The sequence below is a fragment of the Leucobacter coleopterorum genome, assembly GCF_011382985.1.
Lineage (GTDB): Bacteria > Actinomycetota > Actinomycetes > Actinomycetales > Microbacteriaceae > Leucobacter > Leucobacter coleopterorum.
In genome coordinates, this window is record NZ_CP049933.1 from 115,343 (window position 1) to 344,300 (window position 228,958).

Annotated in this window: 213 protein-coding genes, 1 tRNA gene and 24 pseudogenes (2 of these 238 cut by a window edge); 160 read left to right on the forward strand and 78 right to left on the reverse strand. The window is 61.0% G+C overall.

Translation table 11 applies throughout. The features are described from left to right. The 4 genes from iolB to G7066_RS00580 form a co-directional block, all read left to right on the forward strand. A protein-coding gene (iolB, locus tag G7066_RS00565; protein WP_166328240.1) for a 5-deoxy-glucuronate isomerase crosses the window boundary here: on the forward strand, nt 1-444 show its final stretch. Its footprint begins 489 nt before the window's first position; 444 of the gene's 933 nt are visible here — the last part of the coding sequence; its start codon lies beyond the left edge, outside the window; it ends in the stop codon at nt 442-444. Further along, complete coding sequence (gene iolD, locus G7066_RS00570) at nt 441-2,375, forward strand: 3D-(3,5/4)-trihydroxycyclohexane-1,2-dione acylhydrolase (decyclizing) (RefSeq protein WP_166328242.1); 1,935 nt, start codon at nt 441-443, stop codon at nt 2,373-2,375. The genes iolB and iolD overlap by 4 nt, the downstream gene beginning before the upstream one ends. A gap of 607 nt (nt 2,376-2,982) precedes the next feature. Next, nucleotides 2,983-3,306: a hypothetical protein gene (locus tag G7066_RS00575; protein ID WP_166328244.1), complete on the forward strand. Its 324-nt coding sequence runs from the start codon at nt 2,983-2,985 to the stop codon at nt 3,304-3,306. 1 nt (nt 3,307) lies between these two features. Further along, nucleotides 3,308-3,547 (forward strand): hypothetical protein, encoded by a 240-nt coding sequence (locus tag G7066_RS00580; protein WP_166328246.1) that lies wholly within the window; start codon nt 3,308-3,310, stop codon nt 3,545-3,547. A gap of 473 nt (nt 3,548-4,020) precedes the next feature. On the opposite strand, the gene G7066_RS00585 is transcribed toward G7066_RS00580, so the two are convergent. The 3 genes and pseudogenes from G7066_RS00585 to G7066_RS15415 all read right to left on the reverse strand — a co-directional run bounded on the left by G7066_RS00585 (nt 4,021) and on the right by G7066_RS15415 (nt 6,564). Then, entirely contained in the window at nt 4,021-5,751 is a 1,731-nt protein-coding gene (locus G7066_RS00585) for a penicillin-binding transpeptidase domain-containing protein (protein ID WP_244303107.1), read from the reverse strand. Between the two features lie 110 nt (nt 5,752-5,861). Further along, a pseudogene (locus tag G7066_RS15410) lies at nt 5,862-6,433 on the reverse strand (transglycosylase domain-containing protein); the annotation flags it as partial. Then, nucleotides 6,412-6,564 carry a hypothetical protein gene (locus G7066_RS15415; protein WP_244303108.1) on the reverse strand — a complete coding sequence of 51 codons (153 nt, stop codon included), beginning with the start codon at nt 6,562-6,564 and terminating at the stop codon, nt 6,412-6,414. The gene G7066_RS15415 and the pseudogene G7066_RS15410, both read right to left, overlap by 22 nt. 84 nt (nt 6,565-6,648) lie before the next feature. Here G7066_RS15415 and G7066_RS16725 point away from each other — a divergent pair, with 84 nt between their 5' ends. The 7 genes from G7066_RS16725 to G7066_RS00610 all read left to right on the forward strand — a co-directional run bounded on the left by G7066_RS16725 (nt 6,649) and on the right by G7066_RS00610 (nt 13,254). Beyond that, nucleotides 6,649-6,975 (forward strand): LysR family transcriptional regulator, encoded by a 327-nt coding sequence (locus G7066_RS16725; protein WP_205881478.1) that lies wholly within the window; start codon nt 6,649-6,651, stop codon nt 6,973-6,975. Further along, nucleotides 6,891-7,496: a hypothetical protein gene (locus G7066_RS00590; protein ID WP_205881584.1), complete on the forward strand. Its 606-nt coding sequence runs from the start codon at nt 6,891-6,893 to the stop codon at nt 7,494-7,496. The genes G7066_RS16725 and G7066_RS00590 overlap by 85 nt, the downstream gene beginning before the upstream one ends. Next, nucleotides 7,489-7,791: a serine hydrolase gene (locus tag G7066_RS00595; protein ID WP_166328248.1), complete on the forward strand. Its 303-nt coding sequence runs from the start codon at nt 7,489-7,491 to the stop codon at nt 7,789-7,791. The genes G7066_RS00590 and G7066_RS00595 overlap by 8 nt, the downstream gene beginning before the upstream one ends. Continuing rightward, nucleotides 7,770-8,261, forward strand: coding sequence for a serine hydrolase (locus G7066_RS00600; RefSeq protein WP_166328250.1), 492 nt, complete (start codon nt 7,770-7,772; stop codon nt 8,259-8,261). The genes G7066_RS00595 and G7066_RS00600 overlap by 22 nt, the downstream gene beginning before the upstream one ends. Next, nucleotides 8,177-8,401 (forward strand): serine hydrolase, encoded by a 225-nt coding sequence (locus tag G7066_RS17655; RefSeq protein WP_425280779.1) that lies wholly within the window; start codon nt 8,177-8,179, stop codon nt 8,399-8,401. The genes G7066_RS00600 and G7066_RS17655 overlap by 85 nt, the downstream gene beginning before the upstream one ends. 219 nt (nt 8,402-8,620) lie before the next feature. Continuing rightward, entirely contained in the window at nt 8,621-12,148 is a 3,528-nt protein-coding gene (locus G7066_RS00605; protein WP_166328252.1) for a DUF7507 domain-containing protein, read from the forward strand. Nucleotides 12,149-12,150: 2 nt separating this feature from the next. Next, entirely contained in the window at nt 12,151-13,254 is a 1,104-nt protein-coding gene (locus G7066_RS00610; protein ID WP_425280780.1) for a DUF7507 domain-containing protein, read from the forward strand. Between the two features lie 274 nt (nt 13,255-13,528). Here G7066_RS00610 and G7066_RS00615 read toward each other — a convergent pair whose 3' ends face one another. Beyond that, nucleotides 13,529-14,074 (reverse strand): hypothetical protein, encoded by a 546-nt coding sequence (locus G7066_RS00615; RefSeq protein WP_166328256.1) that lies wholly within the window; start codon nt 14,072-14,074, stop codon nt 13,529-13,531. 79 nt (nt 14,075-14,153) lie between these two features. Between G7066_RS00615 and G7066_RS00620 the strand changes: the two genes are divergently transcribed. The 3 genes from G7066_RS00620 to G7066_RS00630 all read left to right on the forward strand — a co-directional run bounded on the left by G7066_RS00620 (nt 14,154) and on the right by G7066_RS00630 (nt 16,687). Further along, entirely contained in the window at nt 14,154-14,633 is a 480-nt protein-coding gene (locus G7066_RS00620; RefSeq protein WP_166328258.1) for a GNAT family N-acetyltransferase, read from the forward strand. A 189-nt stretch (nt 14,634-14,822) separates the two neighbouring features. Further along, entirely contained in the window at nt 14,823-15,746 is a 924-nt protein-coding gene (locus G7066_RS00625) for a sugar phosphate isomerase/epimerase family protein (protein ID WP_166328260.1), read from the forward strand. Between the two features lie 335 nt (nt 15,747-16,081). Then, nucleotides 16,082-16,687 carry a maleylpyruvate isomerase family mycothiol-dependent enzyme gene (locus tag G7066_RS00630; protein ID WP_166328262.1) on the forward strand — a complete coding sequence of 202 codons (606 nt, stop codon included), beginning with the start codon at nt 16,082-16,084 and terminating at the stop codon, nt 16,685-16,687. A 25-nt stretch (nt 16,688-16,712) separates the two neighbouring features. On the opposite strand, the gene G7066_RS00635 is transcribed toward G7066_RS00630, so the two are convergent. Next, on the reverse strand, nt 16,713-17,300 hold the full coding sequence (locus tag G7066_RS00635; protein WP_166328264.1) for an RBBP9/YdeN family alpha/beta hydrolase: 588 nt from the start codon (nt 17,298-17,300) through the stop codon (nt 16,713-16,715). Nucleotides 17,301-17,361: 61 nt separating this feature from the next. On the opposite strand from G7066_RS00635, the gene G7066_RS00640 reads away from it, so the two are divergent. Both G7066_RS00640 and G7066_RS00645 read left to right on the forward strand, forming a co-directional pair. Next, on the forward strand, nt 17,362-17,526 hold the full coding sequence (locus G7066_RS00640) for a MerR family transcriptional regulator (protein ID WP_166328267.1): 165 nt from the start codon (nt 17,362-17,364) through the stop codon (nt 17,524-17,526). A gap of 155 nt (nt 17,527-17,681) precedes the next feature. Beyond that, nucleotides 17,682-18,011, forward strand: a complete 330-nt coding sequence (locus G7066_RS00645; protein WP_166328269.1) for a hypothetical protein — start codon at nt 17,682-17,684, stop codon at nt 18,009-18,011. Nucleotides 18,012-18,016: 5 nt separating this feature from the next. Here G7066_RS00645 and G7066_RS00650 read toward each other — a convergent pair whose 3' ends face one another. After that, on the reverse strand, nt 18,017-18,304 hold the full coding sequence (locus G7066_RS00650) for a Rid family hydrolase (RefSeq protein ID WP_280116282.1): 288 nt from the start codon (nt 18,302-18,304) through the stop codon (nt 18,017-18,019). Between the two features lie 87 nt (nt 18,305-18,391). Next, nucleotides 18,392-18,565, reverse strand: coding sequence for a putative antibiotic biosynthesis monooxygenase (locus tag G7066_RS00655; protein ID WP_166328273.1), 174 nt, complete (start codon nt 18,563-18,565; stop codon nt 18,392-18,394). A gap of 110 nt (nt 18,566-18,675) precedes the next feature. Here G7066_RS00655 and G7066_RS00660 point away from each other — a divergent pair, with 110 nt between their 5' ends. Then, complete coding sequence (locus G7066_RS00660) at nt 18,676-19,239, forward strand: TetR/AcrR family transcriptional regulator (RefSeq protein WP_166328275.1); 564 nt, start codon at nt 18,676-18,678, stop codon at nt 19,237-19,239. 36 nt (nt 19,240-19,275) lie between these two features. Continuing rightward, nucleotides 19,276-19,410, forward strand: a pseudogene (locus tag G7066_RS00665) (VOC family protein); the annotation flags it as partial. Between the two features lie 60 nt (nt 19,411-19,470). Here G7066_RS00665 and G7066_RS00670 read toward each other — a convergent pair. The 3 genes from G7066_RS00670 to G7066_RS00680 are packed head-to-tail and all read right to left on the reverse strand — an operon-like array spanning nt 19,471 to nt 20,767. Continuing rightward, nucleotides 19,471-19,866 carry a hypothetical protein gene (locus G7066_RS00670; RefSeq protein ID WP_166328279.1) on the reverse strand — a complete coding sequence of 132 codons (396 nt, stop codon included), beginning with the start codon at nt 19,864-19,866 and terminating at the stop codon, nt 19,471-19,473. After that, entirely contained in the window at nt 19,863-20,117 is a 255-nt protein-coding gene (locus G7066_RS00675) for a hypothetical protein (protein WP_166328281.1), read from the reverse strand. Before G7066_RS00675 ends, G7066_RS00670 begins: the two co-directional genes overlap by 4 nt. Before the next feature lie 23 nt (nt 20,118-20,140). Next, on the reverse strand, nt 20,141-20,767 hold the full coding sequence (locus G7066_RS00680) for a helix-turn-helix domain-containing protein (protein ID WP_166328282.1): 627 nt from the start codon (nt 20,765-20,767) through the stop codon (nt 20,141-20,143). A 699-nt stretch (nt 20,768-21,466) separates the two neighbouring features. On the opposite strand from G7066_RS00680, the gene G7066_RS00685 reads away from it, so the two are divergent. From G7066_RS00685 to G7066_RS00705, 5 genes are all read left to right on the forward strand, one after another. Continuing rightward, a complete protein-coding gene (locus G7066_RS00685; RefSeq protein ID WP_166328284.1) occupies nt 21,467-22,063 on the forward strand; it encodes a hypothetical protein in 597 nt (198 codons plus the stop codon). A gap of 63 nt (nt 22,064-22,126) precedes the next feature. After that, complete coding sequence (locus G7066_RS00690; protein WP_166328286.1) at nt 22,127-22,642, forward strand: dCTP deaminase/dUTPase family protein; 516 nt, start codon at nt 22,127-22,129, stop codon at nt 22,640-22,642. Beyond that, a complete protein-coding gene (locus tag G7066_RS00695) occupies nt 22,629-22,859 on the forward strand; it encodes a hypothetical protein (protein ID WP_166328288.1) in 231 nt (76 codons plus the stop codon). The genes G7066_RS00690 and G7066_RS00695 overlap by 14 nt, the downstream gene beginning before the upstream one ends. A 193-nt stretch (nt 22,860-23,052) precedes the next feature. Then, on the forward strand, nt 23,053-23,688 hold the full coding sequence (locus tag G7066_RS00700; protein ID WP_166328290.1) for a DUF5343 domain-containing protein: 636 nt from the start codon (nt 23,053-23,055) through the stop codon (nt 23,686-23,688). Continuing rightward, complete coding sequence (locus G7066_RS00705; protein ID WP_205881479.1) at nt 23,685-24,263, forward strand: Swt1 family HEPN domain-containing protein; 579 nt, start codon at nt 23,685-23,687, stop codon at nt 24,261-24,263. The genes G7066_RS00700 and G7066_RS00705 overlap by 4 nt, the downstream gene beginning before the upstream one ends. 577 nt (nt 24,264-24,840) lie before the next feature. Here the strand turns inward: G7066_RS00705 and G7066_RS00710 are convergent. Next, nucleotides 24,841-25,611, reverse strand: coding sequence for a sulfite exporter TauE/SafE family protein (locus G7066_RS00710; RefSeq protein ID WP_244303109.1), 771 nt, complete (start codon nt 25,609-25,611; stop codon nt 24,841-24,843). Between the two features lie 221 nt (nt 25,612-25,832). Here G7066_RS00710 and G7066_RS00715 point away from each other — a divergent pair, with 221 nt between their 5' ends. Continuing rightward, nucleotides 25,833-27,266: a sugar porter family MFS transporter gene (locus tag G7066_RS00715; protein WP_166328292.1), complete on the forward strand. Its 1,434-nt coding sequence runs from the start codon at nt 25,833-25,835 to the stop codon at nt 27,264-27,266. 130 nt (nt 27,267-27,396) lie between these two features. On the opposite strand, the gene G7066_RS00720 is transcribed toward G7066_RS00715, so the two are convergent. Next, nucleotides 27,397-27,999 (reverse strand): TetR family transcriptional regulator, encoded by a 603-nt coding sequence (locus G7066_RS00720; protein WP_166328294.1) that lies wholly within the window; start codon nt 27,997-27,999, stop codon nt 27,397-27,399. A 100-nt stretch (nt 28,000-28,099) separates the two neighbouring features. Between G7066_RS00720 and G7066_RS00725 the strand changes: the two genes are divergently transcribed. The 4 genes and pseudogenes from G7066_RS00725 to G7066_RS00735 all read left to right on the forward strand — a co-directional run bounded on the left by G7066_RS00725 (nt 28,100) and on the right by G7066_RS00735 (nt 30,184). Next, nucleotides 28,100-28,501, forward strand: coding sequence for a nuclear transport factor 2 family protein (locus tag G7066_RS00725; protein WP_166328296.1), 402 nt, complete (start codon nt 28,100-28,102; stop codon nt 28,499-28,501). Nucleotides 28,502-28,732: 231 nt separating this feature from the next. Further along, nucleotides 28,733-28,831: pseudogene (locus G7066_RS15425) on the forward strand (DUF2510 domain-containing protein); the annotation flags it as partial. Between the two features lie 90 nt (nt 28,832-28,921). After that, nucleotides 28,922-29,581 carry a hypothetical protein gene (locus G7066_RS00730; RefSeq protein ID WP_244303437.1) on the forward strand — a complete coding sequence of 220 codons (660 nt, stop codon included), beginning with the start codon at nt 28,922-28,924 and terminating at the stop codon, nt 29,579-29,581. 165 nt (nt 29,582-29,746) lie between these two features. Then, the gene (locus G7066_RS00735; protein WP_166328300.1) at nt 29,747-30,184 is read left to right on the forward strand and encodes a hypothetical protein; all 438 of its coding nucleotides are present in this window, start codon (nt 29,747-29,749) and stop codon (nt 30,182-30,184) included. Nucleotides 30,185-30,656: 472 nt separating this feature from the next. On the opposite strand, the pseudogene G7066_RS00740 reads toward G7066_RS00735, so the two are convergent. Together G7066_RS00740 and G7066_RS00745 are read right to left on the reverse strand one after the other, a co-directional pair. Beyond that, nucleotides 30,657-31,343: pseudogene (locus tag G7066_RS00740) on the reverse strand (sugar phosphate isomerase/epimerase family protein); the annotation flags it as partial. Nucleotides 31,344-31,645: 302 nt separating this feature from the next. Then, nucleotides 31,646-32,859, reverse strand: a protein-coding gene (locus tag G7066_RS00745; protein ID WP_166328302.1) for an IS3 family transposase whose coding sequence is annotated in 2 segments (ribosomal slippage) — nt 31,646-32,562 and nt 32,562-32,859 — 1,215 coding nt in all. Because the reading frame shifts where the segments join, the coding sequence is not laid out codon by codon here. A 616-nt stretch (nt 32,860-33,475) separates the two neighbouring features. Between G7066_RS00745 and iolG the strand changes: the two genes are divergently transcribed. The 31 genes and pseudogenes from iolG (at nt 33,476) to G7066_RS00875 (ending at nt 60,960) form a co-directional block, all read left to right on the forward strand. Beyond that, nucleotides 33,476-34,498, forward strand: a complete 1,023-nt coding sequence (gene iolG, locus G7066_RS00750; protein ID WP_166328304.1) for an inositol 2-dehydrogenase — start codon at nt 33,476-33,478, stop codon at nt 34,496-34,498. Between the two features lie 31 nt (nt 34,499-34,529). Beyond that, nucleotides 34,530-35,276, forward strand: a complete 747-nt coding sequence (locus tag G7066_RS00755; RefSeq protein ID WP_205881555.1) for a TIM barrel protein — start codon at nt 34,530-34,532, stop codon at nt 35,274-35,276. A gap of 93 nt (nt 35,277-35,369) precedes the next feature. Then, nucleotides 35,370-36,632 (forward strand): APC family permease, encoded by a 1,263-nt coding sequence (locus G7066_RS00760; protein WP_166328308.1) that lies wholly within the window; start codon nt 35,370-35,372, stop codon nt 36,630-36,632. Between the two features lie 24 nt (nt 36,633-36,656). Next, the gene (locus G7066_RS00765) at nt 36,657-37,682 is read left to right on the forward strand and encodes a LacI family DNA-binding transcriptional regulator (RefSeq protein WP_166328310.1); all 1,026 of its coding nucleotides are present in this window, start codon (nt 36,657-36,659) and stop codon (nt 37,680-37,682) included. A gap of 152 nt (nt 37,683-37,834) precedes the next feature. After that, entirely contained in the window at nt 37,835-38,935 is a 1,101-nt protein-coding gene (locus tag G7066_RS00770) for an ABC transporter ATP-binding protein (RefSeq protein WP_166328312.1), read from the forward strand. A gap of 293 nt (nt 38,936-39,228) precedes the next feature. Beyond that, nucleotides 39,229-40,119: a LysR family transcriptional regulator gene (locus G7066_RS00775; protein WP_166328314.1), complete on the forward strand. Its 891-nt coding sequence runs from the start codon at nt 39,229-39,231 to the stop codon at nt 40,117-40,119. A 120-nt stretch (nt 40,120-40,239) separates the two neighbouring features. Continuing rightward, a complete protein-coding gene (locus G7066_RS00780; protein ID WP_166328316.1) occupies nt 40,240-41,346 on the forward strand; it encodes a lactonase family protein in 1,107 nt (368 codons plus the stop codon). A 195-nt stretch (nt 41,347-41,541) separates the two neighbouring features. Next, the gene (locus G7066_RS00785) at nt 41,542-42,372 is read left to right on the forward strand and encodes a carbohydrate ABC transporter permease (protein WP_244303111.1); all 831 of its coding nucleotides are present in this window, start codon (nt 41,542-41,544) and stop codon (nt 42,370-42,372) included. Continuing rightward, entirely contained in the window at nt 42,369-42,524 is a 156-nt protein-coding gene (locus tag G7066_RS15430) for a hypothetical protein (protein ID WP_244303113.1), read from the forward strand. Before G7066_RS00785 ends, G7066_RS15430 begins: the two co-directional genes overlap by 4 nt. A gap of 1 nt (nt 42,525) precedes the next feature. Further along, nucleotides 42,526-43,422, forward strand: coding sequence for a carbohydrate ABC transporter permease (locus tag G7066_RS00790; protein WP_166328318.1), 897 nt, complete (start codon nt 42,526-42,528; stop codon nt 43,420-43,422). 58 nt (nt 43,423-43,480) lie between these two features. Beyond that, nucleotides 43,481-44,797: an ABC transporter substrate-binding protein gene (locus G7066_RS00795; protein WP_166328320.1), complete on the forward strand. Its 1,317-nt coding sequence runs from the start codon at nt 43,481-43,483 to the stop codon at nt 44,795-44,797. Then, entirely contained in the window at nt 44,794-45,678 is an 885-nt protein-coding gene (locus G7066_RS16730) for an enolase C-terminal domain-like protein (protein ID WP_205881480.1), read from the forward strand. Before G7066_RS00795 ends, G7066_RS16730 begins: the two co-directional genes overlap by 4 nt. Next, the gene (locus tag G7066_RS16735) at nt 45,633-45,965 is read left to right on the forward strand and encodes an enolase C-terminal domain-like protein (protein ID WP_205881481.1); all 333 of its coding nucleotides are present in this window, start codon (nt 45,633-45,635) and stop codon (nt 45,963-45,965) included. Before G7066_RS16730 ends, G7066_RS16735 begins: the two co-directional genes overlap by 46 nt. 18 nt (nt 45,966-45,983) lie before the next feature. After that, complete coding sequence (locus G7066_RS00805) at nt 45,984-46,811, forward strand: NAD-dependent epimerase/dehydratase family protein (protein WP_166328322.1); 828 nt, start codon at nt 45,984-45,986, stop codon at nt 46,809-46,811. Between the two features lie 143 nt (nt 46,812-46,954). After that, nucleotides 46,955-47,896, forward strand: coding sequence for a 5-dehydro-4-deoxyglucarate dehydratase (kdgD, locus tag G7066_RS00810; RefSeq protein ID WP_425280744.1), 942 nt, complete (start codon nt 46,955-46,957; stop codon nt 47,894-47,896). Nucleotides 47,897-47,919: 23 nt separating this feature from the next. Then, entirely contained in the window at nt 47,920-48,369 is a 450-nt protein-coding gene (locus tag G7066_RS17185) for an aldehyde dehydrogenase family protein (RefSeq protein WP_341873822.1), read from the forward strand. After that, a complete protein-coding gene (locus tag G7066_RS00815; RefSeq protein WP_341873898.1) occupies nt 48,279-49,373 on the forward strand; it encodes an aldehyde dehydrogenase family protein in 1,095 nt (364 codons plus the stop codon). The genes G7066_RS17185 and G7066_RS00815 overlap by 91 nt, the downstream gene beginning before the upstream one ends. 297 nt (nt 49,374-49,670) lie before the next feature. After that, nucleotides 49,671-50,681, forward strand: coding sequence for a virulence RhuM family protein (locus G7066_RS00820; protein ID WP_166328324.1), 1,011 nt, complete (start codon nt 49,671-49,673; stop codon nt 50,679-50,681). Nucleotides 50,682-50,736: 55 nt separating this feature from the next. After that, a complete protein-coding gene (locus tag G7066_RS00825; protein WP_166328326.1) occupies nt 50,737-51,660 on the forward strand; it encodes a restriction endonuclease in 924 nt (307 codons plus the stop codon). A 33-nt stretch (nt 51,661-51,693) separates the two neighbouring features. Beyond that, nucleotides 51,694-51,897, forward strand: coding sequence for a hypothetical protein (locus tag G7066_RS00830; RefSeq protein WP_166328328.1), 204 nt, complete (start codon nt 51,694-51,696; stop codon nt 51,895-51,897). A gap of 56 nt (nt 51,898-51,953) precedes the next feature. Further along, nucleotides 51,954-52,952 carry a substrate-binding domain-containing protein gene (locus G7066_RS00835; protein WP_166328330.1) on the forward strand — a complete coding sequence of 333 codons (999 nt, stop codon included), beginning with the start codon at nt 51,954-51,956 and terminating at the stop codon, nt 52,950-52,952. Nucleotides 52,953-52,981: 29 nt separating this feature from the next. Further along, nucleotides 52,982-54,028: an ABC transporter permease gene (locus tag G7066_RS00840; protein WP_166328332.1), complete on the forward strand. Its 1,047-nt coding sequence runs from the start codon at nt 52,982-52,984 to the stop codon at nt 54,026-54,028. Then, nucleotides 54,025-54,945, forward strand: coding sequence for an ATP-binding cassette domain-containing protein (locus G7066_RS00845; protein WP_166328334.1), 921 nt, complete (start codon nt 54,025-54,027; stop codon nt 54,943-54,945). The genes G7066_RS00840 and G7066_RS00845 overlap by 4 nt, the downstream gene beginning before the upstream one ends. 160 nt (nt 54,946-55,105) lie before the next feature. Then, complete coding sequence (locus G7066_RS15440; RefSeq protein ID WP_244303115.1) at nt 55,106-55,627, forward strand: MFS transporter; 522 nt, start codon at nt 55,106-55,108, stop codon at nt 55,625-55,627. Next, complete coding sequence (locus G7066_RS15445; RefSeq protein ID WP_244303116.1) at nt 55,588-56,148, forward strand: hypothetical protein; 561 nt, start codon at nt 55,588-55,590, stop codon at nt 56,146-56,148. Before G7066_RS15440 ends, G7066_RS15445 begins: the two co-directional genes overlap by 40 nt. A gap of 13 nt (nt 56,149-56,161) precedes the next feature. Further along, entirely contained in the window at nt 56,162-56,290 is a 129-nt protein-coding gene (locus G7066_RS16740) for a hypothetical protein (protein ID WP_280116183.1), read from the forward strand. A gap of 101 nt (nt 56,291-56,391) precedes the next feature. Further along, on the forward strand, nt 56,392-56,637 hold the full coding sequence (locus G7066_RS00855; protein WP_166328336.1) for a hypothetical protein: 246 nt from the start codon (nt 56,392-56,394) through the stop codon (nt 56,635-56,637). 141 nt (nt 56,638-56,778) lie between these two features. Beyond that, nucleotides 56,779-58,001: pseudogene (locus tag G7066_RS00860) on the forward strand (Gfo/Idh/MocA family protein). 51 nt (nt 58,002-58,052) lie between these two features. Beyond that, a complete protein-coding gene (locus G7066_RS00865) occupies nt 58,053-58,919 on the forward strand; it encodes a sugar phosphate isomerase/epimerase family protein (RefSeq protein WP_166328338.1) in 867 nt (288 codons plus the stop codon). Between the two features lie 78 nt (nt 58,920-58,997). Further along, nucleotides 58,998-59,792 (forward strand): SDR family oxidoreductase, encoded by a 795-nt coding sequence (locus G7066_RS00870; RefSeq protein ID WP_166331833.1) that lies wholly within the window; start codon nt 58,998-59,000, stop codon nt 59,790-59,792. A gap of 103 nt (nt 59,793-59,895) precedes the next feature. Further along, a complete protein-coding gene (locus G7066_RS00875) occupies nt 59,896-60,960 on the forward strand; it encodes a Gfo/Idh/MocA family protein (RefSeq protein ID WP_244303118.1) in 1,065 nt (354 codons plus the stop codon). Between the two features lie 216 nt (nt 60,961-61,176). Here the strand turns inward: G7066_RS00875 and G7066_RS00880 are convergent, their stop codons facing one another. The 3 genes and pseudogenes from G7066_RS00880 to G7066_RS00890 form a co-directional block, all read right to left on the reverse strand. Beyond that, on the reverse strand, nt 61,177-62,331 hold the full coding sequence (locus G7066_RS00880) for a CD225/dispanin family protein (RefSeq protein WP_166328340.1): 1,155 nt from the start codon (nt 62,329-62,331) through the stop codon (nt 61,177-61,179). A 146-nt stretch (nt 62,332-62,477) separates the two neighbouring features. Then, nucleotides 62,478-63,892: pseudogene (locus G7066_RS00885) on the reverse strand (amidase). Further along, a complete protein-coding gene (locus tag G7066_RS00890) occupies nt 63,871-64,374 on the reverse strand; it encodes a hypothetical protein (protein ID WP_166328342.1) in 504 nt (167 codons plus the stop codon). Before G7066_RS00890 ends, G7066_RS00885 begins: the two are co-directional and overlap by 22 nt. A gap of 202 nt (nt 64,375-64,576) precedes the next feature. Here G7066_RS00890 and G7066_RS00895 point away from each other — a divergent pair, with 202 nt between their 5' ends. The 9 genes from G7066_RS00895 (at nt 64,577) to G7066_RS00930 (ending at nt 80,099) form a co-directional block, all read left to right on the forward strand. Next, on the forward strand, nt 64,577-68,626 hold the full coding sequence (locus tag G7066_RS00895; protein WP_166328344.1) for a DUF7507 domain-containing protein: 4,050 nt from the start codon (nt 64,577-64,579) through the stop codon (nt 68,624-68,626). A gap of 20 nt (nt 68,627-68,646) precedes the next feature. Continuing rightward, nucleotides 68,647-69,180 carry a DUF7507 domain-containing protein gene (locus tag G7066_RS00900; protein ID WP_166328346.1) on the forward strand — a complete coding sequence of 178 codons (534 nt, stop codon included), beginning with the start codon at nt 68,647-68,649 and terminating at the stop codon, nt 69,178-69,180. 252 nt (nt 69,181-69,432) lie between these two features. After that, entirely contained in the window at nt 69,433-70,002 is a 570-nt protein-coding gene (locus tag G7066_RS00905; RefSeq protein ID WP_166328348.1) for a hypothetical protein, read from the forward strand. Continuing rightward, entirely contained in the window at nt 69,999-74,105 is a 4,107-nt protein-coding gene (locus tag G7066_RS00910) for a DUF7507 domain-containing protein (RefSeq protein WP_166328350.1), read from the forward strand. The genes G7066_RS00905 and G7066_RS00910 overlap by 4 nt, the downstream gene beginning before the upstream one ends. A 125-nt stretch (nt 74,106-74,230) precedes the next feature. Then, a complete protein-coding gene (locus G7066_RS00915; protein ID WP_166328352.1) occupies nt 74,231-77,623 on the forward strand; it encodes a hypothetical protein in 3,393 nt (1,130 codons plus the stop codon). Further along, nucleotides 77,611-77,802 (forward strand): carboxypeptidase regulatory-like domain-containing protein, encoded by a 192-nt coding sequence (locus tag G7066_RS18080; protein ID WP_166328354.1) that lies wholly within the window; start codon nt 77,611-77,613, stop codon nt 77,800-77,802. The genes G7066_RS00915 and G7066_RS18080 overlap by 13 nt, the downstream gene beginning before the upstream one ends. Further along, nucleotides 77,763-78,065 (forward strand): hypothetical protein, encoded by a 303-nt coding sequence (locus tag G7066_RS15155; protein WP_205881482.1) that lies wholly within the window; start codon nt 77,763-77,765, stop codon nt 78,063-78,065. The genes G7066_RS18080 and G7066_RS15155 overlap by 40 nt, the downstream gene beginning before the upstream one ends. Then, complete coding sequence (locus G7066_RS00925) at nt 77,987-78,904, forward strand: hypothetical protein (protein WP_166328356.1); 918 nt, start codon at nt 77,987-77,989, stop codon at nt 78,902-78,904. Before G7066_RS15155 ends, G7066_RS00925 begins: the two co-directional genes overlap by 79 nt. Beyond that, the gene (locus G7066_RS00930; RefSeq protein WP_166328358.1) at nt 78,897-80,099 is read left to right on the forward strand and encodes an RNA polymerase sigma factor; all 1,203 of its coding nucleotides are present in this window, start codon (nt 78,897-78,899) and stop codon (nt 80,097-80,099) included. The genes G7066_RS00925 and G7066_RS00930 overlap by 8 nt, the downstream gene beginning before the upstream one ends. Nucleotides 80,100-80,206: 107 nt before the next feature. Here G7066_RS00930 and G7066_RS00935 read toward each other — a convergent pair whose 3' ends face one another. From G7066_RS00935 to G7066_RS00940, 3 genes and pseudogenes are all read right to left on the reverse strand, one after another. Further along, on the reverse strand, nt 80,207-80,722 hold the full coding sequence (locus tag G7066_RS00935) for an S-layer homology domain-containing protein (protein ID WP_166328360.1): 516 nt from the start codon (nt 80,720-80,722) through the stop codon (nt 80,207-80,209). A gap of 160 nt (nt 80,723-80,882) precedes the next feature. Next, a pseudogene (locus G7066_RS17660) lies at nt 80,883-81,107 on the reverse strand (DUF7507 domain-containing protein); the annotation flags it as partial. Nucleotides 81,108-81,372: 265 nt separating this feature from the next. Next, the gene (locus G7066_RS00940; protein ID WP_166328362.1) at nt 81,373-81,576 is read right to left on the reverse strand and encodes a hypothetical protein; all 204 of its coding nucleotides are present in this window, start codon (nt 81,574-81,576) and stop codon (nt 81,373-81,375) included. 671 nt (nt 81,577-82,247) lie between these two features. Here G7066_RS00940 and G7066_RS00945 point away from each other — a divergent pair. The 6 genes and pseudogenes from G7066_RS00945 (at nt 82,248) to G7066_RS00970 (ending at nt 86,918) form a co-directional block, all read left to right on the forward strand. Further along, nucleotides 82,248-83,317, forward strand: a pseudogene (locus G7066_RS00945) (metal ABC transporter substrate-binding protein). Beyond that, nucleotides 83,317-84,120: a metal ABC transporter ATP-binding protein gene (locus G7066_RS00950; protein WP_166328364.1), complete on the forward strand. Its 804-nt coding sequence runs from the start codon at nt 83,317-83,319 to the stop codon at nt 84,118-84,120. The pseudogene G7066_RS00945 and the gene G7066_RS00950 overlap by 1 nt, the downstream one beginning before the upstream one ends. 50 nt (nt 84,121-84,170) lie before the next feature. Continuing rightward, nucleotides 84,171-84,988, forward strand: a pseudogene (locus G7066_RS00955) (metal ABC transporter permease). Beyond that, nucleotides 84,985-85,785, forward strand: coding sequence for a metal ABC transporter permease (locus G7066_RS00960; RefSeq protein WP_166328366.1), 801 nt, complete (start codon nt 84,985-84,987; stop codon nt 85,783-85,785). Before G7066_RS00955 ends, G7066_RS00960 begins: the two are co-directional and overlap by 4 nt. A 62-nt stretch (nt 85,786-85,847) precedes the next feature. Next, nucleotides 85,848-86,441 carry a hypothetical protein gene (locus tag G7066_RS00965; RefSeq protein WP_166328368.1) on the forward strand — a complete coding sequence of 198 codons (594 nt, stop codon included), beginning with the start codon at nt 85,848-85,850 and terminating at the stop codon, nt 86,439-86,441. A gap of 81 nt (nt 86,442-86,522) precedes the next feature. Then, entirely contained in the window at nt 86,523-86,918 is a 396-nt protein-coding gene (locus tag G7066_RS00970; RefSeq protein ID WP_166328370.1) for a Fur family transcriptional regulator, read from the forward strand. Between the two features lie 212 nt (nt 86,919-87,130). Here G7066_RS00970 and G7066_RS00975 read toward each other — a convergent pair whose 3' ends face one another. The 5 genes and pseudogenes from G7066_RS00975 to G7066_RS00990 all read right to left on the reverse strand — a co-directional run bounded on the left by G7066_RS00975 (nt 87,131) and on the right by G7066_RS00990 (nt 88,791). Next, nucleotides 87,131-87,349, reverse strand: coding sequence for a hypothetical protein (locus G7066_RS00975; RefSeq protein WP_166328372.1), 219 nt, complete (start codon nt 87,347-87,349; stop codon nt 87,131-87,133). 39 nt (nt 87,350-87,388) lie between these two features. Then, nucleotides 87,389-88,186 (reverse strand): SGNH/GDSL hydrolase family protein, encoded by a 798-nt coding sequence (locus tag G7066_RS00980; protein WP_244303120.1) that lies wholly within the window; start codon nt 88,184-88,186, stop codon nt 87,389-87,391. Between the two features lie 9 nt (nt 88,187-88,195). Further along, nucleotides 88,196-88,417, reverse strand: a complete 222-nt coding sequence (locus G7066_RS00985) for an ArsR/SmtB family transcription factor (RefSeq protein ID WP_341873825.1) — start codon at nt 88,415-88,417, stop codon at nt 88,196-88,198. Continuing rightward, nucleotides 88,418-88,477 (reverse strand): annotated as a pseudogene (locus G7066_RS17665) (hypothetical protein); the annotation flags it as partial. It abuts the gene before it with no gap. An 83-nt stretch (nt 88,478-88,560) separates the two neighbouring features. Further along, nucleotides 88,561-88,791 (reverse strand): hypothetical protein, encoded by a 231-nt coding sequence (locus G7066_RS00990; RefSeq protein ID WP_166328374.1) that lies wholly within the window; start codon nt 88,789-88,791, stop codon nt 88,561-88,563. A 289-nt stretch (nt 88,792-89,080) separates the two neighbouring features. Between G7066_RS00990 and rpmB the strand changes: the two genes are divergently transcribed. The 5 genes from rpmB to G7066_RS01015 all read left to right on the forward strand — a co-directional run bounded on the left by rpmB (nt 89,081) and on the right by G7066_RS01015 (nt 92,568). Continuing rightward, the gene (gene rpmB, locus G7066_RS00995) at nt 89,081-89,317 is read left to right on the forward strand and encodes a 50S ribosomal protein L28 (protein ID WP_166291677.1); all 237 of its coding nucleotides are present in this window, start codon (nt 89,081-89,083) and stop codon (nt 89,315-89,317) included. Continuing rightward, a complete protein-coding gene (gene rpmG, locus G7066_RS01000; RefSeq protein ID WP_046454849.1) occupies nt 89,317-89,484 on the forward strand; it encodes a 50S ribosomal protein L33 in 168 nt (55 codons plus the stop codon). Before rpmB ends, rpmG begins: the two co-directional genes overlap by 1 nt. A gap of 3 nt (nt 89,485-89,487) precedes the next feature. Next, the gene (gene rpsN / locus G7066_RS01005; protein WP_166291680.1) at nt 89,488-89,793 is read left to right on the forward strand and encodes a 30S ribosomal protein S14; all 306 of its coding nucleotides are present in this window, start codon (nt 89,488-89,490) and stop codon (nt 89,791-89,793) included. A 252-nt stretch (nt 89,794-90,045) separates the two neighbouring features. Then, entirely contained in the window at nt 90,046-90,324 is a 279-nt protein-coding gene (locus tag G7066_RS01010) for an HU family DNA-binding protein (RefSeq protein WP_166291682.1), read from the forward strand. Between the two features lie 291 nt (nt 90,325-90,615). Then, nucleotides 90,616-92,568, forward strand: a complete 1,953-nt coding sequence (locus G7066_RS01015) for a bifunctional copper resistance protein CopD/cytochrome c oxidase assembly protein (RefSeq protein ID WP_244303121.1) — start codon at nt 90,616-90,618, stop codon at nt 92,566-92,568. A 131-nt stretch (nt 92,569-92,699) separates the two neighbouring features. Here the strand turns inward: G7066_RS01015 and G7066_RS01020 are convergent, their stop codons facing one another. From G7066_RS01020 to G7066_RS01035, 6 genes are all read right to left on the reverse strand, one after another. Beyond that, entirely contained in the window at nt 92,700-94,490 is a 1,791-nt protein-coding gene (locus G7066_RS01020; RefSeq protein ID WP_166328376.1) for an ATP-binding protein, read from the reverse strand. Beyond that, entirely contained in the window at nt 94,487-94,720 is a 234-nt protein-coding gene (locus G7066_RS17670; RefSeq protein WP_425280745.1) for a 5-oxoprolinase subunit C family protein, read from the reverse strand. Before G7066_RS17670 ends, G7066_RS01020 begins: the two co-directional genes overlap by 4 nt. Continuing rightward, entirely contained in the window at nt 94,633-95,163 is a 531-nt protein-coding gene (locus G7066_RS16745; protein ID WP_205881485.1) for a 5-oxoprolinase subunit C family protein, read from the reverse strand. The genes G7066_RS17670 and G7066_RS16745 overlap by 88 nt, the downstream gene beginning before the upstream one ends. Further along, nucleotides 95,154-96,173, reverse strand: a complete 1,020-nt coding sequence (locus tag G7066_RS16750; protein WP_205881486.1) for a 5-oxoprolinase subunit B/C family protein — start codon at nt 96,171-96,173, stop codon at nt 95,154-95,156. Before G7066_RS16750 ends, G7066_RS16745 begins: the two co-directional genes overlap by 10 nt. Next, complete coding sequence (locus G7066_RS01030; RefSeq protein ID WP_166328378.1) at nt 96,170-96,934, reverse strand: LamB/YcsF family protein; 765 nt, start codon at nt 96,932-96,934, stop codon at nt 96,170-96,172. Before G7066_RS01030 ends, G7066_RS16750 begins: the two co-directional genes overlap by 4 nt. Nucleotides 96,935-97,031: 97 nt before the next feature. Next, nucleotides 97,032-98,261, reverse strand: a complete 1,230-nt coding sequence (locus G7066_RS01035; RefSeq protein ID WP_341873826.1) for an NRAMP family divalent metal transporter — start codon at nt 98,259-98,261, stop codon at nt 97,032-97,034. Nucleotides 98,262-98,376: 115 nt separating this feature from the next. Between G7066_RS01035 and G7066_RS01040 the strand changes: the two genes are divergently transcribed. Then, nucleotides 98,377-99,066, forward strand: a complete 690-nt coding sequence (locus G7066_RS01040; RefSeq protein WP_166328380.1) for a GntR family transcriptional regulator — start codon at nt 98,377-98,379, stop codon at nt 99,064-99,066. Here G7066_RS01040 and dcd read toward each other — a convergent pair. After that, nucleotides 99,063-99,668, reverse strand: a complete 606-nt coding sequence (gene dcd / locus G7066_RS01045; protein ID WP_166328382.1) for a dCTP deaminase — start codon at nt 99,666-99,668, stop codon at nt 99,063-99,065. The two genes, G7066_RS01040 and dcd, sit on opposite strands and share 4 nt — an antisense overlap. 264 nt (nt 99,669-99,932) lie before the next feature. Next, a complete protein-coding gene (locus G7066_RS01050; protein WP_244303123.1) occupies nt 99,933-100,355 on the reverse strand; it encodes a hypothetical protein in 423 nt (140 codons plus the stop codon). 475 nt (nt 100,356-100,830) lie between these two features. Here G7066_RS01050 and G7066_RS01055 point away from each other — a divergent pair, with 475 nt between their 5' ends. Both G7066_RS01055 and G7066_RS01060 read left to right on the forward strand, forming a co-directional pair. Then, on the forward strand, nt 100,831-103,788 hold the full coding sequence (locus tag G7066_RS01055) for an MMPL family transporter (RefSeq protein ID WP_244303124.1): 2,958 nt from the start codon (nt 100,831-100,833) through the stop codon (nt 103,786-103,788). Next, nucleotides 103,706-105,673 (forward strand): YhgE/Pip domain-containing protein, encoded by a 1,968-nt coding sequence (locus G7066_RS01060; RefSeq protein WP_244303426.1) that lies wholly within the window; start codon nt 103,706-103,708, stop codon nt 105,671-105,673. The genes G7066_RS01055 and G7066_RS01060 overlap by 83 nt, the downstream gene beginning before the upstream one ends. An 89-nt stretch (nt 105,674-105,762) precedes the next feature. On the opposite strand, the gene G7066_RS01065 is transcribed toward G7066_RS01060, so the two are convergent. The 7 genes and pseudogenes from G7066_RS01065 to paaA form a co-directional block, all read right to left on the reverse strand. Then, nucleotides 105,763-106,116, reverse strand: a complete 354-nt coding sequence (locus G7066_RS01065; protein ID WP_205881558.1) for a hotdog fold thioesterase — start codon at nt 106,114-106,116, stop codon at nt 105,763-105,765. Nucleotides 106,117-106,321: 205 nt separating this feature from the next. Further along, nucleotides 106,322-107,116 carry an enoyl-CoA hydratase/isomerase family protein gene (locus G7066_RS01070; RefSeq protein ID WP_166328388.1) on the reverse strand — a complete coding sequence of 265 codons (795 nt, stop codon included), beginning with the start codon at nt 107,114-107,116 and terminating at the stop codon, nt 106,322-106,324. A gap of 15 nt (nt 107,117-107,131) precedes the next feature. Beyond that, on the reverse strand, nt 107,132-108,241 hold the full coding sequence (gene paaE, locus G7066_RS01075; protein WP_166328390.1) for a 1,2-phenylacetyl-CoA epoxidase subunit PaaE: 1,110 nt from the start codon (nt 108,239-108,241) through the stop codon (nt 107,132-107,134). A 45-nt stretch (nt 108,242-108,286) separates the two neighbouring features. Continuing rightward, the gene (gene paaD / locus G7066_RS01080; RefSeq protein ID WP_166328392.1) at nt 108,287-108,901 is read right to left on the reverse strand and encodes a 1,2-phenylacetyl-CoA epoxidase subunit PaaD; all 615 of its coding nucleotides are present in this window, start codon (nt 108,899-108,901) and stop codon (nt 108,287-108,289) included. Between the two features lie 2 nt (nt 108,902-108,903). Beyond that, nucleotides 108,904-109,755 (reverse strand): 1,2-phenylacetyl-CoA epoxidase subunit PaaC, encoded by an 852-nt coding sequence (gene paaC, locus G7066_RS01085; RefSeq protein ID WP_244303126.1) that lies wholly within the window; start codon nt 109,753-109,755, stop codon nt 108,904-108,906. 7 nt (nt 109,756-109,762) lie between these two features. Continuing rightward, nucleotides 109,763-110,055: pseudogene (gene paaB, locus G7066_RS01090) on the reverse strand (1,2-phenylacetyl-CoA epoxidase subunit PaaB). Nucleotides 110,056-110,192: 137 nt separating this feature from the next. Then, nucleotides 110,193-111,143: a 1,2-phenylacetyl-CoA epoxidase subunit PaaA gene (paaA, locus tag G7066_RS01095; protein WP_166328394.1), complete on the reverse strand. Its 951-nt coding sequence runs from the start codon at nt 111,141-111,143 to the stop codon at nt 110,193-110,195. Between the two features lie 173 nt (nt 111,144-111,316). On the opposite strand from paaA, the gene paaI reads away from it, so the two are divergent. The 4 genes from paaI (at nt 111,317) to G7066_RS01115 (ending at nt 115,393) form a co-directional block, all read left to right on the forward strand. Beyond that, nucleotides 111,317-111,787: a hydroxyphenylacetyl-CoA thioesterase PaaI gene (paaI, locus tag G7066_RS01100; protein WP_166328396.1), complete on the forward strand. Its 471-nt coding sequence runs from the start codon at nt 111,317-111,319 to the stop codon at nt 111,785-111,787. 47 nt (nt 111,788-111,834) lie between these two features. Then, complete coding sequence (gene paaK, locus G7066_RS01105; RefSeq protein WP_166328398.1) at nt 111,835-113,139, forward strand: phenylacetate--CoA ligase PaaK; 1,305 nt, start codon at nt 111,835-111,837, stop codon at nt 113,137-113,139. 54 nt (nt 113,140-113,193) lie between these two features. Beyond that, entirely contained in the window at nt 113,194-113,799 is a 606-nt protein-coding gene (locus tag G7066_RS01110; protein ID WP_244303129.1) for a TetR/AcrR family transcriptional regulator, read from the forward strand. Between the two features lie 76 nt (nt 113,800-113,875). After that, complete coding sequence (locus G7066_RS01115) at nt 113,876-115,393, forward strand: APC family permease (RefSeq protein ID WP_205881487.1); 1,518 nt, start codon at nt 113,876-113,878, stop codon at nt 115,391-115,393. A 121-nt stretch (nt 115,394-115,514) separates the two neighbouring features. Here the strand turns inward: G7066_RS01115 and paaZ are convergent. The 4 genes and pseudogenes from paaZ to G7066_RS01135 all read right to left on the reverse strand — a co-directional run bounded on the left by paaZ (nt 115,515) and on the right by G7066_RS01135 (nt 120,405). Next, a pseudogene (paaZ, locus tag G7066_RS01120) lies at nt 115,515-117,538 on the reverse strand (phenylacetic acid degradation bifunctional protein PaaZ). Nucleotides 117,539-117,552: 14 nt separating this feature from the next. Further along, complete coding sequence (locus G7066_RS01125; RefSeq protein ID WP_166328400.1) at nt 117,553-118,440, reverse strand: 3-hydroxyacyl-CoA dehydrogenase family protein; 888 nt, start codon at nt 118,438-118,440, stop codon at nt 117,553-117,555. Continuing rightward, nucleotides 118,437-119,204: an enoyl-CoA hydratase/isomerase family protein gene (locus G7066_RS01130; RefSeq protein ID WP_166328402.1), complete on the reverse strand. Its 768-nt coding sequence runs from the start codon at nt 119,202-119,204 to the stop codon at nt 118,437-118,439. Before G7066_RS01130 ends, G7066_RS01125 begins: the two co-directional genes overlap by 4 nt. Then, a pseudogene (locus G7066_RS01135) lies at nt 119,201-120,405 on the reverse strand (thiolase family protein). The gene G7066_RS01130 and the pseudogene G7066_RS01135 overlap by 4 nt, the downstream one beginning before the upstream one ends. A 225-nt stretch (nt 120,406-120,630) precedes the next feature. On the opposite strand from G7066_RS01135, the pseudogene G7066_RS01140 reads away from it, so the two are divergent. After that, nucleotides 120,631-121,970, forward strand: a pseudogene (locus tag G7066_RS01140) (MFS transporter). 1,025 nt (nt 121,971-122,995) lie between these two features. After that, nucleotides 122,996-127,135 (forward strand): beta strand repeat-containing protein, encoded by a 4,140-nt coding sequence (locus tag G7066_RS01145; RefSeq protein WP_166328404.1) that lies wholly within the window; start codon nt 122,996-122,998, stop codon nt 127,133-127,135. A 771-nt stretch (nt 127,136-127,906) separates the two neighbouring features. Here G7066_RS01145 and G7066_RS17200 read toward each other — a convergent pair. The 4 genes and pseudogenes from G7066_RS17200 to pdhA form a co-directional block, all read right to left on the reverse strand. Then, nucleotides 127,907-128,862: pseudogene (locus G7066_RS17200) on the reverse strand (dihydrolipoamide acetyltransferase family protein). Between the two features lie 245 nt (nt 128,863-129,107). Beyond that, nucleotides 129,108-129,275, reverse strand: a pseudogene (locus G7066_RS17205) (biotin/lipoyl-containing protein); the annotation flags it as partial. Between the two features lie 4 nt (nt 129,276-129,279). Then, a complete protein-coding gene (locus G7066_RS01155; RefSeq protein ID WP_166328406.1) occupies nt 129,280-130,275 on the reverse strand; it encodes an alpha-ketoacid dehydrogenase subunit beta in 996 nt (331 codons plus the stop codon). Beyond that, nucleotides 130,272-131,345 carry a pyruvate dehydrogenase (acetyl-transferring) E1 component subunit alpha gene (gene pdhA / locus G7066_RS01160; protein WP_166331840.1) on the reverse strand — a complete coding sequence of 358 codons (1,074 nt, stop codon included), beginning with the start codon at nt 131,343-131,345 and terminating at the stop codon, nt 130,272-130,274. Before pdhA ends, G7066_RS01155 begins: the two co-directional genes overlap by 4 nt. Nucleotides 131,346-131,526: 181 nt before the next feature. Here pdhA and G7066_RS01165 point away from each other — a divergent pair, with 181 nt between their 5' ends. Beyond that, entirely contained in the window at nt 131,527-131,973 is a 447-nt protein-coding gene (locus tag G7066_RS01165) for an Lrp/AsnC family transcriptional regulator (RefSeq protein ID WP_166328408.1), read from the forward strand. 6 nt (nt 131,974-131,979) lie between these two features. Further along, complete coding sequence (locus G7066_RS01170) at nt 131,980-132,945, forward strand: quinone oxidoreductase family protein (RefSeq protein WP_425280781.1); 966 nt, start codon at nt 131,980-131,982, stop codon at nt 132,943-132,945. Nucleotides 132,946-132,949: 4 nt separating this feature from the next. Here the strand turns inward: G7066_RS01170 and lplAB are convergent, their stop codons facing one another. From lplAB to G7066_RS15465, 5 genes are all read right to left on the reverse strand, one after another. Next, a complete protein-coding gene (lplAB, locus tag G7066_RS01175; RefSeq protein ID WP_166331841.1) occupies nt 132,950-133,999 on the reverse strand; it encodes a lipoate-protein ligase LplAB in 1,050 nt (349 codons plus the stop codon). Between the two features lie 64 nt (nt 134,000-134,063). Continuing rightward, entirely contained in the window at nt 134,064-134,939 is an 876-nt protein-coding gene (locus G7066_RS01180; RefSeq protein ID WP_166328412.1) for an alpha/beta fold hydrolase, read from the reverse strand. Nucleotides 134,940-134,970: 31 nt separating this feature from the next. After that, on the reverse strand, nt 134,971-136,617 hold the full coding sequence (locus G7066_RS01185) for an amidohydrolase (protein ID WP_166328414.1): 1,647 nt from the start codon (nt 136,615-136,617) through the stop codon (nt 134,971-134,973). A 55-nt stretch (nt 136,618-136,672) separates the two neighbouring features. Next, nucleotides 136,673-137,164: an MFS transporter gene (locus G7066_RS15460; RefSeq protein WP_244303133.1), complete on the reverse strand. Its 492-nt coding sequence runs from the start codon at nt 137,162-137,164 to the stop codon at nt 136,673-136,675. After that, entirely contained in the window at nt 137,071-137,880 is an 810-nt protein-coding gene (locus G7066_RS15465; RefSeq protein WP_244303134.1) for an MFS transporter, read from the reverse strand. The genes G7066_RS15460 and G7066_RS15465 overlap by 94 nt, the downstream gene beginning before the upstream one ends. A 264-nt stretch (nt 137,881-138,144) precedes the next feature. Between G7066_RS15465 and G7066_RS01195 the strand changes: the two genes are divergently transcribed. Beyond that, nucleotides 138,145-138,633 (forward strand): TetR/AcrR family transcriptional regulator C-terminal domain-containing protein, encoded by a 489-nt coding sequence (locus G7066_RS01195; protein ID WP_244303136.1) that lies wholly within the window; start codon nt 138,145-138,147, stop codon nt 138,631-138,633. 786 nt (nt 138,634-139,419) lie between these two features. Here G7066_RS01195 and G7066_RS01200 read toward each other — a convergent pair. Continuing rightward, nucleotides 139,420-140,634: pseudogene (locus G7066_RS01200) on the reverse strand (IS3 family transposase). An 89-nt stretch (nt 140,635-140,723) separates the two neighbouring features. Here G7066_RS01200 and G7066_RS17675 point away from each other — a divergent pair. The 12 genes and pseudogenes from G7066_RS17675 to G7066_RS01260 form a co-directional block, all read left to right on the forward strand. Then, a pseudogene (locus tag G7066_RS17675) lies at nt 140,724-140,945 on the forward strand (WXG100 family type VII secretion target); the annotation flags it as partial. Then, nucleotides 140,936-141,457, forward strand: a complete 522-nt coding sequence (locus G7066_RS01210) for a hypothetical protein (protein ID WP_166328416.1) — start codon at nt 140,936-140,938, stop codon at nt 141,455-141,457. The pseudogene G7066_RS17675 and the gene G7066_RS01210, both read left to right, overlap by 10 nt. Beyond that, nucleotides 141,454-141,744 carry a hypothetical protein gene (locus G7066_RS01215; RefSeq protein ID WP_166328418.1) on the forward strand — a complete coding sequence of 97 codons (291 nt, stop codon included), beginning with the start codon at nt 141,454-141,456 and terminating at the stop codon, nt 141,742-141,744. Before G7066_RS01210 ends, G7066_RS01215 begins: the two co-directional genes overlap by 4 nt. Before the next feature lie 25 nt (nt 141,745-141,769). Then, entirely contained in the window at nt 141,770-142,582 is an 813-nt protein-coding gene (locus G7066_RS01220; protein WP_166328420.1) for a hypothetical protein, read from the forward strand. A gap of 55 nt (nt 142,583-142,637) precedes the next feature. Beyond that, the gene (locus G7066_RS01225; protein WP_166328422.1) at nt 142,638-142,925 is read left to right on the forward strand and encodes a hypothetical protein; all 288 of its coding nucleotides are present in this window, start codon (nt 142,638-142,640) and stop codon (nt 142,923-142,925) included. A gap of 370 nt (nt 142,926-143,295) precedes the next feature. After that, a pseudogene (locus tag G7066_RS17210) lies at nt 143,296-143,888 on the forward strand (NAD(P)-dependent oxidoreductase). A gap of 211 nt (nt 143,889-144,099) precedes the next feature. Next, nucleotides 144,100-145,164: a histidinol-phosphate transaminase gene (gene hisC / locus G7066_RS01235; protein WP_166328424.1), complete on the forward strand. Its 1,065-nt coding sequence runs from the start codon at nt 144,100-144,102 to the stop codon at nt 145,162-145,164. A gap of 45 nt (nt 145,165-145,209) precedes the next feature. Then, nucleotides 145,210-146,205: an ABC transporter substrate-binding protein gene (locus tag G7066_RS01240; protein WP_166328426.1), complete on the forward strand. Its 996-nt coding sequence runs from the start codon at nt 145,210-145,212 to the stop codon at nt 146,203-146,205. A gap of 88 nt (nt 146,206-146,293) precedes the next feature. Then, complete coding sequence (locus tag G7066_RS01245; RefSeq protein ID WP_166328428.1) at nt 146,294-147,229, forward strand: ABC transporter permease; 936 nt, start codon at nt 146,294-146,296, stop codon at nt 147,227-147,229. Between the two features lie 95 nt (nt 147,230-147,324). Further along, nucleotides 147,325-148,116 carry an ABC transporter ATP-binding protein gene (locus G7066_RS01250; RefSeq protein WP_166328430.1) on the forward strand — a complete coding sequence of 264 codons (792 nt, stop codon included), beginning with the start codon at nt 147,325-147,327 and terminating at the stop codon, nt 148,114-148,116. Between the two features lie 11 nt (nt 148,117-148,127). Next, nucleotides 148,128-148,568 (forward strand): Lrp/AsnC family transcriptional regulator, encoded by a 441-nt coding sequence (locus G7066_RS01255; protein ID WP_166328432.1) that lies wholly within the window; start codon nt 148,128-148,130, stop codon nt 148,566-148,568. 88 nt (nt 148,569-148,656) lie between these two features. Next, nucleotides 148,657-149,463: a tyrosine-protein phosphatase gene (locus tag G7066_RS01260; protein ID WP_166328434.1), complete on the forward strand. Its 807-nt coding sequence runs from the start codon at nt 148,657-148,659 to the stop codon at nt 149,461-149,463. A gap of 12 nt (nt 149,464-149,475) precedes the next feature. Here G7066_RS01260 and G7066_RS01265 read toward each other — a convergent pair whose 3' ends face one another. Further along, on the reverse strand, nt 149,476-149,682 hold the full coding sequence (locus G7066_RS01265) for a hypothetical protein (protein ID WP_166328436.1): 207 nt from the start codon (nt 149,680-149,682) through the stop codon (nt 149,476-149,478). A 150-nt stretch (nt 149,683-149,832) separates the two neighbouring features. On the opposite strand from G7066_RS01265, the gene G7066_RS01270 reads away from it, so the two are divergent. After that, a complete protein-coding gene (locus tag G7066_RS01270; RefSeq protein ID WP_244303138.1) occupies nt 149,833-150,342 on the forward strand; it encodes a GNAT family N-acetyltransferase in 510 nt (169 codons plus the stop codon). Nucleotides 150,343-150,399: 57 nt separating this feature from the next. On the opposite strand, the gene G7066_RS01275 is transcribed toward G7066_RS01270, so the two are convergent. Together G7066_RS01275 and G7066_RS01280 are read right to left on the reverse strand one after the other, a co-directional pair. Then, complete coding sequence (locus G7066_RS01275; protein WP_166328440.1) at nt 150,400-151,107, reverse strand: response regulator; 708 nt, start codon at nt 151,105-151,107, stop codon at nt 150,400-150,402. Next, nucleotides 151,104-152,411 carry a sensor histidine kinase gene (locus G7066_RS01280; RefSeq protein ID WP_166328442.1) on the reverse strand — a complete coding sequence of 436 codons (1,308 nt, stop codon included), beginning with the start codon at nt 152,409-152,411 and terminating at the stop codon, nt 151,104-151,106. Before G7066_RS01280 ends, G7066_RS01275 begins: the two co-directional genes overlap by 4 nt. A gap of 144 nt (nt 152,412-152,555) precedes the next feature. On the opposite strand from G7066_RS01280, the gene G7066_RS01285 reads away from it, so the two are divergent. After that, nucleotides 152,556-153,461, forward strand: coding sequence for an ABC transporter ATP-binding protein (locus G7066_RS01285; protein WP_166328444.1), 906 nt, complete (start codon nt 152,556-152,558; stop codon nt 153,459-153,461). Continuing rightward, nucleotides 153,458-154,603: an ABC transporter permease gene (locus G7066_RS01290; protein WP_166328446.1), complete on the forward strand. Its 1,146-nt coding sequence runs from the start codon at nt 153,458-153,460 to the stop codon at nt 154,601-154,603. Before G7066_RS01285 ends, G7066_RS01290 begins: the two co-directional genes overlap by 4 nt. A gap of 156 nt (nt 154,604-154,759) precedes the next feature. Here the strand turns inward: G7066_RS01290 and G7066_RS01295 are convergent, their stop codons facing one another. Next, nucleotides 154,760-155,815, reverse strand: a complete 1,056-nt coding sequence (locus G7066_RS01295; protein ID WP_166328448.1) for a hypothetical protein — start codon at nt 155,813-155,815, stop codon at nt 154,760-154,762. 188 nt (nt 155,816-156,003) lie between these two features. On the opposite strand from G7066_RS01295, the gene G7066_RS01300 reads away from it, so the two are divergent. Next, a complete protein-coding gene (locus G7066_RS01300; protein WP_166328450.1) occupies nt 156,004-156,513 on the forward strand; it encodes a cytidine deaminase in 510 nt (169 codons plus the stop codon). A gap of 80 nt (nt 156,514-156,593) precedes the next feature. Continuing rightward, nucleotides 156,594-157,019 (forward strand): DoxX family protein, encoded by a 426-nt coding sequence (locus G7066_RS01305; protein WP_166328452.1) that lies wholly within the window; start codon nt 156,594-156,596, stop codon nt 157,017-157,019. A gap of 30 nt (nt 157,020-157,049) precedes the next feature. Here G7066_RS01305 and G7066_RS01310 read toward each other — a convergent pair whose 3' ends face one another. After that, on the reverse strand, nt 157,050-157,595 hold the full coding sequence (locus tag G7066_RS01310; RefSeq protein ID WP_166328454.1) for a MarR family winged helix-turn-helix transcriptional regulator: 546 nt from the start codon (nt 157,593-157,595) through the stop codon (nt 157,050-157,052). A gap of 87 nt (nt 157,596-157,682) precedes the next feature. Here G7066_RS01310 and G7066_RS01315 point away from each other — a divergent pair, with 87 nt between their 5' ends. The 3 genes from G7066_RS01315 (at nt 157,683) to G7066_RS01325 (ending at nt 160,875) form a co-directional block, all read left to right on the forward strand. Beyond that, nucleotides 157,683-157,994 (forward strand): thiamine-binding protein, encoded by a 312-nt coding sequence (locus G7066_RS01315; protein WP_166328456.1) that lies wholly within the window; start codon nt 157,683-157,685, stop codon nt 157,992-157,994. A 67-nt stretch (nt 157,995-158,061) separates the two neighbouring features. Next, complete coding sequence (locus G7066_RS01320) at nt 158,062-159,939, forward strand: ABC transporter ATP-binding protein (RefSeq protein WP_166331843.1); 1,878 nt, start codon at nt 158,062-158,064, stop codon at nt 159,937-159,939. Nucleotides 159,940-160,128: 189 nt separating this feature from the next. Continuing rightward, entirely contained in the window at nt 160,129-160,875 is a 747-nt protein-coding gene (locus tag G7066_RS01325; RefSeq protein WP_166328457.1) for an SAM-dependent methyltransferase, read from the forward strand. Between the two features lie 108 nt (nt 160,876-160,983). On the opposite strand, the gene G7066_RS01330 is transcribed toward G7066_RS01325, so the two are convergent. After that, nucleotides 160,984-162,663, reverse strand: coding sequence for a SulP family inorganic anion transporter (locus tag G7066_RS01330; protein ID WP_244303139.1), 1,680 nt, complete (start codon nt 162,661-162,663; stop codon nt 160,984-160,986). Between the two features lie 372 nt (nt 162,664-163,035). On the opposite strand from G7066_RS01330, the gene G7066_RS01335 reads away from it, so the two are divergent. The 7 genes and pseudogenes from G7066_RS01335 to G7066_RS01365 all read left to right on the forward strand — a co-directional run bounded on the left by G7066_RS01335 (nt 163,036) and on the right by G7066_RS01365 (nt 171,512). Next, nucleotides 163,036-163,125, forward strand: a complete 90-nt coding sequence (locus G7066_RS01335; RefSeq protein WP_166328459.1) for a potassium-transporting ATPase subunit F — start codon at nt 163,036-163,038, stop codon at nt 163,123-163,125. Continuing rightward, a complete protein-coding gene (gene kdpA, locus G7066_RS01340) occupies nt 163,125-164,798 on the forward strand; it encodes a potassium-transporting ATPase subunit KdpA (RefSeq protein WP_166328461.1) in 1,674 nt (557 codons plus the stop codon). Before G7066_RS01335 ends, kdpA begins: the two co-directional genes overlap by 1 nt. A gap of 2 nt (nt 164,799-164,800) precedes the next feature. Continuing rightward, nucleotides 164,801-166,999, forward strand: coding sequence for a potassium-transporting ATPase subunit KdpB (kdpB, locus tag G7066_RS01345; RefSeq protein WP_166328463.1), 2,199 nt, complete (start codon nt 164,801-164,803; stop codon nt 166,997-166,999). Between the two features lie 22 nt (nt 167,000-167,021). Further along, nucleotides 167,022-167,620, forward strand: a pseudogene (gene kdpC / locus G7066_RS01350) (potassium-transporting ATPase subunit KdpC). A gap of 2 nt (nt 167,621-167,622) precedes the next feature. After that, nucleotides 167,623-170,144: pseudogene (locus G7066_RS01355) on the forward strand (DUF4118 domain-containing protein). Then, on the forward strand, nt 170,140-170,862 hold the full coding sequence (locus G7066_RS01360) for a response regulator (RefSeq protein WP_166331845.1): 723 nt from the start codon (nt 170,140-170,142) through the stop codon (nt 170,860-170,862). The pseudogene G7066_RS01355 and the gene G7066_RS01360 overlap by 5 nt, the downstream one beginning before the upstream one ends. 29 nt (nt 170,863-170,891) lie before the next feature. Beyond that, on the forward strand, nt 170,892-171,512 hold the full coding sequence (locus G7066_RS01365; RefSeq protein ID WP_166328467.1) for a GNAT family N-acetyltransferase: 621 nt from the start codon (nt 170,892-170,894) through the stop codon (nt 171,510-171,512). Between the two features lie 65 nt (nt 171,513-171,577). Here the strand turns inward: G7066_RS01365 and G7066_RS01370 are convergent, their stop codons facing one another. Beyond that, nucleotides 171,578-172,249 carry a fasciclin domain-containing protein gene (locus G7066_RS01370; protein WP_166328469.1) on the reverse strand — a complete coding sequence of 224 codons (672 nt, stop codon included), beginning with the start codon at nt 172,247-172,249 and terminating at the stop codon, nt 171,578-171,580. Nucleotides 172,250-172,438: 189 nt separating this feature from the next. On the opposite strand from G7066_RS01370, the gene G7066_RS15470 reads away from it, so the two are divergent. From G7066_RS15470 to G7066_RS01385, 4 genes are read left to right on the forward strand one after another with little or no spacing between them, the layout of a single operon-like run. Further along, nucleotides 172,439-173,299, forward strand: coding sequence for a cytochrome c biogenesis CcdA family protein (locus G7066_RS15470; RefSeq protein ID WP_244303141.1), 861 nt, complete (start codon nt 172,439-172,441; stop codon nt 173,297-173,299). Then, complete coding sequence (locus G7066_RS15475; protein ID WP_244303142.1) at nt 173,242-174,156, forward strand: thioredoxin family protein; 915 nt, start codon at nt 173,242-173,244, stop codon at nt 174,154-174,156. Before G7066_RS15470 ends, G7066_RS15475 begins: the two co-directional genes overlap by 58 nt. Before the next feature lie 42 nt (nt 174,157-174,198). After that, the gene (gene sigK, locus G7066_RS01380) at nt 174,199-174,798 is read left to right on the forward strand and encodes an ECF RNA polymerase sigma factor SigK (RefSeq protein ID WP_205881489.1); all 600 of its coding nucleotides are present in this window, start codon (nt 174,199-174,201) and stop codon (nt 174,796-174,798) included. Further along, complete coding sequence (locus G7066_RS01385) at nt 174,795-175,556, forward strand: anti-sigma factor (protein ID WP_166328471.1); 762 nt, start codon at nt 174,795-174,797, stop codon at nt 175,554-175,556. Before sigK ends, G7066_RS01385 begins: the two co-directional genes overlap by 4 nt. Nucleotides 175,557-175,570: 14 nt before the next feature. Here the strand turns inward: G7066_RS01385 and G7066_RS01390 are convergent, their stop codons facing one another. Further along, on the reverse strand, nt 175,571-178,036 hold the full coding sequence (locus tag G7066_RS01390) for a helix-turn-helix transcriptional regulator (protein WP_205881490.1): 2,466 nt from the start codon (nt 178,034-178,036) through the stop codon (nt 175,571-175,573). Nucleotides 178,037-178,344: 308 nt separating this feature from the next. On the opposite strand from G7066_RS01390, the gene G7066_RS01395 reads away from it, so the two are divergent. Then, complete coding sequence (locus G7066_RS01395; RefSeq protein ID WP_166328475.1) at nt 178,345-180,408, forward strand: leucine-rich repeat domain-containing protein; 2,064 nt, start codon at nt 178,345-178,347, stop codon at nt 180,406-180,408. Between the two features lie 684 nt (nt 180,409-181,092). Then, the gene (locus G7066_RS01400) at nt 181,093-182,196 is read left to right on the forward strand and encodes an S-layer homology domain-containing protein (protein WP_166328477.1); all 1,104 of its coding nucleotides are present in this window, start codon (nt 181,093-181,095) and stop codon (nt 182,194-182,196) included. Nucleotides 182,197-182,243: 47 nt separating this feature from the next. On the opposite strand, the gene G7066_RS01405 is transcribed toward G7066_RS01400, so the two are convergent. The 3 genes from G7066_RS01405 to G7066_RS01410 are packed head-to-tail and all read right to left on the reverse strand — an operon-like array spanning nt 182,244 to nt 184,635. After that, entirely contained in the window at nt 182,244-182,912 is a 669-nt protein-coding gene (locus tag G7066_RS01405; protein WP_166328479.1) for a response regulator, read from the reverse strand. After that, the gene (locus G7066_RS15480) at nt 182,909-183,325 is read right to left on the reverse strand and encodes a sensor histidine kinase (RefSeq protein ID WP_244303144.1); all 417 of its coding nucleotides are present in this window, start codon (nt 183,323-183,325) and stop codon (nt 182,909-182,911) included. The genes G7066_RS01405 and G7066_RS15480 overlap by 4 nt, the downstream gene beginning before the upstream one ends. After that, complete coding sequence (locus G7066_RS01410) at nt 183,271-184,635, reverse strand: Spo0B domain-containing protein (protein WP_244303146.1); 1,365 nt, start codon at nt 184,633-184,635, stop codon at nt 183,271-183,273. The genes G7066_RS15480 and G7066_RS01410 overlap by 55 nt, the downstream gene beginning before the upstream one ends. A 275-nt stretch (nt 184,636-184,910) precedes the next feature. On the opposite strand from G7066_RS01410, the gene G7066_RS01415 reads away from it, so the two are divergent. The 7 genes from G7066_RS01415 to G7066_RS01440 all read left to right on the forward strand — a co-directional run bounded on the left by G7066_RS01415 (nt 184,911) and on the right by G7066_RS01440 (nt 193,777). After that, nucleotides 184,911-186,344 carry a CitMHS family transporter gene (locus tag G7066_RS01415; RefSeq protein ID WP_166331847.1) on the forward strand — a complete coding sequence of 478 codons (1,434 nt, stop codon included), beginning with the start codon at nt 184,911-184,913 and terminating at the stop codon, nt 186,342-186,344. A 194-nt stretch (nt 186,345-186,538) separates the two neighbouring features. Then, nucleotides 186,539-187,471 (forward strand): cation efflux transmembrane domain-containing protein, encoded by a 933-nt coding sequence (locus tag G7066_RS01420; RefSeq protein WP_166328481.1) that lies wholly within the window; start codon nt 186,539-186,541, stop codon nt 187,469-187,471. A 175-nt stretch (nt 187,472-187,646) separates the two neighbouring features. Beyond that, complete coding sequence (locus G7066_RS01425; protein ID WP_205881491.1) at nt 187,647-188,801, forward strand: MFS transporter; 1,155 nt, start codon at nt 187,647-187,649, stop codon at nt 188,799-188,801. 29 nt (nt 188,802-188,830) lie between these two features. Next, complete coding sequence (locus G7066_RS15175; protein ID WP_205881492.1) at nt 188,831-189,322, forward strand: MFS transporter; 492 nt, start codon at nt 188,831-188,833, stop codon at nt 189,320-189,322. A 1-nt stretch (nt 189,323) separates the two neighbouring features. Beyond that, nucleotides 189,324-189,779 (forward strand): hypothetical protein, encoded by a 456-nt coding sequence (locus tag G7066_RS01430; RefSeq protein ID WP_166328483.1) that lies wholly within the window; start codon nt 189,324-189,326, stop codon nt 189,777-189,779. Next, on the forward strand, nt 189,749-191,968 hold the full coding sequence (locus tag G7066_RS01435; RefSeq protein WP_166328485.1) for a baeRF11 domain-containing protein: 2,220 nt from the start codon (nt 189,749-189,751) through the stop codon (nt 191,966-191,968). The genes G7066_RS01430 and G7066_RS01435 overlap by 31 nt, the downstream gene beginning before the upstream one ends. A gap of 72 nt (nt 191,969-192,040) precedes the next feature. Continuing rightward, on the forward strand, nt 192,041-193,777 hold the full coding sequence (locus tag G7066_RS01440; RefSeq protein ID WP_166328487.1) for a threonine/serine exporter family protein: 1,737 nt from the start codon (nt 192,041-192,043) through the stop codon (nt 193,775-193,777). Between the two features lie 200 nt (nt 193,778-193,977). On the opposite strand, the gene G7066_RS01445 is transcribed toward G7066_RS01440, so the two are convergent. Beyond that, a complete protein-coding gene (locus G7066_RS01445; RefSeq protein ID WP_166328489.1) occupies nt 193,978-194,142 on the reverse strand; it encodes a hypothetical protein in 165 nt (54 codons plus the stop codon). Nucleotides 194,143-194,223: 81 nt separating this feature from the next. Here G7066_RS01445 and G7066_RS01450 point away from each other — a divergent pair, with 81 nt between their 5' ends. Continuing rightward, nucleotides 194,224-194,514, forward strand: a complete 291-nt coding sequence (locus G7066_RS01450) for a hypothetical protein (protein WP_166328491.1) — start codon at nt 194,224-194,226, stop codon at nt 194,512-194,514. 133 nt (nt 194,515-194,647) lie between these two features. Here G7066_RS01450 and G7066_RS17680 read toward each other — a convergent pair whose 3' ends face one another. Beyond that, nucleotides 194,648-194,962: a cupin domain-containing protein gene (locus G7066_RS17680; RefSeq protein ID WP_425280782.1), complete on the reverse strand. Its 315-nt coding sequence runs from the start codon at nt 194,960-194,962 to the stop codon at nt 194,648-194,650. 98 nt (nt 194,963-195,060) lie between these two features. Beyond that, complete coding sequence (locus G7066_RS15180) at nt 195,061-195,270, reverse strand: helix-turn-helix domain-containing protein (protein WP_205881494.1); 210 nt, start codon at nt 195,268-195,270, stop codon at nt 195,061-195,063. A gap of 211 nt (nt 195,271-195,481) precedes the next feature. On the opposite strand from G7066_RS15180, the gene G7066_RS15185 reads away from it, so the two are divergent. The 6 genes from G7066_RS15185 (at nt 195,482) to G7066_RS01480 (ending at nt 200,827) form a co-directional block, all read left to right on the forward strand. Beyond that, nucleotides 195,482-196,219, forward strand: a complete 738-nt coding sequence (locus tag G7066_RS15185; RefSeq protein ID WP_205881495.1) for a Na+/H+ antiporter NhaC family protein — start codon at nt 195,482-195,484, stop codon at nt 196,217-196,219. After that, on the forward strand, nt 196,219-196,932 hold the full coding sequence (locus tag G7066_RS15190; protein ID WP_244303429.1) for a Na+/H+ antiporter NhaC family protein: 714 nt from the start codon (nt 196,219-196,221) through the stop codon (nt 196,930-196,932). The genes G7066_RS15185 and G7066_RS15190 overlap by 1 nt, the downstream gene beginning before the upstream one ends. A gap of 145 nt (nt 196,933-197,077) precedes the next feature. Then, nucleotides 197,078-197,911 carry a dihydrodipicolinate synthase family protein gene (locus G7066_RS01465; protein WP_244303150.1) on the forward strand — a complete coding sequence of 278 codons (834 nt, stop codon included), beginning with the start codon at nt 197,078-197,080 and terminating at the stop codon, nt 197,909-197,911. After that, nucleotides 197,908-199,092, forward strand: a complete 1,185-nt coding sequence (locus tag G7066_RS01470) for an NAD(P)/FAD-dependent oxidoreductase (RefSeq protein WP_166328493.1) — start codon at nt 197,908-197,910, stop codon at nt 199,090-199,092. Before G7066_RS01465 ends, G7066_RS01470 begins: the two co-directional genes overlap by 4 nt. Further along, a complete protein-coding gene (locus tag G7066_RS01475; protein WP_166328495.1) occupies nt 199,089-199,370 on the forward strand; it encodes a (2Fe-2S)-binding protein in 282 nt (93 codons plus the stop codon). The genes G7066_RS01470 and G7066_RS01475 overlap by 4 nt, the downstream gene beginning before the upstream one ends. Then, entirely contained in the window at nt 199,370-200,827 is a 1,458-nt protein-coding gene (locus G7066_RS01480) for an FAD/NAD(P)-dependent oxidoreductase (protein ID WP_166328497.1), read from the forward strand. Before G7066_RS01475 ends, G7066_RS01480 begins: the two co-directional genes overlap by 1 nt. Here G7066_RS01480 and G7066_RS01485 read toward each other — a convergent pair. Next, complete coding sequence (locus tag G7066_RS01485; RefSeq protein WP_166328499.1) at nt 200,817-201,209, reverse strand: RidA family protein; 393 nt, start codon at nt 201,207-201,209, stop codon at nt 200,817-200,819. The two genes, G7066_RS01480 and G7066_RS01485, sit on opposite strands and share 11 nt — an antisense overlap. A gap of 161 nt (nt 201,210-201,370) precedes the next feature. Between G7066_RS01485 and G7066_RS01490 the strand changes: the two genes are divergently transcribed. Next, nucleotides 201,371-201,568: a hypothetical protein gene (locus tag G7066_RS01490; protein ID WP_166328501.1), complete on the forward strand. Its 198-nt coding sequence runs from the start codon at nt 201,371-201,373 to the stop codon at nt 201,566-201,568. A gap of 14 nt (nt 201,569-201,582) precedes the next feature. Here G7066_RS01490 and G7066_RS01495 read toward each other — a convergent pair. Beyond that, nucleotides 201,583-201,659: transfer RNA gene (locus G7066_RS01495), tRNA-Arg, on the reverse strand. Nucleotides 201,660-201,885: 226 nt separating this feature from the next. Between G7066_RS01495 and G7066_RS01500 the strand changes: the two are divergent. The 5 genes and pseudogenes from G7066_RS01500 to G7066_RS01520 all read left to right on the forward strand — a co-directional run bounded on the left by G7066_RS01500 (nt 201,886) and on the right by G7066_RS01520 (nt 206,062). After that, nucleotides 201,886-202,430 (forward strand): annotated as a pseudogene (locus G7066_RS01500) (adenine phosphoribosyltransferase). 128 nt (nt 202,431-202,558) lie between these two features. After that, nucleotides 202,559-203,293, forward strand: a complete 735-nt coding sequence (locus G7066_RS01505) for an ABC transporter ATP-binding protein (RefSeq protein ID WP_166328503.1) — start codon at nt 202,559-202,561, stop codon at nt 203,291-203,293. After that, entirely contained in the window at nt 203,293-204,105 is an 813-nt protein-coding gene (locus tag G7066_RS01510) for a hypothetical protein (protein WP_166328505.1), read from the forward strand. The genes G7066_RS01505 and G7066_RS01510 overlap by 1 nt, the downstream gene beginning before the upstream one ends. Nucleotides 204,106-204,146: 41 nt before the next feature. Further along, on the forward strand, nt 204,147-205,415 hold the full coding sequence (locus G7066_RS01515; RefSeq protein ID WP_166328507.1) for a sensor histidine kinase: 1,269 nt from the start codon (nt 204,147-204,149) through the stop codon (nt 205,413-205,415). After that, a complete protein-coding gene (locus G7066_RS01520) occupies nt 205,412-206,062 on the forward strand; it encodes a response regulator (protein WP_166328509.1) in 651 nt (216 codons plus the stop codon). Before G7066_RS01515 ends, G7066_RS01520 begins: the two co-directional genes overlap by 4 nt. Before the next feature lie 3 nt (nt 206,063-206,065). Here the strand turns inward: G7066_RS01520 and G7066_RS17215 are convergent, their stop codons facing one another. Both G7066_RS17215 and G7066_RS01525 read right to left on the reverse strand, forming a co-directional pair. After that, nucleotides 206,066-206,335, reverse strand: a complete 270-nt coding sequence (locus tag G7066_RS17215) for a methyltransferase family protein (protein ID WP_341873828.1) — start codon at nt 206,333-206,335, stop codon at nt 206,066-206,068. Continuing rightward, nucleotides 206,314-207,012, reverse strand: a complete 699-nt coding sequence (locus tag G7066_RS01525; RefSeq protein WP_341873829.1) for an isoprenylcysteine carboxylmethyltransferase family protein — start codon at nt 207,010-207,012, stop codon at nt 206,314-206,316. The genes G7066_RS17215 and G7066_RS01525 overlap by 22 nt, the downstream gene beginning before the upstream one ends. An 80-nt stretch (nt 207,013-207,092) precedes the next feature. Between G7066_RS01525 and G7066_RS01530 the strand changes: the two are divergent. Further along, nucleotides 207,093-208,833: pseudogene (locus tag G7066_RS01530) on the forward strand (AMP-binding protein). 12 nt (nt 208,834-208,845) lie between these two features. On the opposite strand, the gene G7066_RS01535 reads toward G7066_RS01530, so the two are convergent. Beyond that, a complete protein-coding gene (locus G7066_RS01535) occupies nt 208,846-209,271 on the reverse strand; it encodes a VOC family protein (protein WP_166328511.1) in 426 nt (141 codons plus the stop codon). A 649-nt stretch (nt 209,272-209,920) separates the two neighbouring features. Here G7066_RS01535 and G7066_RS01540 point away from each other — a divergent pair. Next, nucleotides 209,921-210,541 carry a hypothetical protein gene (locus G7066_RS01540; protein ID WP_166328513.1) on the forward strand — a complete coding sequence of 207 codons (621 nt, stop codon included), beginning with the start codon at nt 209,921-209,923 and terminating at the stop codon, nt 210,539-210,541. 186 nt (nt 210,542-210,727) lie between these two features. Here the strand turns inward: G7066_RS01540 and G7066_RS01545 are convergent. Beyond that, a pseudogene (locus G7066_RS01545) lies at nt 210,728-211,698 on the reverse strand (o-succinylbenzoate synthase). 105 nt (nt 211,699-211,803) lie between these two features. Between G7066_RS01545 and G7066_RS01550 the strand changes: the two are divergent. The 3 genes from G7066_RS01550 to G7066_RS01560 all read left to right on the forward strand — a co-directional run bounded on the left by G7066_RS01550 (nt 211,804) and on the right by G7066_RS01560 (nt 215,257). Then, on the forward strand, nt 211,804-212,730 hold the full coding sequence (locus tag G7066_RS01550) for a 1,4-dihydroxy-2-naphthoyl-CoA synthase (RefSeq protein WP_166328515.1): 927 nt from the start codon (nt 211,804-211,806) through the stop codon (nt 212,728-212,730). Between the two features lie 330 nt (nt 212,731-213,060). Beyond that, on the forward strand, nt 213,061-214,380 hold the full coding sequence (locus G7066_RS01555) for an AMP-binding protein (protein WP_166328517.1): 1,320 nt from the start codon (nt 213,061-213,063) through the stop codon (nt 214,378-214,380). Next, a complete protein-coding gene (locus G7066_RS01560; RefSeq protein WP_425280783.1) occupies nt 214,367-215,257 on the forward strand; it encodes a 1,4-dihydroxy-2-naphthoate polyprenyltransferase in 891 nt (296 codons plus the stop codon). The genes G7066_RS01555 and G7066_RS01560 overlap by 14 nt, the downstream gene beginning before the upstream one ends. Nucleotides 215,258-215,363: 106 nt before the next feature. Here the strand turns inward: G7066_RS01560 and G7066_RS01565 are convergent, their stop codons facing one another. The 3 genes from G7066_RS01565 to G7066_RS01575 all read right to left on the reverse strand — a co-directional run bounded on the left by G7066_RS01565 (nt 215,364) and on the right by G7066_RS01575 (nt 218,150). Continuing rightward, nucleotides 215,364-216,938, reverse strand: a complete 1,575-nt coding sequence (locus G7066_RS01565; protein ID WP_166328521.1) for a DHA2 family efflux MFS transporter permease subunit — start codon at nt 216,936-216,938, stop codon at nt 215,364-215,366. Continuing rightward, nucleotides 216,875-217,495 (reverse strand): PadR family transcriptional regulator, encoded by a 621-nt coding sequence (locus tag G7066_RS01570; RefSeq protein ID WP_166328522.1) that lies wholly within the window; start codon nt 217,493-217,495, stop codon nt 216,875-216,877. Before G7066_RS01570 ends, G7066_RS01565 begins: the two co-directional genes overlap by 64 nt. A gap of 262 nt (nt 217,496-217,757) precedes the next feature. Next, on the reverse strand, nt 217,758-218,150 hold the full coding sequence (locus G7066_RS01575) for a DUF4229 domain-containing protein (protein ID WP_244303152.1): 393 nt from the start codon (nt 218,148-218,150) through the stop codon (nt 217,758-217,760). 76 nt (nt 218,151-218,226) lie between these two features. Between G7066_RS01575 and G7066_RS01580 the strand changes: the two genes are divergently transcribed. Both G7066_RS01580 and menD read left to right on the forward strand, forming a co-directional pair. Further along, nucleotides 218,227-218,706 (forward strand): PLDc N-terminal domain-containing protein, encoded by a 480-nt coding sequence (locus G7066_RS01580; RefSeq protein ID WP_166328524.1) that lies wholly within the window; start codon nt 218,227-218,229, stop codon nt 218,704-218,706. A 35-nt stretch (nt 218,707-218,741) separates the two neighbouring features. Beyond that, nucleotides 218,742-220,583, forward strand: coding sequence for a 2-succinyl-5-enolpyruvyl-6-hydroxy-3-cyclohexene-1-carboxylic-acid synthase (gene menD, locus G7066_RS01585; protein ID WP_166331849.1), 1,842 nt, complete (start codon nt 218,742-218,744; stop codon nt 220,581-220,583). Between the two features lie 102 nt (nt 220,584-220,685). Here menD and G7066_RS01590 read toward each other — a convergent pair whose 3' ends face one another. Then, the gene (locus G7066_RS01590; RefSeq protein WP_166328526.1) at nt 220,686-222,086 is read right to left on the reverse strand and encodes an MFS transporter; all 1,401 of its coding nucleotides are present in this window, start codon (nt 222,084-222,086) and stop codon (nt 220,686-220,688) included. Nucleotides 222,087-222,227: 141 nt separating this feature from the next. Here G7066_RS01590 and G7066_RS01595 point away from each other — a divergent pair, with 141 nt between their 5' ends. From G7066_RS01595 to G7066_RS01630, 9 genes are all read left to right on the forward strand, one after another. Further along, nucleotides 222,228-222,896, forward strand: a complete 669-nt coding sequence (locus G7066_RS01595; RefSeq protein ID WP_166328527.1) for a response regulator transcription factor — start codon at nt 222,228-222,230, stop codon at nt 222,894-222,896. Beyond that, on the forward strand, nt 222,893-223,993 hold the full coding sequence (locus G7066_RS01600) for a histidine kinase dimerization/phospho-acceptor domain-containing protein (RefSeq protein WP_166328528.1): 1,101 nt from the start codon (nt 222,893-222,895) through the stop codon (nt 223,991-223,993). The genes G7066_RS01595 and G7066_RS01600 overlap by 4 nt, the downstream gene beginning before the upstream one ends. Continuing rightward, entirely contained in the window at nt 223,978-224,355 is a 378-nt protein-coding gene (locus G7066_RS01605) for a sensor histidine kinase (protein ID WP_166328530.1), read from the forward strand. The genes G7066_RS01600 and G7066_RS01605 overlap by 16 nt, the downstream gene beginning before the upstream one ends. Next, nucleotides 224,352-225,383, forward strand: a complete 1,032-nt coding sequence (locus tag G7066_RS01610) for a TAXI family TRAP transporter solute-binding subunit (RefSeq protein WP_166328532.1) — start codon at nt 224,352-224,354, stop codon at nt 225,381-225,383. Before G7066_RS01605 ends, G7066_RS01610 begins: the two co-directional genes overlap by 4 nt. 453 nt (nt 225,384-225,836) lie before the next feature. Continuing rightward, complete coding sequence (locus G7066_RS16755) at nt 225,837-225,962, forward strand: hypothetical protein (protein WP_280116184.1); 126 nt, start codon at nt 225,837-225,839, stop codon at nt 225,960-225,962. Then, nucleotides 225,955-226,197, forward strand: a complete 243-nt coding sequence (locus G7066_RS01615; RefSeq protein ID WP_166328534.1) for a hypothetical protein — start codon at nt 225,955-225,957, stop codon at nt 226,195-226,197. The genes G7066_RS16755 and G7066_RS01615 overlap by 8 nt, the downstream gene beginning before the upstream one ends. Before the next feature lie 1,004 nt (nt 226,198-227,201). Beyond that, nucleotides 227,202-228,065 (forward strand): alpha/beta fold hydrolase, encoded by an 864-nt coding sequence (locus G7066_RS01620; protein ID WP_166328536.1) that lies wholly within the window; start codon nt 227,202-227,204, stop codon nt 228,063-228,065. An 11-nt stretch (nt 228,066-228,076) separates the two neighbouring features. Continuing rightward, nucleotides 228,077-228,589: a hypothetical protein gene (locus tag G7066_RS01625; RefSeq protein ID WP_166328538.1), complete on the forward strand. Its 513-nt coding sequence runs from the start codon at nt 228,077-228,079 to the stop codon at nt 228,587-228,589. A gap of 14 nt (nt 228,590-228,603) precedes the next feature. After that, nucleotides 228,604-228,958: the beginning of a class I SAM-dependent DNA methyltransferase gene (locus tag G7066_RS01630; RefSeq protein ID WP_166328540.1), read on the forward strand. The gene runs 440 nt beyond the window's last position; 355 of the gene's 795 nt are visible here — the first part of the coding sequence; the start codon lies at nt 228,604-228,606; its stop codon lies off the right edge, out of view.

The following is a 228,958-nucleotide window of genomic DNA, read 5'->3' on the forward strand; positions in this document are numbered from 1 at the left end:
GTCGAGGTGATCACCCCGGCAGAGAACTGGTCGTCGTATCCTCCCCACAAGCACGATGTGCACACGCCGGGCCACGAGTCCGAACTTGAAGAGATCTACTACTTCGAGGTTGCGCCAACGCGCGACGCCCCGGCAGGCGTCAGCGAAGAGCACGCCTTCGGCATGTTCAGCACCTACTCCTCGCCCGCGGGCGACATCGACATCGACGCCCGCGTATTCACCGGTGACGTCGCGCTCGTGCCTTTCGGCTACCACGGCCCCGCCGTCGCGGCTCCGGGCTACGACATGTACTACCTCAATGTGATGGCCGGGCCCGATCCCGAACGAAGCTGGCTGATCAGCGACGACCCCGCGCACGGTTGGGTGCGCGACACCTGGAATGACCAGCAGCTGGACCCCCGACTCCCATTCACGGCCGACAACGCAACGGAGGATGCAGAATGACCACACGGCGGATGACCGTCAGCCAGGCCCTCGTAGAGTTTCTGGCGAACCAGTGGACCGTGGATCGCGACGGCGAGGGCCGCGAGATTCGCGAGCGCACGATTCCGGGCATGTTCGGCATCTTCGGCCACGGAAATGTGGCGGGCATCGGGCAGGCGCTGAAGCAGGCAAACGTTGAGGATCCTGCCCTCATGCCCTATTACCAGGCCCGCAACGAGCAGGCGATGGTGCACCAGTCGGTCGGGTACGCGCGCATGCGCCGCCGCCGCGGCACCTATGCCTCGGCCGCGTCAGTTGGCCCCGGTGCTGCAAACATGCTGACCGGTGCCGCGCTCGCTACTACCAACCGCCTGCCAGCACTGCTGCTGGCGAGTGACACCTTCGCGACGCGCGTGGCTGATCCCGTGCTGCAGCAGCTGGAGCAGCCACACGACATCGGGCTGACCGTCAACGATGCGTTCCGGCCCGTCTCCAAGTTTTTCGATCGCGTACAGCGCCCCGAGCAGCTGTATTCGATTGCGCTCGCCGCGATGCGTGTGCTGACCGATCCTGCTGAGACCGGTGCCGTCACCATCGCGCTGCCCGAGGATGTGCAGGCCGAGGCGCTCGACGTGCCCGTTGAGTTTTTGCAGCCGCGTGAGTGGCGGATCCGAAGGCCACTGCCCGAGCGTGACGCGCTCGCCGCGGCTGTCGAGGCGCTTCGCTCGGCGGAGCGGCCCCTGATTGTGGCTGGTGGTGGAGTGCTGTACTCGGAGGCCGAGACCCAGTTGCGCGCGTTTGTGGAGGCGACCGGTATTCCGGTCGGTTCGTCGCAGGCCGGTGGTGGGGTGCTCGATTGGGATCACCCGCAGTACCTCGGCGGAATCGGTGCGACGGGAACGCTCGCTGCCAACCGACTCGCGGCGGAGGCCGATGTGGTGATCGGGATCGGCACGCGCTACAGTGACTTCACCACGGCCTCGCGCACGGCGTTCAAGAACCCCGATGTTCGTTTTGTGAACATCAACGTCGCCTCGTTTGACGCGTACAAGCACGGCACGCAGCTTCCGGTTGTTGCCGATGCGCGTGAGACCTTGGTTGCGCTGCTTGAGGTGGCTTCGGGTGATCCCGAACTGCGGGTTTCTGAGTCGTATGCTTCACAGATCGCCTCCGAGAAGGCGTCGTGGGATGCGTCGGTTAATGAGGCGTTCGCTCCTTCTGGGCTCGCACTGCCCGGTCAGCCCGAGATTATTGGTGCGGTGCAGCGATCCTCGGCCCCCGAAGACGTGATTGTGCAGGCCGCGGGATCACTGCCCGGAGACCTGCACAAACTGTGGCGCGTGCGCGATCCGCTCGGTTATCACGTCGAGTACGCCTTCTCGTGCATGGGGTACGAGATCGCGGGTGGACTCGGCGCGAAGCGCGGGCTGCTCGCGGCGGGTGATGATCGCGACGTGATCGTGATGGTGGGTGACGGCTCGTATCTGATGCTCAACACTGAGCTGGTGACCGCCGTTGCCGAGGGCATCAAACTGATTGTTGTGCTGGTGCAAAACCACGGCTACGCCTCGATTGGGCACCTGTCGGAGACTGTTGGTTCTGAACGGTTCGGAACAAAGTATCGCTCGTATGACGCTGCCGCGCGCAATTTCCAGGGTAATCAAGTGCTACCCGTCGACCTCGCGATGAACGCGCGCAGCTACGGCATGGACGTGATTGAGGTTGCCCCGGGCGCCTCGGCGATTGCTGATCTTGAGGCGGCTATTGCTGTTGCCAAAGCCTCGGATCGGGCGACATTCATCCACATCAACAGTGACCCGCTCATCTACGCACCGGACGGCGCTGGCTGGTGGGATGTGCCTGTGGCCGAAACCTCGACGCTCGACTCGACTCGTCGTGCCCGTGCCGAGTACGAGGTGCAAGTTCAGGAGCAGAGGTCGCTGTTGGGTTAGACCCCTCTGTTATCCTGCGTGCGTGAAATGCTCGAAAGGAAGAGCGTCAGCTTTCCGTGCATTTCGCGCTGGGCCACTGCCCCAGGAGAATCGCTGGATCTAGATACCTCGAGACCGGATATCCGCAAAGCTAGCTTTGTCCGACGCGAGAGCTATCTTCGACGCATGGAGCAGCCTAACTAGAGCGGAAACCAACTTCGGCGATTAGGCGAGCGACTCCGAGAGAGTACTGAGTCCGACGGCGATGCGCTGAGCTATGACGCCGTAAGGCGGCACTACTCGGAGGTTGCGGCCGAGGTACAGGAACGGATTGGATCTCACGATTGGCAGCCTGTGCTTGGGAACAGCAGGTTTGCAGTAACTTCCCGCGCAAAAACCATTGATACAGTGCGCGAGAAGTTACAGCGAGATCGTGCGACCCCACTCTCTCGAGTGCAAGACCTGGCCGGTGTTCGGTTTGAGCAGAAATGTCGTTGTCGCAACAGCAAGTGGTTGCCGAAACAATCTCGAGTATGTTCGGTGCTGATCTGTCTGAGTCACTGCATAACTTGCGAGAGCATCCGAATTCTGGGTATCGAGCTCTCCATGTGTGGTTCAATCTTCCACAGTGGTGGAGGCACAGGTGAGGACTCATCTGCAGGGTGCGTGGGCGAACCTGTACGAAGAGGCCGGTGACTACTTTGGGCGTGATATTCGTTATGGCGGCGTTCCAGTGAACCCTCGAACTGCCAAGATTGTTGTAGGACTGAGGTACTTGTCTTTGGAAAGAATTGCTCAGATGGAGCAGATTCGTGACTCGATCTACCAGAGCCAAAATTTCTCGGGGGAGGTCGCGTCTAAGCAATTGCGCGAAGCCGAAGGAAGCCTCATTCCAGATCTGAAGGGGCTTCAAATTCAGTTGCGTACACTGGTGAAAGTGAGGAAGCACTGAAATGACCGGGTTCTTGATTGAGTACCATCGACCGACGGGCGACTGGAGCGTGCAGGAGTTTCCTGGAGCCTCCGGTCGGGCAGAAGCTTTGGAAGCGAGCTTTCGTATGGAGAAGCGTCGCGTGAATTCTGACTACGAAATCGCGGTGTTGACAACTGACTCGATTGAAACGCTGCGCAGTACGCATTCCCGCTATTTCAGCGGCAGCGAGCAGCAGCCAGGTTTCTCGGAGGCTGCTTAGTAGCGCACCCTCACCCACCCACGCAGTCATCACTGCCCGAAAAACAAGGGCTGTAATTACTTGGGAGCGGAGTTTGCTCGGGGCCGGAGTGAACCTGTCTTGAGGCACGACAAAAAGCACTGCCGCCGCCAATAGGGCGATAGCAACTACAATACTCGACACGATCAGGCCCGGTCGGCGGCGTATCACCGCAATCACCAGGGCTGCCGCGACTGATACGCAGCCGAGGGAGACCGTCCAAACGTAGCGGGATTCTTGAACCGCGGTAATGGTTGGCACCGACCCATCCAGCCTCCAATAGGCCTCAAGAAGCTGATAGTACAGGGCGGGTATAAAGAGAAAGCCAACAAACATGAGTGTGAGCGATACGGCGTCGATGAGTGCAAACCGCCGTTTGGGCTGAGGCATCGGTCTGTCCTCTCTCGCGAATGATGGCTCGTTTGGCACGGGCAGCGGTGTTCCGATGGGACCCGCTACCTGCACGCTAACGTAACGGTGTCGCTCTTTCTTGTCGAGGTACCGGGCACCGGCGTGACCGCGCTAACTTTTTCCGCCGCGCACTCCTTTGGCACCGAAATATCCACAAAACCCGCGTCTCGAAGCCTCGAGGCTGCTTTTTTGCCGAACTCACCAACAACATCGGGAACGGTTGCAAGTGTGGCACCGCTCCGAAAGATCTTGACCGCCGACCCGGCCGGAGCACTAGTACCAGCAGCGGGGGAGGTTTCGGTAACGAGTCCCTCGGCCAAGAGTGAATCGGTTTCACCACCGTCTTCGACGGTGAACCCGGCGGCTTTCAGGAGCTTGGTTGCACTCGCGACGTCTTGACCGGTTGTGTCCGGTACATCTTGGGCCACCACTCTGAGTGCGACACTAGATGGTTCAGCAAACGGGTCGCCCCCGTACTTTTGGTCTGCGGCATTCATAATTGCCGGCCAGATCGACTGGTCTGCTGCCATGAGCCCTCCCCATCCGCCAAAGTTCATGGTCGATACGTTCCCGGTTACGTTGCCGACCCAGACTGCGGTTGTCACCTTGCTACTGCCGCCAATAGTCCAGTTGTCTTTTACGTCGTCGGTGGTGCCCGTTTTCGCGAAGTGAGGCACTCCAGACGACGACCGAGCGTGACTCGCGACTCCCCGATTCACGGCGTTCTGCAGCACGTAGGTCACTCCCGCCGCCACTTCGGGTGAGACGGCCTGCGAGCATTTGGAGCGGGTGAAGGGCACGTCCTTTCCATCTGGTGATTTGATCGCATCGATTGGCACCGGAGTGCACAGTTTTCCTCCGTTCGCGAACGCCGCGAACGCCGCTGCCATGGTGATCGGTGCGATCTCGTCCGTTCCTGCATAAATTGTCGAGGGCAGGATCGCTAAGTCTCTCGTGCCGTAGTTGTTTTGGCTTTCGTTAAAGTTCTGTTCCGTAGCCCGATGAAGTCCGAGTTTTTGTGCCGTATCGAAGGTGTCGCACAGGTCGAGTTGCTGCTGCATGGAAACAAGGCCACCGTTGAGTGATTGCTCCATCGCGTACTCGACTGTTTGGGAGCCGGCTTGGCGACCTTGATCGTTTTGAAAGGTCCAGTTGCCATAACCGTAAATGCCTTCATCGAGGCAGCGGGCAGAAAAGTTTTGAAACTGTTCGGTTCGTCCGTTGGTGTTGACGATTTCCTTTACAGATCTGCCGGAACGAAGCCATTCAGCCAAAGTGATTGCTTTGAAGGTGGAGCCGACTTGAAACCCACCCGACCCGCCGTATTCGAAATCGGTGTTGTAGTTGATTCCGGTGTACTCATTCCCGAGTTTTGCGACCTCTGGATCCGCGGTGAAGAACCGATTCTGGATCATTGTGAGCACTCGACCCGTTCCGGGTTCCACGCTGACTGCCGCACTACCGATATCGATGCCGTCCATCACGGCCGGTACGTTCGCACGCATTGCATTGATACCCGACTCTTGAAGGTCGAGGTCAATGCTGGTGTAAATGTCAAAGCCACCGCGCTGAAAGTTAAACTGTCGTTCTTTCGTGGAATCGCCGAAGTTGGGATCGTTGAGAATGTAACGCTGAACGTAGTCGCAAAAATATCCGAGGTTTCGCCGCGCTTCTGCGATGTCGCAGCCGACCGGGCGCTCGGTAATGCTCGGCACGACTTCCGTCCCGATGGCAGCGTCGTAGTCAGCCTGTGTGATCTTTCCGTGTGCGAGCATCGATCCGAGGATCTTGTTTCGTCGATCACGATTCGCGCCGAGGTTCTCGGGGTATCAATTTGCAACTTGGACGGGTTGTTTACGATCGCAACTAGGCTCGCTGCTTCAGGAAGAGACACGTCCTTCGCGCTTTTCCCAAAGTAGTACTGAGCGGCAGACTCAATGCCGTACACCTGACGTCCAAAGAGTGCGATATTGAGGTATCCCAAGAGAATCTCGTCCTTAGAGTATTGCTTTTCGATCGCGATCGCGTAGCGCATCTCCTGCAGCTTGCGGTCAAGATCCTGCCGCATGGCATTCTTATAGGCCGCGTTGCGAGCGTCGTCGTCGACCTCAGCTTCAGCTTCTTGCACGAGTACATTTCGTACATACTGCATGGTGATTGTTGAGGCCCCGAAAGGTTCTGCCCGGTTGAGTTCTGCAGCACCGCCCGCCCAGTAGCTAACAGGTCAACCCCACCGTGGGAGTAGAAGCGTGGATCTTCTTCTGCTACCGCAGCATCTTTCACGAACTGAGAGACCTCGTCCCACTCGATAGTTTCCCGATTCTGTGAGAAAAAGGTGGCGACTTCGACGCTCTCACCGTTCTGTTGGGCATAGATGGTCGAGGGCTCGGCGAGTTGACCCGGATTCAGGTAGTCCGGAAGTGATTCAAACACGTCTACTGCTGACCTGGCAGCCATGCCCCAACTGCAACCACGGGTGTGATGGCGGCGGTCACAAGAATTCCGGCGACCATGCTCAGTGCGAGGGCGCCGAGAAGGCCTCCGAGCACACCTCGAAGTTTGTCGCGATCGTTCGTTGCTGTCTGCATAGGAACATCATTCTGGACGCGTTTTCATATGTCCAATATGCTAATGAGACCTACGTGTGCATGTTCTAGATATGGCGGTGATGAATGGATCTGTTACGGCACTTACATCTCTTCGATGCGGTGGCTGAAACGGGTCATTTTGGGCGGGCTGCGGAGGAGGTAGGAATGGCCCAACCTCCTTTGTCGCAGGCAATCAAGCGACTTGAGAAGGAGCTGGGTTGTCGCCTGTTCGACCGGACACCTAGAGGGCCGAACTCACCGTTGCAGGAAACCTGGTGCGCGAGGAGGCGAAACGAGTACGGGCTGACGTTGAGAGGCTCCGTGCGGTGGCTCTGTCGCAGAGGTCTCAAGTGCTGGAGTTGCTTGTGGATCCAGGGTTTCCGGAGTCGTGGAGCGGAGCACTCGTGCTAGGAGCTGCCAAGGCTGGTGTGGATCTGCGTGTGCTTTCGGTCTCAACTGAGGAAGCACTCATGAAAGTGCGATCCCAGGGCGCGCTTGCGATCGTGATGGCACCGGTGCGTACCCAGCAACTTCGTACATCTGCCCCGTTGAGATGCGGAGTGTGGGAAACCAGGGTCGTCTCGCCGTTGGTGTCGCCGTCAACCGCGCTTGTGCATCCCTGTCCCCCGGCGGGAGCGTTCAGGGCAATTCGTGATGATCTTCGCGCTCATGGCATGATCGGTCCCTTCTCTTCGGCTGACCGACTTGGCGCGATTGGGGGACTTGGCACCGGAAAGCTCACGAGGTCGATCAGTATCGGCCCACCCGCATGGCCGACGGAACTCGATGCGGTTGTCGAAACAGCAGAAATCCCCGCACTAGAGGTCAGTGTTGTGTTCCAGTTCGTCCTCAGCAGAGATACCCGAGATCCTGAGAAACACTTTGCTTGGGACGTGCTCGAATCAATTGACCTGGGACAGGAACATGGTTGAGCCTCGCGAGCGCAGCAGCGCCTGGGCTGCTATCACGTTGTCTGCGGTACTCGAGGTGGCCGACACACTCGGCATAGATCTCGCTTTCGTCGCGCGCGCGGTTGACGGTAGCGGTCCTGTAATCCAACACCAAGAGCGCCTTCTTTGGCCGGGCGCTTCACTGTATAAAGTTCTTGCGGCTGTGGCGCTGTACCGCAAGGAGGAAGCAAACCTTTCGGCACCCGTGAGGGTTGGCCCGGAGAGTCGGGTAGCTGGGGAGCCGGACTCTCGCTCATGGAGGATCCCGTCACCCTGACTTGGCGCGAATTGATGCGGTGGATGCTGGTTGGATCAGATAACACTTCTGCCGCGGTCATCATGCAGCACATTGGTGAGCACGCTGTTGACGCTGTGGCCAGGGATGCTGGGATGACGGCAACGCGAATCGCTCACTCGGCCGACACCGTGAGGGACGCCGTGGAGGCGGCACGGGCCGGCACGTTGTCGGCCGGATTCTCAGGACGTGATCTCGACGACGATCTGATTGCATTTGCTCAAGAGGATCGTGTTCTCGGCTCTGTCACTACCGCAGAGGATCAAGTTGCGCTACTCAGCGCACTGTGGAGTGGCGGATTGCTCAATCAGGCCGGCACGCGCATGGTTTGCGCCATGATGCAGCAAAAACTGTCACACCACAGAATATCTCGAACCTTTGGCTACCCGGGGTTCAGGTCGCGGGAAAGACCGGATCTTGGGGTCCTTTTCGGCACGATAGTGCGGTTGTGACGCACTCAGGCGAACCCCCGGTCGCGGTGAGCATACTTACGAGGTCAATGGACTTTGATCGTGTTATTCCGGCAATTGACGACGGGATCGGTGAGATGGCGGCGATGCTCGTTGACTGTGTTCGAGCCCAGACATGGTGACTCTACCTATTGCACCTGAGACCTACTGGCAGAAGCGGTTGTTCAGAATGATTGGCTCTTCTGAGAGCGGTGGGCATAGCTCCGAATCGCACGCATGGCTTACGACTACCCCGCAATCTGATTCCAGTCGAGGCCTTTCGCAAGGGCGGGTGATATGCAAAGATCAGGGCTATGACACAGAGTAGTGTAAGCCCAGGGCATTGGCGTCGGCGCGTTTCAATGGCTTCTGTGGTCGCGCTCGTCTCGGCAACGGTGGTCATTGGTGCCGTTCAACCTGCTGAAGCGGTTGGAACCGTCTTGTTGAACGAGACATTTACGGGGGCATCGGTCGCAGATTCCCGGGCCGTCGCTCTTAATGATGCCTGTCTGACCGGGGCGACACTTGGGTCTGCCCCACCGGTAGGGGAATCCAATTTGAGCGACTGCCAGGGTCACACAAACGGAACTCCCACCCCGGGAGTAACTCCTGGCTGGCTGCAGTTGACGGACGTGGCACAGAATCGGGCCGGTGGCATGGTGTTCGACAGGGCGCTTCCGTCCCGTGCCGGACTGGTCGTGGAGTTTGATCAAGCTCAATACGGAGGAAGTGGCGCAGACGGAATTGGCTTCTTCCTCACAGACGGCTCACGGGTCCTCTCTTCGCTCGGCACAACGGGCGGTGGGCTCGGTTACGCACAGAACGACTCACTCCCCGGAGTAGACGGAGGCTATCTCGGCGTTGGACTCGATGCATGGGGGAACTTCGTCAATAATGGTGCTGGCAAAGGTGCCGGATGTGCGGTCCCCTCTCCGATTCCCTCTGCTACCGTCCGCAACACCGTCGCACTGCGTGGTCCCGGTGATGGCATGTTTGGCTACTGTTACCTCACCTCAACAGCTGTCGCTCCGTCTGGTCCATCCACTCTGCCCGGATCGTTGCGGAATGCGACCGGTCCTGACGCCGCGGTTCGTAACACTCGCGTCACGGTATCTCCCGATGTTTACCCCACCGTGACGGTAGAAATTGACTTCGATGGTGGACGTGATTCTTACCAGACGATCGCGGTCTACACCATGGCTGACGCAGCTCCTCCCACGTACAAATTTGGGTTCGCTGGCTCAACAGGGAGCATTACAGATGTTCATCTCATTCGCAATGTGGTGATTACCACCGTCGAGGCGTTGGGTGAGATTGAATTAACGAAACAGATCGATCGAACCACACCGCAACCCTCGAGTTACGGGTTTGGTGAAACCATTCCTTATCAGTTCGTGGTGACAAACTCTGGGTTGGAGGCAATCGACAGTGTTGTTGTGACTGACCCCCTCATTTCAAACGTGTCCTGCCCTTCCAGCACGCTGGGACCTTCGGGCGGTCCTGATGCATCGATGGTCTGTACAGGGAGCCACGTGGTCACTGGGCCGGAATCAGTGCAACAGTATTTAACAAACACGGCCACAGTTACTGCGGACTCCCCTGCTGTGGGTACGGTGACAGACACGTCGTCGGTCTCAGTCAGCATTACTGAGTCGCAACCCCGGCTCTCAATTGTCAAGTCAGCCCTTCTCGACGACACAAATTCAAACGGATCGGCGGATATTGGAGAAACGCTTGCGTATACCTTCGAACTGTCGAACACTGGAAATGTGCCGCTCACAGGGGTGAGTGTCAGTGATCCGCTTGCGGGTGCGGTGATGTGCCCGGCGACAGTTCTTGCTGTTGGGGCAGCCATGACCTGTGCTGCTGACAATCCATACACGGTAACGGAGGCAGATGTACTAGCTGGTGAAGTCACGAACACCGCTACGGGTAACGCCTCACCGCCATCTGGAGTACCGGCGATCACGCCCCCCACGGACACGGTCACTACCCCAACGGTTGCGGCCGGTGGAACCCTGACGCTTGTAAAGTCTGCTTCCCTGAACGATGTCAATGGAAATGGTGGGGCAGATGCGGGAGAAACAATCGACTATACGTTTGCGCTAACCAACACTGGGAACGTGACTCTGACTGACGTGACTGTTAGCGATCCGTTGGCTGGATCAGTCACTTGTCTCGCTACATTGTTGGCGCCCGGGGCCTCCACAACCTGCGCTGCTGTTTCCGCCTACACCGTGACGGAAGCAGACCTGCTCGCAGGTGGTGTTGTGAACACGGCGACGGCAAACGCCACGACGCCCCCTGGGGTCCCTGCGATCGTTCCGGCCACGGACTCGGTGCGAGTGGGAACCGCATTACCAACCGCAGCGATGAGCCTTCGCAAAGTAGCGACTCTAGCCGACAGTAGTGGAAACGGTCTCGCAGAGCCCGGAGAGACGATTGCCTACTCATTCGTGCTGACAAACCTCGGGAACACAACGCTTTCTGATGTGGGTGTCTCAGATCCAAAAGCTGGCCCGGTGACATGCCCCGTCACAGTGTTGGCACCGGGCGCTTCTACAACCTGCACGGCGGACAGTTCTTACGTGGTCACTGAGGCCGATGTGATCGGTATTGGCGTGGTCAACACAGCGACGGGAAATGCTACCCCTCCTGTTGGAGTTGCTTTCACGCCGCCAACTGACACTGTAGCTACCCCGACTCCTCCAGCAGCTAGTGGACTCGCCATGCGGAAAACTGCGTTGCTGAACGACACAAACGCCAACGATGTTGCTGACGTCGGGGAAACGATCGACTATTCGTTTCTTGTCACGAATACCGGAAACCTGACCCTCACAAGTGTGAGCGTGACTGACCCGATGATTGGACTGGTGACCTGTCCCGTTACCACGTTGGCTCCTGGAGAAAGTGTGACCTGTACCTCAGACGCGCCTTATACCGTGGTGAACGCAGACCTGCTTGCCGGTGGTATTCAAAATACCGCGACGGCAACGGGCACACCACCTCCCGGAGGTCCGGGAGTGACACCGCCGGAAGAAATTGTTACGGTGCCGACTTCTCTGCCAGGGGCGGGATTGTCGCTCACGAAAGATGACACGATTAATGATGTTAATGGCAACGGATTGGCGGATGTTGGTGAAACCATCGCATACACTTTCACGTTGCTTAATACGGGCACACTTAGCCTAACCGGCCTCACGGTTGACGATCCGAAAGTGGGATCTGTTACCTGCCCGGCTGCCCCGCTCCTGCCTGGTGCAACTGCGACTTGTACCGCTGACGCGCCCTATACCGTCACCGAAGAAGATTTGATAGCAGGGGGTGTCACTAATGTGGCGACCGCGGACGCGACGCCACCGCCAAACGTCGGGTTTCCTCCCCCGACCGACACCATCACCACACCAACCCCTGCCGTTCAGGCGGGGCTGTCAATCGTGAAGACAGCGAATCTTGTTGATGCGAATGGCAATGGGTTGGCCGATATAGGTGAAGCAATCGACTACTCTTTTCTAGTCAGCAATATCGGCAACGTGACGATTACCGGGGTAAACGTTGCGGACCCGGATGCCGGGTCAGTGAGTTGTCCCGCGACAACGCTCGCGCCGGGTGACAGTACAACCTGTACGGCAGATGCTCCTTACATCACCACTGAGTCTGACATTATCAGCCGCACCGTCGACAACTTAGCGACAGCAAACGGCAACCCGCCAGATGGAGTCGCACCTATTCTGCCGCCGACAGGAACATCGCAGACGCAAACCGCGGCGCCAGCACCGGCGATGAGCCTGGCTAAATCGGCAAGTCTCAACGATGCTAATGGCAATGGCTGGGGGATCTCGGCGAAACAATCGACTACTCATTCCTTCTTACCAACACAGGAAACCTGACGCTGACCGGTGTCGGAGTGAATGATCCAAAAGCGGGCAACGTGACCTGTGCGGCAACGACGCTTCCGCTTACAGCCTCCACCACCTGCACATCTGACAATTCCTACGTTATTACCGAGGCAGACCTGATCGCCGGTGGCGCCACTAACGTCGCCACCGGGCAAGGAACACCTCCTGTCGGTACGCCATCCTTGGTGCCGCCCACTGACCAGATTACGACGCCTACGGCGCCGCCTATTGCCTCGATTGCATTGACGAAATCCGCGTCACTGAATGACGGTAACGGTAACGGTGTGGCCGACCTTGGCGAAACTGTTGTCTACCGTTTTGTCGTTACGAACACAGGCACGGTGTCCGCGACTGGCATTGAGGTCGAAGATCCAAAGGTGGGACGCGTAGCATGTGTCGACACAACGTTGGCTCCAGGCGCTAAGACCAACTGTACAGCGGGCCTTTACACAGTCACAGAAGCCGACATTCTCGCCGAAAATCTAGTGAACACGGCCACTGTCACTGCTACACCAGCCGGTGGTCTCGTGCTTGATCCAGACGATCCCGCCGCAACGGACACAACGACAACACCCACAGGCCTCCCGCTGTCGGCAATGACCATGACAAAAGAAGCCAAGGTCAGCGATGCCAACGGTAACGGTTATGTAGATGTTGGTGAGCAAATTGACTACACGCTGACCCTTGTGAACATCGGCAATGTGTCCCTCACCGACCTCAAGGTCACTGATCCTTTGGCTGGGCCTGTGAGTTGTCCGACTAATGTGCTGAGACCCGGTGCGACCATAGTGTGCAGCGCACCGACATACACGGCAACAGCAGCTGATATTGCGCAGGGGAGTGTGCTTAATGTGGCCACGGCAACGGCTAGTGTTCCCGAGGGAGTCCCACCACTTGACCCGGTGGTGAGCACGCTCGCGCTATCGGCGCCGCCTCTGACGTTCCCCGGGTCTGAAGGGCCTCCGCCCGCGAGGCTGCCGCAGACGGGAACAACGCTCATGGCGGCCCTCCTCTTGTCTGTCACTGTCCTCGTCCTTGGTTTTGCTTTGCAGGCCCGGAGGATTCGGGGCGTGGGGCGATACTACTGGGCTGCATAACCTTGTAGTTGATCCGATCGTTCGCAGCAACCCGGGTAGACATGTTCTGTGCCAACCAGCTCTCGGGCACGGTGACGGGTGCGAGCTCCTACTTCCGCAGCAGAAACTGTCACACCATAGATTTACTTGAACCTTGGTTACTCAGGGGTTCAGGTCGCGGGAAAGACCGGATCCTGAGGTCCTTTTCGACACGATAGTGCGGTTGTGGACCACTCCGGCGACCCCCCAGACGCGGTGATGTTTGCATCCCAAGGCTACCGGTGAAGGCTCTGATTCAGAGCGGGTAGCCGTACCTGATCAAGAAGATGGTTGCCGAGATAAGAGCAAATGCGAGGAAAGTTAGGGCGATCCAGGGGCATGCCCACCGGCTCGTCGGGTAGTCGCCCCTTTTGAGAGTGGGCAGCATGAGAGTGAGCCCAGCGACCTGAACGAGAGTCAGTGCCAGATAAGACCAGTCTTCAAATACCCAAGCTAGGGGTATGAAATGCAACGCAACACACAGCCCAATCCACCAGCCGTACCACCTCTTCTGTTTGCGGCGCGCCAGGATAATGCAGCCACCGCCGATGAGGACGGCCTCGATCAAGACGATGAGGCCGAATATCCAGTAGCGCCCCTCAAGCGCGGTTGATGTCGCCCAGTTGCGCCACACAAGGATCCCGAATGCTGTTGCGGTTAAGAACCCAACGACTGAACCAGTACCGAGCCATCCTCGGAGATTGGGCTTGGGGCTCTCCTGTGACCACCCGAACCACCCAGCGGCCATCAAGCCTAGCCAAGCGATAGCAAACGCCTGATCCCTCAAAAACTCTGTAAACATAATTTGCTCATACTACTGCCTTGATGTTTGGTTTTTAAACATCAAGTTGGGTACAGGGTTCGGGTATTACATTGGGAGTATGCCCACAAGACACCTGACTGTTGCCGATCGAACTGTGCTTGAACGCGCAACCTTTGAGAACGTGAATCGAGTGAGTGAGCGTTTCACGCTTGAAGATGTTCGGTCTCGGAGGGAGTTTAGCCACTATTTTGATGCATGGCCGGGTGGGTCTGACTTCGGCTTAGCCGAGGTGGACAGCGAAGGTCGGATCCTCGGCGTGGCCTGGTTGACCTTCTTTGACGAGGGTGAACCTGGCTACGGATTTGTCAGTGTCGATGTGCCCGAGCTCAGTGTCTGGGTTGATGGGGAGTTTCGTGGCCGTGGGATTGGCGCGGACCTCATTCGTAGCGTGATCCGCGAGGCCCAAACGCGACACCTAGAAAGCCTGAGCCTCAGCGTCGAAGAGGGCAATCCCGCGCGCGGTCTCTACGAGCGTCTTGGGTTTCGGCACGCTGGGCCGGGTTTTGACGAGGGCACCCTGCTCTTGCCTCTTCCTTGACGTTGTGTGAGCGCACAGCAACCCTGTGCGTCGCCAAAAGGTTGATCCGCGCTCACGCGAGAGGCGGATTCTGAACCCCGCCGAGCCAGCTGTGGTATTTGCAAGTATGGCCTATTGTCCTATCAATTATTGGCTACACTGAGAATCAGATACCGTCGACGCGGTCGTCGACAGAGAGGTTCGACCAACATGAGCACGCTCCCCACGAGTAACCCCGGTCTCCGCATCGGCACCGCTCCCGATTCGTGGGGCGTCTGGTTTCCCGATGACCCCAAGCAGGTGCCGTGGCAGCGCTTTCTCGATGAGGTCGTCGAGGCTGGCTACGAGTGGATCGAGCTCGGCCCCTACGGGTACCTGCCGACCGACGCACACGAACTCGAAGACGAACTCGGCAAGCGCGGCCTGAAGCTCTCGGCGGGCACGGTCTTCACGGGATTCCACAAGGGTGAGGATCAGTGGCAGCGCGCCTGGGATCAGGCGCTGAAGGTTGCCGGTCTCGCCTCAAAACTCGGTGCCGAGCACCTGGTTGTGATCCCGGACCTGTGGCGCAGCGACGCAACGAGCGAGCAACTCGAGCCGCGTACACTCACCGACGAACAATGGACAAAGCTCGGCGCAGGCCACGACCGCCTCGGCAAGGCGCTGCTCGAGCAGTTCGGCATGAAGCAGCAGTTCCACTCGCACGCCGACAGCCACATTGGCACGACCCGCGAGGTGCTGCGCTTTCTCGACGAGACCGACCCGCGCTACACAAACCTCTGCCTCGATACCGGCCACTTCGCCTACTACGGCGGCGACAACGTCAAGCTCATTGAGGATCGCCCGGAGCGTATCGGCTACCTGCACCTGAAGCAGGTGGATCCGACGCTGCTGTTCGACGTGCTCAAGAATGACCAGCCGTTCGCCGAGGCCGTCGCCGATGGCATCATGATCGAGCCGCCGAATGGGATCCCGGACCTTGCCCCGGTCATTGAGGCCGTCGCCAAGATTGATCCCGACATCTTCGCGATCGTCGAGCAAGACATGTACGGCTGCGATATCGATAGGCCATTCCCGATTGCCAAGCGCACGCGCGAGCACATCTTTGAGTGCACGCATTTCGCCAGGAGGTGAGGAACCTAACGGTACGTATTGCGTTGGATTCGACGCCCTACAACGACTCGGTGCACCTGCCCGACTTTCCCGACCTCGTGACGCGGCTGGGGTATGAGTATTTACAGCTCACCCTGAGCCCCGACACCCCATGCGAGAGCGCAAAATTACATGAATGTCCGCGGGAAATCATGTAATTTTGCAATCTCGCTGAGGGTCTGAGGGTCTGAGGGTCTGAGGGTCTGAGGGTCTGAGGGCCTGGGCTGAGGGCTTCACTCCACCTCAACAGCGAGGCTGGGAGGTGGCGGCCGAGTTATCCTCGAAGCGGGTAGCAACCACGAGCTGTGAGGTAAAGCATGTCACTGTCCAAATCAGAGGTCTGGGCGGTCGTTCACGCGGAACGGCGGCGGCTGATCAGTGATCTCGCGTCGCTCGACCAGTCGCGTTGGGAGACACCCTCACTCTGCCCGGGCTGGACGGTGCACGATGTGCTCGCACACCTGGTCGATACGGCGAAGACCGGAAAAGCGGGCTTTGTCTGGAGTATGGTGCGCTCGCGCGGTGACTTCGACCGCGCCAACGAAGCCGGTGTGAGGCGTTGCAAACGCGATGATCCCGAACAAACCCTCGCTGAGTTTCGACAGGTGCTTGAGCTGACAAAGACCCCACCCGCGCAGCTGGCAACGCGCCTCGTCGAAGCAATCGTGCATGGAGAAGACATTCGCAGGCCGCTGCAGATCCCGGGCGAGTACCCCGCTGCAGCTGTGCATGAGGCACTCGCGTATCAACTGCGCACGCCAGTGTCCTTTGGAGGGAGCCGTGAGCGAGCCGCGGGGTGTCGGCTCGTTGATACAGAGACGGGATCTGCCTGGGGTGACGGGCTTGAGGTGAGGGGTAAAGCTGTTGACCTGCTCGTGGCCGCCTCGGGTCGCGAGGTTTCACCAGAACTCCTTGGGGATTAGGCGTTCACCGCCTCATGCTGGAGCGTTAAGAACACACGGCTTCAAGCGCTTCAGGCAGTGTGCTGAACCCGTCCGAAGCAAGAAAATGCCCAGCACCAGCGACGACGTGAACCTCTGCCCCAAACCGCTCGGCAACCCGGTCGGTGAGGTGAGGTGGCACAAGCGTGTCGTTGTCGGATCGGATGATGACAATGCGGTTGATGTGACTTCGAAGTTCAGCCGGATCGTAGCCAGCGCCAACGTATGAATCAAGATCTGGGAGTGCCGGAAGCCGGTCAACAAAGCCGGAGACAAGCACGAGAGTGCCCAGCTGCCAGTCTTCGTTGATAGAACCGAGGTAACGCAGCACGGTGAGGCAACCGAGGCTGTGTGCCACGACCGCCGTGTGTTCGTCAGGAATGCCCAGGGCCATAGAAACCGTGTCCTCCCACTGCTGTGGGTCTGGCTCAAGCGGGTCTGGCAGGGCTGGGACCAGGGTCGGGGCCCCGGCTGCCTTGAGCTGGTCAGCCAGCCACTGGAACCAGTGATCCTCCGGTGTCGCACCGTAGCCGTGGAAGATTGTGGCGCGCTGCCGCGTTACAGAGGGAGTCCGGTTGGTGGGTTGAGTCGTCATGGAATAAGACGGTATGGCTTCACGCTAGCGTGAAGGTCAAATTGAGTAGGAGATATCTACGATGCAGATCGGTGAACTCGCCAGATTGAGCGGGGTCAGTGCGAGGGCGCTCCGGCACTATGAAGACCGAGGGCACGTGATCCCGAACCGCACAGCTGGGGGTTATCGCAGCATGCCTGGACACCAAGCAGCAGAAGCTCAGCGAAACGAGGTGACGGTCGCGTGAGATCGTGCCGGTTGGGTCTTTGTGATGCATTGACCTTCGCTAACAGGAAGGGTTATTAGGCCACCTTGGGCAACTTATCCACAGATTGCATTTTTAGTGCTTGATCTGGGCCTTATCCCTGGAAATCTATTCTGAAACCCACCAGAATAGGAGGCATGATCACCATGAACGAACCGCAGGTCTGGACCCTCATCGGAGTGTTCGCAGCGACAATGATCGGGCTCGTCACGGTTATTACGCAGTCATTCACCAGGACGCTGTCGTCGAAGTTCGACGCGGTAAATTCGAAGTTCGATTCCATCGATTCGAAATTCGAGGTTGTGAACGAGCGACTTGACGGCCTGAAAACTGAGATGGTCCTGCGTTTCGACCATGTTGATCACCGAATCGACCAGGTTGACCGGCGTCTCGACCGCCTCGAAAATCGGGTAGATGGTCTTGACGCAGACGTGCAAGCGATCTCGCGACGGGTGTTCCCGGAGTGAGTGTTTCAGGGCTGCCAGCCGAGGTCAACACAAACCGCATCAACCTCGAACTCGAGCCCGGGGAGTGCGAGAGCTTCGACCCCAATGAGCGTGCTCGCGGGCAGGTGCTCCGCGTCTACCCAGCGGTCGCGAATCCGGCGTAACGTCGAAAGGTCGCGCGAGGGGAGCTTCGTAGCGTAGAGGTTGAGACGCAGCAGATCACGGCTTGAGGCTCCGAGGTTGTCGAGGATCCCGTGCAACCTTGCAAACGCGGTGTCGACCTGTTCCTCGAAGGTGCCGGGGGGATTCCGGATCCGCGATCTGCCCTGAAATGAAGACGAGTCCGTGCGCGCGAACGGCGTCGGAGATGCCCGGGACTGTGTGGCTGTTGAGCCGTGAGATCACGGTGCGCTCACCTGCTTCAGTGAAGGCAAGATGCGCGTCAGTGTCTTCGTGACGAACGGAACCCCGACGTAGACCGCCAGGGGAACAATGACGAGGGTGAGCACAAAAGCGCGAAGGATCAGCGGCACCGATTCGGGCAGTCCGCTCATGAGCCACTGGCCGAGCGCCACCGATGGAAAGATGACGAGCCACGTTGCGAGTGCGTGAAGCCATCTTGGGGAAGTGTGGGTTTCATGGCTGTCCTTACGCTTACCAACTGTTTAGTTGGTAAGGTTGGGGTGTGTCCCGAAACCCAGCTCTCACGCGGAAGCGGCTCATTGATGCGGCCGCACAAGAGTTCTCCGTGCACGGCCTAGCCGGTGCCAGGGTCGACCGCATCGCCACCGAAGCGGGGGTAAACAAGGAGCGCATCTATCACTACTTCGAAAACAAGGTGGGGCTTTTCACCGCGGTCCTCGAGTCACGGCTTGCCGAGGTCACGGATTCCCATCCGATTACCGGCTTTGGTGAGCAGGCAGTGCTTGAGTACGCGCTTGGCCTCGCTGAGTCTCGAGCGCAAGATCCCACCCTTGCGCGTCTACTGCACTGGGAAGCTCTTGAGCTGCCGACCCCGGTCGCGCTTAAGGATCGCCTGGCCCAGACCGCCGGCAAGGTCGATGCGCTGATGGTCGCGCTGCCAGAGCTTGACCGCACTGCCGCAACTGATTTGCTGTTCGAGATCCTGCTCGTGGTGAATTCCACAGTGGTGCTGACTAATGTGACGGCGACGATCTATCCAGATGGTCGGCAGGGGGATGTGTGTCGGGGGATGCTTGCTGGGGTAGTCCGGCGCTACGCGGGGTGAGTCGTTAGAGGGCTAGCTGCGAAGCGCTTCGATGCGGTGCGGGATCTGCACGACGCTCTTGCCGCCGCCGGTACTGAGATTCTGCGCGCGCCAGAACAGGGGCCGTTCGGCCTGATGTTCACGTTTGCCGATCCTGATGGGTATGCGGTTACGGTGCATGACGAGGCCTAGGGCGGGGTTCACTGCGGGTAATTCTTGCGCCAGCGAACGATGAACGCGCGAAACTCGCTTTCACGGGTCCGATCGCCCCAAGCGTCGGCGACCATTGCCGCGACGTTTGCGATCGGTGACGCTGAGCTCTGTTCCTTCGGTCGCGGACACCACGTGGGTTCCATGCGATCCGACTCGTGCCGCGCGGATCTTTCGTTTTGAGGCAATGCCGTCGCGAGACAGGCTCATAGGTGAGATCAGGTCCACGCTGTCTCGGTCGTAGATGGCGCGATCCCGCTGTGTGATTGGAGACCATACGCCGGGGCGCTCCGTGCGGGCGGTTTCGTAGCCAAGTTCTGTCATGCGCTGTTCGAGATTCGGATCATCCCCGAGAAGCTGGGGTGTCACCCCCAGGTCTCCATCACGAGTTGTGTCGTCTGGCGGCATGTTGACGGGCTGGCGAATGAGCTCACTCATGCCGCAAGTAGCTTTCGGAGTTCGTTTTCCGCCTTGTCGGGCTCTCGCCCGGAGCCAGCGAGGGCATCGAGTAGCGCCAGAGAACGAGGAACAAAGCGTATGCCTGCTTCGTTCTCTACTTGGTCAAGCTCCCCGTTGCCCGACTCAAGGAGCAAGACGCCTTGGCCAGAGGCTGCGGGGGGAAACCCGTAACGATCTGCAAGGGCGATGAGATCTTCAACGTAGAAGACTGGCATGTTGGCCTCTGCCACTGTCCGATCTTCTCTCATCGCAACTAGGCCTGATACGGCGTAGTTTTCTTCTGCCTCCCCAAGCGTCGTGCGAGTGTTTGCCATCCTTCTGGGGCATCCACCGCTCGTTGGACTGTGTTTCTCCGGCTAATCTTCGCGGCATTGCCTGCCGAAATGGCCAAGGTGACGAAGTCATTTGCGTCTGTACTTTCATCTAGCCAACCCGCACGCTCCCAACGGTTCCGCCACTCGCTCGTTACTGACGGTAATGGAATCCGTGGATCAGTGATCGATTTCACGACCGATTTCCAAGCCTCGGACCAATCAAGCCTTGCGATGTCTTGAGCTGCTGCGGCTGCAGTATCTTGTGCTGAAGCTACGATAGAAGTGCGTAGTGCTCGTGTGCTCGGCTCCAGCGCGGTCATCACGGCACTGAGTAAAGGTTGGGCCGCTGCGACAGCCGAGGCATCGCCAGCAGAGACAAGCGAATCCCCGTTGATCTGGTAGCCGGTGGAAGCGAGAAGTCGGGTTAGGGTTCCCCATGTCGGATCTATCTCACCACGTTCAATCCGGCCAACCGTTGACGGCGAAAGGGCGGCGAGCTCAGCCAGTTCTTTGCGGGTGATGCCGTTCGTGGAACGAATGCGCTTCACGATCGTTGCTGCGTCCATGGCCCTTCCTTCGGTGATTGCGTATATGCAATCATAGAACTTGAGGCTGGAGGTGTCATGCTGATCGGGCTCATTTTTGGACTTGCCTTTCGTGGGTAGCGGAATCGGTTCGGCGCGCTCGTTGGTTCGGGCTGCAACGTGCCGCCTCCTGAGGATCTCCTTGAGGCGTTTCGTGCCGAGCACCTGCCGGTGGAACTTGTTTGAGAAGGAGTTCCTTCGGACCTCCACCCAACCGCAAGTGGCGGTGTGCAGGATTGCCCAGTTGTCCATTCGATTCCAATGACTGTGACTAAATTGATTCTGCTGACATTGCGGTGGCGGTTCGGGATCTCAAGCGTTCTCCGCGCAGCGATCTTCGCGAACTCCATGCTCGGGTGCTTGTCAGTGTCGCCCTCAGTGCCACTGGCAATCATTTGCTTAATCACGGCTTCTTGCCTTCGCGAGGATCTTGGACTCTGAGCTCGGCGTTCGCAGCAGCAGGTGTCCAGCTAAGACTCTCTAGCGAGGACTGGAGGCGCGACGAAGCCTAGGGTGACCCCTCAAAGTAGGTGCCATTTCAACCGTAGATGAGTAGACCGTACTCATGCGAGACCTGTCGCGAGTCGCATCCATCCATTTCAAGAGCTTCTTCGGCCCTGTCGGTGGTGCTGCATAGGGTTGAGATAAGCATCTGTAGGTATCCAGCCGTAAAGGACTCTCATGACGATCTCCATCCCTGTTGCGACACCGAGATTTTGGTGGCGTGCACCTGCAAGCCAGCTTCGTGCCTGGGTCTCGAGCGATCCCGACGTTGATGACGGTGGTAGGTCGAGATGGGACGATCGCGATCAACAGCGCTGGATTCTCATAGCGGAGGTTGTCGCAGACGTGGGTGATGCTCTCGCCAATGGCGGCTGGGAGACCGACGACGAGAACGACCTCTACGGATTCGTGAACATCGACCGAGACTCCAGCAGCCTGACCGCTACCGAGCTTAAGATCATTTCCTCTTGGTTCCGACATGCCGAAGCCGTACGGGTTGATCCCTGGTTCGATTCCCTGACCAACGGACGGCATCGTCTGTGGGCAACGCTGCCTCACTTCGCGGAGCGGCAGGTGCCAATTTGCTCTGACGCGCTCAGTTACGCCAACCCAAGCGATGCTGAAGTCTTGAGCGCAACCTGGCCCAGTCTCTACGTTACCGACTTGGAGCAGTTGGCCGCTCTCGAATGGTTTGATGATACTGACCCGCTCAACCGCGCCTTTGTGTCGTCAGTGCGAACGGCGGCGACCGGAGTGTTCCCGCCTAAGCTCTAGTCCGGGCGGGATGAGCCATCGCGGGCGGTGGCGTCGAACAGACCTCTCAGTATCCTTGCAGGTATGGGAAATGCTTCGGTACCGTGGTGGCTCGCAATCGTGGTGGCGGCAGTTCCGACGCTGATCGCTCTTTTCGGCACGTTGATGGTTGCTCGTTCGCAGCGGCGCAGTAGCAAAGAGGCTAACCAGACAGCTCTACGCAATGCTGAATCCGCCGAACGCTCCGCGAGAGCAGCTGAAAAGTCTTCGGCAGTTGCAGACCGGGCGGCGGGTCATGCCGCGAAGGCAGCGGAACAACTTCACAAGTTCCGGCAGCACGACGACACGATGAAGACACTGTACTGGGCTGCCGATCACGCGATCGTGCCAGACAGCGGACGTGCGCTTCTTGGTCTTGAAGTGCTCGGGGCGCTGGTCGATCAGGCGAAGGATGATTCTGACTATCGTGGTGGGCGCTTGGTAAATGTGACCAACGATGCTGTGAAGACCGTGGCAATCCCGACTTTCCTCTCAGTGCTCACTAATTCTGCCAAGGATGATGGGGAGCGGCAGTGGGGCTATGGCTGTGAGTGCAGTTGAAGCGAACGCCGCCAAGCTGCTCTTGGCACACGGCCGTGATCTGGAACCCGGACTACGGCAAGACCTGGAAGTCATCTCCAAGGCGTCCATTGGGGCTATGGTCAAGTTGGGGGAACTTTATGCCGCACGGCACCTTGATGAGCGCATCGAGATCGCTCAGCAACGTGAGATGGAACGAGGCCGCACTCCAAATTTCAGGATGACCATGGAGCGGTAAGGAACTTTAATGGTTCAAGATCACTTGCGGCGGAATGAGGTTGATTCACTTGAAATTAGAGCAGCACGGTTTTGTGGGAAGCCAGCGTCGTGTCGATAATTGACTCAGATCGTTATAGGCTCCTCTATGCAACAGAGACATGTGATTGTAGAAGTTGGAGACGAGCCTCAGTGCCTTCACATAGACTATGGCCATGAGCCTCCCTAACGCGTACCTCACGTCATTCAAGAACACCTCGGCGATTCTCCAGGCCGTGCAGGCGGCACAGGCGCCGCCACGATTCACCCAGAAGTTCCTTGAGGGCTTGGGTTACCAGAACTCGAACGATCGCGCAATCATCAATGTACTGAAGACGCTCGGGTTCCTGGACGACTCGGGCGTCCCGACCGCCCGCTATCATCGATACCTCGATCAGACGCAATCCGCGCTCGTGCTGGCCGAGGGAATTCGGGACGCATATGAAGATCTGTTCCGCGTCAACCGGAACGCACACGAGATGTCGAACCAAGACGTTAAGAACAAGATGAAGACCCTCTCGGAGGGCGCGTTTACCGATAGGGTCTTGACGCAGATGGCGGGAACCTTCACGGCGCTGGTCAAGGACGCCGACTTTGCGACCGCGCCGAAACCGGACGCCCGGCAAGAGTCCCCGCCTGCGCAGGAGTCGCCCGAAGGCGTTACCCCGTCTGCCACGAACGGCCAGCCGCCGCTCGCCGTTGTACCGCCGTTTGGTAGCCTCGCCTACAACATCAATATCCAATTGCCAGAATCCCGAGATCCTGCGGTCTACAACGCGATCTTCAAGGCCCTCCGGGAGCACTTCCGGTGAGCGCTCAGCACGAGCAGATCTACGAGTTCGTTTACCGGGGCATGCTCGCGGAGGAAGCGCTCGACACGGCAGGGCGTGTACGTCGGATCGATCTGGACGAGACTGAGGTGGCCGAGGCGCTCAGTTTCGAACTGTTCGACGAGGACCTGCTCACTCAGGCACGCCTCATGTCGACGGTCTACACAGCGATCGCCGTCTTCGAGATGTCCGTGAGACGCTTCGTCAAGAAGGTGCTGATTGACACCTACGGCGAGGGCTGGTGGGAAAAGGGTGTCTCTGAGAAGATCCGCAAGTTCGTTGACACTCGACGTACTGACGAAGAGAAGGTCAAGTGGCATGGCGTCCGTGGTGACGACCTCCTGAGTTATACGGAACTGGGCCACCTTCCACAGATCATGCAACAGAACTGGGAGTGCTTTGAAGCGTATGTTCCACGTGTGGACTGGGCCACTTCGTTGTTCTCCACGCTGGAGCGGTCGCGCAACGTCATCATGCACAGCGGGTCGCTCGCCCTGCCTGATGTCGAGCGGATCGGCATGCACGTCCGCGATTGGAACAAGCAAGTCTCCCTCTAGCACCAGGGGTGTCGACGCTTCCTAACAAGCGTTGGCTTGATGCGCAACGCGTTGGACTGTAGCCAGGTTGCCTTGGCCGCGAGGTCGCTCACGTAGATGAAATAGGCAGAGGTATTTTCAGACGGGGACCTCTATGTTCGACAATTTCTTGGAGTCGGAGAGGGCTAAATTTCATGAATGCACATCAAAAGGCCGCAATCGGGGTTTTGCTTCTATCTGCTAGTAGCCTCGAGCAGGACTTTCAGCGCCTGGTCTCCGAGCTCTCCGCGCATCTAGGTGAATCTGACGACCACGGACTCCATGATGGTGACTCGGTCGTCAAAGGCTATGTATCTGACTCGAGTACCTTTCGGTGATTTCCACCTGAGTGCCGAACTTGTTTACGCCGGTGGCGACTAGTCTTGGGTGACCCATCGGCGAAGTCGGTGGGTGTCAGGGTGGCTTTGTCTTCCGCGCTGACGGTTACTTGTAAGTGATGCCAGGCATTGTCAAGTCTCGTTCTGCACTCAAATCGAGAGACACATCGCGGAGTGTAGTAGTGATCTTGTGAATCACGACAAGGTGCATTCCACCCCACCTAAACCAACAACCACCCAGCCCCCGCAACAGTAACCACCAACACCCCAACCTCAAACACCCGCTGCGGCACCCTCGAAGCGACCCACCGCCCGAGGAGCGCCCCAGCAATCACCCCGGGAATCAAAACCAGGTCAAGCACCAAGCTCCCCCAGGTCACCAACCCAAGCCCCACCGAGAACGGCAGCTTCGCCACGTTCACCATGGCGAAGAACCACGCTGCAGTGCCGAGAAACTCCTTCACCGGGAAGCGCGCGGCCAGAAAGTACATGGACATGACGGGCCCACCCGCATTGGCCACCATCGTGGTGAGGCCGCCCAGCGATCCGTAACCAATGCTGGCCCAGCGGGCACCGGGCCCAGGGCTGCCAGTGGCAGCAGAAGCCGCAGGACCAGCAAACCACCGCCGCCAAACGGTAAACGCCACGACAACCAGCAGAATCACCCCGATAACCCGCCGAACGGAAGAGTCATCGGCCAAAGCCAAAAACAGCACCCCAAGCAAAAGTCCACCAACAACGGCAGGCGCAAGCCGAAGAAGCACCCGCCATCGAGCATGCCGCCGGTACGTCCACACCGCAAAGATATCCCCGACAATCAGCAAAACCAGCAGCGCCCCGGTCGACTGCTTTGCCGGCATCAATGCCGCAAAAATGGCGATCAACACCGTATTTATCCCGGGCAGTGAGGTCTTTGAGAACCCCACAAGAAACGCGGCCACGCCGAGCAGTAGCCACGCATACGCGGGCAACTCGGACAGAAGATGACTCACCCCGCCAGCATAGGCCCGGATCCATGTCGGATTGTGTAGACAAATCAAAAAACACCCAGAAACGCCACAGAAACAGTGCCAAACAAACACCCCCCCAAGCCTAGGGTTTGTCCTTTTGATAAGACATTAGATAGGCTCACGAACAGCGCACCCGCGCAACACCGCTCGGGAACAAAAATGACGACGCGGTGGCTGTAGGGCTGCGTCAGGCAGGGGAAACCATGGCCGTACATTTAGATCAGGGCGTCGCGAAGCTCCCTCCGCTCACGGACGGACCTCACCGACGCAGACTCGGCGTTGTAGCGCTGATCGCCACCTTCGGCGGCCTTCTCTTCGGCTACGACACCGGTGTGATCAACGGCGCACTGCGCCCAATGTCGGCCGAACTTGGGCTCACCCCCTTCACCGAGGGTGTCGTTGCCAGCTCCCTCATCTTCGCGGCAGCGCTCGGCGCGATCCTCAGCGGCCGCCTCTCTGACGCCTGGGGCCGCCGCAAAACCATCATCCTGCTGGCCGTATTATTCTTCGCGGGAACCGTCGCAGTAGTCATCGCACCCGGCCTCGGCACACTGGTCGTCGGTCGCATCCTGCTCGGCCTCGCGGTCGGCGGTGCCTCAACGGTCGTGCCGGTCTTCCTGGCCGAGCTCGCTCCCTATGAGATTCGCGGATCCCTCTCGGGTCGCAACGAACTCATGATCGTGGTCGGCCAGCTCGCCGCCTTCGTCATCAACGCGATCATCGGCAATGTCTTCGGCCACATCGAGGGTGTCTGGCGCATCATGTTTGCAATCTGCGCACTCCCCGCGATCGCGCTCTTCTTTGGTATGTTGCGCATGCCCGAGTCACCGCGCTGGCTTGTGGATCACGGCCGCGAAGACGAGGCCCTCACCGTTCTGCAGTCTGTGCGTGCGAGCGATCGCGCCGTTGCCGAGCTCGGCGACCTGACCGCCCTCGCCCGCGCCGAGAAGGAACACCGCGCCATCAGCTGGCGCGCCATCTTCACGAACAAAAACCTGCTCAAGATCCTGCTCATCGGCATTGGGGTCGGCATCGCCCAGCAGCTCACCGGCATCAACTCGATCATGTACTTCGGGCAGACCGTGCTCATCGAGTCGGGTTTCGACGAGAGCGCAGCCCTCATCGCAAACATCGCACCGGGCATCATCGCCGTTATTGGTGCGATCATCGCCCTTTCCATGATGGATCGTTTCGACCGCCGCAAAACCTTCATTTTGGGCTTCTCGCTCACCACGGTCAGTCACCTGCTCATCGGCCTCTCGTCGATGCTGCTGCCGGTCGGCAACCCGCTTCGTCCGTACATCATTCTGGTGCTGGTCGTGATCTTCGTCGGGTCCATGCAGACCTTCCTGAACGTGGCGGTTTGGGTATACCTCTCCGAGATTTTCCCGCTGCACATGCGCGGATTCGGCATGGGCATCTCGGTGTTTATGCTCTGGATCGCAAACGGTTTCCTGTCCCTCTACTTCCTGTCGCTGGTCGACGCGGTCGGGATCACCGGAACCTTCTTCCTCTTCGCCGCAGTCGGTGCGCTCGCGCTCTTTTTCGTGTGGCGCTGCGTGCCCGAGACCCGCGGACGCACGCTCGAGGCCCTCGAAGAAGACGTCACCACGGGCGCCATCTACCTGCGCAACTAGCTAGCTCGCGCGGTTCGGGATCCGGGCCTTTCTCGGCTAACCGCTCGCCACATCTACATCGATCACCCACAACTCCATCAACTATCACGCGGTAGCTGATGGAGTTGTGGTTTTTGATGTGTCTCTGGCGCTACCGCACAGTGTTTGACGCGCCCACCAGTCGGCCGACGAGTTGCATGAGTGATGCGCGTCGGTTTGCGGGGGTATCTTCGGGGGTGCCCGCCATGATCATGCTGACGAGTTGTGGTGAGGTGAACCACCAGGTTGTGATTGCCATGACTGCCGAGAATAGGTAGGCGGCCGCCGGGTCGACGACAACGGCCCCCTGTTTCTGGGCAGCGCTGACCGCAGCGACCTTGTCGGCGTAGTGGGCGGCACGCTCGCTTTCGGCGACGATCTCGGTACCGGGATCTTGCAGCGCCTCCCAAGACATCAGTCGAAGAAGGTGCGGGTACGAAAGATGGTAGTCGTACACTTGGCCGGCGTAGTCCCCGAGGTCCATTGCCTGGGTAGGGGTGAGCGGAACGGCCTCGGCTAGTTTGGCGAGCTCTGCTTCGAGCACTGCCACAAAGAGTTTCTGCTTGCTGCCAAAGTATTGGTAGATCCGCTCTTTGTTGACACCAGCCGTCGCCGCGACCCGGTTGATCCTCGCCCCTTCCGGGCCGTGGGCCGCAAACTCAATCACGGCCGCATCGAGCAGGAGCTGTCGAGTGCGCTCGGTATCCCAGGCCATGGCAACCCACTTTCACAATTTCCAACTGAACAGTTGCAATTTATTCTAACTCGATCTAAACTCCAACTGTTCAGTTGGAAATGAAATGAAAGTAGAACTAATGACCACCACACGCGAAACCGTAGATGCCTTCTTTGCTGCCTTTGGCTCGGGAAACCTCGAGGGGGTCGTAAGCCTCTTCGCTGACACGGTAGATTTCAATGTTCCCGGAGCCCCCAATGTGCCGTGGACGGGTGCCCGCTGCACGAAGTCAGAAGTGACAGATTTCTTCACCCTGCTGATACGAGGCGGGCTCACTGAGCCGGAAGAGTTTGTTGTCGACGCCACCATCGTTGATGGCGACGAGGCTGTTGTGGCTGGTTACTCCCGATTCCGTGTTGTCGCAACGGGCAAGAGCTTCGACAACCCGTTTGCGATTCACTTCACCGTGCGCGACGGGCAGCTGGTTCGCTACCACATGCACGAAGACAGCTACGCGATCAGTCAGGCGTTTATGGCCTAGCCTGTAGCTGCGGGCGCGGGGCCGCCCACGGATCCCTGCGCTGCAGCGCCGCGTCAGCCTCGCGCAGCACCTGGGCATTGAGAACCCCGGTCTAATTAAACTCATTTGCCATGGGGGAGCTATGCTTGAATACTCAAGGCACGTACTGTTAACCCCTGTGTAAGCAGTTTGAGGTTTCGGTGTGCCGATTTTTCACCCCGAAAACCACTGTGAGTTGCAAGGAGACCTAGAGTGAATGCTGTCTCGCCTGGCTGGTATCCAGATCCTGGATCGTCGGGGCAATTGCGATACTGGGACGGGAGCGCCTGGACTGCACACGTTGCAGCGACAGCAAATGTGCCAGTTTCTGTGCCCGTTCCCGCGGCCGAGACAGCACCTGCGCTCGCACCTACGCCGAAGGGAATTGTGCCAAGGCGAGCCGTGATCGGGCTTGTTGCATTAGCGGCGGCAATGGTGGTTATCATTTCGGCCGGATCAAGCGTAGTGAATACCATCTGGGATACGCGCATGGCAGAACTTGCGGACGAAGAGGAAAAACTCAACGCGTCATTCCCCAGCGATGTAGACGCGATGAATGTAGCCATGCAATCTGGTGATCGGGAAGCATTCATTGCAGCCGGTGAGAAAGAAGGGGTCGAGCAGCTGGCCCGCCTCTGGGATGAAACTAAAAAGATCGGGTGGAAAACGGGTGTAGTCACGGGCGGGGGTTATGCGGATGAAGACCATGACGAAAGGCGCGTGAGCATGATGTTTAGTTTCGACCTCGGTTTCGAGCTTGATGATGCCACTGGTGATGAAATTAACGGTGGCACGTCCATGCTCCATGGATTCGAGTACGTTGTGAATTTGGGGGAATATACAGAGGGAGAAGGCGGGTACGGCAGGGGAAGGTTGATTCAGTCGATAGAGCCGGTTATTCCAATGCCGTGGGACTCCCCTGATGGAGTGTATGCGGCTCGTACTGAACATGCGGTTGCGTTCGGTGCGGCTTCGGATCGTGAGTATATTGACGCACGTAGTGCAGCGGCTGAGCGAGCCGCCACGTTTGTATTAGATACGCTAGCCCCGAGCTGTTCGTAGACCAGATTCCCGGATTAGTTACGATTGTCACAAGCGATGCAAGCCAGTACAAAGCGATGGCCTCAAGGGGTCGTCTATCGAATCCCGGGCTGTGATGATGCCCACTGCACGCACACATTTTGAGGGCATTAGCTCTACCAGTGCACCCTCGTAGCCCTGTCGCCAATGGATGAAGCGGATGTGGCCGAAGTTCTTGTGCATGAGTTCACTCACTCGGTACAGCGCGCCACAATTGGGGAGAGTGAACTCTTCAGTGGGGGCAACGCGAGGCCAGCATTCATTGAAGGCCATGCCACGTACGTTCAACACTTGTTTGCTGGTACAACGGATGAGTTCACCAGCGACACTGTCCGTTCCGCCGTTGCAGGAGATCTCAACTGGCTGTTAGGTGCCAACGGGGGTTTTGCTGATAAGGAAAGCGTAAATCGCGCATACTTAGTTGCTGGTGCGTACTTCTATTACTTGGCCAACACCGATGGCAATATGTCAACATTCGTTCGTGAAGGCGTTAAGGAAGCGGGGTACAATTTGCCGGGTGTTCCGTTGATTGATCCTTACCCGCATGATCAAACTAGTTGGAAGGGATGGTTGGCTACGCAATGACGAACCCTTACCCTGCACCCGCCCTGGCGCCTCGGGCATCTCGTGCGCGAATCAACCGAATGTCTATCGTTGCATTCATACTCTCTTTCTTGTTCTTCGGAATTGGAGGGCTCGTCTTTGGATTTATTTCGCTCCGACAGAACTATGTATATGGTCGACGTGGGGTTGGGTTGTCTTGGGCTGCACTCATTATTGGAATGCTTCACACCAGCGCCTGTATTCTTTTCTTCGTCTTCATTGGCAAATTTATTGCGCATAGCACGGTCTCATGAATTTGCAATTTTCAAGTAGTGCAGAGCGACGTCGGGGGCGTAACCGTACTGGAGCTTCAGGCTTGCTCCAAAGCAACTCCGCCGCACTAAGTTGTCCCTGGTGGTCACCCGGATTTGCGGGGGTAAAGAAGCGCGCTTGCCAACAATGTGTTTAGGGCACGAAACATCAAGACCGCTGCCCAGGGCTGGTGTCCGTAGGTTTATTGGTGGTTTATTGGCGGTCCCATCCGCGGAACCCGACCCTGCAGTGTCGCGTATGCCTCGCGCAGAGCCCTGGCAGCCGCTTCAAGCCCTTCGATGCGGCCGAGTGAGGCGTCTTCGTGTTCGATGTTGACCCACATGTTCGGGTCGACATTGCGCAAGGCCCGCAAGAATTCCGTCCAGAACGCGGTGTCGTGCCCCTTGCCGAGTGCCACGAAATCCCAGGCTGACGGCTTTGGTCACTCGTTCGCCCACTCGGCGTCACCGAGGTTCGTCGGAGGGGATCCTGCGGAAGCTATTGTCGAGGACACCGTTGATCGTCGCGGTTTCTGCGTTGATGCGCACGTCTTTTGCGGCGGCGTGAAACACGAGTTCACCGAGGTGCCTAACGGCGGCCACCAGATCCATCTGCCGCCAGAACAGGTGCGAGGCGTCGAGCTCGACCCCGAGGTGGGTGGCTCCGGTCAACTCGACCAGCTTGTGCACGACTGCCGAGTTAAAGACGAGGTTCTGTGGGTGCAACCCAAGCGCAATCTTGACACCGTGGTCGGCAGTAAATCGTTCGATATCGCGCTAAAATCTCGCCGCGATATCCCAGTGGTAATCGAGCACGTCGAGTTCCACGCATTGAAGACCCCGTTGGTGACACTCGCCCAGGGTTCTCAACCGAGCAAACCCGACATAGTCCGATGGTTGCGTGATTGAGGTCAGGGATTGTATCGATGAGCGCGACATGTTTTTCGAGTAGCCGTTGACTCCATCGCTCGAACCCCTCGGGCGGGGTGCTGCAGGCAAGCGTGAATCACGCGCGCTTCTACCTCACCGGTCACCTTGGGTTCCGTGAGCGGAGTGAGTCTCTTTTGCGAGTGATGGTGTCAAAGGCCTCACCTCCACAATCGGCGTATGCTTGTGACACCTTGACCACGGTATCGATGTTCACTCCTGCACGTTCGGACCTTTACCCCGGATAGTGGACACGGGGTTATGGCTACGCTGCAGCAGCAAGCATAGCTGATTCAAACGCGTCAGGCGCGACTTGCCCGAGGTAGGAGTGGCGGCGCTTCGTGTTGTACCGGTTCACCCACCTGAACACCTCACGGCGACATTCATGCTCGTCCCGAAACGCTGCCCGTCCGTGCAGGACTTCACGCTTGAGCGCCGCGTTGAACGACTCAGCGAGCGCGTTATCCGCTGAGGAACCGACAGCCCCCATTGACTGCGTCACCCCCAGCTCTGTACACAACTGCGCGTACGCTTTCGAGGTATAGACGCTGCCGTGATCTGAGTGAAAAATGGTTCCGTCAAGTGAGCCACGCGCGGCTCTGGCTGCGGTCAGTGCATCACTGACGAGTTCGGTACGCATGTGGTCGGCAAGCGCCCACCCGGCCAGCTTTCTCGAACACAGATCGATCACCGTCGCGAGGTACCAGTTCTTCCCACCCACGATGGGCAGGTACGTGATATCGCCGACATAGCGGGTGCCTGGCGTGTCAGCGGTGAAGTCACGCTGCACCAGATCAGCGACCTTCTGATCATTGGGGTCAGGGACCGTGGTCTTCACCCGACGCAAGAGCCTGATCCCTGAAAGCCCGTGCTCGCGCATCACTCGCGCGACGCGCTTGTGATTCACCCGTTCGTTCTCGGGTGCCCCGTCGTTTAAGTCCGCGGTCACCCGGGGTACCCCGTAGGCGGGATCCCCGCCAGCCTCACGGTCTTGCGCACGTCTCACTCGCGCAGCAAGCGCTTCGTCGGCTTGCGTGCGGGCGGCCCGTTTCGGGGCAGCTTCCACCCACGCATAATACGAGGAGCGAGCAACGTCGAGGACTCGGCATAGCCACTTCACCGGGATGGTGTCACGGTGGTCGTCAATGAACTGGAAGCGGCTCACCAGTTCATCTCTCCCGCGAAATATTTGGCTGCCTGGCGGAGAATATCGCGCTCGGTCTCAAGCTTGGCTTTCTCGTTTTTCAGGGCGCGGTTCTCGGCAAGGAGCGCAGCCACCTCACCCGTCTCTACTAAGTCGGTAGCAGCGCGGCTGTCACGGTTTGGGGGCGGCGTGGTGCGGTACTTCTGCAGCCACAGCGACAGTGTTGACTTGCCGATGCCGAGATCACTCGCGATCGAGTCGAGGGTCGCTCCTTCGGTGGTTTCGTAGAGGTCAACGGCTTGCCGTTTGAAGTCCTCGGAGAATTGTTTGGGCATGGTTCTATGGTCTCGCTTTCTGCCGGAAAACCCGGCATCAGCGTGTCCACACTTCGGGGTAAAGGCCCTTCAGCCACAACAGCCTGCAATGGGACCGGACCATCACGTCCGGGGCGTTCTCATTGAGTTCGAGGAGAATGCGGGCACGCCTCACGTGTTGCACAGGATGAGCGCCAGTGCGAAGGATCTGCGTAAGTAGTTCCCGCTCTGCGGAACTCAACGCCACCGGACGAGACTTCGGTCTGGGCATCACTCCTCGGTCCTTACGGGCCGTTACAGTATCACCCGTGCACCTCAAAGATTCCAGCAAACACAACGAATATTAGGAGCGACACACTACTAGGTTGGATCGCGTGAAGTGGCAGTGGCCCCGATGAATGCACCGGGGCCGCTGTCGTTTGCAGTGCCGCATCTGACTCGCGCGGCACCAGCGAGGCCGAAGCTGGGTGTGCAGATGCGCAATATATTGCCGCAAGGGCCATACAATAGACCTATTGTCCTATCAAACTTAAAACCTTGTATCGAAGCGTTAGGGCAATGGGGCATTCAGCCGGCCGATCGTGTCGACTCGTGCACCAACCGAAAGCACCGAGCCCTAACCCAGTAAGGAACCGCAATGACGCACACACCTGTCCGCTTTGGACTCATCGGAACCGGCCGCATCGGCCAGGTGCACGCAGCCAGCATCGCCGCTTCACCCGACGCGACGCTCGCCTGGGTGGCCGATCCCTTCATCGACGGCGCAAACGCGGTCGCTGAGCGCTTCGGCGCCACCGCCACCGCAAACGCAGATGAACTCATCGCTGCTGGCGCAAGGGGCGAACTCGATGCCGTACTGATCGCCTCACCAACCCCCACACACGTCGACCTCATTGAGGCCTCGGTGCGCGCAGGGCTTCCCGTGCTCTGCGAGAAGCCAATCGACCTCGATATTGCCCGCGTCGACGCACTGCGTCCGCTTATCGTGGAATCGGGGATCCCGGTCGCCCTCGGATTCAACCGGCGCTTTGATCCTGACTTTCAAAGCGCCCGTGCCCGCGTCGCCGCGGGCGAGATCGGCGATCTTGAACAACTCATCATCATCAGCCGCGACCCCGCGGCGCCCCCGGCCGATTACGTCAAGGTTTCGGGCGGCATCTTCCGCGACATGACGATCCACGACTTCGACATGGCCCGCTTCTTTGTCGACGGCATCGTCGAGGTGCAGGCAACCGGCACCCGCGCCTTCGATCCCGGTGTGCGCGAGCACGGCGACTTCGACACGGCGGTCACCACGCTGCGAGCCTCCTCGGGTGCGGTCGTCACGATCATCAATTCCCGCCACAGCGCGATCGGCTACGACCAGCGCATCGAAGCATTCGGCGGCCGCGGCATGCTGCAGGTGGCGAATGCCCCGACCAGTCTCGTCAGCCTCTCGACCGCAGACGCCGTTGAGGCGAAGCCCGCCTACGGCGAGTTCTTCTTGGAGCGCTACGCCGAGGCGTACTCCGCAGAGCTCGATGAGTTCATCAAGCTCGTGCGCGGTGAGGCATCGACCAGCCCCACCTTCGAAGACGGCCGGGCGGCTCTGATCCTCGCCGACGCCGCGCAGCGCTCGGCAACCGAGGGTGTCGCCGTCGCAGTGGATCTCGGGGCCTAGCGTGAGCTACCAGCTCGCGGCATGCGCCGAAATGATCTTTCTCGATCTGCCGTTTGTTGAGCGCGTGCAGCGGATTCGGGATCGCGGGCTGCTCGTCGAGATCTGGGACTGGAGCACAAAAGACCTCGCCGCGCTCGCCGCAACGGGAGCTGAGTTCTCTTCGATGACCGGCTACCTGCGCGGTGACCTGACGAGCCGCGAGGGTCGAGCTGAGCTGGTTTCGACAGCCCGCGAGTCACTGCGGGCGGCCGATGTGCTTGACGCGCCGCGCCTCAATCTGCACGGCACGGGTCTCGGCGAGGGCGGCCTGCCGGTTGTGCCACGTGAAACGGTGAGCGGATCCGACTGGCTCCACGCCGCCGACACCCTGCGTGAGATCGCTGAGTTGGGGGCCGAAGCCGGGCGCACCTTTGTGCTCGAAAACCTGAACCTCGCCGTGGATCACCCCGGAGTTCCCTTCTCCAAGGCTGCCGACACACTCGCGCTCGTACGCGGGGTTGACCACTCGAATCTGCGACTGAACCTCGACCTATATCACGCCCAAATTGGGGAGGGGAACCTCATCGAGCTGGTGCGCGAGGCACTGCCGTGGATCGGTGAGGTCCAGCTGGCAGATGTGCCGGGGCGCTGCGAGCCGGGCACCGGCGAGATTCGCTACGAGGGGGTTGCGCGTGCGCTGCGGGATCTCGGGTATGAGGGTGTTGTTGGCCTGGAGGCGTGGGCGAGTGGCGATCCCGAGGCGGCGCTTGATGCGTTCGAGGCTGCGTTCGCTGCGTAGCTGAGAAGGCCGGTAGCCTGGGCGATCGGTTCTAGAGCTGTCGGTGCAGCGCACGTTGCTATCGCATTATGATTTCAGCGTGGAGCAACACCGATGAACAACACGATCCCTCTTGCGCGCAAACTGGGTTTGGCCGATGCGATCGCGATTGGGTTGGCTTCGATGATCGGTGCGGGAGTGTTTGCGGTGTTCGCGCCGACCGCCGCCATAGCGGGATCCGGTCTGCTGATTGGTTTGCTGATTGCGGGTTGTGTGGCGTACCTGAACGCGACTTCTTCGGCGCAACTCGCAGCGCAGTACCCCGTGTCGGGTGGCGCATACACGTATGGCCGGGAACAACTCGGGGAGTGGCCCGGTTTTGTTGCGGGGTGGTCGTTTGTCGTGGGCAAAACCGCGAGTTGCGCAGCCATGAGTCTTACCTTCGCAGCGTATGTCGCGCCCTCGGGGTGGGAGAAACCCGTCGCAATCGCTGCCGTCCTGCTGCTTACCGGCATTAACTACTTCGGTGTGACGAGAACCGCCACCGTCGCCAAGGTGATCGTTGTGGTTGTCCTATTGGTGCTTGCGCTCGTGGTTGTTGCTGCGTCCGCTTCGGGTGGCACGGGTGCTGCCGACTTGCTGGGCGGAGGGGGAGGCGACGGTCAACCTGCGTGGTACGCGGTGCTCCAGTCGGCCGGTCTGCTGTTCTTCGCTTTTGCTGGGTACGCCCGAATTGCCACAATGGGCGAAGAAGTGCGTTCGCCAGAGCGAACTATTCCGCGCGCAATAGCTCTTTCTCTCGGACTCGCGTTTGTGATCTATGCGGTGCTTGCCGTGGTGGTGCTTGGCGCTCTTGGGCCGGAGCGTTTGGCTGAGTCGACCGCGCCTCTTGCTGAAGCCGCCGGTCAAAGCGGCTGGGAGTGGACTGGGCCGATCGTTCGTATCGGTGCCTCGGCTGCGGCGCTTGGTGCCCTGTTGGCATTGATCGCCGGAGTAAGCCGAACCGGTCTAGCGATGGCGCGCAACGACGATCTTCCGCGGTGGTTTGCGGCAGTGCATTCGCGCTACAGGGTGCCCCACCGCGCGGAACTCGCCCTTGCCGCGATTGTCTCCGCCCTGATCCTCGTTACCGACCTCCGCGGGGCGATCGGCTTCTCCTCGTTTGGGGTGCTGCTGTACTACCTCATTGCCAACATTGCGGCCTACCGGCAACAGCCTGAGCACCGCAGGTTTCCTCGCCCGCTCCAGATAGTCGGGGCGATTGGGTGTTTGCTTCTCGTAGCGACCCTCCCGCTGCAGTCCGTAGCCGGTGGAGTGATTGTGCTTGGGGCCGGAGTTGTATACCGGGTGATCCGTGTCAAACTTCGAACGCCGTAGGATGAATGGGACGCAAGGAGGGCGATGACAGAGCACAGTAACCCCTCAAAACCCCCAACGATTCGTGACGTGGCGCGTGAAGCCGGGGTGTCGAAGTCGCTCGTTTCGCTTGTGTTTAACGGCGGCGAGAACGTCAGCGAAGAGCGTCGCAAGCGAGTGCTGCACGCGGCTGAGCTTCTTGGGTATCGCCCAAACCTCGTCGCACAATCTTTATCGGCGGGGCGTCGAGACGTGGTGGCGATCCTCGTCGCAAACCTGCACAACCCACTGTTTGCCGAAATTGTCAGCGCTGCAAAAGCCCGCCTGGTTGAAGCTGGGCAGCGCACGCTCATTGTGAGCGCGCAGGTCGACGACGACGATGGATCCGCGGTGCTGGATCGCGACAATATTGCTATCCTGCGGGATCTGCGCCCGTCTGGACTCATTGCAGTAGGCACGATCCGCGGTTTCGCCGAACTCGCTGATCTGACCGCAACAATTCCGACGGTCGTCGCGAGTGCCATGGACACAACCAAAGACGTGGTGGCCGTCGTGCGCAGCGACGACAACACTGGCCTCGACCTTGTCGTTGCACACCTGGCGGAGCAGGGGGTCGAACAAATCGCGTTCATCGGCGGTGACGGCAGTAGGGTCTCGGCTTCGCGCGAGGCGGCCTTTCGTGCCGCTGCCGCACGGCACGGGTTCGGTGACAACGCGCGGGTTGAACGGGCAGACTTCACCGAGGCCGATGCGCGCAGGGCCGTGGCCGAGTTGCTCACGCAGGGCCGCCTGCCGCAGGCCATCATCGCGATGAACGATCTCACTGCGATCGGAGTTATCTCTGCTCTTGAAGCCGCCGGCGTTTCGGTGCCCGGCGACTGCCTTGTGACGGGCTACGACGACACGATGCTCGCGGCGATCCCGCGTATCTCGCTGACCAGCGTTGACCCTGATAATCGCAGGATCGGCTCGGCCGCGGCAGAGGCCCTGCTCGCGAGTGCGGAGGGGCGCGTGGGTGAGGTGCTCGTCACGCCGCGTCTTGTTGTGCGTGGATCGTCTCATGCGGCTTGAGCATGAGACCTACTTTTTAATATTAAGCAGCGCATAATACTGCTAGCCTCCCAAAGAGGTCGCGGCCGCACACGCGAGACCCGGGTACCTCTTTTTCGCTCACACAACGGATCGTCCGGCACGTACCTGCCGGTGGAACGAAGGGAAGCTCGATGGCGAGTGTTATTTACGACAATGTAACTCTGCAGTATCCGGGAACAGAGAAGCCCGCGGTGTCGGGTCTCGATCTCCACATCGAAGACGGTGAGTTTTTGGTGCTGGTCGGCCCGTCTGGCTGTGGTAAATCTACGGCCCTGCGTATGCTTGCAGGCCTTGAGGATGTGACCTCGGGTGACATCCTCATTGGCGGCGAAGCCATGACGCACGTCTCGCCGAAGGACCGCGACATCGCGATGGTGTTTCAGAACTACGCGCTGTACCCACACATGACGGTTGCCGAGAACATGGGTTTTGCTCTGAAGATCGCGGGAGTCAGCAAAGAGGAGCGGCGACGCCGAGTTCAGGATGCCGCCGAGCAGCTCGACCTGACCGAGTATCTCGACAGGAAGCCCAAGGCGCTCTCGGGCGGTCAGCGACAGCGCGTTGCGATGGGGCGTGCAATTGTTCGTGCGCCGCGAGTGTTTCTCATGGACGAGCCCCTCTCGAACCTCGATGCAAAACTGCGTGTGCAGACGCGCACACGCATTGCTTCGTTGCAACGGGAGCTTGGGGTTACCACCGTCTACGTGACCCACGATCAGACGGAGGCGCTCACTATGGGCGACCGCATTGCCGTCATGAAGTTTGGTGTGCTGCAGCAGGTGGGCACTCCGCGCGAGCTGCTGGATCGCCCCCGAAACGTGTTCGTTGCGGGCTTCATTGGCAGCCCGGCAATGAACCTGTTTGAGGCTGAGATTAATGCCGAGGGCCTTGTGCTCGGCAGCGATGTGCTGCCGCTTGCGGCCGAGGTGCGGGATCAGATCTCTGGTTCGCGTGTCACGGTGGGGATTCGCCCGGAAGACCTTGTGGTTGCGGGAGACTCGGCCCATGGGCTCGCGATTGACGTCGAGCTTGTTGAAGAACTGGGCGCCGATGGTTACCTCTACGGCAGCACCAAGGTGGCGGGATCCCGAACCGACTTGGTGGTGCGAGTCGACGGACGCGACCACGCGCACGCGGGCGACCGCGTCATTGTGGAGGTGCCGCCAACCCAGGTGCACCTCTTTGACGCGCAGACCGGCGACCGCATCGGCACGCCAGACGGCATCAACTAGCCCAGCCTGCCGCACTGATCTGCGGCAACCCTTCTTGTGTGAGCACGGGTCAACCCCACGATTCCCGGGACACTGACCCGTGCTCATACGAGCCTCGATGATCCTCCGTTTGTAGTTCTGCCACTGGTTGCAGGCACAGCTGCTCACGAGAACTCAATGTTGCATGAAATTACATCGGAAAAACATGCAAACCTGCGCTCTCGTTTGCATTCGTTCCCGATTACGGCGACTTTGAAAAGACTCTAGCGAACGGTACGGCAAATAAAGGCCAGCTCTGCTGGTACAGTCACCACATGTTCAACTTGGAACAACTTCGCAGCTTTGTCGCCGTCGCTGAGCACCTGCATTTTGGCCGGGCAGCCCAAGAACTGCAGATGACGCAGCCCCCGCTGAGCAGGCAGATTCAGAAGCTTGAGGCCGACCTTGGGGTGCAACTCTTTGAGCGCACCAAACGAAGGGTAGCCTTGACCGCGGCGGGCAACGTCTTTTTGGAGCGCGCCAGAAGAATCCTCGTAATGACGGAGCGCTCCCGCGAGGCTGTGCGCGGCGTTGCGCTCGGCGAAGCTGGACGGCTCACCATCGGCTTTACGGCGTCGTCGGCGCTTTCCGTGTTGGGTCCGCTGCTTGAGCGGGTGAGTGCGGCGCTGCCCGACGCAGCAATCGATCTGCGCGAGAGGGTCAGCGGCACTCAGCTCGTTGAGATTGAGCGCGGCAGCATCGATCTCGGCCTTGTGCGCACGGTGCCGTCGGATCCGAGTTTTGGGGTGCGCGAGCTCTTTCGCGAAGACCTCGTGGTGGCTCTGCCAGACGGACATCCGCTCGCAAAGGCCGAGCGTGCCTGTCGCGTCGACCAATTGTCGGCCTATCCTGTGATCGGCTATGCGATGCCCGACTCTGAGTACTTCTATCGCAGGGTCGAGCAGATCTTTGCCGAGCGACGGGTGCGTTACGCCTACAGCGTTTCGCAGATCCTTTCGATGCTCTCGATGGTTTCCTCGGGGTTCGGCATCGCGCTGGTGCCGCGCTCGGCAAAGAAGATGCGCACTGAGGGGGTCACCTACCGAGATCTTTTGCTGCCACCGAATATGGCGAGCACCGCCCAGGTCACCATCTCGGCCGTGTGGTCGAACGAGTCTCAAAACCCGGTGCTGTGGAGGGCGCTCTCGGTGCTGCAAGAGAGTTAACTTGTCGATGCATATCGGGTATTTGTACATATAGAAGTTGGCTCACACGGGCATGAAATTGGCGTTACTGTGGTGATTTCATCGGGCAACAACCCCGGCAACAACCCGAAAGAGTGAGTAATGACCGCGTATCTTGATTCCCCACCGGCCACCCTGTGTGTTGGCGGGTTCGATCCGTCGAGCGACGGCCCACAATTGGAACCCCGGGGCCTCAGCTTTTACCGCTGGCAGGACAGCGCAGCGACCCTCGTCAAAACACTCGACCTCGAACAGCCCACCTGGTTCGTGTGGTCTGAGAAGCACCGCATGCTGTATGTGAGTCACAGCGCACAAACATGGTTGAGCGCTGTCTCGATTCCAAACGGTCCGGCGTCAGCCGAGCTTGTTGACTCCATCAATATTGACTGCGTGAACCCGGCACACATTGCGCTAGATCCGGGCGAGCAGGCAGTTGTTGCAGCCTGCTTTACCGGTGGTGAGGTGATCGGCGTCGAGCTCACGGCAAACGGCTATTTTGCGGGCGTTCGCAGCAGGACCGCGGCGGGTGGTCTCGCCGAGGGCGCTCTCCGCAGGCACGTCTTTCAGAGTGAAGCGGAGCCGCACCAGAGTGTGTTTGTGTCAGGCGGCACGAGGTGTTTGGTGCCGGACAGGGCCCAGGACGCGGTGCACTCGTTCTCTTACAGCGGGCCGGGGCAGCTCACCCACGAGTCGTCGGTTGTGCTGCGCCCAGGATCCGGTCCGCGTCACATCGCGCCGCACCCGAGCCGCCCGTTTGTGTATATCGCTTGCGAACTCGACTCCTCGCTGGTCACGGCGCATCTGACCGCCGATGGCCTCGAACCCATCCGCGCGCAGACTACGATTCCGCAAGACTTCTTTGGTGACAACGCCGTCTCGGCCATCGATGTCTCGCCCGACGGTGAACGGCTTATCGTGTCGAACCGCGGCCACGATAGCGTTGCGGTGTACAACATCGCGGAGGATCCCGAGCACCCCGCGCTCATTGGGTGGATCCCTGCGCGCGGCGCGACTCCGCGCTACTCAGGATTCCTGCCGAGCATCGGAGCGTTCGCCGTTGCCGCAGTGAGCTCAGACGTGGTGCACGTTTTCGATGGATCCTCGACCGCGCTCGATGCTGCAGTCAAGGGAACGCTCCCTATCGCCACGCTGCACCACACTGCGCCCGCTTGTGTGCTTGCGATTGAACTCCCCACTACCGCGGTGTAATCGATCTCAACTAATACTTTTTGAGCATATTAATATGCTCAAAACATGCGTTGACGAAATGAATGTTTTCCCCTTAACTGAGGGTGTCTTCAGTTGCTTCCCCGAGCACCACTGAAGGTTCGCCCCACGTACATTCCAAACCTTCTCCGCGACACAACGACCTGTGTGGCGGTCTCACGATAGGCAAGGTGCTCGATGACGAGTGTGATGAATTCAAAGGCCGAGCGGCACCCCGCTAGTGGCCCAGCAGTTGAAATAACGCCGCAGCTGCAGCAGAACGACCGCCGACGTATGCAGTCGCAGCGCAAGCGTGCTCTGCAGCCGTGGTTGTTGCTGTCGCCGGTCATTGTGCTGATTGTGGTGTTTATAGCGGCTCCTGTGGCGAGTGTCTTCTGGAACAGCCTGTTCTACCGCAAACTCACGGAGCCCTGGAACGACAAGTTCATCGGGCTCGAGCACTTCCGCTACATGCTCTTTGAAGATCCGCTGTTCTGGAAGACCCTCGGGTTCTCGGCCCAGTGGGTGTTCGTCGAGATCATCTTCCAGCTCATCCTGGGCCTCGGCATCGCGCTGATCGTCAACGAGGCGTTCAAGGGCCGCGGGGCCATGCGAGCGATCGTGTTCTCGCCGTGGGCGATCTCAGGTGTGCTCACCACGGCAATCTGGATCTTGGTCTACAACCCGGCCACCGGTGTGTTCCGTTTGCTCTCCGAGTTCGGTATCGGTGACGGCAACCAGGCGGTACTCGTCAACCCCGACACCGTGTTTCCGGCACTCGTGGTTGCGGAGCTCTGGCGAGGGGTGCCGTTCTTCGCCATCATGTTGCTCGCAGAGCTGCAGAGTGCGCCCAAGGAACTCTACGAGGCCGCCGCGGTCGACGGAGCTGGCCGCATGAAGCGCTTCTGGCACGTCACGTTTCCGCACCTCAAGAACGCCATCATTCTGACCACGCTGCTGCGCGGCGTGTGGGAGTTCAACAATGTTGATCTGCTGTACACCATGACCAACGGTGGCCCGCAGACATGACAACAACCCTTCCGCTCTACGTCGCAAAGCTGGCGACCGTGTCGCACGACTTCGGCTATGGCTCAGCGCTCACGGTTTTTGCGTTCGTCATCCTGCTCGTGGTCTCCATCATTTACCTGCGACTCACCGCGTTCTCCAGAGAGGAGAAGTGAGATGACCCTAACAACACCTCCTCCCACAAAGACCGAAGTGCTCCCGCTGCCGGGTGGGCTTCGCACGGCGGGTAAGTCGAACGTAAAGCGCTCGCTGAGCTTCCACGGTCGCATCTCTCTGCCGTTGACGCTCTATGCGCTATTCACGCTGCTGCCGTTCTACTGGATCCTGCTCTTTGCGTTCCGCGATCCAGCTTCGACCAGTTGGCTGCCGTTCCCCATTACCTTCGACAACTTCACCACGGTGTGGAAAGACGTCGGTTTTGAGTTCTTCTTCTGGAACAGCGTTATCGTGGGTGTGCTGACGACGGCGGCCACGCTTCTGCTTGCCCTTCCTGCCGGGTACGCAATGGCACGCTATAAGTTCAAGGGCAGCAAGGGGTTCATGCTCGTGCTGCTGTGCACGCAGTTTATCCCGGGTGCGATGATGCTGATCCCGCTCTTCCAGATCTTTAACGCGATGGGACTCATCAACAACCTGTTTGGGCTCGCCGTTGCCGACACCGTGTTCCACCTGCCGCTGGCGATCATCTTCATGTCGACCTTCATCTCGAAGATTCCTGTCGAGCTTGAGGAGGCGGCGATGATTGACGGCTGCGGTCGGTTGAAGGCGTTCCGTCTGTCGGTGCTGCCACTGCTCGGCCCCGCTGTGATCGCGGTGGGATCCTTCAGCTTCATCGGTGCTTGGAACAACTTCCTTTTCGGCTTGATGTTCATTTCAGACCAGAAGCTGTTTACCCTTCCGGTTGGCCTCAGCTACACCATGGGTGAGTACGGCGTGAACTTCGGGGTGCTGGCGGCCGGCGGGATCGTGGCGGCTGTTCCGGTCATCATCATCTTTGCAATCATTCAAAAGTTCTTGGTGCAGGGGCTGGGATCGGGTGCGGTCAAGGGGTAACCCCTGAGCACCGGATTCCTAGGAATGCACCAAACACACCAACGAGAAGGAGTAAACAATGCGGAAGAAGTTTTTGACGGCGGCGGTTGCCGCTGTGGGTGCCCTGGCGCTCGGCCTGACCGGCTGTTCGACGAGCGGCAACGCCAGCGAAGGCGGTGGCGAGGTGAAGCTCACGTTCTGGGATCACAGTGGCAACCCGACCCGTGCAAAGGTGTACGAGAAGCTCATTGACCAGTATGAAAAAGAGAACAAGGGCGTCACGATTGAGTTTCTGACACTGCCGTCAGACTCGGCTTTCGACAAGATTCAGACGAGTCTCGCCTCGGGTAGCGGCCCAGACATCGCGTCGCTCAGCGGCACCTTCCTGGCACCCCTCACGGCACAGGAAGCGCTCGTAAAACTCGATGACAAAGTAAAGGGCTCTGAACTCGATGGCAAGATCGATCCCGAACTTGTTGAGGTCATGCGTGCTGATGCCCGTGACGGCGGCCTCTACGCCCTGCCGTACACCTTCACAAACGGCATCCTCTGGTATCGCACGGACCTCTGGAAGAACGCGGGATACCCTGACGGCATCACCTCGTGGGACGATTTCTACACTGGCACCGTCAAGCTGACCGATCCGGCTGCCGGGCAGCAGGGCTTCGCGATGCGCGGTGGTGCGGGCGGTGTCTTCCAGTTTTTGCAGGCCATGTACGCGGAGTCGGGTGTTGACACCCTGTTTGACGATAAGGGTGTGTCGACCGTTGACGACCCCAAGAACGTCGAGGCCTTTACGAAGTACACCGAGCTCTACAAAAAGGCCACCTCTGAGGCCGACCTGGGCTTCGGATATCCCGAGATGGTTGCCGCGTTCGACTCCGGTGCCGCTGCTACGGTGCAGCACAATCTCGGCTCCTTCGCTGAGCACGAGGCCGCTATCCCTGGCAAGTTTGCGGCAGCTCCGCTCCCCGAGAGCGCGAGTGGCGAGCGAGTGATTGTCGCGGACCCCATCCCATCATTCGGCATTTTCAAGAACTCGAAGAACCAGGAGGAAGCCTGGAAGTTTATGGAGTTTCTGCTGGGCACCGAAGCCAACGGTGAACTGAACAAGGTCATCGGTCAGATTCCGTCGAACCTCGATGCTCGCGGCGAGGCCTGGTTGAAGGATTCGCAGTCGGTGAGCTCGGCAACTGAGTGGGTCAGTGGAGACAATGCCGTGATCCTGACCCCGCCCACCCACCTGCCCGACTACGGCACCATCATGCGCACCGACATGGAACCGCAGTTGCAGCGTGTGCTGCTCGGCGAGATGAAGCCGAAGGAGTTCTTGACGACACTGGCCGACAAGCTCACGACCGCGCAGCAGAAGTACCTGGAGGAGACCAGCAAGTGACCGCGGTGATTGATGCGATCGAGGTTCAGGTCTTCGACACGGAGACCAGGTCGATTCGCGACACAAAGGGGCACCGGCACCCCGGGCCTCTGGCCAGCGCGCAGGAGGCGCTCGTCACCATTCGCGACAGCGATGGGGCCGTAGGCCGTGTGCTGACGCCGACGCGAAACGTGCGTGAGGATGCGGTCGCGGGGCCACTCTTTGGGGCGCTGATCGGCAAACCCGTGCTGAGTGTCGAGGCTGTGCTGCGCGATCTGGTGATCGCGCAGCGCGGCAACCCGGTAGATCTCGCCGACAGGCGCATCGCCGTGGTTGATGAACTGCTGTGGGACCTGATCGGGCAGCGCAGCGGTGAACCCGTGTGGCGACTGCTCGGCGGTGCGCAGCCCCGGATCCGGGCATACGCGAGCACCATGTGCGGCGACGATACTCCCGGTGGCCTCTCGACCCCCGAGGAGTACGCGGATTATGCGCGGACTCTCGTGGCGCAGGGTTACAGCGCGATCAAACTGCACACCTGGTTTCCTCCGCTGGACTTCGCGCCGAGTGTGGCGCGTGATATCGAGGCGTGTGTTGCCGTGCGCGAGGCCGTGGGTGACGGTATCGACCTGATGCTTGATGGCTTCCACTGGTACTCGCGATCCGACGCTCTCAAGATAGGGCGTGCGATTCAGGATCTCGACTTCCGCTGGTTCGAGGAGCCGATGGACGAGGTCTCGATCTCTTCGTACCGTTGGCTCAGCGAGCAGCTTGAGATTCCGGTCATCGGACCCGAAATTATCTCGGGCGGAATCTGTCTCGCGGTGACTGGGTACGCTTCGGTGCCGTCGACATTTTGCGCGCTGGGCCACAGAACACGGGCGGACTCACGGCAACGATGAAGGTGCTGCATCTTGCCGAGAGCGTTGGCATGAGCTGTGAGGTACACGGAAATGGTGCTGCGAGCCTGGCGGTTGCCGCAGCGACCTTCACCTCGCAGTTCTATGAGCGTGGTCTGCTGCATCCGCACGCAGACTACGACTGGTTACCACCGCACCTGAGTGGTCAGGTCGATCCGCTCGATGCTGATGGCTGCGTGACCCTTCACGAGCGCCCTGGCCTGGGCAACCTCATTGATACCGACTACATCGACGCTCACACGGTGTCGAGCTACCGGGTGACTCGCTAGCGCGAGAAAGGAATCAAGATGACTGCGGAGCGACGTGTGCTCATAACCGGAGCCTCGGGAACGATGGGCAGGATCTTGCTTGACCGCCCCGAGCGGCAGGGCTGGAGTTACGTGCTGTTTGATCCGGTGGCTCCCGAGATCGAAGGGCTCGCGGATCGCGGCGACATCGCCGTTGTGACCGGTGACGTGTCTGACGCGCAGGCGGTTGCGTCCGCGATGCAGGGGGTCACCGACGTCGTGCACCTTGGGGCCCTGAGCGTTGAGGACTACTGGGAAGACATTCTTCGTGTCAACATTGGCGGCACCCGCAACCTACTCGAGGCTGCTGCCGCGCAGGGGGTCGGGCGCTTTGTGTTTGCCTCGAGCAACCACGCGGTCGGCTGCTATACGCCGAGCGACGCGGGGCCCGCCGGGCTTGCTGACGACGCCGAGGCGCGCCCCGACACCTACTACGGCTGGAGTAAGGCGGCGGGAGAAGATCTGCTGCGCCTCTACTGCGAGCGCACGCAGATGCGTGGTGTTGTGATTCGGATCGGGCACTGCTTCCCTGAACCACTGACCGGTCCCCGCCTGCCGTTTTGGCTTTCCCCCCGCGATGCCCGCGCGCTGCTCGATGCCTGCCTTGAGAACGACATAGCGCCGTTTCAGACAGTCTGGGGTTCGTCTGCGAACACACGCAGCTGGTTGTCACTTGAGGGCGGCAAGAAGATCGGCTTTGTCTCGGCTGATGACTCGGAGCAGTTTGTTGATCGTTTCCCTGCCGACTCGATCGCGATAGACCCAGACGGGCCGCTGGGCGCGCACTTCGTTTCTGTGCCCCTGGGGGTGCCGATGCGCACGCGCTAGGAAACGGCTCGGGATCGGTGCTTTTCGCCGATCCTGCATGAACTTATTAATGCAAGAACGATATTTATAACGCAAACTAAATGCCCTGCTTGTATCTAAAGAGGAGCAGGTCTGCCGCGGTGCGGCATGAAAGGAGCACAACCGTGTCGACACAGAAAATGCAGGAGCTTGCAGAGCGCCTCGGGAGTGGGTTGCTGTCATTTCCAGTGACCACGTTCGATGCGCAGGGTGAGTTCGACGCCGCGCGCTATCGCGAGCACCTCGACTGGTTGTCCGGGTACGAGGTTGCCGGACTCTTCGCGGCCGGTGGCACGGGTGAGTTCTTCTCGCTCACCCATGACGAGGTGCGACAGACCATCAAACTCGCGATCGAGGGAGCCAACGGGCGAGTGCCCATTCTCGGGCCGGCTGGCGGCTCGACCCGCAACGCGCAGCAGCTCGCGCGCCTCGCAGAGGAGAGTGGGGCCGAGGGCATCCTGCTCTTTCCTCCATACCTCACTGAGACCGCACAAGAGGGACTCGTCGACCACGTGCGTGCCGTCGCCGCGAGCACCTCGCTACCGATCATTGTCTACGGTCGCGCCAACGCGGTGCTGCAGCCGCAGACGCTCGCCCGCATTGTCGAGACGTGCCCGAACGTGATCGGTTACAAAGATGGGGTGGGCGATCTCGAACTGCTTTCGCGCATCATCGCCACCGTCGGCGACCGCCTGCTCTACATCGGCGGTCTGCCCACCGCCGAGACGCTCGCGGTTCCCTACCTGGAGCTTGGTGTGACCACGTACTCCTCGGCCATGTTTAACTTCGTGCCCGAGTTTGCGCTCGACTTCTACCGCTCCGTGCGGGCGGGAGACCGCGATGACGTCAACCGTCGCCTGCGCGAGTTTGTGCTGCCGTACATCGAGATTCGGGATCGCGGAGCCGGATACGCCGTCTCGATTGTGAAGGCGGGGCTCGACGCTGTTGGCCGCTACGGTGGACCCGTGCGACCGCCGCTCGTCAACCTGCGTGATGAAGAACGTGCCGACCTCGCGAAGCTTGTTGCGACGATTGAGGCGGCAAAGCTCGCAGGGGCGGTGGGCTAACGATGGCCAGTACAGCTGTGGCCGTGACTGCACCCACCAGCGTCGAAGCACTTGAAGAGATCGTCTTCGCAGCCGACAGCGCCGCGACCCGCTGGCGACAGACCCCGGCTCTTGAGAGGGCGGCCGCGTTGTCGGCCATCGCCGACGCGCTCGATGCGTCTGCCGACGAACTCGTACCGATTGGCATGCGTGAAACGAACCTGCCCGAGGCGAGGCTACGGGGAGAGCTCACCCGCACCACGTTTCAGCTGCGCCTGTTCGCCGAGGTGATTACCGAGGGTGGTTACCTCGACGCTCGCATTGACCATGCTGACCCCAGTGGCCCATGGGTGCGCCCAGGCCCGATCTGCGTCGGTATCTCATTCCGCTCGGCCCGGTTGTGGTGTTTGCGGCGAGCAACTTTCCCTTCGCGTTTTCGGTCGCTGGAGGCGACACCGCCTCCGCGCTCGCCGCGGGCTGCAGTGTTGTGTTGAAGGGGCACTCCGGGCACCCGGCACTCTCCGCGGCGACGGCGCGGGTTGTGGTTGCGGCGCTTGAGTCGGTCCATGCGCCGCAGGGGCTCTTCGCCCTCATTACCGGCACCGAAGCGGGGCGGCTCGCACTCGAACACCCGCTCGTGAAGGCCGGCGCGTTTACGGGCTCGATTCCGGGCGGTCGGGCGCTATTCGACATCGCATCTTCGAGGCCTGAGCCGATCCCGTTCTACGGTGAACTCGGCAGTGTGAACCCGGTGTTTGCGACGGTGGCAGGCGCTGCGCGCGAGGGGTTTGTTGAGGGTTTTGTTGCTTCCTTCACCGCGGGATCGGGGCAGTTCTGCACCAAACCGGGGGTGCTTGTGGTGCCGCGCCGCGCGGGGGTTCCCGCGCGGCTCGCCGCAAACGTGTTCCCCGCTACAGCGGCGCTGCTGAACCCGCGCATTCAAGAGGGCTACGTGCGGGAACTTCGCGACCTTGCCGGACGGGCTGAGATCGACCGGATCGTGTGCGATGATGACGGCTGGCTCGCCGATCCACCCACTCCCACGTTGTTGCGCGCCGACATTGCAGCGGTTCTCGCCGATCCTGAATCGCTGGTTGCCGAGGTGTTTGGGCCGACCGCCCTTGTTGTGGAGTATGACCGCGAAGAACAATTGCTCGAGCTCTGTGCTGTGCTTTCAGGGCAGCTGACCGTTACCGTGTTCGCCGCAGAGTCCGATGCTGTGGCACCGGCACTGCTCGACGAGGCGGCGCAGAAGGCAGGCCGTGTGCTCTGGAATCAGTGGCCAACTGGAGTTTCAGTTACCTACGCCCAGCAGCACGGCGGCCCGTATCCCGCGACGACGGCCGTGGGTACAACTTCTGTGGGTGCGGCAGCGATTGAGCGGTTTGTGCGTCCGGTTGCGTTCCAGGGCGTGCCAGACGGGCTGCTTCCGGCTGAACTGCAAGAGGCGAATCCGCTCGGGATTGGGCGGCGGGTTGATGGGGTGCGGGTGGGGTAGGAGCCTTGCGGCGCTTTTGATAATCGCCGTGTTCGATGAGCGAGACCTGGGGGCAGCGCAGCAAATCGTTGGTGTCGGTGGCCGCCGGTAGGCTCGAAGAAGCCAACGAACACAACTTGAGAAGCGCCTCGGCGCAGGAGGCGAACCGCATGGCACCCATCACCAAGAGGCTCAGCGCGCTGAGTTGCACAAGACGATCTGGTGGATCGCGAACGATTTGTGAGGCAGAGGTGCCCGCCGGATCGAGTTGCAAACTTCCATCGACGCGATCCTTGCTGACCTCGAAGGGGGTGCGGCATGACGGAGGAAAATTCCGGTGAGGTGATCATTTATCAGCGAGACGACGGCGCACCCGCGCTTGAGGTGCGCCTCGATGCCGAGACGGTGTGGCTAAGCCAGCAGCAGATCGCCGAGTTGTTTCAGACCTCCCGTACGAACATCGTCGAACACATCCAGCACGTCTACGAGGAAGGCGAACTCGATGAGATGGCAACCTGTCGGAAATCCCGACAGGTTCGCACTGAGGGCTCCCGTCAGGTGACCCGTGAGATTCCCTTCTACAACCTCGACCTGATCATCTCAGTCGGCTACCGAGTTAGGAGTAAAGTCGCTACCCAGTTTCGCATCTGGGCTACGGCGCGGTTGAGGGAGTACCTGGTCAAAGGCTTCACGATGGACGACGCGAAGCTCAAGAACCTCGGCGGAGGCATGTACTGGCGTGAGTTGCTGGAACGCATCCGTGACATTCGTAGCAGCGAGAAAGTGCTGTACAGGCAAGTGCTGGACCTCTACGCGACCAGCATCGACTACGATCCGAAGGCTGATGAGTCAGCCGAGTTTTTTAAAATCGTGCAGAACAAACTGCACTACGCTGCTCACGGACGCACAGCAGCCGAGGTTATCGTGACCCGCGCCGATGCGACGAAGCCGAACATGGGCCTCACCTCATTCACTGGATCCCGCCCGCGCAAAGCGGATGTTTCCGTGGCGAAGAACTACCTAGAAGAGACCGAGCTAAAGAAGCTCAATACGCTCGTCTCGGCATACTTCGACGCGGCCGAGTTCCGCGCTCAGAACCATGAGCCGACATACATGAAGGGCTGGCTCGCCCACCTTGACCGTCTCATCGTGGCGATGGACGCGCAGACACTCCCCGGTGCCGGAAGCGTCAGCCATCGCCAGGCTGTGACGCATGCCGAGGGCGAGTACACGAAGTACCGTGCGCAGCTCGATGTTGCACTGGACGAGGTTGAAGAAGCGTATCTGGAGACCATCAAACGCGTTCAACATGGGATCGAGGGCAAGTGATGAGGCTAGAGAGTGCATACGAAGTGTTCACCGCTGACCTCGAGAGGAACATCTGATGGAGACCATGCCCAATTGGGAGGGTTTTATGATCCCGACGCTCAAAGTGATGAGCGACGGGACTGTTCGTCACTGGCGTGACTTCCAACCTCTTGTTGCGGATCTTGTTCAGCTCAATGATGCGCAGCGGAAGGAAATGCTTCCTTCGGGCGGTCAGCTCAAGTACCAGAATCGGATTGGCTGGGCTGTTTCCTTTCTCACGAGCGTGGGTGCGATCAACCGTCCGAAGCGGGGGCACTACCGAATTGAAGACGCAGGTCGACACCTCATCGAATTGTTCCCTAACGGGGTGAAGGAGCGGGATATCAAGGCGCTTGGTGAAGACCCGAGCTCCCCAATCCGCATCTACCAGGCAAGCACCCCTCGTGCGAAGAGCGCTGAACTCGCTGCCGACGTTGAGGAGTCGTTGATGACTCCTACCGAACAAGTGCAGAGCGGTGTTGAGCGTATTCATGAAGAGGTTGCAGCGGATCTTCTGGCACGGCTCCAGGGGAAAGAACCTGGGTTCTTTGAGCAGGCAGTGGTCGATTTGTTGCTCGCCATGGGATACGGCGGTACCGCTGGGGCGGGCAACGTAACCCAACTCAGTAATGATGGCGGGATCGACGGCGTGATTGACCAGGATGTCTTGGGTCTTAACCGCGTCTATATTCAAGCGAAGCGCTACAAAGATGAGAACGTGGTCGGTCGTCCAGACCTCCAAGCCTTCGTCGGTGCGCTTAGTGGCAAAGCGGACAGCGGTGTTTTTATCACCACCAGCCGCTTCTCAGAAGGTGCCCTAGCCTATGCGGAAAACGTGCCCACACGGATCATACTGATAGACGGCAAACGCCTCATGAAACTTATGATCAGGTACGGTGTCGGTGTGCAGGTCAAAGAAACCTACAAGATCATTGAAATCGACGAGGACTTCTTCGTGTGAGCTATTTGGCTGATCGGTCTTGACCCAGAAAGTGTGCTCGGTACTGTGCGGGAGGGTGCGGATGGCGTACGGGAGCATCTCGATGCCACTCTTGGCGCGTTTGACCCTGCTCGAGCGACTGCAGAATCGCTCAGCGATGTTCAAGAATCGGCTGATCGACAGACCAGGATTATCCTGCTGCGAAGTGTCATGTCGAAGTATTGGACTCGCCTGACCGCGAAAGTTACGGTACTGTAAAAAGCGAGCGAAAGCTTTGTAACGACATTAGTTCAATTACACGACGGAGTGAAGCGATGTTGAAATCACGAAAAACCCGCTGGATGAGGTTTGGCCTCGCCACGATTGCTGCCGGTAGTGCCCTACTCCTTGCGGCCTGCGGCAGCCCTGCTGCTAAGGATACCGGTGACGCAAGTGGTAGCGGCGCCCCGAAGACTGAAAAGCTGAAGGTTGCGCTCATCACGCACCAGGCCCCCGGCGATACATTCTGGGACATCGTCCGCTCAGGTGCAGAGAACGCGGCAGATCTCAACAACATCGAATTGCTCTACAGCTCTGACCCCGACGGTGCTCGCCAGGCGCAGCTGGTGCAGCAGGCCGTTGACCAGAAGGTCGACGGCATTGTTGTGACACTGGCCAAGGCCGATGCTATGTCTGGTGAGGTGAAGAAGGCCGTCGACGCCGGCATTCCGGTCTTTAGTATCAACGCCGGCGAAGAAGAGTACAAGGCAATGGGTGTACTCGCACACTTCGGCCAGAACGAGTTCATCGCGGGCCAGGCCGTCGGCGAGCAGCTCAATAAAGAGGGCTCGAAGAAAGCTGTTTGTGTGATTCAGGAGCAGGGTCACGTGGGTCTTGAGGCGCGTTGCGCCGGGCTCAAGGACACCTACAAGGGAGCTTCCGAGATCCTCTACGTGAACGGTCAAGACATGACCAGCGTGGCCTCGACGATCACCTCGAAGCTGCAGACCAACGCTGACATCGACTTTGTTGTCACCCTCGGCGCACCCTTCGCTATGACCGCGATCGACGCGATCACAGATGCGAAGAGCAGTGCAAAGCTCGCGACGACCGACCTCAACACGGACGTCTATAAGGCACTGGGTGATGGCCGCGTCGTGTTCGCTTCGGATCAGCAGCCGTGGCTGCAGGGATACTCTGCGGTCGAAGCTGTGCGCCTTTACAAGCAGGGTGGCTACGTGCTTGGTGGCGGCCAGGCCGTGCTGACCGGTCCGTCCATCATTAATAAGGACAACCTCAACACGGTCTCGGCACAGTTCGAAGACGCTAAGTAACCGTCACCCCGAAAGAATCTGAAACACTGATGTCTACTGCAACAGCCCCAAAGGCTGACGAGCGTCTGGCCTCCGCCAACTGGTTTGTGAGTTTCTTCACCAAACCAGAGGCGGGGGCCACCGCCGCGGCCCTGGTCCTCGCAATCATGTTCACGGTCGTCGCGCCCCAATTCAGCAAGCCGGAGTCGATCGCCACGATCCTTTACGGTGCCTCGACCGTCGGCATCATGGCCGTCGGTGTTTCGCTGCTGATGATCGGCGGCGAAGTTGACCTTTCCGCCGGCGTTGGTGTGGTGTTCTCGGCGCTATCCTCTTCGCTATTTCTCTACTGGTTCGGTGGGAACGTCTGGTTCGGTGTGATCATCGGCCTGTGCACCTCGCTGCTTCTTGGCTTCGTCAACGGTTGGCTACTCACAAAAACGAAACTCTCGAGCTTCATTATTACCCTGGCAACGTTCTTTATGGTCACCGGCTTGAACCTCGGTGTCACCAGACTGATCACGGGTGGGGTTGCTGCCCCGTCGATTGAGCGCTGGCCCGGGTTTGAGTCGGCCGCGGCCGTCTTCGCTTCAGACATCCCGGTATTCGGTGTCAATGTGAAGATCACGGTGTTTTACTGGATTCTGCTCGTCCTCGTAGCGACCTGGATCCTGCAGCGTGCCAAAGCAGGCAACTGGATCTTCGCGAGTGGTGGCGCTCCAGATGCGGCTCGCGCCGTTGGTGTGCCGGTGGTGCGCACCAAGATCTTCTTATACATGGGCGTCAGCTTCTGCGCGTGGCTGCTCGGCATGCACCAGCTGTTTGCGTTCAAGACCGTGCAGTCGGGTGAGGGCATCGGCAACGAGTTCCTCTACATCATCGCTGCGGTGGTTGGCGGCTGCCTCATGACGGGTGGCTACGGCAGCGCGATCGGTGGCGCGATCGGTGCGCTCATCTACGGCATGGCCCTCAAGGGTGTTGTGTACGCGGAGTGGAACCCGGACTGGTTGAAGTTCTTCCTCGGTGCGATGCTCTTGGGTGCGACCGTGCTGAACTACACACTCCAGCGCCGTGCTGCGAGGGGAGGCAAAAAATGAACGCCGTAACCGATACCAAAACCGTGCCGCTGGTTGAGCTGCGCGACGCCGAAAAGCGCTATGGCAACATCATCGCCCTGCGCGATGTGAGCCTCAAGGTGGCTGCCGGTGAGGTCATGTGTGTGCTCGGCGACAACGGAGCGGGCAAGTCGACGCTCATTAAGATCATCGCGGGTCTGCACCAGCACACCGACGGTGAGTTTCTCATCGAGGGCAAGACGGTCAAGCTGGGTTCACCGCGTGAGGCACTGAACTACGGCATTGCCACGGTCTACCAAGACCTCGCGGTTGCCCCGCTCATGCCCGTGTGGCGCAACTTCTTTCTGGGCTCTGAGGTCACGAAGGGCTGGGGTCCGTTCAAACGCCTCGACGTTGACTTTATGCGCAAGACCGCAAAGAAAGAGCTGCTCGACATGGGCATTGATCTGCGCGACGTCGATCAGCCTATTGGCACCCTCTCGGGTGGCGAGCGTCAGTGTGTGGCTATCGCCCGAGCGGTGTACTTTGGTGCGAAGGTGCTGATTCTCGACGAGCCCACCGCGGCGCTCGGCGTGAAGCAGTCGGGGGTGGTGCTGCGCTACATCATTCAGGCTCGGGATCGCGGCCTCGGTGTCATCTTCATTACACACAACCCGCACCACGCATACCCGGTGGGAGACCGCTTCCTGCTGCTGAAGCGTGGCCAGAGCATTGGCTACCACGAGAAATCCGAGATCACGCTCGAGGAGCTGACCGGGTTGATGGCGGGTGGCGCCGAGCTTGAGCAACTGGTGCACGAACTGCGCCAGGTTGGCACGAGCACAGACACGGTGCGCACGATCCGCGACGAAATCGAAGAGGATCCCTCTGCTGGAGTCGGTCGAATCACCGTGACTGAGGTTGTCACGGTGGTGCCTCCGGAGGACGACGGCAGGTAGCTGTTTGGTTGCCTGAGCCCGCCGCGAGCGCCCAGATTACCGACGAGCGGACCCCCTGCCAACGTGCGGTTAAGGGAGGTTCTCGTCGGTAATCTGGGCGCTCGTCGTGGGTGTGACGGGGTAGCGAGTTTCGGGCAAGCAGGAGAGAAAGAGGTACAGCGTGGCGACCAGTAATGCCGGGCGGCGATTCCTCATCTTTGCCCTCGCGTGCGGTGGGTTCGGGATCGGCGTCAGTGAGTACCTGGTCATGGGTTTGCTGCCGCAAATCGCCGCGGATCTGCTGCCCGAACTGAGTCGCAGCGATCCTGATGCCGCGCTCGCCGCAACCGGAGGTCTTGCATCGGCCTATGCTCTCGGGGTGGTCGTTGGTATGTTTACGACCCCGATCCTCACCCGACGGTTCTCGGAGAGGGGTGCTCTGCTTGCGTGTGCGGGCGGCATGCTGCTGTTTACTCTGCTGACGGCCTTCGCCCCAAACCTCACGATTGCTATCGCCTTTCGTTTTCTCTCGGCGCTCGCCCACGCGAGCTACTTGGGGGTCGGCGCGATGGCGGTTGCGCACCTGCTTGGAGGTGGCAGGTACGGGCGAGGTGCCGCCGTTGTGCACGGGGCTTGGCCGCGGCAAATCTTGTGGGTGTTCCCGTGCTCACCGCGCTCGGTGCTGGCGGGGAGTGGCGGCTGATCCTCGGTGGAATCGTCACGTTGTTCTTTGCGGTGCCGTTTGTGGCACTGATGTTGGTGAGGCTGCCTAATGAAGCCGCCGCGGCCGCGGCTCAGTTGGGCGGCGCCGTGCGCAAGCGGCGCCTACTGCTGCTGATTTGTGCGGCGGTGCTCGCAGCCGCGAGTAGCTTTGTGATCGTGACCTATATTGCGCCCGTGGTGGATGCCGCCCGCTCCGGTGATGTCTGGCTCACAACGGGGTTTGCAATGCTGGCGTTTGGTGTCGGCATGAACCTCGGCAACCTCGGCTCGGGGTGGTTGGCCGACCGCACGCCGGGCATTGCGTTCTGCGGTGTGGCACTCGCCGGGGCCTCAGGCGCGGCGCTGTTTCTCGTGCCAGACACTGGCGGGTGCTCGTGGTTGTGGCCGTGTTGCTCATTGGGGTCTGTCTTGGTGGTATCAGTCCGTCTGGTCAGGTACTCTACATGCGGGAGCTGCGCAAATATCCGCGGCTCGCGTCGTCGTTGCCCTCGGGGCCGGTAACCTCGGCAGTTTTGTGGGTGCGCTGGTGGGAGGGGCGATCCTGGCCGGATCGGGCGTCGCGTTACTGCCCGTGGGAGCACTTGCGCTGGTGGCTGTGGGACTGCTGTGCTTTGTGGCGTATCGTGCGCTTAAGGCTCGTTAGAAATTTCTCAGTTATTGCGAGTGGCACACGGGTAGTGTCGGCAGCTATAGCTGTCTACCAGTGCCGCTCTGAGCGGCACGCAGATGATACGGATATTGCTCATGAGAAAGTTCGCATCGCCCATGCTGTGGCTCGGAGTCGGCATGCTGATTGTGGTGACTATCTGGGGCATGGACTCGGGGAACCAAGCGGATGAGCACCCGGAAATGGATTTCTCCGCTGCCCCCCTGTTGATTGTTGCGCTTGTCAGTCTTGTGATCGCGGTGGTGGGTCTCATCATGTACTTGGTCATATACCCCTCCACCGCTCGTGGAGCTGGGGAGAAAAGGAATACACGGGCCCTCTAGCCCCGGCTTCACGCGCAGGCTGAAGCACCCGCACGCCCGCTTGACATCCTCTACATGACGTAATTACAATTTGGACCGGTCCATATTTAATGGACCCAGCGATGACGCTGCCGATTTTGACACTCAAATGGGGCCCGCACGATGCAGAAGAACGACGATGGCACCATCACACTCGGCGTCGGCCTCATCAGTGTGGGCTGGATGGGCCAACTGCACAGCCGTGCCTACTCCAATCTGCGCTACATCTATCCACAGCTCGGGATCCGCCCGCGTCTTGTGCACGCGGCCGACACGGCCCCGGAGCGTGCCACAGAGGCCGTCGAGGTGCTCGGATATGAGCGTGCCTCGGCCGATTACCACGAGGTGCTCAACGACCCCGAGGTCGATGTTGTCTCGATCTGCGCTCCCAACTTCTTGCACGCCGAGATCGCGATTGCCGCGGCTCAGGCTGGCAAACACTTCTGGGTCGAGAAGCCCGTTGGGCGCGGCGAGGACGAGACCCGCGCGGTTTCCGAGGCGGCCGCCGAGGCCGGCGTTGTGAGCTCCATCGGCTTCAACTATCGCCACGCTCCAGCTGTCGAGCACCTGAAGAAGCTCATCGCAGATGGTGAGCTCGGACGCATCACCAACGTGCGCGGCAACATGTTTGCCGATTACTCGGCCGATCCACGAGGAGCGCTGTCGTGGCGCTTCGTGCGCAACCTCGCGGGGTCAGGTGTGCTCGGTGACCTCATGGGCCACCTGGTCGACCTCGTGCAATACACGCTCGGCCCCATTGCCGAGGTCAGCGCAATCACCTCAACCGTTTACACAGAGCGCCCCGAACTGCCCATGGGAAGCGGCACCCACTTCGCAGTGATCGAGAACGGTGAGATGAAGCCGGTCGAGAACGAAGATTACGCAGGCATGCTCGTGCGCCTGCGCGGTGACGCGGTGGCCGCCGACGCGGTCGGCACGCTTGAAGCCTCGCGCGTTGCCGTGGGCCCCGCGCCAGCTACGGCATCGAGGTCTACGGCACCAACGGGTCCGCCCACTGGGATTTTGAGCGCATGAACGAGCTGCACATTTCGAGCGGCCTCGGCGCTGCTCACCAGGGTTACACCCGGGTCATGGCTAGCCCCGGCATGGGTGATTTTGGGCTGTTCCAGCCGGGCGCTGGCACCTCAATGGGCTACGACGACCTGAAGGTGATCGAGGCGAAGAAGTTTCTCGAGGCCGTTGCGGGCCGCGCCGCGCTCAACTCGAACATTCAAGACGCGCTCTCGGCGTCTCAGGTCATCTCGGCGGCCGAGCGCTCAGCCGCTGAGCGCCGCTGGGAGTCGAGCGTTCCCGTAGAAGGCACCACCGCGGCACTCGCGAGCTGATCCCGATCCCCCGCGCCCGATCCCAACCACTCCTCAAAGAAAGCACCGCACATGAACGCACGCATCGCATCGGCCCCGATTAGCTGGGGAGTGATTGAGGTTCCCGGTTGGGGTCTGCAGCTGGATCGCGAGCGGGTTCTCGCAGAGATGGTGTCGCTCGGGATCACGGCAACCGAGTTCGGGCCGGAGGGGTTTCTGCCTGACGCCCCCGCCGAGCGCGCAGCCGTGTTGGCAGAAGCCGGTCTGAGCGCCGTTGGCGGTTTCTATCCGGTGGTGCTGCACAAAGCCGTCGAGGATCCGCTGCCCGCGATGGAGCGCGAGCTTGAGGCGTATGTTGCCGCAGGAGCGAGCACGATTGTGCTGTCAGCTGTGACCGGCGAGCAGGGTTACGACGGTGCCGCTGAGCTCACCGAGGCAGAATGGCAGACGCTGTTCGACAACCTGGATCGAGCCCAGCGCACCGCGGCTGCCGTCGGTGTTGTGGCGACGCTCCACCCCCACTTGGGCACGGTGGTGGAGCGCCCCGAAGCGGTTGCTCAGGTGCTCGCCGGATCCACGATCGGGCTCTGCCTCGACACGGGGCACTACACACTCGCCGGTGGCGATCCCGTCGAGTTGGTTCGGGATTACGCCGACCGCATCGTGCACGCTCACCTCAAAGACGTCAGCCTGGCCATTGCTGGGCGTGTGCGTGCGGGCGAGATTGACTATCGCGAGGGCGTGCGACAGGGCATGTACCAGGCGCTCGGTGAGGGTGATGCGCGCGTTGCCGAGATTGTGGCCGCGCTCGCTGCAGCTGGATACGACGGTTGGTACGTGCTTGAGCAAGACACGGTGATCGAGTCTGATGAGGACGCCGTGGTGGCATTGGAGAATGCTCGCCGCAGCGTCGAGTTTATTCGCGGGGTGGCTGCGTAGCACTCGATGAATGTCTGAGGCGCCTGCAAGACTGAGGTCACCTCACAAACCAACATCAAACGTGAAGGAGTAATGGCGATGCAGGCACTCATGCAGGGCAAGGTTGTGCTCGTAACTGGAGGCACCCAGGGGCTCGGTCGAGCCATTGCCGAGGCCGCCGCGCGCGAGGGTGCCTCAGGGGTTGCCATTGTGGGCCGTAGCGCTGAGAAAGCTGAGGTCGCGATTGCTGCGATTCGTGAGAGCGGATCGGTGGCGGGTACCGAGGTAGTCGCGATCATTGCCGATTTGAGCGTGCCGGGCGAGGCAGAGCGCGCCGTAGCAGACACCATCGCGCGCTTTGGCCGCGTCGACAGCCTGGTGAACGCGGCGGGAGCCACGAGCCGCGGTACGCTGCTCGACACAACCCGTGAGCTGCTGAACGAGCACCTGAACCTCAATACAGTCGTGCCTTTTATGACCATGCAGGGTGCCGTGGCCAACATGCGCGATCGCGGGGCACCCGGCACCATCGTCAATATCATCACGATGTCGATGCACGGCGGCCAGCCCTATCTTGCGCCGTACGTCGCGTCGAAGGCGGCCCTCGCTGGCCTCACCAAAAATGCCGCGTTTGCGCACCGCTTCGACCGCATCCGCATCAACGGCCTCAACATCGGCTGGACCGCGACGCCGGGCGAGGCCGTCACTCAAAAGACTTTCCACGACGCCGAAGATGACTGGCTCATTAAGGCCTCGGCTGCGCAGCCCATGGGCAAACTCGGCCAGCCCGACGAGATCGCCGACGCTGTGGTCTTCCTGCTGAGTGAGCGCAGCGGGGTTGTCACGGGGTCCATTATCGACTGGGATCAAAACGTTCCTGGCGCGTACGAGTAATCACAGTGGTCAACCGCGTCGATGAGGACAGGGTCCAACCAACGGTGGCCGGTGCGAGGCCGATGCGTTTCGGCGGCCGGTGCGTATGAGCGGAGGGTGCCCGATGAGTGCTGAACAAAACATGCGCGGCGCGGCTAGTTCGCGCGGGTGGGTAGAGTTGCCAAGACCACAGGTGCTCGATCCGCACAGCGGGCCGTCGCTGCGCTGGGCCATTCTTGGCAGTGGTTGGATTGCAAACCAGTTTGTTCAGGCCCTGCGTGCATCGACCAATCAGCGGGTGGTGGCGGTCGGATCCCGCAGCCTTGCCCGCGCCCAAGAGTTCGCGGCAGCACACGACATCGAGCACGCTTACGGCTCGTATGAAGAAGTCGTGGCGAGCGAAGCCGACGTTGTGTATGTGGCAACCGGACACCTTGATCACCTCGCGCACGCTGCACTCGCGCTTGAGGCAGGAAAACCCGTGCTGGTTGAAAAACCGATGACACCTCGTCTCGCAGACACAATGGCGCTGGCTGAGCTGGCTTGCTCCAAGGGTTTGTTTGTGATGGAGGCCGTCTGGACCCTCGCACTGCCACGCTTCTCGGTCGTGCGACAGGTGCTTGAGCAGGGCATGCTTGGCGAGGTCGTTGAAGTGCACGCGAACTTGGGAGAGCGCCTGGTCGATCATCACCGGGCTCTACATCCTGCGCAGGGCGGCGGTGCGATGAACGATCTGGGCACCTACCCGCTCATGTTTGTGAATGAGGTGCTGCCGGGGCTTCGGGTTCTGGCAGCGGGTGGGCAGCGACACGCAGTGCACGGCTCGGTCGGACAGTTTCACGCGATCCTGGCCGACGAGGCGGGGCGGCAGGCGACGGTGACTGCGTCGATGCTGGCCGATACTCCCTCCACCGCGTACATTGCGGGGACCGAGGCGACGCTGATTCTCGAATCACCGTTCTACCATCCGGGGCCGGTGACCGTGCGCTTCCACGACGGACGAGAGTTGCACTACGACGAGCCCCGCCTTGCGCACACCCAACTGTTCTGGGAGGCACTCGAAGTAGCCCGTTGCATCGACGCGGGCCTCACGGAGTCGCCGCTGCGTCCGCTCGATCAATCACTCGCCAGTGTCGCGCTCATGGAACGCTGCCGGGCACTGATGGGGGATCCGCTGCCCGATGTGTAAGGCAAGTCCTTACTCGGGCAATCGGGCCCTGGCGCTCGGCGGGGCCACAACCGGGGCAAAATGATCGCCGAGCAGCTAGCCGACTTCTGGGCTTGAGAGATAGAGGGGTCCACCTCTCAAGCCCGTCGGCTCGGCGCGGATAAGCCATGAGGCCCGCGCGAAGGCGTGGGTTTGACCAGATGCCGGGCACCCGATCAAACCCACGCCCCGAGATTGTTACCGGGCTGCGCCTTGCAGCGATCCGGTGGTCTTGCCCTCCCCCTCGTTCACGAGGCAGGTGATGTCGTGGGACCCCGTCAGCCAGCTGAGCCGATTCGGATACAAGAAGGCGACCGACAGCTGCGTATCCGTGAACGGAATGCCAACGAACGTGGTGAAGGAGTCACCGATGCACACCGTGTTGGCCTGCGCGCTCACTGCTTCGTCTCCGGGATAGTCACCGCGGGGAAGTGTTTCAACGTGAGTCACCTGACCATCGTGTGGCTCGGCGCAGTCCACCTTCTCTGAGCTGGTTCCAAGGTTCTCGGTTGTGATGGTGTTGATGCAGTCACCGATCGTGTAGGTGGGCGGGGTGAGAGCCTTCGAGAGGGCGGAATCTTTCTCGGTGTCGGTCTTTGTTTCGGCCTCGTCACTCTCAACACCCATGCCTAGATAGCAGTAGGTTGAGTCTTCGCTTGAATTCTTGGCGTCCAGTTTGCCGTCGACCTCAATTTCGCAGCTCACCTTTACGCCCGACGTATCGGTGAAGACATCAACGGAAAAGTCAGTTGAGTTTCTGTCGACCAGGACTGTCTTGGTGAACGACTTCTCGAACTCACTGTCGGCATGGTTGCTGTTTTCGAACTCGGTACCACCAAGCGTGCCACTGAACTCGTGAACCGCGGTTCCCTGAGCGACCGTCAATTTAAAGGTGATTTCTTTCGTTGGGCCGTCCGCCAGCGAATCGGAGTAGACGGGTGCCTCTTCGTCGGAATCGCCGAAATCGTAGGTTGATGCGGCGAGGTTCACCGAAATGATGAGCACCATGACGCTGAGAACCCAGCCCAGGGCTCCGAAGCAGGTTGCCACTATCGAAAGTGTCTTTGCGGTGCCGGCGTTTTTTGTTGCGGCGGCAGTGTCGAAAGAGTCCGCGGCTTTACGCGCAGCGACCGTCTTCAGAATTGCAAACAGGCCGATCGGCCAGCAGAGCACGGTGGCGATAATGGGAAATACGAGCGAGGGGCAAGGGGTGGCTGGCGCACTCGCCTGAGGCTCGGCCACCGGGGCCGAGCTCGGCGCGGGTACGGCCGCGGGTTCAGGTGCGGGGTCCGTCGATTGCTCCTCAGCGGGGGTCTGGGGCTGCTCGCCGGGGGTATTGATGCCGTTCTCCATGGCGGTGGGTACTCCTGTAAATCTCAACATGTAACGGGCCCAGAATCTTCTTGCCCAAATGTATAAGAGATGTTTTGTGCCCTTTTGTTACGCGGGGTGTGCAGGAATACAGCGAGGTTCGGCCCACTCTCAGCTAACGAACGCGTCTATGAGCCCATCAGCTGCGTCGCAAGTTGAAGCAGTTGACCCTCGCTGCCAACGCGGCCGATGAGCTGTACCCCCATAGAAAGGCCGCTGGGCAGGGTGAGGATCGGCACCACTATCGCGGGCAGGCCCGAGACGTTGACCATGGACGTGTAGGGTGCCCACTCGCACTGTAAGCGGTAATCTTCGTCTGGCGTGAGCGCCGTAAACGCGCCGATTCGAGGCGCATCGAAAGCAAGCCCCGGAGTCAACACCACGTCGTAGCGTCCCCACTGCAGGCGCATCTCGTCCGCGAAACGGAGCAGTTGCGAACCCGCGGCGCGGTGTGCTGCTTCAGATCGCGCGAGGGCCCGCTCACGGAACTCTCGAGTGAGCGGGGCGAGGCGATCCTCAGTTCCCGGCTGCAACTTGAGTTGGGAGAGACCGGCGGTCCAGACCGTCGTAAACGCCGCAGAATATTCGGGGTTGTAGCTGACCCTGGCCTCTTCAAGCCGGTGATTGCGACCCTCGAGTAACGCAATGGCCGCGTCTAAGGCTGCCTTGGCTTCGGTCGATAGCGAAATGGGGTAGGCCGATTCAAACGGGGAGGTGGTGCTCGCGCCGATCCGCAGTCCGCTCAGCCCGTCGGCTGAATGCACAGCTTCGAGCCCGGGCTCGCCAGCAGCGCCACGCATCGCATCAAAGAGTAATGCGGCATCCGCGGTGTCGCGAGCGAGCGGGCCGCTCACGGTGAGCCTGGGGGCACCAAAGACGTCGTGGGTGCCGTTACGAACGTCGCTCGGGATCGCGCCCAGACCCGGCTTCAGCCCAACGATTCCGCAGGCCAATGCCGGGATACGGATCGATCCACCCCCGTCGCTTCCCGGGGCGAAAGGAAGTATTCCTGCCGCGACCGCGGCAGCCGATCCCCAGATGACCCTCCGGCCGTCCTGCCGGTGTCGAGCGGATTTCGTGCGGGATCGGCGATGAGGTTCTCGGAGTAGCCGGTGAGGCCGAACTCGGGCACCTGGGTCTTGCCGAGTGAGATGGCTCCTGATCTGCGCAGGGTGGCGGCTCCGGGACCGTCCGTGGTTGCGACTTCGTGCGGCACAGCCGCGCTACCGTGGGTGGTGACGGTGCCCGCAACATCGACCAGGTCTTTGTGGGCGAGGGGGAGCCCGTGCAACGGGGGGAACCCGTGTGGTCCGCCGGATCTACCGGAGCGTTGGGCCTCGGCAAATCGACCGTCGGCGGCGGTAGCCTCGCGCATTGCCTGCTCGGCTTTCACGCTGACGAACGATCCGAGATCCGCGCGCTCAGCGATCCGCCCGAGAAAATGTTCTGTGACCTCGCGGGTGGAGAGCTCGCCCGAGTGCAGGGCAGTGCGAAGTTCGAGGGCGGTGGTAGGTAAGGAGCTCAATCGAGTGCGGCTCCACACGAGACCGCAAGCTCTTTCCTTAACTTGTCCGTGGGTTTCTTGCTCATTATTGAGCGGGCACAGTAGTGAAACCCGAGCTTGTTTTGAGGTTCAGCCTTGATGTAGAGGTACGCCGCGTGGCCTGCGTCGGACCCAGCAAAGCCGACGTCGTCGCGATCTTGCGAGGTTACGGTCCCCGCGTATGTTCCACCATCGCGGAAAATAACCCCGGCTATGCCGCCGCCATTCATGTGTCCGGCGAGAAAGATCGTACCATCCGGGGCAGTCTCGAGAACGCGCAGCGAGTTGAGATTCAGCGCATCACCGTCGTAACCAGGTGCAGCATCTTCAAGTGCCTGCTTCACCTGTTCCAGCGGACTCACCTGCTTCGGCATTGTGCTCACGAGCGCGAACGGGAATGAAATGGCGAGCGCGATCGCCACCAGAACCGCGATGATCATCAGCGGGCTCCATCCGATTGAAGTTTTTTCGCGACGGCTCATGGTGTACCTTTCCGTTGTCGCACAAGCTTAGTCGGCGCTTCTATTTGAGACCCTTGTCGAGAAAGTTCAAGGGTTCTCGGCAATTCAGAAGAAAATGTGGTTATTCTAAAACTCACTTGATCGATCCACAGGGGATTGTGCGCGGGATATGCGTGTTGCAAGGATTGATCAAAGTTTTTATCTCTAGGGGAGAACTCACAACGTGTCATTCGCGCGCAACAAAACGCTCTGGCGAGCAATCGCCATGGGGGCTGGCCTCTCGGTACTTGCAGGGCTGGTAGCTCCAACCGCGGGTCAAGCGGCCGATCCCGAGTTGGCATATCAGATTGCCATCGGGTCGGTTCAGACTGGGTCAGGTAATTTCGACGCCGATGACGGACCCGGAAACGACTCGGGCCCGGATAACAATATTGTGCGCTCGTTCGATGTGGTGACGTATGAGCTCGAAGCGTCGGTCAATTCAACGACCGGAGCGACGGGCACCGCCACAAACGCGGTGTTTACGTTTGCACTTCCCGACGGAATGACGTGGAACACGCTGCCCGGCACATGCCTGACCACCACCACACCAGCATCCTCTATTAGTACTGATGGCAAAACGGCCGTCTGTAACATCGGTGATGTGGCCCTCGGAGCTGCTCGCGGTGTTGCGCTGAGTGCTTCGGTCGCCAATCTACCAAACGCGAATCCGCTCGATTTCGCGCCTGATGCGCTGAGCTTTGCGACGGACAACGCCACTACTCCCGCTGTCACCGTAACCCCAGACTCGCTCGTGAGTTCGGGAGCACCGAACATCAACATGACCAAGCTGGTGCCCTTCGTTGCGAAGAACCAGCTCGGACCAGACGGCGTTACCCGTGGGTGGTTGCTTCAGTACGGCGTGACGTTTTCGATTCCAGACATTCAGGGTAAGGGGCGAAAGGGGTACCTCACCCCGTCGGGTCCGCTGACCTTTACCGACGATTTTTCACAGGTGAGTCCCAACGCCCAGTTTGTGCGTGTCGAGACCGGTGCCGTCACGAATCATCAGGAACTGCCACAGTTCAGCACTCTGGGGCTTAACCTGCCCAACGCCATCAACAACGGTGGTGTGTGGACGGCGACACCGGATCAGGCAAACCAGCGTGTCACCGTGACCGTCACGGGGGCCGACCTGACCGCGTCGCACATTCCGACCATTAGCCGCGGCGGTCAGCCGATTACCGACAAGGGGTACCTGACGTTCGGTAAGGTCATCATTTTTGTTCCGTTGACCGACGTTCCCGTTGACGATGCCACGGGCGAAGGCAGTCTTGCGATCAGCAACCTCGTCACAGATTTTGCGCCGACCGGCCCGCACTTTAACGGCTCGACCGTCGCAAACATTGGTGAGAATCCCTCAGACAACCGCCAGAACCAGAGCCTTGTTCGCCAGGCGGCCGGCGAGTTTTCGAAGCGCTTCGCCGACGTGATCAATAGCTCAAGCACACCTTACCTTGTTGAAGGGATGGTGTCTGATCGCTCTGGCAACGGCACCTTAGCCAAGGGCCAACAAGTGCAAAGCTATGTGAGCTTGACCAACACCTCGTCTGATGGTGACTACAGCGCCACCACGGTGTGCGACATCTGGGACTCGCAATACCTGAATCTGGCGCGCTATACCGTGACTCCAGACGCGCGCTGGGCAAACCCTGACGGTAACCCGACGAGTGCAACGGGATCGGCGGCTGCCAAGGGGCACTTCGAGTATCTGACCGGGTACTCCTTCACGGGTACAGACGCTCAGCGGTGGCAGACCATGCGCACCTTTACGTGCGCTGACAACGCGGGAACCTGGACCACTCAAGCAGACGCACTTGCCAATCCCTCGTTTGATCTGACGCAGGTGCGCGCCGTGCGCTGGGTGGCTGACCAGCCCATTCCCGCGGGTGAAACGAGCACCATGCTCATTAATCTCGAGGCAAAGACCGCAATCCCTGAAGGGCAGATCGTTGCCAACATGGCTGGTTGGCGAGTGCCAGAGCTGCTTAACGGCGCCTACCGCTTCCCGAACTACATTCCAGAGACCGGAAGAACCTCTGGCGGTTTTACGCCAACTCAAGGGGACCGCCTCACCGCGGTGCGGGCACCACTGGCGTTGACCAAAAACGTGACCTTCCCAACGGCGAGTAATCCGCGTGTTGTTGCCGGTGGAGCAGCTCAGTTCACTATTACACCCGCGTTCCGCACCGTCGGCCGCCCTGGACCCTTCACTGCGACCGACGTGACAGTCACTGACCGTATCCCGGCGGGCATGTCGATTGTGCTTGATCCGGGAACGGTCAGTGGACAGTCAGTGAGCGCACCCAATCACACCCCGACATCAGTCACTGTGTTGCCTGATGGCACTACCGAGGTCGTGTGGACATTTGACGAGATCTCGACGGGTAGTATTCCCTCCATCGTCTATTGGGTGGCGACCGAGTCGACCAGTCGTGGCGATTTTGTGAACACGGCGATTATTCGTTCACCCGATGATTCTCAGTCGCCGGCAGCCTCAGACACGGCACCGTCCACGACCGATGCACACCGTTCCTCAGCCAACATTGGCGTCGATGGCCAGGCGGGCATTGCCGTGAGTAAAGCCGTGCTGAACCCGTTCATTTCTGCCGGTGATGACTTTTCGTTTGAGATCACAACGGCCAACGGTTCGCAGTCTGTCACGCAGACCGGGGCAACCGTCATCGACGTGTTCCCGTTTATCGGTGACGGCGCTGCGGGAGTGGTGAGTCGTGTGCCAGCAACCGACAATGCTTCTCAGTTCAAGCTTGCGGGGGAGCCGACAGTTCCCGCTGGAGCGACCGTTGATTACACGACTGATTCAGCTGCAGCCGTGCAGGCCTCGCAGACGCTCGGCGCCGGACAGGGGCCAACATTTGGGGGCTCTGTCACCTGGCAGTCGTTTGCTGCTGTGCAGGCTCACCTTGAAGATGTGACGGCTATTCGAGTACACCTACCCCAAATGGGTCCGGTCTCGACGCAAAAGTTCCGCTACACCCTCACCCACATGGACGGTGTTGAGGGCGGCTACTTTGCGAACAATGCAACCTTCCGCACGACCCAAGCGGCCCTCGGAGTTGTATCGAACACGGTAACGACCAGAATGGTCCCCGAGCAGCCTTCGATTCAGCTGAACAAGAGCGCTTCGACCCCGAACAATAGTGAGCAGTTTGCTGTTGGTGAAACAGTCGACTATCGCTTTGAGGTGACCAACAGTGGGCTCGTTCCACTCACGGGAGTGACCGTTGACGAGAGCAGTTTTGTGAATGGGGCCGGGGATCCGCTGACCCTCACCACCCCGATCACTGCAATCGAGCCGGCAGACTTCGACGGCACTCTGGCCGTGGGGGCGAGCGCTACGTTTGGAGCCTCGTACGTGGTGACGCAGGCAGATATTGATGCGGGTGGCCAGCTGACCAACGTCGCTACGACCACGGGCAATCCTCCGACCGGAGGCCCCGTAACCGACGAGAGTAATGTCTCGGTGAGCACCGGTGATCCCGAACCCGGAATCTCGCTGATAAAGCAGGCCCAATCTGAGCCAGCGAACGGCACCGGTTTTGTGGTGGGCGAAAAGCTCAACTACTCCTTCACCGTGCGCAACGAGGGCAACGTGACCCTGAGTGATGTGAACGTTGTCGAGGGCGACTTTACAAACGGAGCGGGCGAGCCGCTGGTGCTCGACGAGGGACCGACCCCGCCGGCTGGATTCACGGGGCAATTGAGTCCCGGCGAGCAGGCGGTGTTCACCGGAAGCTACACGTTCACGCAGGCAGACATTGACGCTGGTGGAGTGATCACGAACAACGCGACTGCGTCGGGAACCGATCCCTTCGGTACCGATGTTGATGACGACGACACAGTCAATACGAGCACGGGTGTTGCGACCCCCGCAATCGGGCTTGTGAAGAGCGCGTCGGCGGCCGCAAACGGTGTCGCGTTCCAGCCGGGTGAAACGGTCGCCTACACCTTTGTTGCAATCAACACGGGTGCCGTAACGCTGCACGATGTGACGCTGGAAGAAACCAGTTTCACTAACGGAGCGGGAACACCACTGACTCTCATGAAACAGCCGACGCCCACTAAACCCGCTGACTTCGACGGCACGCTGCGTGTAGGTGACAGCGTGACCTACACCGCGAACTATGTGGTGACGAAGGAGGATGTTGCCGCCGGGGGAGCATCGCAAACGCTGCGCGCATTACTGGCACGCCAACCGTTGGAACTCCGGTAACCGACGAGAGCGACGTTTCTGTGAACATTGATGCTCCGGCACCCGCCCTGAGTCTGGTGAAGTCGGTGACCAACCTTCCCGCATCGGGCAAGTTCGCCGTGGGCGACACCGTGAACTTCTCGTTCGAGGTAAGAAACACGGGCAACATGCCGCTCAGCGGTGTTGCAGTTACCGAGAAGAGCTTCACTAACGCGGCTGGTAGCAAGCTCTCGCTCACCTCTGGGCCGACAGCTGCTCCCGGATTCAGCGGATCCCTCGCGCCTGGTGAGCAGACCGTGTTCACGGGCACCTACGTGGTGACGGAAGAGGATCTGGGCGGCGAACTCACCAACACGGCGGCGGCTTCGGCTGAAACCGTGACCGGGGAGCAAGTCAGCGCAGAGTCAACCGTTTCCGCCCTGATTCAAGCGGTGAGCACGTCGGTCCCTGGCACACTGCCGACCACGGGTGCGGCAATCGGTGGGCTTGTCGCGGCGCTGTTGCTCGCAATGAGTGCTGGCGCGGTGCTGATCCTTCGTCGCCGTCGCGAAGTTGGGGTCGGGATCGACCGCTAACTCTCTGACTAGCTGATCCTGGGTGTGCCTTCGCGGGTGCACCCAGGATTTTTTGCGTTAAAAACTTTCCTCGTTTTCGTAATTGAGACGGGGCGCACCTGTCTTTACCTTCTGATGCCACTGTGTGGGCCCGTGCGCCCATTGTTTGATGATGTGGCCTACGAAGATAGTTCAGGAGTTCGATTGGTTCAGGAAACACGGAGGCGGGCCTCCCGGTTTAGTCTGCGAAGAAGTCTTTCATTCGCAACGATTATGGCGCTCATCGTGGGGGCGAGCGTCGGCACGGCCACTGTTGCTCAGGCTGCTAGCGGCGTCAACATTTCACTTTCGGTGCTGGCTGATGGCAGCCCGGCCTGGGATGATCTCGACACGGATGCTAACGGACTAGCGAACGGTATCGTGCGCACGAGCGACACGATTTCGTATAACTGGAACATTCTCACGGACCGTGAAGCCAAGGGCGTCAAGTTCGAGCAGAGGCTTCCTGCCGGAGTGACATGGGACTCTGGGATGGCCTCGACCAACTGCGCGATCACTGAGGCGGGTGCACTGCTCACCTGCACGATGGATCTGGCTAAGGACGCATCGAGTTCGTACACGGTTGTTGCAAACGTGAGCAACACGGTTCCTCGCGGCACCGTCATTGACACCTTCCTCACCACCACCATCGACGACGGCAGCGTGCAAACATCGGCGACTGTCTCGACCACGGTCGTGGCACAGCCGCGCGTTGATCTTACGGTTCCAGCGGTAGCGGGCACCGGCCTCAGCACCTCTCCCAGGGCGAGCCAGGTTACGTCTACACCGTCTACACCGGTGTGATCTCGAACAACACCAATAAGGCGAAGGGTAACGAACCGATCGTCTCAGATTTCTCGTTCCAGCAGTTTGCCAATGAGATCGCGCTCGGTGCGCGTCTGTGGACCTGGGGTGCAAACCCCTGTGGCGTGAACGGTCGAGGCCAGCAGACCAATTCAATGCCCTTCGGGAGCATCGGCATTATCGGCGCCGCAACGGCCGACAACGCCGCGTCCAATAGCGGCACGTGGACCTGTTCGCAGACCGCACCCGGCGACCCCATCACCATTTCGGTGACCGGGGCAGACACGACAGTACCTAGCCAGCCGAACAAGACCATCGGCGGCTCGAGCATTGCTACTGAGCGTGCCTACATCGCTGCCGGCTACGTCTCGGTCTGGGTTCCACTGAGCGCCCTCCAGCCGAGCGGCGAAATGATCGTGAAAATGCGCGTTGGCGGCTTTGACCCCGACTCCGTCAGCGGCCAGTCGAACTACGGCGCGGGCTTCGAACAGGGCAGCGAACCAAATTTCGTTCCCTGCAGCAACACTCCGGGTGGCGCTAACGGCACTGCCGGAAACGACAACTGCTACACCGTGCGCATGACCGATCGTGGTGGCCAGTCCGACATTGGTTTTGTGCGTAACCCCACTCTCGACACCACCTCCGCCAACATGGTGAACGCGCAGGCGAAGTACCAGTCGGGCGAGGGTGTTGTCGGCACCGACGAGAAGTTTTACCTGCGTACAGGACTCGGTAATACTGGTGTCCTGCCCATGTCGAACGGTCAGCTCTGCGTACGTTTTGATCCGAAGCTGCTGCAGATTGACACCTCTCAGTCGTTTGTGATGATGTCTGGTGGCAACCCACGCCCGCTCTCTGAAGCGACTATCGAGTTCAGCTCGCAGAGCTACGCTTCTGAAGCCGAAATGCGCGGCAATGACTGTGATGCTGGCCCCTGGGAAGCCTCGGCGAGTGCCGTAGCCGGAGGAGCCTCGGCCGTTACGACGGTTCGTGTGACCTTCCACAACGACATTGCTCCCGGCGGCTCAATGCGATTCTTCCTGCCGTTCGTGGCTCAGTCGAACCCGCCCACTACGGTGCTGCCCGCCTACCTCGTTTCGAAGTGGAACGGACGTGCGAGCTGGTCAAAGGGCACCTACGTTGCTGCTGACCACTCCGGCTACGGTGGCGACCGCGTAAACCAGGCGGGTGCGCTCGTGCGCACTTCGATCTCTTCTCCTGGAGTTTCGAGCGCATCACCAGGTACCCCAGTGAAGTTCGAGGTGGCCTCAACGATCACCCCGTCTTCACTGGCACCCATCGCTCGCGATGTGAAGGTTGTTGTGAACATCCCGTCGTGCCTCGAGTACGTTGCGGGATCGGCCATCGCAATTGGCGGCGTCGACCCTGTATACGTGGCTGCTGACCCGGGCCCCGACGGCCTCACCTGCACCGCAGATGACAAGGACGCCGTCTCGACCCTGACGTGGACGCTCGGTGACTGGCCCGTCGCAGATGCGCTGCCCGTGCTGACGTATGAGGCACAGGTACCGGTGAATGCTCCTGTGCCCGTGACGCTGCCCACCACCGCTGTTATTTCGTCGCCGGACGACGCGTCGACAGAGCCATACCGTACCTCGAATTCCGGTCTTGCCGTGAACGGCTTCAGTGAGTTTGCTGTTGCTAAGCGCGCACCCGCCGAGATTGAGGTCGGGGATCCCGTGCCTTACCGCCTGTCGTGGGCGAACCGCCTTTCGGCTCCGGTCGGATCGGCCGAGCTGGTGGATATTCTGCCGAACACGGCCGATGGCCGTGGCACTACCTTCGCTGGAGTGTTTAGTTACCTGTCAACGGTCGGCACACTGGGTGTCGAGTCACTGTGGTTCACGAACGCCTCGATCGCTGAGCTGCAGGCGGATCCGCACAGCGTCAACATCGCGTGGAGCGCGACGCCGATGGCCGACGCAACCGCCATCAAGGTGCGTACCGTTCCGGTTACTCCTGGCGGGTTCGGCTACATCGACCTTGAGTTCGAGGCGACCGACTCGAAGAAGGGTGATCTGCTCAAGAACTCGATCGCGAGCACCAAGATCGAGGGTCTCTCGCAGATCATCGGCGAGGCTGGCCGCACGACGACCAAGGTGACCGCTTCCTCCATCGGAAACACCGTCTGGAACGACGCAAACGGCAATGGCGAGCACGACAAGGGTGAGGCTGGGGTTGCCGGAATCAATCTGGAGCTCTCTGGCTACTCGTTTGGGCCGGACGGCATTGATGACGGTGGTGCCGGTGACGACGAGGCTGTTTCGTTGACCACCACGACAGACGCAAAGGGTGAGTACTCCTTCGGTAGCCTGCACTCCGGGTCGTACACAGTCACGATCGTCGACGACCTTGCGGCGATGGGCTGGCGCATGACCGCTGACCCGGCCGAAAACGCAGATCCGGTGCAGACCTTCAACACCACCGTCGCCAAGAGCAGCGACCTGACCAACGTCAACTTCGGTGTGCTTGAGGTGCTGCCCGCGCTGACACTCGTGAAGACTGAAAAGTCGTGGGCTGACACCAACGGCAATGGTTTGCGCGATGAGGGTGACGTGCTCACCTTCGACTTCGCTGTGAGCAACACCGGCAATGACACCGTCACTGGCGTTGCCGTGACGGACCAGCTTGTCGGCGTGAGCGCGGTGACCTGTGCTGACACCACGCTCGCGGTGGGCGCCTCCACCAACTGTTCGGCTACCTACACCGTGATCGAGGCCGATCAGCTGGCGGAGACGCTGACCAACACGGCTACGGCCATCGGAACCGATGCGCTCGGCCGCTCGGTTACGACCGGTCGCGCTGAGGTTACCGTGCCGCTCGACGCGGTTCGTGACATCACGCTCACGAAGACGGTTGAGAGTGTTGACACCGACGCAGATCAGCTCGTTGACGAGGGCAGTGTGATCCACTACCTGTTCAAGGTTGAGAACACGGGCAACACCCGCCTGCTGAACGTTGACCTGAGCGACGATCTTGCGGGACTGAGCGCACTCGTGTGCGACACCCCTGCCGGAGACGCAAAGGCTGCCGAGCTACTGCCCGGCGAGGCCTTTGAGTGCCGCGCCACGGTTGACGTGACGCTTGCAGACGTCACGAGTGGCGAGGTGAAGAACACCGCCAGGGTCACGTCCGTGGATCCCAATGATGTTGTGGTGGAAGACGAGGATGCCGTTGTCACGCCCACGAACCTGATTCTCGGGCTAGAGCTGAGCAAAAAGATCACCGGCGTGAAAGACGAGAACACCAACAAACTCAACGACGCGGGCGACGTGATCTCGTACGAGATCGCAGTGAAGAACACGAGCAACGTGAAGCTCACGGGAGTCAAGGTGATCGATGAGCTCAAGGGCCTCGGTAAGCTGGACTGTGACATTACCAACGGTGAACTCGCTGCCGGCGCGAGCATGGTCTGCAAGGCCGACTACACGGTCACCGAGGCAGACACCTATGCGGGTGAGATCGTCAACGATGCACACGCTGTTGCGAAGAACCCGACCGGTGACGCTGTTGAGAGCCTCGAAGACACCGTGCGTCAGCCGCTCGATGCGCGTCCGTCGCTGAATGTGGTCAAGACCATCGAGAAGGTGAAGGGCTCCACGAACAAGAAGGTCGCGTACACCGGTGACACCGTGACGTTCGGTTTTGACATTACAAACACAGGAAACCTGTCAATGTTCGATGTTAAAATTATTGACGGCTTGAAGGGCCTCTCGGCGTTTAGCTGCGAGAACCCGCTGACAAAGATCGCACCCGGTGACACTGTTCACTGCACCGCGAGCTATGTCGTTACCAAGGGCGATGAGCAAGCCCGCAAGGTGACCAACACGGCCTTCGTTACCGGACACCCGTCCGCAGTGTCGAATCCGCTTGTCACGAGTGCTGACTCCACGGTTGTTCGCGCCGTTACGAAGGCACCGGACAAGATCGAGAAGCCGAAGAGCGGTGGCCCGAAGAACGAGGAGACTGGCCTCGCTCTGACCGGTGGGGAGATCGGTGGGGTTGCCCTCGCTGGTGTGCTCTTGGTGGTGCTTGGTGGCGTACTGGTTGTGCGCCGACGCAAGTCGGCTGATCAGAACTAAACCGTTTGAAAGCGCGTAGTAATACGCGCCGCAAGAACACGCAGCGGTGGCCGCGGCAGCACACATGTGCTGCCGCGGCCATAGGTCGTTGCGGCCGCCAATGGCGGAAAACAGGGGGATTAACAATGCTGGACCAAAAACGTGGTTGGCGAAAGCCACTGCGCTACGCAGCGCTGTCGTTGACGGCGCTACTTGTGTTTGCCGACCTCTCCGCAGGTCTCGATACCGCCGCAGAGGCAACGACGCCCGCGCCCAAACTTGTTCTCGACACCTACGCAGGTGCCCCGGGTGTTGGCTCAGATGGGCTGCAGACAGGCACGCTGCCCCTGCTAGATCCCGAGCACAACTGCCCAACCCCCATTGCCGGCAACGACTGCTCGACCAGCGATCATCGAGTGCTGACCAACGACACAACCTCCGCTTTTTTGGCTGTTTCGATCAAGCAGGATCAAGAAACTCCGAGCGAAACAATCACCGTTGTCGACGACGTTGTTATTGAAGCGAGACTGTCTCAGAGAAACGGCGCAGACGCCAGCTTCAAGACGCTGCCTCAGACAGGGCTGCCCGCCAGTTGCGAGGTGGGCCGCTCGCCTGCCTCGAGCATTGAGACCGATGCCGAGGGCAACTCCGCGCTGCTGTGTAATATCGGGCGGGTTGAGAGCAGCGGCGTGCGGGCGGTGCCGATTGACGTTGTTGCGTCGGGCAATTCGGCGAACGGCTCGACCTTCTCACTGACCGCCCGGGCTGTTGCAGGGAACGGAGAGGATCCCGCCGACATGGCGAGCGACGAGCTTGCCTTCGACCCGGTCGAGATCTCGGCAAGCCCGCGGCTTAACCTTGTCAACGGAGGCACTCCCGGTGGTGCCGCCGACGCAGCCGGGCGTGAAGTTGTCGTGAACCCGGTCACGGGTGAGACCGAAGAGTCAATCGTGGTGCACTACTCGACAGCGATCCAGGCGCCCGATGACGCGCGGGGCATGGCCTCCATCGGATCCACCGCCTCGTTCGGAGTGCGTCTCGATGAACGCCTGGCCGCCTACGGCGCCGCCCCCTTTGAATGCTCACCCATGACCGATTACTGGGCGGGCCGCTGGAAGCTGCCAGGCGCGGCATCGGCCACACAGCCACCTAGCGAGAATCGTTTTCGCTCGGGATCGTTCGGCTGCGATCCTGCCGCCTACGACCCCTCGACGGGCGAATTTGGCGTGACCGTCAGCGATCTCGACTCGTCTGGACAGCACTTCGCCACGAATGCGATCAACGGTGAATCGTTGGACAACAAAAAGTTTGTGGGGCTGGGCCGCTTCGCCATCAGCTATCCCATCTCAGCGATCCTCAAAGCCAACGCCGCACATAACCCCGACGGCTCACTGTGGTCGAACGGTGACCCGATTGTTGCTGGCACCTATGCTCTCACCACCTGCCTGACCGACTTCGACCCGCAGAGCCTCGACGGCCAGGCGAACTTCGCTGGTGCGCACGCGCCTGGTTGGAACGGCAGCGAACCGAGTGGCGATAACTGCCGCACCTTCGACCTGCTGGTCGATGCGCGCGGCAGCATGTCTGCGCTGTGGGGCAAGATTCCCGCGTCGGGTGATCCGGTTGCCGGCGACGCCTACGGATCCCCACACCCCGAAAACACCTCGGGCAAACCGCTGGTGCCCCGCGGGGTGGTCACCCGTCACGATGGCGCAGGCGTGACGACTCCGGGAGAAGCCCAGTACGCGTACTTCTCACTCAACAACGCGCACGGCGTCATCGCGCTCGACCAAGCACAGGGCTGCAGCGTTTGGGATAACTCGCAACAGACACTCACCCCCTACACGGCAGGTGCCTCAAGGGGTCAGCTGGTGTCGTTGAGTCACAAAGTGGCGAACACGTTTAAGCCGCATACCGGGTTCGAACCGCCTAGCCGCGGCATTGAGGTGGTTTACGGACGCTTGGTCGGGGGCGGATCGTGGTCGCAGAACGTGCTGCAGTCTTGGGACGCCACCTCGCACCGTTACCTTGGCGACTGGAGCGCGCAGCGAACTGTGGCGAACGACTGCGGAACCGCCGCTTCTGCAGCCGGACAGCTTGAGTTCAGTACCGACCCCGTGGCGGACGGCTGGCCGCTCGAAGATGTGCTGATGGTGCGGGTGACTGCGCCGGGGTCCAAACTCGACCCGGCAGACAGCATCACCGTTCGCCCTCGCCTTGCAACACGCGACACCTTCTACGGTGGGCCGCACAGCGGCGACACGATTCCGAACGGCTCCGTGATCGCGTTTTTTGCCGGACACAAGTGGGACAACGGTTACACAACGCCGTTGAATTACAACCCCAACAACCACCGCGTCTCGGCCGACCACGGTGACAAGATAACATTGCAGCACTCCACCGCCTCGGTTGGCGTTAGGGTGGCGGGATCAGCGAAGCCCGATGTGCCAGTGCACGTGGGAAGCGCGGTGAGCTGGATCCTCACCCCAAAGTTGACGACCGGCGCCTCGGCTAAGGGCGAGGCGAGTCGGGGTACGGTCGTTGTTGCCACTCTGCCGGAGGGGCTGCTCATTGATTCTGAGTGCGCGGCCTGGGCGGACGCTGGTGCCCCCACGGTTAAGCGAAACGCGGCTGGACTCACCACACTGACCTGGCACCTGGGTGACGTACCGTTTGGCGCCGAGCTGCCACAGCTGGCCGTCTGCGCGACGGTGTCGCAGTTTGTTGCCTCGGGCACCTCACTCGAGGTCGGCGCAGAGTTGCGCGCCGAAAACCTCGTCTTCACACCAACACTCAACTCCGGCAGCGACGCGATCACCGTGTTCGCCACCGAGGGGCTGCGCACCGAGCTCAGTGTCGGTACGGTGGTCGAGCAGAAAAACAGCGCCCAGCAGTGGGATCTGCGCTGGGCCAACACAACCGGTCGCACGATCGTAGCCGCCCCCGACGTGCTCTTTGTGCTGCCGCACTCGGGTGACGCCAACGGCTCACGGTTTGCTGGCAGCATCGGGCTGAGTGCGCTGCTCGCGGCCCCGACCGTTGAGGCGAGTGGCGACGCGGTTGCTGGGGAGTGGCTCTACACCTCTGTGGCTCCCACTCAGCTTGCGCAACCGGTCAGTGTGTTCGCGAGGTCGGCTCGTTCTGCCCCCGTGAAGTGGTGCGAGGCCGCAGAGATGTCGACCGCGGGTTGCCCAGCGTCGCTCGCGAGTGTTACGGCCGCGCGCTTCGTGCAGTCGGAATCGTTGGGCGCGGGTGCCACAGTTGTCGCCAACGTCGGCCTGCTCCCATCTGGCAGCTCGGCGGGAGACGTGTACGTGGCCTCGTTTGGTGCATCGTCGGCGACCTTTGCGGGTCAGCAGATCATCTCGAACGCTGCCTCGACACGGGTGCTCGGCTTCACCCTGGGCGACCGCCTCTGGGTCGATGTTGATCGCGACGGAGTCTTTACCGAGGGTGTTGATCGCTCGGGCCAGCAGGAGTTGCCGTTGACGTGCTTGAGGTCGCGGCGAATGGTTCCGAGAGAGTCGTGCAGACGGTAAAGACCTCGGCTGATGGCAGCTGGCACGCGAAAAATCTTGATGCCGGGAGTTACGCGGTGAGGATCAGTGCCGACCAATTTGGCGAGGGTGGGGCTCTCGATGGCTTTGCTGCCGCTGAGGGTTGGTCGGCGACCACGGGGTGCCATCGCAGGCTGCTGAACTGCGCAGCCCGGTCGTGACGTTCGCAGCGTCGCGGGTTGGCGGCATCCTCGTCGGCAACGGGCCAGACGGCAATGGTTTTGCGAATAGCAGCCTGCGGCTGGCGATCAACCCTGTCGGCACGCTTGTGGTGTCACAGCTGCTGTCGGGGCCGGCATTGATGCCGAGGCGGGCTTCGGGCGCACGGAACTCAGCGAGTACGGAGTGGAGTGCAGTTTTGGCGGGGCGATTGTCGAGCGGCAGCGCCTGGCGGTGTCGGCGTCTGGCAGCAACGCCGTGCTGAGCAAACCGGTGACCCAGTTGCCCGTTGGGGCCAAGTGCGCGATTGCCGGGCCAGCCGTGGCAGGCACGGATCCCGAGCCAGTTGTGGTCACGATGGTGGAGAACTCCGCCAGCGCTGGCTTCCGCCCAAACACCGTGGTGGCATCGGTTACGCGGTATGTGTCTGCTGGCACGATGAAGCTGAGCCAGCGCGAGAGCGGGGGAGCCGACTACGCGGGGCCCACGTCGGTGAACACCGTGTTGGTCACCTGCCAGGTGTCGGAAAAGCTCGCAAACGGAGCCGACTCTCACACGACGCTGTACTCCGGCCTCGTGAAGATGGTGGGTACCCAGACCAAACAGATGGTCGGGTCTGCGGGCAAACCGCGACCTCTGCCGGTTGGGTCGCGCTGCTTCGCGGCTCCCGGTCAACGTAATGAGACCGCGGTGGTGCGGATCAACCACGGCAGTTTCGGGCGAGCCGCCATTGTGACGAACGGAAGCCCCACTGACTTGCAAGACATTCGCGTGACCGTTGACCGGGTGATGGCTGAAAACGCGTCTCAAACCCCTGGTGGCTCCCCGGCCACTGCGACGCAGAACGGCGCGGGTGCCGCTGCGAGCAAGGGCAGAACGGTTCTTCGGCAACGGCTGGAGAACTCGCGGGTGCCGAGGGTGCCAATGCGGAGGCGGCGCAGGGATCAGCGCTCGCCGCAACGGGTCGTTCGTCGTTCGCGCCCGTCTGGTCGGCGGGCCTGGTGGCCGCTGCGGCGATTCTGCTTGGCGCAACGATGTACGCGGGTCGCATTCGGCGGGGCTTGTTGGCGCGAGCTGGAGAATGGCGGAAGGCGTTGTGAGTGAGCAAGAAGAACTGAGCCCTGTTGAAGCGCTTGAGCATGAGAGTGCAGACACCGAACGCAGCGACGCTGAGCTCAGCGATGCCGTTCGTCGCGGGGACTCTGCCGCGTTTGCTGTGCTGTACGAGCGTCACAGCGAGGCTGCCCTTCGCCACGCGAATTACCTGACGCGGGACTCGTCGCGCGCAGAAGACCTCGTGGCCGAATCGTTTGTGAGTATTCTCAGCGCTCTGCAGCGAGGACTTGGACCAAAAGAAACGTTTCGCGGGTACCTGTTCACGACGATCTCAAACAGAAACCGCAGTCGTGCCAACCAGAACGAGGTGCAACTCTTCAATGACGCCGATGAATACATCGAAGAGCTCTCAATTTCTGATTCTTCTGAGAGGATCGCGGAGGCCAATGTGCTGCACCGCGCGTTCCAAGCGCTGCCCGAAAAGTGGCAGCGAGTGCTGTGGCTCAAAGAGGTCGATGGGCTGAGCCCAGAGACCATCGGCAGCCGCCTGCACATCAACGCAAATGCCGCAATCCAGCTCGCTTTTCGAGCGCGCGAGGGCCTGCGGCTTGCCTACCTTGCTGAGCACATCGACGGAGCTGCAGATGCGGCTTGTGTCAAACTGCGACCAAAGCTCGTGCGCTACGGGCGCGGCCAGCGCATTGGAGCAACGGATAAGTCGAAGGTGGTTCACCACCTCGATACCTGCGAATCCTGTCGGGCGGTACTGGCTCAGCTCGAAGATCTTGGCCAGCACATGCGCGGTATTGTCGTGCCGATCGTCATTCTGGGCGCTCCAACGGGTCTCGCGGCCTGGCTCTTCGGAGACGTTGCGCCGGCCTCGGCGGAGAGCCGTTTTGCAGCGGCGATCAACTGGGTTCTGAGGCATCGCGCACTCGTGGCCGTGGTTGGGATCGGAGCGGTTGCGGTGGTGGGCGGTGTGATTATTGCGCTCTCGGGTTCGGGATCCGATGCCGACCCGGGGCCGAAGCCACCGGTCGGGCAGTCGCCTGCGCCAAGCCAGTCGCCCGCGGCACCAGTGAATCCAGCACCCGGAGTTGACGAGCCGGCCATTGGAGAAGGGCCTGCCACGACCGGCCAACCATCGCAGAACTCCGGCGATCCCGAGCGAAATGGTGACCCCACTTCAGCCCCGGACTCGCTTGACGGCGAGACCGATGGCTGGGTTGTTGTTGAGGACTAGTCGGCGCGTCTGACGTCGGCCGTGGGCTGCAACAGAAGGTGCCTGTGAGGCGGAGTTGTGCTCCGCCCCACAGGCACCTGATCTGCGTCTGGAAAGTGCTTAGCTGTCTAGGCGCGATAGTCAGTGACCAGGCGGTAAATAAATGCCGCCATTGCCTGGCGCGACAGGCGGTCCTTCGGCCAGTACTCCTTGGTGCTGCCCGCTTTGTTGCCGGTGGAAAGACCCTCGTCGTACATCCACGAGATCTCCTTGTAGAACTTCATTCCGGGCTTCATGTCTGCCAGCGGTGACACCTTGGGCGCTTTGTAGCTTGTCGGGGTCTCCAAACGGTAAATGAATGCCGCCATAGCTTCACGAGACAGGCTCTGGTGCGGGCGGAAGGTTGGCTTCCCTGAAGGCTCAGCCCAACCTGTAGCAGTCTTCGACTCCCACATCCACGCGATCTCCTTGTAGAACGGGTCGCCGGGCTTCACATCTGCAAATGGTGACACCTTGGGCGCTTTGTAGTTCTTCGGCGCTTCCATACGGAAGATGAATGCCGTCATCGCCTGACGCTGAAGCTCGTTGGTCGGCTTGTAGAGCGGCTTGCCTGCAGGCTGTCGCCATCCGGTGGCGTACTTCATGCACTCCATCCAGTCGATCTCTTTGTAGAACTTGTGGGACAGGGGGTATCCGCGAACACTGGAGCCGTGCGGGGGCCGCACACGGCTTTACCACGGGCTTAGTAGTGCCGGTGTACTGAGCCGTCATCGTCGCCTGAGCCTCGCTTCCGAGGGAGGTGCCGGTTGAATCACTCGCTTGGGCGGTGGCAGTGACGGTGACGTCTTGCGTGCCGCTCAATGCGCGGCTCGTGCCCGAGCACGTTGCAGATGCGCCGGGAGCGAGGTGGGTGCCGGCAGGGCACACGATCTCGGTGCCGAGACTGTCAGTCATAGCGAGACCATCTGCCCAGGTGTTCCCCGAGTTCGTGGCGGTGTATTCCCAGGCGAGTTCGCTGTCGACCGGCACAGAACCAGCGTTTAGTGAACCACCATTGAGCGTGCCGCTGAGGGTGAGTGTGGCCGCAGGCTCTTCGACCGGAAGCGCGAGTCCCAGAAGAGGCCGGAACCGTCGCCGTTGTATGAACCGACTGCCGTTACTGACAGGTGGGTGATTGGTTTTGTCGTCACGAACGTTTGAGTAAACGCTGTTAAGCTCGAGAATCCGCTCGACCGAATCGTGTACGCATCGGCATCGTGCTCGACGGGGCTGTTGACCCCTGGGTAGGCAGGTGCTAGATCCCAAGCGGCCCGTTCACGCCGTGATACTTCAACCAGTCGCCGTTGCCGGGGCTATTGAACGAGACCTGTTCTTGGTGGATGCCGTCGCCGTTGATCGTGTCTACATCGTTCGCCGACAACACGGCTCCCGCGGGCAGGGCACCGCCTTCAAGGGTCGTGAAATCAAAGTCGTAGGCGACCGTCACGTTCGAACGCACATCGAACCAGGTGTCGGAGTACTGGGCGGTTGCGGGAACACGCTCTAGGGGTCCAGAAAACCCAGCGGACCGTTCGCCGTTTGATACAGCCTGGTTGCTACATCATTTTTAGAGGTGATCGTAAAAGTGCCGCTTGCCCCGGCTGGGAGAACTCTATCGTTGGTAGCACCCGGGTCACGAAACGCTGCTTTCATAACATAGTCCCCGGCGTCGAACGAGGAATAGTCTGACGCCGGTTGGGCCGTGTCATACATTCCGACCAGGCCAAAGTCTCCAAGCGGTGGGACGGCGTTGCTGACGCTATACGGGTATTCAGGTTGCACGGTCACTCCGGCGGCTTGTGCCGCGGTGGGTACAAAGAGGCCCCCAGCACCAAAGCCGCGATAGTGGGGTAGGCGCTTCGACGAAGGAGGCCGCGTTTCCTGTGGGTTGGAGTGGATCGAAATTTCACTGTTTTCCTATTTCTTCGGTTTCAAACTTCATGGATGTACACAGAGGGAAACCCGGCAAGGTCGAGAACGTAACGCGAAATGCGAGCACTCTCGGGTTCTCTCAGAGTCCCCGGGCCTCACTCGGGTGGCGGAAAATTACACGTCAGCCGCTTTCCCTAGTTGCGAACGATTATCAATCGCCGCTATGATTGAGACTCATTCTCAGTTAGAAAGTTTCTTATGACTCGACCCATTTCCGCACTGACTGGACTCGCGCTCGCCGCAGTCGCCACGCTCACTCTCGCGGGGTGTGGTGCTACGACCTCAAGCTCGGCGCCCGACGGTAAGCTCAACGTCGTCGCAACGACAACGCAGTTGACCGACTTCACGTCCGAGGTTGGTGGTGACAATATCGAACTCACCGGTCTGCTGCAGGTGGGCGCATCGGCGCACCACTTCGACCCCACTCCCGCGGATCTGCTTGCGCTCGGTAAGGCTGACGTGCTTGTGGTCAACGGGCCGGGCTTGAGACCTTCGTCGACAACGCCGTTGATGCCTCGGGTTTTAAGGGCACCGTGATCACCGCGAGTGACGGCATCGATCAGGCCGAAGCAAAGAAGGTCAGCGCTGAGTCTGAGGCCGATGAAGAGGAAGCGGATCACGACCACGCCACCGACCAAGAGCATGATCACGCCGAGCATGATCACGCTGAAGAGGGCCACGACGATCACGATCATGGCGACCTGAACCCGCATATTTGGACCTCCCCGAGCAACGCCGAGGGCATGGTCACCGAGATCTCGAAGGGGCTCTCGCAGGCCGACCCCGACAACGCTTCCGACTACGCTGCAAACGCCAAGGCCTACAACGCCAAGCTGCAGGATCTCGACACCTGGATCGCCGCGCAGTTTAAGCGTGTGCCCGAGGCTGACCGGGTGCTGGTCAGCGGCCACAACTCGCTCGCCTATTACCTGCACGACTACAACATCGTGTTTGCCGGGTCGATCCTGCCCAGCTTTGAAGATAATGCCGAGCCGAGCGCTGCCGACATTGACGCGCTCGTAAAAACGATCAAGGAGCGGGGTGTGAGGGCGGTTTTCTCTGAATCCTCGATGAGCCCGAAGCTCGCCAAGACGATCGCGCAGGAGGCCGGTGTGAAGGTCGTCGACGCCGAGTCGCTCTACGCTGACTCGCTCGGGGCCAAGGGCAGCGGTGCCGACACCTACATCGGCGCGACGATTCACAACACTCAGGTGATCCTCGAAGCCTGGGGCGTAAAGCCCGACGCGGTGCCCGCTTCACTGAAATAATGGCCGATGTGAAGACATCGCCAGACGCTGCGCTCTCTCTGAAGGGCGCGGCGTTTGGCTACGCCGGAATCACGCGGGTGCGGGGGCTGACGTTTGATGTTCCTGCGGGTGCCGCAGTGGCGCTCATCGGGCCAAACGGCTCGGGCAAGTCGACGCTGCTGCGTGGCATCCTAGGCCTCGCCGAACTCACCGACGGCAGTATTGAGGTACTCAGCGAGAGCCCATCCCGGGCGAGGCGGCACATCGGATCGCTGCCGCAGGCTGACAGCCGCGACGTGACATTGCCCGTGACGCTTCGCCAGGTCGTAACGATGGGCCTTTATCGCTCACTCGGGCCGTTTGCCCGGGTGGGGCGCGCTGGTCGCGTCGCGGTCAACGACGCGCTTGAACGGGTTGGTCTCGATGCTTTCGCGGGTCGCCGCTTTGGCGAGCTCTCGGGTGGGCAGCAGCAGCGTGGGATCCTTGCCCGGGCGCTCGTCGCCAATCCACAATTGCTGCTGCTTGATGAACCCTTCAACGGCCTCGACCGCGAGAATCGTGATGTGCTGCTCGACCTCGTGCGAGACCTGCGTGATGAGGGTCGCACAGTGCTCGTCTCGACCCATGATCTCGAGATTGCGCAAGCGGCCTGCTCGCATGTACTGCTGCTCGCCAGCGGCCATGAGCCTGGTCAGCCGGGGCACCCCGCGGGCTTTGGTACCGTCGAAGACGCGCTCACGCTCGACGCGGTGCAGCACGCATTCCACGACGCGACCGTCGAACTCGACCAGCACACGGTCACCACGAACCGCGAGACGGAGTAGCGGTGGTGTTTGCAGACACATCGCTGCTCGACATGTTTGCGCTGCCGTTTATGTGGCGCGCCCTGGTCACGGTCGCGGTGCTCGCCGTCGCGGCGGGGATCATCGGGCTGTTTATTAGCTTTCGCGAGCTTGAATTCGTGAGTGACGGGCTTGTGCACGCGGTGTTCCCGGGCTTGTGATCGGGTCCGCTATCGGTGGCACTGCCGGGTTGCTTCCCGGAGCAGCGGTCGCTGCGATCCTCGCCGCCATTCTCTTTACCGTGATTGACCGCCGAGGTGGTGCGGGCACCGATGCGGCGATTGCCGTGGTGCTCACCGGGCTGTTCAGTCTCGGTGTGGTGCTGGTCTCAAAGCAGGATGGCTACGTCTCGCAGCTGCAGGAACTGATGTTCGGTCGGCTGCTGACTGTGACCGAGGCGCAGCTCTGGCAGATTGTGGTCGTGGCGGTTGTTGCGGTCGGTATTGTGGCGTTGACCTGGCGGGCGCAGCTCTACAGGGCGTTTGATCCCGCCGGGTTTGCTGCCGCGGGGTTCAGGCCGCTTGCCACCGACATTACACTGAGCATCGCCGTTGCGCTGCTCGTGGTGGCCGGGGTGCAGGCGCTCGGCGTGCTGATGGTGATTGCTTTGCTGACGGTGCCGATGGCCGCTGCGCGATTGCTGACGCGTGGCTTTGCGCTGCTGATCCCGCTTGCGATTGTTGTGCCGTTGTTTGCGGGGGTCATCGGCTTGTGGCTGTCGTTTGAGCTGTCGGTTGGCGTGGGTGCCTCGGTATCGCCCGGTGCCGTCGTGGTGTTGCTACTTGTGGCGCTGTACCTTGTCGCGGCGCTCGTGCGAGTGCTGTTTCGGCGCAGGGTGGTGGCCCCGTGAGTTACTTTGCTCTCGCCACGATTGAGATCGTGCTGCTCGGTCTGCTCTCAGGTGTCGCCGGAACGCTGATCGTGATTCGTCGCCGCTCGTTTTTTGCGGTGGCTCTGAGCCACGCAACCTTTCCTGGCGGAGTCGCATTTGCGGTGCTCGGCTGGAACCTGCTGCTCGGGCAAGCGCTGTTTGCGGTGGCGCTTGTGCTGATCATGACGCTGCTCAGCCGCATTCCGGGTCAGGGGCGCCAGGTGACCAGCGGGGTTGTGTTGTCGTTTGGGTTTGCACTGGGCACCCTGCTCGCGGGGCTCAACCCTGGGCTTGGCGTGCCGGTTGAAGCGCTGCTGGTTGGCTCCCCGCTCGGGGTTGATCTGGGCGATATTGCCGCGACGGCAGCCGTGCTGGTTGTTGCGTTGGTTGCTGTTTCTCTGACCGGCCGCAAGATTCTGTTCCACACGTTTGACCCTGTTGGGTATGCTGCTGCGGGCTTTCGCACCTGGCCGGTCGAGTTGGCGGTCACAGGCATCATCGCCGCCTCGACGGTCGTGGCGATGCCCGCGGTCGGAGCGATCTTGGGTGTTGCGATCCTCATTGGGCCCGCAGCGACCGCTCGGCTCGTTGCGCCGCAGCTGAGCTGGATCCCGCCCATTGCGGCCGTGGTCGGTGTTGGCAGCGGTGTTGTTGGCCTCTGGATCTCGCGTGACTTCAATGTCGCTGCTGGTGGTGCCATCGGTCTTGTTGTGGCCCTCGTGTTTGTGATGACGCTGCTGGCACGGGCTCTGGTGACGCGGTTTCGGCGCGGGTAGAAGTAGCGGCCGGTAGCTCAGCCTTCGTAGATGCGGATTCGCTGATCAGATAGTGTGACAGTGTGTACGGAGCCTTTCTCGATGTGTATCACCAGTTGGCAACCCACCCAAACGTCGTGAAGAGCCTGTGGCGGGGCTGGATGGTCTTTGGGCTCATGGCCGCTATCTTCGGCTTCGGGGCAATTGTCGCGGGTGTGGGGCTCATTGCCGTCTTGGGGCCGGTGGCCATTCTGGTTACATTTGTGCTCCTTATCGGTGCCCTCGGGTTTGCTGCACTTCTCGGGTGGTCGGCGCAGCGCGCCGGATGGTTCGGCGTCTTTGGCGACAGCAATGGTGCGTGGAAGGTGAGGGGCACCGGGTCTCCGATATCGCTCTCTTGGTATCGCCTTTGGAACACACCGCCCGGTTGGGATCACTGGATCTACAGCCAGTTGCTCGCCGGAAATCTCACGGCCGTGGGCCAGCTCGGAGCACCGACGGGCATCAATATCGGCGAGCTGTATGTCGCGGTCTATGCGGCTCCTGCCGACCGCGTCGCATTCGTGTGTGTCTCGTCGCAGAGCGCGAAGCGCGCCGGTGTTGATACGGGATGGCGACCCATCGAGCTGCGGGGGGAGTGGTACGACTACGCTCGTACTGTTTTTCCTGGCTTCTAGGTCTGAGACAATGAAGCCGAACGCCAAGCCACGTGGACTTCGCTACGGTTGGTGCAAGAGAATCTACTCGAGAGGTGTGAGATGCAGCAGCCCAAGCGTAATACTTGGCAGCGCGAGGCCGTGCGGGCCGCGCTGGCCGAGAAGCGCGGTTTTGTGAGTGCGCAGCAACTGCACCAGGTGCTGCGCGATGGAGGATCGACCATAGGTCTTGCCACGGTGTACCGCGCACTGGCCGGTCTGGCCGAGTCTGGCGAGGCGGACTCGCTGCAGTCCCCCGAGGGAGAGAATCTGTTCCGATCCTGCGCAACGCAGGGCCACCATCACCATCTCATCTGCCGCAGCTGCGGCGAAACCCGCGAACTCTCAGCGACCGTGGTTGAGGAGTGGACGCAGCGGGTGGCCGCCGAGCACGGCTTCACCGACATTGAGCACGTCGTCGATATTTTCGGCCTGTGTGAGCGGTGCCGCGCAGATTAACTCGTGGCTCGTGGCCCGCGATCTATGCTCCACGTTGGTGGCTCGTGAGTGCACCCCTTACCGGCGAGTGGCCCCCTTGACCGCGCGCGCGTGATGTCTCAGGACGTCACGTAATTTCAGACGACCTGCTCGACGTGCTTGAGGAGACCTTCGTGATACCGGGCACCGCGGAGAGTGCTTTCTCGACCGGCTCGGTGACGGTGGGCGACATCTCATCTGGAACGAGGCCCTGCGGTCGCACCGAAATCAAAGCCATAGGCACCTGCGTCGGTGGCATGAACTCTTGTTTGAGCAATCCCATCAAAAATGCCAACCACGACAATTGCCAGAGTCGTGAGGCCAACAATGAAGCGATTCTTGAGACTGACGCGCGTGAGGAGGGTCATGATCCTCTTATGCTGGACGAAGCCTGGCGGCGGCACGTCGTCCATGGGTGCTACCTCTCATGCCCCCAAAGGGTGAGTTTGTTTCTAGAGCTTACGAGGGGTGATCCAGGTCCAGTCGCCGAACTTGGCGGTGCGGCCGTCGCCGCTTGACCGCCCCGTGAGGCGTCGCTTGACCCACGGCACAACGTGCTCGCGTGTGTATGCGAGCTGCTCGCGGCGGGTGGGGTTCGGGATCGGCGCCGCGTCAATCACCCAGTCGCTCGGGTGCGGGTACTCGAGTGTGCGCAGCACGTTGGAGGCAACGCGGTGGTGACCGACGGGGGCGAGGTGCAGGCGGTCGCTCGACCAGTACTGTCTGCCAGCGAGCTCGTCGTCGTGCCAGTTGTCAGAGAAGCGCACTCCGAGTTGGCTTGCGATCTCGCCGGCGGCGGCGGTGAGCGCATCACCCTTTTTTGCGACACGATCGCCGTTTGGTAGGCCTGCCGTGGGGTTCGCTCCGGCGAGCAGCAGTGGTTGCGCTCCCGAATCAATGATGCGCTGCAGTGCTCGCTCGGTCTCGCTGATGATCCAGGCCATGTCGGTGCCCGGGCGCAGCATGTCGTTGCCACCACCGTTGAAGCTGACGATGGTCGGATTGAGCGCGAGCGCGGGTTCGAGCTGTTCCGCGATGATGCCCTTCAACAAGCGGCCCCGAATCGCGAGATTCGCGTACTGGATCGGCTTGCCCGTCGCATCGGCGATGCCCTGGGCCACAAGGTCGGCCCAGCCGCGCACCGACCCGTCGGGCTGATCGTCACCGACGCCCTCGGTGAAGCTGTCGCCGATAGCGACGTATCGAATGGTTGCCGCGTTACTGTCTGATTCGGGGAGATCCTGTGCCACGGGAACAGCCTATGCGTTTTCGCTTGCGGACGAGGCTGGCGTGGCCTCATCTGGTTCTTCGGGGTCGTTTGCGATGACCTCGCTGATGTACTGCTCGTTCAGTGTGATCTCGAATGGGACGATTTCAAAGTACTTCATCGACTTGCCGTCTGGCGACAACTCCAGGTGGCCGGACACAAAGCCCGCCTCTTCCAACTTGGTGAGGTGCATGTACAGCAGGGCGCGCGACATGCCCATGCGCCTTGCAATCTCGCTGACGTGCAGTTGACCGTCGCGGTGAAGAAGGGCCAGGACCTTGAGTCGGTATGGACCCCCAAAGCGGAGAGTCGTGCGACAAGTTCTTGAGTGTTCAACACTCCTCCATCGGCTGACGGCTAGTTAGGGATGTCATTGAGTGTTGATTCTAGAGAGGCGAGCCGTGTGTCCATGCTGTCGAGGCGATCAACCAGCTTCTGGTTAATCTCTGCGTTCTGCGCAAGTGCCTTGGAAAGCTCAGTGTTGCGCCCGATTGAGAGCCCGACGATGGTCGTGATGCCGAAAACAACGACGCCCATGATGGCGATCCAGGCGTACCAGGGGATTGAGGTGAGGAATGTTGCGTCCATGATATTTCGTTTCTGTAAGGATGTAATGCTGATGTTTGCATCTGTAAGAAATATATTGCACGTGTCGAGAGAAAGCAAATCGAGCTGATCGAGCGGGTGAGGCCTGGCTGCTGCCCCATGAATGCGCTAATTCAGCTTGCGCAGCGCACGATCCCGAGCTAAGCTTTCTCTTTGGCTGTGCGCAGTCCCAGCGTGCATGCCGTGGGGCAGTTCGAAAGTGATTTTGGGCTCCCGCAGACAAGAAATCTTGGGTGAGGCCGTCCGGTCTCACGGTATGAGAGGAAAAACCATGGCAGCAGTGTGCCAGGTGACAGGAGCCGTTCCCGGTTTCGGTCACAACATTTCACACTCGCACCGTCGCACCAAGCGTCGGTTCGATCCGAATATCCAGAAGAAGACCTACTTCGTGCCCTCACTCGGCCGCAAGGTGACACTCACCCTGTCGGTTAAGGGCATCAAGGTTATCGATGCGCGTGGCATCGAGTCCGTCGTTGCTGATCTGCAGAAGCGTGGGGTGAAGATTTAATGGCTAAAGATAAGGACGTACGTCCGATCATCAAGCTTCGTTCGACGGCAGGCACCGGGTTCACCTACGTGACCCGTAAGAACCGTCGCAACACCCCCGACCGTCTCGTGCTCAAGAAGTACGATCCGGTGGTCCGCAAGCACGTTGAATTCCGAGAGGAGCGCTAAATCATGGCAAAGAAAAGCATGATTGCGAAGAACAAGCAGCGCCAGGCCATCGTTGATCGGTACGCCGAGAAGCGCGCCGAGCTGAAGAAGGCACTCGTTGACCCCAACGGCACCGACGAGAGCCGCGAGGCTGCACGCGTCGGCCTGCAGAAGCTGCCCCGCAACGCATCGCCAGTGCGCGTGCGCAACCGCGACGTCATCGACGGCCGCCCCCGTGGAGTCCTGTCGAAGTACGGTGTCTCGCGTGTTCGCTTCCGCGACATGGCGCACCGTGGTGAGCTGCCAGGCATCACGAAGTCAAGCTGGTAATACAGTGCAGCGTTTCGCGTAAGCGAAATTTTGTAAGCGGGCGTAGGTTCTTCGGAGCCCACGCCCGCTTCTTTTGTGTTTTCGCTACTCAAGCGGCAAAAAGTTGCGTCATTTTGCTCAAAAATCCGCAAGATCACGCCAGAGTAGGGTAGATTCGAACCGATCAACCGATCGGACCTCTCAAATCGAGGGGAAACCTGAACCAGATCAGGGGCCCGAACGAAAGCTTCGTTGCCCTGGAAGGACAAACACATGGCACTCAACAAGACTGAGCTCGTTGCAAAAATCGCCGCAGAGACCGGCCAGAGCCAGGCTGCTGTTTCCAGCGTTCTCGACGGCCTCTTCGCCGCTGTTTCCGAGACCGTCGCCGGTGGCGAGAAGGTCTCCATCCCGGGCTGGATCTCCTTCGAGACCGCAACCACCGCTGCACGCACCGGCCGCAACCCGCGCACCGGCGAGAGCATCGACATCCCCGCTGGCAAGCGCGTCAAGGTGTCGGTTGGCAGCAAGCTCAAGGCAGCTGTCAAGTAACTGACTTTTACAAAGCCCCACGGTGCCTCGCACTATGGGGCTTTGTTGTTTGTGGGCTTCGCCCCGTGCAAGCCTGCCCCCACCCGGTTCCCCGGGCCGTCCCTCACCCGTAGGGCACCGATAATCGCAAGGGCATCGCAATTGGGCAGATTCCGGTGTCCTAGCGATTATCGGTGCCCTACGAGCGGACGCGGCCGGCCCCGCCCATCGGGACGCTCACACATCTGCGAGGCCGTAGGCTTAAGGGGTGCCTCGTTATCTGCGTATCGTTGCCCCGCTGTTCTGATTGCGGTGGCGCTTGCGGCCCTGTTTGTTGGTCTTGCCATTGGTGGAGCCGCGGCGGAGCGCACTCTGCTTGATCCGGGTGAAGTTGTGCGCTTTGCGATCCCGATCTCTCGAACCATCGTCAACATCGCGATTGCTGGCCTCATCGGCTCGGTTGTGATGGCGGTTTGGGCCCTCGCGAGTGAGAAGCCCGAGACGCGCACGGCGATGGATCTCGCTGCGGGATCCGCGGCGCTCTTGACCGTCGCGAGTGCCGCGACACTCATCTTTACTTATGTTGATGTTTCTGGCCTCCCTTTCTCGGGCGACGCGACCTTCGGCGCTGGTCTCGCTCAGTTTGTGACGGAGGTTGAGCTGGGCCAGCTCTGGTTACTGGAACTCTTGCTTGCTGCCGCCACAACCGTGTTGGCGTTTGCCATTAGGAGTCGCCGACTGACACTCCTCGTGCTGGTCGCAGCGCTTGCAACTACTCTTCCCCTCGCGCAGCAGGGCCACGCAGCGGGGGCCTCAGGCCACGCGCAAGCCGTGAATTCGCTGCTTGTGCACCTCATCGGTGCCGCGGTGTGGCTTGGTGGTCTGGTGACTCTCGTGTTTGTTGCGCTGGTAGTGGATCGCAAGCGCCTCGCCGTACTCACTGCCCGTTACTCGACGCTCGCTTTGTTTGCCTTCATCGGGGTCGCCGCCTCTGGTGTTGTGAGCGCCTGGCTGCGTGTGGGTAACTTTGATGCCCTCTTCGGCACCGGGTACGGTCAGCTTGTGCTGTGGAAGGCCGGTGCGCTCGTTGTGCTTGGTGCCTTCGGTGCTTTCCAACGCGCGCGGCTGATCCCGCGCATTGCCACCTCGCCGAATGGTGGGCGCGTGTTTGCCTGGCTTGTGGTGGCGGAGCTTGCCGTGATGGGTGTTGCGAGCGGCATTGCGGGAGCGCTTGGACGCACCGCAACCCCTGTGTCGTTTGAGCCGGCTCGGGATCAGGGAAGTGGGGTCACCGCAGCCCAGTGGCTTACCGGTGATCCGCTGCCCCCCGAGCTCACCCCGATGAGCTATATCACCGGGTGGAAGTTCGATCTTGCCTGGTTGCTTGTCTGCGCCTTTGGCCTGGCACTGTATGTCGGCGCGGTGATCCGACTTAAGCGGCGCGGGGATCGCTGGCCTATCGGCCGCACCATCGCCTGGACACTCGGACTGGCGGCCCTGTTCTACACGACCAACGGTCCCTTCAACCTCTACGAGCAGTACCTGTTCAGCGTGCACATGCTGGGCCACATGATGTTGGCGATGGTGATCCCGATCGCCCTGGTGCTTGGCGCACCCATCACGCTGCTGCTGCGCGCGACCGAGAAGCGCAACGACGGCTCGTGGGGCGGGCGCGAGTGGGTGCTGTGGATGGTGCAGACTCCGTACTCGAAGGTCATCACACACCCCGCGGTTGCCGCGGTGGTGTTCGTCGGGTCACTCTGGGTGTTCTACTTCACACCGATCTTCCGCTGGGCGATGTCGGAGCATCTGGGGCACCAGTGGATGATCATCCACTTCTTGATCGGCGGCTACCTCTTTGCCCTGTCGATGATCGGGATCGATCCCGTTCCTTACCGCTTTCCATACCCGCTGCGTCTTGTCACGCTGTTTGCAACGATGGCCTCTCACGCCTTCTTCGGTGTGACCATGATGACCGGTGACTCGCTGATGCTCGCCGACTGGTTCGGAGCGATGGGACGCACTTGGGGTGCGACCCCACTCGAAGACCAGTCCCTCGGCGGAGGTATCGCCTGGGGTATCGGCGAGCTGCCGACGCTTGCGCTTGCGCTCATCGTGGCGGTGCAGTGGTCGCGCGACGACACGAAGGTGCAGAAGCGCAAGGATCGTGCGGCGGATCGCTCGGGCGAGGCCGAACTGCACGCCTATAACGAGATGCTTGAGAAGCAGGCTGCGCGCGATGAGCGGGCGGACGCGCGCCGGTAGGGAGCGGGCCTCTTCGCCGAGAGCTCACTTTTACATGATTTTTGACAGAAAACATGTAAAAGTGAGCTCTCGATGCGGATGCGCGGCACCGTGGGCGTATAGCCGGCGGGGTAAACCAGGTCTGGCCAGGGTTAGTCTTCGATCAGCCCGATCTCGGCACCTGCCGAGACGCTGTTGCCGGCTTCAACGCTGAGGCGCAGGGTTCCGGATCGCAGAGCCTTCACCGGAACCTCCATTTTCATGGCCTCGATCACCGCGACGGTGTCGCCCTCGGTGACGTGTGCTCCTGCAGAAATCTTCCACGCACTGAGGGTGCCCGCGAAGGGGGCGAGTAGTGCGTTGGGGTTGTGTTCAGGGGCGGTGTCGGCACCAGGTTCAGTGTCGGCACCGAAACCTGCGCCCTGGCCCTGCCCCCCACCACTTGCAAGCCGCGACAGCAGCGCCTCGGGCAGGCCGATCTCGACGAGCCGCCCATCAATCTCAAGGGGCATCCGGGTGAGCCGCGGCGCAGCGGGTGCAGCAACGGCAGCAGCTGGCTCGAAGGTGGCTGTGCACTCCTCCTCGATCCAGCGGGTGTGCACCTCAAACTTGCCGGAGGCAGCGGTAAACGCTGGGTCGGTCACCACGTAGCGATCAAAGGGCAACACTGTCGCGACACCCTCGATCTGAAACTCTTCGAGCGCGCGTCGGGCGCGGGCGAGAGCCTGCTCGCGATCCTTCCCCCAAATGATGAGCTTGGCGAGCATCGAGTCGAAGCTGCCTGGCACCGCGTACCCTGCGTACACGCCCGAGTCAACGCGCACCCCTTGCCCGCCGGGTACTTCGTAGCGGTCGATTGTGCCGGGGGTTGGTAGGTAGCCGAGACCGGGATCCTCAGCGTTAATGCGAAACTCGATCGAGTGACCGAAGCTCGGAATCTTGTTGGGCACACTCATCGGTTCGCCTGCCGCGATGCGGAACTGCTCCTGCACGAGGTCGATTCCCGTGACCTGCTCGGTGACGGGGTGCTCCACCTGCAGGCGCGTGTTCACCTCAAGAAATGACAGTGTGCCATCTTCGCCGAGCAGAAACTCGACCGTGCCCGCGCTGACGTAACCCGCGGCGGCGCACACATCGGCTGCAGCCTGGTGAATCCGTTCGCGAAGTGCGTCATCGAGAAACGGCGCGGGCGCCTCTTCGACCAGCTTCTGGTTGCGGCGCTGCAGTGAGCAATCCCTGGTGCCGAGCACGGCAACTCGGCCGTGACGATCGCCGAGCACCTGCGCTTCGATGTGGCGGGGACGAACGAGAAAGCGCTCAACTAGGCAATCGCCCTGACCAAATGCGAGCTCGGCCTCGCGCACCGCAGATTCGTAGGCCTCACGGATCTCATCGCGACGCCGAACCACGCGCATGCCGCGGCCGCCGCCGCCGTACACGGCCTTGATGACGAGGGGCAAGCCGAAGTTGTCGGCGAACGCGATCACCTCATCGGCGTTTACGACCGGACCCGGAGTGCCAGGAACGAGGGGAGCTCCGACCTGCTGCGCGAGTGCGCGGGCGCGGGCCTTGTCGCCGAGCGCCTCGATGGTTGCGGGATCCGGCCCGATCCAGGTGAGACCCCCGTCAAGCACGGCGGCCGCGAAGTCGGCGCGCTCAGAGAGGAAGCCGTAGCCGGGGTGAACGGCGTCGGCCCCGGACCGCTGCGCCACCTCAATCAGCTTCGTGATGTTGAGATAGGTCTCGCCTGTCGTCACGCCGCCCAGCGCATAGGCCTCGTCGGCGAGCCTCACGTGTAACGCGTCTGCGTCGGCGTCTGCATACACGGCAACGCTGCCGATCCCGGCCTCGCGCGCCGCTCGAATCACGCGCACTGCGATCTCGCCGCGGTTCGCGATCAGCACTTTCGTGAGGGGTTTTGTTTCAGTTGGTGTCGCGGTCATGAGGGATTCTCCTGATCAATCTTGGAAGCGTTGGGCGCTGCCGCTCTCGGAGCAGTGCCGTCTCGAAACGGTTCAAAATGAACTCGGCACCCCGGTGCGAGTTGTGCGGCGAGCTCAAGGTCGTCACTGTGAACGACCGCGATTACCGGGTACCCGCCGGTGAGGGGACGGTCGGCGAGGAAGAGTACGGGTTGTCCGTCAGGCGGGATCTGGATCGCGCCGAGCACCACACCCTCGCTCGGCAATTCCCTGCCGACAAACTCGGGGACCGAGTGAGTGCTTCGCCGCCAAAGCGCACGCCAACGCGGTCACTGGATGAGGCTACCTCCCAGCTCTGCTCGGCGAATTGAGCGAGGCTTGCCGCATCAAACCAGTTTTCGCGCGGGCCGAGGATCACCCGCAGCGTTGTCTCCTCACCCACGATGGGGAGTTTCGCGTCGGACGCCTCCGGCATCCCGACTGGCAGTACGGCAGTGCCCGCGGTGTCGACTGTGTCGCCCGCCGCGAGGGGTGCAGGACCGAGCCTGGCGAGGGTGTCATATGACCGGCTGCCGAGCACGGGGGCTGCGGCAACCCCGCCACGCAGCGCGAGAACCGAGCGCAGACCCGTTTTAGGTGCACCGAGGGTAAGTCGCTCGCCGATGCTCAGACGGAAGGCGTGGCCTATCGACACGGTGCGTGTGCCGAAGGGGCCGGTGATGTGTGCCTCGCGGGGGCTCCAGTGAGAGCCAGCACGACTGTGTCAATGGCATCGACCGCAAACCCGCCGTGGCTCAGTTCGAGTGTGGCGGCACCCGGTTGATTACCGACGAGGCGATTGGCCTGATGATATGCGTGGCGAACACTCGTGCCTGACTGGCCGACTCCCATTCCGGCTACGCCTTTGCGACCGGCATCTTCGATGAGGGTTTGCAAGCCTGCGTCAATAACCATGAGGGCAGGAGAAGGCGTCTGCGGGTTGGGTTTCAGGCCGGCTGGCTCGGAGACGAGGCCTTCAACAGGAGCATTATGAGACGTACCTGCACCTGAGGCAATAACTCGCTCCCGCTGCGATACAAACCGCACGCGTTCACCCGCGAGCAGGGCCGCGGGCTGCGCGCGGTCGAGATCCCACATCGGGTGATCTGTGTGTCCAATAATCTGCCAGCCGCCGGGACTCTCTCTGGGATACACACCCGAGAAGCGACCCGCGAGGCCGACCGAACCGGGCAATATACGCGGTCGCGGGGTCGCTCGGCGTGGCACCTCAAGCAGTGGATCACCGCCTGAGAGGTAGGCGAAGCCGGGCGCGAAGCCGGTGAACGCGACCGTGTAATTGGCAGCCGTGTGACGCTCTACCACCTGCTCGGGACTCATGCCGGTGAGGATAGCGACCTCGTTGAGATCTTCACCCCGGTAGAAAACCGGAATCACTGTTTCTGCGCCAGACGTTGTCCGCGCGCTCGCCGATCCTGAACTCGCTAGTAGGTCGCGCAATTTCGCATTAAGCGTGAGCGGATCCCTGGCCTCACCACCAATCACCAGCACGGTCTCCGCCGCTGGCACTAACTCGGCGACGTCAAGCTCACCGTGCTCTCGAGCCGCGATCAGCGAGGCGAACACCTGCAGCGCGCGGTCAAGGGTGCCGCACTCGATGAGCATTGCCGCCGACCCGGCGGGTAGGATTCGAAGCCCGTCGCTCATACGGGCTCCATAACACTCGACAGCTCTATGCCAGCCCCAAGCAGCGAAGCTCGCACTGCCCGCGCCAGATCGACGGCAGCAGGACTGTCTCCGTGAACGCAAATCGACTCGGCACGCACGGCGACCTCGCTGCCATCACGGGCCGTGATGGCGCCGGTTTGCACGAGGCGCAGCATGCGTTCGGCGACGGACACAGGATCGTGCAGCACCGCATCGGGCTCCCGCCGAGAGACGAGCGCCCCGTTGGGTTCGTAGGCGCGATCCGCGAAGGCCTCGGGGATCGTACGCGTGCCCGCTGCCTCCGACTGCTCCACGAGTGGCGAAGCGGCAAGGCACACGAGCGCCAGCTCGGGGTCAACAGATCGAATCGCGCGAATAACAGTGTCGGCTTCGGCCTCATTGAACGCGATGCTGTTGTAGAGCGCGCCGTGCGGTTTGACGTAGCGCACTTCGGTGCCAGCGACCCTAGCGAGGGCCTGCAGCGCGCCGATCTGATAAATGATGTCGGCTTCAAGCTCAGCGGGAGCAAGAGACATAGGGCGGCGTCCGAAGCCGACGAGGTCGGGGTAGGCGATGTGGGCACCCACGGCGACTCCACGCGCGGCTGCGGCACGAAGCGTGCTGAGGATCGAGCGCGGATCACCCGCGTGGAAGCCGCAGGCGACGTTTGCACTCGTAACGATCTCAAGCATGCTTTCGTCGTCACCCATGCTCCACGAGCCGAAGTGCTCGCCGAGGTCGCTGTTCAGGTCAATGCGCATTGTGTCCTCCTGGGTTCAAGTGTTGCGGTAACCACCGACAATCACGCGGCGAGAAACTCGAAGATCTTGCTGAAAGACACCACACCCATGTACCAGGTCAGTGCCGTCGCGAGGGTGCCCAGCCACAGCAGCCAAGACTTGATGCGACGGCCCCCAGCAGGTCCTTGCGGAACCAAGCAATATACATAAATACCGTGAAGCCAATGGGCAAAATGAGTCCGTTAAAGCCACCCGCGAACACCAGCAGTGCGACAGGGGTTGTTCCCATGATGAGGTAGGCGGTCACGCCGACCAGAATGAATGCGATCGTCGCCCAGCCTCGGCGGCGCTGATCGAGTTTGCTGCTGAACACCGTCATGAACGAGACGGAGGTGAAGGCAGCGCCGATCACGCTTGAAATAGCGGCGGCCCACAGGACCATGCCAAATGCCCGCATGCCCCACTCTCCTGCGGCAGACTCAAATGCTTGCGCGGCTGGATTCGCCGTGACATCGAGAATGACACCGCTCGCGGTGACGCCGAGAAACGCGAGGAAGAGCACGTAGCGCATGATCCCGGTCACCGCGATGCCCATGAACGCGGAGTTGGTGACCTGTTTAATGTGTTCGGGGCCTGCTGCCCCTGAATCGAGCAACTTGTGCGCGCCCGCATAGGTGATGTACCCGCCAACGGTGCCGCCAACGATGGTGGTGATCGCTGCGAAGTCGATGGTGTCGGGGAGAACCGTCTGGCGTAGTGCGTCGCCGACGGGTGGGTTTGCGATGATGGCGACAATGACGGTCAGCAGGATCATGAGTAGACCGAACACGATCAGTGCACGATCCATCAAGATACCCGCGCGACGCGACAGGAAGATGCCTACGGCAAGCAGGGCGCTGATTGCGCCGCCGATTTTGGCATCGATACCGAGCATTGCATTGAGTCCGAGGCCTGCCCCCGCAATGTTGCCGATGTTAAATACGAGGCCACCGGCAACAACCAGCACCGAGAGCACAAAACCGCTGAACGGGATCGCGGCGTTTGCAAGCTCGGCAGCACGCTTGCCCGAGAGAATAATGATCTGCCAGATGTTTGCCTGAACGATGAAGTCGATCACAATAGACACCAGGATGCCGAACGCAAATGCGGCACCCAACGAGGCGGTGAAAGTGGCTGTCTGCGTGATGAAGCCCGGGCCGATCGCCGAGGTCGCCATCATGAAGATTGCGCCGAGCAACGACGCTCGGCGCGATTTTACGAAACCCACTGTACCGCTGGCCACGGTCGCCGGTCCCGGAACGGTCACTTCTCTCTCGCGTTCCTTCTCGGATGAAATCTGTTCGCTCATTCGGGTTCCTCTCGCACCGTTGCGCCGGATATCTAGCGTCCGTTCAGCATACATGATTGTTGAACAATTAAAACTCTTTCTTTCAACAAATACAGGTGCTTGTTACACTGCACTCATGGTTGGTTCCACCGTGAAAGTCGAGGTTGGTAGCGAAGCCGGTACACGCTCGCGCGCGCTCGATGCGGCTTCCGAGATTCGTTCCCGCATCGCTCGTGGTGAGCTTGCTCCCGGTGAGCGAGTGCCCGAGGCTAAACTCGCTGAGTCCCTCGGCGTTTCGCGCAACACGCTGCGTGAGGCGTTCCGTGCGCTGAGCGAGGAGGGGCTGATCACACAGATCCCGAACCGCGGGGCGTGCGTGGCGATCCCGAACATAAACACCATCATCGATATCTACCGTGTGCGTCGCCTCGTTGAGTGTCAGGCCGTTACTGAGGCGATGCCGCGACACCCGGCGATTGCTCGCATGCGGCGCGCGGTTGAGGCTGCTCTCGAAGCTCAGGATCACGACGACTGGTCCCGCATTGCGACCGCGAACATCGAGTTTCACCGTGCCATCTTCGAACTCGCGGATAGCGCCAGACTCAACCGCATGTATGCCCAGCTGACCTCAGAATTGCGGCTCGCGTTCGGTCTGATCGACGATCCCGCCTACTTGCACGCGCCCTTCCTGGAACGTAATGAGGCGATCCTCGAGCTGCTTGAGGCAGGGTCAACCGAAAAGGCCTCTGCCGCACTGCGCGACTATCTGTTGCTCGCGGAGCGGATACTGCTCGCAGGGTATGAGCGGGCTACTACTGAGGGCTAGCCCCCGGTGTGGCCAGCGTCAGTGCCCGTCACGTCTGCGCGGTGAAAATTGAGGTGTGATCGTGAGGCCGTGGGGCCGCGCTGTCCCTTGTAGCGTGAGAAGGTGGCTCCCGATCCGTAGGGGCGCTCCGCCGGAGAGCTCAGCCGGAAGAAACACAGTTGGCCAATCTTCATGCCTGGCCACAAACGAATCGGCAGGGTCGCAACGTTCGAGAGTTCGAGCGTGACGTGGCCCTCAAAGCCGGGATCGATGAACCCAGCAGTTGAGTGCGTGAGCAGGCCGAGGCGACCGAGCGAGCTCTTGCCCTCGAGGCGCGCGGCGACGTCGTCGGGCAGGCTGACTTGTTCGTAGGTAGAGCCGAGTACAAACTCGCCGGGGTGCAAGATGAAGCCCTCGGCGGGGTCCACCTCGATGAGACGGGTCAGTTCGGGCTGATCCTCGGAGGGGTCAATGACCGCGTACTTGTGATTGTCGAAGAGCCGGAAGTAGCGGTCGAGGCGCACGTCGACGCTCGAGGGTTGCACCATCGAAGCCTCGCTGGGAGAGAGGCCGATGCGCCCGGAGTCGAGTTCAGCATTGATGTCGCGATCAGAAAGCAGCACGCTTCGATCTTAGCGGTCGAGATTTGGATGCTGTGCGTGGAGTGCGGTGCTGCGGTTGTGCGCTGGTCCACGAGTGCACGCCTCAGCGACGAGAGGCCCCCTTGCCAGCGTGTTGGAAACCTGGTCACTCGTCGGTGACCTGGGCGCTCGTGTGGTGCTTATCGCCGGGGGTGTTGCTGGGGCTGGAAGCTCGCGGGGCGCTTATTGCTCGCGGAGGAGCGTGGTTCTCGATGGGGAGCGCCACGATTGGCGGTTGGAAGTGCCCTACCCTTCGTCCTCCGTGATCGCGAACAGCAGTTCCGCGATCCGGCTTCCGAGCTCGTTTAGCCCCTCGGGGGCATCCGGGCCTGCGAGCGCAGTGATGCGGAAGGCGCGTTCGTACACGCCGCCAAGGATCGGCATCGCGCGATCAACCGGGATCGTAAAGCGGCGACCGGCGGCGTGCAAGATGCCCTCCACAAGCTCTTCGAGATCAAGGCGGGAGCGGACAATAAAGTCAGCGAGGCTGAGCGAGCTCGTTGGCTCGCGCATGGCAAGCAGCATGAACTCTGTCTCGAGCGCGAACCACGTCGATTCCAACCCGGTTGGGGCGAAGAATTCGGTGACATACTCCGCCGTGTCTTCGGGAGTGAGGAGACAATCGCGGCGCGAAAGGAGCGGGATCAGCTCGGCGGCGCGCTCCTGCAAGAACTGCGTGCGCTGCTCGTACTCGCGATCAAGCAGCGCAAGAAATAATTCCTCTTTGCTGGAAAAGTTTGAGTAAAACGCCCCGCGTGTGAACCCCGCGCGGCTGCAGACACTCTCTACCGAAGCCCCTGCAAGCCCGCCTCGGTGAACACCTCCGCTGCGGCATCAAGCAGACGGGCCCTGGTTTCTTGGCGTCGAGCGCTGGGTGCTGCCTCGGGGCGGCGCTCAGACCACCGGCGGGTGCCGCGCTCGCGGGTGCGCCTGGGGCCTCAGAATCAGCGATCATGTGCAACATCATCGCACACTCAGCTACTTCGAAGCTAAGAGTGGATACATTTATGTATCGAAAACGGATACACTCGTGTATCGAGATATTTAGAACCTTTTGATCGTCGAAAACAAGCAGTGCCTGCTCACCCACGCACCACCGAGCAGTCCCTCAAGACCCGAACATTTACGCCACTGGAAGGCCAGTATGTCCACGCTTCTTTACGCCCTGGGACGATGGGCGACGCGTGCAAGAACGCTCGTTCTGATTATCTGGATCGCGCTGCTTGCGCTACTTGGCACAGGGGCGGCGTTGTTTGGGCAGGGGGCGAACGCGCCTATCTCGATTCCTGGCACCGAGTCGCAGGACGCCATCACACAGCTCGGCCTCACCTTCCCTGAGGTGAGCGGCACGAGCGCCACGATCATTGTGGTCGCGCCCGAGGGTAAGCGTGTCGACGCCGAGCCCTACAAGGGCATCATCGATGCTGCTGCAAAAGACCTCGAAGACGTTACCGCGGTCACCGCCGTGCAGACCCCGTTTAGCGAGCAAGCAAGTGGTGGCCTGTCGCGGGACGGTCAGGCAGTGCTCGTCACGGTGCAGATCGAGGGTGAGGTCAGTACCGTCAAAGATTCGACCATCGACGGCCTCAAAAAAGTGACCGAAGAGATTCGGGAGCAGCTGCCCTCGGGCGCCCAGGTCTCCTATGGCGGCGAGGCGTTCTCCACATCGGTGCCGGGTATCAGCCCGACCGAAGGTGTCGGTGTGGTCATCGCTTTTGTGGTGCTGATCCTCACACTCGGCTCGCTCATCGCCGCTGGTATGCCGCTGATCATCGCCATGCTCGGCGTCGGGGTTTCGATCGCGGGGCTCTTCTTCGTGACCGCTTTTGTGGATCTCACCTCGACCACGCCCATGCTTGCCCTCATGCTGGGCCTCGCAGTTGGCATCGACTACACGCTCTTTATTGTCAGTCGCCACCAAGAGCAACTTCGTGCTGGTCTCAGCGTTGAAGACTCGATCGCCCGAGCGACTGCTACCTCGGGTTCCGCCGTGGTGTTTGCGGGCCTCACAGTGATTATCGCCCTTGTTGGCTTGTCGGTTGCCGGTATTCCGTTCCTCACCTCACTCGGGATTGCGGCCGCCGCCGCGGTTGCTATCGCCGTGCTGATTGCGGTGACGCTAACCCCCGCCATTATGGCGATGGTCGGCCTGCGGATTCTGCCGAAGAGACAGCGCCGTGCCTTGGTGGCAGGTGATCCCGAGCTACACGAAGCGGAGTCCCGCGAGGATGCTGTGTCTCGCAACCCTGAGTCCGCCGACGGTCTCGCTTCGCACACACCCTCCCGCGCCGATCGTTTCTTCGGGGGCTGGGTGCGCACCGTTACGAAGAAGCCGGTCGTCACCATTCTTACTGTGCTCGTGCTGCTCGGGATCGCTGCCGTTCCGGCAGCCCAGCTGCGTCTTGCTCTGCCGAACGCTACGTCGCTCAGCGCCGACGATCCTGCCCGCGTCACTTACGAACTCACGGGAGAGCACTTCGGTGAGGGTTACAACGGTCCGCTGCTGCTGACCGGTTCGATCATTAGGAGCACCGATCCGCTGGGCCTCATGGAGGATCTCGCCGATGAAGTGCGGAAGGTTCCCGGTGTTGCGGAGGTGCCACTCTCGACCCCGAACCGTGGTGCCGACACGGGCATTATTCAGGTGATCCCCGAGCACGGGCCGCACGCGGAGAGCACCACCGAGCTTGTGCACAAGCTGCGCGACATGCATGACACCTGGGAGAAGAAGTACGGTGTCAGCCTTGCCGTGACCGGCTTCACCGCGGTCGCGATTGATGTCTCCGCACTGCTCATGAACGCGCTGCTGCCGTTTGGCATTCTTGTTGTCGGTCTTTCGCTTGTGCTGCTCGCGATGGTGTTCCGCTCTGTGTGGGTGCCGATCAAGGCGACACTCGGTTTTCTGCTCTCGGTTGGAGTGGCGTTCGGTGCAGTCGTGGCTGTCTTCCAGTGGGGCTGGTTCTCGAACTTGCTCAATGTCAGTTCGACCGGGCCGGTCCTGAGCTTTATGCCGATCATTTTGATGGGTGTGCTGTTTGGCCTGGCGATGGACTACGAGGTGTTTCTTGTCTCGCGCATTCGCGAGGAGTACGTGCACGGCAAGAAAGATCACCACGCCGACGCGCAGAGTGCGATCCGCAACGGGTTTGTTGGCAGCGCGAAGGTGGTGACGGCTGCGGCACTGATCATGTTCGCCGTGTTCGCCGCGTTTGTGCCCGAGGGTGACCCGAGCATCAAGGTGATTGCGCTGGGGCTCGCGGTGGGTGTGTTCGTTGACGCCTTCATTGTGCGCATGACCCTCGTGCCAGCCGTGCTCGCGCTGCTCGGTGATCGCGCCTGGCAGATGCCGCGCTGGCTGTCGAAGATTCTCCCCTCGTTTGACGTAGAAGGCGAAGGCCTTGCGCGCGAGCTTGAACACGCCGGCTGGCCCGAGGACATGCCGGATGCCGCGATTGCGGCCGAACGGCTGCTGCTGCCTGGCCACATTCAGGTGGATCGTTTACGCGTCGCACACGGTGAGACACTGGTCCTTGATCCGCGTGATCCGGCGGCCCTGCCACTCGCTCGGTTGCTCACCGGGCGCGGCACCATTGTTGCGGGAACACTCAAGGTCAACGGGCTGCTCTTGCCGGAACGCGCTTCGTCGCTGCGCACTCGGTCGGCGTGGGCCAGCCTTGAGTCGCTGCGTGATGCCCTGCAGGATCGCGCCTCAGTTGTGCTGCTTGACCTGCGGGCAGCGGCAGAAGCGCCCATTCCGCTCGAGCGGATCGACGCCATGCACTCCGCGCTCGCCGCAAGGTTGGTCGAGGCGGATCGCGGAGCCGCACTACCACTCACACTCATCGTGCTCGGGAACGCAGTTTGGCCGAGCGGATCCTGCCCGCCGCTGTTGTACTGCGGGAGCGCAGCAGTTCGCAGCATCCCGCGCTTGCTTACACCGCATCAACCGCAGAAGGAGAGCTCGCATGACGCTCCCACTCACCAGGCTCAAGGGCACAAAACCCGTCAGCTGGACGACGATTCTTGGGATTGTGCTGGTGCCGCTGACCGTGGCCGGGATCCTGCTGTGGGGTCTCTGGAACCCCACCGAGCGCCTCGATAATGTGACCGCGGCCGTCGTGAACAACGACAAGCCGGTTGAGGTTAATGGACAGACTGTGCCGCTCGGGCGTGTGCTCGCGGGTGAGTTGATTGGTGGCGACACCGATACAAACTTCACGTGGCAGCTGACGGACGAAGATGACGCCAAAAAGGGTCTGAAAGACGGTCGCTACACGACGGTCATTACGATTCCCAAGAACTTCTCGGCTGCGGCTACCTCACTTTCTGAGGGTCCTGAAAAGGCGAAGACGGCCTACATTGATATTGCGGAGAGCGACCAGGGCAGGCTGATCGACACGGCACTCTCAGGCATCGTGACCCAGACGGCAACCTCGGTGCTGAATCAGCAGCTGGGTGCGCAGTTCGTCGGCAACGTATTTGTTGGCATGAACGAGCTGCACAGCGGGATCGGTAAGGCCGCTGACGGTGCGACGAAGCTTGCCGACGGTGGTACTCAGCTCTCGGAGGGCGCTGACCAGTTGGCGGACGGGACTACGCAACTTTCTGATGGGGCGCAGCAGCTGTCGAGTGGGGCTTCGGAGCTTTCGACCGGAGCCGGGCAGCTGGCTACTGGGGTGAGTCAATACACGGCCGGGGCGTCTGAGCTTTCTGCGAATTATCAGCCGCTCGCTCAGGGGGCGAGCGCCGCTGTAACCCAGTTGAAAACGATGATTGGGGCGCTTGGAACACTCAGTGCGGAGTCGGCGGAGCCGCAGGGCCAGGTCACCTCGGGTCTTACGGCCGCCGGTGCTGGTGCGTTGGGGCTCGGTGAGGATCTGAAAACGCTGTATCCAAATTGCCTGGCCTCGGGGGCCTCCAAGGCATTCTGTGACGGCATGCTTGCGACCGTCAGTGGGCGTGGCACTGAAATTGGAGGTGGCCTGGCGACAACGCAGACCGGATTACAGAGCCTCGCCACAGCACAGGAAACCTTCCAAAACACCATCGCTGGCTCAAGCGCCGACCCCAGTGTCGATCCAAATGCGCAGCTCGACCAACTGAATGCCGGGCTCACCGCGTTCGGCTCCGGTCTCAGTGAGTTTGCTGCAAAAGGCACTGAAGTATCAGCGGGAGCTACAAACCTCGCAACCGGTACATCCCAACTCTCGACCGGTGCGAGTGCTCTCGCCGAGAACGCTCCCGACCTCGCCGACGGCGCCACGAAACTCGCCGACGGCGTGACGAAGTCCGCTGACGGCGCGAAGGACCTCTCGAAGGGGCTCGACGAGGCAGTGACGGGGATCCCGAACTACACAAAGTCAGAGCGCGAGACGCTCTCGGAGAAGGCAGTGACCCCGGTTGAAACCCGCGGTGGCAGCGACGAGATCTTCGCATCCTCTGGTGCGCCGCTCTTTGCGGGCATTGCGCTCTGGGCGGGTGCACTCGCGAGCTTCCTTGTGCTCGCACCGCTGTGGCGGCGCACACGAGATGCGGCGCGTGGCATCGGTTACATCACCATGCGCAGCGCGCTTCCGGCGCTCGTTATCGGGGCAGTGCAGGGGGCGATCGCTGGCGTGATTTTGCCGGCGGCGCTTGGTTACGACGTCAGTCAGGCCACCGAGTTCTTCGGCTTTGCTGTGCTGGCGGGTGTCGCTTTTGCGCTGGTCATCCAGGGAGCCTCAGCCCTGCTCGGCGGTTTCGGGCGGTTTATTGCCTTCGCGCTGCTCGTGGTGGCGTTTGCGGTTGGTGTCGTGTCAACGGTACCGGGCCCGCTCGAAACGATCGGAGACGTGAGCCCGGTCGGGTCCGCGTTGACTGGCTTCCAGGCGATCGCGAGCGGCTCGGCCGGTGCCGGCGGTGCGGCCCTGCTGCTGTTCGTGTGGTCAGGCCTCGGCCTGATCCTGACCGCACTGGCCGTGGGCCGGGTGCGCCGCCGCGCTGCCTAACATCGAGTGGTGTCGATTTGCCGCTTCGCCGCGGGCCAAGCGGCACCAGCCGATTGAGGTTTGTGGTGCCAAATTGAGCCGCTTTGGAGTCACCGCGAGGGCATGTCCTTGATCAGGTTTGAGATGCGAACTGTGCAGCAGCGGCGGCCCTGGTCGTCGGTGATGACGATCTCGTGCACCGCTAAGCTGCGGCCGAGGTGGATCGGTGTGCACACACCCGTCACGTAGCCCTCGGTGGCGGAGCGCGTGTGGGTCGCGTTCACGTCGACACCGACTGCTAGGCGGCCGGGGCCCGCGTGCAGGTTCGCCGCCATCGACCCGAGGGACTCCCCGAGCACCACGTAGGCACCGCCGTGCAAGAACCCGACGGTCTGCCGATTGCCCTTCACCGGCATGCGGCCCACGGTGCGCTCGACGGTGTACTCGAGAAACTCGATCCCCATCGCGTCTGCGAGTTCACCCGAACCGTTTTCTGCAACCCAATTCTTGTCGTTCACGGGATCATTCTTCCTTAGTCGGGGTTTGGAACTCCACCGTGGCTATTCCTCGGTGGTGACGGTGGCAAGAGGCAAGGATCCTAACCGGCGGCAAGGAAACCAACGCGCGAGGGTTCTTGCCTCCAGTAACCAACCTTGCCGCTAGTGGGCGTCAGTCGCCAGCGACGAGGTCAGGCAGCGCCCCGCCAAACACTGGTCTCCGCTTCTCCTGGAACGCCGCAAAGCCCTCTCGGTAGTCATCGGTATCGCAGAGGGCGGCCTGGGCGCGATTCTCCTCGGACATCGACGACCACAGTCCGACGCGGCGATCCCGCAGCTCGGCGACCAGTGCCTTCGACGCAAGGAATGCCTGAGTCGCCCCGGCAGCCGCCTGGGCAGCAGCAGCGCGGGCCGCTGCGAGCACCTCGTCGTCGGCAAACGCGCGCGAGAAGAGCCCGGCGGCAACGGCCTCGGAGCCCGACATCAAGCGACCCGTGTAGATGAGATCGAGCGTGCGGTGTGCGCCGAGCCGCTCGACGAACAGCGCGTGCCCGCCCGAGTCAAGTGTCGCGCCGAGGTTTGCAAACGGACTGCCGATCTTCGCCGAGTCGGCGACGTACACAACGTCGGTCGCGATGAGCAAGCCAAGTCCGACGCCGAGGCAAGCCCCGTGCGCCACGGCAAACGTGGGTGCCGGGAAGGAACTCATCTGCTTCATGAGCGGTTCGACGAGACCCTCGAGGTACCCGAGCACGTCGTCTTCGCGCGGGTTCACGCCCGAGATATCCCGCCCTGCGCAGAACGCACGACCCTCACCTCGCAGCACCAGCGCGCGCACCCCGGCCTGCTCGGCCTCGGTGTAGGCGGCGGCCAGCTCGGCCAGGTCAGAAGGCCCGAGCGAGTTCAGTCGGTCAGGTGCGTCAAGAACCACCTCGGCAACGCCGTCGGCGATGGAAAGCTTGATCATGATTCCCTCCAAGAGCTATGCGTCGTAATCGACGACAACGTGGTCCGACTGAGGGTGCGACTGGCACGTGAGCACGTAGCCGCGATCCATCTCTTCGGGCTCGAGCGCGTAGTTTTCGGTCATCGACACCGAACCGGTGACCACGCGGGCCCGACAGGTGCCGCACACGCCACCGGCGCACGCAAACGGTACGTCGGCGCGCACCCGAAGCGCCGCGTTCAAGATTGTCTCGTTTGCACTCACCGGACTCTCGACCGTGCCGGACGTGCCGTCAAGCGTGAAGTCGATCCGCACCGCCTTCTCGCCAGCCCGCATCTCAACCGGTCGCGCCCGCGTCGGAGCCTCACCCGGCTCACCCGTGCTGAACAGTTCAAACCGCACGTGAGAGGGCTCAACCCCGTACTCGGCCAGCAGGTCCCGGCACAGCTGCACCAGCTCAAACGGCCCGCACAGTACCCACTCGTCGGCCATGCCAACGGGAATGACCGAGGTCAGGATCGTGCGCAGTCGCTCCTCGTCGAGTCGTCCCGACATGATCGGCGCCGAGCGCTGCTCGCGCGACAGTACGTGGTGGATCGCGAAGCGCTGCGGAAAGCGATCCTTCAGATCGGCGAGCTCCTCAACAAACATCACGTCGAGTGAGGACTTGTTCGTGAACAGCAGATCGAAGCGGCTGGTATCACTCTGCAGTAGCACCCGATGCGCCATCGTGATGATGGGGGTGATGCCCGACCCAGCGGCAATACCGACGACGTGGCGACCGTCGAGCTCGGCGAGGTTCGAGGTGAACGCGCCCTGCGGAGTCATCACCTGCAGGGTGTCGCCCGCCTTGAGGGTGTCGTTTGCCCAGGTCGAGAACAGCCCGCCCTGGTCGCGCTTGATCGCGACCGAGATACGGCCGTCGGAGGGTGGGCGGCAGATCGAGTACGAGCGGCGAATGTCTTCGCCGTCGATCGTCGTGCGTAGCGCGAGGTATTGACCCGCGAGGTAGACGTAGTGCTCGGCGAGCTCGGCGGGCACCTCGAAGGTGACCTCAACGCTCGTGTCGGTGAGGTGGCGCACCTCTGCGACGAGCAACTCGTGGAACGTCGCGCGCTTCTTTGCGCCGAGGTTGATGGCAGCCATGGAAACTCCCTAATTTTGGATGGAACGGGATAGCGGGCGGGCCGCTCAGTGAACCTTGAAGTAGTCGAACGGTTCGAGGCAGGCGGTGCACTCGTAGAGGGCCTTGCACGAGGTCGACCCGAAGCGGGCGATCTCGCGGGTCTGCGTCGAGTGGCAGCGTGGGCACTTCACCGCGAGCGGCACGAGCACGGGGCCCCGCCTGGCAGCCGAGCGAAAATCTGGCGGCGCGATGCCGTAGGCCTCGAGCTTACGTTTGCCGTTTTCGCTCATCCAGTCGGTCGTCCAAGCGGGGGAGAGTGTGGTGCTGACGCAGACCTGCTTGTAGCCAGCCTCGTGCAGTTTTGCTGTGACATCGTCGCGCATTTGGTCGATCGCGGGGCAGCCCGAATAGGTTGGCGTGAGCACAACCTCGACCCCGTTTTCGCTGAGGATCACGGTGCGCAGCACCCCCAGATCCTCGATGGTCAGCACGGGCACCTCGGGGTCCAGTACCTGCGCGGCAAGATCCCACACCCGCGCCTCTGCGGGGTCTGTCGGCCGCAGTGATGCGTCAGGGTGCGGGCGGTCGGCACCGTGTGGCTGATCGGCGCCGTGTGGCTGGCCGTTGCCGTGAGGCGAGTCGACCCCTCGCGCAGCGCTGTCGGCGCGCACAGCGGTCATGGTCACCACTTCGCCCCTGGATTGCGCCGCGGCAGCCACTGCATCTCGGTGAGCAGGTGGCCGAGTAGCGTGCTGTGGATGCCGGATCGGCCGCGCGCGTAGGCGGGCTTCACCTCGGGCACCTCGATAGCCGCCTCTGCGAACACGGTCGCGACCGTGCGGTCAAACCCAGCGCGCAGCGTCGAGGGCTGCGCCGCGACGCCGTCGAGTCGCGAGGTGAGCTCGTCGTCTTCGAAGAGCTCTTCGACGTAGGGCCACAAGTCGTGCAGTGACACGAGGATCTTGCCGCGCGACTCCTCGGTGCCTCCCGCGAGGCGCAGGATCCACTGAACCGCGTGATCCAGGTGGTAGCGCACCTCACGCTCGGCCTTGCCTGCGATCGCCTGCAGCGAGGGGTCGCTGCTGCCGAGCAGTGTCTTATAGAGCTCAGCCTGGTAGGCGGAGAAGATGAACTGCCGCGCGATCGTGTCGCCAAAGTGCCCGTTCGGCTGCTCGACCAGCCAGCAGTTGCGAAACTCGGGCTCGTCGCGCCAGAATGCGAGGTCGTCTTCCGAGCGACCCGTCGCGGTGCCCGCGTAGTGCAGTAGCGCGCGGGCGTGGCCGAGCAGGTCGAGCGTAATGTTCGACAGCGCCATGTCCTCTTCAAGCTCGGGCGCCTTCGCGACCCACCAGCCGAGTTGCTGGGAGAGGATCAGCGAGTCGTCACCCAGGCGTAGCGCGTACTCGGCAACGTCGGCGGTTGCGACGGCACCCGCGCCGGGCAGTTCCTCGGCGAGGCGCAGTTCGTCAACGGAGACGTCGCCGTGTGCGGAGACGTCGCCGTGGCCGGTGTCGATTGCGGTTTCAGCGCTCACAGGTGCTTCACCCCTCGGCAAGCGTGTAGTACACAGCGTGCCGGTAGTTCTTGCCCGCTGGCGACTCGAAGAACACACCCTTCGAATCGGGGTCGCTTGTGGTGATCGCGGCGGCGGGAACCACCCAGATTGAGACGCCCTCGTTGCGGCGAGTGTACAGATCGCGCGCGTTGCGCAGGGCCATCTCTTCGTCGGGGCGTGCAGTGATCCCGCGTGCACGTGGCTCAGTCCGCGATTCGCGCGGATAAACACCTCCCACAGCGGCCAGGCTTCGTTACCCTTTTCACCGGGTGTCGACATCTTCGTCTCCTTTAAGTTTCGTTGTCTAAGTGTCATTGTGCGCGAGAGCTCAATTTTGCATGATTTACGAGCGAAAAAACCTGTAAAAATGCGCTCTCGCTAGGGTTTGGGCTAGGGCTAGGGCTAGGCCGCGAGCCTCACGCCGCGAAGCGGCTGCGCTCCCGCTGCTTGCGGGCGTACTCGACCGCGGCCTCGCGCACCCACGCACCGTTTTCGTGGGCCTCGCGACGGTTGCGCAGGCGCTCGGCGTTAGCCGGCCCACGACCGTCGAGCACGGCGTAGAACTCGTCCCAGTCGATCTCTCCGATGATCCACTCGCCCTTTTCTTCGTCGTAGCGCAGATCCTTGTCGGGGCACTCAAGGCCCAGCGCCTCAAACTGCGGCACACACATGCCGACGAAGCGCTGGCGCAGCTCGTCGTTTGAGAAGCGCTTGATCTTCCACGCCATCGACTGCGCCGAGTTGGGTGAGGCGTCATCGCTTGGCCCGAACATCATGAGCGCGGGCCAGTACCAGCGGTTGACCGATTCCTGCGCCATCTGTTTCTGCTCGGGGGTGCCGTGTGAGAGCTCGTAGAGAATCTCGAAGCCCTGCCGCTGATGGAATGACTCCTCTTTGCAGATGCGCACCATCGCGCGACCGTAGGGGCCGTAGGAGGCGCGGCACAGCGGCACCTGGTTGCAGATCGCGGCGCCGTCGACCAGCCAGCCGATCGCGCCCATGTCGGCCCAGGTGGGCGTGTGGTAGTTGAAGATGGAGGAGTAGCGGGCCTTGCCCGCGATCAGCGCGTCGGTCATCTCTTCGCGCGTGATGCCGAGCGTCTGTGCGGCGGAATACAGATACAACCCGTGTCCGGCTTCGTCTTGCACCTTGGCAATGAGGATCGCCTTGCGCTTCAGGCTTGGCGCGCGCGTGATCCAGTTCGCCTCAGGCTGCATGCCGATAATTTCGGAATGCCCGTGCTGCGAGATCTGACGGATCAGCGTTTTGCGGTACTTCTCAGGCATCCAGTCGCGCGGCTCAATGCGCTGATCTGCCTCAATGAGCGCGTCAAAGTTGGCCTGCTCTTCTTGCTCGGTTGTCGCCATCTGTTGCCTCCTTGCATCAGTTCTTGCGTGCTGTGGCTCTCCCGGAGCCGCGAAACTAGTGGTAGAGTCTCGGAGAAGTAATTACTTACCGATCATTCAGTTAGTATAAACACACTTCGGAGGCATCCGCAAAGAACGCGGAATCCACGACCGACTAACGCAACGGAGCGCAGATGAGTTCAACGACGAACCTGACAGAACAAAACAGCATCGAGGATCGCATCGAGCTCGATCCCACTTGGTCTGCAACAGCAATGCTGCGCACCGACACCGCAAAAAAGGCGTTCGGCATCAGCATCGACGAGCTTGAGCGCGGGCGTGCTGTGCTCACCATGCGGGTTCGCGACGACATGGTCAACGGTTTCGGCATCACACACGGCGGTATGGTCTTCACCCTCGCGGACACCGCGTTCGCCTACGCCTGCAACGAGGGCGCAAACGCCGTCGTCGCCTCCGGCGTCGACATCACCTTCACACGCGCGAGCCGATCCGGTGACACGCTCACCGCGACTGCGGTGCGCCGCTGGCTCTCCGGTCGCAACGGACTCTACGACATTACGGTGGTCGATCAAAACGACCAGGTGATCGCGGAGTTCCGCGGTCGATCCTTCGCCACCAACAACCCACTGCCGACAGCGGTCTGAGCCCGGGCCGTTCGGCGATCCCCAACCCTTCACCGCAAAGGAGCACAATGTCTGAAACCGCCACACTCACTGCCGAGCTCGGTCTGCACCCCGAAGAACGACTCACCCGCGAGGAACTCGAAGCACTGCAGCTCGAGCGTCTGCAGCGGACCGTACGCCACGCCTACGAGAACGTTCCCTTCTACAAGAACAAGTTTGACCAGCACGGTGTACACCCCGACGACATTCGCGCCCTGGCAGACATTGAGCGTTTGCCATTCACCACCAAAGACGATCTGCGGCAGAACTACCCCTTCGGTCTGTTTGCGGTGCCGATGGATCAGGTGCGGCGCATCCACGCGTCGTCGGGCACCACCGGTCGCCTAACGGTCGTTGGGTACACCGATCAAGACCTGGAGAACTGGGCTGACCTGATCGCACGCTCACTGTACGCAGCGGGTGTGCGGCCCGGCTGGATGGTGCACAACGCCTACGGCTACGGCCTGTTCACGGGAGGACTCGGTGCCCACGCGGGCATCGAGCGGCTCGGCTGCACCGTGGTGCCTATGTCGGGCGGGCAGACTGAAAAGCAGGTGCAGCTGATCCATGATTTCCGCCCCGACGCCATCATGTGCACGCCGAGCTATCTGCTGACCATCGCCGACGCGTTCGAAAAGGCGGGGTTGGATCCGCGCGCCTCCAGCCTCAAGGTAGCAATCTGCGGGGCAGAACCGTGGACCGAGAGCATGCGGCGCGAGCTTGAGGATCGGCTCGACATCAAGGCCGTCGACATTTACGGCCTGTCCGAGATGATGGGGCCGGGTGTTGGCAACGAGTGCGTCGAGACGCAGGACGGCCCCCACATCTGGGAGGACCACTTTTTGCCCGAGATTATTGACGAGGATCTGCGCCAGGTTGCCGACGGTGAGCAGGGTGAACTCGTGTTCACGACGCTCACCAAAGAAGCCTTCCCGATGATCCGCTACCGCACCCGCGATCTGACCTCGCTGCACCAGGGCACGGCGCGGCCCGCGCACCGCCGGATCGCCAAGATCACGGGGCGCAACGACGACATGATTATCTTGCGAGGCGTCAACCTCTTCCCAACGCAGATCGAGGAGATCGCGTGTGAGATCCCGCACCTGACGAGCCACTTCATTCTGGAACTGTCGAAGCGCGGCACGATGGACCACCTCACCATGAAGATCGAGCCGGATCCTGCCGCGACCACCTCTGAGGCAGAGGCGGCGCTGAAACTGATGCAGAAGCGAGTGAAGGACCGCGCTGGCACGACGATCGGTGCGGAACTCGTGGGCGTGGGATCACTGCCACGTTCGGAGGGAAAGCTCAAGCGGCTGTACGATCTTCGGTAGGCCGGTTCGGCCGTTTGCCCAAGGGAGAGGTCGCGAGTGTCAGAGAGTTCTGCTGTGTCTCCCCGTCGCGGTCGCCCTGGGCACGATCAAAACAGCATGCTCGAGGTGATCGTGCAGGTGTTCACCGACCACGGCTACGACGCCTCCTCGCTCGGCATGATTGCTGATCGGTTGGGGTTATCGAAGTCGGCCGTGTACCACCATTTTGCCTCGAAAGCGGAGATGCTTGAGATTGCGCTTGAGCGAGTGCTCGGTGAGCTTGAACGGGTCTTCGATGAAGCTGAGGCGCAGTCGGGCGACGCTGTGCTGCAGATTCGCTATGTGGTGTTGGAGGCCGTTCAGGTGGCCTGTGCGAAGCAGCAGTATCTGACATTGCTGCTGCGCCTGCACGGCAACTCTGACGTTGAGTTGCGTGCGCTCAAACGACGGAGGAAGCTCACGGGGCGTCTGCGCAAGATGTTTGAGGCCGCACGGGCAGAGGGTTCGCTGCGCGACGATTTGGATCCGGGGCTTGCCGCCCGCTTCACCTTTGGTCTCGTGAACTCGCTCGTTGAGTGGTATCGCCCGGACGGCCCCGATTCGCCTGAGGAACTCTCTGTGGCTGTGCTCGGCTACGTGCGCACGGGCCTGCGTGTGAACGAGACGCGGGACTTCCGGTAGCTCGCTAAGCTTGTGCCTTGCGGGTGGCATTGGGGCCGCCCACTTTTGTCAAAGATGATGAGAAAGGGCACCCTCCGTGTCTACAAGATCACCACTTCCCGATCACTTGGACGACGGCGAACACCTCGCGGTTCTCGGCTACGAGGACTCGTTTAGCCGATCCATGAGTCTTTGGGGCAACTTTGCCCTCGGCTTCACGTATTTGTCGCCGCTTGTTGGGGTGTATTCGCTCTTTGCGGTCGCGCTGACCACTGGCGGGCCGCCCTCGATCTGGTGGATCGTGATCGTCGCGTGCGGTCAGTTGCTCGTCTCGCTTGTGTTTGGCGAGGTGGTGTCGCAGTACCCCATTCATGGCGGCGTGTATCCCTGGGCGCGACGGCTGTGGGGCAGGCGCTACGCGTGGATGGCCGCCTGGGTCTACATCTGGGCCATGGTGGTGACCATCACCGCGGTTGCCGAGTTCGGCACGGGCTTCTTTGCGAGCCTGTTCAACATTGAGTTGACCCCGGCCCTCACGCTGCTCATTGCGCTTGGGTTCTTGCTGCTTGCGCTCGGGATCAACTTCACCGGCACCGCCTGGCTCGCACGCATCGCCCGCCTCGGGCTCTTTGCAGAGCTCATCGGTGTGATCGGGGTTGGCCTCTACCTGCTAATCTTCCAGCGCAAAAACGACTTCGGAGTGTTCTTCGACTCGATGGGTGTGCAGGGTGACGGCAGCTACGTTCCGGCGTTCTTCGCGGCCGCTATTGCGGGTCTCTTTTTGTTCTACGGTTTTGAGGCGTGCGGTGACGTCGCTGAGGAGGTCTCGAACCCAGCGAGACGGATCCCGCGCGCGATGCAACTGACCATCCTCGTTGGTGGCGTTTCGGCGCTGTTCTCGTTTGCCGGGTACGTGCTGGCGGCCCCAAACCTGCAGCAGATCGTCAACGGTGAGGTTGAGGATCCGATCCCCGCCATTCTTGAGTCCACCCTGGGTGCTGTCGGCGCCAAGATTTTCTTGGTGGTCGCGCTACTCGCGTTCATTTCGTGTGTGCTCAGCCTGCAGGCCGCCGCGAGCCGACTCATCTTCTCGTTTGCGCGCGACGGCATGCTGCCCGGTCACCGCTGGCTCTCGAAGGTGTCGCCGACGAGTAAGGTGCCAAACAACGCGCTGGTCGTGGCGTGCACGATCCCTGCGCTGTTCTGCCTGCTGATCTTCTTGAACGAGAACCTGCTGGTGCCGATTACGTCGTTCGCGATTCTCGGCATCTACGTTGCGTTCCAGATGGTGGTGCTCGCGGCGCTCAGGCAGCGTTTCAAGGGCTGGCGCCCTGCTGGTCCGTTCTCGCTGGGGCGGTTCGGTTTTGCGGCGAACATCGTTGCGCTCGCGTACGGCATCTTCGCCTTCGTGATCCTGGCGACCCCGGGCAGCAGCGGCAGCTTCTTCGAGGACTACGTCGTGCACCTCGGCCTTGGCGTCGTGGTGATTGTTGGGCTGATCTACCTGTTCGCTGTGCGCCCCGACTCGAAGTCTGATGCGCCCGAGGGTGACGCGATCCGCGTCGCAACTGAGATTCGTGAGCGCACCGGGCAGGTGGCGGTGTCGCGGCGGTAGGGCAACCGACTTTGTTCAGCCCCGCCCTTCGGCCAGCAATAACCCCTGCGCCAGCAGTATTCCGTGGCGGGCGGGGCTGACTCGGGCCGGGCGAGTGATGGAACGCGCCCGGCACCATACCCTACGGCGTCTTCGAGACCAGAGTGAGGACGTCGTAGGTCGCCACGACCTCGTCGTTCTGGTTCTTGAGCACCGCGTCCCAGTGCACCTCGCCGTAGTCGTCGGTCTCTCGCGGAATGATCTGCTTTGCGGTGAGTGCGACCCGAACTCGGTCCCCTGGCGATACCGGGGTGATGAAGCGCAGATTCTCGAGCCCGTAGTTTGCGAGCACGGGCCCCGGCTCCGGCGACACAAACAGGCCAGCGGCGAACGACAGCAGGAGGTACCCGTGAGCGACGCGCCCAGGGAAGAAGGGGTTCGCCGCGGCGGCCTCCTCGTCCATGTGGGCGTAGAAGGTGTCGCCCGTGAACTCTGCGAAGTGTGTGATGTCGTCGAGAGTGACCTCGCGCTCGTCCGACAGCACCTGATCGCCAACGTGCAGTTCTTGCAGGGACTTGCGGAACGGATGAGCATCAGAGCGCGTCGCGGCCCCCGCGTGCCACACGCCCGTGATCGCGGTGAGCGCCTCGGGGCTGCCCTGGATCGCGGTGCGCTGCATGTAGTGGAACACACTGCGCACACCGCCGAGCTCTTCGCCGCCACCGGCACGACCGGGGCCGCCGTGCACGAGGTTCGGCAGGGGCGAACCGTGGCCGGTCGAGCTGCGCGCGTCGGTACGGTCGAGTACGAGCATGCGTCCGTTCGCCGAGGCTGCGCGCACGGTGAGTGTCGCAACAAATTCGGGGTCGGCAGAAGCGAGGCTCGTCACGAGGGATCCGCCGCCGCGCACCACGAGGTCGGCCGCCTGTTCGGGGGTGTCGTACGTGATGATCGACGACACCGGTCCGAACGCTTCGGTATCGTGCACGCGAGGGGCATAGGGATCGTCGAAACGGAGCAGGATCGGGTCAAGGAACGCTGTGTCGAGGCCCGCAACCTGGCCCGCACCGAGCACAATCCGGCCGCCACCGTCAACGAGCTTTTCCACCTGGCGCAGCACCTCGTCGCGCTGTTCCACCGAGGCGAGCGACCCCATCGTGACGCCCTCCTCGCGCGGATCACCAATAACCACCTTTGAGGCGATGCGATCACGAACCGCCTCGACCAGCGCATCGGCGCTCGCCGCGGGCACGATGGCGCGGCGAATCGCGGTGCACTTCTGGCCTGCCTTGGTGGTCATCTCGGTGACGAGTTGGCGCACGTAGGCCTCGAACTCGGGGTGCCGGGCACCGCGTCGGGTCCGAGCACGGAGGCGTTGATCGAGTCGGTTTCGGCACCGAAGATCACGCCGCCCGTCTGCACGGCATCATGGCGGCGCAGTGCCTCGGCTGTCGAAGCTGAGCCCGTGAATGCCACCACGTCGCCGAGGAGCGCGTGGTCGAACACGTCGCGCACCGATCCCGACACCAGTTGCAGCGCACCGGCTGGCAGCAGCCCCGACTCGATCATGATGCGCACCATCTGCTCGGTGACGTAGGCGCCGGGGGTGGCGGGCTTCACGATGGTCGGCATACCGGCGAGGAAAGCCGGTGCGAACTTTTCGAGCGAACCCCACACCGGAAAGTTGAAGGCGTTAATCTGCACCACCACACCGGGGAGGGTGGTGCGAATGTGACGGCCGATAAACGAGCCGTCCTTCGACAGCGGCTCAACCGGGCCGTCGAGCTGCACCTTCGAGTTGGGCAATTCGCGGCGACCCTTGCCGGAGTAGGTGAACAGCACCCCAATGCCGCCGTCGATGTCGACCCACGAGTCACCCTTCGTCGCGCCCGTGTGGGTGGAGAGCGCGTAGAGCTCCTTCTTGCGCTCGGTGAGCGCGAGGGCGAGCTGCTTCAAGATCACGGCGCGCTGGTGGAAGGTGAGCGCGCCGAGGCTCTTCTGGCCGACGGTGCGAGCGTGCTCCATAGCGGCGGCTAGATCCAGCCCCTCGCTCGAAACCAGCGCGACGGCCTCGCCGGTGACGGCGTCTTTCACCACTGTGCCGGCGGCGTCCGCGGCGGGGCTCCACCAGGCATCTTGAACGTAACTCTGTAGTGTGCGCGTCATCGCGTTGACTCCTTTTACTTATTCCAGTCGTAGAAACCTTGGCCGCTCTTGCGACCGAGTTTGCCCTCGGCGACCATGTCGCGCAGCAGCTGCGGGGGCGTAAAGTTGGGGCCGAGATCGTGCTCAAGCTGCTCGGCGATGCCGAGTCGCACATCGAGCCCAACGATGTCGGTGGTGCGCAGTGGTCCGGTCGGGTGACGGTAGCCGAGTTCCATGGCCAGGTCAATGTCTGCGGCACTCGCAACACCCTGCTCGACCATGCGAATCGCCTCGAGCGCGAGCGCGACACCGAGGCGGCTTGATGCAAATCCCGGCGCATCATTCACGGTAATCGGGGTCTTGCCGAGCGCGCGCACCCACTCCCGTGCGATCTCGGGCAGTTCGGGATCCGTCAGCTCGCACACGACAACCTCAATCAGCGAGGAGGCCGGCACCGGGTTAAAGAAGTGCAAGCCGATGAAGCGTTCTGGCCGATCCAGAGCCTCGGCGAGCTGCGAGAGCGGGATCGACGACGTGTTTGAAGCGATGATGGCGTCACCCGGCAGCTGCTGTTCAATGTTGCTGAGTGCCTCAATCTTGAGGTCGAGAGACTCGGGTACGGCTTCAATAACTAGGCGGCACGCGCCGAACGCGGTGACGCTCGTGGCGACCGTGAGGTTCTGCTTGAGTTGGGCCCCGTCGGCGTCAAGACCCCGCGCGATTGAGGCGTCGATGCTCTGCTCGATGCGCTCGCGGGCGGCGTCGGCCGAGGCGACATCGCGCTCAACCACCACCACGTACGCACCCGAAATGAGGAAGGCGTGGGCGATCCCGCCGCCCATGCGCCCGCCGCCGAGCACGCCGACGCGCGAGGGGACGGTGTCTTCTGCAGTGGCTGGCACCGGAAGTGGTGTGGTCGTCATTTCGCCTGCTTTCGCTCAAGAAATTCCGTCATGCGTCGCATCTTTTCGGGGCTCTCGAAGAGCACGGACTGCTCGTCGAGATCGACCTGCGGGTGGTCCGCGCGCGGTGCGCGCAGCACACGCTTCGAGGCCTGGGTTGCGGCGGGATCAAGCCTCGCGATGCGATCCGCGATCTTCTCGGCCGTCGCCAGGGCAGCCTCGCCGTCATCGTGCAGGTGAGTAATTAGGCCAGCCGCGAGGGCCTCGGGGGCATCGAGGATCCGCCCAGCCAACAGGATCTCGGCCGCGAGCGGCTCACCCACCAGCTCACGCAGCCGCCAGGTCGCACCCGCTGCAGCGATGATCCCGAGTCCTGTTTCGGGGTTACCAATCTTCAGCGTCTGCGTGCCGACGCGAATGTCGGCTGCGTAGGCGAGTTCGGCTCCACCGCCGAGGGCGTAGCCGTCGAGCACCGCGATCACGGGCATGGGCAACGCGTTGATGCGCATGAAGGCGCGGGTGTTGATGCCGGCTTTTGCGTCAGCTGCGCGGCGCTCCCGCAACTGGGCGATGTCGGCCCCCGCCGCAAACGTGCCGCCCTCGCCGCGCAGCACGAGTGTCTGCGGGGTCGACTCAAGCTGTGCGCACATCGCGTGCAGGGCGTCGATCAGGTCTTGGTCGATCGCGTTGCGCTTTTCGGGGCGGTTGAGGGTGGCGAGCACGTGGGTGCCGCGATCCTCGACGCGCAGGGCGGAGCACGTTGCGGCGCTGCTCTCGCCGCTCACGGCTCGACCCGTTCGATAATCGTTGCGGTTCCCTGGCCCACGCCGACGCACATGGTGGCGAGCCCGTAGCGTGATCCCTCGCGCTCCATACGGCCGAGCAACGTGACGAGCAGCCGGGAGCCGGAGGATCCGAGTGGGTGGCCGAGGGCGATGGCACCGCCGTTGGCATTGACGATCGCGGGATCAAGCCCGAGGCGTCGGATCGACGCGAGTGACTGGGTTGCGAAGGCCTCGTTGATCTCGATGGAGCTGAGGTCTGCGGCTGAGAGACCTGCGCGTTCGAGTGCTTTCTCGGTTGCTGGCACTGGGCCGAGGCCCATGACCTCGGGGGCGAGCGCTGCCGAAACGCTGGTCACGATCCTCGCCCGCGCCCTCAGGCCGTACTTCTTGACGGCCGCCCCGCTCGCAACGAGCAGGGCGGAGGCGCCGTCGTTGAGCGAGGAAGCATTGCCCGCCGTGACGACCGAGCCGCCCGCGACCACCGGGCGCAGGCCCGCGAGCACCTCGGAGGTTGTGCCGGGGCGGGGGCCCTCGTCGGTGTCGACAATTGTTGTTTTGCCGCGACCCGCGGGCGCCTCGACGGGCACGATCTCGTCACGAAAGTGCCCCGCTTCGATAGCGGCGATTGCGCGACGGTGGCTCTCGGCGGCGAAGGCGTCGGCGTCTTCGCGCGAGATATTGTCGACGCGGGCGACCTCTTCTGCGGTCTCGGGCATCGAGAACGTCGCCTTGTCGCGCTTCAGAAACTCGGGGTTGGTAAAGCGCCAACCGATCGAAGTGTCGAACTGTGCGCCCGGCTTCGCCCACGCCTTGCCCGGCTTCTCTTGCACCCAGGGGGCGCGGGTCATCGATTCAACTCCACCCGCGAGGATCAGCTCGGCGTCTCCCGCGCGGATTGCCTGTGAGGCGTTGGCAACCGCCGTCATTCCCGAGGCGCAGAGGCGATTCACGGTATAGCCGGGCAGCGAGTCGGGGAGACCCGCGAGCAGTGTGGCCATGCGGGCCACGTTGCGGTTGTCTTCACCGGCCTGGTTCGCGGCCCCGAAGATGACCTCGTCGAGCGCGTCGGCCGGAACATCGGTCCGTTCAACGAGGGCGCGCAGCACGAGGGCTGCGAGATCGTCTGGCCGAACGCCCGCGAGCGCACCCCATAACGACCGACGGGCGTACGAACACCATCTACGAGAAATGCCTCGGGCATAGGCGATAGACCTCCATGTCTGCCGCGTCAGTCGATTTAGTGACTGATCGTTCGGTAATTCATCTCAGGATAGACGGACGGGTTGCTCGACGCAAACACTGGCCAGGTCGAGTGATGTGCTGTGCGCGACCCCGCGCGTGCAATATCTGGCGAATCGTGTAAGCTTCTTTACTTGCCGAACGTTCGGCAAGATAGGCCAAGCAACCGCAGAACAACGGAGTTCATATGACTGCTGAAACACTGACGACCGTCGACAGGCGAACAGAACAGCGCAGAGTGCTCGCGGGCACCGTCGTTGGCACCACCATCGAGTGGTACGACTTCTTTATTTACGCGCAGGCCGCGGGTGCGGTCTTCGCGACGCTCTACTTCGCACCCGCAGGTGAGACCGTCGGGCAGATCGTTGCCTGGGCCTCCCTCGGCATCTCCTTCCTCTTTCGCCCGCTCGGTGCGATCGTCGCGGGTCACCTCGGCGACAAACTCGGTCGTAAGCGCATGCTGGTGCTGACCTTGATTCTCATGGGGATCGCGACGGCGCTGATCGGCGTGCTTCCCACGTACGCGCAGATCGGGATCGCCGCACCCGTGCTGCTGATTCTGCTCCGTGTGTTGCAGGGCTTCTCTGCTGGTGGTGAGTGGGGTGGTGCTGCGCTGATGTCTGTGGAGCACGCTCCCGTGAACAAGCGCGGATTCTTCGGCGCTTACCCGCAGATCGGTGTGCCCACGGGCATGATCCTCGCCACGGCAACGATGTGGGTCATCACCACCGTGCTCACCGAGGAGCAGTTTCTGAGCTGGGGTTGGCGCATACCGTTCCTGTTCTCGATTGTGCTGATTATTGTTGGCTACTTCATTCGCCGGGCCGTTGAGGAGTCGCCGATCTTCAAAGAGCTACAGCAACGCAAGGGTGAGTCGGCAACGCCCCTCAAGACACTCTTTGCAAAGCACGCCAAGCAGGTCATTCAGGCGGCCCTGATCTTCATCGCGAACAACGCAGCCGGATACTTGCTGATTGCGTTCTTCGCGGCCTACGCCACGCGACCCACTGCCGAGGGTGGCCTCGGGCTTGAGCGCCCGCCCGTGCTGCTCGCGACAACCCTCGCGTCGTTTGGTTGGCTCGGCTTCACCCTCTATGGGGCATTCTCTCGGATCGCATCGGGCGCGTGCGCACCTTCCAGATTGGCTATGTACTGCTCGGTCTGTGGGCGGTGCCGATGTGGTTCTTGATCGATACCGGCGACATCTTCATGTACTTCCTCGCACTGTTCCTGATGACGGTTGGTCTCGGTCTCTCGTACGGACCCCAGGCGGCGCTATACGCGGAGATGTTCCCCGCTGATGTGCGCTACTCGGGTGTCTCGATTGGCTACGCGATCGGTGCGATCTTTGGCGGTGCCTTCGCCCCGATGATTGCTGACCTGGTGTTCAAGTCGACGGGCCAGTCGTGGACCATCGGCCTGTACATCCTCGGCGTCACGATCATCTCGCTGGTGGCGGTGTCGCTCGTGAAGGATCCGAAGGGTGTTGCGCTGAACACGCGCTCCAATGAGGTGATCGCGCAGTAGCTGCGCGGATCCCGCCCCTGTGCTGCCGCTCCCAGCCCCGCACAGATCCGCTGGTGCCGAATTGTCATTTCGCCCGCGGCGAAGTGACAATTCGGCAACTCACATCGCATTCGGTATTTCTTTCCAGCCGGATTGCCGCTATTCTCGGGCATCATGTGGGTCAAATCGAAACCGAAGACACAGCCCCGTCAAATCCGGCGGCGCGCACTGGCCTTCGCCACCGCCGCCGCGCTCGGTGCGACCGCGGCGGTCGTTGCCATCGCCGCGCCCGTGGGACCGGTGTCACTAGCCTCGGCGGCCCCCGGAACCCCTGGGACGCCGCAGGCACCCACCGTGATCTACAACGAGGACTTCGAGAACACCGTCAGTGGCTCGATGAACCTCCTCACGTCCTACACCAGCGCGAGCGGGCTGAGCTACACCGCTGACCCGCCGTGGCTCATCAACTGCAACGGCGTCGTGCTGAACGGCTTCTCCGTCGGCAACGCCCCAAACTGCGGTGTTATCACCGACCGGCTGCGCACGCTGTCCCGTGCCCTCGGCCAGCTTCGCGGCGTGGCGAACCCGAACACGAACAACTCACTGTCTGCTTACACCGACAACGGAAGCGGCGGCTCGGCCGACCCGGGAGCGAACCTCATCCAGTTCGCCACTACCACCCCGATCACGCTGCCGGCTATCACCGGCAAGCGCTACCTTGGCTTCAGTGTCGACGGTGCGGTCGACAACTACAATTCCAACCCGCCCCAGTACCAGTTCTATTTCGTCAATGGAGCCAACACCACAGCGGTGGGCGCACCGATCAATGCGGGCACCGACCCGCGCGGCTCGGTCATCAGCATCGACGGCCGCGGCATCCGGTACGGCACCTACGCGACGAACGCCGCCGTCGCTGTGACCGGCAACCAAGTGGGTCTCGAACTGCGCAACCTCGTCGGCACTGGCGGCGGCAATGACGGTGCGGTCGATAACATCACTGTCCTCGACATGACCCGCAGCTGGACAAGTCGTTCAGTCCGACGACCGTGCTCGCCGGCGGGACTTCCACGCTCACCTTCACCATCACGAACACCTCCGAGCTGGGGGCCAAGCCGGGATGGGACTTCACCGACAACCTGCCCGCCGGGCTCACCGTCGCCGGCGCCCCGACGACCACTTGCACCAACGGATCTGTGACGGGCGGAATCGGCGCGACCGCGGTGTCCGTGAGCGGCGACCTGGCGCAAGGACAAGCATCCTGTACCGTGACCGTGTCGGTCACCTCCCCGGTCAGTGGCGCGTTCACCAACGGGCCTGGCAACATCGTCCCGAACGGCGTCCAGCTGCCCGGCACCTCCACCGTGAACTTCATCGCCCCGGCGATCACCCTCGCCAAGAGCGCCTCCCCGACCACGGTCGACACGGCCGGCCAGGTCGTGACCTACTCCTTCCAGGTCACCAACAGCGGGGATGCAGACCTCACGAACGTCTCCGTCGCTGAGGGCGCGTTCAGTGGCACTGGCACGCCACCGACGGTCACCTGTCCGCCGGGCACGCTCGCCCCGGGCGCGAGCGTCGGCTGTACCGCGACTTACACGGTCACCCAGGCCGACCTGGACTCCGGCGCGGCGATCAGCAACACCGCAACCGCGAGTGGCACGCCGCCGATCGGGCCGGTCGTGACGTCGTCGCCGTCCACCGCGACGGTCACCCCGACGGCCGCGCCGGCCATCCAGATCACCAAGTCGGCGACGCCCAACGACGCGGCCTCCTTTGTGGTCGGCCAGCAGATTGCCTACACGTTCGTGATCACCAACAGCGGCAATGTCACGCTGACCGGTGTCGGCGTGAACGAGACGGCCTTCTCCGGCTCCGGCGCGCTCAGCCCGATCGACTGCGGCGGCACCACCACTCTCGCTCCGAACGAGCAGGCGACGTGCACCGCGACCTACACGCTGTTGCAGGCTGACGTTGACACCGGCACCCTCATCAACGAAGCAACGGCGTCCGGCACGCCGCCCACCGGCGGCCCAGTTACCTCCACCCCGTCGAGCGTGACGATCCCGGCCGACCAGGAGCCGCTGCTCGATCTCTCCAAATCCGCGGACACGACCGCGCTGAGCTCGCCCGCGCAGGCCGGCGACATCATCACGTACACGTTCACCGCGACGAACTCCGGCAACGTCACGCTCAACGACGTGACAATCACCGACCCGCTGCCGGGCCTGTCCACGCCGGTCTACTCCTGGCCGGGCACCGACGGCGTGCTGCTCCCGGGCCAGACGGTGACGGCGACTGCCACCTACGCGCTCACCCAGAACGACATCGACGCCGGGCACCGGGCGAACAGCGCGACCGCGGCGGCCGACCCGCCGACGGGACCGCCGATCACCGCGGGCCCGGCCGACACTGACACCCCGCTCCCCGCGGGTCCAGGACTCACCATCGCGAAGACCGCCGATGCCTCGGGCCTGCAGACTCCAGCCCAGATCGGTGACACCCTCGCCTACGGATTCACCATCGTCAACAATGGCAACGTGACGCTGACTGGCATCTCGATCACCGACGCGCTGGCCGGGCTGACCACGCCGGTTTACGTCTGGCCGGGTGCCGCCGGCACGCTCGCCCCGGGCGAGACGGCCACCGCGACGGCGAGTTACGTGCTGACCCAGGCTGACCTCGACGCTGGACAGGTCGTGAACTCGGCCACGGCATCCGGGGCACCACCCACCGGTGGCCCGGTAACATCCGAGCCGTCGACCACGACGACCCCGGTCGTCCAGGGCGCGCAGATCGTTCTGGGCAAGACGGCGGAAGCCACGGGCATTGGCTCGCCGGCGCAAGTCGGCGACGTGGTCACCTACAACTTCACAGCGCAGAACACCGGAACCGTGACGCTTACCGGTGTCACCATCACGGATTCGCTAATCGGGCTCTCTACGATCGTCTACACCTGGCCGGGGGCCGTCGGCGTCCTCGCGCCGGGTGAAGAAGTCACGGCGACCGCGACCTATGCTGTCCAGCAGTTCGACATCGACGCCGGTCACGTGGCCAACTCCGCGACGGCTGGCGGGGATGCACCGGGTGGCGCTCCGGTCGAGTCTACGCCGGCGGCCACCGATACCCCACTCCCAGTTGAGACGGGCATCCAGCTGACTAAGACGGCGGACGCCTCCGCCGTTGGGACGCCCGCACAGGTCGGTGACCTCATCACCTACAACTTCGCAGTGACCAACACCGGTAATGTGACCCTCTCGAACGTGACCGTTAACGACCCACTGCCGGGGCTCGCCCCAGTCGCCTACGCGTGGCCAGGGATCATTGACATCCTTGAGCCGGGCCAGACCGTGACCGGGACGGCGGTTTACGCGATCACCCAGGCGGACATCGACGCAGGCCACGTCGCGAACGGGGCGACCGCCGAGGGCACGCCGCCATCGGCCGGCTCGCCGATCGTCTCCTCCCCGCAGAACACGGACACGCCCCTGGCGACGGCCTCGTCGCTGACCGTTGCGAAGTCGGTCAGCCCGACCACTGCGAACACAGCGGGCTCCACGGTCACCTACTCGTACCTCGTCACCAACACCGGGACTGTGACGCTCAGTGCCCTCGCGATCGCTGAGACTACGTTCACCGGCACTGGGACGCCGCCCGTCGCGACCTGCCCGACCGCCACGCTCGCACCGGGCGCCCAGGCGACCTGCACGGCGAATTACGTGCTAACTCAGGCCGACGTGGATGCGGGGACCGTGGACAACATCGCGACCGCGACCGCCCAGGACCCACAAGCGGGCCCCGTGGTCTCGCCGGCGTCGAGCGCGACCGTGACCTCGACGCCGGCCGCGGCCCTCACCCTGGTCAAGTCGGCGACGCCGAGCGGCCCGGAGCAGTTCGTGGCGGGCCAGCAGATCACGTACTCGTTCGTCGTGACGAACTCGGGCAACGTTACTGTCTCGGATATCGCGATCGTAGAGACGGCATTCTCTGGCACTGGGACCGCCCCGGTAGCGACCTGCCCCACCAGCCCGCTCGCGCCTGGTGCGCAGCTGACCTGCACGGCGACGTACATCCTGACCCAGGCAGATATCGATGAGGGGCAGGTGGACAACGCGGCCACCGCGACGGGCACGGCGGCCAACGGCACCGACCCGGAGTCCCCGGAGTCGTCGGTGAGTATCCCTGAGTCACCCTCGCCGGGTCTGTCGCTAGAGAAGACCGCGGACCGCGCCACCATCGGCGCTGTCGGCCAGGTGGTCACCTACACGTTCACGATCACGAACACGGGCAACGTCACGATGCACGACGTGACGCCGGTCGAGGGCACCTTCAATGGCTCCGGCGCGCTCGGCCCGATCACTTGCCCGGCGGCCGCGGCCACGCTGCTGCCCGGCCAGGTGGTGGCCTGCACTGCGACCTACACGGTGAAGCTGGCGGACCTCGTGCTCACGTCACTGACGAACACGGCCAGCGCCTCAGGAATGGACCCGGACGGCAATACGGTGCTCTCGGAGTCGTCAACCGCGGCGGTGACTGTCGAGGTTCCTCCTGTGCCCCCGGTTCCTCCGGTGCCACCCGCGACGCCAGGCGGGGCGGACTCGTCCACACCGGCGCAAGTGTCTCGGCACCTCTGGTTACGCTGGCGGCGCTGCTCTTCGCGCTCGGGTGGTTGGAGTGGTGGCGAGCCGACGTCGCGGTCGGAGGACGACGGCGTGAGCGGTTCCGAAAATGGGCTCGGACGGGGAAGGGCGGCGCGGGCAGCGGCGACCCTGGTGACGACGCTGGTCGCCGTCGCCCTGGTTGGTTGCACCGCCCCGGACGGAGCGAAGCCGGCGGCGACCCCCACCTCGTCGGCCGCACCGTCTGCGAAGGAGAAGCAGAGTTCCATCCCGAGCATCCCGTCGGGGAAGGGTGTGATCGCCGGGACGACGATGACCTCGGTCACTACGAAGCCGGGGACGACGGTCACGGCTGAGGGCCAGGTCACCCTCCCGGCGGGTGAGGAGGGCGATGTCGTAGTCTCGGTCAGCTGGGTGAACGCGAAGACGAGTAGTGTCTACGCGAGGGGTGTGACAACCCTGGCTGGGATGAAGGCGGGCGAGAAGCGGGACTGGAAGACCTCCGCGGACCTGCCGAAGACGGCAACGGACGTGCGTCCTGTGCTGGGAGCCGTGGTCGCCGGAGAGTGACGGTGCGATCGATTTCTCCAGGCTGAGCAGCCCCTCCCTCGACTGGGGCCGGGTCGCCCGCGGACCCGCCCGGACGCCATGATCGCCGCCCGGGCGCGCGCGACCGGCTTCACCCTCAGCGAGATTCGCCGCTGCAAGGTCAAAGCTGTCATTCCCGACAAGCGAGACCAGATCACCGCACGAAAGCGACACTGGAACTGCAGTGGCCGCTCGAGTGAGACTCGGTCGCCTAACGCGGTTGCAACATGATCGAGCGGTTCTTCGCTCTCACCAATCAAGTGATTCTTGGTAGTGACCGAGCCCGACCCCGATGGTTCGATGATGTGTAGATCGCTGCCATAGCTGCGCTCGTGCAGGTAGAGCCGTTTCATGCCTCGTCTGGCCTGGTCAAACATTGCGAAGATCACCACAAGGATGAGCAGTCAGGGAGAGAATCTACCCGTCACAGAGTCAGGCAGATGGGGGCCCGGCTGCATTGAAGAGACAACAGCGACGACGCCCAGCAAAAAGAGGACAAAACGATGAAGTCTGGAATTCTAGTTGCTTCAAACGTCAAAAATGAGGCAATGACCACGTTCGTTAAGAGTCAGTGCGCGCGGACGTACTCAACGGAGACTTCCACTTTTGGGTGTCTGACGCGAACGTCGAGCTTTGCGCGCGCCTCCCCAATCTTTCTGGGTCTCCACTGGTACCTTCTCCTCGAGTCTCCGTCACTTTTCACAATGGCTGAGATTCGAGGAGAACCGAAAGCAAACAGCAGACTGCTCCTCCTCACACCAACGCGTAAGCCCGTAGGGGGTGTTCCAGCAGGTCAACCACCGCCCGCAGGAAGCCCGCCGCGTAGCCGCCGTCGCACACCCGATGGTCGAACACGAGCGAGAGTTGGGCGATCCTGCGCGGCACGATCTGACCGTCGATCACCCAGGGGCGTTCGATTACACGACCGATGCCGAGCAGCGCGACCTCGGGGTGATTGATGATCGCCGCGGATCCGTCGACACCAAACCCCCGTAGTTGTTCACCGTGAATGTCGAGCCTTGCAGTTGTTCGGGTGCTGTGCGCCCGGCGCGCGCGACGCGGCTGAGTTCACGAAGTTCATCGTCCAGTACCCCCACGCTCAAAGCATCTGCCCGGTGGATTACGGGCACCATCAGACCGCGGTCAGTGTCAACGGCGACGCCGAGATTGACCCCGTCGAAGACCTCGATCTCTTCGCCCGACGCGCTCAGCCGCGATGCGAGCAGTGGATACTCCTTCAGCGCGAGTAGCGAGTAGCGGGCAAACAGGGCTGTGAGGGAAGGTGGTTTCTCGCCATCTGAGGCCATGCGTGGTCGTAGTTCCCACAGCTCAGTTAGGTCAACATCGACCCACACGGTTGCCTCGGGAATCTCGGCGCGACTGCGGCTGAGCTTTGCGCTGACCGCCTTGCGCAGCTGGCTGAAGCGCTCGGTGCGCACGGCGTTGAGTGGGCCTGCGACGCTGCGGTTTGGGATCGCCGCCGATCCTGACCCCACTGCCTTGACTGCCTCCGTGTCCTTCGCGGACGGTGCCTTCGAACCGGCCTCCGCCGCGCGCAGCACGTCGGCGCGCGTGACTGCGCCGTCGGATCCAGTGGCCTCGACGGAGCGGGGGTCGATGCCAAGCTCGCGCGCCAGGCGGCGCACGATGGGGGATCGCACCGCGACGGTGCGCGACGCCGCTTCGCGATTGGAGGCCTCAGAAACCATTGCCACCGCCCCCGACGCTTGCGCCGACCCTTCGTGGGCCCGGCCCCGGTGCCGTAGCCGATCAGCACGTTGCCCGATCCGGCTTGCTCCTCTGTGCGGTAGGCCTCGTGTTCGTCGTTCGTGTGGTTTGGCTCAGCGGCATCGGCTGGTGCAACAGCATCGCCAGGCTCTGCCCCCGACGAAACCTCAAGCACCGGTGCCCCGGTCAGGATGGAGTCGCCCTCCTCTCCGTGCAGCGCAACGACGCTACCTGCATACGGCGAAGGCAACTCGACAATACTCTTTGCAGTCTCGACCTCTGCAATCGCCTGGTCGACCTTGATGGTGTCGCCCACCGCGACCATCCAGCGCACGAGGACCGCTTCGGCGAGCCCCTCGCCGAGGTCAGGGAGATGAAATACCTGTGTGGTCATGGTGTCAGTCCTCCCAGTGGAGTGTGTCGATGGCGTCGAGCACCCGATCTACGTCGGGCAGGTACCAGTGCTCATACTTCGGCGAGGCAAAGGGGGTATCGAAACCGGTGACCCTGCGCACGGGAGCCTCAAGATACTCGAAGCACTGCTCGAACACGCGCGCCTGAATCTCCGATGCAACACTCGCAAAGCCCGGTGCCTCGGCGATCACGATGGCCCGCCCGGTGCTACGCACGGCCTCCATGACTGTCGTGTCGTCAAACGGGGTCAGGGTGCGCACGTCGATCACCTGCACGCTGCGACCCGGCGCCGTATCGGACCCTGGGGCAGCGGCCTCGGCTGCTTCCAGCGCAATCGGCACCGACGGTCCGTAGCTAATGAGCGTCAGGTCGGTGCCCTCACGGATCACCCTGGCCTGTCGCAGCTCGGCGGTCACCGAGGTGTCGACAAGACCCTTCGACCAGTACAGCTTCTTGGGCTCCATGAAAATTACCGGGTCTGGTGACGCGATTGCGGCACGCAGCAGCGAGTAGGCCTCCTGTGGCGTCGACGGCGACACCACGGTGAGTCCCGGAGTGTGCGTGTAATAGGCCTCAGACGAATCGCAGTGGTGCTCGACGCCGCCGATCCCGCCCCCGTAAGGAATGCGGATCACGATGGGCAAACGCACCGCCCCGCGCGTGCGGTTTCCAAACTTGGCAACGTGGCTGACGACCTGCTCGAACGCGGGTAGCGCGAAGGCGTCAAACTGCAGCTCAACAACGGGCACCAGGCCGTTCATCGCCATGCCGACGGCCGTGCCGACGATCCCCGATTCGGCAAGTGGCGTATCGAAGCAGCGGTTCTCGCCGAAGCGCGCGGTGAGGCCGTCGGTGATGCGGAAGACACCACCGAGCGCGCCAACATCTTCGCCGAAGATCAGCACACGTTCATCCTCAGTGAGTGCGTCCGCAAGTGCACGATTGAGCGCGGCGGCCATTGTCATCGTTTCGGTGGTCATGTGCTCTGCTCCGTTCGCTCGATTTCGTCTTGCAGCAGCGCCCACTGGGTGTCGAGGGTTGCGGGCCGCTCGGCAAACACGTGGGCAAAAAGCTGCTCGGGATCGAGCTTGGGGTCGGAGTTCATCACCTCTCGCAGCTCAGTCGCGATATTCTCGGCGGTTTCTGCAAGGGCCGCCTCGGCTGCGTTGTCAAGCAGGCCCTCGCCGCGAAGGTGCGTCTGTAGGCGGGTCAGCGGATCCCGAGCGACCCACGCTTGCACCTCCTCGCGCTCGCGGTAACGGGTGTCATCGTCGGCGTTGGTGTGCGCGAGCATGCGGTAGGTGTGCGCCTCGACCAGGCTGGGGCCGCCGCCAGTTCGGCCGCGATTCACCGACTCGTTCAGTACCGCGAGGAGTGCTGCGACGTCGTTGCCGTCGACGTGCTGGCCTGGCATGCCATAGCCGATGGCTTTGTGAGCGAGCGACGGGGCCGCGGTCTGGCGCGACAGCGGAACGGAGATTGCAAACTCGTTGTTCTGCACAAAGAACACAACGGGCAGCTGAAACACGGCCGCGAAGTTCATTGCCTCGTGAAAGTCGCCCTCGCTCGTCGCACCGTCACCACACATTGCGAGCACCACGGTGTCTTCGCCCCTGAGTTTTGCGGCGTGCGCGAAGCCGACCGCGTGCAGCAACTGGGTTGCAAGGGGAGTCGCCTGCGGGGCGACGCCGTGCTTGTACGGGTTGTAGCCGGAGTGCCAGTCGCCACGAAGCAGCACCATCGCGTCGGCCGGAGCAACGCCGCGCGTGATGATCGCGACCGAGTCGCGATAGGTGGGAAAGATCCAGTCGCCGTCCGCGAGCGCGAGGGCCGCGGCGACCTGACAGGCCTCCTGTCCGTTCGATGATGGGTAGACCGCGAGGCGCCCCTGACGCACGAGCGCGTTGCACTGGTCGTTGATCCTGCGCCCGTTGACAAGAGCGGCATAGGCGCTCATTAGTTGGTCGCTGGATGGCAGGGCATAGTCGGTGTCGTTCACCACGATGCCGTCAGAGTCGATCAGCTGCACGGGAGTGTCGCGTGGCAGCATTGAGGTGCCTAGTGTTGTCACGATTCCTCCTTGAATCAGTGGCCAAGACGATATGACGTCAATATTGCCTGAGTCCTGAATTTTTGTGTCTCAAATTTGGCCAGGAATGTATATTTGATCGGAATGATTCCATAAGTGTGGACGAATGACATCTGGCGACAACGAAGTGTGAGGTGGATCAGTGAGCGTTGACGAGATTGATCGCGCGATACTCGAGGTGCTGCGCGAAGACGCGCGCGTTTCTATGACGTCGCTGGCGGAGGCGGTGCATATCTCGCGGGCGGGGGCGCACGCACGGGTGAAGCGGCTGGTCGACTCCGGGGTGATTAGGAACTTCACGGTGCGCACCGATCCTGTGCAGGCGGGAGCGCACGCTTCGGCCTATGTCACGCTGCAGATTGATCAAACGGGTTGGAAAGAGATCCGATCCACGCTGGGCTCAATAGAAGAGGTTGAACACATCGCACTGGTCGGCGGTGAGTTTGATGTGCTGTTACTCGTGCGAGCTGACGACAACAGTCACCTGAGGCGGGTGGTGCTCGAGGGGATCCAGACGATCCCGTGGGTGCGCAGCAGTCGCACTATTCTGATTTTTGAGGACTTTCCTGGCGGTGTGCCGGAGGAATAGGCTCTCATCATGCGCGCAATCACTGTGAACCAGACCGGCGGACCCGAAGTTCTCACCCTGAGTGAGGTTCCGGATCCGGTAGCCGGGCCAGGCGAACTGTTGGTGCAGGCGGCCGCGATCGGCGTGAACTTCATTGAGACCTACCAGCGCACGGGGTTGTATAAGATGCCGCTCCCCTTCACGCCGGGATCCGAGGCCGCGGGAACCGTGCTGGCCGTTGGTGAGGGTGTGACGGGTTTCGTGGCGGGTGATCTTGTCGCCACAGCCGAAGCTAGGGCGAGTTACGCCGACAAGTTCATCGTCGCGGCCGAGGCCGCGGTGAAAGTGCCGACCGGGATCCACCCCGAGACCGCCGCCGCGCTACCGCTGCAAGGGCTGACCGCGCACTATCTCGCGACTTCAGCGGCGCACCCGCAAGCTGGAGAAACCGTGCTGGTGCACGCCGGCGCGGGTGGGGTGGGGCTGCTGCTGACGCAGATCCTGACCGCTCGCGGGGTGCGCGTGCTCACCACTGTGTCGACGGACGAAAAACGAAAGCTGAGCTTGGGTGCCGGTGCCGCGGAGGCCATGAACTACGAAGGCTTCGCAGAGCGCGCCCGAGAGCTCACGGGAGGTCAAGGTGTCGCGGTCGTCTACGACGGCGTCGGCAAAGACACCTTCGACGAGTCACTCAAGTCTTTGCGCGTGCGCGGCGAGATGGTGCTCTTCGGTGGTGCGAGTGGCCCGGTGCCGCCCTTCGAGTTGCAGCGCTTGAATGCGGGCGGATCCCTTTCGATCACAAGGCCGTCTCTCGGTCACTTTTTGCTCACGCCCGAGGAGCGGGCCTGGCGTTACGGTGAACTCTTCGAAGCGATTGCGGCAGGTGATCTTGACATCAGGATCGGCGCGCGCTTCCCGCTCACCGACGCAGCAGACGCGCACCGCGCGCTCGAGGGCCGCAAAACAACCGGCAAGGTGATCCTTACGGTGTGATGGTTTACGGCACCCGCCGCAACCACTCCTCGGTCAAAAACTTCTGCTCGACGAGACGCTCAGCCGCGTCCCACTCACCCTCGGTAATCTCGCCCATCACTCCGCCGTGACGCTGCTGAAACACCTCGATCATCTTCTCGACTATTGCCTCGCGTGAAAGTCCGGTCTGTGACCGCAGCGGATCCACTCGCTTCTGCGCACTCGCGGTGCCCTTGTCGGAGAGCTTCTCGCGCCCAATGCGCAGCACCTTTGTCATGGCCTCGGCGTCCATGTCGTACGCCATGGTCACGTGGTGCAGCACGGCACCGGATCCGAGTCGCTTTTGCGCCGCGCCCCCGATTTTTCCCTGGGGACTCGTGATGTCGTTGAGTGGCTTGTAGACGGCGTCGATGCCGAGACCCTTGAGCGCCTCGATGACCCACTCATCGAGATAGGCGTACGAGTCGGCGAAGGTCATACCGCGCACGAGTTCGCCGGGCACGTAGAGCGCATAGGTGATGCTTGCAGCGGGTTCCATAAACATGGCCCCGCCACCCGAGATCCTGCGCACGATCTGGGCCTTGTGAACTGCGGCTTCCTCTTCGTCGACCTCGTTCTTGACCGACTGAAAACTGCCGATAAAGACAGCGGGTGCGTTCCACTCCCAAATGCGAAGTGTTGGCCCGCGCAGCCCCTCGCCGACCGCTGTGGTGAGAACCTCGTCGAGGGCGGCGTTCAACACAGGTGAGATCGGAGGCTCGTGCACAATCTGCCAGTCATAGTCGCGCCAGTGTGCCGCGCCCGTGACGGCGCGCCGGATGGCGACACCCACCGAATCTGGAGTGAACCCGAGCAGGTGCACTTCACTCGGCAGTGCGGCGTGGATCGCCTCACTGAACTCCTCGATGGTGCCGTTGGGGCTCATGCCCTCGATGGCAGCATTAATGCAGTCGAGGGCGTTATCGGGTTCAAGGAAGAAGTCTCCCGAGAGACTGAAATCGCTGATGCGACCGTCACTCAACTCAAAATCTACGACAACTAGCTTGCCGCCGGGAACCTTGTACTCTCCGTGCATGCTCATGGCCCTAGCGTACGCCGAACTTGGGGTTGGTGGGAGGGGCTTGATGAGGAGTTTGCGACTACCCGCTGACTTGCTCCAGCATCCACGTGATCAGGTCAGCCTGGACCTCGTCGCGGTTCGTCTCGTTGAGGGTCTCGTGCCTGGCACCCGGGTAAAGCTTCACCGCCACATCGCGCACTCCGCGCTTACGAAGCGCATCGGCCAGGCGGCGCACACCGTCATTGCGGCCAACGGGATCATCGGTCCCCGAGATCAGCAGAAACGGAATCTCTGGGGCGAGCCCCGTCGCGGGCCTGCCGAAAAGCCGCAGTCCGTCGGCCACACCAAAGAGTTTCAAAATGTCAGCCGGGAAACACAGCGGATCATCGGCAAAGGCCTGTGCAACGGCAGTATCGCGGCTAAGCCACTCGTTTCCGGTTGCTCCGGATCCCGCCCAGCGCTTGTTCAAGTCGCCACTCTCCATGTGCTTGAACGTGCGGAGTGTGCTGCCCGAGAGTACGACCGCGTCCCACACTCGTGGGTGCTGGTTCAGGATCCGCTGGGCCATCAAAGAGCCCCACGAGTGCGCATACATGATGAGCTGTAAATCGGGGTGCCGATCCCGAATGAGTCCAGTGAGCTGCAGGATTGCTCTCTCTGTGGCGCGAAGGCCGCCTGGCCCGAGGCGTCCAAGGCGACTCAGATCACCGCTATATTGTGCGCGCCCGGTTTCGCCGTGGCCACGGTGGTCGTCGGCATACACGGTGAACCCGGCATCGACCAGCGCACGGGCAAAGGTGTCGTAGCGTTTGGCGTGTTCACCCACGCCATGTGAGATTTGCACGACGCCGACGGGTGCCTCGGCGTCCCAGCGATAGCAGAAGATTTCTACGCCATGCGCGTCGACATACCTGAACTCGGTGGGGCCGGTTGCGCTTTGCTCTTCGCTGCTCATGACACCATTCTGCCGTGTTGTACCTCAGACGTCACCCAGCAGTCGAGAACGCAATGTCGCCGTCGACAAGAGTCAGCGCAGCGGTCGAGTCAAGCAGCGCCTCGGGCGAATCCACGAGCGGATTTGCAGCCCACACAGTCACGTTCGCCCGGTAACCCGCGGCGATGCGTCCGAGCTCATTATCGCGACGGGTCGCAAACGCCGGGCCGAGCGTCAGCGCTTCGACGGCGTCGGCCGGGGTGAACACTCGCTGCGGTTGGTAAGCAGCGCGGGATCGATCGATGGATGACTTGGCAGTCAGCGCAATAAAGAGATTATCGGGAGCCTCGTGCGGGGCCGTCGGGGCGTCAGTGCCGAGGGCGAGCGTCACGCCCGCATCGCGAAACTTGTGCCACGGAAAACCGGTGTGGGCGCGCTCGTCACCGAGCACCGCCTGCCAGTTATCTAACACAGCGGGGTCGCAGTGCACCGGCTGCATCGACGCGGTGACACCGAGCGCGGCCATGCGCGCGATCGTGTCGTCGGCGACGGACTCCAGGTGCTCGACGCGGGGGCGTCGGTCGGCCCGTGGCCCGTTTACTCGGATGCACTCCTGCACCATGTCGAGGGCGATTGTGCTGGCCTCGTCGCCGATGGCGTGCAGGGCAAGTTGTAGTCCGGCAGCATCGGCGGCAACCGCGACGGGCAGGGCGAACTCGCGGGTCCAGATTGCCTCGGGCAGGGAACCGTTTGCGTAGGGGGTCCGCATGGCCGCGGTGCAGGCATCGATGACGCCGTCGAGAATAAACTTGACGCCCGCGATCCTCAGCCACGCATCGCCGTACTTGGCCGCAACCTCGTCGCGTACGCGCGCAATCTCCGCGATTGCTTCGAGGTCTGCTGAGGGATCACCGGAGGCGGTCAGCAGCCAGTGCGCGTTGACGGGGAAGGGGAGCCGTCCGTCGCGGTCGAGACGGCGGCGGTATGTGGCAAGATCGGCGTGCCCAAACGACATCTCGGTAGCACCGGTCACACCGGTTTTCAGGTAGGCATTGAAGGCGTTCTCAAGAAAACGGTCGCGATCGTCGTCGCTCGCTGCCTCTTCGAGGTACGCCCAGGCGTGCTTGATTGCGGCGGTTTCGAGCAGGAAGCCGGTAGCGTCACCATTTTCGTCGCGCACAATCTCGCCGCCAATGGGATCAGCAGTTTCGCGCGTGATCCCCATCGCCTGCAGCGCCGCCGAGTTGACCCACACCGAGTGCAGATCGTTGGCGTCCAAGAACACCGGCACGTCTGCAATTGCCGCGTCAAGTAGCGCCGCGGTTGGGCGCTCGCCCTCACCGAAGATGTCGAAGCGCCAGCTTGTGCCGAGGACCAGCGGGGCGCTCGGGTTCGCGGAGCGTGCCGCCGTGAGGCGATCCTGAACCTCTTGTACCGTCTTACAGTCGCGCAACTGCACCTTGTCGAGTGACTCGCCGAGCATCAGCATGTGAGCGTGGCCCTCGATGATGCCGGGACTCACGAATGCACCGCCAAGATCCACCTCGGCAGCGCCTTCACCAGTTGCGAGCCGCACCGCGTCAAGATCGCCCGCCGCCAGGATCTTGCCCCCGCGCACCGCGAAGCTCTCGCGCGGTTTCAGCGCGGCCTCGCCGGTGAATACGTGGGCGTTGCGGTAGATCGTGGTGGGTGCAGTCATGGGAAACCCGCTTTCGTGGTGGATGGTTCGATGTTACAGGCGCTGCGCGGGGTGGTTACCCCGCGGATCTCGCCAGTGCCTTTTCGGCACCGACCGACACCCGGGCGACCATCACCGTTGGGACGATGACTAAGAAGCTCACGAGGCCGGTGACGAGGGTGAATGCCGGAATGCTGAACGCTTCAATCAGTGCGCCGCCGAGGAGTGGTGCGAAGCTTGATCCCACGAGGTAGGCGCCCAGTAGCGGGCCGGACCAGCGACCGCGGGCGTCGAGCCCGGCGGAGGTGCCGAGAAAGAGGGCGAACGCGAAGGCATAGATGGTGTTGACACCAATGATGAGGACCGCGAGAGCCGTGGGATCGCTGGTAAAGCCAATGCAGACTTTGAGCGCACCGCCGAGTGTGAGTGCGATCGTGAGGGGTACCGCACGGCCGAGGCGGTTGCCGAAGATGGTCACGAGGAGCATACCGAGGATGCCGCCGGCCGCGGCGAGGCTGAGTGTGAAGCCGAGGCCCTGTTCGCCGAGACCGACCGCGTCGCCGAGCACCGGTGCCATCGTCCAGATGGCGTCTTCGCTCGCGCCCCAGAGGGGAAGACGATAAGCAGGGCGATGCCCGCAATGGTAATGCGGCGCGGCTCAGCGATCTGCAGACTGGTGGTCACATCGACCGGTTCCGCGTGCTCGGGTGAATCGGGCAGCCAAGCGGCGAGTGCGAGACCAACCAGTGAGATGAGTGCGAGTGTGCCGAAGACGCTGCCCTGGGTGATGCCGAGGATCGGGATCACCGCGAGAATAATGGTGACCAAGATTCTGTTGGTGAGTCCGCTCGCTGCTGACACCCGGTTTGGGTTGCGGAGCGCCGCAATAGCAGCGCCCGAGGTGGAGATGGCTGCCCCGACTCCTGCACCGCCGACGATGAGCCCGGTGACAACCACGGCGGGGATAGCAACGAGCGCGGAGAGCGCAAATGCGACGGTTGCGAGCGCGAGCCCCGCAATCGCGAGTGGGCGGCGACGCTTCCCCGAGGCGAGTCGTGCCGTGCCGAGACCTGATGCTGCGGAGGCGAGCAGGGCCCAGGTCAAAATGTTTCCGCTGGTGATGATGTCGTAACCGAGTGCGCCGAGAGCGGTCATGATGAACGGCGCGAGGTTGGCCATCATCAGGCTTGCTAGAGCAATGATGAACGTTGCGCTGCCATTGCGCAGCGTGAGGCGGTGCCGCAGATCGGTGGCTGGGGCTGGGGCGGAAACTGTGGTGCTCACGGGATCTCTCTGATTTCTTCGGCGACGGTGACGACGAGCGCGACATTAACCGAAAGCGTTTCGGTTAGCGTGTTTATCGTGCCCCTTATGAGAGGATCTGTCAAGGCGTCGGCCATTTGGTGCCGCAGCAGACACGAATCGAGGGGGGAGCATGGCGAGGCCTCGCAAGACACTTCTCAACAAGGAGATCATTGGGCGGGCGGCCATCCACCTCGTCGAATCGGGGCACGAACTGCAGGTGGTCCCCTCGCCAAGCAACTCGGAGTGAGCGTCTCTTCGCTCTACCACCACGTCGATGGGCGTGAGGGCATTATTCGTGCCATGCGCCAGGTGCTGGTCTCTGAATACGTCGGCGGCGAGGTCTCCCATGCCGATTGGCGAGAGACGATACGCAGCGAGGTCGAACAGACCTGGAGCATGTACGCCAACCACCCGCGGGTGCTGCAACTCATGATGACGGTGGTGATTGACGAGCCAGACGTGCTGCGGTTTTACTCGGCGCTGGTTGATGCGCTTGAGCGGGCTGGCCTGCCCGACAGTGAAATCCTCACCACCGTCGAGGTGATTGACGCGTTCTCCTTCGGTGCCGCCATCGATGCCCTGTCGCCCGACGTGGTGCTCGACTCCGCCCACGCGCAGGGAAAGCTCGCTTCGCTCCTCCCGAATCACCCGAGCGGTAAGACGAGAAATCGCGAGGTGTTCGAGCGGGGCCTAGAGCTGATCCTGGCTGGGATCTCGGCGCGGGCTGTTTGATCGGGGCAACTGTAGAGGCGTGGCGCTCGTGTTAATTAGCGTCTCTATATTGTGGGGGAAACTGCGGTTGGGCTTGCTGCATGATTCTAAACTCGACTACTGACCTTACCGTGATCTCAATCTGAGAACGATGCTCTCGCCCTCGGAACTTTCCAGGTCGGCTTGTTTGAATGTTGCCATGACTGGCACCCGGGCAGGGTTTAAACCCGATTTAATGACAGTTCTTGAGCTTGGTCCCGGATCGTGAGGCCGCTGGTCATGCAGCTCGAAGTAAGTTCGACGTTTTAATCGTGACCCCACGTCCCGTTTCCTAGATCATGTGCTTGGGTGGAGGATGCTTGTGCTCCGGGACCTAGAGGTCGCCTATAAGTGAGCTTGGTTGATTGGGCACCTAAGTAGATAAGGCTTGTAGTCCGCTTGTAATGCGGACGACATCCGCCCGATCAGTGACCCTTCACACGGTTAATTTGATGTCGGGGTACGTTCATCGCGTACGTATGATTCTGCGTTCTGTCGGAGCTCCGTAGATAAAGCAGATATTTACCTCTGGTAATCCATGATTTTTACGCAATTTGATGTATGTTTAATCCAGTAGACATCCTGTAAATGGTTAGAATATTCACATGAAAGCTGGTGCGCATGTCACCTTCGGACCGTACGTTGCAGCCTATTCCTAGTCCAGGTGTAGGAAAGGAATCGGTGGGGATGAATTTTTCAATGGATCTGGACCTGATCCAAGATTTGGAGTTTGGACCTTTACCCCGGATAGTGGACACGGGGTTATGGCTACGCTGCAGCAGCAAGCATAGCTGATTCAAACGCGTCAGGCGCGACTTGCCCGAGGTAGGAGTGGCGGCGCTTCGTGTTGTACCGGTTCACCCACCTGAACACCTCACGGCGACATTCATGCTCGTCCCGAAACGCTGCCCGTCCGTGCAGGACTTCACGCTTGAGCGCCGCGTTGAACGACTCAGCGAGCGCGTTATCCGCTGAGGAACCGACAGCCCCCATTGACTGCGTCACCCCCCAGCTCTGTACACAACTGCGCGTACGCTTTCGAGGTATAGACGCTGCCGTGATCTGAGTGAAAAATGGTTCCGTCAAGTGAGCCACGCGCGGCTCTGGCTGCGGTCAGTGCATCACTGACGAGTTCGGTACGCATGTGGTCGGCAAGCGCCCACCCGGCCAGCTTTCTCGAACACAGATCGATCACCGTCGCGAGGTACCAGTTCTTCCCACCCACGATGGGCAGGTACGTGATATCGCCGACATAGCGGGTGCCTGGCGTGTCAGCGGTGAAGTCACGCTGCACCAGATCAGCGACCTTCTGATCATTGGGGTCAGGGACCGTGGTCTTCACCCGACGCAAGAGCCTGATCCCTGAAAGCCCGTGCTCGCGCATCACTCGCGCGACGCGCTTGTGATTCACCCGTTCGTTCTCGGGTGCCCCGTCGTTTAAGTCCGCGGTCACCCGGGGTACCCCGTAGGCGGGATCCCCGCCAGCCTCACGGTCTTGCGCACGTCTCACTCGCGCAGCAAGCGCTTCGTCGGCTTGCGTGCGGGCGGCCCGTTTCGGGGCAGCTTCCACCCACGCATAATACGAGGAGCGAGCAACGTCGAGGACTCGGCATAGCCACTTCACCGGGATGGTGTCACGGTGGTCGTCAATGAACTGGAAGCGGCTCACCAGTTCATCTCTCCCGCGAAATATTTGGCTGCCTGGCGGAGAATATCGCGCTCGGTCTCAAGCTTGGCTTTCTCGTTTTTCAGGGCGCGGTTCTCGGCAAGGAGCGCAGCCACCTCACCCGTCTCTACTAAGTCGGTAGCAGCGCGGCTGTCACGGTTTGGGGGCGGCGTGGTGCGGTACTTCTGCAGCCACAGCGACAGTGTTGACTTGCCGATGCCGAGATCACTCGCGATCGAGTCGAGGGTCGCTCCTTCGGTGGTTTCGTAGAGGTCAACGGCTTGCCGTTTGAAGTCCTCGGAGAATTGTTTGGGCATGGTTCTATGGTCTCGCTTTCTGCCGGAAAACCCGGCATCAGCGTGTCCACACTTCGGGGTAAAGGCCCTTTTCACTCTCCAGGCATGCTGGAAATGTTGAGTACATCATAAGCCAGCTCTCTGCGACGCTAGACACATTGGAAAACCAATGGAGTGGTGACGCTGCTCTTGCCTACCGAAGCGCCCAGTTGAAGTGGAATGTATCCATGCGAAGGATGACTCTTTTGTTGAAAAGTGCAAGCGAGGTGAGTGGTAACGTTGTGAAGTCGCATCTTGAAACACGTGCCAGTGTGGTTCGGTTGTGGAGATGATTGCGCATGGAACGATCTATGAGGCCAGTGAACAGCGAGCTAATGCACTTCTGGGTTTCAGGGAGCAGGGAGAAACGTTAGCTGCTGAAGCTAGTGCGATTGCGGAATCCCTTAGCGAAGCTTTTGGGACACCAGCTCCTGCGGTGAAAGCTGAGTTTGCTCCTGATGGGCGTCCGTTTCGTCTGGTAGTTGACGAAACATTGAGGGCTCGTCTTACTGAAGATCAACTCTGTGTACAGATAGCCTTTGCCCTCGCGGCGGGTCCGTACCCTGCATCTGTGGTCAGCGTAGCGAAAGTGCTCGAAAAGGATCTTGACTCCATTGAAATAAGTGACACTGTAGTCTTCGCAACTCCAGACCGCGCACTCAAACTCACGGCTCGCTTCGGAAAGACTATAAGTATTGAGGCAAGAAATGGTTTTCTTCTCTGGCTTTCGCCTCAAGAAATCTCAGAAAAAATTCTGCGGTTAGCGGTACAAGCGTGGGAACAAGTTTGTGGAGGTCAAGTATGAGTGGCGTTGAGTGCAATATAGATGTGCTCAAGGACGATGCAAAGAACGTTTGGGAGCATGCGAGTAAAAAGACACTCTCCATGAAAGAAGCGATACCCACAATCTCAGTCCAGGACTTTTCGATTGCGTTTGATGCTTCGGAGCTTTCTCAGTTGTTTGTTGGCTGGAGGGAGGACCTCGGCCAGTATCTTTCGGGGGTAGTCAAGAGTTTTTGCGCTTCGAAAAGATACTTCTTCTCGCGGCAGTCGAATACGGAAAATCCCACGGAGCATCTCTTGAAGAGATAAAGGCACTGGAAGAAGAAATTGGCATATGAGTTACGTAGACGACATTGTAGGGACCATTCAGGTGCGTCTGGAAGAGTTGGAGAAGGGTCTTGCCTTAGTGGAGGCTGCCGTCCTAACTCTGGAGCTTAGTATGTCCCGGGAGGGCCTGACTAATATTCCAGGATGGGAATGGGTGGCTCAAACAGTAATTACACCCCTCATATCGCTCGCCCGAAACTGCGTGCACGCTTTTCGGGACGCTATTGCATTCTGGCGAGTGGAGATCGCATTCGCTGGAAGTCCGGATAATCTAAGGGCAGCTGCCGATTTGATTGACGCAAAATTGGTGAAAGTCGCAAAAGAATTCTCGCCGACACTTGTCCTGAGCAAGATTCCTTCCGCTCTTGACAGCAACTATTCCGACGGCAAAGCAAGCGAAATGTATGAGCACGCGATTGACGGGCGCGATGCGGCGGTGCTTGCCATAGCGGACCATTCATCCCCAGTTGTTTCTGGGTTGCGAACTCTTGCGGACGGAATTGAGAGTTACTATCTCGAAGTCATGGGTATGGTGGGGGGTGCCATCTTAACCATCTCAGGAATTGTATTGGCGTTGCTGACGGTTCAAACGGCTTTGGCTAGCGTCGGGGCAACTGGTCTAACAGGGGGCGCAGCCTCGCCGAGCTTACTGATTCCAATTTGCACGGGAGCTGCTGCTGCTGCGAATCTAATTGGCGGAGCAATCGTTTTGTTTGTTGCAATTTCGGGTCATGCCAATACCGTGGGGCAAGTGAAAGATTCTATCAAACGCAATCTGGGTGAGACTGTTCCGAATTGGCCCGCAGCAGTTACAGGCTAGACAAAAGTCTGAATTATTTTGGTTTTTGGTATGCCAAAATTGTGAGCGAGGGAAGATGGAAAATGTAAACTGGTTTGCGATTATGTTCGTTGTCGGAATTTCGCTTATTGTCATGGCGCTGACTAGCTTGGTGATGGCTGTTTACCTTGTACCCAAAGCCATCGCCGCCGACAGGGGACGCTTAGCTCAAGAGGGATCGTCCGTTGACCCGTCGTCGAAGGTATCGCGAGCTAAGGTGCTTAGGAAAATGCCGGTTCTTCTAACGCTAGTTCTTTGCTCGGCGGCCTTGGCTGTGGTGTTCCTCATCGTTGCGGCGCTCGCGGTTGTCTCGATTCACTCGTAGCAGCTCGTCCCATCGCTACACTCGAAGGCATGACTGAGCTGATCGTTTCTCTGCCGAGTGATCCCGGATTGCGTGAGGCGATGGGGGATCAACCTGGCGTTACATTTGTGACCTGGGATCTCGACGGGCCAGCCCGAGCGACCGTATTGACATTGTGGTGCCGTCGTACTGGGGTGGCGCAAAAGAGTTTCACCTTCTCACCGAAATCGACGTACAGCTCGTGCAGTGGCAGTCGATCGGCTACAACGGCGTTGATCGCTACCTGCCCGAGGGAATCCCGCTCGCGAACGCCGCGACCGTACACGAGACCTCAACCGCCGAGCTTGCCCTTGCGCTGACACTCGCTTCGCAGCGGGGCATTGCCGAGTTTGTGCGCGACGGCGATGCACATCGTTGGGACCTGCGATCCTTTCCGAGCCTTGCCGACAGGCGTGTGCTGCTGATTGGTTACGGCGGGGTTTCAAAAGCCATCGAGGCGCGGCTTGCCGGGTTTGAGGTGCAGCTCACGCGGCTCGCGCGCACCGCTCGCGAGGAGCAAAACCTCGCCGGTCAGATGGTTGAGGTGCGCGGTCTTGACGCGCTGCACGGTGCGCTCGCGGAGGCCGATATTGTGATGCTCGCGGTGCCGCTCACCGCAGAGACGAAGAATCTCATGGACGTGGAAGCGCTCGCCGCAATGCCGGACGGTGCTCTGCTGGTCAATGTTGCCAGGGGAGCGGTTGTCGACACTGACGCGCTGGTTGCCGAACTGAGGTCAGGTCGCCTGCGTGCGGCGCTCGACGTGACCAACCCGAGCCTCTCCCCGAAGACCACCCGCTGTGGGACTGCCCGAATGCGCTTATTACTCCACACGTTGGTGGTGATTCGAGTGCGATGCTGCCGCGAATGGTAGCGCTGATCCGGCGTCAAATCGCGCACCTGCAGGCGGGCGAGCGCCCCGAAAACCTGGTGCTCGGGGTCTAGCTGGCGGGTAAGCAGCGCGGCGTTTGCGCAAGTTGGGCCGTGAATCGTGCCAAACCGCGACAAACGGGCGCAAGTGGAGCCAAAAAGTAACGATTTGTCTATCGGATTGACTATTCGGGTTCAGAAGTGATCGCGATCCAGTTAGGCTCCTACAGAAGTGGCGAAGAAGCCCGCTTTCCCAGCAACGAAGCTTAAGGATACTGAAGGCACAATGGTGTACCAGCGAGAAGTCGTCGCGTCGCTCCCTGCATACGTTCAGGGCAAGTCGATTCCGAGCGCAGTCAAGCTCTCATCGAACGAAAACCCTTACCCTCCTCTGGCTTCGGTGCTTGAGGTGGTGCGCGAGCAGGCCGGTTCCTTCAACCTGTATCCAGACATGTCGGCCCGAGAACTGGTCGAGCGCATCGCGCGCCACCTGGATGTGAAGCCCTCAGAAGTTGCCGTTGGTGCGGGATCAGTTGAGGTGGCAGCACAGCTGATTCACGCGTGTGCTGGTGAGGGTGACGAGGTCATGTTTGCTTGGCGATCCTTCGAGGCGTACCCGATCTTGACCCGGGTTGCGGGCGCGACTCCCGTGCCGGTACCACTCACGGCAGACGATCGCCACGATCTCGACGCAATGCTTGCCGCGATCACGGACCGCACGAGGCTGATTCTCGTGTGTACACCAAACAACCCGACCGGTGCCGTTGTGACCCGGCACGAGATGCAGGCGTTTCTTGACCGGGTGCCCAGCGGCATCCTCGTTGTGATCGACGAGGCATACACACACTTCGACGATGATCCCGAGTCAGCCAGCGGCCTCGAATTTTTCAGAAGCTACGACAACGTCGCCGTGCTGCACACCTTCTCGAAGGCGTACGGTCTTGCGGGGCTGCGTGTGGGTTATGCGGTTGCTCACGAAGAGGTTGCCGCGAATCTGCGACGTGTCGCCGTGCCCTTTGGTGTGAGTGCGCTCGCGCAGACTGCCGCGGTTGCATCTCTCGATGCCGAAGAAGAACTGCAGGATCGCATAGACCTGATCCGCTCTGAGCGTGTTCGTCTGCTCGCTGCTCTGCGTCAGGAAGGTATGGAGGTGTTCGACTCCATGGGCAACTTTATTTGGCTGCGCACAGGAGAAAATACTGTTGCGATTGACCAGGCGCTGCGTGACCGCGGTATCGTTGCTCGCGCCTTCCCTGGAGACGGCATTCGAGTCACGATCGGCACGCCCGATATGAACGACAGCTTTATCGCCGCTATTCTGAGCGCGGTAAGACCAAACGAACTTTCCTGAATTTCCTGAAATACATCCGCAATACCAGTTAGGAGAAGAGTCACTATGAAGAAACGAAAGCTTGCAGCAGGTCTCGCCCTTGCGGCGGCCAGCGCACTTGTTCTCGCGGGCTGCAGCAGCAGCGGCGACGACAAGGGTAAGACCGATGACAGTGCGAAGGCCGAGTCGTACTCAATTGGGGTTATTCAGCTGGTGCAGCACCCCGCGCTTGATGCCGCGACTCAGGGTTTTAAGGACGCATTCAAGGATGCCGGCGTTGACGTCAAGTGGGACGTCAAGAACGCCAACGGTGAGCAAGCAACCGCTGTGACCATGGCGCAGGGCTTCGCATCCGGCGGTTCCGACCTGGTGCTTGCGGTGGCAACGCCCGCAGCGCAGGCTGCTGCTCAGGCAATCACCGACAAGCCGGTGCTGTTTACTGCCGTTACCGACGCCGTGTCGGCGGAACTCGTGAAGTCAAACGATAAGCCCGGTGCGAACGTCACCGGTACGAGCGACGCTGCTCCGATCGAGGATCAGCTGAAGCTGCTGAAGGAGATCGTGCCCGACGCAAAGACCGTCGGCATCGTCTACAGCTCGGGTGAGGTGAACTCTGAGGTGCAGGTGAAGGCCGCGAAGGATGCCGCTAAGGGTCTCGGTCTCGAGATTAAGGAAGCAACCGTCACTACCGCAAACGACATCGCGCAGGCCGCTGAGTCGCTCGGTGACGTTGACGCGTTCTACGTGCCCACCGACAACACCGTTGTGTCGGGTATCTCTGCGCTGGTTCAGGTCGGCGAGACGAAGCAGATCCCTATCATCGGCGCTGAGTCGGGCACAGTCGAGGGTGGCGCGGTTGCAACGCTCGGCATTGATTACACCAAGCTGGGTCACCAGACCGGCGAGATGGCACTGAAGATTCTTCAGGATGGCGGGGATCCCGCAACCATGCCAGTTGAGGTATCGAAAGAGTTCACCTACGTGGTCAATCCCGACGCTGCGAAGCGCATGGGTGTGACGATTCCGAAGGATATTCTCGATAAGGCCGAAACCGTCAAGTAGTCGTTTGATCGTTTGGGTGAGCTGGCGGTTGTTCCGCTCACCCAAACGGCGAACAACCTCATCCGACGCAACACAGAAAGACCAGTTCATGATTGGTGCACTCGAGCTCGGGCTCATTTACGGAGTGATGGCCCTCGGGGTCTACCTCACATTCCGTGTTCTCAACTTTCCCGACCTGACGGTTGACGGAAGCTTCACAATGGGTGCCGCGGTCGCTGCCGCGCTAATCACAAACGGTCAAAACCCCGCCATTGCCACCCTCGCCGGTGGTGCGGCCGGGGCTCTCGCCGGCATCTGCACCGGCCTGCTGCACACCAAGGGAAAGATCGATGGCCTGTTGGCCGGTATCTTGACCATGATCGCTCTGTGGTCGATCAACCTGCGCATTATGGGCACGGCAAAAGAAGGATCGGCCGTCGCCGCGAACCTGCCGCTGCTGCGTGCCGACACCGTGTTTACCCCGATGAAAGATGCCGGACTGCTCGGCACCTGGGTCGGTGTGCTGATCCTCTTTATCGGTGTCATGCTTTTTAAGATTTTTGTTGACTGGCTGCTGTCGACCAACCTGGGTCTTGCGATCCAGGCGACCGGCGACAACGGCCCCATGATTCGCAGCTTCGGTGTGAGCACCGACCGCACCACGATCCTGACTCTCGCGGTTTCTAACTGCCTGGTCGCTCTCTGCGGTGCCTTCATCGCGCAGTACCAGGGCTTCGCCGATATCAGCATGGGGATCGGCCTGATTCTCGTTGGTCTCGCCTCCGTGATCCTCGGTCAGGCAGTGTTTGGTCAGCGCTTCATCTGGCTCGCGAGCTTCGCCGTGGTCTTCGGTGCCGTGCTCTACCGCATGATCATCTTCTTGGCGCTGATGGCAGGCCTCGACCCCAACGACATGAAGCTCATCACCGCCGTGCTTGTTGTGGCTGCACTTCTGCTGCCACGCTGGGGCTTCCTGAAACGAATACCGACACTCAGAGGGCGCGGGGTAGGGCCGCGCCGCGGTCGGACTCCGATCCGAATGTAGCTTTTACCGCGGGGGTTGGTGTTGTTGGGCTCGAGGAGTCCGAGAAGTCCGCCGCTATGGAGTCATCAACCAATGCCGGAGAAAGGTAGCTCACGATGCTAGAGATCAGCAACATCAGTAAGACCTTTTTCCCGGGTACTGTCAACGAGCGTAAGGCTCTTGTCGACCTGAGCCTGAGCCTGAACGAGGGCGACTTCGTCACCGTGATCGGCTCAAATGGTGCCGGTAAGTCGACACTGCTCAATGCGGTGTCCGGTCGCTACACTGTCGATTCGGGCACTATTGAGATCGATGGCCAACGCATGAACCGCCTGAAGGAGTTTCAGCGTGCGAAGTACATCGGTCGTGTGTTTCAGGATCCGATGGCAGGTACTGCGCCGAACCTCACCATCGAACAAAACCTGTCACTCGCCCTGCGTCGCGGCAAACCGCGTGGGCTGGGTCTTGCGCTCTCGGCCAAGCAGCGCTCACGCTTTCGTGAGGAGCTTGCTGCGCTCGAGTTGGGGCTTGAGAACCGGCTTCCCGCCAAGGTAGGCCTACTTTCGGGCGGTCAGCGCCAGGCACTCTCGCTGCTGATGGCCGGGTTTACGCACCCGCGCATCCTGCTGCTTGACGAGCACACGGCTGCACTCGATCCGCAGCGTGCCGAGCTGGTCACAAACCTCACTGAACGCATCGTGTCGCAGGGCGGACTCACGACGCTGATGGTGACCCACAACATGGAGCAGGCGCTACAGCTTGGCAACCGGCTTATCATGATGCACGAGGGACGCATCGTGTTTCAGGCCTCGGAGGAGGAGAAGGGAAAGCTCACCGTGCCCTTGCTGCTTGCCGAATTTGCCAAGATCAAGGGAGCCATGCTCGACGACCGGGCGCTGCTCGCCTAGGGCTGTGACCGGTGGAACTCGACGAGATTGACCGCGAGATCCTTGATGTGCTTGCTGCCGATGCCAGGGTCTCAATGACAACCCTGGCCGAGGCCGTGCACGTGTCGCGGGCGAGCGCGCATGCCCGCTTTCGCAGACTTGTCGACAGCGGTGTGATTCGTGGGTTCACCGTGCAGATGAACCCAGTGCTGGCAGGCAAAAGAACATCTGCCTACGTGACCATCTCGGCAGATCAGACCGAGTGGCAAGATCTGCGGGATCGCCTGACGGAGATTCCTGAGGTCTGCCACATTGCCCTGATCGGGGGCGAGTTTGATGTCATTGCGCTCGTGCGGGCTCGCGATAACCAAGATTTGCGGCGCGTGGTACTCGAAGAGATCCAAGCGATCCCTGCAGTGCGCGGTACTCGTACGCAGCTGATTTTCGAGGATTTTGACACCGCTGGACCGTAACAGTTTGGCGGAGCTTGTGCCTCTTTCAGCTGCTCAGCGCCCACCGATACGATGACCCATACGGGGTTGTTTTGAAGAAGGTGGGGCAATGAGTTTCGGTTCGGATTTGCAGGGGACACATAACGCGAGGGGCTTGGCGGGACTGGCTACTGGTGAGGGACAGCACATTGCAGACGGTGTGCTGTTTCGTTCAGATTCACTTTCTGCGCTTACGAGCGAGGGAGTCGCGGCGTTTGGCGACTACCGCATCGGAACGGTGATCGACCTGCGCACTGACGCAGAGCGTACCAGAGCCGCCGACGTGCTCCCCGCCGATGGCAGTGTCACGCTCATCGCGCTCCCGGTGCTGGGCGGCGCGATGGATCAGATGGCTCGCAACCTCATGCCCGCTGCAGGTGCCGGTGTGCGCCTCTCCTCCGAAGAGCTCTCGGCGATCCTCGACAAGGTGCCAACTCTGGAGCAGCTTTACCAAGGCATTCTCTCGAGCAGCGCCAGACAGTTTGCCGAGCTCGGACGGGCGGTACTCGCGGCCGCGGCGACGGATCGGCCAGGGGTTATTTTTCACTGCACCGCAGGCAAGGATCGCACGGGTATCGCCGCAGCACTGTTGCTCATGCTGGCGGGCGTGGACCGCGACACGATCGTTGCCGACTACACCCAAACAGAGACGAATCTTGCGGGTGCGTTTGCCGAAAGCCTGACCGCGCTCATTACCGGGTTTGGGTTGCCCCTTACCCCCAAGCTTGATCAGCTCGCGACTAAGTCACCCGCTTCGGCGATCGAGGCGGCGATGGACTGGATTACCGAGAACTATGGCAACTCGGCTGGGTACCTGCAATCGGGTGGTATGACGGCGGAAGAAACCGACAAACTGCGGAGTACGTTGCGTGTGTGATTCTGGTAGAGGTTATGCTTGGCCGTTGACCATGCGTGTGCGCAGGTCTTCGGTGTGAGCGATGTCACCCTGAAGCGACTTCAGTAGATCGCGATCGACTGGCTTCGACTGCTCAACCTCAGCAACCTGCGCCTTGGCAGCCTCAATCTCGGCGTCGAGGCGCTCGAGTACGAGAGCTTGAACGTTTTCGGGAAGCCCAAGAAAGCCAGGAGTTTTCATCCACTCAGCATACCGCGGTCTGTCTGCTATGACAGACTTGAGCATCGAGTGTTTCGGTCGCGCCAAAGGAGTGAACTTGCTGCAGCATCCGGGTACCCTGCGGGGCGAATTGTAACGTTGGAGCCTCTGGACCCGGAGCATGCCGAAGGTTTGGGTACTGCCGCCGAAGATGGCCAGGTCTGGCGACTCTGGTACACCAGGGTTCCGCGCCCCGAGGACATGGCGGCAGAGATTGAGCGCCGCCTCGAACTGCAGCGCGAGGGATCGATGATTGCCTTTGCCGCGCGTCGCAATGATACCGGTGTGCTCATCGGCATGACCACTTTCATGAACATCGATGCCGTGACCCCGCGGGTTGAGATCGGTTCCACGTGGAACGCCGTGAGTGTACAGGGCACCGGAACCAACGCTGAGTCGAAGCTGCTGCTGTTGCGGCACGCCTTCGAAGAGTGGAATTGCACCGCGGTGGAGTTCCGCACTGACTTCAATAATCACCAGTCGCGCGCGGCGATTGCGCGCCTCGGGGCGAAACAGGACGGTGTGCTGCGCGCGCACCAGAGCATGAATGGTTATCTGCGAGACACGGTTGTCTTCTCGATCACTCAGCCCGAGTGGGCCGGGGTGCGTCTCGGGCTGGAGCACCGGTTGCGTAAGCACTGACTCGGTCGCCAGTGAACGGGGGTCAACCTTTCGTTTGCCGAGAACGTTGCCTTGCGTTCACTCTGCTGGGCGAGGTTGCCCCTGCGTGTGTGCCCAAACCACGGCCTGAATGCGGTCGCGCACGCCCAACTTCTGCAGCAGGTTTGACACGTGGGTTTTCACCGTGGCCTCACCGAGAAACAGCTCCGCCGCAATCTCCGAGTTTGACTTTCCCTTCGCGACGCGGGTAAGCACTTCTCGCTCACGGGCGGTCAGCCCCGCCTTTTCCATTGCGCCTTCGAGCGCGCTGGATCCCGAACCCTCAGCAGAAAACGCCGCAGCCTCGGGTGCTGCCACTGCCTCGCGATTTGCCGAAACCCGATCAATCACAGCGCGCGTGACGTCAGGACCCAGCAGGGCATTGCCAGCCGCGATCGTGCGCACCGCGTCGATGAGCTGCTCGGCCCGCGAGGTCTTCAGTAGGAAGCCGCTTACTCCCGCCGCGAGTGCATCGAACAGATATTGTTCGTGGCCAAAAGTGGTGAGGATCAGAACGCCGGTCTCTGGCTGGGCGGCAAGGATCTGGCGACTCGCCTCGATGCCGTTGAGCTGCGGCATCTCTACGTCCATGCAGATCACATCGGGTGTGTGTTTCGCAGCAGCTGTGATGGCGTCTTCACCGTTGACGGCCTCGGCGATCACCTCGATGTCTGGCTCAGATTCGAGGATGATTCGAAAGCCCGAGCGCACAAGCTCTTGATCGTCAACCAGCATGACTCTGATCATGCGCCGCCCTCCTGTGTGCCCTTGAGTGGCACGGATGCCCGAACAATAAATCCGCCGCGCTCGCGACGCCCCGCACTGACGGTACCACCGACGGCACCGATACGTTCTTGCATGCCCCGCAGTCCCAGGTTTGAGCCGATGGATTTGCTGGAGCCTGCGGCACCGGTGACACTTGCTCCCCCGAGTGTTTGCCGCACCCCGTCGTCGCTCACCTCAACCTCCACCGAATCCTGTGAGAACCGCAGTCGCACCTCGGCCACGGCTCCCCGACCGGCGTGCTTGCGCACGTTGGTGAGGGCCTCCTGCACCACCCTGTACAGGGCAACATCAACAAGCAGCGGTAGTGGCCTCGTGTCACCGGCGACAATCAAGGTCGTTGGTAAGCCCGAGCTTTGTGATTCGGCGACCAGCGCCCCAAGTTGCGCGATGCCAATGGTCGTGGATCCGCTCTCCGCTTCGGGTGTGCGCAGCGTGTGCAAGAGACGGCGCAGCTCTTCGACCGCCGTGTGTGCACTCTCTTCAACAACCTCAAGCGCGCGCGAGGCTTGCTTTGGATCACGCTCCAAACTGCGACGGGCCGCGGCCGCCTGAATGCCCATCACCGAAACGTGGTGGGCAACCACGTCGTGTAGCTCACGCGCAATCGTGATGCGGTCGAGAGCCACCGCCTGTGCCGCGCTGGTTTGCCGCTCAAGGTCAAGCTCGCGGCCCTGTGCTTCGAGGTGGGCCACTGTTCTGGCCGCGCGCCAAGAGCGCTCGCCAAAGAGGAAGGCGCCGACAAAATAGATCAGGTTGGTGAGCACCTGTAGCACCGCAAACGTGGCAAAAGCCGAGAACAAGCCGGTGCGCGGTACGCCTGGATAGGCGTCAGGGTCCGAAGAAGAAATGACGAGGGCAATGACGACCCAGAGCAGCATTGCCGCTGTGATTCCAAACCTGCTCCAGAATGCGAGGCGACGATCCTGCTCCCAGGCACCAACCGTGTACAGCGCAATAAACAGTGAGACGTTGGTGACCAGTACCTCCGGCACCTCAAACTGGCCGCAGACAAAAAACCCGATAGCCGCAACGATTGCTACGGGCACTGGGTAGCGGCGCCTGAGCGTGAGTGGCAGCGTGCAGAGCCCAATGCCGAGCACGATGACCCAGAGGTCAGCGGGATGCTTGTAGAACTCCATGCGCTGATAGAGCAACGTCGTGAGCGCCCCTGAGAGAGCGAGCCCGAGCGCGAGCGCAGCATCAGCGCGAATTCCGGCACGGTTGGGTTTCGGGCGCACCCAAATGGCACTCGCGGTTGATGTCATGCGTTCCAGGTTAGAGCGTCACGTGGGGGGTCGCCTCCGCCCAGAGGGGGAGCTGGCCGTGTGAGCGCTTTCTCAGATTCCACCTCGCGGGGGAAGCGCCATGTCGGTGGTCGCCCCTAGCGTTGAGATAACGAAAGGGGCGAGATGATCGATATCATAGAAATCTCCCGCAGTTTTGGCAGCCGTACAGTGCTCGACAACGTGAGCTTTAGCGTTGAGAGCGGTCGCATGACCGGCTTTGTGGGCGGCAACGGAGCGGGCAAAACGACCACCATGCGCATTATTCTCGGTGTGCTCGCGGCAGACCGGGGCGAGGTGCGGCTGAACGGCGCACCGATCACCCAGACGGATCGCGCGCGCTTCGGCTACATGCCAGAGGAGCGTGGCCTCTACCCCAAGATGAAGGTGCTTGAGCAGCTCACCTACCTCGGGCGCCTGCACGGCATGGGAGCCGTGTCGGCGAAAGCCTCCGCGACCGCACTGCTTGAGCGACTCGGCCTCGAAGAGCGTATGAACGACACGCTCGAAAGCCTGTCGCTTGGCAACCAGCAGCGCGCCCAGATAGCCGCATCTCTCGTGCACGAACCGAGTGCGCTCGTGCTCGATGAGCCGTTCTCGGGCCTCGATCCGATGGCGGTTGAGGTGGTGCTTGCGGTGCTGCGCGACTATGCCGCGAGGGGTGTGCCGGTGCTGTTCTCCTCTCACCAGCTCGACATCGTTGAGCGACTGTGTGACGACGTGGTGGTCATCGGCAATGGCCGTATTCTCGCGAAGGGATCACGTGAGGCGCTGCGGGCCGAGCACTCGGGCCGCAGCTTCGAACTGGAACTCGTTGGGGCCGCTGCCGATGCTGGCTGGGTTCGGGATCAGCCCGGAGTCGCTGTCACCCACCTCGATGGCGGTTTTGCCCGCTTCGATGCCGACACCGACCAGGCAGCGCATGCCGTCTTGGCAAGGGCCGCAGCGGTAGATCCCTCGATTGCGACGGTTCGCAGCTTTGCGCCCGTCACTCCCTCACTCGCTCAGATTTTCAAGGAGGTTGTACGATGAGCACACAGACCACAGCTCGCCAGAACCCGTCGCCCGTCGCCGCCCCGAATGGCCCTCGCCCAATGAGCGGCACGCAGAGTGCCTGGCTTGTTGCCGAGCGCGAAATCACTACTCGCCTGCGCAGCAAGGCTTTTCTCATCTCGACGGGATTGTTGCTGCTCCTTGTGTTGGGGTCGGTGCTATTTAGCGGTTTCATGGCAAATTCTGGTGGTTTTGGCGACGCGACGAAGGTCGCTGTTGTTGGTTCTTCTGCCGAGGCTCTGAAAAGTGCAGATTACGAGGTCACCGAGGTTGCAGACCGAGCTGCCGCTGAGAAGCTCGTGCGCGAGGGCGATGTTGAGGCCGCGGTTGTTGACGGAGGAGAGGGCCCAGTTGACCTCACAGTGATAGCACTCGACAGCGCCCCGATGGATCTGGTGCAGTCACTTTCCGCGGCACCGTCAGTTGAACTGCTTGATCCCTCGGCCGACAACCCCTTCCTCGCCTACATCATCGCGATCGGTTTCGGCGTTGTATTCATGATGAGTGCGATCACCTTCGGCACGACAATTGCGCAGAGTGTGGTCGAAGAGAAGCAGACTCGAATCGTCGAAATTTTGCTGGCTACTGTGAAGGCTCGCACGATCCTTGCCGGAAAGATTCTCGGCAACAGCATCCTCGCGCTCGCTCAGGTTGTGGCGATCGCGGTGCTGGCATCGGTCGGCATGCTCGCGACTGGGCAAGACCTGCTGCTCGGCGAGCTTGGTAACGCGCTCATCTGGTTCGGCATCCTGTTTGCCTTCGCCTTTGTACTTCTCGCCGGGCTGTATGCGGCCCTCGCGTCTCTCGTTTCACGCCAGGAAGACATCGGATCGGTGACGAGCCCTGTCATGATGCTCGTGATGCTGCCGTACATTGCCGTCATCATGTTCTACGACAACCCGCAGGCGCTCGCGATCATGAGCTACATCCCGTTCTCGGCGCCAGTGGGCATGCCGGTGCGACTGTATCTCGGTGCTGCCGAATGGTGGGAGCCGATTGTCTCGCTTGGCATCCTCGCCGTCACCATTGCGATTGTGCTCTGGATCGGCGCGCGCATCTACAGCAACTCGATCCTGCGCACAGGCGCCCGCGTAAAGCTCGCAGACGCCATCAAGGGGTAGGTGTTGGAGGGATGGTACCTCATGCCTCCTCTCTCCCCATCCCTTCCTCCCATCCCTTCTTCCTCCAACCTCCAACCTCCAGCGAGAGCTCACTTTTGCATCATTTCGCCCGCAGAAATCATGCAAAAGTGAGCTCTCGTTGCTGTTTTGGGGTGGTCAGTTCGACATCATTAGCTCGACAAAGTATTTGGGTTGGGCAGAGACAGTATTGCCGTCTGCCCGCTCTTCGAGCAGCAGTTTATGAGGTGTTGGCAGCCGCAACGGGGTGCGACCCGTGTGGAGAAGCATTTTGTGCCCGGTTTCTTCCGGGGTATCGAGTATGTCTTCGACGTGAACGCGAAAAGGCCGCCACCCTGCGTCACGCGCAGCGTCGAGTCGCACGAGGTCGTGGCGGTATTGTTTTGTTTTCAGGCGATGTTGTTCGCCGTCGTATTCGAAGAGGGACAGTGATGCCTCGTCGGCCAAATCAAAGTGGCCGATCAACCTGCCAAAGGGATCGCGCACCGCATGCTGTAGTGTCAGATTTCGGAGCCCTGCCCGCTCGCCGATAAGTCGTGTGAGCGATTCCATGCGTGAGTCTGCCCCCACTCGCGCAAACTGGGTTGCCACGCGAAACTTCTGTGCACCTCTGTGGCCACGCGCATGTATCCGGGCAGTTTCTAGCTCCTCCACCTCTACCTTGGCGGTTTCGTCGAAGCGCCTCGTGTTTTCGCTGAGGAGAGAATCAAGGGCAACCACGATTTCTTGAAAGGGAAGTTGCGTGGAAGCCTGGATCGCCGCGTGTAGTGGCGTGACAACTGGAATTGGGCCGAACTGCCAGAAATCTGGATCCTCGTGTTCGGGAATCCGCAGCCAGAGAGTACGGAAATTGGGTGAAGCCCGGTGCCCGTTCACCCCTCTGCGGCGAAACGGAGAGTGCCCCGCCGCAGACTCAATATCAATCGAGGTCTTCTCGTCCACGTAGATGGGGCATCCGAGTAGGGCGAGTGCGGTTGTGTGGCTGAATCTGTCGCCGGGGCGCAGGAGCGGAATAAATGCGAGTGCTCGCTCCCGCAAAGTAGCACCCACACTGCTTGCGGAGCGGACCCCTGTGAACGGGCTTCTGAGCTTTGGGTTTGCAAGCGCGCCGCGTGAGATCCCGCGTTGATGTGCCTCCCGAACGAGGAAGGCCCGCGGTCCGTACTCGCGACGGATGGTTCGCTGATCTGACATGACGAGAGCATCTCATTTTGAAGGGTCTCCCTCGGAGTTGTGCACATGTGAGCTTGCGATCATGGCGACGAGATCCCAGTTTTGCAGGAATTCTGCGTGCGAAATCCTGCAAAACTGGGCTCTCGTTGCAGTTGTATGTGGCGCCTGAAGAGCGGGGAAGGGCGGGCCGGGGCGACTACGCTTTGAGCATGAAGCTTTCTGTTGACTGGGGTGTTCTGCGCGAGGCGGCGCTCGCCGCAGCTCGGCACGCATACGCGCCTTATTCAAGGTTTGCGGTTGGGTGTGCGGCGCTCGTAGACGATGGCCGTGTGATCACTGGCTGCAACGTCGAGAACGCAAGCTATGGGGTGACGCTCTGCGCAGAGTGCACAATGGTGGGGCAACTGTACCTCGGTGGGAGCGGCAAGCTAGTGGCCTTCGACTGTGTCGGAATGCCGCAGGGCGGGGGCGGATTCGAAGCCGGTGCTGATCCCGAAGCCGGTGCCGATCCGGAAGCAAGTGCCGCCCCCGAAGCCAGTGCCGCTCCCGATCCAGAGCGCAGCCTCGATCCTGCCGGCCACACCATCACCCCCTGCGGCCGTTGCCGCCAGCTACTCTTTGAGGTTGCTGCGCCAGGACTGCTGGTGAACACACCCGCTGGTGTGCGCACCATCGAGGAACTGCTACCAGAAGCATTCGGTCCCGCGGCGATGCTGTAGAGGGAGCTCGCAGCTGTGAGTTCCCTACATCTGTCACGATTTAGTTGTAGGTGAAACTAATTTTCTGTCACGATGCTCACATGAATAATTTCAACGCAGCTGGAATCGCAACTGTCCGAGTTGTTCTTGGTGTGATCATGCTGGCGCACGGCATTCAAAAGTTCGCGGTCTACACCGTTGCCGGGTTCGAAGGAGTATTGGGTGAGATCGGTGTCCCGCTCGCTGGATTGCTTTCCTACGTCGTTCCGACCGTAGAGGTCGCGGCTGGTGCGCTTTTGATCCTGGGACTGTTCACGCGCATTGCCGGTGTACTGACGCTCGGTGTTGGCCTGGCGGCACTGTTCACAATGCATATTGGAAACGGGCTGTTCGTTGACGAGGGCGGTTACGAGCTTGTGCTGCTGATTGCAGCGAGCGGTGCTGGCTTGGCGCTGATCGGCGGCGGACGATTCTCGCTCGACGCCGTTGTTCCGTTGGGTAAGAAGACGGTGGCGCAGGCCGCCTAACACAGCAACGCAGTCGCTTTGCCCGGTCGATCACCTGATGGGATCGGCCGGGCAGTCTTGTTGGAGTCGTGCCGGATCCGCCGCGCAATCCGTGCTCGAGTCTGACTCGTCGTCAGTCGCGCTGAAGCGGTGGCCCGGATCGAGCTTCGTGAGGATCATGTAGGTAATTTCGGCCAGGGTTGAGGTTCCCTCGGAACCGAGCTCGTCAAAGATGAGGCTTCTCAGAGCCTGGTCGTACAGGGGCGTGGAGTCGAGGTACACTCGCTCACCGTCTGAAGTGAGGCTTGCATTGGTTGCCCGACCGTCGTTCGGGCAAGTGGTCCGTACGACGAGGCCCTTGCGTTCAAGGCCGCTCACCACACGAGACAGGCGGGGGAGCGAAGCGTTAGTGCGCGCGGCGAGTGCGCTCAGCTGGAGTCGTCCCGCGTCCGCTTCATGGAGCGCTTCCAGCAGCGTGTACTCGAACGAATGAATTCCTGAGCCAGCAAGGTGGCGATCCAGGATTGTTGGGAGAAGCTCAATGAGTGCCCGCAACCGCGCAATCGCTACTCGTTCCCCGTGCGATAGCTCGCTCATGGCCTCATTATATGAGGGCGTCGTGGTGGGCCCGCTCCCGAGCCGACTACGCTGTGAAGAAGAGCATCTCGGTCTGAAAGGAAACCAATGATTCTTGCGTTCTCTGTTGCGCCCATGGGCGGCGAAAACGCCGATGGTTCTGTGAGTGAGGCGGTTGCCGCTGCGATTCGGATCGTGCGCGACTCGGGCCTGCCGCACCGCACCTCAAGCATGTTCACCGAGATCGAGGGTGACTGGGACGAGGTGTTTGACGTCGTCAAGCGTGCGACGGAGGCCGTGCTGCCGTTCGGATCGCGGGTGTCACTCGTGATGAAGGCTGATATACGGCCGGGGTTCACTGGCGAGCTCGATGGGAAGTTGGAGCGGCTTGAGCGGGCGGTTGAGGGGCTAGAAGCCTAAACTCCTACGCCCGCAGCGTACGCAGTCGTGAATGTCCGAGGGCAGGACTATCCTGCGAACTATGAGCATGGCGGGTGGTGTACGAGGCGGGCGTAGCACTCGTGTGTCTGGTGGCGATGCCAAACTGCAGCGAGAAATTAATAAGGAGGCCCCCGAGATCCCGAGGCTCGGCCACCGAATCGCCGAACTCTTCCAGCCGTACCGGGCGCGGCTGGTTGTCATCGCGGTGTTGGTGCTCGTATCGGCCGCGCTCGGGATCGTGCCGCCGCTCCTCACCGAGCGGGTGTTTGACGACGGTCTGTTCCCGCCGAGTGGCAGCCCCAACCTGCCTGTGCTCGCGTGGCTGGTTGGTGGCATGATCCTTGCGTATCTGCTTTCCAACGGACTCGGGATCGTGCAGACCCTGTTTACCGCCCGCGTTGGCAACCGGGTCATGGGAGACCTGCGAATCCGGCTCTTTGAGCACCTACAGTCGATGGAACTGGGATTCTTTACCCGCACGAAAACCGGAGTGATTCAGTCCCGCCTTCAGAACGATGTTGGTGGGGTCGCGAGTGTTCTCACAAACACGGTGTCGAACGTGATCGGAAACACGGTCAACGTTATTGCCGCCGTCATTGCGATGCTGTTGCTCAGTTGGCAGCTGACCTTGATCGCGCTTGTGCTGATGCCGGTGATCGTGTTCGCGCAGCGCCGGGTCGGGCAGGTGCGCGCGAAGATTGCTGGCCGCACCCAGGAGTCGCTGTCAGAGATGACCGCGATCACACAAGAGACCCTCTCGATCTCGGGTGTGCTGCTCGCGAAGACATTCTCGAGGCAGCAAGCAGAGACGCAGCGCTACTCTGAAGAGAACGACACCCAGATCGAACTGCAGGTGCGACAGACCATGAGCGGGCAGGTGTTCTTCGCCCTGGTGAGTGTGTTCATGTCGGCCATCCCCGCGATCGTGTACCTGGTGTCTGGCTGGCTTATAACGGGTGCACAGGGCAGCGACTTCGATCCGGGAATCACCGCGGGCACGATCGTGGCGTTCACCACGGTGCAGTCCAGACTGTTGTTCCCGCTGATGGCTCTGATGCGTGTTGCCCTTGATTTGCAGACGTCGCGTGCGCTGTTTGCCCGCATCTTTGAGTACCTTGACCTGACACCAACCATCGTCGATCTGCCCGATGCGCGGACACCCTCGACGGAGCAGACCCTGGACGGCAGTGTTGAGTTTGAAGAGGTCAGCTTTCGTTACCCCGACGCGAACTCCGACGAACCGCCCACACTCGATCGGGTTTCGTTCAGTGTTGCGCCCGGTGAGTTTGTCGCGTTTGTGGGTGCCTCCGGGTCAGGCAAGACCACCATTGGCTCACTCATTCCGCGGCTCTACGATGCCACCTCGGGCACCGTTCGTTACGGTGGCGACGATGTGCGCGAGTTGCGGCAGGAAGCGCTGATGGACCGTATCGGGGTGGTGACCCAAGAGGCCTACCTGTTCCACGCCTCGATCGCGGCGAACCTGCGCTACGCCAAACCTGACGCGACCGATGCCGAAGTAGTGGCTGCGGCGAAGCTCGCGAACATCCACGACGCCATCGAGTCCTTCGCTGACGGCTATGACACGATCGTTGGGGAGCGCGGATACCGACTGTCCGGTGGTGAGAAACAGAGGATCGCGATCGCGCGTGTGCTGCTGAAAAACCCGCGGGTGCTGGTGCTCGACGAGGCCACGAGTGCACTCGATACCGTCAACGAGCGCATCGTCCAGCGTGCCCTTGACGGTGCCCGTAGCGGTCGCACAACGATCGCGATTGCACACCGCCTCTCGACCATCTTCGAGGCAGACCGCATCTATGTGATCGGCGCGGGCCGCATTCTTGAACAGGGTACCCACGCAGAACTGCTGTCCCGCGAGGGCGCCTACGCGACGCTGTTTGAACAGCAGCACCGCGCTGGGTGACGTGACACGATCAACATCCGTCCTTGCTGTTACGCTATATGCGTGGCCCAATTAGGGCTCTGCCTCACTACATGGAGTGAGTCAGGCAAACGCAGAAAGCATGATGCCAGATGTTGGTCCCGGTTCTAGTGGGCGGATCGTTCCGCTCCCACGCGAACAATCATTGGAACCAGTGCAAGGAGCACCATCATGTTCAACCATCAGATTTTTTCAATCCGTGAGTCGCAACACAGAATTCACAACCCAATAACCGAACATCAACTCGCCGATTTCGGGGCTTCGCTTGGACTCACCGCCGGTGCGCAAATGCTTGATTTGGCGTGTGGATCTGGGGAGATGCTCGCCACCTGGGCGCGTGATCATCAGATCACAGGTTTGGGTGTAGACATAAATCCCGATTTTCTCGCGAGTGCGAAAGCTCGCGCCGTCGAACTCGGGGTTACTGACTCCGTGCGGTTTGTTGAGGATGATGCGGCAGGTTACGTGGCAAACGAACCCGTGGATATCGCGGCCTGTGTGGGTGCCACGTGGATCGGTGGAGGTGTGACGGGCACACTCAAATTGCTTGCTCAGAGCCTCAAGCCGGGCGGGATCATGTTGATTGGAGAGCCCTACTGGCGCGCCGTTCCTGACACCCAGGAAGCTTTGGCTGGCTGTGGCGTACCTTCGGTCTCTGACTATTTGACGTTGCCTGGCCTGCTGACCTCGTTTGGCGAGCAGGGCTTTGACGTTGTGGAAATGATCACCGCAACGGAAACCAGCTGGGACACGTACATGACACCGCAGTGGCTGAACATGCGGCGCTGGGCTGATGCGCATCCGCATCACGAGTTGCATGCTGAGATTCGCCGCCTACTGGCGACCGAACCTTCGCAGTACGCAGCATTCATGCGCCGCTACTTCGGTTGGGGAGTATTCGCTCTTATGACACGCTAATTTTCACCTGGGTGTCCGGTCCGGCAGCGTTCGGCCGGGCACCCTAGCTAATTTGCGGTGCGCCACACCGACCTGCGCACTAAACCCTCCCGAACTTCGACCGCACGATCAGGGACGCGTATCTCGCATGCCCTCGACAGACCGCGTAATGTGTGACCGCGCGTGTGCGAGCGCGGGATCGAGCTCGGTGAAGAGGTGATTGGGATGCCGCAGCGCATCAATCGCCCCGAGCTTCTGCAGCATGGGCCGGTGCTCGGGCCTGATCCCCTTAATAAGCACCGTCACTCCACGCTGCTCAAGTGCACCCACGAGCTCAGAGAGAGCGTTTGCACCCGTGGCATCAATGAACTGCAGGGCGGAGAGCTGCAGGATCACAACCTCCACACCCGGTTCGTTGGTGATTTCGTCAACGAGGCGATCGGCGGCCCCAAAAAAGAGGGACCCCTCGATCTGGAACAGTGCGATGCGCTCATCACCGGGTTCGGGATCGCCGGACAGTTCTCGCCGGTGAGCGCCGCTCAAGCGGCTGAGCGCTCGTAGCGCGAAGAACGCAGCCACCGCCAGACCGATGAACACAGCGATGATCAGGTCGAACGCGACGGTGACAAACAGGGTGATCGCAAACACGGCGGCGCTTGAGCGGCCGGATCGCCCGACACGCTTCATGGTCGAGAGCGACACCATACGAGCCGCGGTCATCATGAGTACTCCCGAGAGAGCGGCGAGTGGCACCTGCGCAACGACGGAGGTTGCGACGAGCACAACCAGCATCAGAACGAGCGAGTGGATAACAGACGAGAGACGAGTCTTGGCCCCGCTGCGCACGTTGACCGCGGTGCGCGCGATGGCCCCCGTCGCGGGCATGCCACCGAAGAGCCCCGACGCGAGTGACGCGAGCCCCTGACCAACGAGCTCGCGATCCGCGTTGACCTGTCCCGTGTCTGCCAGTGTGGCTGCGACCCGCGCCGACAGCAGTGATTCGATGGCGGCGAGTGCGGCGACCGCGAGGGCGGGGCCGGTGAGGCTTGCGAGTAGCTCCGGGCTCAGCGAGGGGATCGACGGTGCGGGCAGGGACTGAGGCAGTGCCCCGATGGTGTCGAGTGGCAACTGTGTCACCACGGCAATAAGGGACACAACCACGATGGCAATGAAGGAGGCTGGCAGCGCGGCGCTGATCCTACCCAGCAGCAACATGATCGCAGCAACCGCCAACACGGCCCCGATTGGCAGCAGGGCACCGGGCCAGCTTGCCTCACCGATTGCTTGGAATGCTGCGACGACGGCGTTTGTGGAGTGACCGGTCCCCTCAACGCCCACCGCGGAGGGCACCTGCTGCAAAAAGATGATGACGCCGATGCCCGCGGTGAATCCCTCGATCACCGGCCACGGGATGTAACTCACGGCACGGCCGAGCCGCACGATTCCTGCCGCCAGCACGATGATCCCGGCCATAATGCTGACAACCGCAACGGCGCCAATGCCGTGTGCCACCACAATCGGCGCAAGCACCACCACCATAGCGCCGGTGGGGCCAGAGACCTGCACGTTCGAGCCGCCAAACACCGCCGCAACCAGGCCCGCGACGATCGCGGTAATGAGTCCGGCCTCCGCGCCCGCGCCCGAGCTGACCCCAAACGCGAGGGCGAGTGGCAGGGCGACGATCCCTACCGTCACCCCCGCAACAAGATCAGCTCGCCAAGTTTTGCGCAGCCCACGATAGTCCGCCCGCGAGGGCAACAGGTTGCGCATTTGGGAGAGCGCAGGCCCCATTCGTAAGTTGGTGCGCATACCTCCAGCCTATGAGATGCGGTGAGTGGCCGATCTGGGTGAACTTCTAAGCTCGGAAAACTGCCCCATCTCGGACAAAAATTCGGAATCAGCCCGAAGCCGGTCAAATCTCCGCATTTAAGAAGCGCTTCCCGTGCGCGGGCATGACCGTAGGGATCCCGTTAGCTTTCGGCGTTTGACCGTATGGATACCGTTAGGATCTCTCAATTCACCTCCGCGTAGGGCTAAACCTGATCTTGCACCCCAAAGGGTGTCCGGTGAAAACCGGCGAGTGGTATCGGAGAGACTCAAAGTGTTCGACATCCTGGTTGTAGTTGGCGTGATCGCCCTGTTTGCTGCCATCGGTCTGCTGGCTAAGGCGGTGGAGAAGCTGTGATTGTGTTCGAGGCTGCCGCGGGCGTGCTCGGGATTGGCGCGCTCGTGTACCTGGTAATTGCGCTCGTAAAGCCGGAGAAGTTCTGATGGCATGGCTTCTTGCGATCCTCACCTTCGCTACTGTCGCTCTGATCATCGCGGTCATCTACCGGCCGCTCGGTGATTATCTGGCCTGGGTCTACACCTCTGGCAAAGACTGGTGGATTGAGCGTGGTCTGTACCGGCTCATAGGTGTCGACTTGAAAGCCGAACAGACCTGGCGCGCTTACCTGCGTGGTGTGCTCGCGTTCTCGGTGGTCGGTCTGCTGCTGCTTTATGCGCTGCAGCGGCTACAGCCGTGGCTGCCGTACTCACTCGGCCTGAAAGCCCCCTCGCCCGATCTGGCCTTCAACACGGCCGCCTCGTTCGTCGGTAACACGAACTGGCAGTCTTACGCGCCCGAGACGACCCTTGGCTACACGGTGCAGTTCGCTGGCCTCGCCGTGCAAAACTTCGTTTCGGCAGCCGTCGGGCTGGCCGTGGCAATCGCGCTCGTGCGCGGATTTTCGCTGCGCCGATCCGGCACCATCGGTAACTTCTGGGTCGACCTGACCCGCGGTGCCGTGCGGGTGCTGCTGCCATTGGCAACACTTGCCGCGATCGTGTTCATGATCGGTGGGGTGATCCAGAACTTCAACGGCTTCTCTGACGTCACGACGCTTGCGGGTGGTGCACAGGCTATCCCGGGTGGGCCTGTCGCCTCGCAGGAGGCGATCAAGCTGCTCGGCACAAATGGCGGCGGCTTCTTCAACGCAAACTCGGCCCACCCGTTCGAGAACCCGACGGCCCTCACCAATCTGTTCCAGATGGTGCTCATGCTTGCGATCCCGTTCTCACTGCCGCGAACCCTTGGCAAGATGATCGGCGACAATCGCCAGGGGTACGCGATTCTTGGAGTCATGGCGACGCTCTACACGGCATCGTTTGTGATCCTTACGATTCTCGAATCCGCGGGACTCGGTGCGGCACCGCAACTCGCGGGCGCCGCGATGGAGGGCAAAGAACAGCGCTTCGGCATCCTCGGTTCTACGCTCTTTGCGACGACCAGCACTGCCACCTCGACCGGAGCCGTTAACTCGATGCACGACTCCTACACGGCACTCGGCGGCATGATGCCCATGCTGAACATGATGTTTGGCGAGGTTTCGCCGGGTGGGGTTGGCTCGGGCCTCTATGCGATGCTGATCCTCGCGGTCATCACCGTATTCATTGCGGGCCTGCTGATTGGGCGTACTCCGGAATACCTTGGCAAGCGGCTCGGACCAAAGGAGATCAAGCTTGCGGCGCTCACAATTCTCGTCTCGCCGACTCTTGTGTTGACCGGAACCGCGCTGAGTTTCGCGTTGCCGGGCGTCAGCGAGCAGCTTGCAAAGGTTTCGATCCTCAACCCCGGCATACACGGCATGAGTGAGGCGCTGTACGCCTTTACCTCAGCCGCCAACAACAACGGATCTGCGTTTGCCGGTCTCACCGCGAACACCCCTTGGCTGAATGTCGCGTTGGGAGTGACCATCTTGCTCGGACGCTTCCTACCGATTGTGTTTGCGCTGGCGTTGGCCGGGTCGCTGGCGGCTCAGGATCGTGTGCCAAGCACCGTTGGCACACTGCCAACGCACGGCCCTCTGTTTGTCGGGCTGCTCACCGTGGTCACCGTTTTGGTGAGCGCACTCACGTTTTTTCCCGTTCTGGCGCTGGGTCCACTGGCGGAAGGGCTGCTGTAACCATGTCTCTCACGACTGTTCCGAACACCGAGGCCGACCACGCTGTGCAAGCTGAGCCGGCCGAGCATCACCTCCGCACAAAGCCTGCTTCCCGCGGTCTCTCTTGGCCGCAGATTCGCGCGGCCTTACCCGGTGCCTTCCACAAGCTCAATCCAGGCGAGCAACTGCGCAATCCGGTCATGTTTGTCGTCTGGATCGGGGCGATGCTCACGACGTTGCTCGCGTTGGCGGAGCCGTTTCTGGGCGGCCCTGCCGAATCGGGCGGTACAAAGGTGCCTGGATCGTTCACAGCTGCGATCGCGATCTGGCTGTGGTTGACGGTGCTGTTCGCAAATCTGGCCGAGTCGGTTGCCGAGGGTCGCGGTAAGGCGCAGGCAGAGAGCTTGCGCAAGACGCGCACAAGCACCGTCGCGAACCTGGTCGAAAACTACGACGAGATAGGCGACCCGGCGGTTGAACACGCCACCCTCGCTAGTGTCGCCTCGTCAGAGCTGAGCCTGGGCGACGTTGTCGTGGTGGCGGCGGGCGACCTGATCCCGGGCGACGGCGACATCGTGTGGGGCATTGCCTCAGTTGATGAGTCCGCGATAACGGGTGAGTCTGCACCCGTGGTGCGTGAGTCGGGTGGCGACCGCTCGGCGGTCACCGGCGGCACGCGGGTGCTCTCGGACCGGATTGTGGTGCGGATCACCTCGAAGCCGGGTGAGACCTTCGTTGACCGCATGATCTCGTTGGTCGAGGGTGCGGCACGGCAGAAGACACCGAACGAGATCGCACTCAATATCTTGCTGGCCAGCCTCTCGATCATTTTTGTGGTCGTCGTGCTGACCCTCAATCCGATTGCCTCGTACGCGGCGGCACCAGTGAGTGTGCCGGTGCTCGTGGCGCTGTTGGTTTGCCTAATCCCGACCACTATCGGCGCCTTGCTCAGCGCCATCGGCATCGCGGGTATGGATCGCCTTGTGCAGCGCAACGTGCTCGCAATGTCGGGTCGTGCGGTCGAGGCGGCGGGTGACGTGACAACGCTGTTGCTCGACAAGACCGGCACGATTACGTACGGCAATCGCAGGGCGAGCGATTTCTTGGAGCTGACCGGGGTGGATCGCGATACGCTGATCCGCACGGCGGCGCTTTCCTCGCTTGCCGACCCGACGCCAGAGGGCTTGTCGATCGTTGAGCTCGCAGAGGCGTTGATAACCGAGGGTAGTGGCCTCGCCATTGACCGCGGTGCGGTCGGTGAGATCGTTCCCTTCACTGCTCAAACGCGCATGTCGGGGCTTGATCTGCCTGACGGCACCCAAATTCGAAAGGGCGCGGGATCGGCGGTGGCTGCTTGGCTCGAAGCCGATGGACAAGCGCCATCAGCCGCGCTCTCCGCAGAACTCCAGGAGAAGATCACTGGAATCTCGCAGAGTGGTGGTACCCCACTGACCGTTGCGGTGAAGAACCCCGCGGGCGAGGGGCGGGTGCTCGGAGTCGTTCACCTGAAAGACGTGGTGAAAGAAGGATTGCGCGAGAAGTTCGCCGAGATGCGCGCGATGGGCATTCGCACCGTGATGGTGACGGGTGACAACGCACTTACTGCTTCCGCGATAGCAAAAGAGGCGGGCGTTGATGACTTCCTTGCAGAGGCAACTCCCGAGGACAAGCTCGCATACATTCGCAAAGAGCAAGAGGGGGGCAAGCTCGTCGCTATGACGGGTGACGGCACCAACGACGCTCCTGCCCTGGCGCAGGCCGATGTGGGTGTTGCGATGAACTCCGGCACCTCGGCGGCGAAGGAAGCTGGCAACATGGTCGACCTTGACTCTGATCCCTCGAAGCTTCTTGAAGTGGTGCGCATCGGCAAGCAGTTGCTCATTACGCGCGGATCACTCACCACTTTTTCTATCGCCAACGATCTGGCGAAGTACTTCGCGATCGTGCCCGCAATGTTCATGGGGGTCTTCCCGCAACTCGCTGCTCTGAACCTCATGGGCCTCAACTCACCGGCCTCTGCTGTGCTCTCCGCAATCATCTACAACGCGATTGTGATCGTGTTCCTGATCCCGCTTGCCCTGCGCGGGGTTAAGTATCGCCCGGGTGATGCCTCCAGTATTTTGCGTCGCAACCTGTTGGTCTTTGGCCTTGGTGGCGTCGTCGCCCCGTTCGTCGGTATCTGGTTGATCGACCTCGTTGTTCGCATAATTCCAGGATTCTAAGGAGGACGTCTTGAACACGTCAATGCGGTCCACAAGCCGGACACTCTGGGTAGCGGTTCGTGCCCTGACACTGTTCACTCTGGTGCTCGGTGTCGCCTACACCGTGCTACTGACGGGTGTGGGTCAGTTGCTGTTTCCCGCCCAGGCCAACGGTTCAATGGTGCACGACAAATCGGGAGTGGCGGTGGGATCTTCGCTTATCGGCCAAAGCTTCACCGATGCGGAGGGCGCACCAATTCCGGAGTACTTTCAGATGCGGCCTTCGGCGGGTGGCTACGACGGAAAAGCCTCGGGTGGCAGCAATCTCGGCCCGGAAAACACCGAGCTAATTGAGTCGATTAGGGATCGCAGAGAAGCGATCGCAAATTTTGAGGGGGTGCTCGAGAGCAGGGTGCCGGCCGATGCCGTTACCGCGTCGGCGTCGGGGCTCGATCCCAGCATCAGCACTGAGTACGCCGCGATCCAGGTCGATCGGGTCGCTGAGGCCCGCGGCATCTCAGCCGAACGCGTGCGGCAACTGGTCGAGGCTCACACTAAGGGCCGGAATCTTGGATACTTGGGGAGCGGACAGTAAACGTGCTGGAGCTCAATCTGGCACTTGATGAGCTGACAGAGAGGTAGTCGTGTCGAAACGCGGGCGGTTGCGTGTGCTGCTCGGCGCTGCCCCGGCGTTGGTAAGACCTACACGATGCTCGAGGAGGGGCGCCGCCTCGTTGGGGAGGGCAAAGACGTGGCGATCGCGATCGTGGAGACTCACGGCCGCGCGGCGACCGCAGCGATGACCGAGGGGCTTGAGCGGCTTCCGATGCGTCGTCTCGGCCATCGTGGTATCGAGCTCGAAGAAATGGATCTCGATGCCGTGCTCAGAAGGCACCCGCAGCTGGCGCTCGTTGACGAACTCGCCCACACAAACGCTCCGGGTACCCGCAACGAGAAGCGCTGGCAAGACGTTGAAGAGATGCTTGAAGCGGGCATCAACGTGATCACCACCGTCAATATTCAGCACATCGAGTCGCTCAACGACGTTGTTGAGCGCATCACCGGCATTCCTCAGCGAGAGACCGTGCCCGATGAGGTGCTTCGCAATGCAGACCAGGTTGAGGTCATTGATCTCGCGCCGCAGGCACTGCGTGATCGTCTCTCCGACGGCTATGTCTATCCCGCCGAGCGCATCGATGCGGCGCTCTCCAACTATTTTCGCCTTGGCAACCTGACTGCGCTGCGCGAGCTTGCCCTGGTCTGGCTCGCCGACGAGGTTGACCAGGCGCTCATGCGTTACCGCTCCGAGCACAACATCGACAAGACCTGGGAGGCCAGGGAGCGCGTCGTGGTCTCGCTCGCTGGCGGGCGTGAGGGTGAGACGCTGCTGCGGCGGGCCGCGCGGATCGCGTCGCGCTCCTCGGGTGGCGAGCTGATTGCGGTGCACATCATCAGTCCAGACGGTCTGCGCAGCACGAACCCCGCGGCCGTTGCGGAGCAGCGGCGCCTCGTTGAGCAACTCGGTGGGACTTTCCATCAGGTGGCGGGTGAAGACATCCCCACTGCTCTCGTGGAGTTTGCGCGTTCGGTTAACGCGACGCAGCTCGTGCTGGGTGTGAGCCGGCGCAGCAGGATCGCCGCGCTGCTCACGGGCCCCGGCATCGGTGCCACCGTGATTCGTGAGGCCGGTGACATCGACGTACACATCGTCAATCACGAGGCCGCGGGCGGCGGCAGCCTGCTGCCAAGGATCGGCGGGGCGCTTTCATTGAAGCGTCGCATCGCGGGTTTTCTGCTCGCGCTCTCGGGTGGACCTCTGCTGACCTGGGCTCTGAAAGCCATGCATGTTCCGGAGTCGATCACCTCCGAGGTGCTGAGCTACCAACTGCTCGTGGTAGTTGTGGCACTCATCGGTGGCATCTGGCCAGCGCTCTTCGCCGCGCTGCTCTCGGGCTTCACTCTCGATTACTTCTTCATAGATCCCCGCCACACCATCACCATCAGCGAGCCAAGCCACATGATTGCGGTCGTGCTCTACGTGACAATTGCAATTCTGGTGAGTTTCATCGTGGATCGCGCCGCGCGCCAGACCCGAGTCGCCCGCCGTGCGGCAGCAGAATCTGAGATGCTGCAGACCGTTGCGGGCAGTGTGCTGCGTGGCGAGGAAGCGATTCCGGCGCTGGTGGAGCGTACGCGGGAGTCGTTCGGGTTAGATTACGTGCGCCTTGTGGAGCCGGATCGTACGCTCGCCGAATCGGGCACACCCGCTGCGCCAGCGGTGCCGCCCACCAACACCGTTGACTTGGAGGACGGCGCAACCCTCGAGATGTACGGCTCCGAGTTGCAGGCCTCCGAGCGACGCCTGCTCGCGGTGATCGCTGCTCAACTCAACGCGGCGCTGGAACACAGTGACCTCGAAGACGCGGCCAGCGAGGTCGAACCGCTCGCCGCGAGCGACCGGGTGCGAAGCGCCCTGCTCTCCGCATTGAGCCACGACCTGCGGCGGCCCCTCGCGAGCGCGAGCGCTGCGGTCGGTGGTTTGCTCAGCGCGGGAGCCGCCCTCAGCGAGCGGGATCGCGAGGAGCTCCTCACCACAGCCGACGAGAGCCTGCAGGCCCTCGCCAAGCTGGTCACCGATCTGCTTGACGTGAGCCGTCTACAAGCCGGAGTGCTCGGTATTACCCTGATGCCGGTTGACTGCTCGGGGGTCATCGCAACCGCACTCGATGAGCTGGAGTTCGGGCCGGATCAGGTCGAGATCTCGCTCGACGCTGAGGTGTCGGCGGTCGCGGCCGATCCCGTGCTGCTGCAGCGGGTGATCGTCAATCTGCTGCTGAACGCAGCGAGGCACAGTCCGCCCGACAAACGGCCTCGCATCACCACGAGTGAGTTCGATCACGTGGTCGAGATACGTATCGTTGACCACGGCCCGGGGATTCCGCCCGAGCGGCGCGATGATGCATTTGTGCCGTTCCAGCGCCTTGGTGACACCGATAACTCGACCGGCCTCGGGTTGGGGCTCGCACTTTCTAAGGGGTTTATCGAGGGTATGGGCGGACAATTGCAACCAGAAGACACACCGGGCGGAGGACTTACGATGGTGATAGCGCTGCCCGAGGCAGGAGCGGGTTCGATAGGGGATCGAGGCGATGGAACGGGTGATTAAGATCCTGATCGCGGACGACGATCCGCAGATTCTGCGTGCGCTGAGTATTACCCTCACGGCTAAGGGGTACGAGGTGTTCACCGCGCAAGACGGTGCGGCAGCCGTGTCAATGGCCGTCGACCATCAGCCCGACATCTATCTGCTCGATCTCGGCATGCCGAAGATGGACGGCATGACTGTGATCCAAGGGATTCGTGGATGGACGGCCGCACCGATACTTGTGGTTTCTGGCCGCACCGGGGCAGCCGACAAGGTCGAAGCGCTAGACGTTGGTGCCGATGACTACGTGACGAAACCGTTTTCGATTGAGGAGCTGCTCGCGCGTATTCGAGCTCTCACGAGGCGTGCGCCTCAGCACGAGCCCGACCCCGTGGTGGCTTTTGGAGGGGTATTGGTCGACCTCGCCTCGCACAGTGTGACGCGCATCGACGGTGGCGAGACTCACAACGTGAGGTTGACTCCCACAGAGTGGCACGTGCTAGAACTGCTCCTACGTAACCCGGGCAAGTTGGTGACGCGACAGACTTTGCTCTCGAGCATCTGGGGCACCGACCACGTGAGCGATTCCGGCTATCTGCGGCTCTACATCGCGCAGCTGCGCAAGAAACTTGAGCGAAACCCGAGCGAGCCCGTGCATATCTTGACCGAGGCCGGAATGGGGTACCGGTTGCAGCTGGATGCCGATCCTGCGGAACCCCGGGCTGCGGCGATCACATAAGCCCGAAACTTCGAGGGTAGGATCACCACATGACCGACTTCGTTCTGCCCCAGAATGTTCGCCACCCCGTCGCCACCGACCTGCCCGAGATCGCGCGTGTGCTGACGGAGGCGTTCTTCGATGATCCGGTGTGGGGGCCTACGTTTCCCGATGCCGAGCAGCGTCGCGCGCAGGCAACCGAGTACTGGACCTTCATGGCTGACCAGGGACTGCGCTGGAATGAGTCGCTGGTGGTGGTGGGCGACGACGGCGCGATCCGGGCGCTTGCGATCTGGTTTCCGCCGGGGGAGGACGAGGTCGCGGCCGACTCGCACGACGCCTACGCCGAAATGGTGAAGCGGATTCTGCCGCCAGAACCCGCGCAGGCACTGTTCGATGCGGGTGATGTCTTCGGTGAGGCTCGGCCGAAGAAGCCTCACGCCTATCTCTCGCTGCTCGCGGTTGCTCCCGAGGCCCGCGGCAATGGCGAGGGCATGGGTCTGCTGCGGCTTTCGACCGCGCGCTACGACGCGGCGGGCACCGACACGTATCTTGAGTCGTCGAACCCGGCCAACGATGCGCGCTACGAGCGTGAGGGTTACCAGCCGCAGGGGCAGATCAAGCTGGCTGGCGGGCAGCGAGTGCAAACCTACTGGCGCGACGCACAATAGCGGCAAAACTTCGGGAGGGTGAGTGCGAATCGCACTCACCCTCCTGTGGTTAGTTTGGTTACTGACTACTGCTTTGCCGGTGGCATCAGCACGGTGTCTACGAGGTAGACCGTTGCGTTTGCCGTCTGCACGCCGCCGCAGATCACACTCGCGTCGTTCACCTTGAGCGAGTCACCAGAGCCGGTCACCGTGAGTGTGTTCCCCTCTACGGTCTTGTGGGTTCCCGCGATGTCGGCCGGTTCGATTTGGCCGGGCACCACGTGGTAGGTCAGGATCGAGGTCAGCGTTTTGCTGTCGGTCTTCAGCGAATCGATGGTTGCCGGATCGATCTTGGCGAACGCATCATCGACCGGTGCAAACACCGTGAACTCGCTTCCGTTGAGGGTGTCAACAAGGTTGACGTCGGGGTTCAGCTTGCCACTCACCGCCGTGACCAGGGTCTTCAGCATGGGGTTGTTCGACGCCGCGACTGCGACGGGATCCTGCGACATGCCCATGATGGATCCTGCACCGTCCGGTACTGCTTCGGCGTAGGCGGCGCAGCCGGTCCCGACAAGATTCGCTGCCGGATCGGCAGTGGTCATGCTGTCGCTGTTGTCTGGTGTGGTTGCCTCAGGAGTGGTCTGCTCCTGCTCGGCCGATTTCGACGTGTCCTCCATTGAACAGCCGGTCAAGGCAAACGCGCCAACGAGTGTCAGAGCGAAGGCTGCGGTGAGGGTCTTCCTGGTCGTAAACATGACGTGCTCCTCTTCGAGTGGTCCACCGCGGTGTTCCGCGGTCTGAGAGTGATTCGGAGCCCTCGCGAAAGTGGATGGGAAATTTTTGAAAAGTTTTTTGGATTCAGGATCAAGAGCCGCACCAATCCAAATAACCCCTCGGTTCCGAATAGCTCTGTGATAGCAACACCGGAGGCTCGGAGGAACCAAATGGACACCATTCTGATCGGCCTACTCGGTGGTCTCATCACAGGCATTTCGCCCTGCATTTTGCCGGTGCTACCGGTCATCTTTCTCACCGCGGGCGCACAGTCGGCGGGAGCGGGCAACAAACCCGAGGTGATCGAGGCACCGCGCAGCAGGCCCTACTTCGTGATCGCGGGGCTCGTCACGAGCTTCACCATTGTCACGCTGCTGGGATCCCTCTTGCTCGGGCTGCTGTCACTGCCGCAAGACACAATCCGCTGGGCGGGCGTCGCGGTTCTGCTCATCATCGGCGTTGGAATGCTGTTTCCGCGTTTTGAGCAACTGCTTGAGAAACCGTTCCAGTGGTTGCCGCGGCGCAAGGTCAACGAAAAGGGCAACGGTTTTGGCATGGGCCTCGCTCTCGGCACGGTGTTTGTGCCGTGCGCGGGACCCGTGCTCGCGGCGATTATTGTCGCAGGGGCGACGGGGACCATAGGCGTGGGCACGGTGCTGTTGACCGTTTCGTTTGCGATTGGCGTCGCGATCCCGCTGCTCATCTTTGCCCTCGCGGGCCGCGGGCTGGTCGAGCGCATCAAGTTCTTCCGCAGCAAGGAGCGCGGCATTCGGATCGCCGCCGCCATCGCCATGATAGCGCTGGCCGTGGGGCTCGCGTTTAACGTGCCGCAGGCAATACAGCGCCTCTTGCCCGACTACACCGCGGGGCTGCAGAAAGATCTTGCCTCGAGTGACGCGGGGAGCGGGCACTCAACCTCGGTGGACTCGTCACCGACGAGAACCGCGACCTCGACAAGTGCACCAACGGAGCCGTGGAGCTCGAATCGTGTGGCACCGCGCCGAGCATTAAGGGAATCGACTCGTGGCTGAATACACCAAATGGCGACCCGGTCGATCTGAAGGAACTCAAGGGCAACGTGGTGCTCGTCGACTTCTGGGCGTACTCCTGCATTAACTGCCAGCGCTCGATTCCTCACGTTGTTGCTTGGGACAAGGCCTACCGAGACGCGGGGTTGCGGGTGATCGGTGTGCACTCACCCGAGTACGCGTTCGAAAAGGAGCGGGCGAACGTGGAAGCCGGGGCCAAAGACTTCGGTATCACTTACCCGGTCGCGCTCGACAACACCCTTTCTACCTGGACCAACTATCGCAACCGCTACTGGCCCGCTCACTACCTGATCGACGCAACGGGCACCGTGCGGCACATCTCGTTTGGCGAGGGCAACTACGCGGCGACGGAGAAGATGATTCGAGAACTGTTGAAAGATGCGAACCCCGACGCACGACTGCCAGCAGCGACCGAGGTCGCAGACCGCACCCCAGAGCGGGGCGCGACGACCCCGGAGACCTTCCTCGGATCCTCAAAAGATGTCAACTTTGCTGGGCCAGGACAGTACAGCGCGGGTGAGCGCGAGTATCAACTGCCCGACAACCAGAAGAAAGACACCTTCGCGCTGAGTGGCGACTGGAAAGTGCAGACCCAGTTCGCGAGCCCAGCGAAGCAGGAGGGCACGATCCAGCTGACCTATCATGCCAGCGAGGTGAGGATCGTCGTGGCGGGCGAGGGGTCCCTCGCCGTGAGCCGCGACGGGAAAACGTTGAAAGTGGTGAAGGTGAGTGGCACCCCGCGCTCCTACGAGGTGCTGGCAGGGAACCACGTGACCAAGGGCAACCTGCAAGTGAAGGTGTCACCCGGCCTCCAGGTCTACTCATTTACCTTCGGGTAACAGTCAGGTGTCAAGGGGAGTGAAGGAGGAGGTGGATAGGGCATGCTTATGGAGATGGTTATTGACGGGGTTGAAATACCGGAGGACGGTAGCGGGAGTGATCCTGCTGACGTTGCTCTTGCCCAGTCTGCCTGCGGCGACCGCACCGCCTTTGCCGCACTCTACGACATGATGTCGGGCAGGGTGTTCGGCCTGATCTTGAGGGTGCTCGTTGATCGCTCGCAGAGCGAAGAGGTACTGCAAGAGGTCTTCCTCGAGGTGTGGCAGTCGGCGGCTTCGTTCGATCAGGATCGCGGACACGCACGATCCTGGATCCTTACGATTGCCCATCGCCGCGCTGTCGACCGGGTGCGCTCCGCCACATCACGCGCTCGCCGCGAAGAACAGGTTGGTTTGCAGAATCTGCATTCACCGGTGGCATCGGTTGAAGATCACGTTCAGTTACTCATTGACGGATCGAGGGCCACACGCGCCCTCGACACCCTGCCCGAGGCCCAGCGCCAGACGATCGTGCTCGCATACTTCGGCGGCTACAGCCAGCGCGAGATCTCGGCTCTCGTCGGTGCTCCACTCGGAACCATCAAGACTCGCATGCGTGACGGTCTGTCGCGACTCAGAACAGAAATGGAGGTGGCGCGATGAATCCCCAAGAGTTCCGCGACCTCTCGTCGGGACACGCGCTGCGTGCGCTTTCTCCGGAAGAAGAGCAGACTTTCGGGGCCGCGCTCGCCGCTCACCCCGAGTGGCAACAGATTGTTGACGAAGACCTCGCGGTTGCGGCCGGGCTCGGGCGGAGCCTGCCCGAGGTGCCGCCCCGCCCGGAGCTGCGAGACCAGATTCTCGGAGCGATTGACGCGGTGCCGCAGGTGGTGGCTTCGTTGAGCGAAGGCGGAGCCGATCCTGAGCCTGCCTCGGCTGGCGGTGAGGATCAGCCGACGCCTCGACGCGCCTGGCGTGTGGGTGCGTTTGCGCTCGCCGCCTCGGTGATCCTTTTCACGCTGGTGCTGTTTGGTCCGAACATGCTGGAGTCGTTCGCGCCGAAGGCTCCCGCGATTGTTGCACTGCAAGAGATCGAATCGGCACCCGACGCGGGTTCACAGACCGCGAAGGTGGGGGACGCCACGGCGACTCTGCACTGGTCCGACGCGCAGGGCCGCGCCGTGCTGGTCGCGAAAAACATGGCACCCGCCGAAAAGGGCGAGGACTACGAGTTGTGGATCGTGCGCGGTGAGAAGGCGACCTCGCTTGGCCTCATGCGCCCTTCCGAGGGCGAAGACACGATGTTCGTCACGGACTCGTTCGCCTCAGGTGATGTGGTGGCGGTTACCGTTGAGCCAGCCGGTGGCTCACCCACCGGAAAACCGACCTCCCAGCCAATTCTGGCGATTGCGACGGCTTAAGGTTTTCGTTCACGCTAATCCCCGCTGTTCGGGAAGGCGGTTCTTATGCGGCCAGAGAGTTCGACTCGATCTCTGCTTTCCGTCTTTCTGAGCGCGTTAGAAATATGATTCTCTACCGTCCTCTTGCTGATGTGTAGACGCTCTGCGATTTCAGGGTTTGAGAGCTCTTCGGCCAACAGCCCCACCTGCCGCTCCCTCTTGCTGAGGCGATCAATGCTTGTGTTCTCAGGTTCGGACCCCTCCAGAGCTCGAGGAGCAAGTTCTCGCGGAAAACCTGACTGCAATTCGGTTGCGTAGCTGTGGTTGCCGTAGTGAGCAGCATTTCTAATGGCGGAGCCCCAGAGCTGTTCAATCAGATGCCACTCTTCTGCGTACTCGGGCAACGTTCGAGCCCAATCATTTGCTGCTTGGGCGTTCCCGTCTTCAAGTAAACGAGCGGCTTGAACGATGTTTGTATAGGCTCCCAGCGGGGCAACATCAAACGCTTTTTCAAGTGCAACGACGATTTGCGAGCCCCACTGAGAAGTAAGGGCCATAACCGCGGACTGAATCGCTCCTGGATAGTAGCCGAGGTTCACACGTCGCATAACATGTTCTGCCATTGACTGATCAAAATGATCGGCGTATTCATCCAGCTCAAAGTATCCCAGCATGCTTTCTGCACCCATGCCTAAGAACGGGCCTAGCATGGGCGACACAGCTTTGGCTTCACGGAGTAAGTCGTCGCGGAGAAGGGGGTGTCCTTGAACGTTCGACTCCATGGCCTTGAGCGTTAAAATCGCCCCATAAACTGGGCTGAATACGATGCCGGGTCGGCCAATGATGCTTGCCTCAGAGAGTGTGTTTGACAGGAGTTGATCATCGCCAAGATAGAGTGCTCCAAGCGCGATCGTGTAGGAAAGATTGAGGTAACTCACCCTATCAAAACGTGTGAGTGCGTCTTTGCGGTAGGCCTCCGCAAGCTCGATGCTGTCCTTTACGCGACCCTCGAGTGAGAGCACGGCAGGCTCAATGTAAGTGCGCACCTTTTTGAGTCCCGGACGGTTCTTCGTTTTCGCGAGTTTTTCCCGTATAGAGGGCAGATCTCCGCGAATGAGGTCGAGGCCAAGTCGTGAAGAATGACACAGGTCATCCGCGTCTTCCCCGGGATCGTCGACATCGCTCTCATAGACGGGCGCACCGTTGAATGCCTCTAGGAACCTGAACATGGAAGAAACGCCAGACGACCATTGGTTGGAGGTTACCGCGAGGGCTGCTATGAGAGTTGTGGCCTGTTCTCGGTCGCGTTCTACCAGGAGTAACCACTGGGTGTAGCGATAGTAAAGGATGACATCGTTGCGGTCAGAAAGTGGGCCTTCGCTCAAGCTTGCGTTGAATACATTCAGGATATTGAGACGTTCTTCCTCGGATCCCAAAGCGATATCGAGATAGCGAAGTGCGTTTGACGTGGTGGGTTCCGCCTGCCAAGTGCGGAATGACTGGTCAATCGTTGTTCTCTCGTGGTTGGCAAATGTGCGGGCTAGGTAGGCTAGCCCGCTCCCCGCGGATGGGTCATGTGCCGGCTGCACCAGTGATGAGTTTGCGCTGATCGCCCTTTGGCTTTTCCCGGGGAGCGTCTCGGCATAGTAAGGGTTTGCGCGCTGAAAGCGCGCCGACAGGATGAGCGGCCAGACTTGAGCTAACCACGGCTCTTCGTATCCGACGCGCGTTATGAACCGTAGTTCAAAGAGTCGCCTCAGGGTTTTGTCTGAACTCCGTTGTTGCAACACTTCGATTGAAAGAGGACCCTCCGTCGCTAACGAGATCAAGAGATCACGTTCATCCTCTGAAAGATCGCAGAGCAATCCATCGAGGAGTGCACTGAGGTGTTCATTCCAAAGATAACCGGTGGTTGAAATCCAGACGCCGTTGCGCTTTTCAGTGAGACCAGCACTTCTGGCGCTCTCAAGCAGCGCAACGACGAGGCCAGCGTTGCCGCCGGATTTTGAGTACACGAGTGATAAGAGCCTGGTATCGACGGGGCCACCCAGAACATGGTGCGCCAGTAGCGCGCAGTTTGTGAGGTCCAGATCGGGAACCCAAATGAGTGTCTCTGGCCACACGGGCGACAGGTCGGCAACCCGTGATCTGCCAACCAGTTCTGTTGCGACGATCCGAATGCCGATTCGCTCACGAACTTCACTGATTACTTGTAGCGACAACGCATCCATGTTGTGGACGTTGTCTAGAGCGAGGACGGAGCCGGGGGTTATCTCTTGGGAGAGGGCCTCAACCATACTGAAAACGCTACGTGCACCAAGTTCAGTGTTGACGGCTGCTGCGACCTGATCGATCGCATACCCAATCTGACCGTTCAAGGTGTTTCCACCCGTCGCCTGAATGACTTGAACGCCTGAGCTTTCCAGCGAAGTAATAAGTCCTCGCAATATGGTGGTGCGACCGCTGAGTCGCTTGCCTATGATGCGGACGTGCTGGCCCATGCGAACGGCGGCCAAGGCGCGTTCGACTGATTCTTTGAAGATAAACATTGTCCCCAGACCCACTTCCCCCGCTCTGATTCTAAAGGCAACAGCGGCAGTATTCGCCGTTGTGATCACTCATTTGTGGGTGCATCCCTCACCTATTTCTCAGACACAAGAACACTCAAGGTGCGGGTCATGTTCCTATTGCAGAATAGATTTGCCCCTAAATGCTGTTCGCCCCACTCTTGCCAGATCATTGGTGCATCAATATTGCATGAGGCTATCCATGACTTGGATAGGCAATAAATTGGGGGAAATTACTTTTCATGAATAGCACTTCTAGCGTCATGTCTGGAAGACGGCTGATGGCGGCCGCAGTTGCCGCTGCTTTGGCGTTTACCGGACTTACGATGACCGCGCAGACAGCAAACGCGGCTGACACAGATCCCGTTGCGCTTGAGACTGGATTGCAGAACTGCGTCAACACTCAGTTGAAGAGGTCCGTTGGCACTGTAGTGACAGAAAAAGACCTTGCTGGATTAACTGCGCTCACGTGCGCCTCGGCCGGTATCACCTCGCTCGAGGGGCTTCAGCATGCGACCAAGCTTTCAACACTTTCGCTCTCGAAGAACTCGATTAGTGACCTGTCGCCGCTGTCTCAGCTCAGTGCCTTGAGAAGTCTCACGATCAACTCAAACCAGATCTCCGATCTGAGGCCGCTCTCTGGGTTGGTGGGATTGAAGACCCTTTACTTCTCGACGAATCAGGCGTCAGATCTCACTCCACTCACGAATCTCACCGAGTTGACCCACATTAACGGCTGGAGCAATGGGATCTCTGACCTGACTCCGCTTTCGAGTCTCTCCAATCTCTCAGTCTTGGACATGGGTACCAACCTTGTCTCTGACGTAACGCCGCTCTCGAAGTTGCCGGCACTCACCAGCGTTACCCTCTCTGACAACAAACTCACTGACGTCGCGTCGCTCGCTGATGCTCCGTCGCTCACATCACTGAACGTGGCCAATAACTCGGTCAGCGATCTCAGCCAGGTTTCTGGCATGACCGGCCTGACCGCGCTTTCGGTGATTAACAACGGTATTAGCGACGTCTCTCCGATTGCCGGGCTGACCGCGCTTACTGATCTGAGACTCAGCGCCAACAAGGTTAGTGATGTTGCTCCTCTGGCGGGACTCACAAATCTGACCGCCCTCTACCTGCCATACAACTATGTCCTTGACGCATCGCCTTTGAACGCACTCACAAAGCTTCAGACTCGCTCGGTGTTTGACCAGATTCCTGAGGTAACGGGGCCTGTTGCGGGTAAGCCGTTTACTTTTTCTGTCACTGATGTTGACGGCAGTGTGCTGCCGCTCAATAGCGCGTATTACAGCAGTGGACAGGGCGAGTTGACCTTCCCTGAGGCTGGTGAGTACGAGGTCTCCTGGAGCTCGGGAACCTCGCCGAAGCTGTTCAGTGGTGTCGCAAAGTTTGTGGTGCAGGCTGCCCCGCCCAGTGCGACTGCTCCGGCCATTGTGACCAAGAGTGTTGGTGACGGCATGGTTGGAACCGTGTATTCGGGACAGGTCGAGGCAACTGGCACCGCTCCCTTGTCTTTTTCGGTGAGTTCGGGATCACTACCGACCGGCCTGAAACTGGACGCTAGTGCGGGCAAGATCACTGGTACACCTACAAAGGCGGGCAAGTTCACTTTCACAGTCAAGGCGACAAATGTTGCTGGCTCAGACGAGCGCCGGTTCACGGTCGAAATGAGAACCGCTGTCTCCGATCTGTGCTCTGCGCCGCGTCCCGTTCCGGTGTTCGCGGATACCCCGCTCTCGCACAAGTTCTACAAGGAGATCGACTGGATGGAGTGCATGAAGTACTCCACGGGATGGCGTCAGCCGGTCGGCAAGCCGTTGTACAAGCCGCAGGATAATCTCTCACGCGAGGCGATGGCCGCGTTTATCTTCCGCATGGAAGCCGACAAGACCTACAAAGCTCCGAAGGTGTCGCCGTTTGCTGATGTGAAGCCGGGGGATCCGTTCTATCGTGAGATTGCCTGGATGCACGAGTCGAAGACTTCCACGGGATGGGCAGAAACCACGGGTAAGCCGACCTTCCGGCCGAAGGACAAGCTGTCGCGTGAGGCGATGGCGGCGTTTATTTATCGCCTTGAGGCACCGAAGGGCTACCGGGCTCCGAAGGTGTCGCCGATGGCGGATATGAAGCCGGGGATGAAGTTCTATACGGAGGTCTCGTGGATGTATGACGAGGGTCTGAGCACGGGTAACCGGGTCGGGGACACGAAGGAGTACTGGCCGAAGGATAAGCTGTCGCGTCAGGCGATGGCGGCGTTCATCTATCGACTGGTGACTGACTACCGCGCGTAGTCGTTCGGGTCAGCGATAGGGTGTTGGGAGTGGCTGTGAAGTCACTCCCAACACCCTTTGTTACTTTGGCACCGTTGTTACTCGTGGTTTCGTGTAGAGCACACCTAAACTTCTGCGTTGGAAATACTCAAGAGCGTGTTTCTTCTGCCACCGCTGCACAGATTTGCACCTAATTTTTGTTCACGCCTCTCGGGCGGCGCAGAAGAGGCATCAGGATTGTTTATGACTCGATCTCGTCATTTAGATCGTGCCAAAGCAATTAGGGGAAATAGCAAAAGTCTTATGAAGAGTAAATTTAAAACGGGCAGGTCTGGAAGAGGGATTGTAGCCGGTGTAGTCGCTGCCGTCGTGGCATTTACCGGGCTTACGGTGACCGCCCAGGCTGCGAGCGCCGCACCTGTCAGTGGATATGCAATCTACGCAATGGAAAATGTCACGAACACGAGCAATTTTTATGCCTTCTCGGTCAGCGGGGGCAAACTTGAACAAGAGGTGTTTGCTCAGTCTCAGTCTAGGGATACTGCTTTCAGCAGAACTCAACAATCGCGGGCGAAACTCTCTGCCTCACGGTGGTCGATCCCGGCTGTCGGTTCTTCTGGGCTCGCAGAGTTCGATGGAAATGAATGTTTGAAAGCTCCAGCTTCCCTTGAGGAGGGAGCTGAAATTGAAGTTGCCACTTGCGACGTGAATGATCCACTCCAGCAATGGGAGAACGACGGTTGGCGTCTCCTATCCACAGTTGCGGATCCCTCAGGTGGTGATGCACGTGGTGCTCTGCTGATGGGCGATACCGCCCCAGCATCGGGAAAGTCCAGTGCGTTGTTCGGCTGGTTTGATGCTGATGATGACCAGGGTGTATTCCCGTTTGCCGTCCTCAGTTCTTTTCCCGTTGTAGTTACTTCACACGAGAGTGGTGAAGCAGTTCAAGCTGGGACCGTTGTTCTGAAGGGAACTGGCGAGCAACTCGCAACTGTCGAAGTGAGTATTGAAGGTACCAAGCTTGGGCTTGCCACCGTTGATGAGGACGGAAACTGGGGCCTTGAGGTAAATATTCAGGGGTCTGGCAAGAAGAATCTTGATGTCGTCCAGACGATCAACGGAGAGGTCGCCACTGCAACGGTGGTGTTGGACCTCGGGGGCGATGTGACGCCACCGAAACCCGTGATCAAGTGCTCTGCGCCGCGTCCCGTTCCGGTGTTCGCGGATACACCGCTCTCGCACAAGTTCTACAAGGAGATCGACTGGATGGAGTGCATGAAGTACTCCACGGGATGGCGTCAGCCTGCAGGCAAACCGCTCTACAAGCCGGCCGATAATCTTGAGCGCCAGGCGATGGCAGCGTTTATCTTCCGCATGGAAGCATCGAAGGCTTACAAAGCACCTGCGGTGTCTCCGTTCGCTGACGTGAAGCCGGGCGATTCCTTCTATAAGGAGATGGCGTGGATGTACGAGAAGGGTTACTCCACGGGGTGGGCCGAGCCGTCGGGGAAGCCGACGTATCGTCCGCACGAGCCGCTTTCGCGTGAAGCGATGGCAGCGTTTATCTACCGTCTTGAAGCGTCGAAGGACGCAACTGCGAAATCGTACAAGGCGCCGCGGGTCTCGAAGCTGGCTGACATGAAGCCGGGGATGAAGTTCTACAAGGAGATCTCGTGGATGTACGACACGAAACTCTCCACAGGCAACAAAGTTGGGAGCACCAAGGAGTATTGGCCGAAGGATGATCTGTCGCGTCAAGCGATGGCAGCGTTCATCTACCGGCTCGTAACCGACTACCGCGCTTCGTAGTCCTTAGCGGTTGAGGGGTGTGAGCAAACGGCAGGTGTGCCGTTTGCTCACACCCCTTCTGCTGTAGAAGCGGCGGCGTAACGGTGCTCCGGCCGCCCCGTCGCTCCATAACGCAACCGCACCTCCACGAGTGAGCGGGCCGCGAGCGCCACGAGGTGGCGCTGCGCAGTTGCACGAGAGACTCCGGTTAGTTCGGCGATCTCGCTGGCCGAGGCCTCGTCGGTGTTGAGTGCCTCGAGAATCAGCTTTTCCGTCGCTGATCTTGAAAGGGTGACCGGGTCGTTTGAGCCGTTGAGGATCGCCAGCGCGCGGTCAAGCTCGTCTTGCACGAGCGGGCCTGTGCCACTCACGAGGTTTCGGAAGCGCGCGTAGCGATCGAGCCGCTCCGTGAGGAGGCGTGGGTCAAACGGCTTGAAGAGCACGGCGAGGGCACCCGCACGCAACGCACGCCGAATGGTGGGTGCATCGTTGGCGGCCGAGATGACAAATGCGTCGATGTTGCAGGCGCGCACGAGTTCAATACCGTTGCTGTCGGGCAGATGGATGTCGACGAGCAGCAGGTCCGGCTGATGCGAACGGATCGCATCCTGCGCGTCCGCAACCGACAGGGCGGGCTCAAGTGCAACAAAACCCGGTCGTGCGGCCACGACGTCGCGATGCAGCCCGGCCACCCTGAAATCGTCGTCGACCACGAGAGTGCGAATGGGAGTGGTCATTGCTTCTCCTTTGCAACTGTGCCATCAAGCTGTGGCGCTTCGACGGCACCGGTGAGTCGCGCAGCGAAGACGGCTCCAGCGCCAGGCGATCCCCCGGCGTCCATGAGCCACAGCTCACCGCCGGTCGCTCGCGCGATCTCCCGCGACAGCGGCAGGCCAATGCCGAGGCCGTGAATGGCATCGGTGCCAGGGATAGCCTCGTCGACGGAGTCGCCGCCCGCGAACGGGTCCCTGCCTGGCGCAACCCCCGCGCCCGAATCGGCAACCGTCAGCACCAGTTCTGTGCCGTCATCGAGCAGGGTGACCTCAACCCAGCGCGGAGCAGGACCGCGCACCGCCGCGGCAATCGCGTTGTCGATCAGGTTGCCCAGCACGGCCGCGGTGTCTTCCGGTCGGCACACGGTGCCGTGCACGTGCGAGTCCTCGGCAACCCGCAATCGCACACCACGTTCCCCCGCCTCCAGCGCTTTGGCTCCAAGAAATGCCTGCAGAAACGAGTCGCCGAGTGTCCGCAGCCCAGGAACGGGATACTCCACTGATCCCCGTTCCAAAAGCTCCCCAGAAACTCGCGTGCCTCGGCAACCCGTTTGGCGTCGATCAACCCTGTGGCAACGTGGAGGCGGTTCGCAAACTCGTGCCGCTGCACCCGCAACGCCCCCGTCATAGCACTCACCGTTTCGAGTCGCTGGCTGAGAGCCACGATGTCGGTGCGATCGCGCACGATCACAACCCGGCCGAGTTGCTGGCCGTTGCGCTCCACAGGGCGCTGCTCAAGGTACAGGATCCTGTCGCCGTGAACGACTCCCTCGTGAAGAGCGAGCTGGCGATCCTCGCCGCCTGTGCCGGGCTGCACGAGGGAGCTGAGGAGAGCCTCTGAGAGGCCGAGCGCTGTAATCGACTGACCCACAGGATCAGAGAGATTGAGCATTCGCTCGGCCGCCGAGTTGCAGACGCGCACGATCCCCTCAGGATCAATGCCGAGCACTCCGTCGCCCACACCGTCAAGCACGGCGGTTTGGTTCTGCACGAGCGCGGCGAGTTCTTCGGGCTGGAGCCCGAGTGTGGCCCGTTCCAGTCGTCGTCGCATGATCAGCATCGCCAGGGTTGCCAGCGCCAGCGAGCCCAGGGCCGCGAGGGTGATGGAGCCTGCCAGGGCAGGCAGATCAGTGAAGACGCTGCCGCGTTCGAAACCAACACTGACCTCCCCGACGGGCTTGCCTCGGGAAGATGCGAGTTCGCCTGGTTGTAGTGCAAAGATCGGTACTTTTGCGCGGGCTGATTCGCCGAGCGTGCCGACCTCCCAGTCCACAACCTCGTGGCCCTCAAGAACCCGGGCGTAGGGGGTGCTCACCTCTTCGCCGAGGCGGTCGGCGTTGGGGTGTGCGAGCCGAATGCCATGGTCGTCGGTAACAACAACAAAGAGCCCTCCGGTGCGGGCCATGACGGCCTTTGCGGTGTACTGCAGCTCACCGTCGCGCAGACCCGAGGCGAGGGGTGTGCCGGGATCGGCCGAAAACTCGGTGACCAGTTGCCGTACCGTCGGATCCTCGGCCATTGTTCGGGCGATGTTGAGTGCCGAAGTTTCAGATTCCTTGCGCAGTTGTTGCATGGCAAGCGCGAGGTACACACCCGTGCAGAGGGCGACCACAAGAATCACGGTGCCCAGCTGCAGCAAGAGGGCTCGGGTCGCGAAGCGGGGCCGTGGAGCGCTTGGTGAGTGCATCGCCTTCATTCTCCCAACTCACGCGCCAAATTCAACGTCGAGCACAATGCGCAAAACTAACCCTACGCGCAAAACGTGCGCAAATGCGAGCTATCTGGATCCTGCGTAGTGGATTCCCTAACCTTGGCGCGAGACGCCGTTAGTGGCCGATTGACAAAGGAGTTATTCATGCACGCGGTAATGCCCTCTCTTGTGCTCAGAGCAGCCGACGAGAAACCCGAGTACGATCTCGCGTTTATACCCCGGAGTGGGTGCTCGTGATTCTCGGTTTTGCCATGGTGTTGGTCTTTATGACCCTCATCATGACGAAGCGCTTGACTCCGATGGTGGCGTTGATTCTGGTTCCCACCGTGTTTGGTCTCTTCGCGGGTGCCGGGCTCGGGTTGGGCGACATGGTGCTCACGGCAATTGGCAACATGGCACCCACAGCCGCCCTGCTTATGTTTGCGATTATGTTCTTCGGAATCATGATCGATGTGGGGCTATTTGACCCACTCATTCGTTTCATCACTCGCCTGCTCGGCAACGATCCGGCGAAGGTGGTGCTCGGTACGGCACTGCTCGCCGCGGCCGTTTCGCTGGATGGCGACGGATCCACCACCTTCATCATTACGACCTCGGCCATGCTGCCGATCTATCTGCGCCTCGGCATGAGCCCAGTTGTGCTGACGTGTGTTGCGGGCCTCATGAACGGCACCATGAACATCCTCCCCTGGGGTGGGCCGACGGTTCGCGCCGCAACCGCGCTCAACCTGCAGGTCTCCGACGTGTTTGTGCCCATGATCCCCGCTATGCTCATTGGCCTCGTTGTGGCGTTTGGTTTTGCGTGGATGCTGGGGCTGCAGGAGCGTCGCCGTCTTGGAGTGCTCGGCGACGAGCGTCTCGATGGCAGCCCCGAGGGTGGGCTGCTCGCGGGTGTGCCCAAGCTCTTCCGTGGGGCCGACAGCCGCCCTGGCGCGCGGGCATCGCTGCACACCGGCAATCTTGTGACCATCGCGGGTGGTCGCACGCCCGTTGCCGTCGCCGAGGTCGATCCTGCCGACACCGCGATGGCCGACACCATGCTTGACCCGAACCGTGCGACCCTGCGACCCAAGCTGATCTGGTGGAACCTGCTGCTTACAGCGTCCGTGATGGTGCTGCTGGTCATTGACATCATGCCGCTTCCCTACGTGTTTATGGTTGGGGCGGGCCTTGCCCTCGTGCTGAACTTCAGCAAGATGAAGGATCAGGCGAGCGAGATTGTCGCTCACGCTCCCAGCATTGTCGGTGTGGTCTCGATGGTGATCGCGGCGGGTGTGCTGGTTGGTGTGCTCTCGGGAACTGGCATGGTTGACGCGATGGCCAACTGGATCACGACCGTGCTGCCCAACGAGGTCGGTCCGTTCCTCGCGCCGATCACGGGTGTGCTGTCGATCCCGTTCACGTTCTTCATGTCGAACGACGCCTTCTACTACGGCATCCTGCCCGTGCTGTCGCAGAGCGCCGCCGCCTACGGCATCGACCCGGTCGAGATGGCCCGCGCTTCGATCATTGGCCAGCCGGTGCACCTGCAGAGCCCGCTTGTGCCCGCGATCCTGCTGCTCGTTTCCCTCGCCGGGGTAAACCTGGGTGACCACCACAAGAAGGTGCTGTGGCGTGCAACGATCGTGTCGCTTGTGATGCTCGCGATCGGGATCCTGACGGGAGCTATTCCGTTCTTTGTGTAGGGGAAGGCGAGCGGGGCGCACACGACTGCCAATCGGGCAGCGCACACTTGTCGCCTCGCTCGCCCTCAACCGGCAAAAAGATAGTGGTTGACACGTATGTTCGGATATGAGGAGGATTCATAGAGGACGGATTGTCCCGGTTCTTATACAAGAGGAACCACCGTGTGCTAAGAGACTAATTTTCTGGAGGCGCAATGAGTACTGACACATCAAAGGACGGTGGACCCTTGGCTCCTCGCCAGCGCGAACGCCGCGCACTGAGCTACTCGCTGGTTTGTTCCATTGTGTTGGCCGTCAGCGCACTGGTCGTAGGAGTTGTGACTGGCATCCGCATCATCGTTTTTGACGGCGCGTATATGGCGATTGGGTTGATTCTTTCCTGGGCATCGCTGCAAGCCGCTCGAGCTGCAGCGGCAGGTCCGACCCGCAGATTCCCGTTCGGGCGCGACGCCCTTGCCCCTTTGATGGTGGTCATCCAAGGGCTGGCGTTGGCCGGCACGCTTGTGCTCGCATTCGGCGACGCACTCGTTGTGATCCGTGATGGCGGCAGCGACATGAACGTTGTTATCGTCTCCAGTTATGGGTTCATTACCGGGATGACGGGTTTTGTGATTGCCTGGTGGCTGCGCAAGACAGCTCAAGGCTCAGATCTGGTTGCGGCTGAAATTGCACAGTGGAAAGCAGGCTCAGTTCTCAGTGTGATCATGGTTGCTGGAGCTGTCGTTGTGGCCGTGCTCGCGTTGACTCCCTTACGTGAAGTGGCACGATTCGCGGACCCATTCCTTGTGATCATCGCCTGTGTGGTTCTTGCAGCGGTGCCCGTGCGCCTCGTGCGGGGAGGCGTGAACGAATTGCTTGAGGGGGCACCGCCGCCAAAACTTGCCGCGAGTATTGCCACCGTGATCGAGTCCGTTCGCAGCGATTTTGATCTTCCCGACCCGATCGTGCGAGCGGGCAAGGTCGGCCAGAAAATCTATGTTGAAGTGGACTTTGTCGTTCCACCTGATGCGTGGAGTGTTTCTGAAGAAGACAGGGTGCGGCGCGCGATCATTGATCGACTCTTACCGCTCGAATTTGAGGTGTGGGCATATGTGGCGGTCACGTCTGATGAGTCCCTGGCATACTAACGGGCCGTCGTTGAAGTAGCTCTGAAACTGAAGAGTTGAGCGCAACAAAACCTCACCGTTTTAAATGACGCCGCGTGGTTGTAAAAAAGGGGCTAGTCGAGATAGCCCGTGAAGCTGTAGCCTGTGAAATTATGAGCCGCTGCTCAATACAGTGGGTTTGAAAAGAGGTGACAACATGACTGAAAAGCATGGGACCAAGGTGCCAGCAGGCGTCAATGCCTCGTGGGTTCCGCTCATCGTGGTGGTGCTCACGCAGATTCAGGCTTCGTTCGCCGTCAACGCGCTTACCGTGTCGATGGCCGGGATCACGGAGGATCTGAACACTGCGGCAACATCCGTCGGAACGGCCATTACCGCTGGAACGTTTGCTATGGCCGCCTTTATTCTGCTCGGTGCCAAAGTTGGGGCTCGCTTCGGAACTCGTCGAGTGTTCCAGATCGCGGTCGTGATTCACGGACTCGCGATGCTCGGTGTCGCCGTGAGCCAGAGCCCCGCGGTGTTGTTTATCGCCCAGGCATCATCTGGTGCGGTTATTGCGCTCATTGCACCTGCGCTGACGGTGTTCATCGCAACAAATTACGAGGATGATCAGCAGGCAAAATCGGTGGGCTTGCTCGCCGCGGCGATTCCTGCAGCCGGTGTGCTCGCGCTGCTGATCGCAGGAACCTTCGCAACCACTATCGGGTGGCGCTGGTCCTTCATCTTGATGGTGGGACTCGCTGCGGTGAACTTTGCGTTGAGCTTTACGCTGAAGAAGGTGCCACCGCAGCCGGGCCTCACGATCGACTGGGTCGGGGCCGGGGTGGCTGCTGGTTCCATCATCCTGCTGAGCTTCGGGTTCAGCGGATTGGCTGCGTGGGGGGTGTGGGTCGCAACACCTCAGGCCCCCTTCTCCATCGCGGGCGTGTCACCGGCACCGCTGCTCATCATCCTGGGCCTAATGGGCGGTCAGTTCTTCTTTATCTGGCTGCGTAAGCGGGCCCGTTTAGGAAAAACACGCATTTTCGACATGCGAGTCTTGCTGACGAGTTCCGAGCGTGCGGTCACCGCGTGCATGGCTACCATGCTCTTTGTCGGCACGGCAGCTAACTTCTTGATCCCGCTTTACATTCAAGTGGTGCAGGGACGGTCAAGCATTGAGACTTCGTTCTCGATCATCCCGTATACGCTGTCGATTTTTCTCGCCTCAACCTTCATCGCGTATCTCTACGGGAAGTTCAGCCCGAGTGTACTTGCGACCGCGGGCTTTATCGTGGTCGCGGGGGCGCTCACGCTACTGGCGTTTACTGTGCGGGGGAGTGGGGCCAGGGGTTTGTTGTTGCAGGTCTGATTCTTCTTGGACTGGGGCAGGGATCGATTGTGGCGTTGGTCTTCAACACCTTGCTTTCTGCCGCCCCGAAGGAACTTGCCGGAGACGTGGGAGCCTGGCGCGGTCTCGTGCATAATCTCTCGGGATCGGTGGGTATCGCGGTTGCGAGTGCGTTTGCTGTGGCGATGCTGACCTCCTCACTCTCGACTGCCGCGGCCGAACACCCTGAAATCTCGAAAGAGCTGATTTCTCAGGTCAACATCGACGAGGCCAACTTTCTGACCAATGAACAACTTCTCGGGGTGCTCGAGGGAACGAGCGCATCGGCGAGTGAGGTGGCCGCAGCGACCGAGGTGAACGAGGAAGCTCGCCTGCGGGCGCTACAGATCTCACTCCTCGGGCTCGCTGCCATCTCACTGCTGGCGATTGCCCCGGCGAGCCGGATGCCGAAGTTCCGCAAAGAAGGGCTCCCCGCGAAGCTCGAGCCCGATGACGACGATCCCATTTATCAGCCGAATGACGTAGAACGGCAGGAGTCCTAACATGCATCGCAATCCTCAGAAACTCATTGATGACGGTTTCCACCTCACGCCCTCCCTGGACACTGTGGCGACGATCATGGCGCTGCCGAACGTTGAGGGGGAGGTCGAAGCTCTTGGGGTGTTCGTGGCATCGGACGGTCCAGTCCCCGAGGTGGTAGGAATGGACCGCGCGGCACTTGTACTCGCAGGGTTTGACGCCTCACTCGGATCGACCATGAAGCTCGCGGGCAGCATGGATCCGCTCGTGGTGCTTGTTGGTGTGGGCAGCTCAGAGGGGCTTCAGGAGGCTGATGGTTCCGTATGGCGGGTGGCAGCCGCCGCTTTCGTTCGTGCGGTTCCACGACTGAGCCGATTGGCGTTCAAAGATCCGCAGTTTGAGACGACTGAGCACGCGGCGGTGGCCGCCCAGGCCATGGTCGAGGGGCTGTGCTCGGTCGGTACCGGTTCCGTGGCCTGAAACGTTCCTACCCCGATGTTCCGCTGGTCTCGGTTGCGATTGAACTGGCGCAGGCTGAACACGAACTCGTGCAACAGGCCGTGGAGGACGGAAACGTTGCAGCTCTCGCCGCGAGTGTTGCGCGTGACCTTACCAACCTCCCGCCCGGTTACTTGGCCCCCCGGGATATGGGAGAAGCCGCAGTGGCGTTGGGATCCCGCTTTGGGTTTGAAGTGGAGCTCTTTGGAGAACAGCAGCTTGTTGAGATGGGCTGTGGTGGTGTGCTCGGGGTGGGCGCCGGCAGTGTTGAAGAATCAATGATCATCAAACTCAGCTACGTGCCTGATGTGCCCACAACAACTCATCTTGGCCTGATTGGCAAAGGGATCACCTACGATTCCGGTGGCATCAGCTTGAAGCCCTCAGACCCAATGCACCTACTCATGAAAATGGATATGGGTGGTGCTGCGTCTGTGCTGGCGGCGTTTACCGCGTTCCGCGCGCTCGGTGTGCAGACTCGTGTGACGGGGTGGCTGGCTTGCGCTGAAAACATGCCGTCTGGAACCGCCTACAAACTCGGTGATGTCTTGACCGCTCGCAATGGCACCACGGTTGAGATCAAGAACACCGATGCGGAGGGTCGTATCGTGATGATGGACACGCTTGCGCTTGCTACAGAAGAGAGGGTTGACGCGATTGTTGATGTTGCTACTCTCACGGGGGCCGCGATGCGTACTTTTGGGCATCTCACCGCTGCCCTGATCGGAAACGAAGACGGGCTGATTGCGGCGGTAGCTGAGTCTGCGAAGCGCACAGGCGAGCAAGTCTGGCAGCTTCCCCTTGAGCGACAGTACCGAAAGCAACTGGACTCAGAAATCGCTGACATCGCCAACCTGGGTGGCCCCAACGCGGGGTCGATTACGGCAGCCCTCTTCTTGGAGGAATTTGTCGGGGGTACGCCGTGGGCGCACCTCGATATCGCCGGAACTATGCAGTCAGACAGTGATGATGGGTGGCGCTCTCAGGGGCTACTGGTTTCGGCACAAGAATACTTGTTGATCTGGCGCGGCATTTTGTCGCACCTTTACCGCGCAGTGCAGAGGGAGAGCATGATGTACATTGATATGCCCACGCGAACCGACATTGAGCGAATCGCAGCTGCCCGCGATGAGGTCTGCGTGTCGGTCTATTTGCCCACTAATCCTGCTGCGCACAGCACAGAACACGACCTGCTGCGCGCCCGCGCGCTCTTTGACCGTGCACTTGAACAGGTGCGGGGTATCGCCGATAAGAGCGTCGTTCAAGCGATTGAGGAACACATCGAAGGCTTGCTTGAACACGCCGAATTCTGGTTTGATCTCGGACGCAGCCTCGCAGTTTTTGTGACACAGGACCGGCTCATTGAATTCCGTCTTCCTCATGAACTCGAAGAGCACGTGGTCGTGAGCGATCGATTTTCGATCACCCCACTTTTGAGGGCAACCACCTTCCCCCAGTCTGCGTTTGTGCTTGCCATTTCACAGAATGAGAACCGACTCGTTGAGGTGATGGCAGATGCCCCTCCGCGCAGAGTCGAGGTTGCTGGAGTGCCTCAAGACGCAGCAAGCGCTGTGGGGCTTCGTTCGATCAGCGGACGGTCTGCCTACGGGCGTTTGCAGGGTGACGAGGGCAGGAAAGTGCGCCTTACGCAGTACGCGAGGGCGGTGGATCACGCGCTTCGCCCGATTCTGAATGGTGAGTCGTTGCCGCTCATCGTTGCCGCGACTCAGCCGTTGCTCGCGATCTTCAAGGGTGTGAGCGGATACGCGCACCTTGCTGCTGATGAGCTTCGTGGAAACGCTGACGAACTCACCGATGCTCAGCTCGCTGAGGGGGCACGTGAAATCCTTGACGGTATCTACGAGGCTGAACTCAAAGATCTGCACGGCACCTTTCTTGAGCGGCGCCAGGAGGGGCGTGCGTCAACCGACCTGAGTGACCTCGCCAGGGCGGCAGCCTTCGGAGCTCTATCGGTTCTTGCAGTCGATATGGGGGCGGAGGTCGCCGGCTCGGTGAGCGAAGACGGAAGCCTCGAGCTTGGTGGCGACCACGACGCCATTGAAGAGATTGCCCGACTTGCCTTGGCATCTGGCACTCGTGTGCTTTCGGTTCGAGGATCGGATATGCCGGGCGAGGTACAGGTTGCTGGAATCTTAAGGTACGCGGTCTAACAGCGCATGCTGTGAGGCGGGAAGCATTGAAATGGGAGTCCCGAGTCTCTCAGAAAAACCCTCACGGGTGCGATGCTTCTCGCCCTCACAGCGGCGGTGTGGGTTGGAGTTGAGCTAAACGCGCGTCCTTCCTCGGCTGCGCAAATTGTGCTGTCGGAAGAGCTCCCAGATCCTAAACCGGATGACCCGGTTGTATCGCAAGAGCCGGAACCTCCCGCACCTGAGATCCCTGATTCGAACGAGCCGCAACCGGATCCGAGCGAACCCATCCCTGAATCGCCTGATCCCGATTCGGGGGAGCTGAGCAGCCCCAACGAAGAGCTTTCCTCTGAGAACTCGAACGACCCGATTGGTTCACAGCCAGAACAAGACCAGGACGTAAACGACGATACGAACGCGGGAGTTCTTGAACTGATTCCGAGCGAAGCCAGCGTGCGGCAGGTTCCTGCTGATACCTGGATTACCGCCCTCGTTATTGTTGTCGCGAGCGCACTGTTGCTGCTGCTGTTGCAATTGGGATTGCGGCGTAGTGACCGGCGTCAGTTTATTAATCCGGAGCCGTTCCCTGCCGCTGTTCCTCCTGCGACGCCCACCACCACTATCGCAGCGATGGCCTCGGTGGGAGAGGCGATGCTCGACGCGAATTATTCCGTGGTGGCGGTGCACAGAGTGCTCGACGATATCGCCCGCGTCGACGGCTTTCCTGAGATGGAGGTGGTGGTGTTTCCAACGGCACTCATCCTATCTTCGCGAGGTGGCGGTGAGGTGCAGACTGCCGCCGTACAGACCGGTAGCTCAAGGTTTCAACTGCACCAGGTTGACGCGCTGGATCGGTTGGTCGCCGGTTTGCGGAGTGGCTCGATTCCGTCGTCTGAGGCGCGAGAACGTGTGAGAGAGCTTCGTCAGCTCTCAAGCCCCTATTCGGGGTGGCTGCGAATCCTGGCCTATGTAGTTATCTGTGCGTCGATTGCGGTGCTCCTGGGCGCTTCTTGGGTCGGACTCGCGTTCGCGGGAGCACTCGGTGCGGTCGTGGGCACTGCTTTGGTGTTCTCGGCACGAGCGCCGCGACGGTACCAACCCCTGATTACCGTGGGACTCGCGTTTGGAGTGTCAACGGCGGTATTTCTCTTCACGAGTGCTGGGTGGGACCCGGGGATCTTGTCGTCTTTGGTCGCTCCGTTTGTCATTCTATTGCCGGGTGCTTTACTCACCACCGGCGTTATTGAACTGGCCTCTGGAGAAATGATGTCGGGTGCCGGTCGCCTGGCGGCGGGATCGATGCAACTGGTGTTGCTGGCTGCCGGGTTTGTTGCCGGCGCAATGCTTGTGGGTGTTCCCCAGATACAACTGACGGAGGCCTACGGCTCGCTCGGACCTGTCGCGCCGTGGATTGCGGTGCTGCTGTTTGGTGTGGGTATCGTGATCAACCAGGGAGGGCGTGGACGGTCGATTCCTTGGACGCTCCTGGTTCTGTTCATTGCCTACGGCACGCAGGTGGTGAGCAGCACGGTGTTTGGCGGCGTGCTATCGGCTTTCTTTGGTGCTTTCGCTATGACACCGGTCGCCGTGTGGGTTTCCCGGCACCCTTCCGGACCCGCAGCTATGGTAAGTTTTCTGCCGGCTTTCTGGCTGCTGGTGCCTGGTGCGCTGGGCCTCGTTGGTGTCACTTCGATCCTGAGCGGTGATAGCGCGGGAAGTACAGCTTTGGTGACCACCATTGCGACGATGGTGTCGATCGCTCTGGGTATCGTTGCGGGTTCAGTTCTGGCCGAGGCACCGAAACATTCGAGGGGGTCTCACGCGCTGTAGGTTACCGAGCTAGCCGAAGCATCAGCTGTGAGTTCTGACGCAGGCCGGCTTTCCTTCGCTAGAACATCAGAGCGCCCCTGCTGCTAGCAGCGGCCACCACGCATTGCTTGCGCTAGTATCAGCAAGTTTCGTCCCGCCGCCAGTACGGGCGATCTTGGACCCAGCTTTCAGCGGATGGCGGTGTCGATGTTACGGCCAATTCAACGGTGACGCACCCGATCCTCGTTTGAGAAGATGTTGTCGCCCCAGAACTGAGTGCCGATGGTCTTCACGTTGCGCTGGCAGCAGGTGCTGTGTTTACGGGCGGTTGAAGAGGCGAAGATTTCTGAAATAGCGAGTCGGTTCGACCTTAGTAGCCAATCCATGAGTGGGTTGTACTTTCGTGCGAAAGCGGGATTGCGGAAGGTCTATCTGCACGAGATCGCGATGCGGGGCGCTTCTGAAGGGTGTACCCGGTTCCGGCAGTCGATTGTCAAAGGGGCGGTGGGGGAGCTCGGGTTGATCAAGCTGCGGCCCGTTTCGACAAGGTTGAGGCGACGCTTGCGATCGCGATCCTTGCTGGAGTGATGGGCGTGCCGCTCACGGATAACTCTTCGCCAGCCGCACTCTCGACCCCAGCATTCGCTGATGCTGACTGCGTTACGACAGCTGACTTCGATCTGCTTGGCGAGGAAGAAATGACAATTACGGTGCGCAATCGGTCTGAGCGCGGAAGTTGCGAGCAAACTTTCGGGTGACCGTGTTTTGTGTTCTGCGGTGGTTTGTGCTTCGTGTGCTCGCCCGCACCGTGCGAGATTTGCAAGACACCCAAAGACACCCAAAGGCACCCACGGGATCCTCTGCGTTCCAGTGTTGCCAGAGACCTCAATGTCACTCGCGTCGACAAAGCTGAACTTGTTGGGAAGTGAGGTGTTCAGCCTCTGAAAACTGCCAGACTGTGGGTCGAGCGGCTAGGGGTGGGGGACTGACTGTCAGAATGAACGTCGTGGGCGTTTCACCAGGATTGCCATAGCGATGAGGCTGTTGTGAGGCGAAGGTGATCGACTCACCCGCCTGAACGGTAATGCTTTGATTGCCCACCTCAACTGCCAGTTGCCCTGCGTCGACATATGCACACTCGATTGCCTCGTGACCCCAGGGTTCTTCGCTTGACCATGCACCTGGTTCGAGGGTTCCGCGCAGCACCTCGAACTGGCCGTTGCCTGGAGTGAGTCGTTCATATTGAATGCGGCCTACGGGTGAACTAATGCGTGAGCGTTCGCCTGGACGACTGATGTGCAGGGTCAAGGGTTCTGAGTCGCAAATAGCGAGGAGGAGGCTTCGCCGAGTACCCCAGAGAGGGCTCGTAGCGTCTTCAGAGTCGGCTCTGAGATGCCGCGCTCTACTTGGCTCAGCAGCGTGGGAGAAAGTCCCGTAGCGGCTGAGAGTTGTCGCAGGCTCATGCCCTTTTGGGTGCGAAGTTCGCGAAGATTGCTACCTACGTCGCCGATCACCTTTCCACTGTAGCCGAGTCAATGCTTGTGCATAAAAGTAAACAATTGGCTGCCGATTTGACGTGCGCCAATCGCGCCAGTGCGGGCAAAATTCTTGTTCTATAAAGGTTTTTCGGGGAGTGGGGCGTGGGCCGTGTAAAATAAAGTTTGCGAAAGTGTACGGAATCTGAGAAGCTTGGCGTCGATACAACGGCGTATGAGAGGTTTGAAGATGAGTGATGAAACACTCCGCTTTCGCGGTGGCTTGGCCCTGGCTTTTTTGCCAGTGGCGGTCTTTTTGGGTTTTTGCATTCTATATTTTGTGGTGTTTAAAGCGTTTGACATGACAGCGCTCGCGATGGGTGGGTTTGTGGCGCTGCTGATCGGCGCGGTCTTCGCGAAGAAATATGGGCTTTTCTGGGAACACGTGATGAAGGGCATCGGTAGCCCGACCTCTGTGTCGATCGTTGTGATCTTGTTTTTGGTTGGCATGGTCTCCGACATGATCAAGGCCACAAACGTTTCTGGTGGATTTGTGTGGTTGGCCGATTCAGTCGGCCTGACAGCGGGCTTCTTTCCGTTCTTCGCTTTTCTCTCGGTCAGCGTGGTCTCAATGGCGACGGGATCTTCGATCGGCACCTTCTTCACTGCATTTCCGATCTTTTATGCGGCTGGCATTGCTGTGGGCGCGGATCCCGCCCTCCTTGCGGGGGCGATTCTCTCGGGCGGAATCCTTGGTGACAACCTCGCCCCAATCTCAGACACGACGATCATCTCCTCGTCGAGTCAGCGATTTCGTAGCAAGGGCGGCTTCGCCGACGTTGGTGGCGTTGTTAAGCAACGTGCTCGGTTCGCGCTCACAGCGGCTGGATTCTCGGCTCTCCTATTTCTCGTGTTGGGCATGAGCACGGCTCGCTCCAACGCTGCTGATGAATCCTTGCTCAACGGCTCGAATCCACTGCCCTTGTGATGCTCGTTCCGGTTGCGATTATGTTGATCGTCGCGATGAAGACCCGTGACATTTTTAAGGCTGTCACGGTGGGTCTTGTGCTCGGTACTGCGACCGGCCTTCTCACCGGTCTCATTAAATTTGAGAACGTGATCGGGGTTACGGATGGGGCACCCACGGGTTTCCTCTACGACGGTATCTCTCACATGATGGGCACGGTTACCCTCGTCATTGCGGTGTTCGGGATAGTGGGTGTGCTGAGGGGAACCGGAGTGATGGAGATGCTGGTTGACCGGCTCACTTCCGGTCGCCTCGCCTCCACACCCCGAGGCGCCGAGGCCGCGATCGGAATTGGCGTCTCGGTCACGACTGTGCTCTTCGGCGGTGTCAACTCTGCATCAATGCTGAGTTTCGGATCCGTTGCCGACGAGCTGGGTGCTCGTGTTGGCCTTCACCCCTATCGCCGGGCGAACGTGATGGATTGCTTTGCGCTGGGCATCGCCTCGATCGTCCCTTTCCTCAGCGCCTACCTGTTTATCGGAGCGCTGCTGACAACCGGTTACGAGGGTGTTGAACCGCTCTCGACGTTTACGCTTTTCCCCGCAACTATCTACCCCCTCGCGCTCACCGCCATTATGATCATTTCGGTTGCCACTGGGTGGGGGCGCAGCTTCGAGGGAACAGCGGGTCGTGTCGAAACCGCTTCGATTCCGACGGTTCAGAACGTCGAGTAGCGCTCCCGAGCGCAATTACGCACCACCCCATAAGAAAGGCACACAACATGGATCGCCACAGCGTCTCCTGGACCGGCTACATTCCGGCAATCACCACCCCTTCACTCGTGAAGGAGCGCTCGACCTTGAATCTTTTGATCGTCAGATGGAGTGGCTCGTCGCCGAGCGCATGCACGGTGTCATCCTTGCTGGGACGAGCGGCGAATGGTTCAGTTTGACCACTGATGAGCGGGCGCAGTTATTCGCCGCGGGCGCGAAGCACCGCAGCGACGACTTTGTGGTGATTGGCGCGTGTAACGCCTTCACGAAAGCTGAGGCTATTACGCACGCGCACGCGGCGGAGCGAGCTGAACTCGACGGTATTCTGCTGACGCCGTCGCCCTATGTTGTGCCCAACAGGCAAGAAATCGTGTCGTTTTACCGCGCTGTCTCAGATGCGTCTGAGATCCCAATGACGATCTACAACTGGCCACGGGGCTGTGTTGTCGATATGGACGTGGATCTGCTTGATGAACTCGCTGACATTGAACACGTGGTTGCGATTAAAAACTCGACGGGAAATTTCGCCTCTTTCCTCGACGGAATGTACAAGCTCGAGTCGCGGGTTCGGTACTTTGGGTTACCGACCAGCGAACTCGGCGCAGACCTTGCGCTATTGGGTCACGGTGACGGGCTTATGGGCTCGGGTGGTGTGCTCGGCTCCGATCACCCCGATTTCTGGCGTGCCATTGCCGCGGGAGATCGCGATCGTGCTGTGGCGTTGGGAGCCCGTGACCGTATCCTCATGCAGGCGTGGTTTCGCCCCGACTTTGGCGTCCAGTTTGGTAACCAGCAGGCGATCATGAAGACGGCGCTTCGCCTTCGCGGGGTACCAGCTGGATTCGTGCGCGACCCACTCCTCGAACTCACCGAAGCAGAGGTACGCCGGATCGCGGACACCCTCACTGAACTCGGCATTGAGACGGTGCAGGTGTCGTGAGCCAGGCCTATGATGCCGTTGTCATCGGAGGCGGTCTGCTTGGATGCGCGACAGCCTGGATGATTGCCCGAGAGGGTGGCACAGTGCTGCTCGCCGAACGTGATCAGGTGAACCAACACGCTTCCGGGCAAAACGCGGGGAGTCTGCACTTTCAGCTTGAGTATCGCATGATGGAGCACGGGATCGAGGCCGCCAGAAAGGCAGCCGAGGCTATGCCTCTGCACCTCGAGGCAGCACGTCTCTGGAAGCAACTGCCTGCAGAATGTGGCGAAGACATCGAGGTGAAGCAATCTGGTGGCCTTATGCTCGCGGAAACAGCTGAACAGGCAAAACTTCTTGAGCGGAAGACCGAAATTGAGCGTTCCTGGGGTCTTGATATCGAGATGCTCGATCAGGCCGGAGTGCAGAGGGTTGCGCCATATCTTTCCCGCTCTGTCGTGGCGGCTGCCCACTGTCCGATCGAGGGGAAAGCCGACACCCGCGCGGCGGCTCCGGCGCTGGCCCGAGCCGCCGCACGGGTAGGGGCCGAGATTCGAACGCGATGTGAGGTCATCTCGATGCGCCGGGATGGGGGCCAGTGGCGAATCGAACTGACTGAGGGTGCCTCACGTCGAGAGATTACAGCTGGTGCTGTTGTGGTCGCCGCTGGGGTGTGGACGACGGAGCTCGGCAAGATGGTCAGTGCCCAGTTACCGACGATTCCACTCGCTCTCACCATGACCACAACTCTTCGTGTGCCTCAGTTCATTTCGCATCTGGTGCAGCACGCAGGTGCGCGGCTTTCGCTGAAGCAAGCGCTTGACGGGAATGTGCTCATCGGGGGAGGTTGGCCCGCCAGATTAATGCGGGACGCCAACGGAAACCCCGACTTTACCTCCAGGCCCGAGTTGCTGCGCGAATCTCTCGCTGGCAACGCGACGGCGGCACTGGGTGTAGTACCCCAACTTGCGGGTATACCAGCGTTGCGTAGCTGGGTAGGGACGACAACGGTGACCCCGGATCAGTTGCCGCTCGTGGGCCCCGTGCCGGGAGCAGCGGGCATGTTCGTGGCGACAGGTGGATCAGCATTTACGCTTGGTCCGAGCTTTGCAGAGGCACTTGCCGACCTGGTTGCGGGTAGAGCCCCAACAACTGACCTTACGAGTTTCGACCCGAAGAGATATCAGGGAGTACACGCATGAGCGCATCGCGCATCCGCGCCGATCGAGGCCACCCGGTCGACTTCGAGTTCGACGGCGGAACGGTTCAGAGTTTTGAAGGTGAGACTGTCGCGGCTGCATTGTTGGCTGTTGGTGTGTCGGCGTTCGGTGTGACGCGCGAGGGGGAACCGAGATTGCCGATGTGCAATATGGGCACTTGCTTTGACTGTGCCGTAACAGTCGATGGGCAGCTGCTGGTGCGTGCCTGTATGACGGATGTCCAGTCGGGCATGTCTGTAACTCGGCACGAGGCGAGCTGATGGTACATCTATTAGTTGTTGGAGCGGGTCCTGCAGGTATGGCTGGCGCTCTTGCTGCGGCCGACTCTGGGTTTGACGTGCTCGTTGTCGATGAACAGGCGCGAGCTGGAGGGCAGATTTTTCGACGCCCTCCGCAGGCATTTGGTGGCACCTCCCATTTCGGTCCCTACACCTGGGCAGGCGATTTGATCGAGCGATTTGAAGCCCACCCGCGAATTTCGACGAGTTTCCGCAGCACCGCATACGGGGTGTTGCGGGACAGAGATGAACTCGGCATGCGTCTTTGTGTTGGCGTGCACACACCTAACGGTGGCGAGAGAGTGTCAACAGATCGCATCTTGATCGCAACGGGAGCCTACGATATGCCGGTGGCATTCCCCGGGTGGACCTCACCAGGGGTGATGACCGTTGGTGCTGCTCAGTCACTGCTCAAGAGCCAGAAAGTGCTTGCTGGGCGTCGGGTCATCTTGGCGGGGTCACACCCGCTTCTGCTCATTGCTGCCGAGCAGTTGCTTGACGCGGGGGCTGAGATCGCTGAAGTTGCTTTTGCGCGAGCGCTGCCGAACATGGCAGAGATGGCCTCAGCCCTGTCCGCGGCACCAGGACACCTACGGGTGTTTGCCGAGGCGGGCAGAGCTGTCACCCGTCTGCTCACGCGCGGGGTGAAGGTTTCGAAACGCACGATTGTGACGGAAGCGGTTGGCGGGAAGGCTGTCACGGGCGTTCGTCTCGCAAATGTTGACAAAAACTGGCGCACGGTCGGTAGAACCCGAGAAGTGCACGGCGACCTGTTGTTGCTTGGCTACGGATTTTCGCCATCAACGGAGCTCGCGCGTCAAGCGGGGTGTGAGATGCAGTGGGATTCGCGCCTTGGGGGCTGGGTCGTGGCGCATGACGAGAGCTTTGCGACGAGTGCGGAGGGAATCTACATTGCGGGCGAGCCCACAGGTGTGTCTGGTGCAGAACAGTCTTGGGCGGAAGGCTGGAATGCTGGGCTGCACATTGCGAGGTCGCTAGAGGTCGAGGCGGGTCGTTCCGCAGGAAAGATTCAGACTGAGCTTGCTCAGGCCCGCCGCCTGCTGCAACGTAGCGGCAAATTCTCGAGGGTGGTGCAGAGCATGTTTGAACCCAATCGAGAAGCGCTCGTCGCGCTGTCAAACCCGAAGGACACCACGGTCTGTCGTTGCGAGCTCGTGACATCTGATCGCATTGACGAGGTCCTGCGCAATAACCCCTTCATATCTTCAGGAAGCGCAGTAAAACTTGAATGCCGCAGCGGGATGGGACCGTGTCAGGGGCGCTATTGCGAGAGCACCGTCGCGGGGCGCGTCGCTCAATCGCGAGGCGCATCGATTGAATCCTCTGGCTTCTTTGCGGCACATTTACCAGTCAAGCCGGTCTCTCTTGAGACCTATCGCATGCTCAGTGATCCCGGATCCCACAGCACTACGGGATGACCGCCGTCACCTCGATTTCGATCAGCAATCCTTCAAGCGCGAGGCCTGAGATTCCAACAATGGTCTGAGATGGGTGGTTTGTGCTGCCCTGAACCTCTTCAATTGCTGAGGTAATGGTCTCGTATTCGGTCGGGTGCAGTGTGTAGATAGTGCGGCGAACTACGTCATCCCAGCTCGCACCGACGGCCTCGAGCGCGCTCCCGACGTTCCGCATTGCGGCGCGTGTCTGTGCCGCAAGGTCACCCTCACCCACGACTTGGAAATCTGGTGAGAGCGCAATCTGGCCTGAGACGTAGGCGACTGTGCCCGCGGGTGCGAGGGTGACGTGGCTGAACCCCGGGGCTGGGTGGATCGTTTCTGGATTGACGGTTGTGCGCGACACAGTGCACTCCTGTTCTCTTGTTTGTGGGTCTCAAAGACTTGAGGGTCTGTCCGTGGTCAGGGGCGTCGTGGAGGTCCGTTTGTTTCTCGAAGCATACGTCTTGCGGAGAGCTCACCGGAAATTGTGTTGACACTTGCGCCATCTGCGAAGTGCCGTCCTCAATGAATGAGATCGAGGACGGCACGAACTCCCAGATGCTGCTCTTGCTGCTGCGCCACCGTGGCATGACCGGAGAGCACCAGCGCCGCGCGATCGAGTGGCGGTTGTACCTCCATCCCGAACACCCCGAAGAACCGGTAACCCAGGACCGAAAGCCGTGTGATGGAAAACCAAAACACCCGGCCAAATTTACCGTCTGACCGGGTGTTTCTATTGGTGCGCCCCAAGGGATTCGAACCCCTGACCTTCTGATCCGTAGTCAGATGCTCTATCCAGCTGAGCTAGGGGCGCATTGTTGGCATGCCAACCAGAAAGACATTACACGATTCCGCTGCAAAATAAAAATTCGGGGCGGGATCCCGGGCATGTGGTGAAGCAGGAGGGCAGTTGAGCCTCAGCAAGAAACGCGAAGACGCGGGGCAGACGCGGTTCAGGATCACGCAAACCCGCCCCGCCCGGTACCCTTGTGTGCGTGGCAACGAACGCAGCGAACGCATGGAGCTCAACCAACGAGCAGCTGGACCTCCCGCACTTTCCCGAGCCCAGCACCGAGTTGGCGAGGGCGGAGTCGCTAATCCTCGAGATTCCCGATTATCCGGTTGAAGGGATCCTGTTTCGCGACATCACCCCGCTGCTCGCCGATGGTGCCGCACTGCGCGCCACGGTCGACGCTCTCATTGCTCCGTTTGCTGGCACATACGACTACATTGCGGGGCTCGAAGCCCGCGGTTTTCTGCTCGCTAGCGCCGCTTCATACGCGAGCGGCAAGGGGCTCGTGCCGATCCGCAAGGCTGGCAAGCTACCGCGGCCCGCTGCTGCGGTGGGCTACGAGCTTGAGTACGGTGTTGCCGAGGTCGAGGCTCACGCCGATATGCCGCGGGTAGCCGTGTGCTTGTGGTCGACGATGTGCTCGCGACTGGCGGTACGCTCGTCGCTGCGCACGAGCTGCTGCGCGAACTCGATTACAAGATCGCGGGCACCGCGATCCTGTTCGAGATCGACGGGCTTGGTGGCCGGGAGGCTGTGAATGATCCCCACTTGCACACCGTTTTTCATAGCTGATTCAGGATCCGAAGCGCTGGACCCCCGGCCCGATCCGCGAAACCCTGCACGAGACTAGCCAATTGGCCAGGCCCTGAACTGAACTCATAGCCGGGGTGCGCACCTGCTGATTCCTCAAAACTGGAATCATGACAAACAACACAACATCGGCTATTCAAGCCGTCGGACTCAAAAAGACTTTTGGAGATTACGCCGCGGTCGAAGAGGTGAGCTTTCTCGTGCCGTACGGTCGTGTCGTCGGCCTCCTTGGGCCGAATGGCGCTGGCAAGACCACTACTATGCGCATGCTTCTTGGTCTCGCCAAGCCAACAGCTGGCACCGCATTCATCCAAGGTCGCCAATACAGCGACCTGAATCACCCTGCCCGCAGCATCGGCACGGTACTTGATGGCGGCGGAATGCATCCCTCCCGCTCTGCGCGACAGCATCTGAGAATTGCAGCGGCTATGTCGGGAATCGACCGCGCGCGTGTTGATCAGGTACTTGCCGAGGCGGGTATGGCAGCCGCAGCGAACCGGCCTATTCGTGGCTACTCCCTCGGCATGCGACAGAGGCTTGCTCTCGCGACAGCGTTGCTTGGAGAGCCGAAGATCCTGGTGCTTGACGAGCCGGCGAACGGACTTGACCCTGATGGCATTCGTTGGTTGCGCAACAAACTGCGTGCGTTTGCTTTCGAAGGCGGGGCCGTGCTGGTGTCGTCACACCTGCTCGCAGAGATTGAACAGGTGGCTGACGACGCAGTGGTGATTGCTCACGGACGTGTCCTTGCCGCTGGGTCGCTCACTGACCTGACTGCCGACTACAACGGCAACCTTGAATCCTTCTACCTTGACCTGACCGCAAACACCACGGAGGTGCGCTAATGTTCCGCGCTGAGATGCTCAAACTTTCAACTGTTTACTCGACAAGAATAGCTATCATCGCGGGCTTAGCTGGGCTCGCATTCACCCAGATCATCATGTTCTGGGTGCTGCCAGTGGCTGCGGTTTCTGCTGACGTGCCGGACAATATTCCGCTCCCGAACGTTGATACGGGAAGTTTCGATTTCCAGTACGCCGCGCTCAACCTGGTGAGCGGAGGGGCAGGATCGGGATCTGTGGCTATCGCTCTCATCGCGATCCTCGCTATTGGCATTCTCTCTGCCACGACTGATTACCGCTCGGGTGGCATGACCGCAGCTGCGCTCGCTCAGCCGTCACGCGGTCGCATTCTGGTGGGCAAAGCCGCTGCTACTTCGGTAGTTATCGCGGCTACTGCTGTTGCGTATGCGATCGTGTGCGTCGCTGTTCTGCTGGCTTCAACGGCGAGTAGTTCGGCCGAAGTGGTTGTTCCGTTCGCGGACATTCTTTCCACCGTGCTTCGTGGAGTTCTTGCTTTGGTGCTGCTGGGTCTGTGTGCGCTCGCCATTGGCATTCTGGCTCGGAGCCAGCTCGCGGCGTTCCTGATTGTGATTGGCATCGTAACCGTGGAACCGATCATCCAGGGAGTACTAGCGCTCACGGGTGGGGTTCCCGCTTGGTCGCAGATGCTGCCTCTGGCCCTTGCCCAGACCGCAGTGGGGGATTTGACGGCGCCAACAGTAGTGAATCCGGTAGCGGCGATGTGCATTCTTGCAGCCATTACTGTTGTCATTATGGGAACTGCAGCGGTGAGCTTGAAGCGCCGGGATCTCTAAGTTGGTCAACAGTTAAACACTCGTTCGAGGAGAATGAACACATGAATTCGCCCGTCAGTAGCCCTGCCTCGTCTCGGCGCTGGCGGGCGCTGCTTTCAGTAATCCCCACGGTGACGCTGCTCTTGCTTGCTTGTGCACTTGCACTGGTGTACATCTTTTCCCCAGAAGGTGACATCGTCGGCATGTTTGGCCCCGTCGCCAAATGGCTTGTTCCCGTAACACTTGTTGCGCAGGCTGGCCTACTCGCCCTGCGCGACCGGTGGCCACTTGTTGTCTTTATCGGCGTGATCCTGCTTGACATACCGTTTTTGGCGGTTTCGCATGGTGAACTCACCATTGGCGCGTTGGCTATTTTGGTCGCCGTCTACACGTTGCGTAGGCGGCTTCCTGCGCAACGCGCTTACATTTGGATTCTTGGCGGGCTGCTCTTTACCTGGATTGCACAGTATCTCAGCCTCAGTTCGAGCATCTTGATTTCGCCAGAATGGCGCCTATTTGCTTCGGCTGGCCAGTCGATAGTTACATACGGCCTCGCGCTCGCTATTGCAGAGGCCGTGATTACACAGGGGCGCCTTGCCGCTGCTCTGCGCGAACGGGCCGAGCTTGCCGAGCGTGATCGGGACCGAAACGCCCAAGAAGCGATTCGACAGGAGCGCAATCTGATTGCACGTGAACTGCACGATATCGCAGCGCATCACCTCACCGGCATCATATTGAGCACCCAAGCCGTGAGCTCTCTAATGGCAACGGACCCCGAGAAGGCGCGGGAATACCTGAGTACCGTGCAGGTTGAGGCGCGTACTGCGCTCGACAACGTACGGCAAACTGTTGGCCTGTTGCGCACGGACGACGAGGCCGACCTCGCGCCGGCCCCAACCTACAACGACCTGTCTCAGCTCATTGAGGATCACCGAGCGCGCGGCACACTGATTGCGCTGGACACCACGGGGGATCCCGTGGCACTCGGCCCCATCGCGGGCAATGCGGTGTATCGAACGGTGCAAGAGGCGCTCGCGAATGCTGCAAAACACGCACCAGGATCGAACTGTTCAGTGCGAGTTGTGTGGGCGTCAGACAGCCTGAATGTCGTCATCGAAAATGGTCCGGCCATTGATCCTGTGCCAGACATTCCTTCGGGCGGGTATGGACTTCTTGGAATGCGTGAGCGCGCCAGACTCGTGCACGGCACGCTCGATGCGGAACCACGCGTAGACGGCGGATGGCGCACCGAGCTCAACGTGCCGTATCCCGACAATATGGCCCGGCCTGATCCTCTTGGCGAAACCTCCCTACCAGGAAGTGACCGATGATCAGAGTGGTGATTGCCGACGACCAAGCCATCGTGCGCGCTGGCCTTACCGTTGTGCTTGACGCCGAACCCGACATGACAGTCGTTGGGCAGGCCGCTGATGGCTACGAGGCGGTAGCGCTTGCCGCAGAACTTCAGCCTGATGTGGTGTGTATGGACATTCGCATGCCGGGTCGCGACGGCATCCAGGCGACCCGTGACATTGTCGCTGCGCACAGTGAGGTCCGTGTGCTTGTTGTGACCACCTTCGACCTCGACGACTATGTGTTTGGCGCGCTCGAGGCCGGGGCGGCAGGGTTTCTGCTTAAGGGATCAGACGAGGCCACCATTACGGGGGCGATCCGGTCAGTTGCGGCCGGTGAAGGAACCCTCGACCAGCGACTCACTCGCCGTGTGCTGACCGAGTTTAGCCAGCGGCGGCCGACGGTTGAAACGCAGCGGGCCTCGGTGGCGGATCATCTCACCCCGCGCGAGATCGAGATTTTGGTACTTCTCGGCCAGGGCCTGTCGAACAAAGAAATTGCAGCGCAGCTGTATGTGGAGCCGACCACAGTGAAGTACCACCTGGCGAGCCTGCTCACCAAGACCGGCACGCGAGACCGCTTGCAGGTCGCGCTTTGGGCCCTGCGAAACGGTGTTGTGAGTTAGGGACTAGCTGTCAGTGTGCTGCGGCCAGCGCGGGATCCAGCACGCCACCTGAGCGCGATACTCCTCGAAGGCCGCACCAAACCGCTCGGCAAGGTCGGCCTCTTCGAGTGGGCGAATGATCCAGTTCCACACGAGTGAACCACACAGCGCATAGGCCACGACCAGCCACGAGTTCATCATCAACCCGACGGCGACGGCCTGTGAAACACCGGCGACGGCCATTGGGTTTCTCACGAAGCGGTACGGGCCAGTCACAACGAGTTGTCGCGCCATCGCAGAGGGCAGGGGGTTCCCGCGCCACGTGTGGACATGCTTGCTGCCGACCACAGACCGAGCGCGCTCGCCACAATGAAAACGGTGACGCCCGCGATCCTCACCCAGTCTGCCCAGCCTCCCGGCAATACGAGCGACAATTGCCAGCGTCGCTCGACGACCGCAATGATTGCCGGGGCAACGCCCAGAGCAAGCCCCCAAAGCACAACGATCTGTGCCCCGGTTCGAGCGGCATTGCGGGCCGCGCTCGCTGGGCGGGCGAGCTGAAATGCGAATGGACCGAATAGAATTCGCTCCGTTGGTAGGCGTCCCGTGTGCACCAGGAAGGCGGCCGTGACACTCCCGCCAGTTGCGGCCATCATCGTTAGAGCTCCCCACCCGGCCTCTGCGGTGGCTGTCGCGTAGAGCACCAGGCCGAGAGTGACGCACGCGGACCAGGCAGCAGTTGCCCATGCTGCAGGGAGCATTGCTGCTGCCGCGAGGCCAGATGCGACCACAAACAGCGGAATATCGAAGGCCGCAACGAGCACAGGATCGAGGCCGCCGAGTGTCGCCTCACGGATCTGCGGCAGCGTGAACACTCCGAGCCACCACAGCGCGCCGGCCGCTGCCTGCACTGCGAAGTAAGCCCGCCCGATCATCTCGCCTCGACGTTTGGGCACGGGCAAGCGGGTCATGCGACCAGCTTAAATGCTTGATTCCCGTCATTTTGCCGCGCCGCACACGAATGTCGGTGGCACGCGAGAGAATGGACAGCATGACCCCCACCAATTCCACGGAAGCCACTGACGCCTTCTTTGCCGCGCGCGATTTTCTCCTTGAGACTGCGGGCGATCCCGACCGGGCTCGCAGCGAGTTCCAATGGCCCGATGTCGGCGCGCAATTCAACTGGGCCCACGACGTGTTCGACAGGATCGCCGAGGGAAATGACACTCTGGCACTGTGGATTGCAGAAGAAGACGGCAGCGAGCTTAAGCGCACCTTCGCGCAGATGAAGCAGCGCTCTGATCAGGTTGCGAACTGGATGCTGCGCACCGGCATGAAGCGTGGTGATGTTGCCATGTTGATGCTTGGCAACCGAGTTGAACTCTGGGAGATCATGCTCGCCGCGATGAAGATCGGTGTTGTGGTGCTGCCGACCTCGGTGGTGCTTGGGGCGCTCGAACTCGAAGATCGTATCGAGCGAGGCACCGTGAAGTGGGTGTTTGCGGCTCCCGAAGACGCCGCGAAATTTACGGATGTGCCGGGCGATTACCGCGGCGTCGGCGTCGGCATTGACGCGGGCACAGCCGACCAGCGCGCGATGCTGTTCAACTGGATCCGCTACGAGGAGTCGAGCGCGGCCTCACTCGCGCCGATCGCGAAGACGACGGCGAGCGAAGACCCCGTGTTGCTCTACTTCACCTCAGGCACAACAAGCCTGCCCAAGATCGTCGTCCACTCACACACGAGCTACCCGCTCGGGCACCTCTCAACGCTTTCATGGCTCGGCATCCGGCCCGGCGACACCCACCTCGTTATTAGCGCGCCCGGGTGGGTAAACACGCCTGGTCCAGTTTCTTTAGCCCGTGGCACGTTGGTGCGACGATCTTTGTGGCGAACTACTCGCGGTTTGACGCGGAGTTTTTGGTAGCCGAGCTTGATCGTGCTGGCGTGAACACGTTCTGCGCGCCGCCGACGGTGTGGCGCATGCTCATCCAGAACCGTCTCGACAAAAAACCGCGCGGGTTGCGCGAGGTCGTCTCCGCTGGCGAGCCGCTCAACCCCGAGGTGATCGCCAAGATTCGCGAGTGGTGGGGTCTTGAAATTCGCGACGGTTATGGCCAGACCTAGACCACGGCACTGATTGGCAACATGCCCGGTGACCCGGTTGTTCCCGGGCCATGGGCAAGGCTTTGCCCGGTGTCGAGACTGTGCTTGTCGACCCGCTGACAGGTGAGCTTGCTGACGAGGGTGAAATCTGTTTGCCGCTCGGCTCTGTGCCGCCGGTCAATCTTATGCCCGGGTACTATGGCAACCCCGAGGCGACCGCTCAGGCGATCGAGGGGGGTTACTTTCACACGGGTGATGTCGCACAGTGTGACGAAAACGGGGTGCTCACTTTTGTGGGCCGCACCGACGACATTTTCAAATCGAGCGACTTTAAGGTGTCACCGTTCGAAGTCGAGAGTGCGCTCATCGAATGTGATCTTGTCGCTGAGGCCGCGGTTGTTGGTGCACCCCACGACACGCGACTCAACCTGACCAAGGCCTACGTGGCTTTGGCTGCGGGAGTCCCTGCCGACGGCGACACTGCCCGAGAAATTCTTGCCCACGCACGCAAGACACTACCCGCGTACATGCGCGTGCGCCGGGTCGAGTTCTTTGAACTACCAAAGACGGCCTCGGGCAAGATCCGCCGCGTCGAACTGCGCCAGCGTGAGGTCACGGCATACGAAGCAGGCGAGCGGATCCCGACCGAGTGGCGCGAGAAGGACTTCCCCGGGTTGAAGCGTTAGTCGATCCCGAACTTACTTTGCCTCGGGATCGGGCTGATGAATGCCGAAGATGTTGTTCTCGGTGTCGTGGAAGTAGCCCTGCCACGCCATGCCTGGCAGCGCCTGCTTCGGTAACGCTTCGCTGCCGCCGGCAGCCAGGATTCGCTCGGCGATATCGTCGTACGATTCAACCCCCATTGTGATGATCGCCCCGGCAACAGTCCCGCCGACCGCCGGGTTCTCACCCATGCGCTGCATGATCGCACCGTTGATCCCCATGCCCTCGCCCGTCAGCACCCCAAAGTAGGGCATGCCGGCAAAGTCAGACCAGTCCTCAACTTTCCAGCCAAACACAGTCGTGTAAAACTCGACTGCGCGGGTGGGGTTGGCCGCGTGAATTTCGAAGTGAACCGGACGGCCCCGGCCGAACGATGCTTCTTCCGTGGCGTTCTCGTTCATGTTTTGCTCCTTTGGATTTCAAGCGCGTCGGTTGACCGCCGACGGTCTCTCAGGCCAGTCTGCACCCAATCCGTTTGTCACACTAGGGCCGCGCCAGCCCCCTCCCGATCGGGTGTAGTCATATTGCTAGTTGGAGACTTCCCAACTAGCAATATGACTACACCCGATTGCAGATGGACGGTCTTTGACGTTCGCTCACAGCTCGGCAAAGACAGCCGGTTACCCACATTCTTAGGATCGGGCCCGCGAGGCCTTCGGCGCACCGGAAACATGGAGGCATGGTCAATGCTCCGAAACCACTACCTATCCACCTAGGCGAGGTGTTTACTCGAAATCGTGCTATCTCAGAGGGTGTGAACTCGTCTCGGCTGAGAGCCAAAGACCTCAAGAGGCCCTTCCACGGTGTGCGAAGACACGGACAATCTTTGGTGAAGGATGCAAAGAAAGTGAGACACCCGGCAGAGGTGTGGAGAGATCATCATCGTCTTACGATGGATGAATACGCAGTGGTGATGAGGGATCACCAGTTTTTCTCGGGCTGGTCAGCTGCTGTGCTCTGGAAACTGCCCATACCTTTCAGCCGGGTCAGAAACATGAAGCATCTCGAAGTCAGTGTGTTTGCCCCTCGACGACCTCCTCTTGGGTGGGCGTGAGCGGATCACAGATCCGCCCTTTTCTCGCGGGAACCAGTTACAGGGATGGTCTGCATGTGCTGGATCCGGCGAGCGTGTGGGCTGTGCTCGGGCCGCGACTGACCCTTCCTGACCGAGTTGCTCTCGGGGACGCAGTGATCCGAACCCCGAGGTTTCCTGGCAATCTGGGCACGCCTAGCGGTGTGCGACTCGCGACGCCTGAAGTGCTGGGCAGGATCGCCCATGCAAAAGGCCGCCCGGGTCGGCGGCTACTTATCGAGGCACTGCCACTGCTGCGGGACGGAGCTGTTTCGGCACCTGAGTCACACCTGCGGCTGGCTATCGTTGATGCGGGACTGCCAGAACCTGAACTAGACGTTGACGTGTACGACAGCAGGGGCAAGTTCTTAGGCTGTTCTGAGCTTGCCTACCCAGAGCTTAAGATCGCGCTTGAGTACGAAGGTGACCATCATCGGACGGAAACTGACCAATGGAATCGTGACCTTGAAAAGTATGAGGATTACAAGCAGGCAAATTGGGAAGTGATTCGAGTCACGAAGCTCTTGCTGTACTCCAGGAGGCAAAAGCTTCTTACCCAGGTTCGTGATGCGCTGGTTCGACGTGGCTGGCGTGGGTGACCGGCCTCTCGTTCGAAGGCGATCCCGTTTTCAAATGCTCTGTCAATCCGGTGTAGCCATATTGCTGGTTGAGGTGCTATGAACCCGCAATATGGCTACACCGGATTGGCGGGTGCGGGCGGGTGCGGGCGGGTGCGGGCGGGTGCGGGCGGGTGCGGCGATACCGCGCGGGAAAGGCCTTAGTTCCTAAGCCGCAAGCATCCCGTAGCAGCGAGCAACACGATCCCGCCACCACTGAGTGCGCTCAGGTGACGTTTCGTGGCGGGCAATGCGCACAGGATCGAGCCGCGGTCTGCGCACCGAGATCCTGCCCTCGATGGGCAACAGCGAAGCTTCGGTGACATCCCCGTCGAGCAGCGCCACCGTTCCGAGTCCGCAAGCTCCGTCGAGCATCCCCATGGGCAGCGCCGCGGCCAGCTGCAGACCCATTGAGATGCCAACGGAGGTGTCAAGGGCGCTCGACACAACGACCGGCAGCCCTGCCTGAGTAATGATGTTGAGAGCTCGGGTGACGCCCCCAAGCGGCTGCGCTTTGATAATCAAAAGATCCGCGGCCCCCGACCTTGCAACCGCGAGGGGGTCGTCGGCTTTGCGTACACTCTCGTCAGCGGCAATCCGAACGGCAACCCCTGCAGCGCTGAGCTGATCCCGAACCGCGGCGAGCTCTGGCACAGTATTGCAGGGCTGCTCGGCGTAGTCGATCCCGAACGGTGCGAGCGCCGTCAGCGCAGTGACGGCCTCGGTAACGCTCCAACCGGCATTGGCGTCGACGCGCACCTTGGCCGCATCTCCGAGGGCCTCCCGTGTTGCCCGCACCCGAGCGACGTCGTCTGCCAAGGACTGCCCGTGTTCAGCGACTTTCACCTTCGCGGTGCGACACCCTGGAAAGCTGGCGAGGATCCCGGGTACTTCGTCAGCAGAAACCGCGGGGATCGTTGCGTTCACCTCGATGAACTCCCGCAGAGGTGTCGGCTGATCCTGCCAGCCAAAATCAAGCGCAGCTGCCAACCAAATCGTGGCCTCGGCGTCGTTGTACTCAACGAACGGCGAGAACTCACTCGCCCCCTCGGCGAATCAAAGACGACCGCCTCGCGCACGCTGATTCCTCGAAACCGAGTGCGGGTCGGGATCGCAACCACTCGCGCGCAGTCGAGTATTTCTTGAAGCGGGGGAGCGGTTGGGGCATGGTTTCATCTTAGGCAGAGTGTTGGGTCTCTTTGAGGCTGCGCTCACGTCTCAGAGGCCTGACTAGGCTTATACCCATGACGCAGCAGGTCTCAGACATTTTTGATCCGACGGTGTGGGCGGTCGCTCCCGGAGCCGAGAACTACACCGACATCACCGCTCATCTGAGCCTCGATGGTGCTATCGCGCGCGTCGCGTTCAATCGGCCTGAGGTGCGCAACGCGTTTCGTCCGCACACCGTCGACGAGCTCTACGACGCACTTGAGCGGGCGCGCACCAACTCGCGGGTGGGTGTTGTGCTTCTTACGGGCAACGGGCCGAGTCGGAAAGATGGTGGCTGGGCATTCTGTTCGGGTGGGGATCAGCGCATTCGCGGTCGCGATGGTTACCAGTACGCGGCGGCTGATGCTTCTGGTGAAGTGGCAGATACCGCGGTGGATCCCGCGCGCTCCGGGCGACTTCATATTCTTGAGGTGCAGCGGCTCATTCGATTCATGCCAAAAGTCGTCATTGCCGTGGTGCCCGGTTGGGCCGCTGGCGGGGGGCACTCGTTGAATGCGGTGTGTGATCTGACTATTGCCAGCCGCGAGCATGCACGCTTCAAGCAGACCGACGCCGACGTGGGGTCGTTCGACGCGGGCTACGGGAGTGCCTACTTTGCCCGCCAGGTAGGGCAAAAGGTCGCGCGCGAGATTTTCTTCCTTGCCCGTGAGTACGACGCCCAGCGAGCCTACGAGATCGGCTTCGTCAATGAGGTCGTGCCCCACGCCGAGCTAGAGACAACCGCGATTGAGTGGGCGCGTGAGATCCTCGGTAAGTCCCCGACTGCCATCCGTATGCTGAAGTACGCGTTCAACGCGGTCGACGACGGCATTGTCGGCCAGCAACTTTTCGCGGGCGAGGCGACGCGTCTCGCTTACGGCACCGACGAGGCTGTTGAGGGTCGTGACTCGTTCCTGCAGAAGCGCGATCCTGACTGGAGCCCGTACCCATACCACTTCTAGAGTTTCAGGAGACAGCCCAGAAACGGGAAAACGCCCCGCGATCGTAGGCGATGGCGGAGCGTTTCGAGTCGGCGCGAGTGCGCTGCCGACGTGGTCTCGGGTCATGCGTGCCGGCTGCACTTGACTGTGCCAGCTGTCGCATTGCCTCGGCCAGTTTTTCGTTCCTGATTTTGATGGGTTTGAGCTTGCCGCTCTTTTTGCGGCCCATGTTTCTCCTGGGTTGGTGTTGACGACGAGTGGTTTCTCGCAGACGTCCATTTTATTCACTTAAAGCGAGAGGGGTGGGCGGCACACACTATGAATGTCAGAGCCACCGAGTACCCTTAAACCGTGACTTCGCAACACCGACTCCGCGCCATTCCCACTGAGGATCGTGCTTGGCTGCTTGCTGCCCTCACCGACGCGCTCGCGGGCGGTGCGCCCGTGCTGCCCGTCGCAAAGAGCGTAGACCCCGCAGATATCGAGAGGATCCTCGAATACCCACTGCCAGCAGAAGCCGCGCTCGTCATTCGTACCTCGGGTTCGAGCGGAGTCCCCAAGGCGGTTGCGCTCTCGGCCAGCGCGCTCAAGGCGAGCGCCGATGCGACGCACGAGGCGTTTGGCGGGCCGGGCGGCTGGCTCGTTTCGCTGCCAACCCATCTCATTTCGGGGCTACAGATGCTGGTGCGCAGCGCGGCCTCGGGCATCGAACCCGTGTTCGTCGACGGCCCGTTTGATCCCGAAAAGCTCTTACATGCCGCTGATAGCATGAACGCGCAGCGGCGCTACGTTTCTCTTGTCCCTGTGCAGTTCGCGCGGCTGCTTGACCTCGCCGAGAGCGACGAAGAAGCGGCAGATGCAGTCCGCCGCTTCGATGCGGTGCTCGTTGGTGGGCAACAAGTCTCACTCGCCCTGCGGCAACGGGCCCACGAACTTGGTGTCGCGCTCAAGCGCAGTTACGGCATGACTGAGACTTCGGGTGGTTGTGTGTACGACGGAGTTGAGATCGGGGATACCCGGGTCAGAATCCGCGGCGGTGAAGTCCAACTGGCAGGATCAGCGCTGGCGCTCGGATACCTTGGCGATCCCGAGCGAACCGCAACTGCCTTCATCGAAGAAGCTGATCGTAACGGAGAACTCACCCGCTGGTACCGCACGGGTGATGCGGGCGAGCTGCTCGGCGGCATGCTGACCGTGACGGGCCGCCTCGACCGGGTGCTTGTCTCAGGAGGCATCAACGTTTCCCTCGACCAGATCGAGCGAGTGGCCCGAGAGTTCGGGGGCTGGGAGACGGCACTCGCGCTCGCGACCGAGCATCCTGAGTGGGGTGAACGACCAATGCTGGTTGTTGAGACTCGAGAAGGATCCGTGCCGTTCGACGAGGTGCGCGCAGCAATCCGTGAAAAACTCGGGCCGGCGGCAACCCCGAGTGGGCAACCGAGACACAAGAGATCCCGCTCCTGCCAGGTGGCAAACCAGATCTTGTTGCGGTGGAAGAATGGTTGCGACAATTGCGCGCGAGCTTCAAGGAGACCCGAGCGGCACAAATCGGCCAAGCGGCGCAGCCGAACGCGGATAGTGAGGACACCAGGTGAGTCACCCCAAAGATCTGAGCAGGTCGGGCAACCCGGCGAAGCGAGCTGCTGCCGAGCGCCAGATGGCCTCGGGTGAACCCCCGCGCATCACCTGGCGAAACTGGGTCGGCGGGGCGCGGCTGCGCACACTGCCACTCGCGGTCGCCCCCGTCGCTGCGGGTGCGGGGATCGCCCACATGCTGCAAGCCTTCTCGTTGCCCCTTACGTTGCTCGCTCTCGCAGTGGCTGTGTTTCTGCAGATCGGCGTGAACTACGCGAACGACTACTCCGACGGCATTCGCGGCACCGACGACTTCCGAGTTGGTCCCGCACGCCTCACCGGATCGGGTCTCGTTAACCCCAAAAAGGTGCTCACCACAGCACTCGTTTTCTTCGGGCTCGCGGCTTTGGCCGGTCTTGTCGCCGTGCTCATGAGCGAGCGCTGGTGGTTCCTCGCGCTTGGCGCTGTCGCAATTCTTGCTGCTTGGTTCTACACCGGAGGTAAAAAGCCCTACGGTTACGCCGGTTTGGGTGAGGTGATGGTGTTCATCTTCTTCGGGCTGGTCGCGACCGTCGGTACGGTGTGGCTGCAGACCGAGGTCCAGAATCAGGACGCCTGGGTAGCCGGCGCGGGGGTCGGCCTGTTCGCCGTGGCCGTGCTTGTGGTGAATAACCTGCGCGACATTCCGACAGACACTCTTGCGGGTAAGCGCACCCTAGCCGTGCGCATGGGGGATCGCGCCTCGCGCTCACTTTATATTCTCTGTGTACTGCTGCCGTTCGCGCTGCCGCTGTTGTATGGGCCTCTGCTGTCGGGCATGATCCTTGTGTGGTTTGTGCTGGTGCTCGTGCTGCCCGCCGTCATCATCGTGATCACAGCGAAAACGCCGCGAGAGCTCATTCTGGTGTTGCAGCTGACAAGCTTCGCGGCGCTCGCATACGGCGTCCTGGTTGGTGTGGCTTTCGCGTTCTAGACGCGCCGCCGTATTTTTCTGACCCTACTTCCCGACCCCAAACGGTGTAGCCATATTGTTAGTTGAAACATCGTCAACTCGCAATATGGCTACACCGGATTGAGAACTAGGCCTCGGACGTCGCCACAGCCGGGGCCGTCACCGATTTGCTGCGGGTTGCAAGGCCAGCGGGTTTCTGCATAAACAGCACGAAGATTACCCCGACCGCGAGCACGACAGCCGGGAGCAAGATTGTCTGCGACATGGCGGTCGAGAACGGTGTGGCGATCATCTCGGGTAGGGTGCCGCCGCCGAAGCCACCGGAACCAGCTTCAGCCGCCGCCGGCAGGTTCGCCTCGAGTCGCGCCTGCATGAACGCTGCGATTGCCGCCGAGCCGAGCACGGAGCCGATGGTGCGGGTGGTGTTGTAGATGCCGGATCCGGCTCCCGCCTGACGCGGGTCGAGGTTGCGGGTCGCGCTCGTGGCGAGCGGACCCCACATGCCGGCGTTGCCGATGCCCATGAGGGTTGAGGGCAGCAGGAACATCCAGATGGGGGTGTCGACGTTCATGAGCGACGAATACCAGAGCAGCGAAATGACCACAAATGACAGCCCGGGAACGAGCAGCACTCGGGGGTCGAGGCGATCCAGCAGCTTACCCGCGAACGGCGACAGGATGCCGGCGGCCAGAGCCATCGGGATCAGCAGCAGTGCCGACTCGGTCGGAGTGAGGCCACGAGCGAGCTGTGTGAAGAACATGAGCGGCAGCGACATGCTCGTGACGGCGAAGCCAACGGTTGCGATGCCGAGGTTTGCCACCGAGAAGTTGCGGTCCTTGAACAGCGACATTGGCACGAGCGGTTCGCTGCGAGTCTTTGCCTGCTGCCAAATGAAGAGGCCGAGCACCACGATGCCGGCGCCAATCAGCAGCCACACCGAGATCGGACCCCAGATAACGCCCCAGTTGTAGGTCTGACCCTCCTGCAGACCGAAGACGATCAAGAACAGCGCAATCGCGCTGAGCGCGACCCCGCCGAAGTCGAAGCGGTGCGGGTGAGTTTCAAGCTTCGGCACGAGAATCCACGCGAGCACAAACCCGATCACGCCGACCGGCACGTTCACGATGAAGATCCACTCCCAGCCGAGGCTGTCAACGAGCAGGCCGCCAGCGAGCGGGCCAACCAGCAGGGCAACACCAGAGGTCGCGCCCCACAACCCCATGGCCGCACCGCGCTTGGCGGGTGGGAAGGTGCGGGTGATCACTGCCATCGTCTGCGGTGTCATGAGGGCCGCGCCGATGCCCTGAACCGCGCGCATAATGACGAGCGTGGTGAGTGAGGTTGAGAGACCGCAGCCCAGGGAAGCGAGCGTGAAGATGCCGAGCCCGATGAGGTAGATGCTGCGCGGGCCGAAGCGGTCTCCGAGGCGTCCTGTGATCAGCAGCGGTACGGCGTAGGCGAGCAGATACGCGCTCGTGACCCACACGACGTTGTCGAGATTGTTGGTGTTGGGATCCAGCGCGGCCTTAATTGCAGGGTTCGCGACCGACACGATTGTGGTGTCAACCAGGATCATAAAGAATCCGATGACCATGGCCCAGAGGGCGGGCCAGGGGCTCCTCGGAGTGTGAGTTGCGTTCACTGCTGTGCTGCCTTTCGATGCAGTTGGTACTTGGCAGGGGTGGTGACGCCACCACCCCATTGAAAATTGGGAGTCGAGATGCGCTCGATCGCTGCGGTGTTGCTGCGCAGGTCGGCAGCGAGCAGGATCGCAGTGCGCTCGAAATTAAGCAGATACTGTTCGGGGGTACCTTCTTCGCGAGTGGCGGCAAGCTCGGCCTCTAGCGTCGCGAGGGCGTCTGCGAGCATGTCCCGCCGCTGGGTGAGCAATTCAATGACCTCTTCGAGTGGGAGGTTATGCGCCTCCGCGAGGGCAAGCCCGTAGGCGGTGGGGTGGTCGATGCGGGGGAGTTCGTGGCGTACCCAGGTCGTTACGGCCTCGCGGCCGAGTTCGAGGAGTGTGTAGGTGGTTCGCTCGGGGCGATTGCCCTTACGATCCACACTAACTTCGGCGATGTAGTGTTCCTTTTCGAGTCTCGCGACGGTGTGGTAGAGCGCCCCCTTGGTCACAGGAACGAGCCGATCGCGCTTGCGCTGCTTCAGCAGACACAGCATCTCGTAGGGGTGCATGTCGTCTTCGAAGAGCAACGCAAGCAGCATGATCCCGAGCGGGGTGAGCTTGACGGCATTGCGGGGCATTGGATGGTCCATTCGTAATAGTTCGTATGGACTATATCACCGCAAATGGGGTTGCGCGCAAGCCCGGGGTGAGGATCGCGGAGGCCTCGCCCCGGTGGCTCGTCTGGCGACCGGATTTGAGCGGTGTTTCGGCACCGAGATTGCAGTTCATCGCCGAGCCTGCAGACAGGACTTGCAATGTCGAGATCGAGGTGCAGTCTCGGCGGTAAAACGCGATCTCGGCGCTGAGATGCAGTCTCGGTGGTGAGTTATGCGGGCGCTACTAGGCGTGCGTGCCCTGCTCGTCCTGGGGAGCGGGATCGCCAGCGTCGTCGGCGACATCGACATCGACCTCGGCGTCCGGCTCAGAGGTCTCCCTTGCCGCAGCAGGCGCAGCCTCAGCAGCAGGCGCCGGATCCTCAACCCCATCCAGTGCGTCATCTTCGATGATGTCGTCGGCGGTGCGATCCCGGTTGCGCCAGTCATAGATGCTCTCGGAAGCAGTTGCGCGCGGCTTTGCGAGGAAGATGATCGAGAGTGAAACCCCGATCAGAGCGGCAAACACCGCGGAGAGCCACGGCCAGATCCCGAGCAACATCAGCAGCGCAAACGGCACCGCAAAAAAGAGCAGACGCAGCACGATGTATATGAACCAGGCAGAACGGGGGTTACTCACCCGACCGAGTTTACCCGGGCCTTCTGAGACTTCGCACGCCCCGCTCGATACCAGGTGGAACGGGTAGCATTGCGGTATGGTGCGTTTCGTGATCATCGGAATTGTCATCGCCGTAGCGTTTACGCTGTATGCGCTGGTCGATGCGGCGATGACTGATAGTGCTCGCGCGCGCGGAGTGAGCAAACCCGTGTGGGTTGTGATCGTGGTTCTACTGCCCGTGATCGGCGGTTTGTTGTGGTTCATGATCGGTAAGGGTGCCCCCGCAGCCAAGCGGCCCACCCCGCCAGACGACGACCCGCGATTCGCGGGAACCCGCATGTCGAAAGCTGCCGTCGACGAGCACATGCGTGACCTCGAAGCCCGCCTTCGCGAACTCGACGACGAGGTTTTTCCGGGTGAGGATCAGCCCAAGGCTCAAGATGCAGCTCCGCAACAGGGCCAGAAACCAGCGGCTCAGGATCCGACCCCGCAGCAGCCGGGCGACGGTAAAGCGAATACAACCGATCCCGAGATCAAGCCAAAACCTGACGGCGACGCGGGCGCGGCCCGCAAGTGAGCGGTGTTGAATCGCCGACACCGGCAGTAGCGTCGATGTTCGCGGTGGAGTTGCTCGCTGAGCTGATCCGCCGCGGAGTTCGTGATGTTGTGGTGTGTCCCGGATCCCGCTCACAGGCCCTCGCACTTGCCGCTGCCGCTGCCGAGCAGGCGAACGCGATCCGACTGCACGTGCGTTTTGACGAGCGTTCCGCGGCGTTTTTTGCCCTCGGGGTTGCACGTGAAACTGGTCAGCCAGCTCCCGTCATTGTGACGAGCGGCACCGCCGTTGCAAACCTCACCCCGGCTGTCATGGAAGCGCACGAGGCGCGCGTGCCGATGATCTTACTCACAGCGGATCGGCCCCCCGAGCTGCACGGTGTTCGCAGCAACCAGACCACGGCGCAGGCCGCAATGTTTGAGCGCTTCGCGCGGCTGTCGTTGAACGTGCCCGCGCCTGAGTTCGGCGATGATGGTGATCTGGCGCGAGATTCGGGCCGGGATCCGGGCGCGCTTGCTGCCGTCGCCCTCGCCGCAGCGGTTGGCGTTTCGGGAGGGGCCCCCGCGGGTCCGGTGCAGTTGAACCTGGCGTTTGCTGAGCCACTTTCAGGCACGGCCGGTTTTGACGAGATGATCGCCGCCGGGTTCGAGCAGGCGGCGGAGGATGCCGTGTATGCGGCCGACGCGGCGGCTCAGCGGCCCCGCGGGGCCGTGCAGCGAAGCACCGCCGAGGGCTGGGAGATCCACCTGGGCGAGTGGTCGGACTCGGAGTCATTTGTGTTCGGGGCTGTGAGCGACTCGGCGTCGAGCGGCGCCGATCCTGAGTCAGCCGAACCTCCGTTCGCCGTCGTCATTGCGGGTGAGGGTGCAGGGCCCGAGGCCGAGGCATTCGCGCACGCGGCGGGAATCCCGCTGCTCGCCGAGGTCGTGAGCGGAGCGCGCTTTGGGCGTGAGGCCATCACCGCGTACTCGACGCTGCTCGATGATCCCCAGCTTGGGGGCATTGTTGAGCAGGCGATTGTGTTCGGGCACCCCACGCTGACCAGACAGGTTCCTGCACTGCTAAAACGCGATGACGTCGAAGTGATTGTCGTAGACCCGCACACGGGTACGGACCACTTCAACCCGGGTCGCCGCGCTCGCATCATGCGATCCGCGATTGTTGCCGATGAGCACAATCCGCGTTCTCTGCACGGCTGGCTGGGAGCGTGGGTCGTTGCGGATCGCGCCCTGCAGCGCGAGCGCAGCACCCTGCACGAACCCGATCTTGATGCGGCTCTCGCGACCGGTTACAAGGAGCGCAACGCCTACGCCCGCGCCGAGGTCGCGGTGATGCGTGAGGCCGTGACCCGTGAGCTGCTCGTTGAGAGTGTATGGCGGGCGACGTGGCCGCATGATCGCCTCATGCTTGCGGCATCTCGCCTGGTGCGGGTGCTCGACGGCCTCGCGCCCGCGCGCCGTCTTGAGGTGCGCTCGAACCGCGGACTCGCCGGCATTGACGGCACAGTCGCGACGGCCCTCGGGTTAGCCGCGGCCAGCCAGGCCGCGGAGGATCCTGCCCAGTCTGTCGGCACCACCCGCGTGTTGCTCGGTGACCTAGCGCTACTGCACGACGCCGGATCACTGGCCCTCGCTGTGGGTGAGGATCGCCCGCGCATCCAACTGTTCGTCGGCAACGACGGCGGCGGCACGATTTTTGACGGCCTTGAGGTGGCGGCATCCGCTTCGCGGGCAGCATTTGACCGTGTGCTGTACACCCCGCAGAAGGTGGTGCTCTCAGCGCTGGCCAAAGCGTATGGGTGGGAGTACCGGCTCGTGTCGACCCGGGGTGAGCTTGAGCAGTTGCTCACGGTGCCGGTGGCCGGGCCGATGCTGGTGGAGGTTCCGCTGGAGCGGTAGCGAGCCGTTAAGGAATGCTTAACAACTGAAACTGCCAAGCTCTGGGTTCGACATCCGATCCCGCCCCGGCGACGCGGGAACGGGACCGGAAGCCTCAGCGATCTAGCGTGAAGGGTTAGTGGCTGGCTCTTTCGTAGCCTCTACGCCGATAAGTGGCGCAGCCTGAGCACCCGCAACCTTGGCCTGCATCTCGTCTTCGTTGTCGAGCCAGTTGGCTCCCTTGTTCTTCAAGAAGAAGATGTAGACGAAGAGCGACACCGCAATGATGCCCATGACGTACCAGATGAACGTGTTGAGGTGACCGCTCTCGCCAGCCGCCGCGTGCAGCATCGGGGCCGTGCCGCCGAACACCGAGTTCGCGAGCGCGTACCCGAGGCCGACGCCCAGCGCGCGAATGTGCGTCGGAAAGAGCTCTGCCTTCACAACCGCGTTGATCGAGGTGTAGCCGGTCAGAATGATGAAGCCGCCGACCAGGATCAGGAACGCAGACATCGGGTTCTGCTGCTGGGGCAGGAAGGTGAGCAGGAACCAGGTGTAGCAGAGCCCGCCGATTCCGAAGAACACCAGCAGCGTCTTGCGGCCAACGATGTCCGAGAGCCAGCCACCGATCGGCTGCAGCAGCATCAGAATAATGAGCGCAATCAGGTTAATGAACGTGCCCGCTAGCACATCACCTTCAGAGAAGGAATTCTTGACGATACTTGGCCCCGTGACCGAGTACGTGTAGAAGGCGACGGTGCCACCGGCGGTCACCAGGAAGCAGAGCAGCAGGGGGCGCCACTGGTTCACAAAGAGTTCGCGCATGGATCCGGCCTGCTTGGCTTCTCCCGTGCGCACCGCGGCGAGATCCGAGCTGGTCAGTGTCTCATCCATGGTGCGGCGCACCCAGAACACAACCACGGCACCGACTCCGCCGATCCCGAACGCTACGCGCCATCCCCACGAGGTCATCTGTTCCGGTGTCAGCGTGAGCAGCATCACCATGAGGGTGAACTGCGCGAGTACGTGGCCGCCGACCAGCGTGACGTACTGGAACGACGAGAGGAAGCCGCGGCGACCCGAGATGGCGGTTTCAGACATGTACGTCGCGCTGGTGCCGTACTCGCCGCCGGTCGCGAAGCCCTGCACGAGGCGGGCAAACACGAGGATGACGACTGCGCCGCCACCAATCGTCTCTGCCGTCGGGGCGATGGCGATGATCGCCGAACACGCCGCCATCACCGACACCGAGGTGGCGAGAGCCCGGCGTCGCCCGTGTCGATCGGCGAAGCGGCCGAAGAACCAGGATCCTACTGGCCGCATCAAAAACGTGACCGCAAAGATGGCCCAGACATAGATGGTTGAGTTCTTCTCGTCGGCCGCGAAGAACTGGGATTCGAAGTAGGTCGCAAACACTGAGTAGACGTAAACGTCGTACCATTCGACCAGGTTGCCGGCCGATCCTTTCAGCGTGTTTGAGATGGATCGCCGCAGAGTGGGCGACGTGAGTGTCGTCGTTGACATGGTGTGCTCGTCTTCCGGGTTTGAGGGATTATTCAGGTAGTCTTCCCAGTATTCGCTGCGGGCTGCGCCTCCGCCTCTGCCCTTAACGCTTCCTTTACGTAGCGGGATCGCGGCGGTGCGCGCAAAAGCTAAACTGCTGACATGCGTGTTTTAGTCGCCGAGGACGATCCCTCAGTGGCGGCCGCACTCTCGGGCGCGCTCACCAAAGCCGGCTACAGCTGCACGCGCGTGGCTCGCGGCGTCGACGTGCTTGAGCGACACCGAGAGTTCGAGCTGCTGATGCTCGATCTCGGGCTCGAAGACATGGACGGCATCGACGTGCTGCGTAAACTGCGCGAGCACAGCGACCTGCCGGTGATCGTGGTGACCGCACGAGACGATGAGCGATCCACCGTGCAAGCCCTGCGCCTCGGCGCCGACGACTATCTCGTGAAGCCGCTGCGCCTGCACGAGTTGCTCGCCCGCATCTCTGCCGTCACGCGTCGCTACGCGCGCGAGGTCTCGAAGCAGTTGTTGGTGGGGGATCTACGCGTTGATCCCGAGGCACAGCGCGCGAGCGTTCGCGGCGAAGAGGTCAAGCTGACCCCTACGGAGTTTGCCCTTCTCGCTGAACTGGCGCGTAAGGTGGGATCGGCAGTGAGCCGCGAGCACCTGGTCGCGCGGGTGTGGGGTGACGACTACCCCGCTGAATCGCGCACCTTCGACGTGCACCTCGCGCAGATCCGCAACAAATTGCCGATGCTGAGGATCGTGACGATTCGCGGATTTGGGTTTCGCCTGGAAGCGCCTGGACCGGAGCACTCGGCGTGAGGCTTAGGCTGCTGGTTCCCCTGCTCGTGTTTGGGCTCGTTGCGATTGGGGCGCTCGTGGTTCCGGCCGCGGTGGCGATTGCGCAGCAGCGCACTCAGCAACTGGAGCGGCAACGCGTTGAGGCATTCGACCAGATTGTGCAGCGTTCTTATGCTGTGGTGTCGGCGGGCGGGTCAGGATCGGACGCCGATCTCGCGGTGCTGGATCGATACCTCGAGCGCTTTTATGACACCTACCAGGAGCCCGTTTTGGTTGTCGACGGTGCCGGGGCCAGGGTGACCTCAATCGGGCAGGCACCTGAGGGAGAGGCCACCGACGCGGCCGTGAGCGACGCGCTGCGCGGGATCCCACAGCTCGAATTGCCGACTGTGTACCCATGGAGTGACGCGTGGGTTGTCGCCGCGCGCCCGTTGAAGATGGAGGGTAATGTCTCGGCCGGTGCTGTTGCGATTGGCATCTCGCAGGAGCGGGCGCGTCAAGACGTCACTCTGGGCTGGATTCAGCTCGGCAGCGTCGGCCTGATGCTGATCGCCGGATTGCTCGTGCTCGGCGTCGCGTGGAGTCGCTGGGTGCTGAGGCCCGTGCGGGTGCTTGATGCTGCGGCGAACGCGCTCGCCGAGCAAAGGCGGGTGGAGCCAACAGGAGTGACCGGGCCGCCCGAGCTGCGGCGGCTCGCCGCCTCGTTTGAGCGGATGGCGCGCAACGTCGAGGCGGCGCTTGAGCAGCAGCGCGGGCTCATTGCGGATGCGTCGCATCAGCTGCGTAATCCGTTGGCCGCTATTCGGTTGCGGATTGATGCGCTTGCTCCGGGCGGCGGTGGCGTTGGTGCCGACGCTGCCCTCGGAGAAGCCGCCGGCGATCCCGGTGCGGCCGTTGGCGCTGATGACACGGCTGCCGACGACGTTGCCGCGATCATGCACGATCTTGACCGCCTCGAAGCCACGCTTGAGCGCATGTTGAAGTTTGCGCACGCGGAGCATCGCGCGAGTCGGCGGCAGAGTGAGGTGGCCCGCCCGAGGAGAGTTTTGTCTCCGTCGCCACGCTTGTCGAGCCACACCGACGCGCGCTCGCCGCAGCGGGTGTGCGGCTCTCTCTAGTCGGGGAAGCGGAACCGGTAAGGATCGCGTGCAACCCGAGCGACCTCGAAGAGATGGTAGAGATTTTGCTGGAGAACGCTGGAAAGTATGCGGGGTCTGGCGCGGTGGTGACTGTCGCGGTGCGGCGTGAGGATGGCCGTGTGATCCTGCAGGTCTCGGACTCAGGGCCTGGTCTGAGTGATCGCGACCTCGAACAGATTGGCACGCGGTTCTGGCGAGCTGCCCAGCACCGCGACCAACCAGGTACCGGTCTCGGGCACGCAATCGTGGAGCAGATCGCGTATGGCAACGAGGGGGTTGTGACGGTGGATCGCGCACCAGAGGGCGGGCTGCGCACGCAGATCGAGTTGAGGGCGCTGTGAGTGGGGTTGGCTCGGGAGCGGGTTCAGTTTCTCGAAGGGGTCTGCTTGCCGGTGTGGTTGGTGGTTTTGCCGTGGGCGCGATCCCGACCCTCGCGGGTTGTGCCGCATCGCCCGTGCACCGCTTGAAGATGGCGTGCGGCGAGGCGGGCGGCATCTATCTGCAGTTTGGTGAGCTGCTGAGTGCTGCGGTTGATCGACGCGCGTCAGGCGGCGTTTGGGGGTCCGCGCGCGTGGCGGCGCAGCTGGAGCCACTCACCACCAACGGCAGCGCCGAGAACCTGCAACTGCTGCAAGACGGAGAAGCGGACCTCGCGATTGCGCTGGCCGACATCGTGCGCGAACACGAAAACGCGCGTCTCGCCGACGGGCGCCGCGCGGCGGGCGGACGCACGAACGTGGCGATTGGCCGGGTGTACCAGAACTACCTGCAGTGTGCGGTTCTTGCCGATGGCCCATTGCGAGGGCTGTCGGACCTGCGAGGTAAGGTGGTGTCAACGGGTGCGAGCGGATCCGGCAGCTCGTTTACGACCCGCCGGGTGCTCGATCTTGCGGGTCTCGGTGAGGCAGACGGAGGCCCGCGTCAGGTCGAGCACACTTTGGAAGACGGGCTGCGCGAGCTGCGGTTGGGTCGCATCGACGCCATGTTCTGGTCGGGAGGGGTGTCGACCCCCAAGATCGAGGAGTTCAGTGCGGAGGTGCCGCTGCGCCTGTTCGATCTGTCGACCGCGGCAGGGGCACTCGAGGCGGAGTATCCGCTCGTGTACCTGAAATCGACGATCCCGGCGAATGTCTACGGATCGACGGTGCCGACACCAACACTCGGCATCCCGAATCTGCTGCTCGCGAGCCCCGACCTGCCTGACGATATTGCCCGGCTCATCGTTGATGCGCTCGTGTTCGACGCGCGCAGGCTCGTGCCGAAGGGATCGGTGGGCGCGCAGTTCTTGACCCCCGTGAGCCTGATTGACACGGGCGCGGTGCCGCTGCACCCCGCGGCTCGGGATCGGTATCGCGAGGTTTATGGGTAGGGATGTACCCATTGTCATTCTGCGCGAGCTTGCGAGTCGCAGAATCGCCCCGGTCAGAGTCGCATGCTTGAGCGGAGGCTGCCGCTTTCGCACTGAATGTGTGGCTAACGCCATCCCTGGGCCCCAAACGCCTCGGTGATCGGCCGGAACTTTGACACCGTTTCGCGGAGCTGCTGTCCGTCTGCCAGCAAGTTTTCTGTGAATCAAGTTTCGCTCTAGCCTTATTCGGAATCATTTGTTAATTTAAATGCAACTTAGAAATCTTTCTAAGTTGTGAAGCGGTTGAAACTTACGTCGGCAAGGCGATGAAGTTGAACCTCTGATTCTGATTAGAGAAAGAAGCGAGACTGTGATCAAAGACGATATTTTAGCTCGAATGACAGCGTCCATTGAAGCTGTTGAAGATGCTAGTCAGCCAGAAGTGGCCGTCATACCGGGGGCAGCGTCCCGGCCTTGGCTACACCAGTGGCCGCCGTCGCATTTGGTGCCGCGATGCTTTTTACCCTTGCGAAGGGGATGCAAAGCCCTCTCACCCGCCCAGGTGCCGACATTCTCGCAGAGGAGGTGGCTGATGACTAGTCAGAGGCTTGCGGCCGTCCTTTCTGAATTCGACTTCCTGGGTAAGGACGAAATGCATATTGGTAGTTCAGGTACCAAAGGAATCCTGGCAACTCCTGCTATTACCGTAATTGGTATGACTGTCGGGTACTTTGCTGCCTGTTGGCAGGCGGGAGCCGCTGTATGCCAGGTGATGAATGCCTATGGTCGTGTAGCCCATGATCGACTCGAAGAGCATAAGCAAACTCTCCTCTGAAGGCTGATTCATATCTTGCGCGCATCATCACGGAAAAATAGGTTAGCTGCCACTAGAGAGAAGTCCCTCACCGCTTCTGAAAGATTTGCGGCCTTCACGAATGTTCTTGCCGCATCTGAGAAGCTCATAGCACATCGGGAACTTGGACCGGATGGCTTGGACTCGGTGGATGAGAGGGTTGATCAACTTGTTTTGGGTCCCAATGTTCTCCCGCAGTACCCGGCGCTGCTGAAGTTTTTTCGTCGCAAACGGATCGCTGTCAGTGTGGAGGTGGCGCGACTAGGCGCGGGACTCGCTTTGCTTTTGCCAAATGGTAGGGCAGGGCGGGCCCGTGACCTCGTTCGAGGGGTGCCGGGGTTGCGTTAATTGCATCACATATGGTGGCTGGAATTCGCAGACTTCCTGGCGGCGATGGGTCGGACCATTCAAGTTCCCAAGTTCTTCTAGGTACTTCCATAGCTAGGTTCGCCAAATCCGAAGCGGTCAAGGATTCTGCTATTTGGTATGTCGCCCTCCAAGGCGTGCTCTCATATTCAGTGGCCGGAGTTGCAAAGCTATTCGGAAAACCTTGGAGAGATGGTTCTGCTATTGCCGGTGTTATGAGGACGAGATCTTATGGGGATCGTTTCGTATGGAAGATGGCGGTCAGATACCCCAAAGTAACGCGGCTGGGGGCTTGGGGAGTGATGATTTGGGAGACACTCTTCCCACTTTCCCTACTCCCTGTCCCGGCTATTACTCGTGCATTTACTGTAAGCGCGAAGGTCTTCCATCTATTTGTCGGGGGAACGATGCGTTTGCAGCGATTTATTTGGGGGTTTGGTGGTTTTCATCCCGCGATTCATTACGTTGCCTCTCCGAAATCGACGTTGAGGACTACTCGGGATGACAGGCTCCCAGTTGCGTTTGGGGCAGCAGCGATATCTGCTGCCCTGGCCTTGCAAGTTACAAAGTATGTTCGAAAGTTGTTGTTGAGAACGCCTCCGACTTGGAGTCGTGTCCGCGTGAAATCTGGGAATAGCATCGCGTACTCAGGAAACTTCCGCAATGTAAAGACAGTTTTTGTTGTCTTGAGTGGCTTAGGAGTGCCGGCGGAAGCCTATACATGGCTCGCCGCTCACCTGAAATCACACACTCCCGATAGTGGTGTTTTGTTGGTTGAGAGAGCGGGCTACGGAGGAAGCGCCTGGCGTGCAAGCGGAGACGACCGCATGGCAAGAGCTACTGAGGATCTCGCTGACTTGCTATCTCGGCTTCAAGTTGAGGATTCTTTCGTCGTAGGTGTGGGGCACTCATTAGGAGGGGAAGTCCTAAGGCGAATTTCCTGGGAGCACCCCAGCCTTTTTGACGCGTATATGCTTCTTGACGCCACAAACCCTGCTCAATTTGACGACGGCGTATTCCCCCAATGGGAAAAAGACAACATGCTTGCACAAATCCGCAAAGATGAGGTGATTGCGAAGCTCGGATTTGGCTCCCTTATGGTGCCTGCAATTCCAACAACAGAACTACCAGCTAGTTACCGGCGACGGGCTGATATTGCTCAACGGGATTCGAAAATTTGGACTTCGGCTCGTAAAGAGTTGAAGTCACTCTTCGATTCGAAACTTAGGAAGAAAGCCCAACTCTTCTCGCCAGGGTCAAGAGGACTAGTTTTTGCTGCCGAAGCTACCTATAACAAGCCGGAACTAAAGAAGCTTCAAGACGACATTGCACGCGAAGTAATGACAACGAACGGAGATCCGTCGTCTTCACAGCCAATAATTATTGATGGGGATCATATGGACATGGTTCTTCGATCGACACATGCAGCACGGGTCGCTCTCGAGATCTCGCTGTTCGTTTCCTCGGGAAATGAGTTCCGTTGAGAGTAAACAGATTGGGCAGTTTCAGCCTTATTTCCAGCCTCGTGGTTCTTCTCGTTGCCACGCTGTTTCAACAGAGTTCAAACCCCAGATATGCGCGTTTTCGAGTCATTGATTTCCTTGGAATATTGCCGATGTGGAGCTTTTTTGCGCCCGTTCCCGCGCGCCATGATTTCTATATTCTTTGGAGGCTGATTGATGCTGGGGGGCAAGTCGGGAACTGGGAAGAACTGAGAACCTCTCGAGGCCAAAAGTGGTATCAAACGCTGTTCTATCCAGGACGCAGGCATTCGAAAATTGTGTTTGACCTAGTTCAGGACCTCCAGCGAAGCCTCTCTAGTGGCCATGAAGCAACTGTTACAAGTGATGGTGCATACGTCGCGCTAAAGAATTTCACCAGGCGTCAAGCTCAGCTACGAGCAAGAAATGAAGTGAGTTTTCAGATGTGTGCAATTCGCGATGGCGGTTTTGACGAAGCAGAAGAACCCGAAGTTTTGTTCCTCTCGAAGCACTATGCAATCAACTAACTTAGGAGTGAAGAATGCGGCCCATCGAGTTCAAGGACTACGGTGAGAGTTTTGCCCAAATCTATGATCGAATGGTTCCACCTGTTAGTGACCTTGCGCAGATAGGGGCCAGCATTGCGCAGGCTCTTGAAGACGGCAAAAATGCCTCTGTCGTTGAGCTTGGTGTAGGTACAGGGCGTGTGGCGATTCCCCTATCCGCCGAATTGCGACGTCGATATGGGGAATCCCTCAAATATATTGGCGTAGATGGCTCAAGTGAAATGCTAGATAAACTGCGTGAGCGTGATCTGAATCATCAAGTTATCTCTGTAGCCGCTGATGTGACCTCCTGGCGTGAACTCCAAGAGACAATTCGGGCTTCTTCGGTTG

What these genes read in the sequence shown, in the direction of transcription:
- iolD (WP_166328242.1), top strand. Translation starts at nt 441, where the DNA reads ATGACCACACGGCGGATGACCGTCAGCCAGGCCCTCGTAGAGTTTCTG.
- G7066_RS00580 (WP_166328246.1), top strand. Translation starts at nt 3,308, where the DNA reads ATGACCGGGTTCTTGATTGAGTACCATCGACCGACGGGCGACTGGAGC.
- G7066_RS00585 (WP_244303107.1), bottom strand. Translation starts at nt 5,751, where the DNA reads ATGCTCGCACACGGAAAGATCACACAGGCTGACTACGACGCTGCCATC.
- G7066_RS15415 (WP_244303108.1), bottom strand. Translation starts at nt 6,564, where the DNA reads ATGCAGACAGCAACGAACGATCGCGACAAACTTCGAGGTGTGCTCGGA.
- G7066_RS16725 (WP_205881478.1), top strand. Translation starts at nt 6,649, where the DNA reads ATGGATCTGTTACGGCACTTACATCTCTTCGATGCGGTGGCTGAAACG.
- G7066_RS00595 (WP_166328248.1), top strand. Translation starts at nt 7,489, where the DNA reads ATGGTTGAGCCTCGCGAGCGCAGCAGCGCCTGGGCTGCTATCACGTTG.
- G7066_RS00600 (WP_166328250.1), top strand. Translation starts at nt 7,770, where the DNA reads ATGGAGGATCCCGTCACCCTGACTTGGCGCGAATTGATGCGGTGGATG.
- G7066_RS00605 (WP_166328252.1), top strand. Translation starts at nt 8,621, where the DNA reads ATGGCTTCTGTGGTCGCGCTCGTCTCGGCAACGGTGGTCATTGGTGCC.
- G7066_RS00615 (WP_166328256.1), bottom strand. Translation starts at nt 14,074, where the DNA reads ATGTTTACAGAGTTTTTGAGGGATCAGGCGTTTGCTATCGCTTGGCTA.
- G7066_RS00620 (WP_166328258.1), top strand. Translation starts at nt 14,154, where the DNA reads ATGCCCACAAGACACCTGACTGTTGCCGATCGAACTGTGCTTGAACGC.
- G7066_RS00625 (WP_166328260.1), top strand. Translation starts at nt 14,823, where the DNA reads ATGAGCACGCTCCCCACGAGTAACCCCGGTCTCCGCATCGGCACCGCT.
- G7066_RS00630 (WP_166328262.1), top strand. Translation starts at nt 16,082, where the DNA reads ATGTCACTGTCCAAATCAGAGGTCTGGGCGGTCGTTCACGCGGAACGG.
- G7066_RS00635 (WP_166328264.1), bottom strand. Translation starts at nt 17,300, where the DNA reads ATGACGACTCAACCCACCAACCGGACTCCCTCTGTAACGCGGCAGCGC.
- G7066_RS00640 (WP_166328267.1), top strand. Translation starts at nt 17,362, where the DNA reads ATGCAGATCGGTGAACTCGCCAGATTGAGCGGGGTCAGTGCGAGGGCG.
- G7066_RS00645 (WP_166328269.1), top strand. Translation starts at nt 17,682, where the DNA reads ATGATCACCATGAACGAACCGCAGGTCTGGACCCTCATCGGAGTGTTC.
- G7066_RS00670 (WP_166328279.1), bottom strand. Translation starts at nt 19,866, where the DNA reads ATGAGTGAGCTCATTCGCCAGCCCGTCAACATGCCGCCAGACGACACA.
- G7066_RS00680 (WP_166328282.1), bottom strand. Translation starts at nt 20,767, where the DNA reads ATGGACGCAGCAACGATCGTGAAGCGCATTCGTTCCACGAACGGCATC.
- G7066_RS00685 (WP_166328284.1), top strand. Translation starts at nt 21,467, where the DNA reads ATGACGATCTCCATCCCTGTTGCGACACCGAGATTTTGGTGGCGTGCA.
- G7066_RS00690 (WP_166328286.1), top strand. Translation starts at nt 22,127, where the DNA reads ATGGGAAATGCTTCGGTACCGTGGTGGCTCGCAATCGTGGTGGCGGCA.
- G7066_RS00700 (WP_166328290.1), top strand. Translation starts at nt 23,053, where the DNA reads ATGAGCCTCCCTAACGCGTACCTCACGTCATTCAAGAACACCTCGGCG.
- G7066_RS00715 (WP_166328292.1), top strand. Translation starts at nt 25,833, where the DNA reads ATGGCCGTACATTTAGATCAGGGCGTCGCGAAGCTCCCTCCGCTCACG.
- G7066_RS00720 (WP_166328294.1), bottom strand. Translation starts at nt 27,999, where the DNA reads ATGGCCTGGGATACCGAGCGCACTCGACAGCTCCTGCTCGATGCGGCC.
- G7066_RS00725 (WP_166328296.1), top strand. Translation starts at nt 28,100, where the DNA reads ATGACCACCACACGCGAAACCGTAGATGCCTTCTTTGCTGCCTTTGGC.
- G7066_RS00735 (WP_166328300.1), top strand. Translation starts at nt 29,747, where the DNA reads ATGGATGAAGCGGATGTGGCCGAAGTTCTTGTGCATGAGTTCACTCAC.
- iolG (WP_166328304.1), top strand. Translation starts at nt 33,476, where the DNA reads ATGACGCACACACCTGTCCGCTTTGGACTCATCGGAACCGGCCGCATC.
- G7066_RS00755 (WP_205881555.1), top strand. Translation starts at nt 34,530, where the DNA reads ATGATCTTTCTCGATCTGCCGTTTGTTGAGCGCGTGCAGCGGATTCGG.
- G7066_RS00760 (WP_166328308.1), top strand. Translation starts at nt 35,370, where the DNA reads ATGAACAACACGATCCCTCTTGCGCGCAAACTGGGTTTGGCCGATGCG.
- G7066_RS00765 (WP_166328310.1), top strand. Translation starts at nt 36,657, where the DNA reads ATGACAGAGCACAGTAACCCCTCAAAACCCCCAACGATTCGTGACGTG.
- G7066_RS00770 (WP_166328312.1), top strand. Translation starts at nt 37,835, where the DNA reads ATGGCGAGTGTTATTTACGACAATGTAACTCTGCAGTATCCGGGAACA.
- G7066_RS00775 (WP_166328314.1), top strand. Translation starts at nt 39,229, where the DNA reads ATGTTCAACTTGGAACAACTTCGCAGCTTTGTCGCCGTCGCTGAGCAC.
- G7066_RS00780 (WP_166328316.1), top strand. Translation starts at nt 40,240, where the DNA reads ATGACCGCGTATCTTGATTCCCCACCGGCCACCCTGTGTGTTGGCGGG.
- G7066_RS00785 (WP_244303111.1), top strand. Translation starts at nt 41,542, where the DNA reads ATGACGAGTGTGATGAATTCAAAGGCCGAGCGGCACCCCGCTAGTGGC.
- G7066_RS15430 (WP_244303113.1), top strand. Translation starts at nt 42,369, where the DNA reads ATGACAACAACCCTTCCGCTCTACGTCGCAAAGCTGGCGACCGTGTCG.
- G7066_RS00790 (WP_166328318.1), top strand. Translation starts at nt 42,526, where the DNA reads ATGACCCTAACAACACCTCCTCCCACAAAGACCGAAGTGCTCCCGCTG.
- G7066_RS00795 (WP_166328320.1), top strand. Translation starts at nt 43,481, where the DNA reads ATGCGGAAGAAGTTTTTGACGGCGGCGGTTGCCGCTGTGGGTGCCCTG.
- G7066_RS00805 (WP_166328322.1), top strand. Translation starts at nt 45,984, where the DNA reads ATGACTGCGGAGCGACGTGTGCTCATAACCGGAGCCTCGGGAACGATG.
- G7066_RS00820 (WP_166328324.1), top strand. Translation starts at nt 49,671, where the DNA reads ATGACGGAGGAAAATTCCGGTGAGGTGATCATTTATCAGCGAGACGAC.
- G7066_RS00825 (WP_166328326.1), top strand. Translation starts at nt 50,737, where the DNA reads ATGGAGACCATGCCCAATTGGGAGGGTTTTATGATCCCGACGCTCAAA.
- G7066_RS00835 (WP_166328330.1), top strand. Translation starts at nt 51,954, where the DNA reads ATGTTGAAATCACGAAAAACCCGCTGGATGAGGTTTGGCCTCGCCACG.
- G7066_RS00840 (WP_166328332.1), top strand. Translation starts at nt 52,982, where the DNA reads ATGTCTACTGCAACAGCCCCAAAGGCTGACGAGCGTCTGGCCTCCGCC.
- G7066_RS00845 (WP_166328334.1), top strand. Translation starts at nt 54,025, where the DNA reads ATGAACGCCGTAACCGATACCAAAACCGTGCCGCTGGTTGAGCTGCGC.
- G7066_RS00855 (WP_166328336.1), top strand. Translation starts at nt 56,392, where the DNA reads ATGAGAAAGTTCGCATCGCCCATGCTGTGGCTCGGAGTCGGCATGCTG.
- G7066_RS00865 (WP_166328338.1), top strand. Translation starts at nt 58,053, where the DNA reads ATGAACGCACGCATCGCATCGGCCCCGATTAGCTGGGGAGTGATTGAG.
- G7066_RS00870 (WP_166331833.1), top strand. Translation starts at nt 58,998, where the DNA reads ATGCAGGCACTCATGCAGGGCAAGGTTGTGCTCGTAACTGGAGGCACC.
- G7066_RS00875 (WP_244303118.1), top strand. Translation starts at nt 59,896, where the DNA reads ATGAGTGCTGAACAAAACATGCGCGGCGCGGCTAGTTCGCGCGGGTGG.
- G7066_RS00880 (WP_166328340.1), bottom strand. Translation starts at nt 62,331, where the DNA reads ATGGAGAACGGCATCAATACCCCCGGCGAGCAGCCCCAGACCCCCGCT.
- G7066_RS00890 (WP_166328342.1), bottom strand. Translation starts at nt 64,374, where the DNA reads ATGAGCCGTCGCGAAAAAACTTCAATCGGATGGAGCCCGCTGATGATC.
- G7066_RS00905 (WP_166328348.1), top strand. Translation starts at nt 69,433, where the DNA reads ATGGCGCTCATCGTGGGGGCGAGCGTCGGCACGGCCACTGTTGCTCAG.
- G7066_RS00915 (WP_166328352.1), top strand. Translation starts at nt 74,231, where the DNA reads ATGCTGGACCAAAAACGTGGTTGGCGAAAGCCACTGCGCTACGCAGCG.
- G7066_RS00935 (WP_166328360.1), bottom strand. Translation starts at nt 80,722, where the DNA reads ATGAAGTACGCCACCGGATGGCGACAGCCTGCAGGCAAGCCGCTCTAC.
- G7066_RS00950 (WP_166328364.1), top strand. Translation starts at nt 83,317, where the DNA reads ATGGCCGATGTGAAGACATCGCCAGACGCTGCGCTCTCTCTGAAGGGC.
- G7066_RS00970 (WP_166328370.1), top strand. Translation starts at nt 86,523, where the DNA reads ATGCAGCAGCCCAAGCGTAATACTTGGCAGCGCGAGGCCGTGCGGGCC.
- G7066_RS00975 (WP_166328372.1), bottom strand. Translation starts at nt 87,349, where the DNA reads ATGGACGACGTGCCGCCGCCAGGCTTCGTCCAGCATAAGAGGATCATG.
- G7066_RS00985 (WP_341873825.1), bottom strand. Translation starts at nt 88,417, where the DNA reads ATGTCGCGCGCCCTGCTGTACATGCACCTCACCAAGTTGGAAGAGGCG.
- G7066_RS00990 (WP_166328374.1), bottom strand. Translation starts at nt 88,791, where the DNA reads ATGGACGCAACATTCCTCACCTCAATCCCCTGGTACGCCTGGATCGCC.
- rpmB (WP_166291677.1), top strand. Translation starts at nt 89,081, where the DNA reads ATGGCAGCAGTGTGCCAGGTGACAGGAGCCGTTCCCGGTTTCGGTCAC.
- rpmG (WP_046454849.1), top strand. Translation starts at nt 89,317, where the DNA reads ATGGCTAAAGATAAGGACGTACGTCCGATCATCAAGCTTCGTTCGACG.
- rpsN (WP_166291680.1), top strand. Translation starts at nt 89,488, where the DNA reads ATGGCAAAGAAAAGCATGATTGCGAAGAACAAGCAGCGCCAGGCCATC.
- G7066_RS01010 (WP_166291682.1), top strand. Translation starts at nt 90,046, where the DNA reads ATGGCACTCAACAAGACTGAGCTCGTTGCAAAAATCGCCGCAGAGACC.
- G7066_RS01020 (WP_166328376.1), bottom strand. Translation starts at nt 94,490, where the DNA reads ATGACCGCGACACCAACTGAAACAAAACCCCTCACGAAAGTGCTGATC.
- G7066_RS16750 (WP_205881486.1), bottom strand. Translation starts at nt 96,173, where the DNA reads ATGAGCGACGGGCTTCGAATCCTACCCGCCGGGTCGGCGGCAATGCTC.
- G7066_RS01030 (WP_166328378.1), bottom strand. Translation starts at nt 96,934, where the DNA reads ATGCGCATTGACCTGAACAGCGACCTCGGCGAGCACTTCGGCTCGTGG.
- G7066_RS01035 (WP_341873826.1), bottom strand. Translation starts at nt 98,261, where the DNA reads ATGAGCGAACAGATTTCATCCGAGAAGGAACGCGAGAGAGAAGTGACC.
- G7066_RS01040 (WP_166328380.1), top strand. Translation starts at nt 98,377, where the DNA reads ATGGTTGGTTCCACCGTGAAAGTCGAGGTTGGTAGCGAAGCCGGTACA.
- G7066_RS01055 (WP_244303124.1), top strand. Translation starts at nt 100,831, where the DNA reads ATGTCCACGCTTCTTTACGCCCTGGGACGATGGGCGACGCGTGCAAGA.
- G7066_RS01065 (WP_205881558.1), bottom strand. Translation starts at nt 106,116, where the DNA reads ATGGGGATCGAGTTTCTCGAGTACACCGTCGAGCGCACCGTGGGCCGC.
- G7066_RS01070 (WP_166328388.1), bottom strand. Translation starts at nt 107,116, where the DNA reads ATGATCAAGCTTTCCATCGCCGACGGCGTTGCCGAGGTGGTTCTTGAC.
- paaE (WP_166328390.1), bottom strand. Translation starts at nt 108,241, where the DNA reads ATGGCTGCCATCAACCTCGGCGCAAAGAAGCGCGCGACGTTCCACGAG.
- paaD (WP_166328392.1), bottom strand. Translation starts at nt 108,901, where the DNA reads ATGACCGCTGTGCGCGCCGACAGCGCTGCGCGAGGGGTCGACTCGCCT.
- paaA (WP_166328394.1), bottom strand. Translation starts at nt 111,143, where the DNA reads ATGGCGACAACCGAGCAAGAAGAGCAGGCCAACTTTGACGCGCTCATT.
- paaI (WP_166328396.1), top strand. Translation starts at nt 111,317, where the DNA reads ATGAGTTCAACGACGAACCTGACAGAACAAAACAGCATCGAGGATCGC.
- paaK (WP_166328398.1), top strand. Translation starts at nt 111,835, where the DNA reads ATGTCTGAAACCGCCACACTCACTGCCGAGCTCGGTCTGCACCCCGAA.
- G7066_RS01125 (WP_166328400.1), bottom strand. Translation starts at nt 118,440, where the DNA reads ATGACGACCACACCACTTCCGGTGCCAGCCACTGCAGAAGACACCGTC.
- G7066_RS01155 (WP_166328406.1), bottom strand. Translation starts at nt 130,275, where the DNA reads ATGACCACCGAAACGATGACAATGGCCGCCGCGCTCAATCGTGCACTT.
- pdhA (WP_166331840.1), bottom strand. Translation starts at nt 131,345, where the DNA reads ATGCTGCCACGCGACACTCCCGTGCAGCTGATCGACTCTGACGGCATC.
- lplAB (WP_166331841.1), bottom strand. Translation starts at nt 133,999, where the DNA reads ATGCACGGAGAGTACAAGGTTCCCGGCGGCAAGCTAGTTGTCGTAGAT.
- G7066_RS01180 (WP_166328412.1), bottom strand. Translation starts at nt 134,939, where the DNA reads ATGAGCAGCGAAGAGCAAAGCGCAACCGGCCCCACCGAGTTCAGGTAT.
- G7066_RS01185 (WP_166328414.1), bottom strand. Translation starts at nt 136,617, where the DNA reads ATGACTGCACCCACCACGATCTACCGCAACGCCCACGTATTCACCGGC.
- G7066_RS01215 (WP_166328418.1), top strand. Translation starts at nt 141,454, where the DNA reads ATGAGTGGCGTTGAGTGCAATATAGATGTGCTCAAGGACGATGCAAAG.
- G7066_RS01220 (WP_166328420.1), top strand. Translation starts at nt 141,770, where the DNA reads ATGAGTTACGTAGACGACATTGTAGGGACCATTCAGGTGCGTCTGGAA.
- G7066_RS01225 (WP_166328422.1), top strand. Translation starts at nt 142,638, where the DNA reads ATGGAAAATGTAAACTGGTTTGCGATTATGTTCGTTGTCGGAATTTCG.
- hisC (WP_166328424.1), top strand. Translation starts at nt 144,100, where the DNA reads ATGGTGTACCAGCGAGAAGTCGTCGCGTCGCTCCCTGCATACGTTCAG.
- G7066_RS01240 (WP_166328426.1), top strand. Translation starts at nt 145,210, where the DNA reads ATGAAGAAACGAAAGCTTGCAGCAGGTCTCGCCCTTGCGGCGGCCAGC.
- G7066_RS01245 (WP_166328428.1), top strand. Translation starts at nt 146,294, where the DNA reads ATGATTGGTGCACTCGAGCTCGGGCTCATTTACGGAGTGATGGCCCTC.
- G7066_RS01250 (WP_166328430.1), top strand. Translation starts at nt 147,325, where the DNA reads ATGCTAGAGATCAGCAACATCAGTAAGACCTTTTTCCCGGGTACTGTC.
- G7066_RS01260 (WP_166328434.1), top strand. Translation starts at nt 148,657, where the DNA reads ATGAGTTTCGGTTCGGATTTGCAGGGGACACATAACGCGAGGGGCTTG.
- G7066_RS01265 (WP_166328436.1), bottom strand. Translation starts at nt 149,682, where the DNA reads ATGAAAACTCCTGGCTTTCTTGGGCTTCCCGAAAACGTTCAAGCTCTC.
- G7066_RS01275 (WP_166328440.1), bottom strand. Translation starts at nt 151,107, where the DNA reads ATGATCAGAGTCATGCTGGTTGACGATCAAGAGCTTGTGCGCTCGGGC.
- G7066_RS01280 (WP_166328442.1), bottom strand. Translation starts at nt 152,411, where the DNA reads ATGACATCAACCGCGAGTGCCATTTGGGTGCGCCCGAAACCCAACCGT.
- G7066_RS01285 (WP_166328444.1), top strand. Translation starts at nt 152,556, where the DNA reads ATGATCGATATCATAGAAATCTCCCGCAGTTTTGGCAGCCGTACAGTG.
- G7066_RS01290 (WP_166328446.1), top strand. Translation starts at nt 153,458, where the DNA reads ATGAGCACACAGACCACAGCTCGCCAGAACCCGTCGCCCGTCGCCGCC.
- G7066_RS01295 (WP_166328448.1), bottom strand. Translation starts at nt 155,815, where the DNA reads ATGTCAGATCAGCGAACCATCCGTCGCGAGTACGGACCGCGGGCCTTC.
- G7066_RS01300 (WP_166328450.1), top strand. Translation starts at nt 156,004, where the DNA reads ATGAAGCTTTCTGTTGACTGGGGTGTTCTGCGCGAGGCGGCGCTCGCC.
- G7066_RS01305 (WP_166328452.1), top strand. Translation starts at nt 156,594, where the DNA reads ATGAATAATTTCAACGCAGCTGGAATCGCAACTGTCCGAGTTGTTCTT.
- G7066_RS01310 (WP_166328454.1), bottom strand. Translation starts at nt 157,595, where the DNA reads ATGAGCGAGCTATCGCACGGGGAACGAGTAGCGATTGCGCGGTTGCGG.
- G7066_RS01315 (WP_166328456.1), top strand. Translation starts at nt 157,683, where the DNA reads ATGATTCTTGCGTTCTCTGTTGCGCCCATGGGCGGCGAAAACGCCGAT.
- G7066_RS01320 (WP_166331843.1), top strand. Translation starts at nt 158,062, where the DNA reads ATGGCGGGTGGTGTACGAGGCGGGCGTAGCACTCGTGTGTCTGGTGGC.
- G7066_RS01325 (WP_166328457.1), top strand. Translation starts at nt 160,129, where the DNA reads ATGTTCAACCATCAGATTTTTTCAATCCGTGAGTCGCAACACAGAATT.
- G7066_RS01330 (WP_244303139.1), bottom strand. Translation starts at nt 162,663, where the DNA reads ATGCGCACCAACTTACGAATGGGGCCTGCGCTCTCCCAAATGCGCAAC.
- kdpA (WP_166328461.1), top strand. Translation starts at nt 163,125, where the DNA reads ATGGCATGGCTTCTTGCGATCCTCACCTTCGCTACTGTCGCTCTGATC.
- kdpB (WP_166328463.1), top strand. Translation starts at nt 164,801, where the DNA reads ATGTCTCTCACGACTGTTCCGAACACCGAGGCCGACCACGCTGTGCAA.
- G7066_RS01365 (WP_166328467.1), top strand. Translation starts at nt 170,892, where the DNA reads ATGACCGACTTCGTTCTGCCCCAGAATGTTCGCCACCCCGTCGCCACC.
- G7066_RS01370 (WP_166328469.1), bottom strand. Translation starts at nt 172,249, where the DNA reads ATGTTTACGACCAGGAAGACCCTCACCGCAGCCTTCGCTCTGACACTC.
- G7066_RS15470 (WP_244303141.1), top strand. Translation starts at nt 172,439, where the DNA reads ATGGACACCATTCTGATCGGCCTACTCGGTGGTCTCATCACAGGCATT.
- sigK (WP_205881489.1), top strand. Translation starts at nt 174,199, where the DNA reads ATGCTTATGGAGATGGTTATTGACGGGGTTGAAATACCGGAGGACGGT.
- G7066_RS01385 (WP_166328471.1), top strand. Translation starts at nt 174,795, where the DNA reads ATGAATCCCCAAGAGTTCCGCGACCTCTCGTCGGGACACGCGCTGCGT.
- G7066_RS01390 (WP_205881490.1), bottom strand. Translation starts at nt 178,036, where the DNA reads ATGGGCCAGCACGTCCGCATCATAGGCAAGCGACTCAGCGGTCGCACC.
- G7066_RS01395 (WP_166328475.1), top strand. Translation starts at nt 178,345, where the DNA reads ATGAATAGCACTTCTAGCGTCATGTCTGGAAGACGGCTGATGGCGGCC.
- G7066_RS01405 (WP_166328479.1), bottom strand. Translation starts at nt 182,912, where the DNA reads ATGACCACTCCCATTCGCACTCTCGTGGTCGACGACGATTTCAGGGTG.
- G7066_RS01410 (WP_244303146.1), bottom strand. Translation starts at nt 184,635, where the DNA reads ATGCACTCACCAAGCGCTCCACGGCCCCGCTTCGCGACCCGAGCCCTC.
- G7066_RS01415 (WP_166331847.1), top strand. Translation starts at nt 184,911, where the DNA reads ATGGTGTTGGTCTTTATGACCCTCATCATGACGAAGCGCTTGACTCCG.
- G7066_RS01420 (WP_166328481.1), top strand. Translation starts at nt 186,539, where the DNA reads ATGAGTACTGACACATCAAAGGACGGTGGACCCTTGGCTCCTCGCCAG.
- G7066_RS01425 (WP_205881491.1), top strand. Translation starts at nt 187,647, where the DNA reads ATGACTGAAAAGCATGGGACCAAGGTGCCAGCAGGCGTCAATGCCTCG.
- G7066_RS01430 (WP_166328483.1), top strand. Translation starts at nt 189,324, where the DNA reads ATGCATCGCAATCCTCAGAAACTCATTGATGACGGTTTCCACCTCACG.
- G7066_RS01440 (WP_166328487.1), top strand. Translation starts at nt 192,041, where the DNA reads ATGCTTCTCGCCCTCACAGCGGCGGTGTGGGTTGGAGTTGAGCTAAAC.
- G7066_RS01445 (WP_166328489.1), bottom strand. Translation starts at nt 194,142, where the DNA reads ATGGATTGGCTACTAAGGTCGAACCGACTCGCTATTTCAGAAATCTTC.
- G7066_RS15185 (WP_205881495.1), top strand. Translation starts at nt 195,482, where the DNA reads ATGAGTGATGAAACACTCCGCTTTCGCGGTGGCTTGGCCCTGGCTTTT.
- G7066_RS15190 (WP_244303429.1), top strand. Translation starts at nt 196,219, where the DNA reads ATGCTCGTTCCGGTTGCGATTATGTTGATCGTCGCGATGAAGACCCGT.
- G7066_RS01465 (WP_244303150.1), top strand. Translation starts at nt 197,078, where the DNA reads ATGGAGTGGCTCGTCGCCGAGCGCATGCACGGTGTCATCCTTGCTGGG.
- G7066_RS01475 (WP_166328495.1), top strand. Translation starts at nt 199,089, where the DNA reads ATGAGCGCATCGCGCATCCGCGCCGATCGAGGCCACCCGGTCGACTTC.
- G7066_RS01480 (WP_166328497.1), top strand. Translation starts at nt 199,370, where the DNA reads ATGGTACATCTATTAGTTGTTGGAGCGGGTCCTGCAGGTATGGCTGGC.
- G7066_RS01490 (WP_166328501.1), top strand. Translation starts at nt 201,371, where the DNA reads ATGAATGAGATCGAGGACGGCACGAACTCCCAGATGCTGCTCTTGCTG.
- G7066_RS01505 (WP_166328503.1), top strand. Translation starts at nt 202,559, where the DNA reads ATGACAAACAACACAACATCGGCTATTCAAGCCGTCGGACTCAAAAAG.
- G7066_RS01510 (WP_166328505.1), top strand. Translation starts at nt 203,293, where the DNA reads ATGTTCCGCGCTGAGATGCTCAAACTTTCAACTGTTTACTCGACAAGA.
- G7066_RS01515 (WP_166328507.1), top strand. Translation starts at nt 204,147, where the DNA reads ATGAATTCGCCCGTCAGTAGCCCTGCCTCGTCTCGGCGCTGGCGGGCG.
- G7066_RS01520 (WP_166328509.1), top strand. Translation starts at nt 205,412, where the DNA reads ATGATCAGAGTGGTGATTGCCGACGACCAAGCCATCGTGCGCGCTGGC.
- G7066_RS17215 (WP_341873828.1), bottom strand. Translation starts at nt 206,335, where the DNA reads ATGGCGCGACAACTCGTTGTGACTGGCCCGTACCGCTTCGTGAGAAAC.
- G7066_RS01525 (WP_341873829.1), bottom strand. Translation starts at nt 207,012, where the DNA reads ATGACCCGCTTGCCCGTGCCCAAACGTCGAGGCGAGATGATCGGGCGG.
- G7066_RS01535 (WP_166328511.1), bottom strand. Translation starts at nt 209,271, where the DNA reads ATGAACGAGAACGCCACGGAAGAAGCATCGTTCGGCCGGGGCCGTCCG.
- G7066_RS01550 (WP_166328515.1), top strand. Translation starts at nt 211,804, where the DNA reads ATGACGCAGCAGGTCTCAGACATTTTTGATCCGACGGTGTGGGCGGTC.
- G7066_RS01560 (WP_425280783.1), top strand. Translation starts at nt 214,367, where the DNA reads ATGGCCTCGGGTGAACCCCCGCGCATCACCTGGCGAAACTGGGTCGGC.
- G7066_RS01565 (WP_166328521.1), bottom strand. Translation starts at nt 216,938, where the DNA reads ATGGGGTGGTGGCGTCACCACCCCTGCCAAGTACCAACTGCATCGAAA.
- G7066_RS01570 (WP_166328522.1), bottom strand. Translation starts at nt 217,495, where the DNA reads ATGCCCCGCAATGCCGTCAAGCTCACCCCGCTCGGGATCATGCTGCTT.
- G7066_RS01580 (WP_166328524.1), top strand. Translation starts at nt 218,227, where the DNA reads ATGGTGCGTTTCGTGATCATCGGAATTGTCATCGCCGTAGCGTTTACG.
- menD (WP_166331849.1), top strand. Translation starts at nt 218,742, where the DNA reads ATGTTCGCGGTGGAGTTGCTCGCTGAGCTGATCCGCCGCGGAGTTCGT.
- G7066_RS01590 (WP_166328526.1), bottom strand. Translation starts at nt 222,086, where the DNA reads ATGTCAACGACGACACTCACGTCGCCCACTCTGCGGCGATCCATCTCA.
- G7066_RS01595 (WP_166328527.1), top strand. Translation starts at nt 222,228, where the DNA reads ATGCGTGTTTTAGTCGCCGAGGACGATCCCTCAGTGGCGGCCGCACTC.
- G7066_RS01615 (WP_166328534.1), top strand. Translation starts at nt 225,955, where the DNA reads ATGACTAGTCAGAGGCTTGCGGCCGTCCTTTCTGAATTCGACTTCCTG.